The sequence below is a fragment of the Nocardia sp. NPDC102475 genome (genome assembly GCF_055584605.1).
The window spans coordinates 1-230,686 of record NZ_JBVJLS010000014.1 but is presented as its reverse complement, the minus strand read 5'-3'; the positions used below and the strand labels follow the sequence as shown (position 1 = coordinate 230,686).

General features: G+C 65.8%; 210 protein-coding genes (1 of these 210 cut by a window edge). 109 read left to right on the top strand and 101 right to left on the bottom strand.

The features are described 5' to 3' along the window. Positions 1-1,030 carry the 5' portion of a VanW family protein gene (locus ACZ60G_RS25515; RefSeq protein WP_465812906.1) on the bottom strand. Its footprint begins 608 nt before the window's first position, so only the first 1,030 of its 1,638 coding nucleotides appear in the window; its start codon is at positions 1,028-1,030; its stop codon lies beyond the left edge, outside the window. Between the two features lie 708 nt (positions 1,031-1,738). Here ACZ60G_RS25515 and gnd point away from each other — a divergent pair. Genes gnd through prcB form a run of 3 tightly spaced genes read left to right on the top strand, consistent with a single transcriptional unit; the run spans position 1,739 to position 3,803 of the window. Continuing rightward, entirely contained in the window at positions 1,739-2,770 is a 1,032-nt protein-coding gene (gene gnd, locus ACZ60G_RS25510; protein ID WP_465812904.1) for a phosphogluconate dehydrogenase (NAD(+)-dependent, decarboxylating), read from the top strand. Positions 2,771-2,808: 38 nt separating this feature from the next. Beyond that, a complete protein-coding gene (locus ACZ60G_RS25505) occupies positions 2,809-2,970 on the top strand; it encodes a hypothetical protein (RefSeq protein ID WP_465812902.1) in 162 nt (53 codons plus the stop codon). A 32-nt stretch (positions 2,971-3,002) separates the two neighbouring features. Next, entirely contained in the window at positions 3,003-3,803 is an 801-nt protein-coding gene (gene prcB, locus ACZ60G_RS25500; RefSeq protein WP_465812900.1) for a proteasome subunit beta, read from the top strand. Between the two features lie 203 nt (positions 3,804-4,006). On the opposite strand, the gene ACZ60G_RS25495 is transcribed toward prcB, so the two are convergent. Next, positions 4,007-5,323, bottom strand: a complete 1,317-nt coding sequence (locus ACZ60G_RS25495; protein WP_465812898.1) for an acetyl-CoA C-acetyltransferase — start codon at positions 5,321-5,323, stop codon at positions 4,007-4,009. Positions 5,324-5,552: 229 nt separating this feature from the next. On the opposite strand from ACZ60G_RS25495, the gene ACZ60G_RS25490 reads away from it, so the two are divergent. Both ACZ60G_RS25490 and ACZ60G_RS25485 read left to right on the top strand, forming a co-directional pair. After that, positions 5,553-6,911 (top strand): 3-oxoacyl-ACP reductase, encoded by a 1,359-nt coding sequence (locus ACZ60G_RS25490; RefSeq protein ID WP_433625458.1) that lies wholly within the window; start codon positions 5,553-5,555, stop codon positions 6,909-6,911. Next, on the top strand, positions 6,911-7,777 hold the full coding sequence (locus tag ACZ60G_RS25485) for a MaoC/PaaZ C-terminal domain-containing protein (RefSeq protein WP_465812963.1): 867 nt from the start codon (positions 6,911-6,913) through the stop codon (positions 7,775-7,777). The genes ACZ60G_RS25490 and ACZ60G_RS25485 overlap by 1 nt, the downstream gene beginning before the upstream one ends. 59 nt (positions 7,778-7,836) lie before the next feature. Here the strand turns inward: ACZ60G_RS25485 and ACZ60G_RS25480 are convergent, their stop codons facing one another. The 4 genes from ACZ60G_RS25480 to ACZ60G_RS25465 all read right to left on the bottom strand — a co-directional run bounded on the left by ACZ60G_RS25480 (position 7,837) and on the right by ACZ60G_RS25465 (position 12,731). Beyond that, the gene (locus ACZ60G_RS25480) at positions 7,837-9,045 is read right to left on the bottom strand and encodes a DUF5685 family protein (protein ID WP_465812896.1); all 1,209 of its coding nucleotides are present in this window, start codon (positions 9,043-9,045) and stop codon (positions 7,837-7,839) included. Between the two features lie 308 nt (positions 9,046-9,353). Then, positions 9,354-9,953, bottom strand: a complete 600-nt coding sequence (locus ACZ60G_RS25475; RefSeq protein ID WP_062992537.1) for a TetR/AcrR family transcriptional regulator — start codon at positions 9,951-9,953, stop codon at positions 9,354-9,356. Between the two features lie 251 nt (positions 9,954-10,204). Next, a complete protein-coding gene (locus tag ACZ60G_RS25470; RefSeq protein ID WP_465812894.1) occupies positions 10,205-11,365 on the bottom strand; it encodes a glycoside hydrolase family 3 N-terminal domain-containing protein in 1,161 nt (386 codons plus the stop codon). A 37-nt stretch (positions 11,366-11,402) separates the two neighbouring features. After that, positions 11,403-12,731 (bottom strand): ADP-ribosylglycohydrolase family protein, encoded by a 1,329-nt coding sequence (locus ACZ60G_RS25465; protein ID WP_465812892.1) that lies wholly within the window; start codon positions 12,729-12,731, stop codon positions 11,403-11,405. Between the two features lie 149 nt (positions 12,732-12,880). On the opposite strand from ACZ60G_RS25465, the gene ACZ60G_RS25460 reads away from it, so the two are divergent. From ACZ60G_RS25460 to ACZ60G_RS25440, 5 genes are all read left to right on the top strand, one after another. Continuing rightward, positions 12,881-13,360, top strand: a complete 480-nt coding sequence (locus ACZ60G_RS25460) for a universal stress protein (RefSeq protein WP_465812890.1) — start codon at positions 12,881-12,883, stop codon at positions 13,358-13,360. Positions 13,361-13,417: 57 nt separating this feature from the next. Continuing rightward, complete coding sequence (locus ACZ60G_RS25455) at positions 13,418-14,509, top strand: isochorismate synthase (RefSeq protein WP_465812888.1); 1,092 nt, start codon at positions 13,418-13,420, stop codon at positions 14,507-14,509. A gap of 114 nt (positions 14,510-14,623) precedes the next feature. Continuing rightward, positions 14,624-14,791 (top strand): DUF2613 domain-containing protein, encoded by a 168-nt coding sequence (locus ACZ60G_RS25450; RefSeq protein ID WP_433600102.1) that lies wholly within the window; start codon positions 14,624-14,626, stop codon positions 14,789-14,791. A 149-nt stretch (positions 14,792-14,940) separates the two neighbouring features. After that, entirely contained in the window at positions 14,941-19,248 is a 4,308-nt protein-coding gene (locus tag ACZ60G_RS25445; protein WP_465812961.1) for an alpha-(1->3)-arabinofuranosyltransferase, read from the top strand. Positions 19,249-19,266: 18 nt separating this feature from the next. Then, complete coding sequence (locus tag ACZ60G_RS25440; protein WP_465812886.1) at positions 19,267-19,767, top strand: DinB family protein; 501 nt, start codon at positions 19,267-19,269, stop codon at positions 19,765-19,767. 94 nt (positions 19,768-19,861) lie between these two features. Here the strand turns inward: ACZ60G_RS25440 and ACZ60G_RS25435 are convergent, their stop codons facing one another. Next, positions 19,862-21,067 carry an acyltransferase family protein gene (locus tag ACZ60G_RS25435; RefSeq protein WP_465812884.1) on the bottom strand — a complete coding sequence of 402 codons (1,206 nt, stop codon included), beginning with the start codon at positions 21,065-21,067 and terminating at the stop codon, positions 19,862-19,864. A gap of 203 nt (positions 21,068-21,270) precedes the next feature. On the opposite strand from ACZ60G_RS25435, the gene pgfA reads away from it, so the two are divergent. Continuing rightward, the gene (gene pgfA / locus ACZ60G_RS25430; protein ID WP_465812882.1) at positions 21,271-22,377 is read left to right on the top strand and encodes a cell envelope lipid trafficking protein PgfA; all 1,107 of its coding nucleotides are present in this window, start codon (positions 21,271-21,273) and stop codon (positions 22,375-22,377) included. Positions 22,378-22,446: 69 nt separating this feature from the next. On the opposite strand, the gene ACZ60G_RS25425 is transcribed toward pgfA, so the two are convergent. Both ACZ60G_RS25425 and ACZ60G_RS25420 read right to left on the bottom strand, forming a co-directional pair. Further along, positions 22,447-22,812, bottom strand: coding sequence for a VOC family protein (locus tag ACZ60G_RS25425; protein ID WP_465812880.1), 366 nt, complete (start codon positions 22,810-22,812; stop codon positions 22,447-22,449). Positions 22,813-22,894: 82 nt separating this feature from the next. Further along, positions 22,895-24,193: a polysaccharide biosynthesis protein gene (locus tag ACZ60G_RS25420; RefSeq protein ID WP_465812959.1), complete on the bottom strand. Its 1,299-nt coding sequence runs from the start codon at positions 24,191-24,193 to the stop codon at positions 22,895-22,897. 236 nt (positions 24,194-24,429) lie between these two features. On the opposite strand from ACZ60G_RS25420, the gene ACZ60G_RS25415 reads away from it, so the two are divergent. Beyond that, on the top strand, positions 24,430-26,508 hold the full coding sequence (locus ACZ60G_RS25415) for an MmpA family trehalose lipid delivery protein (protein WP_465812878.1): 2,079 nt from the start codon (positions 24,430-24,432) through the stop codon (positions 26,506-26,508). Positions 26,509-26,775: 267 nt separating this feature from the next. Here ACZ60G_RS25415 and ACZ60G_RS25410 read toward each other — a convergent pair whose 3' ends face one another. Continuing rightward, positions 26,776-27,942, bottom strand: coding sequence for a glycosyltransferase family 4 protein (locus tag ACZ60G_RS25410; RefSeq protein ID WP_465812876.1), 1,167 nt, complete (start codon positions 27,940-27,942; stop codon positions 26,776-26,778). Between the two features lie 228 nt (positions 27,943-28,170). Between ACZ60G_RS25410 and ACZ60G_RS25405 the strand changes: the two genes are divergently transcribed. Beyond that, positions 28,171-28,953, top strand: coding sequence for a class I SAM-dependent methyltransferase (locus ACZ60G_RS25405; RefSeq protein ID WP_465812957.1), 783 nt, complete (start codon positions 28,171-28,173; stop codon positions 28,951-28,953). A 2-nt stretch (positions 28,954-28,955) separates the two neighbouring features. Here ACZ60G_RS25405 and ACZ60G_RS25400 read toward each other — a convergent pair whose 3' ends face one another. Beyond that, on the bottom strand, positions 28,956-29,255 hold the full coding sequence (locus ACZ60G_RS25400) for a hypothetical protein (RefSeq protein ID WP_063046404.1): 300 nt from the start codon (positions 29,253-29,255) through the stop codon (positions 28,956-28,958). Between the two features lie 208 nt (positions 29,256-29,463). Here ACZ60G_RS25400 and ACZ60G_RS25395 point away from each other — a divergent pair, with 208 nt between their 5' ends. Beyond that, a complete protein-coding gene (locus ACZ60G_RS25395; protein WP_465812874.1) occupies positions 29,464-30,906 on the top strand; it encodes an aldehyde dehydrogenase in 1,443 nt (480 codons plus the stop codon). Here ACZ60G_RS25395 and ACZ60G_RS25390 read toward each other — a convergent pair whose 3' ends face one another. From ACZ60G_RS25390 to ACZ60G_RS25380, 3 genes are all read right to left on the bottom strand, one after another. Then, positions 30,907-31,110 carry a hypothetical protein gene (locus ACZ60G_RS25390; protein ID WP_465812872.1) on the bottom strand — a complete coding sequence of 68 codons (204 nt, stop codon included), beginning with the start codon at positions 31,108-31,110 and terminating at the stop codon, positions 30,907-30,909. It abuts the gene before it with no gap. A gap of 294 nt (positions 31,111-31,404) precedes the next feature. Beyond that, the gene (locus ACZ60G_RS25385; protein WP_465812871.1) at positions 31,405-32,355 is read right to left on the bottom strand and encodes a GlxA family transcriptional regulator; all 951 of its coding nucleotides are present in this window, start codon (positions 32,353-32,355) and stop codon (positions 31,405-31,407) included. A 211-nt stretch (positions 32,356-32,566) separates the two neighbouring features. Further along, positions 32,567-32,965: a winged helix-turn-helix transcriptional regulator gene (locus ACZ60G_RS25380; RefSeq protein ID WP_465812869.1), complete on the bottom strand. Its 399-nt coding sequence runs from the start codon at positions 32,963-32,965 to the stop codon at positions 32,567-32,569. Positions 32,966-33,028: 63 nt separating this feature from the next. Between ACZ60G_RS25380 and ACZ60G_RS25375 the strand changes: the two genes are divergently transcribed. Together ACZ60G_RS25375 and ACZ60G_RS25370 are read left to right on the top strand one after the other, a co-directional pair. Further along, positions 33,029-33,868: an NAD(P)H-binding protein gene (locus ACZ60G_RS25375; RefSeq protein ID WP_465812867.1), complete on the top strand. Its 840-nt coding sequence runs from the start codon at positions 33,029-33,031 to the stop codon at positions 33,866-33,868. 163 nt (positions 33,869-34,031) lie between these two features. Then, positions 34,032-34,766: an HD domain-containing protein gene (locus ACZ60G_RS25370; RefSeq protein ID WP_465812955.1), complete on the top strand. Its 735-nt coding sequence runs from the start codon at positions 34,032-34,034 to the stop codon at positions 34,764-34,766. A gap of 163 nt (positions 34,767-34,929) precedes the next feature. Here ACZ60G_RS25370 and ACZ60G_RS25365 read toward each other — a convergent pair whose 3' ends face one another. The 4 genes from ACZ60G_RS25365 to ACZ60G_RS25350 all read right to left on the bottom strand — a co-directional run bounded on the left by ACZ60G_RS25365 (position 34,930) and on the right by ACZ60G_RS25350 (position 40,850). Then, positions 34,930-36,768, bottom strand: coding sequence for a phosphoenolpyruvate carboxykinase (GTP) (locus tag ACZ60G_RS25365; RefSeq protein WP_465812865.1), 1,839 nt, complete (start codon positions 36,766-36,768; stop codon positions 34,930-34,932). A 271-nt stretch (positions 36,769-37,039) separates the two neighbouring features. Beyond that, positions 37,040-38,443 (bottom strand): hypothetical protein, encoded by a 1,404-nt coding sequence (locus ACZ60G_RS25360; protein ID WP_465812863.1) that lies wholly within the window; start codon positions 38,441-38,443, stop codon positions 37,040-37,042. Positions 38,444-38,738: 295 nt separating this feature from the next. Further along, on the bottom strand, positions 38,739-39,872 hold the full coding sequence (locus tag ACZ60G_RS25355) for a hypothetical protein (RefSeq protein WP_465812861.1): 1,134 nt from the start codon (positions 39,870-39,872) through the stop codon (positions 38,739-38,741). 195 nt (positions 39,873-40,067) lie between these two features. Further along, positions 40,068-40,850, bottom strand: coding sequence for an SDR family oxidoreductase (locus ACZ60G_RS25350; protein WP_465812859.1), 783 nt, complete (start codon positions 40,848-40,850; stop codon positions 40,068-40,070). A gap of 171 nt (positions 40,851-41,021) precedes the next feature. Here ACZ60G_RS25350 and ACZ60G_RS25345 point away from each other — a divergent pair, with 171 nt between their 5' ends. The 4 genes from ACZ60G_RS25345 (at position 41,022) to ACZ60G_RS25330 (ending at position 46,841) form a co-directional block, all read left to right on the top strand. Continuing rightward, a complete protein-coding gene (locus ACZ60G_RS25345; protein WP_465812857.1) occupies positions 41,022-42,362 on the top strand; it encodes a lipase family protein in 1,341 nt (446 codons plus the stop codon). A 71-nt stretch (positions 42,363-42,433) separates the two neighbouring features. Then, positions 42,434-43,243: a tRNA (guanosine(46)-N7)-methyltransferase TrmB gene (gene trmB / locus ACZ60G_RS25340; protein ID WP_465812855.1), complete on the top strand. Its 810-nt coding sequence runs from the start codon at positions 42,434-42,436 to the stop codon at positions 43,241-43,243. Continuing rightward, a complete protein-coding gene (locus ACZ60G_RS25335) occupies positions 43,243-43,971 on the top strand; it encodes an NYN domain-containing protein (protein ID WP_465812953.1) in 729 nt (242 codons plus the stop codon). The genes trmB and ACZ60G_RS25335 overlap by 1 nt, the downstream gene beginning before the upstream one ends. Next, the gene (locus ACZ60G_RS25330) at positions 43,971-46,841 is read left to right on the top strand and encodes an MMPL family transporter (protein WP_465812853.1); all 2,871 of its coding nucleotides are present in this window, start codon (positions 43,971-43,973) and stop codon (positions 46,839-46,841) included. Before ACZ60G_RS25335 ends, ACZ60G_RS25330 begins: the two co-directional genes overlap by 1 nt. A 279-nt stretch (positions 46,842-47,120) precedes the next feature. On the opposite strand, the gene ACZ60G_RS25325 is transcribed toward ACZ60G_RS25330, so the two are convergent. After that, the gene (locus ACZ60G_RS25325) at positions 47,121-48,698 is read right to left on the bottom strand and encodes a DUF2339 domain-containing protein (protein WP_465812851.1); all 1,578 of its coding nucleotides are present in this window, start codon (positions 48,696-48,698) and stop codon (positions 47,121-47,123) included. A gap of 986 nt (positions 48,699-49,684) precedes the next feature. Then, positions 49,685-50,146 (bottom strand): hypothetical protein, encoded by a 462-nt coding sequence (locus tag ACZ60G_RS25320; RefSeq protein WP_465812849.1) that lies wholly within the window; start codon positions 50,144-50,146, stop codon positions 49,685-49,687. Between the two features lie 317 nt (positions 50,147-50,463). Here ACZ60G_RS25320 and ACZ60G_RS25315 point away from each other — a divergent pair, with 317 nt between their 5' ends. After that, positions 50,464-51,654: a helix-turn-helix domain-containing protein gene (locus ACZ60G_RS25315; RefSeq protein ID WP_465812847.1), complete on the top strand. Its 1,191-nt coding sequence runs from the start codon at positions 50,464-50,466 to the stop codon at positions 51,652-51,654. A gap of 284 nt (positions 51,655-51,938) precedes the next feature. On the opposite strand, the gene ACZ60G_RS25310 is transcribed toward ACZ60G_RS25315, so the two are convergent. The 4 genes from ACZ60G_RS25310 to ACZ60G_RS25295 form a co-directional block, all read right to left on the bottom strand. Further along, entirely contained in the window at positions 51,939-52,640 is a 702-nt protein-coding gene (locus tag ACZ60G_RS25310; RefSeq protein WP_465812845.1) for a DUF1707 SHOCT-like domain-containing protein, read from the bottom strand. 847 nt (positions 52,641-53,487) lie between these two features. Then, entirely contained in the window at positions 53,488-54,120 is a 633-nt protein-coding gene (locus ACZ60G_RS25305; RefSeq protein WP_465812951.1) for a response regulator, read from the bottom strand. Between the two features lie 340 nt (positions 54,121-54,460). Further along, complete coding sequence (gene macS / locus ACZ60G_RS25300; RefSeq protein ID WP_465812843.1) at positions 54,461-55,666, bottom strand: MacS family sensor histidine kinase; 1,206 nt, start codon at positions 55,664-55,666, stop codon at positions 54,461-54,463. Beyond that, positions 55,644-56,888, bottom strand: coding sequence for an AI-2E family transporter (locus tag ACZ60G_RS25295; RefSeq protein ID WP_465812841.1), 1,245 nt, complete (start codon positions 56,886-56,888; stop codon positions 55,644-55,646). Before ACZ60G_RS25295 ends, macS begins: the two co-directional genes overlap by 23 nt. 102 nt (positions 56,889-56,990) lie before the next feature. Here ACZ60G_RS25295 and ACZ60G_RS25290 point away from each other — a divergent pair, with 102 nt between their 5' ends. The 3 genes from ACZ60G_RS25290 (at position 56,991) to ACZ60G_RS25280 (ending at position 60,197) form a co-directional block, all read left to right on the top strand. Next, positions 56,991-58,511: an adenylate/guanylate cyclase domain-containing protein gene (locus tag ACZ60G_RS25290; RefSeq protein ID WP_465812949.1), complete on the top strand. Its 1,521-nt coding sequence runs from the start codon at positions 56,991-56,993 to the stop codon at positions 58,509-58,511. Positions 58,512-58,515: 4 nt separating this feature from the next. Then, the gene (locus tag ACZ60G_RS25285; protein WP_465812839.1) at positions 58,516-59,625 is read left to right on the top strand and encodes a lysylphosphatidylglycerol synthase transmembrane domain-containing protein; all 1,110 of its coding nucleotides are present in this window, start codon (positions 58,516-58,518) and stop codon (positions 59,623-59,625) included. A gap of 209 nt (positions 59,626-59,834) precedes the next feature. Continuing rightward, positions 59,835-60,197 (top strand): DUF3054 domain-containing protein, encoded by a 363-nt coding sequence (locus tag ACZ60G_RS25280; protein WP_465812837.1) that lies wholly within the window; start codon positions 59,835-59,837, stop codon positions 60,195-60,197. Here ACZ60G_RS25280 and ACZ60G_RS25275 read toward each other — a convergent pair whose 3' ends face one another. Further along, entirely contained in the window at positions 60,198-61,877 is a 1,680-nt protein-coding gene (locus tag ACZ60G_RS25275; protein ID WP_465812835.1) for an NTF2-like N-terminal transpeptidase domain-containing protein, read from the bottom strand. It abuts the gene before it with no gap. A 415-nt stretch (positions 61,878-62,292) separates the two neighbouring features. Here ACZ60G_RS25275 and ACZ60G_RS25270 point away from each other — a divergent pair, with 415 nt between their 5' ends. Next, entirely contained in the window at positions 62,293-62,874 is a 582-nt protein-coding gene (locus ACZ60G_RS25270; RefSeq protein ID WP_397042747.1) for a hypothetical protein, read from the top strand. A 24-nt stretch (positions 62,875-62,898) separates the two neighbouring features. Further along, positions 62,899-63,336: a type II 3-dehydroquinate dehydratase gene (aroQ, locus tag ACZ60G_RS25265; RefSeq protein WP_465812833.1), complete on the top strand. Its 438-nt coding sequence runs from the start codon at positions 62,899-62,901 to the stop codon at positions 63,334-63,336. A gap of 88 nt (positions 63,337-63,424) precedes the next feature. Here aroQ and ACZ60G_RS25260 read toward each other — a convergent pair whose 3' ends face one another. Both ACZ60G_RS25260 and ACZ60G_RS25255 read right to left on the bottom strand, forming a co-directional pair. After that, positions 63,425-63,871: a nitroreductase family deazaflavin-dependent oxidoreductase gene (locus ACZ60G_RS25260; protein ID WP_465812831.1), complete on the bottom strand. Its 447-nt coding sequence runs from the start codon at positions 63,869-63,871 to the stop codon at positions 63,425-63,427. 541 nt (positions 63,872-64,412) lie between these two features. Next, entirely contained in the window at positions 64,413-64,772 is a 360-nt protein-coding gene (locus tag ACZ60G_RS25255; RefSeq protein WP_387286728.1) for an Rv2640c family ArsR-like transcriptional regulator, read from the bottom strand. 102 nt (positions 64,773-64,874) lie between these two features. Here ACZ60G_RS25255 and ACZ60G_RS25250 point away from each other — a divergent pair, with 102 nt between their 5' ends. The 4 genes from ACZ60G_RS25250 (at position 64,875) to ACZ60G_RS25235 (ending at position 67,001) form a co-directional block, all read left to right on the top strand. Beyond that, entirely contained in the window at positions 64,875-65,405 is a 531-nt protein-coding gene (locus ACZ60G_RS25250) for an ArsI/CadI family heavy metal resistance metalloenzyme (protein WP_465812828.1), read from the top strand. Between the two features lie 66 nt (positions 65,406-65,471). Beyond that, positions 65,472-65,849 carry an ArsR/SmtB family transcription factor gene (locus ACZ60G_RS25245; RefSeq protein ID WP_465812827.1) on the top strand — a complete coding sequence of 126 codons (378 nt, stop codon included), beginning with the start codon at positions 65,472-65,474 and terminating at the stop codon, positions 65,847-65,849. Next, positions 65,846-66,571 (top strand): aquaporin, encoded by a 726-nt coding sequence (locus tag ACZ60G_RS25240; RefSeq protein WP_465812825.1) that lies wholly within the window; start codon positions 65,846-65,848, stop codon positions 66,569-66,571. Before ACZ60G_RS25245 ends, ACZ60G_RS25240 begins: the two co-directional genes overlap by 4 nt. Positions 66,572-66,587: 16 nt before the next feature. Beyond that, the gene (locus tag ACZ60G_RS25235; RefSeq protein WP_465812824.1) at positions 66,588-67,001 is read left to right on the top strand and encodes an arsenate reductase ArsC; all 414 of its coding nucleotides are present in this window, start codon (positions 66,588-66,590) and stop codon (positions 66,999-67,001) included. A gap of 28 nt (positions 67,002-67,029) precedes the next feature. Here the strand turns inward: ACZ60G_RS25235 and ACZ60G_RS25230 are convergent, their stop codons facing one another. Together ACZ60G_RS25230 and ACZ60G_RS25225 are read right to left on the bottom strand one after the other, a co-directional pair. Further along, the gene (locus tag ACZ60G_RS25230) at positions 67,030-67,647 is read right to left on the bottom strand and encodes a TetR/AcrR family transcriptional regulator (RefSeq protein ID WP_465812822.1); all 618 of its coding nucleotides are present in this window, start codon (positions 67,645-67,647) and stop codon (positions 67,030-67,032) included. 4 nt (positions 67,648-67,651) lie between these two features. After that, positions 67,652-68,521 (bottom strand): oxygenase MpaB family protein, encoded by an 870-nt coding sequence (locus ACZ60G_RS25225; protein WP_465812820.1) that lies wholly within the window; start codon positions 68,519-68,521, stop codon positions 67,652-67,654. A 147-nt stretch (positions 68,522-68,668) separates the two neighbouring features. Between ACZ60G_RS25225 and ACZ60G_RS25220 the strand changes: the two genes are divergently transcribed. Then, positions 68,669-69,784 carry a glycerate kinase gene (locus ACZ60G_RS25220; protein WP_465812818.1) on the top strand — a complete coding sequence of 372 codons (1,116 nt, stop codon included), beginning with the start codon at positions 68,669-68,671 and terminating at the stop codon, positions 69,782-69,784. Between the two features lie 4 nt (positions 69,785-69,788). On the opposite strand, the gene ACZ60G_RS25215 is transcribed toward ACZ60G_RS25220, so the two are convergent. Beyond that, a complete protein-coding gene (locus tag ACZ60G_RS25215) occupies positions 69,789-70,139 on the bottom strand; it encodes a winged helix-turn-helix transcriptional regulator (RefSeq protein WP_465812816.1) in 351 nt (116 codons plus the stop codon). 178 nt (positions 70,140-70,317) lie between these two features. Between ACZ60G_RS25215 and ACZ60G_RS25210 the strand changes: the two genes are divergently transcribed. Further along, positions 70,318-71,196, top strand: a complete 879-nt coding sequence (locus tag ACZ60G_RS25210; RefSeq protein WP_465812815.1) for an NAD(P)-dependent oxidoreductase — start codon at positions 70,318-70,320, stop codon at positions 71,194-71,196. Positions 71,197-71,199: 3 nt separating this feature from the next. Here ACZ60G_RS25210 and ACZ60G_RS25205 read toward each other — a convergent pair whose 3' ends face one another. From ACZ60G_RS25205 to ACZ60G_RS25195, 3 genes are read right to left on the bottom strand one after another with little or no spacing between them, the layout of a single operon-like run. Next, positions 71,200-71,454, bottom strand: a complete 255-nt coding sequence (locus ACZ60G_RS25205; RefSeq protein WP_465812813.1) for a helix-turn-helix transcriptional regulator — start codon at positions 71,452-71,454, stop codon at positions 71,200-71,202. After that, positions 71,444-72,295 carry an ABC transporter permease gene (locus ACZ60G_RS25200; RefSeq protein ID WP_465812811.1) on the bottom strand — a complete coding sequence of 284 codons (852 nt, stop codon included), beginning with the start codon at positions 72,293-72,295 and terminating at the stop codon, positions 71,444-71,446. The genes ACZ60G_RS25205 and ACZ60G_RS25200 overlap by 11 nt, the downstream gene beginning before the upstream one ends. Then, positions 72,292-73,218, bottom strand: a complete 927-nt coding sequence (locus ACZ60G_RS25195) for an ABC transporter ATP-binding protein (RefSeq protein WP_465812809.1) — start codon at positions 73,216-73,218, stop codon at positions 72,292-72,294. The genes ACZ60G_RS25200 and ACZ60G_RS25195 overlap by 4 nt, the downstream gene beginning before the upstream one ends. 160 nt (positions 73,219-73,378) lie before the next feature. On the opposite strand from ACZ60G_RS25195, the gene ACZ60G_RS25190 reads away from it, so the two are divergent. After that, positions 73,379-74,173 (top strand): ArsR/SmtB family transcription factor, encoded by a 795-nt coding sequence (locus ACZ60G_RS25190; protein ID WP_465812807.1) that lies wholly within the window; start codon positions 73,379-73,381, stop codon positions 74,171-74,173. A gap of 86 nt (positions 74,174-74,259) precedes the next feature. Here the strand turns inward: ACZ60G_RS25190 and ACZ60G_RS25185 are convergent, their stop codons facing one another. Further along, positions 74,260-74,868, bottom strand: a complete 609-nt coding sequence (locus ACZ60G_RS25185; RefSeq protein ID WP_465812802.1) for a TetR/AcrR family transcriptional regulator — start codon at positions 74,866-74,868, stop codon at positions 74,260-74,262. 106 nt (positions 74,869-74,974) lie between these two features. Here ACZ60G_RS25185 and ACZ60G_RS25180 point away from each other — a divergent pair, with 106 nt between their 5' ends. After that, positions 74,975-76,006 carry an aldo/keto reductase gene (locus ACZ60G_RS25180; RefSeq protein WP_465812800.1) on the top strand — a complete coding sequence of 344 codons (1,032 nt, stop codon included), beginning with the start codon at positions 74,975-74,977 and terminating at the stop codon, positions 76,004-76,006. Positions 76,007-76,050: 44 nt separating this feature from the next. Here the strand turns inward: ACZ60G_RS25180 and ACZ60G_RS25175 are convergent, their stop codons facing one another. Then, positions 76,051-77,646, bottom strand: coding sequence for an alpha/beta hydrolase (locus tag ACZ60G_RS25175; protein WP_465812798.1), 1,596 nt, complete (start codon positions 77,644-77,646; stop codon positions 76,051-76,053). Positions 77,647-77,796: 150 nt separating this feature from the next. Here ACZ60G_RS25175 and ACZ60G_RS25170 point away from each other — a divergent pair, with 150 nt between their 5' ends. After that, positions 77,797-78,108 (top strand): GNAT family N-acetyltransferase, encoded by a 312-nt coding sequence (locus tag ACZ60G_RS25170; RefSeq protein ID WP_465812796.1) that lies wholly within the window; start codon positions 77,797-77,799, stop codon positions 78,106-78,108. Position 78,109: 1 nt separating this feature from the next. Here ACZ60G_RS25170 and ACZ60G_RS25165 read toward each other — a convergent pair whose 3' ends face one another. After that, entirely contained in the window at positions 78,110-78,871 is a 762-nt protein-coding gene (locus ACZ60G_RS25165) for a lysophospholipid acyltransferase family protein (RefSeq protein ID WP_433523547.1), read from the bottom strand. Positions 78,872-78,987: 116 nt separating this feature from the next. Here ACZ60G_RS25165 and ACZ60G_RS25160 point away from each other — a divergent pair, with 116 nt between their 5' ends. From ACZ60G_RS25160 to ACZ60G_RS25150, 3 genes are all read left to right on the top strand, one after another. Further along, a complete protein-coding gene (locus tag ACZ60G_RS25160) occupies positions 78,988-79,632 on the top strand; it encodes a YqgE/AlgH family protein (protein ID WP_465812793.1) in 645 nt (214 codons plus the stop codon). A gap of 184 nt (positions 79,633-79,816) precedes the next feature. Next, positions 79,817-80,326 carry a sigma-70 family RNA polymerase sigma factor gene (locus tag ACZ60G_RS25155; protein ID WP_063045755.1) on the top strand — a complete coding sequence of 170 codons (510 nt, stop codon included), beginning with the start codon at positions 79,817-79,819 and terminating at the stop codon, positions 80,324-80,326. Next, entirely contained in the window at positions 80,323-81,030 is a 708-nt protein-coding gene (locus ACZ60G_RS25150; protein WP_465812791.1) for an anti-sigma factor family protein, read from the top strand. The genes ACZ60G_RS25155 and ACZ60G_RS25150 overlap by 4 nt, the downstream gene beginning before the upstream one ends. A gap of 53 nt (positions 81,031-81,083) precedes the next feature. Here ACZ60G_RS25150 and ACZ60G_RS25145 read toward each other — a convergent pair whose 3' ends face one another. From ACZ60G_RS25145 to ACZ60G_RS25135, 3 genes are all read right to left on the bottom strand, one after another. Beyond that, the gene (locus tag ACZ60G_RS25145; protein WP_465812789.1) at positions 81,084-81,860 is read right to left on the bottom strand and encodes an ABC transporter permease; all 777 of its coding nucleotides are present in this window, start codon (positions 81,858-81,860) and stop codon (positions 81,084-81,086) included. Further along, positions 81,857-82,834 (bottom strand): ATP-binding cassette domain-containing protein, encoded by a 978-nt coding sequence (locus ACZ60G_RS25140; protein ID WP_465812787.1) that lies wholly within the window; start codon positions 82,832-82,834, stop codon positions 81,857-81,859. The genes ACZ60G_RS25145 and ACZ60G_RS25140 overlap by 4 nt, the downstream gene beginning before the upstream one ends. 133 nt (positions 82,835-82,967) lie before the next feature. Next, positions 82,968-83,483 carry an EXLDI protein gene (locus tag ACZ60G_RS25135; RefSeq protein ID WP_465812785.1) on the bottom strand — a complete coding sequence of 172 codons (516 nt, stop codon included), beginning with the start codon at positions 83,481-83,483 and terminating at the stop codon, positions 82,968-82,970. A 201-nt stretch (positions 83,484-83,684) separates the two neighbouring features. Here ACZ60G_RS25135 and ACZ60G_RS25130 point away from each other — a divergent pair, with 201 nt between their 5' ends. From ACZ60G_RS25130 to ACZ60G_RS25110, 5 genes are all read left to right on the top strand, one after another. After that, complete coding sequence (locus ACZ60G_RS25130; protein ID WP_465812783.1) at positions 83,685-85,379, top strand: thiamine pyrophosphate-binding protein; 1,695 nt, start codon at positions 83,685-83,687, stop codon at positions 85,377-85,379. Then, positions 85,376-86,035: an SRPBCC family protein gene (locus ACZ60G_RS25125; protein ID WP_465812781.1), complete on the top strand. Its 660-nt coding sequence runs from the start codon at positions 85,376-85,378 to the stop codon at positions 86,033-86,035. The genes ACZ60G_RS25130 and ACZ60G_RS25125 overlap by 4 nt, the downstream gene beginning before the upstream one ends. 9 nt (positions 86,036-86,044) lie before the next feature. Beyond that, positions 86,045-87,088 carry a 3-oxoacyl-ACP synthase III family protein gene (locus ACZ60G_RS25120; protein ID WP_465812779.1) on the top strand — a complete coding sequence of 348 codons (1,044 nt, stop codon included), beginning with the start codon at positions 86,045-86,047 and terminating at the stop codon, positions 87,086-87,088. Next, positions 87,085-88,119, top strand: coding sequence for an aminotransferase class I/II-fold pyridoxal phosphate-dependent enzyme (locus tag ACZ60G_RS25115; RefSeq protein WP_465812777.1), 1,035 nt, complete (start codon positions 87,085-87,087; stop codon positions 88,117-88,119). The genes ACZ60G_RS25120 and ACZ60G_RS25115 overlap by 4 nt, the downstream gene beginning before the upstream one ends. A 352-nt stretch (positions 88,120-88,471) precedes the next feature. Continuing rightward, positions 88,472-88,882, top strand: coding sequence for a cupin domain-containing protein (locus tag ACZ60G_RS25110; protein ID WP_465812775.1), 411 nt, complete (start codon positions 88,472-88,474; stop codon positions 88,880-88,882). A 255-nt stretch (positions 88,883-89,137) separates the two neighbouring features. Here the strand turns inward: ACZ60G_RS25110 and ACZ60G_RS25105 are convergent, their stop codons facing one another. Further along, positions 89,138-89,545, bottom strand: a complete 408-nt coding sequence (locus tag ACZ60G_RS25105; protein WP_465812773.1) for an SdpI family protein — start codon at positions 89,543-89,545, stop codon at positions 89,138-89,140. A gap of 128 nt (positions 89,546-89,673) precedes the next feature. Here ACZ60G_RS25105 and leuS point away from each other — a divergent pair, with 128 nt between their 5' ends. Beyond that, positions 89,674-92,523 (top strand): leucine--tRNA ligase, encoded by a 2,850-nt coding sequence (leuS, locus tag ACZ60G_RS25100; RefSeq protein WP_465812772.1) that lies wholly within the window; start codon positions 89,674-89,676, stop codon positions 92,521-92,523. A gap of 109 nt (positions 92,524-92,632) precedes the next feature. Here leuS and ACZ60G_RS25095 read toward each other — a convergent pair whose 3' ends face one another. Next, positions 92,633-93,403: a polysaccharide deacetylase family protein gene (locus tag ACZ60G_RS25095; protein ID WP_465812948.1), complete on the bottom strand. Its 771-nt coding sequence runs from the start codon at positions 93,401-93,403 to the stop codon at positions 92,633-92,635. A 155-nt stretch (positions 93,404-93,558) separates the two neighbouring features. Further along, positions 93,559-94,254 (bottom strand): SDR family oxidoreductase, encoded by a 696-nt coding sequence (locus ACZ60G_RS25090; protein ID WP_465812770.1) that lies wholly within the window; start codon positions 94,252-94,254, stop codon positions 93,559-93,561. A 202-nt stretch (positions 94,255-94,456) separates the two neighbouring features. Here ACZ60G_RS25090 and ggh point away from each other — a divergent pair, with 202 nt between their 5' ends. Both ggh and ACZ60G_RS25080 read left to right on the top strand, forming a co-directional pair. After that, entirely contained in the window at positions 94,457-95,794 is a 1,338-nt protein-coding gene (ggh, locus tag ACZ60G_RS25085; protein WP_465812769.1) for a glucosylglycerate hydrolase, read from the top strand. Positions 95,795-95,982: 188 nt separating this feature from the next. Further along, positions 95,983-96,657, top strand: coding sequence for a glycoside hydrolase family 25 protein (locus tag ACZ60G_RS25080; protein ID WP_465812946.1), 675 nt, complete (start codon positions 95,983-95,985; stop codon positions 96,655-96,657). Positions 96,658-96,722: 65 nt separating this feature from the next. On the opposite strand, the gene ACZ60G_RS25075 is transcribed toward ACZ60G_RS25080, so the two are convergent. Beyond that, positions 96,723-98,792 (bottom strand): PhoX family protein, encoded by a 2,070-nt coding sequence (locus ACZ60G_RS25075; RefSeq protein WP_465812767.1) that lies wholly within the window; start codon positions 98,790-98,792, stop codon positions 96,723-96,725. 267 nt (positions 98,793-99,059) lie between these two features. Between ACZ60G_RS25075 and ACZ60G_RS25070 the strand changes: the two genes are divergently transcribed. Then, the gene (locus ACZ60G_RS25070; RefSeq protein WP_433523562.1) at positions 99,060-99,305 is read left to right on the top strand and encodes a hypothetical protein; all 246 of its coding nucleotides are present in this window, start codon (positions 99,060-99,062) and stop codon (positions 99,303-99,305) included. 59 nt (positions 99,306-99,364) lie between these two features. Here the strand turns inward: ACZ60G_RS25070 and ACZ60G_RS25065 are convergent, their stop codons facing one another. Continuing rightward, positions 99,365-100,183: a hypothetical protein gene (locus ACZ60G_RS25065; RefSeq protein WP_465812765.1), complete on the bottom strand. Its 819-nt coding sequence runs from the start codon at positions 100,181-100,183 to the stop codon at positions 99,365-99,367. Between the two features lie 163 nt (positions 100,184-100,346). Continuing rightward, positions 100,347-100,889, bottom strand: coding sequence for a lipoprotein LpqH (locus ACZ60G_RS25060; RefSeq protein WP_465812764.1), 543 nt, complete (start codon positions 100,887-100,889; stop codon positions 100,347-100,349). A 146-nt stretch (positions 100,890-101,035) separates the two neighbouring features. On the opposite strand from ACZ60G_RS25060, the gene ACZ60G_RS25055 reads away from it, so the two are divergent. Genes ACZ60G_RS25055 through ACZ60G_RS25040 form a run of 4 tightly spaced genes read left to right on the top strand, consistent with a single transcriptional unit; the run spans position 101,036 to position 106,183 of the window. Beyond that, positions 101,036-102,355, top strand: coding sequence for a hypothetical protein (locus ACZ60G_RS25055; protein WP_465812944.1), 1,320 nt, complete (start codon positions 101,036-101,038; stop codon positions 102,353-102,355). Further along, the gene (locus tag ACZ60G_RS25050; RefSeq protein ID WP_465812762.1) at positions 102,355-103,386 is read left to right on the top strand and encodes a hypothetical protein; all 1,032 of its coding nucleotides are present in this window, start codon (positions 102,355-102,357) and stop codon (positions 103,384-103,386) included. Before ACZ60G_RS25055 ends, ACZ60G_RS25050 begins: the two co-directional genes overlap by 1 nt. Further along, positions 103,386-104,921 (top strand): tetratricopeptide repeat protein, encoded by a 1,536-nt coding sequence (locus tag ACZ60G_RS25045; RefSeq protein ID WP_465812760.1) that lies wholly within the window; start codon positions 103,386-103,388, stop codon positions 104,919-104,921. Before ACZ60G_RS25050 ends, ACZ60G_RS25045 begins: the two co-directional genes overlap by 1 nt. Then, complete coding sequence (locus ACZ60G_RS25040; RefSeq protein ID WP_465812758.1) at positions 104,918-106,183, top strand: CHAT domain-containing protein; 1,266 nt, start codon at positions 104,918-104,920, stop codon at positions 106,181-106,183. Before ACZ60G_RS25045 ends, ACZ60G_RS25040 begins: the two co-directional genes overlap by 4 nt. A 4-nt stretch (positions 106,184-106,187) precedes the next feature. Here the strand turns inward: ACZ60G_RS25040 and ACZ60G_RS25035 are convergent, their stop codons facing one another. From ACZ60G_RS25035 to ACZ60G_RS25000, 8 genes are all read right to left on the bottom strand, one after another. Continuing rightward, positions 106,188-107,027 carry an alpha/beta fold hydrolase gene (locus tag ACZ60G_RS25035; protein WP_465812756.1) on the bottom strand — a complete coding sequence of 280 codons (840 nt, stop codon included), beginning with the start codon at positions 107,025-107,027 and terminating at the stop codon, positions 106,188-106,190. 140 nt (positions 107,028-107,167) lie between these two features. After that, entirely contained in the window at positions 107,168-107,587 is a 420-nt protein-coding gene (locus tag ACZ60G_RS25030; RefSeq protein WP_465812754.1) for a hypothetical protein, read from the bottom strand. 34 nt (positions 107,588-107,621) lie between these two features. Continuing rightward, the gene (locus tag ACZ60G_RS25025) at positions 107,622-107,978 is read right to left on the bottom strand and encodes a nuclear transport factor 2 family protein (protein WP_465812752.1); all 357 of its coding nucleotides are present in this window, start codon (positions 107,976-107,978) and stop codon (positions 107,622-107,624) included. Positions 107,979-108,109: 131 nt separating this feature from the next. After that, entirely contained in the window at positions 108,110-108,598 is a 489-nt protein-coding gene (locus ACZ60G_RS25020; protein WP_465812750.1) for a GNAT family N-acetyltransferase, read from the bottom strand. 80 nt (positions 108,599-108,678) lie between these two features. After that, on the bottom strand, positions 108,679-108,969 hold the full coding sequence (locus ACZ60G_RS25015) for a hypothetical protein (RefSeq protein ID WP_465812748.1): 291 nt from the start codon (positions 108,967-108,969) through the stop codon (positions 108,679-108,681). A gap of 97 nt (positions 108,970-109,066) precedes the next feature. Further along, a complete protein-coding gene (locus ACZ60G_RS25010; protein WP_465812746.1) occupies positions 109,067-109,792 on the bottom strand; it encodes an amino acid ABC transporter ATP-binding protein in 726 nt (241 codons plus the stop codon). Further along, positions 109,792-111,582: an ABC transporter substrate-binding protein/permease gene (locus ACZ60G_RS25005; RefSeq protein WP_465812745.1), complete on the bottom strand. Its 1,791-nt coding sequence runs from the start codon at positions 111,580-111,582 to the stop codon at positions 109,792-109,794. The genes ACZ60G_RS25010 and ACZ60G_RS25005 overlap by 1 nt, the downstream gene beginning before the upstream one ends. A 186-nt stretch (positions 111,583-111,768) precedes the next feature. Then, complete coding sequence (locus ACZ60G_RS25000; RefSeq protein ID WP_465812743.1) at positions 111,769-112,563, bottom strand: LLM class F420-dependent oxidoreductase; 795 nt, start codon at positions 112,561-112,563, stop codon at positions 111,769-111,771. Positions 112,564-113,380: 817 nt separating this feature from the next. On the opposite strand from ACZ60G_RS25000, the gene ACZ60G_RS24995 reads away from it, so the two are divergent. After that, entirely contained in the window at positions 113,381-114,475 is a 1,095-nt protein-coding gene (locus tag ACZ60G_RS24995) for an ABC transporter ATP-binding protein (protein WP_465812741.1), read from the top strand. A gap of 96 nt (positions 114,476-114,571) precedes the next feature. On the opposite strand, the gene ACZ60G_RS24990 is transcribed toward ACZ60G_RS24995, so the two are convergent. After that, complete coding sequence (locus ACZ60G_RS24990) at positions 114,572-115,174, bottom strand: hypothetical protein (RefSeq protein WP_465812739.1); 603 nt, start codon at positions 115,172-115,174, stop codon at positions 114,572-114,574. 163 nt (positions 115,175-115,337) lie between these two features. On the opposite strand from ACZ60G_RS24990, the gene ACZ60G_RS24985 reads away from it, so the two are divergent. Next, positions 115,338-115,985 (top strand): NADPH-dependent F420 reductase, encoded by a 648-nt coding sequence (locus ACZ60G_RS24985; RefSeq protein ID WP_465812737.1) that lies wholly within the window; start codon positions 115,338-115,340, stop codon positions 115,983-115,985. 5 nt (positions 115,986-115,990) lie between these two features. Here ACZ60G_RS24985 and ACZ60G_RS24980 read toward each other — a convergent pair whose 3' ends face one another. Then, complete coding sequence (locus ACZ60G_RS24980) at positions 115,991-116,503, bottom strand: winged helix-turn-helix transcriptional regulator (protein WP_465812735.1); 513 nt, start codon at positions 116,501-116,503, stop codon at positions 115,991-115,993. 101 nt (positions 116,504-116,604) lie between these two features. Here ACZ60G_RS24980 and ACZ60G_RS24975 point away from each other — a divergent pair, with 101 nt between their 5' ends. Continuing rightward, positions 116,605-117,774: a thiolase family protein gene (locus ACZ60G_RS24975; RefSeq protein ID WP_465812733.1), complete on the top strand. Its 1,170-nt coding sequence runs from the start codon at positions 116,605-116,607 to the stop codon at positions 117,772-117,774. Positions 117,775-117,818: 44 nt separating this feature from the next. Here ACZ60G_RS24975 and ACZ60G_RS24970 read toward each other — a convergent pair whose 3' ends face one another. Next, on the bottom strand, positions 117,819-118,100 hold the full coding sequence (locus ACZ60G_RS24970; protein ID WP_465812731.1) for a hypothetical protein: 282 nt from the start codon (positions 118,098-118,100) through the stop codon (positions 117,819-117,821). Positions 118,101-118,561: 461 nt separating this feature from the next. Between ACZ60G_RS24970 and ACZ60G_RS24965 the strand changes: the two genes are divergently transcribed. Further along, entirely contained in the window at positions 118,562-119,524 is a 963-nt protein-coding gene (locus ACZ60G_RS24965) for an o-succinylbenzoate synthase (protein ID WP_465812729.1), read from the top strand. A gap of 214 nt (positions 119,525-119,738) precedes the next feature. Here the strand turns inward: ACZ60G_RS24965 and ACZ60G_RS24960 are convergent, their stop codons facing one another. The 3 genes from ACZ60G_RS24960 to ACZ60G_RS24950 all read right to left on the bottom strand — a co-directional run bounded on the left by ACZ60G_RS24960 (position 119,739) and on the right by ACZ60G_RS24950 (position 122,282). After that, the gene (locus ACZ60G_RS24960) at positions 119,739-120,251 is read right to left on the bottom strand and encodes a TIGR04338 family metallohydrolase (RefSeq protein WP_465812727.1); all 513 of its coding nucleotides are present in this window, start codon (positions 120,249-120,251) and stop codon (positions 119,739-119,741) included. A 76-nt stretch (positions 120,252-120,327) separates the two neighbouring features. Continuing rightward, on the bottom strand, positions 120,328-121,167 hold the full coding sequence (locus ACZ60G_RS24955; RefSeq protein WP_465812725.1) for a DUF2786 domain-containing protein: 840 nt from the start codon (positions 121,165-121,167) through the stop codon (positions 120,328-120,330). Positions 121,168-121,256: 89 nt separating this feature from the next. After that, complete coding sequence (locus ACZ60G_RS24950; protein ID WP_465812723.1) at positions 121,257-122,282, bottom strand: alpha/beta fold hydrolase; 1,026 nt, start codon at positions 122,280-122,282, stop codon at positions 121,257-121,259. A 547-nt stretch (positions 122,283-122,829) separates the two neighbouring features. Here ACZ60G_RS24950 and ACZ60G_RS24945 point away from each other — a divergent pair. The 6 genes from ACZ60G_RS24945 (at position 122,830) to ACZ60G_RS24920 (ending at position 129,966) form a co-directional block, all read left to right on the top strand. Next, positions 122,830-124,131: an ABC transporter substrate-binding protein gene (locus ACZ60G_RS24945; protein ID WP_465812722.1), complete on the top strand. Its 1,302-nt coding sequence runs from the start codon at positions 122,830-122,832 to the stop codon at positions 124,129-124,131. 44 nt (positions 124,132-124,175) lie between these two features. Beyond that, positions 124,176-125,198, top strand: coding sequence for a carbohydrate ABC transporter permease (locus ACZ60G_RS24940; protein ID WP_084509351.1), 1,023 nt, complete (start codon positions 124,176-124,178; stop codon positions 125,196-125,198). Continuing rightward, positions 125,198-126,073: a carbohydrate ABC transporter permease gene (locus ACZ60G_RS24935; RefSeq protein WP_465812720.1), complete on the top strand. Its 876-nt coding sequence runs from the start codon at positions 125,198-125,200 to the stop codon at positions 126,071-126,073. Before ACZ60G_RS24940 ends, ACZ60G_RS24935 begins: the two co-directional genes overlap by 1 nt. A gap of 115 nt (positions 126,074-126,188) precedes the next feature. Next, positions 126,189-128,450 carry a transglycosylase domain-containing protein gene (locus tag ACZ60G_RS24930; protein WP_465812718.1) on the top strand — a complete coding sequence of 754 codons (2,262 nt, stop codon included), beginning with the start codon at positions 126,189-126,191 and terminating at the stop codon, positions 128,448-128,450. A 623-nt stretch (positions 128,451-129,073) separates the two neighbouring features. After that, positions 129,074-129,532, top strand: coding sequence for a GyrI-like domain-containing protein (locus tag ACZ60G_RS24925; RefSeq protein ID WP_387286840.1), 459 nt, complete (start codon positions 129,074-129,076; stop codon positions 129,530-129,532). Positions 129,533-129,540: 8 nt separating this feature from the next. Beyond that, a complete protein-coding gene (locus tag ACZ60G_RS24920; RefSeq protein ID WP_040697421.1) occupies positions 129,541-129,966 on the top strand; it encodes a GyrI-like domain-containing protein in 426 nt (141 codons plus the stop codon). 200 nt (positions 129,967-130,166) lie between these two features. Here the strand turns inward: ACZ60G_RS24920 and ACZ60G_RS24915 are convergent, their stop codons facing one another. From ACZ60G_RS24915 to ACZ60G_RS24895, 5 genes are all read right to left on the bottom strand, one after another. Continuing rightward, entirely contained in the window at positions 130,167-131,267 is a 1,101-nt protein-coding gene (locus ACZ60G_RS24915) for an inositol-3-phosphate synthase (protein ID WP_465812715.1), read from the bottom strand. After that, on the bottom strand, positions 131,260-131,814 hold the full coding sequence (locus ACZ60G_RS24910; RefSeq protein ID WP_040697429.1) for a PadR family transcriptional regulator: 555 nt from the start codon (positions 131,812-131,814) through the stop codon (positions 131,260-131,262). The genes ACZ60G_RS24915 and ACZ60G_RS24910 overlap by 8 nt, the downstream gene beginning before the upstream one ends. Positions 131,815-131,980: 166 nt before the next feature. Continuing rightward, a complete protein-coding gene (locus ACZ60G_RS24905; RefSeq protein WP_465812942.1) occupies positions 131,981-132,535 on the bottom strand; it encodes a GNAT family N-acetyltransferase in 555 nt (184 codons plus the stop codon). Between the two features lie 249 nt (positions 132,536-132,784). After that, positions 132,785-133,588 (bottom strand): DUF1707 SHOCT-like domain-containing protein, encoded by an 804-nt coding sequence (locus ACZ60G_RS24900; RefSeq protein WP_465812713.1) that lies wholly within the window; start codon positions 133,586-133,588, stop codon positions 132,785-132,787. 6 nt (positions 133,589-133,594) lie between these two features. Next, positions 133,595-134,689, bottom strand: coding sequence for a DUF1707 SHOCT-like domain-containing protein (locus ACZ60G_RS24895; protein ID WP_465812711.1), 1,095 nt, complete (start codon positions 134,687-134,689; stop codon positions 133,595-133,597). Between the two features lie 159 nt (positions 134,690-134,848). On the opposite strand from ACZ60G_RS24895, the gene ACZ60G_RS24890 reads away from it, so the two are divergent. Then, positions 134,849-135,268 (top strand): DUF5318 domain-containing protein, encoded by a 420-nt coding sequence (locus ACZ60G_RS24890; protein WP_169814622.1) that lies wholly within the window; start codon positions 134,849-134,851, stop codon positions 135,266-135,268. A gap of 742 nt (positions 135,269-136,010) precedes the next feature. Next, entirely contained in the window at positions 136,011-138,155 is a 2,145-nt protein-coding gene (locus tag ACZ60G_RS24885; RefSeq protein WP_465812940.1) for a transglycosylase domain-containing protein, read from the top strand. Between the two features lie 56 nt (positions 138,156-138,211). Here the strand turns inward: ACZ60G_RS24885 and ACZ60G_RS24880 are convergent, their stop codons facing one another. Next, a complete protein-coding gene (locus tag ACZ60G_RS24880) occupies positions 138,212-138,472 on the bottom strand; it encodes a hypothetical protein (RefSeq protein ID WP_465812708.1) in 261 nt (86 codons plus the stop codon). Between the two features lie 243 nt (positions 138,473-138,715). Here ACZ60G_RS24880 and ACZ60G_RS24875 point away from each other — a divergent pair, with 243 nt between their 5' ends. Continuing rightward, entirely contained in the window at positions 138,716-140,416 is a 1,701-nt protein-coding gene (locus ACZ60G_RS24875) for a glycosyltransferase family 87 protein (protein ID WP_465812938.1), read from the top strand. 32 nt (positions 140,417-140,448) lie between these two features. Here ACZ60G_RS24875 and ACZ60G_RS24870 read toward each other — a convergent pair whose 3' ends face one another. Then, positions 140,449-142,065, bottom strand: coding sequence for a TerD family protein (locus tag ACZ60G_RS24870; protein ID WP_465812707.1), 1,617 nt, complete (start codon positions 142,063-142,065; stop codon positions 140,449-140,451). 28 nt (positions 142,066-142,093) lie between these two features. Beyond that, the gene (locus tag ACZ60G_RS24865; RefSeq protein ID WP_465812705.1) at positions 142,094-143,458 is read right to left on the bottom strand and encodes a TerD family protein; all 1,365 of its coding nucleotides are present in this window, start codon (positions 143,456-143,458) and stop codon (positions 142,094-142,096) included. Between the two features lie 183 nt (positions 143,459-143,641). On the opposite strand from ACZ60G_RS24865, the gene ACZ60G_RS24860 reads away from it, so the two are divergent. The 3 genes from ACZ60G_RS24860 to ACZ60G_RS24850 are packed head-to-tail and all read left to right on the top strand — an operon-like array spanning position 143,642 to position 145,743. Beyond that, the gene (locus ACZ60G_RS24860; RefSeq protein ID WP_062981783.1) at positions 143,642-144,265 is read left to right on the top strand and encodes an AIM24 family protein; all 624 of its coding nucleotides are present in this window, start codon (positions 143,642-143,644) and stop codon (positions 144,263-144,265) included. An 11-nt stretch (positions 144,266-144,276) separates the two neighbouring features. Continuing rightward, positions 144,277-144,972, top strand: a complete 696-nt coding sequence (locus ACZ60G_RS24855) for an AIM24 family protein (protein WP_465812703.1) — start codon at positions 144,277-144,279, stop codon at positions 144,970-144,972. Positions 144,973-144,975: 3 nt separating this feature from the next. Beyond that, positions 144,976-145,743, top strand: coding sequence for an AIM24 family protein (locus tag ACZ60G_RS24850; protein ID WP_465812701.1), 768 nt, complete (start codon positions 144,976-144,978; stop codon positions 145,741-145,743). Between the two features lie 29 nt (positions 145,744-145,772). On the opposite strand, the gene ACZ60G_RS24845 is transcribed toward ACZ60G_RS24850, so the two are convergent. The 7 genes from ACZ60G_RS24845 to ACZ60G_RS24815 form a co-directional block, all read right to left on the bottom strand. Beyond that, a complete protein-coding gene (locus ACZ60G_RS24845) occupies positions 145,773-146,636 on the bottom strand; it encodes an LLM class F420-dependent oxidoreductase (protein ID WP_465812699.1) in 864 nt (287 codons plus the stop codon). Further along, positions 146,633-146,989, bottom strand: a complete 357-nt coding sequence (locus tag ACZ60G_RS24840; RefSeq protein ID WP_465812697.1) for a MerR family transcriptional regulator — start codon at positions 146,987-146,989, stop codon at positions 146,633-146,635. The genes ACZ60G_RS24845 and ACZ60G_RS24840 overlap by 4 nt, the downstream gene beginning before the upstream one ends. A 67-nt stretch (positions 146,990-147,056) precedes the next feature. Next, positions 147,057-147,899 carry an HAD family hydrolase gene (locus ACZ60G_RS24835; protein ID WP_465812696.1) on the bottom strand — a complete coding sequence of 281 codons (843 nt, stop codon included), beginning with the start codon at positions 147,897-147,899 and terminating at the stop codon, positions 147,057-147,059. Beyond that, the gene (locus tag ACZ60G_RS24830; RefSeq protein WP_465812694.1) at positions 147,899-149,062 is read right to left on the bottom strand and encodes a cysteine protease StiP family protein; all 1,164 of its coding nucleotides are present in this window, start codon (positions 149,060-149,062) and stop codon (positions 147,899-147,901) included. The genes ACZ60G_RS24835 and ACZ60G_RS24830 overlap by 1 nt, the downstream gene beginning before the upstream one ends. Then, on the bottom strand, positions 149,059-150,546 hold the full coding sequence (locus tag ACZ60G_RS24825; RefSeq protein WP_465812692.1) for a phosphoribosyltransferase family protein: 1,488 nt from the start codon (positions 150,544-150,546) through the stop codon (positions 149,059-149,061). Before ACZ60G_RS24825 ends, ACZ60G_RS24830 begins: the two co-directional genes overlap by 4 nt. After that, positions 150,543-151,754, bottom strand: coding sequence for an HpcH/HpaI aldolase/citrate lyase family protein (locus tag ACZ60G_RS24820; protein ID WP_465812690.1), 1,212 nt, complete (start codon positions 151,752-151,754; stop codon positions 150,543-150,545). Before ACZ60G_RS24820 ends, ACZ60G_RS24825 begins: the two co-directional genes overlap by 4 nt. 49 nt (positions 151,755-151,803) lie before the next feature. After that, the gene (locus ACZ60G_RS24815; protein ID WP_465812688.1) at positions 151,804-153,021 is read right to left on the bottom strand and encodes a hypothetical protein; all 1,218 of its coding nucleotides are present in this window, start codon (positions 153,019-153,021) and stop codon (positions 151,804-151,806) included. Between the two features lie 144 nt (positions 153,022-153,165). On the opposite strand from ACZ60G_RS24815, the gene ACZ60G_RS24810 reads away from it, so the two are divergent. The 3 genes from ACZ60G_RS24810 to ACZ60G_RS24800 all read left to right on the top strand — a co-directional run bounded on the left by ACZ60G_RS24810 (position 153,166) and on the right by ACZ60G_RS24800 (position 155,831). Beyond that, a complete protein-coding gene (locus ACZ60G_RS24810; protein ID WP_063042648.1) occupies positions 153,166-153,741 on the top strand; it encodes a TerD family protein in 576 nt (191 codons plus the stop codon). A 245-nt stretch (positions 153,742-153,986) separates the two neighbouring features. Then, a complete protein-coding gene (locus tag ACZ60G_RS24805) occupies positions 153,987-155,096 on the top strand; it encodes a DUF475 domain-containing protein (RefSeq protein ID WP_465812686.1) in 1,110 nt (369 codons plus the stop codon). A 117-nt stretch (positions 155,097-155,213) separates the two neighbouring features. After that, the gene (locus ACZ60G_RS24800) at positions 155,214-155,831 is read left to right on the top strand and encodes a TerD family protein (protein ID WP_465812684.1); all 618 of its coding nucleotides are present in this window, start codon (positions 155,214-155,216) and stop codon (positions 155,829-155,831) included. 1 nt (position 155,832) lies between these two features. Here the strand turns inward: ACZ60G_RS24800 and ACZ60G_RS24795 are convergent, their stop codons facing one another. Next, the gene (locus tag ACZ60G_RS24795) at positions 155,833-156,750 is read right to left on the bottom strand and encodes a DMT family transporter (protein WP_465812682.1); all 918 of its coding nucleotides are present in this window, start codon (positions 156,748-156,750) and stop codon (positions 155,833-155,835) included. Between the two features lie 90 nt (positions 156,751-156,840). Here ACZ60G_RS24795 and ACZ60G_RS24790 point away from each other — a divergent pair, with 90 nt between their 5' ends. After that, entirely contained in the window at positions 156,841-157,377 is a 537-nt protein-coding gene (locus ACZ60G_RS24790; protein ID WP_465812680.1) for a CGNR zinc finger domain-containing protein, read from the top strand. 11 nt (positions 157,378-157,388) lie between these two features. Here the strand turns inward: ACZ60G_RS24790 and ACZ60G_RS24785 are convergent, their stop codons facing one another. Next, entirely contained in the window at positions 157,389-158,780 is a 1,392-nt protein-coding gene (locus tag ACZ60G_RS24785; protein ID WP_465812679.1) for a hypothetical protein, read from the bottom strand. Positions 158,781-158,973: 193 nt separating this feature from the next. On the opposite strand from ACZ60G_RS24785, the gene rpsF reads away from it, so the two are divergent. The 5 genes from rpsF to ACZ60G_RS24760 all read left to right on the top strand — a co-directional run bounded on the left by rpsF (position 158,974) and on the right by ACZ60G_RS24760 (position 164,468). Then, positions 158,974-159,261 carry a 30S ribosomal protein S6 gene (gene rpsF, locus ACZ60G_RS24780; protein ID WP_040697500.1) on the top strand — a complete coding sequence of 96 codons (288 nt, stop codon included), beginning with the start codon at positions 158,974-158,976 and terminating at the stop codon, positions 159,259-159,261. A gap of 83 nt (positions 159,262-159,344) precedes the next feature. Beyond that, positions 159,345-159,887, top strand: coding sequence for a single-stranded DNA-binding protein (locus tag ACZ60G_RS24775; RefSeq protein ID WP_465812677.1), 543 nt, complete (start codon positions 159,345-159,347; stop codon positions 159,885-159,887). A gap of 55 nt (positions 159,888-159,942) precedes the next feature. Next, entirely contained in the window at positions 159,943-160,194 is a 252-nt protein-coding gene (rpsR, locus tag ACZ60G_RS24770) for a 30S ribosomal protein S18 (RefSeq protein WP_040697505.1), read from the top strand. Positions 160,195-160,210: 16 nt separating this feature from the next. After that, positions 160,211-160,663 carry a 50S ribosomal protein L9 gene (gene rplI, locus ACZ60G_RS24765; protein WP_387286879.1) on the top strand — a complete coding sequence of 151 codons (453 nt, stop codon included), beginning with the start codon at positions 160,211-160,213 and terminating at the stop codon, positions 160,661-160,663. 706 nt (positions 160,664-161,369) lie between these two features. Next, entirely contained in the window at positions 161,370-164,468 is a 3,099-nt protein-coding gene (locus ACZ60G_RS24760; RefSeq protein ID WP_465812674.1) for a replicative DNA helicase, read from the top strand. A 121-nt stretch (positions 164,469-164,589) separates the two neighbouring features. Here the strand turns inward: ACZ60G_RS24760 and ACZ60G_RS24755 are convergent, their stop codons facing one another. Then, positions 164,590-165,156, bottom strand: coding sequence for a CGNR zinc finger domain-containing protein (locus ACZ60G_RS24755; RefSeq protein ID WP_465812672.1), 567 nt, complete (start codon positions 165,154-165,156; stop codon positions 164,590-164,592). A gap of 59 nt (positions 165,157-165,215) precedes the next feature. Between ACZ60G_RS24755 and ACZ60G_RS24750 the strand changes: the two genes are divergently transcribed. Then, positions 165,216-166,100: an alpha/beta fold hydrolase gene (locus ACZ60G_RS24750; RefSeq protein WP_465812670.1), complete on the top strand. Its 885-nt coding sequence runs from the start codon at positions 165,216-165,218 to the stop codon at positions 166,098-166,100. Here the strand turns inward: ACZ60G_RS24750 and ACZ60G_RS24745 are convergent. Beyond that, positions 166,076-167,023 carry a LysR family transcriptional regulator gene (locus ACZ60G_RS24745; RefSeq protein ID WP_465812668.1) on the bottom strand — a complete coding sequence of 316 codons (948 nt, stop codon included), beginning with the start codon at positions 167,021-167,023 and terminating at the stop codon, positions 166,076-166,078. The genes ACZ60G_RS24750 and ACZ60G_RS24745 overlap by 25 nt on opposite strands. 113 nt (positions 167,024-167,136) lie before the next feature. Between ACZ60G_RS24745 and ACZ60G_RS24740 the strand changes: the two genes are divergently transcribed. From ACZ60G_RS24740 to ACZ60G_RS24725, 4 genes are all read left to right on the top strand, one after another. After that, a complete protein-coding gene (locus tag ACZ60G_RS24740) occupies positions 167,137-168,402 on the top strand; it encodes an MFS transporter (RefSeq protein ID WP_465812666.1) in 1,266 nt (421 codons plus the stop codon). Between the two features lie 46 nt (positions 168,403-168,448). Continuing rightward, complete coding sequence (locus ACZ60G_RS24735) at positions 168,449-169,039, top strand: TetR/AcrR family transcriptional regulator (protein ID WP_465812665.1); 591 nt, start codon at positions 168,449-168,451, stop codon at positions 169,037-169,039. Then, positions 169,039-170,844, top strand: a complete 1,806-nt coding sequence (locus ACZ60G_RS24730; protein ID WP_465812663.1) for an alpha/beta fold hydrolase — start codon at positions 169,039-169,041, stop codon at positions 170,842-170,844. The genes ACZ60G_RS24735 and ACZ60G_RS24730 overlap by 1 nt, the downstream gene beginning before the upstream one ends. Positions 170,845-171,129: 285 nt before the next feature. Next, positions 171,130-172,788, top strand: coding sequence for a cutinase family protein (locus ACZ60G_RS24725; RefSeq protein WP_465812661.1), 1,659 nt, complete (start codon positions 171,130-171,132; stop codon positions 172,786-172,788). Between the two features lie 80 nt (positions 172,789-172,868). Here ACZ60G_RS24725 and ACZ60G_RS24720 read toward each other — a convergent pair whose 3' ends face one another. Further along, the gene (locus ACZ60G_RS24720; protein WP_465812659.1) at positions 172,869-173,324 is read right to left on the bottom strand and encodes a DoxX family protein; all 456 of its coding nucleotides are present in this window, start codon (positions 173,322-173,324) and stop codon (positions 172,869-172,871) included. A gap of 155 nt (positions 173,325-173,479) precedes the next feature. On the opposite strand from ACZ60G_RS24720, the gene ACZ60G_RS24715 reads away from it, so the two are divergent. The 6 genes from ACZ60G_RS24715 (at position 173,480) to ACZ60G_RS24690 (ending at position 179,121) form a co-directional block, all read left to right on the top strand. Then, on the top strand, positions 173,480-174,409 hold the full coding sequence (locus ACZ60G_RS24715) for a DMT family transporter (RefSeq protein WP_465812657.1): 930 nt from the start codon (positions 173,480-173,482) through the stop codon (positions 174,407-174,409). Positions 174,410-174,519: 110 nt separating this feature from the next. After that, on the top strand, positions 174,520-175,167 hold the full coding sequence (locus ACZ60G_RS24710; protein WP_465812656.1) for a class I SAM-dependent DNA methyltransferase: 648 nt from the start codon (positions 174,520-174,522) through the stop codon (positions 175,165-175,167). 143 nt (positions 175,168-175,310) lie between these two features. Then, positions 175,311-176,666, top strand: coding sequence for a WS/DGAT/MGAT family O-acyltransferase (locus ACZ60G_RS24705; protein ID WP_465812654.1), 1,356 nt, complete (start codon positions 175,311-175,313; stop codon positions 176,664-176,666). A 53-nt stretch (positions 176,667-176,719) separates the two neighbouring features. Next, positions 176,720-177,463, top strand: a complete 744-nt coding sequence (locus ACZ60G_RS24700; RefSeq protein WP_465812652.1) for a class I SAM-dependent methyltransferase — start codon at positions 176,720-176,722, stop codon at positions 177,461-177,463. Between the two features lie 217 nt (positions 177,464-177,680). Continuing rightward, positions 177,681-178,805 (top strand): NAD(P)H-dependent flavin oxidoreductase, encoded by a 1,125-nt coding sequence (locus ACZ60G_RS24695; protein WP_465812650.1) that lies wholly within the window; start codon positions 177,681-177,683, stop codon positions 178,803-178,805. A 142-nt stretch (positions 178,806-178,947) separates the two neighbouring features. After that, a complete protein-coding gene (locus tag ACZ60G_RS24690; protein ID WP_433523634.1) occupies positions 178,948-179,121 on the top strand; it encodes a hypothetical protein in 174 nt (57 codons plus the stop codon). Positions 179,122-179,128: 7 nt separating this feature from the next. Here the strand turns inward: ACZ60G_RS24690 and ACZ60G_RS24685 are convergent, their stop codons facing one another. Further along, positions 179,129-180,079: an oxidoreductase gene (locus tag ACZ60G_RS24685; protein WP_465812647.1), complete on the bottom strand. Its 951-nt coding sequence runs from the start codon at positions 180,077-180,079 to the stop codon at positions 179,129-179,131. A gap of 112 nt (positions 180,080-180,191) precedes the next feature. Next, on the bottom strand, positions 180,192-180,971 hold the full coding sequence (locus ACZ60G_RS24680) for a GntR family transcriptional regulator (RefSeq protein ID WP_465812646.1): 780 nt from the start codon (positions 180,969-180,971) through the stop codon (positions 180,192-180,194). A 229-nt stretch (positions 180,972-181,200) separates the two neighbouring features. Here ACZ60G_RS24680 and ACZ60G_RS24675 point away from each other — a divergent pair, with 229 nt between their 5' ends. Further along, entirely contained in the window at positions 181,201-182,565 is a 1,365-nt protein-coding gene (locus ACZ60G_RS24675; RefSeq protein WP_465812644.1) for an ABC1 kinase family protein, read from the top strand. 240 nt (positions 182,566-182,805) lie between these two features. On the opposite strand, the gene ACZ60G_RS24670 is transcribed toward ACZ60G_RS24675, so the two are convergent. Then, the gene (locus ACZ60G_RS24670; RefSeq protein WP_465812642.1) at positions 182,806-183,492 is read right to left on the bottom strand and encodes a GDSL-type esterase/lipase family protein; all 687 of its coding nucleotides are present in this window, start codon (positions 183,490-183,492) and stop codon (positions 182,806-182,808) included. Positions 183,493-183,508: 16 nt separating this feature from the next. Here ACZ60G_RS24670 and ACZ60G_RS24665 point away from each other — a divergent pair, with 16 nt between their 5' ends. Then, positions 183,509-184,297 (top strand): 2OG-Fe(II) oxygenase, encoded by a 789-nt coding sequence (locus tag ACZ60G_RS24665; RefSeq protein ID WP_465812640.1) that lies wholly within the window; start codon positions 183,509-183,511, stop codon positions 184,295-184,297. Continuing rightward, on the top strand, positions 184,281-185,048 hold the full coding sequence (locus tag ACZ60G_RS24660) for an SDR family oxidoreductase (protein ID WP_465812638.1): 768 nt from the start codon (positions 184,281-184,283) through the stop codon (positions 185,046-185,048). Before ACZ60G_RS24665 ends, ACZ60G_RS24660 begins: the two co-directional genes overlap by 17 nt. A 1-nt stretch (position 185,049) precedes the next feature. On the opposite strand, the gene ACZ60G_RS24655 is transcribed toward ACZ60G_RS24660, so the two are convergent. After that, entirely contained in the window at positions 185,050-185,886 is an 837-nt protein-coding gene (locus ACZ60G_RS24655; protein WP_465812636.1) for an SDR family NAD(P)-dependent oxidoreductase, read from the bottom strand. Between the two features lie 204 nt (positions 185,887-186,090). Between ACZ60G_RS24655 and ACZ60G_RS24650 the strand changes: the two genes are divergently transcribed. Then, positions 186,091-188,463 carry a lysylphosphatidylglycerol synthase transmembrane domain-containing protein gene (locus ACZ60G_RS24650; RefSeq protein WP_465812634.1) on the top strand — a complete coding sequence of 791 codons (2,373 nt, stop codon included), beginning with the start codon at positions 186,091-186,093 and terminating at the stop codon, positions 188,461-188,463. On the opposite strand, the gene ACZ60G_RS24645 is transcribed toward ACZ60G_RS24650, so the two are convergent. Then, entirely contained in the window at positions 188,464-189,168 is a 705-nt protein-coding gene (locus ACZ60G_RS24645; RefSeq protein WP_465812632.1) for a methyltransferase domain-containing protein, read from the bottom strand. It lies immediately after the preceding gene. 121 nt (positions 189,169-189,289) lie between these two features. Between ACZ60G_RS24645 and ACZ60G_RS24640 the strand changes: the two genes are divergently transcribed. Further along, complete coding sequence (locus ACZ60G_RS24640) at positions 189,290-189,880, top strand: TetR/AcrR family transcriptional regulator (RefSeq protein WP_465812630.1); 591 nt, start codon at positions 189,290-189,292, stop codon at positions 189,878-189,880. A gap of 3 nt (positions 189,881-189,883) precedes the next feature. On the opposite strand, the gene ACZ60G_RS24635 is transcribed toward ACZ60G_RS24640, so the two are convergent. Beyond that, entirely contained in the window at positions 189,884-190,492 is a 609-nt protein-coding gene (locus tag ACZ60G_RS24635) for a cysteine hydrolase family protein (RefSeq protein ID WP_465812628.1), read from the bottom strand. A gap of 51 nt (positions 190,493-190,543) precedes the next feature. Then, positions 190,544-192,115 carry a fatty-acid--CoA ligase FadD5 gene (gene fadD5 / locus ACZ60G_RS24630; RefSeq protein ID WP_465812627.1) on the bottom strand — a complete coding sequence of 524 codons (1,572 nt, stop codon included), beginning with the start codon at positions 192,113-192,115 and terminating at the stop codon, positions 190,544-190,546. Between the two features lie 336 nt (positions 192,116-192,451). Between fadD5 and ACZ60G_RS24625 the strand changes: the two genes are divergently transcribed. Beyond that, positions 192,452-193,426 carry an NAD(P)H-dependent flavin oxidoreductase gene (locus ACZ60G_RS24625; RefSeq protein ID WP_465812625.1) on the top strand — a complete coding sequence of 325 codons (975 nt, stop codon included), beginning with the start codon at positions 192,452-192,454 and terminating at the stop codon, positions 193,424-193,426. Between the two features lie 83 nt (positions 193,427-193,509). On the opposite strand, the gene ACZ60G_RS24620 is transcribed toward ACZ60G_RS24625, so the two are convergent. After that, on the bottom strand, positions 193,510-194,469 hold the full coding sequence (locus tag ACZ60G_RS24620; protein ID WP_465812624.1) for an MBL fold metallo-hydrolase: 960 nt from the start codon (positions 194,467-194,469) through the stop codon (positions 193,510-193,512). A 168-nt stretch (positions 194,470-194,637) separates the two neighbouring features. On the opposite strand from ACZ60G_RS24620, the gene ACZ60G_RS24615 reads away from it, so the two are divergent. The 5 genes from ACZ60G_RS24615 to ACZ60G_RS24595 are packed head-to-tail and all read left to right on the top strand — an operon-like array spanning position 194,638 to position 204,479. Then, positions 194,638-194,955, top strand: a complete 318-nt coding sequence (locus tag ACZ60G_RS24615) for an acyl carrier protein (protein ID WP_465812622.1) — start codon at positions 194,638-194,640, stop codon at positions 194,953-194,955. Continuing rightward, the gene (locus ACZ60G_RS24610; RefSeq protein WP_465812620.1) at positions 194,952-201,215 is read left to right on the top strand and encodes an SDR family NAD(P)-dependent oxidoreductase; all 6,264 of its coding nucleotides are present in this window, start codon (positions 194,952-194,954) and stop codon (positions 201,213-201,215) included. Before ACZ60G_RS24615 ends, ACZ60G_RS24610 begins: the two co-directional genes overlap by 4 nt. After that, positions 201,212-202,891: a fatty acyl-AMP ligase gene (locus ACZ60G_RS24605; RefSeq protein ID WP_465812618.1), complete on the top strand. Its 1,680-nt coding sequence runs from the start codon at positions 201,212-201,214 to the stop codon at positions 202,889-202,891. The genes ACZ60G_RS24610 and ACZ60G_RS24605 overlap by 4 nt, the downstream gene beginning before the upstream one ends. A 56-nt stretch (positions 202,892-202,947) precedes the next feature. Next, the gene (locus tag ACZ60G_RS24600) at positions 202,948-203,340 is read left to right on the top strand and encodes a hypothetical protein (RefSeq protein WP_465812616.1); all 393 of its coding nucleotides are present in this window, start codon (positions 202,948-202,950) and stop codon (positions 203,338-203,340) included. Then, the gene (locus ACZ60G_RS24595) at positions 203,337-204,479 is read left to right on the top strand and encodes a cation:proton antiporter (RefSeq protein WP_465812615.1); all 1,143 of its coding nucleotides are present in this window, start codon (positions 203,337-203,339) and stop codon (positions 204,477-204,479) included. The genes ACZ60G_RS24600 and ACZ60G_RS24595 overlap by 4 nt, the downstream gene beginning before the upstream one ends. Positions 204,480-204,483: 4 nt before the next feature. On the opposite strand, the gene ACZ60G_RS24590 is transcribed toward ACZ60G_RS24595, so the two are convergent. The 3 genes from ACZ60G_RS24590 to ACZ60G_RS24580 all read right to left on the bottom strand — a co-directional run bounded on the left by ACZ60G_RS24590 (position 204,484) and on the right by ACZ60G_RS24580 (position 206,223). Further along, positions 204,484-204,891 (bottom strand): RNA-binding S4 domain-containing protein, encoded by a 408-nt coding sequence (locus ACZ60G_RS24590; RefSeq protein ID WP_465812613.1) that lies wholly within the window; start codon positions 204,889-204,891, stop codon positions 204,484-204,486. 2 nt (positions 204,892-204,893) lie between these two features. After that, positions 204,894-205,496, bottom strand: coding sequence for a C40 family peptidase (locus ACZ60G_RS24585; RefSeq protein WP_397044120.1), 603 nt, complete (start codon positions 205,494-205,496; stop codon positions 204,894-204,896). Between the two features lie 460 nt (positions 205,497-205,956). After that, positions 205,957-206,223, bottom strand: a complete 267-nt coding sequence (locus ACZ60G_RS24580) for a hypothetical protein (protein ID WP_465812611.1) — start codon at positions 206,221-206,223, stop codon at positions 205,957-205,959. Between the two features lie 93 nt (positions 206,224-206,316). Between ACZ60G_RS24580 and ACZ60G_RS24575 the strand changes: the two genes are divergently transcribed. Continuing rightward, positions 206,317-207,498 carry an ATP-binding protein gene (locus tag ACZ60G_RS24575; protein WP_063042559.1) on the top strand — a complete coding sequence of 394 codons (1,182 nt, stop codon included), beginning with the start codon at positions 206,317-206,319 and terminating at the stop codon, positions 207,496-207,498. 8 nt (positions 207,499-207,506) lie between these two features. Here the strand turns inward: ACZ60G_RS24575 and ACZ60G_RS24570 are convergent, their stop codons facing one another. The 3 genes from ACZ60G_RS24570 to ACZ60G_RS24560 all read right to left on the bottom strand — a co-directional run bounded on the left by ACZ60G_RS24570 (position 207,507) and on the right by ACZ60G_RS24560 (position 210,527). Continuing rightward, positions 207,507-207,923, bottom strand: a complete 417-nt coding sequence (locus tag ACZ60G_RS24570) for a peptidoglycan-binding domain-containing protein (protein WP_465812609.1) — start codon at positions 207,921-207,923, stop codon at positions 207,507-207,509. 106 nt (positions 207,924-208,029) lie between these two features. Beyond that, positions 208,030-209,160 carry a BTAD domain-containing putative transcriptional regulator gene (locus ACZ60G_RS24565; protein WP_465812607.1) on the bottom strand — a complete coding sequence of 377 codons (1,131 nt, stop codon included), beginning with the start codon at positions 209,158-209,160 and terminating at the stop codon, positions 208,030-208,032. Further along, positions 209,157-210,527, bottom strand: a complete 1,371-nt coding sequence (locus ACZ60G_RS24560) for a serine/threonine-protein kinase (protein ID WP_465812605.1) — start codon at positions 210,525-210,527, stop codon at positions 209,157-209,159. Before ACZ60G_RS24560 ends, ACZ60G_RS24565 begins: the two co-directional genes overlap by 4 nt. A 275-nt stretch (positions 210,528-210,802) precedes the next feature. On the opposite strand from ACZ60G_RS24560, the gene ACZ60G_RS24555 reads away from it, so the two are divergent. The 6 genes from ACZ60G_RS24555 (at position 210,803) to ACZ60G_RS24530 (ending at position 218,517) form a co-directional block, all read left to right on the top strand. Continuing rightward, a complete protein-coding gene (locus tag ACZ60G_RS24555) occupies positions 210,803-212,758 on the top strand; it encodes an acyl-CoA dehydrogenase family protein (RefSeq protein WP_465812603.1) in 1,956 nt (651 codons plus the stop codon). Positions 212,759-213,167: 409 nt separating this feature from the next. Beyond that, entirely contained in the window at positions 213,168-214,175 is a 1,008-nt protein-coding gene (locus ACZ60G_RS24550; RefSeq protein WP_465812601.1) for an alpha/beta fold hydrolase, read from the top strand. Positions 214,176-214,407: 232 nt separating this feature from the next. Further along, positions 214,408-214,695, top strand: a complete 288-nt coding sequence (locus ACZ60G_RS24545; RefSeq protein ID WP_063042550.1) for a hypothetical protein — start codon at positions 214,408-214,410, stop codon at positions 214,693-214,695. A 271-nt stretch (positions 214,696-214,966) separates the two neighbouring features. After that, positions 214,967-215,797, top strand: coding sequence for a hypothetical protein (locus ACZ60G_RS24540; protein ID WP_465812599.1), 831 nt, complete (start codon positions 214,967-214,969; stop codon positions 215,795-215,797). Between the two features lie 30 nt (positions 215,798-215,827). After that, positions 215,828-217,768 (top strand): fumarate reductase/succinate dehydrogenase flavoprotein subunit, encoded by a 1,941-nt coding sequence (locus tag ACZ60G_RS24535; RefSeq protein WP_465812597.1) that lies wholly within the window; start codon positions 215,828-215,830, stop codon positions 217,766-217,768. A gap of 2 nt (positions 217,769-217,770) precedes the next feature. After that, positions 217,771-218,517 carry a succinate dehydrogenase/fumarate reductase iron-sulfur subunit gene (locus ACZ60G_RS24530; RefSeq protein WP_063042544.1) on the top strand — a complete coding sequence of 249 codons (747 nt, stop codon included), beginning with the start codon at positions 217,771-217,773 and terminating at the stop codon, positions 218,515-218,517. A 56-nt stretch (positions 218,518-218,573) separates the two neighbouring features. Here ACZ60G_RS24530 and ACZ60G_RS24525 read toward each other — a convergent pair whose 3' ends face one another. The 4 genes from ACZ60G_RS24525 to ACZ60G_RS24510 all read right to left on the bottom strand — a co-directional run bounded on the left by ACZ60G_RS24525 (position 218,574) and on the right by ACZ60G_RS24510 (position 220,296). Further along, positions 218,574-218,771, bottom strand: a complete 198-nt coding sequence (locus ACZ60G_RS24525) for a hypothetical protein (protein ID WP_040697654.1) — start codon at positions 218,769-218,771, stop codon at positions 218,574-218,576. A 161-nt stretch (positions 218,772-218,932) separates the two neighbouring features. After that, entirely contained in the window at positions 218,933-219,160 is a 228-nt protein-coding gene (locus tag ACZ60G_RS24520) for a DUF397 domain-containing protein (protein WP_465812594.1), read from the bottom strand. Between the two features lie 12 nt (positions 219,161-219,172). Next, complete coding sequence (locus ACZ60G_RS24515; RefSeq protein ID WP_465812593.1) at positions 219,173-219,370, bottom strand: DUF397 domain-containing protein; 198 nt, start codon at positions 219,368-219,370, stop codon at positions 219,173-219,175. After that, entirely contained in the window at positions 219,367-220,296 is a 930-nt protein-coding gene (locus ACZ60G_RS24510) for a helix-turn-helix domain-containing protein (protein ID WP_465812591.1), read from the bottom strand. The genes ACZ60G_RS24515 and ACZ60G_RS24510 overlap by 4 nt, the downstream gene beginning before the upstream one ends. A 560-nt stretch (positions 220,297-220,856) precedes the next feature. Between ACZ60G_RS24510 and ACZ60G_RS24505 the strand changes: the two genes are divergently transcribed. Both ACZ60G_RS24505 and ACZ60G_RS24500 read left to right on the top strand, forming a co-directional pair. Continuing rightward, on the top strand, positions 220,857-221,147 hold the full coding sequence (locus tag ACZ60G_RS24505; protein ID WP_327094872.1) for a hypothetical protein: 291 nt from the start codon (positions 220,857-220,859) through the stop codon (positions 221,145-221,147). Next, complete coding sequence (locus ACZ60G_RS24500; protein ID WP_465812589.1) at positions 221,147-221,353, top strand: hypothetical protein; 207 nt, start codon at positions 221,147-221,149, stop codon at positions 221,351-221,353. Before ACZ60G_RS24505 ends, ACZ60G_RS24500 begins: the two co-directional genes overlap by 1 nt. A gap of 152 nt (positions 221,354-221,505) precedes the next feature. Here ACZ60G_RS24500 and ACZ60G_RS24495 read toward each other — a convergent pair whose 3' ends face one another. After that, on the bottom strand, positions 221,506-222,453 hold the full coding sequence (locus tag ACZ60G_RS24495) for a DNA-3-methyladenine glycosylase family protein (protein WP_465812587.1): 948 nt from the start codon (positions 222,451-222,453) through the stop codon (positions 221,506-221,508). A gap of 314 nt (positions 222,454-222,767) precedes the next feature. Then, complete coding sequence (locus tag ACZ60G_RS24490) at positions 222,768-225,530, bottom strand: FAD-binding and (Fe-S)-binding domain-containing protein (protein WP_465812935.1); 2,763 nt, start codon at positions 225,528-225,530, stop codon at positions 222,768-222,770. Between the two features lie 282 nt (positions 225,531-225,812). Between ACZ60G_RS24490 and ACZ60G_RS24485 the strand changes: the two genes are divergently transcribed. After that, the gene (locus ACZ60G_RS24485; protein ID WP_465812585.1) at positions 225,813-227,693 is read left to right on the top strand and encodes an ABC transporter ATP-binding protein; all 1,881 of its coding nucleotides are present in this window, start codon (positions 225,813-225,815) and stop codon (positions 227,691-227,693) included. A gap of 42 nt (positions 227,694-227,735) precedes the next feature. Here ACZ60G_RS24485 and ACZ60G_RS24480 read toward each other — a convergent pair whose 3' ends face one another. Continuing rightward, positions 227,736-228,731, bottom strand: a complete 996-nt coding sequence (locus ACZ60G_RS24480; RefSeq protein ID WP_465812583.1) for an oxidoreductase — start codon at positions 228,729-228,731, stop codon at positions 227,736-227,738. Positions 228,732-228,783: 52 nt separating this feature from the next. Continuing rightward, a complete protein-coding gene (locus ACZ60G_RS24475; protein ID WP_465812581.1) occupies positions 228,784-229,854 on the bottom strand; it encodes a DNA polymerase IV in 1,071 nt (356 codons plus the stop codon). A gap of 119 nt (positions 229,855-229,973) precedes the next feature. Here ACZ60G_RS24475 and ACZ60G_RS24470 point away from each other — a divergent pair, with 119 nt between their 5' ends. Beyond that, entirely contained in the window at positions 229,974-230,609 is a 636-nt protein-coding gene (locus tag ACZ60G_RS24470) for a DUF1707 SHOCT-like domain-containing protein (RefSeq protein ID WP_465812579.1), read from the top strand. Positions 230,610-230,686 lie beyond the last annotated feature (77 nt).

Below are 230,686 nucleotides of genomic sequence, written 5' to 3'. Positions count from 1 at the left end.
CGCCGGACGGCCCGCTGAAGCCGCTCGTGGTGAATTGGCCCATCACCTCGGTGACGCCGAGTGCGTTGGCGGCCTCGGTGGTGAGCTTGGGATCCACCTTCTCGTAGACGGCCTGCGCGGTGCGCTCCTGCGGGGCGACGACAAGATTCGGCAACTGCTCGAACGTCTTCGCCCAATTGATCTTGTCGCCGACCACGGCCGGAACCACCGTCGCGGCCGACCCGGTCACCGCGAACGTCGCATCCTTGGCCTCGACCTCAGAAGGCGCGAGTTGCGGACCCAGCAGCCCGAGTGCGACATCCTGTTTGAAGGACGCGGCGAGACCGCCCTGACCATCGGGGACGAAGGACAGTATGGATGCGATCTGCTCCGGCTCCAGCTTGCCCGCCGCATTGTTCTTGCCCGCGAACACAATCGGCGCACTCACCGCCGGTTCGGCAATGGTGTGCAGAGCCTGTTCGACCATTTCCGCGCGCACGGCAACTGGTGCGGCCGTCTCCGGAAGATCCAGCAGCGCACCGAGGTACCAGTTTTCGATGAGCGCGGTGCGCGCGGCCGGAACATCGAGGATGCGACCGGGTACCGGCGGCACGGCGACCGGGCGCGCGCCGTCGAAGGCGATGGTGCCCTCGACCGTCGCGCGGTCGTGCACGCGCAGGGCGGTGAGCTGAGCATCGAGCGCTTTGTCGTCGACGGTGCTCGCGACCGGCACCGTGTGCGTGACGAACAGCGACGTCAGTCTGGTGATCGGATTGAGCGGCTGGCCGCCGACGCGGGCCAGGGTGGCCTCCCAATCCGCCCCCAGGCCAGCGGTTTTGGGGGTGAGCCTGGTCTGCACGTCGCCGATCTGCAGCGGCAGTTCCTGGTCGACGCGCGGATCCACCGCGGTGCGCAACCGGGCCTCGGCGGCCGCGGTGTCCTCTCCGCCGATATCGATACCGGCCACGACGACGCCGCGCGGTACGTGACCGGACGAAAGTACAAGGTCCGCAACGTAAGCCAGACCGCAAACCGCTATCAGTGCTCCCACGCCGATGCCGATGCGTTTCGCGATGGGCGATCTCAGCCCGCTCGGTCTGGACGGCTGTTCGGGTGCGCGACCCCGCTGCCCGCCGGTAGGCGCGGTTGCTTTGGGTCGCCGACTTGCCCGCAGCGGCGCGGTCGGCATGGAATCCCCAGCCCACTCCGGTGGCTGATGTCCCGACGGAGTCGGCTGCTGAGCGACCGGCTGAGGCTGCGCCGCCGTCTCGGACGACCTCGGTTGCTGCTGCGCCGATCGAGGCCTGGGCGGCTGCGGCGTCTCATCCGCGCCCGGTGCCTGCTGCGAAACCGTGCGTGGCGGCGGTGGCTGCTGCGGTGCCGAGGATCGAGCCGAGTCGAGGAGCTGTCGTAGTCCGACCTGGCCGCCTTCGTGTCGACCGTTCCGGCCGGTACTCGATTCGCTCGTCACGAACCGTCCTCCCCGCTCGATTGTAAGGAACTCGCACGGTGCGAGCCCCGCCAACGATAGTGGTCTGCACCGACATCGTCAGCACAGCGCGGTCCATCAGCAAATCCCGTGCAACGGACCACGCCACACATGGAAGGGCCCCGCGTAGTTGCCGGGTCGGGGGTCTGGCAACTACGCGGAGCCAATCCGTTTATCTGGTCCGCCGCACCGCGCGTTACACATCCGCGGGACAATCGAGCTGAACTTCCTACCACCAGGGCTCCACACGCGACGAGGGAGATGGCTGGAATGCAGCTGGGAATGATCGGCCTGGGCCGGATGGGCGGCAATATCGTGCGCCGAATAGTCAAGGACGGGCATACCGCCGTCGGCTACGAACGCACACCCAAGATGATCGACACACTCGTCGCGGAGCTGGGCAGCGATGGTTTCCAGGGGTCCACCGATCTGAAGGACTTCGTATCCCGGCTGGAGACCCCCCGGGTGGTCTGGGTGATGATCCCGGCCGCGGTGACCGGTCAGGTGATCGATCAGGTCGCCGAGCTGCTCGAGCCCGGCGACATCATCATCGATGGCGGCAACAGCCGCTACCACGACGACATCGCACGCGCCGCGGCGCTGAAACCCAAGGGCATCCACTATGTGGACATCGGCACCTCGGGCGGCGTCTTCGGACTGGACCGGGGCTTCTGTCTGATGATCGGCGGCGAGGCCGGGCCGGTGGCGCATCTGGATCCGCTGCTGAAGTCCATCGCTCCGGGGGTCGAGGCGGCCGAACGGACGCCGGGCCGCACGGGCGAGCCGTCACCCGCCGAACACGGCTATCTGCACTGCGGACCGGCCGGAGCCGGCCATTTCGTGAAGATGGTGCACAACGGCATCGAATACGGCGCGATGGCCGCCTACGCAGAGGGGCTGAACATCCTGCACAAGGCGGGTATCGGCGCGACCCACGATGCCGTGGCCTCCGCCGAGGAGACCCCGCTCGAACATCCCGAGTGGTACCGATACGACATCGACGTGCCCGAGGTGACCGAGGTGTGGCGGCGCGGTTCGGTGGTCGCCTCGTGGTTGCTGGACCTCACCGCGAGCGAGCTCTACGCCGATCCGACCCTGGAATCCTTCGATGGCCGGGTATCGGACTCCGGGGAGGGCCGCTGGACTCTCGACGCCGCGATCGATACCGGCGTCCCCGCACCGGTGCTCGCGGCGGCGTTGTTCGCACGATTCTCCTCACGTGGCGAGGCACTGTACGCGGACAAGATGCTCTCGGCCATGCGCAAGGCCTTCGGCGGTCACATCGAGCTGCCCCCGAAGTAGGAGCATCCACCGTCTCAGACAGAATTTGTCGGACAAGGGTGTCCACGGCCGACGCCGCGCAATATTGCACTGACGCCGACTCGTTCGCCTACTCGAATTTTCTCGCGCTGCCGGTACTCCCCAAGGCGGCAATCAAGATCGAGATGAGCGAATGGCTGTGGCGCACCGGACGTTCCGCTCCCGGAAGTTCGGTGCACTGACGCCGCGGGCGGGAAGTCGTTACGGTGGAGTTATGGAGTTCGCGACGTCTTCCTTCTCCGAGAACCTGCGCCGATACGCCCCGGAACTACTGCCCGGCAGCGATTTCGGCAATCCCACGGCGCACGGGCAGGACATCGCACCGCACGGCACCACGATCGTGGCCGTCGCCTACCGCGGCGGTGTGCTGCTCGCCGGCGACCGGCGCGGCACCATGGGCAATCTGCTGGCCAGCCGGGATATGGAGAAGGTGTACATCACCGACACCTACTCGGCGGCGGGTTTCGCGGGCACCGTTGGCATGGCCATCGAGATGATCCGGTTGTTCGCGGTCGAACTCGAACACTACGAGAAGATCGAGGGTGTCGGGCTGACCTTCGAGGGCAAGGCGAACAAGCTGTCGAAGATGGTGCGCGACAATTTGCCTGCCGCACTACAGGATATGGCGGTGGTCCCGGTGCTGATCGGCTACGACCTGAGCGCCACCGACCCGGAGAAGGTCGGGCGGATCTTCTCCTACGATGTCGTCGGCGGTCGCAGTGAGGAGCGCTTCGGCTATACTGCGGTCGGTTCCGGTTCGCTGTTCGCGAAGTCCTCACTGAAGAAGACCTACAGCCGCGGCATCGATGAGGATCGGGCGCTGCGGATCACCGTCGAATCGCTCTTCGACGCCGCCGAGGACGACACCGCCACCGGCGGCCCGGATCTCACCCGTGGCATCTATCCGACCGTGGTCGTCATCAATGCCGAAGGCGCCGTGCGGGTTCCGGAGGAGCGGGTCGCGGAAATCTCGCGCGACCTCCTCGAGGACCGCACCGCGGCGGCACGCGACTGAAATGGTATTCGGTCGAGAAATCGACCGAATACCACCACTTTCCAACCAGAAGTCAGCCTTCTCGAAGGCAACCGCTGATCTCGTCAGCACATAAGTAACTCACGGGGTACGGGCTGATCCAGCCACCGCCTCCCCGTCAGACGCCGACGCCAATCTCGTGGCACTCGAGCCCGGCGCCTGAATATCCGGGGAGGCGGGGGAGCTCAGCGCTCCAGGATCGCGACGACGCCCTGTCCGCCCGCGGCACAGATGGAGATCAGCGCGCGGCCGGATCCCCTCTCCGCCAGCATCTTCGCGGTGGATGCGACGATGCGCCCGCCGGTCGCGGCGAACGGGTGACCCGCGGCGAGCGAGGAACCGTTGACGTTCAGCTTGCTGCGATCGATCGAACCGAGCGCGCCGTCCAGGCCGAGGCGTTCCTTGCAGTACTGATCCGACTCCCACGCCTGCAGCGTGGCCAGCACCACCGAGGCGAAGGCCTCGTGGATCTCGTAGTAGTCGAAGTCCTGCAGGGTCAGGCCATTTCGGGCCAGCAGGCGCGGCACCGCGTAGGTCGGCGCCATCAGCAGGCCGTCGGGGCCGTGGATGTAATCGACCGCGGCGACCTCGGAGTCGACCAGATGCGCCAGCACCGGCAGGTTGCGCTCGGTGGCCCATTCGTCGCTGGACAGCAGCACCGCGGAGGCGCCGTCGGTGAGCGGGGTGGAGTTACCGGCGGTCATGGTGGCATCGCCCAGTTTGTTGCCGAACACCGGCTTCAGGGTGGCCAACTTCTCGACGGTCGAACCCGGACGCAGGTTGTCGTCGCGGGCCAGGCCGAGGAACGGGGTGATCAGATCGTCGAAGAAGCCGCGGTCGTAGGCGGCGGCCATATTCTTGTGCGACAGGTAGGCCAGTTCGTCCTGGGCCTCGCGCGCGATACCGAATTCCTTGGCGGTGATGGCGGCGTGCTCACCCATGGACAGACCGGTGCGCGGTTCGGCATTGCGCGGGATCTCGATGCCGAGCATGGCGGGGCGCAGCTGCCCGACCAGCTTGAGGCGGTCCTTATTGCTCTTGGCGCGGTTGGCGTCGAGCATCCACTCGCGCATGGACTCACTGACCCCGATCGGGGCATCGGAGGTGGTGTCGGTGCCGCCACCGACACCGGCATCGATGCGACCGGCGGCGATCGCGTCACCGACGGTGACGATCGCCTGCAGGCCGGTGCCGCAGGCCAATTGGAGGTCGTGGGCCGGGGTGTAGGGGCTGAGCTTGCTGCCGAGCACACTCTCGCGGACCATGCCGTGCTCGCCGACCCGCTTGAGCACCGCGCCGCCGACGACCATGCCGAGGCGTTCGCCCTGCAGGCCGAACCGGCTCACCAGACCGTCCAGCGCGGCGGTGAACATGTCCTGGTTGGAGGCGTGGGCATAGGCCTTATCGGAGCGGGCGAACGGAATCCGGTTGCCGCCCACGATCGCAACCGGGCGTGGGCCCTTCTTTGCCGTGCTCTTCGCTGAACGGGCTTTGGTTGTCACTCGAGTCTCCAAGGTCTCGTCGGGTGCCCGGTGGGCCGTTCGACACGGACGTGTCCGCGCAGATCGGCGCCCCGTCGCGGTTGGTTTACTTTAAACTTACTCTGGAGTAAGTTTGTTGTCGACACCGTACCCCGCAAGTCTGCGTAAATTCGCGCCTGGGCATGCAGACCATCCGGCAACGCAGCCACCGGCGGGCCGAAACCACGACACACGAGAAAAGGGAGAAACAGTGGCAGCCAGCAAGAGCAAGGGTGCTCCCAACCTCTACGGATCGTTCGTACACTCCGCTCCCGGCCAATTCCTGGCGAGCAAGTTGGGCCTGCCACAGCCGCAGAACCTGCGCCGCTACCAGGCCGGTGAGCCGCCGTTGCCCGGTCCGGTGCTGCTCGGCGGCAAGGGCCGCGTTGCCGAACCGGTGCGTACGCTGCTCTCGGACTACACCTTCGCCGACGCGCCCGCCTCGGGTCAGAAGTACGGCGCGCTGGTATTCGACGCGACCGGAATCGGCACGGTCGAAGATCTCTCGCAGCTGTTCGAATTCTTCCAGCCCGCCATGCGCAGCGTCGCGGCGTCCGGGCGCATCGTCGTCATCGGCACCACCCCCGAGCTGACCGCGGGCGTGGACGAGCAGATCGCCCAGCGCGCACTCGAAGGCTTCACCCGCAGCGTCGCCAAGGAGCTGCTGCGCGGCGCCACCGCCCAGCTGGTCTACCTGCACCCGGAGGCATCCGCCACCGCATCCGGTCTGGAATCCACACTGCGCTTTCTGCTTTCGGCCAAGTCCGCCTTCGTCGACGGTCAGGTCATCCGGGTCGGCTCGGCCGATTCTGTGGCCCCGGCCGCCTGGGACAAGCCGCTCGACGGCAAGGTCGCCGTGGTCACCGGCGCCGCGCGCGGCATCGGCGCGACCATCGCCGAAGTTTTCGCCCGTGACGGCGCGACCGTGATCGTCGCCGATATCCCGGCCGCCGGTGAGGCCCTCTCGGCCACCGCCAACAAAGTCGGCGGCACCGCGCTCGCACTCGATGTCACGGCACCCGATGCCGCCGAGAAGCTGGCCGAATTCGCCACCGAACGCTTCGGCGGCATCGATATCGTCGTCCACAACGCCGGTATCACCCGCGACAAGCTGCTCGCCAATATGGACGAGGGCCGCTGGAAGTCGGTCATCAACGTGAATCTCGCCGCACCGCACCGCATCACCGAGGGCCTGGTGGCGCGTGGCGCGCTGAAGGAGGGCGGCCGGGTGATCGACGTGTCCTCCATCGCGGGCATCGCCGGTAACCGCGGCCAGACCAACTACGGCGCGTCCAAGGCAGGTGTCATCGGCATGGTCAACGCCGAGGCGCCGAAGCTGGCGGAGAAGGGCATCACCATCAACGCCGTCGCGCCCGGCTTCATCGAAACCGCCATGACCGCGGCCATTCCGCTGGCCACCCGTGAGGCCGGTCGGCTGATGAGCTCGCTGCTGCAGGGCGGACAGACCATCGACGTCGCCGAGACCATCGCCTACTTCGCCAGCCCGGCGTCGAATGCGGTGAGCGGCAATGTGGTTCGGGTCTGCGGTCAGAGCCTGATCGGAGCATGATGACCGAGACGATCACGCTCACCGAACCTCCCAAGAACAGCGGCCTTTTCGTCAAGGCCGCGCTCGGTGCGGTGCCGGTGCCGCTGGTCTCGGGGCGCAAAGCGACGCTGCCCGACCGCGTCGTCCGGCTGGAGGGCCTGCGCGTGGATCCGGATCACCTGGCCGCGTACTGCCGGGCGACCGGACTGCGGTTCGGCGACTCGCTGCCGCTGACCTACCCGTTCATCCTCAGCTTCCCGCTGGCGATGCAACTCGTTGTGGCACGGGACTTTCCGTTCGTCGCGGTGGGTGCGGTGCACGCGCAGAATCTGATCGAACGCAGTCGCGAGATCTCGGTGAGCGAACCGCTGGACTTCACCACACACATCGAGAATCTGCGCGAGCACCCGAAGGGGCTGCTAGTGGATGCGATCACCGAGGTGAATGTCGGCCGGGAAGTGGTGTGGCGTCAGGTCACCACGTTCCTGCACCAGCAGCGCACCTCGCTTTCGGGTGAGCCGAAGGGTGAGCCGAAGCCGGAAGAGGTTCCGCCGCCGCCGATGCGCACCGTTCGGGTGGATCAGAAGACGATCACCCGCTACGCGGCCGCCTCCGGTGACCACAATCCGATCCACACTTCCGCATTGGGCGCCAAGGCATTCGGCTTCCCGAAGGCGATCGCGCACGGCATGTGGTCGGCCGCGAACATCCTCTCGAATGTGGAGGGGCGGATTCCCGAAAAGGCCGGCTACGCGGTCAAATTCGGCAAGCCGATCCTGCTGCCGTCCACGGTGAATGTGTACGCCGATCAGGTCGACGGCGGTTGGGACCTGGCAATGCTGAACCCGAAGAAGGGGTATCCGCACCTGACGGCCACCCTGCGCTGACCTCGGTCGAAGCCGCACTCCTGGTTCGGAGTGCGGCTTCGCTGTTTCCGGGCCGAGTTTCAGCAGTCGCAGCCGCAACCGTCGCAGCAGCAGCCGTCACAGTCACAGCAGTTACAGCTGCAATCCCCGCAGTCACAGCAATCGCCGCAGTCGCAGTTCTTGATCCAGGCGTCCTTGCGCTTGCCGTTGCACGGGTTGGTGTGGTCGGCGCAGCAGGCGTAGCCGGTGCAGTAGACGCCGAGGACCAATGCCAGCGCCTCGCCGATCCCGGGGCGACGCGGCGGCTTCTCGAATCCCGTTCCCGGCGGCATCGGGTACTGCATCGTCGCGGTGTGCCGAGATGTGCTGCAGGCGTGGGCGGTTGCGCCGAGGCCGCGGCCGACCTTGCGCACCAGGGCGTGCAGCGGGTCGAGCAGCATCCAGCGGATGGTCGGGACCTGGTCCAGTTTCGCCTCCGCGACGGCCTCGCGCAGGTGCGAATCCGATTGCCGCAGCAGGTCGTATGACTCGGGCATGGTGGTTCCGGTGGCGGCGAGCGGGTTGAAGCGGCCGCGGGTCCGGTCGTCGTCGAAGTCCGCGACGGCATCTGCGAGATGCGCTATCCGGCCGAAATGCCTGCCCGCCTCATGCAAAGCGGCGACGTTATCGGGGCGGTCGGCCAGCACCGCAGTGTGCGCGAAGAATCCTGCCGCGCAGATCTGCGTCGGTGCGGTCAGCTCGTCGAGAGAGATTGTGCGAGACGCATTTTCCGACGTGCCCGCTGCGGGGCCGGTGCAGCGGTTGGCACCCACCGAGGCGAGGGCTTCCAGGTGTGACTGCGAATTGATCGCGGCGACAAGCGGTTCCACATCGAGGCCGATCAGGGACGCCTGCGAGCGCGCGCGGTCGGCCCAGCGGCTCGATACCTTCGTCATCGGACGCCGGGTGAGGACGGAACCGTCACCGTCGTCGACGTGATCGCGAATCTTGGCCGATCCCAGCAATAGTGACGCGGTGGCAGCCAGCAGTACGCCCGGCGAATCCGCACTCGCCACCTCGGCGCGACGCATTCCGCGCAGCGCACACGGCCCCGCCGTCGTCCGTCCGATCGAGCCGGACATCTGCGCCTCGGTCAGCACGCTCAGGACGATCGCATCGGTATTGGTCGCCGCCCGCGCCAACTGCCCGTGCCCATCCCGCAGCCCCAGACACAGCCCACACATATGTGCCCGCCACGTGCTCGCATCGATCCCGTACTTCTCGGCCCCATGCGAACACGGCCGCAACATCCCGAACAATTCCGCCCCGTTCCCCGACCACTACGCCGGTCCACTCTCTTGATCTCCCGCACTCTGGCAGTCCGCAAACGCCGCCGCAAGCCGGGCGGTGCTTGTCAGCTGCCGCAGCCTGATCCGGGTTGCCACGGTGGGTCCTGTTGTCCTGCACCGACATCCCGGGGTCGGGCTGTCCTGGACGGTTTGCCGTCCCGTGGTTACCTGCTCGAGCGTTCATTGCCGAGGGTAGTCAGATGGTGGTTGGGTTCGGTGCGTTGAGCAACCATTCGACTACCCTCGACGCGGCTGGCGACCAGGAGGGGCTATTCCGCCTTTTTGCGGCCTGCTAGGCCGCGCCAGGCGAGGTCGTCCAAGAGGTCGACCGCCTCGGAAACCTCGATGCGGCCGCTGGCTACGCGGTCGGCGATGGCCTCGCCCGCGCCGATGACGGCCACGGCGACAACATCGAAGTTGGTGCCGGGTTCGGCGTGCTTGGCGCTGGATTCGAGCAGTTTGGCGGTCAGTTCGATGACGCGTTCGCGGGCGTTTTCGATTTCCGAGGCGAAGGCTTGCTGGCCGATCGCCTGGCGGTAGAGCACCTGCCAGGAGTTGCGGTTGCGGTCGACGAATCCGAGGAAACCCTCGAGCGCCGTGCGCACTTGTTCATGTGGGGACAGTTGCGGATTGCCCGCCGGTGCCACCGATTCGATGAAGCGCAACCCCTCGCGCTGGATGCAGGCGCGGAACAATTCATCCTTGGAGCCGTAGTAGAGGTACAGCATCGGCTTGGAGATTTTTGCCTCGGCGGCGATCGCGTCCATCGAGGTGTCGTGGAACCCCTTACGCGAGAAAACCTCGACCGCGGCGTCGAGCATCTGCTGCTCACGAACCGCCCGAGGAAGTCGCTTCGTTCCGCCCGCCATCACTCTCCTACCACATGGTGAAACTCTTATATTACTCCAAGGTAAGTTCGGTGGGTCGGATTGCGCGTTCGTAAGTTCGGCGAACTATCGGCACTCGGCTCCCATCCTTCGGACCGCGATGTCCTTGGATTCGCAGGCGCAGCTGTTCAGCTGTCCAGCAGAGGAATACTACGGGTGTATGGCGACAAGGCGGCTGTACAACATACGAGAGCCACTAGCGACTGCTTGCAGGTCCCTAGAAGCGTCAACCGTCAGCAGGACTGCAGCGCGCCCTTGTATCGAGCCATCCGCAACACCGATGCGTCGACCCGCTCGGCGGACAGGCGGCCACTCGATACCGCCTGCTCGAGACGGTCCAGCACCTGCGGCACCGCATCGGTCGTGATCCAGAGGGCATTGTCGGCACCGGCGATCAGCGCCGCCTCGACCGCGTCCTCGATGCTCATCCGGCTGGTGATGGCGGCCATGCCGCCGAGGTCGTCGGTGAAGATCGGACCCTGGAACGGTGCCGCGCCGTAGCCGGTGCCGTCGCGCAGCAGCGCCATGGCCTCCGGGCTGATGCTGGCGGGGACATCGGGGGTGGTCAGGCCGGGTACGTCGAGGTGGCCGACCATGGCGGCGGCGCCGGAGTCGACCAGATTGCGGAACGGCACCAGGTCGACATTCTGCAACTGCGTCAACGGCGGGGTGCGGACGGCACCGGTGTGCGAATCGCCCGATCCGGAGCCGTGGCCCGGGAAGTGCTTGATCACCGTGCCGACGCCGACCTCGTTCATGGCGCGGATGTAGGCGCCGGCGTATTCGGTGACCACCGCGGGATCGTCGGAGAAGGACCGGTCACCGATGACGGAGTCGTCCGGCTGGCTGCTCACATCGACGTCCGGGGCGAAGTCCACCGTGACGCCCAGATCCTTCAGTGCGCGGCCGCGGGTCACGGTGGCGTCGTGGAACTGCTCGGCGGTCATGGTCTGGGCGGTCACCCGGGCCGATGGGGCGGCGCCGATCAGGTCCTTGGCCCGGGAGACCCGGCCACCCTCCTCATCGATGGTCACCATCAGCGGCACCTTGGCGGCGGCTTTGACCTGTTTGATCAGGCCGTCGGCCAGCAGCGACTTATCGGTCCAGCCGCCGACGAAAATGCCACCGACCTGCGAATTGCGCACCACATTCGTGGCGTCGTCGGCACCGGTTACACCGACCGTCAGCAGTTGCCCCAGTTTCTCGCGCAGGGTGAGTTTCGCGAGGAAGTCGGCACCGCAGTCACCTTTGGCGGTGGTGGCGGCGGGAGCCGCGGAACCGGCCGTCACGGCGGGAATCGCGGATTTCGACGGCGCGGGGCTGGAGTCGCCGTTCGAGCACGCCGTCGCGACGGCGGCGAGGATTGCGAGCAGAACGAGAGGCGTCTTCCGCATAAGTCCACGGTAATCGGCGTGCTCCGGACGGTCCGACTCAGGTATGGCTAGCGGCCAGTCGCAGCGTCCGGCGGGCCAGGTCGGAGATTCGGCTGCCGTCGTGGCCGAAGACCGCGCTGTGCAGTCGGTCGTGGAACGGATCGGTCCAGTGGGCCGGGATTCCGCGGTCACCGGCGCGGATTCCGGCGACCGAACCCGCCGTCGCGCCGTTGGAGTCGGTATCACAGCCGCCTTGCACGGTCAGCGCGATCGTGCGGGTGAAATCGCCTGCGCCCCAGAGTAAACCGGCGGTGACGAGGCAGGCGTTCGGAATGGCGTGCACCCAGTTGTAGTGATCGTGGCGGCGGTGAATGGCCTCGAGAGCCTGCTCCCATGACATGGCGCTGTCATGGTCCGCGATCACTTCGGCGACCGCGACGTGCAACCTCGAACGGTCCGGAATGCATTGCTGGGCAATCGAAAGCGCATCCAGTATGTCTTCGGCAGTGAAAGCCGCAGCTACCAATGCGGCAGCCCACATCGCCGCGTACACGCCGTTGCCGGTATGTGAAAGCCCGGCATCGCGGGCGGCGAGTTCGGCGGCGCGCGCCGGGTTACCCGGGTTGACGTAACCGTAGATATCCGCGCGGATCATCGCACCTATCCACTCGCGGTATGGATTCCGATACCGGGCCACCTCCGGCGGTTTCCGACCCGCAATCAGATTGCGGTAAGCGACCCGCTCCGCGGTGTAGGTCTGCAGAAATGGCAGATGTTCCAACCAGGCATCCGCGACATCGGATTGTGTGAAATTCGTTCCGCATGTTTCCAATAGGTGCAATCCCAGCACGGTGTAATCGACATCGTCATCGCGCGGTGCACCGTCGATGCGGCCCTTAGCCGATACCGGCCACGTCGGATTCAACGGATATTCTGGCGACGGCGGCAATAATGCGGGCACATAGCCGGTCAGCGGATATGCGTCGGCCCGCTCGAGATAGGCACGGATTCGCGCGGGCGTCCAGACGAATCCGTTTTCCAGCGGCTTGCCGAGCGTGCAGCCGACGCAGCGCCCGAGCCAACCGCCGTGGATCCGCTCGAACAGCTCGGGTATCGGCGCGACCGGCCGGATTACCGACTGCGGTGCCGCAGTTTCGGATTCGTCATAACCCCAGCCGGGATCGCGTTCGGTGCTTTCGAGTCGATCGAAAATCGCCCAGCATTCGGCCGGTTCGACATGATCGGCGGCGACCAGCGCGCGCACCTCGGACTCGAACTCGGCCACCGGATAGCCCGATTCGAGCCGCTGCCGCCATTCGTAGAACAGCAGGGTCCGCGGATCGATCTCGTGCCTGCCGAAGAACACCAGTTCGTTTGCATCGGGCATATCCGCTCCTGGTCCGTGTAGCCCAGTCGGTTTTTTTCGCCGTTCAATCCGTTCCCGCAGCAGATTATCCGCGCGCGCCAATACCTCGTGTCGGGGTTGTCCGGAGTAATGTTGTGGCGTAGCCATATGACTCCAACCTGGAGGTCATCGTGCCGTGCGATCTCATGCTCATTGCCTATGACGGTTCCGAAAATGCCAAGCGGGCCGTCGAATACGCGGGCCGGTTCCTCGCCGCGAACAGAGCGGTGGTGCTCACCGCCTGGGAACCGATGGTGCGCCAGGCCGCTCGGCTGTCCGGACTCTCCGGTGTGATGCAGCCGGAATGGGTGCCCGAAGAGGAGATCGAGGACGTCGCCTATGTCGACGCCCGCAATATCAATATCGAGGGCGTCCGCCTGGCCAAACTCGCCGGTCTCAATGCCGAGGCGCGCACGGCGGAGTGCACGTCGACGATCTGGAACGCCATCGTCGAAACCGCCGACGACCTGGACGTCGACATCATCGTGGCAGGAACGCGCGGCGCCACCGGTATTCGAGCACTGATGCACAGCAGCGTCGCCGACGCCGTACTCAAGCATTGCCACCGTCCGGTGCTCATGGTGCCGCCGGGTAAGGAACCGCGTCGCTGAGATTTGGATCGCTCGGGTGGCTCTGCTCCGGGTTTGCGGGGTTAGGGTCGAGGGATCATGAACGGTTTCTTGCTCGCTCAGCCCGGTGGGGTGATCCGCGCGTCGGGGACCCGGGTCACCTTCGACGAGGCGGCGCGGGCGGTGGCGGCGTTGCGGGACGGGACCGCCGAGCTGATCGTCGGCGCCCTGCCGTTCGATCCCCGGAATTCGGCCGCGCTTTGCGTGCCCGAGCAGGCACAGCGCACGGTCGGGCCGTGGCGGCCCGCGGCACTGCCTGACCTGCCCGCCGTTCGGGTCATCACCGAAATACCGAGTCCGGCAGAGCATGTCGCGCGGGTGACGAAACTGGTCGAGCAGCTGAACGATCCGGCGCAGCCGTTGCGCAAGGTCGTGGCCGCTCGATCGGTGCTGGCCGAAGCCGATAGCGCGCTGGAACCGGAGCTGGTCGCGGGGCATCTGCTGACCAGGCATCCGCATGCGAATGTTTTCGCGGTCGACCTGACGGCCGCGGGCCGGCCGGGTGCGACGCTGGTCGGCGCCACCCCGGAGGTGCTGGTCGCACGGCACGGCACGACCGTCACGCTGCATCCGCTCGCGGGGACGTTGCCGCGCCTCGCCGATCCGGAGGACGATGCCGCGCAGGCGCGAGAGTTGTTGGCCAGCACCAAGAATCGTGATGAGCATGCGTTCGTCATCGAGTGGATTCGGGAAGTGCTCGCGCCGGTGTGCGCGGAACTCACCATTCCGGACGGCCCGCAGCTGATCAATACCCACGAGGTCTGGCATCTGGCCACTCCGATCACCGGTCGCCTGCGCGATCCCGCGACGACCGCGCTCGACCTGGCGATCCGCTTGCATCCCACCCCCGCCGTCTGTGGCACGCCGACCGATCTCGCCCTCGACACCATCGCGCACATAGAAGAGGAACGCGGCTTCTACGGCGGTGCGGTCGGCTGGTGCGATGCGTACGGCGACGGCGAATGGGTGGTCGCGATTCGCAGCGCGGAAATCGCCGCCGACGGGCGCTCGATCCGCGCCTTCGCGGGCGGCGGCATCGTGGCCGCTTCGGATCCGCACGCCGAGTTGGACGAGACCACCGCCAAACTGCGCACACTGCTCGGCAGTTTGCACTGCGCCATCCTGAGCTGAGCGACCCGCGCCCGCTATTCGGTTCCGCTATCGGTGGCCTGAACGTAGGTGATCGCGCGCGGCCCTGCTAGGTTGGCCGAGAATATGCCTGCATCGATGTATTGGAGTGCCGCGATGAAGTTTGCTGTCCCTGGTGTTGCGAGTGCGGTCGCGGGCGCCGTGTTGGGCGTGATCGGGGTGTTCGTCATCACGATGGCAGTGCAGCAGAACACGCGGCCCGATATCGAGCGTTCCGACTCCACCTCCTCGCTACTCAACAACGTTGAGTACGGCAGCCGCTGATCCCCCGCGGTGCGGGCGATAGGCCCGTAGGCGGCAGCCCGCGTAACCACGGAGGGCCGGTGAGCGCCGCAGATTCAACACAGCTCTCCGGTTCAGTTTCCGATTCGTTCGGTACTTCCGGCGCGGCGCGTCAACACGACAGCGCCCCGCTGGGCAGAGGCTGGTTCGCCGGGACCGTGGTCGCGGCGTTCCTGCTCACCTTTCTCCAGGCGCCCGGCCTGACGGTCGCCGACACCAAATACGACTTGGCGCAGAATCCGCTGGGTTTCCTCGAACGCGCCGCCCACCTGTGGAGCAGTCAGGCCCCGATGGGGCAGGTGCAGAACCAGGCCTACGGATATTTCTTCCCCCACGGCGCGTTCTTCTCGGCCGGACATTTACTCGGTCTGCCCGCCTGGGTGACGCAGCGGATCTGGTGGGCATTGCTGCTGCTCGCCGGATTCTGGGGCATCGTGCGGCTCTGCGAAGCGCTCGGCATCGGCTCACGCGGCTCGCGGATCGTGGCGGCGGCCGCATTCGCATTGTCACCGCGGGTGCTGACCACGCTCGGTTCGATCTCCTCGGAGACGCTGCCGATGGTGCTCGCGCCGTGGGTGCTGCTCGCGCCCGCCGCCCTGGGCAGTGCCTATCGGAGCCGGCGCGGCGGTGCGGCCTCGCCCGCCGGTAGTGCGCTGGCCTTGGCATTGATGGGTGCGGTCAATGCGGTGGCGACGGTCGCCGCATTTCTGCCCGCGCTGCTGTGGTGGGCGTCGTATCGACCGAACCGGAAGTGGTGGCGGTTCACCCGGGCCTGGATTCCGCTGCTGGTGCTGGCCACATTCTGGTGGGCGGTGCCGTTGCTGTTGCTCGGCAAGGTGAGTCCGCCGTTCCTGGACTACATCGAATCGTCCGGGGTGACCACGCAGTGGGCCTCGCTCGGTGAAGTGCTGCGCGGCACCGACAGTTGGACGCCGTTCGTATCGCCGGAGCGGATCGCGGGCGCGGTGCTGGTGACCCAGCCCGCCGCGGTGCTGGCCACCGGACTGCTCGCGGCGGCGGGTATGGCCGGATTGGCGATGCGGTCCATGCCGTATCGCGGGCGGCTCGCGCTGATTCTGCTGGTCGGGCTGGTCGGGATCTGTGCCGGATTTGTCGGTGAGTTGAGCGGACCGTTCGCGGACTCGGTGCGGGTATTCCTGGATGCCGGCGGCGCGCCGCTGCGCAACGTGCACAAGCTGGAACCGCTGATCCGAATTCCGTTGGTGCTCGGTCTCGCTCATATGTTGAGCAAGGTGCCGCTGCCCGCGTCCGTCCCGATGCCGGTGTGGCGCAGCGCCTTCGCCCATCCCGAACGCGATAGGTCGGTCGCCGTCGCGGCCTTGATCCTCACTGCGCTCGCGCTGTCCACCTCATTGGCCTGGACCGCGAAGCTCGCACCGCGCGGCGCCTATGACGAAGTGCCCGGGTACTGGAAGCAGACGGCGCAGTGGCTGTCCCACAATGCCTCCGATACCCGAGCGCTGGTTGTGCCCGGCGCACCCTTCGGCAGTCAGGTGTGGGGCCTCACCCGCGACGAACCGCTGCAGGCACTCGCGAGTACGCCGTGGGCTATCCGGGATGCGGTGCCGCTGAATCCGCCGGGCACCATCCGTGCCATGGATTCGGTGCAGCGGTTGATCGCCGACGGCAGGCCGTCGACCGGTCTCGCCGCGACGCTGGCCGAGCAGGGCATCGGAATTCTGGTGTTGCGCAACGATCTCGATCCGGATACGTCACGTTCGACCCGGCCGATGCTGGCGCATCAGGCGATCGACGGGTCGCCGGGGTTGCACAAGGTGGCCGAATTCGGCAACCCGATCGAAACTGTCAGACCCGATGGTCTGGTCGCCGATGGTGATCTGCGCCCCGCGTATCGGGCGGTCGAGATCTATCGCGTCGAGGCATCGCCTGCGGGCACTCCGATCGAGATCCAGAGCGGCACAGGCGCGCCGACATCATTCCCCGGTGCCTACACGGTGCCCATGACCTCGGTCGGGACAGTTCAGGGCGGGCCAGAAGTGCTCGAACGGTTGCGTCGCGATCCCGGACCCGCGCCGACACTTCTCGCATCCGATGCGGCGGCCGCCGGATTGCCGATCGGCCCGTTGACGGTGACGGATACGCCGATGAACCGGGAGGCCGACTTCGGTCGGGTCGACAATCACAATTCGGCGCTGCGCGCTCCCGACGATGCGCGCCGCACGCACAACCTTGTGCCCGACTATCCCGTTCCCGGTGCGGAATTGGTGCGCGGGGAATGGTCGGGTGCGACGGTCACCGCATCGAGTTCCGCCGCCGACGCCACCCAGTTGGGCGGCTCCGCGCCCGGCAGTTCGACGGCCGCGGTTGTCGATGGCGATCCGTCGACCGCGTGGATCAGCAATGGCGCCGAACACGCACTGGGACAATGGCTTCGGCTCGATCTCGACCATCCGATCAGCTCCGGGTTGCTGCAGTTGACCACCAGCGCGGCCGCGATCGGCGATCCGGTGAAGTGGGTCGAGGTGCGGACCGCGAACGGAAGTGTGTCCGCGCGGATTCCCGAACCTGGCATGCCGGTGTCGATTTCGCTGCCTGTGGGCAAGACGGACTGGCTCACCATCACCGCCATCCGCACCGAGGACGGAACGCGCGGTGGGCAATTCGGAATCAGCGAGCTGACTCTGGACGACTACACCGACCGGAGTTCGCCGGTGCGGGTCGATATTCGGCATCGGACCGTGCTGCCGCCCACCCCGGCGGGCGCGCAGGTGCGGACCTGGGATCTCGGTCAGGAATTTCCCGGGCGCAGTGCGTGTTTCGATGCGCCGGACCGGGTGCGGTGCAGCAAGGGACTCGCCCTGGCACCGGAGGAACCCGGCACCTTCGAACGCACGCTGTCGGTACCGGAACCGGTGAGTGTGACGCCGCAGTTGACCGTGCGGACTCGACAGGGCCCGGCGCTCGAGGCGCTGCTCACCGACAACACGCATCCCGTCGCCCGAGGTAAGGCAGACGTCGGCGACCTCCGTGGTTCCGCCTTCGCGGCGACCGATGGGGATCCGCGCACGAGTTGGACCGCGCCGGAGGATTCGGTGCGGAATCTGGCGGGCGGCAAACCGACACTCACACTGGAATTGCCCGAACCCGCGCTGGTGACAGGGTTGGACGTGACACCGTCGCTCGGCGAACTGCCCGCCGCACCGCTTTCGATAGTCGTAAATCTCGGCAACGGCCCACAGGTTCGCGAGATCGAGCCGGGCGAAGCGACCCGAGTCTCATTGCAGCCCACCGTGACCGATCGCATCGAACTGAGCATTCAGACCTGGAAGCCGGTTCTCGACCGGACCGCCCTCGGGTTCGCCCAGACGCAGCCGCCAGGTCTCGCCGAGGTAGCGGTACTCGGTCCCGATTACCCCGCGCCCGCCCCGGGGGATCGGCTGATCACCGTCCCGTGTGCGCAGGGGCCGACGATTGCGCTCGGTGGACGTTTCGTGCATACCTCCGTCACCGCGACCGCTGATGAATTGCGCTCTGGTGCACCGGTTCCCGCTCGCGTATGTGCGGATTCGGAACTTCCGCCCGAGTTGGCGGACACCGGGAATGCCCGCCCCGGTCCAACCGATGCGGCCAACAGCGGATCCACCGACACGATCCCGGTGGCGGCAGGGCGAGCTGATGTGACGGTCGCGCCGACGGATCTTTTCTTCGTCGACCGACTTCGCCTGAACCGCACCGATTTCGCCCCCGCGGCAACGCCGGCTACGAAGTCGGGACAGCTTCTCGTCCTGCCGCTCAGCACCAATGTCGGTTGGCAGGCGCGCACCGCCGACGGCAAAGAACTCGAGCCGGTCGTGGTCAACGGCTGGCAGCAAGGCTGGCTGCTCCCGGACGACTACTCGAATCCCATCACCGTCTCATTCCCCAACGACCGCTGGTACCGCCTCAGCATCTTCGGCGGCCTGCTGCTGCTCATCCCGCTCATCCTGATCGCCATCCCCCGCAAGCGCCGGATCCCGGCAACCGTTGGCCCGGGGACGAATTCACCCGCGGGCACAGACGCCACTCGAAATCCGCCTGGTAAGCGCGGCCGTGCCGACTCCGACGTGCACGCAGCCGATCAAACCGCCGACGGCGCGTCGCCCCCGACCACCTGGGGCAATCGCGTTCTCGGCGCGCTCGGAATCGCTGCCGTCGCAACAGTCATCGCCGGACCGGTCGGCACCGCTCTGACCGTGGTCGCGCTCGCCGCCACCCGGTTCTCCGCACGGGTGACGCCGAAAGTCCTCACCGCCGTCGCGGGCCTCGGCACCGCCACCGCGGCGGCAGCCCTGTCCACCGGACCATGGCGCGCCGCAGGCGGATACATGGGTGGCTCGCTGTGGGTGCAAGTTCCCGCACTGCTCGCCGTGATCGCCGTCGGCATCGCCGCGCTGCCCGCCCGACGTGAACATCGTTGAGGGAATAGCCTCGAACAGATGACGGACTGCGCGGAGTGCGGATTCGAGTACGACCCTGCCTTGGTTCCCGAGATATCGGCGCTGACCAGGGGCCACGCAGCGGAATACGCGGCACTGCTCGCCGGTGACGGTCGGGTACTTCGGCAGCGCACCGCGCCGGATGTGTGGTCGCCGTTGGAATATGCGTGCCATGTGCGGGATGTGCTATTCGCACAACGAGAACGGGTGCTGCTCGCCCGCCGGGTCGATACACCGGCACCGGAGCCGATGGGTCGCGACGAACGCGTCGAACACGACGGATATGCCGATCAACGCCCCTCGGATGTCGCCAGGCAACTCGAGGATGCGGCGCTGCTCTTCGGCAATGTCCTCGACCGGTTGGCACCTGCGGACTGGGACCGCAAGCTCATTTTCACCTACCCCGAGCGCCGGCAACGTCCACTGCGTTGGCTCGCCCTGCACACGCTGCACGAGCTCCGGCACCATCTGCTCGACATCCGCCGCCAGCTCGACAGTTGACCACAACCGCCCGATCTCGCGGCGCCGAGTCCTGCGGCCACCCGCTCACAGTCACCGGAGGTGAGCACTTCACTCGCCGCAGGCCCGAATCCGGTCAGCCAACCGTCTCGTCGCGCGCTTCCATCACGGTCGCAGCCGAGCGCGCGGCCTTGGCACGATCGCGATCACGTGCGAACCGGCGAACCGGTTCCTCGATGAGTGCATAGCTGGCCGCGGCGATCGGGAGGGTGATCGCGATCGTCAGGATGAGCACCTTGCCGAAGTTGCCACCGAACGGCAGGATTCCGAAAATCGGGAACACCACCGAGAGCACCGCGAGATGCCAGAGGAAGATGCCGTAGGACCAGCGCCCGATCATCGCGGCGACCCCGGATTCCAACCAGCGATGTGGACGCGCGCCGGGCGGGCGCAGCACCAGCGGAGCGAGCAGTGCGAAACCGATGATCGCGCCGAAACCCATCTTCGCCGCGTACTGCCACGGCTCGGCCCGCGTCAGCCCGGCGGGACCGCCCAGGTCGGTGGCGGAGATCAGGAATGCGACCAGCGCGATGCTCCACATCACCGGCTGATTGGCGAGCAGCCGAAGCCGCGGTGATAGCTGATCACTATTATCGACGAGCTCGGCGAGCAACATGCCGCCCGCGAACCACGGCAGATATCCGGGCAGCCAATTGTCGGCGTGAATGGCGTCGGGAGTCGGCACCGGAATGAAGTTCCAGCCCAGGCTCACCACCGCGAGCGCGAGGATCGCGGGGATGCGCCAGCGCGCGGTATCGCCACGCAACCGCACCGCCACGAATGCCAGCAGCGGCAGCGCGGCATAGAAGGCCACCTCGACGGACAGACTCCACATCTGGGTGAGTCCATCGGTGAGCGTGAGCGGCACGAATACCTGCGTCAACGCCAGATTCGAAGCCCAAACCCGCAGGCCGGCGGTATCGGCCGCACTCGGCACCAGGATCAGCACCGCGGCGACCACCGCCCAATACGCGGGCAGAATGCGCGCCGCCCGATGCCGTAAGTAATGGCCGACCGACGGCGCGGTGCCCAGTCCGCGCGCCACCGCCGCATGCGGACGCCACAGCAGGAATCCGGACAGCGCGAAGAAGACCGCGACCGCCATATCGAACCGTTCCCAAACCCGCCCGAGCACAGGCGTATTCGCGGCGCCGGTCTGGAATGCGACGTGCGTCAGCAGCACACCGAGTGCGGCCATGCCGCGCATACCTTCCAAGGCGGGCACGAAACCGCGTGTCCGCGCGGGTGCGTCGGTGGTCGGCGCGGATAAGGTGGCGGTCATCGGACTCCAGTCTGCAGGATGTCCTACCAGGTGGTAACCCCACGTTTCAGATTTCGCGCTAGACTCGGGCGATTTCTCGGTCGAATCCGGCCTCGGCACCGCATGGTACGACATCGGGCTGTTAGTGTCGGGGCTCACGAGTGCAGCGGCGCGCCCGCAGTACTCGTTGTACAGACCTGTGTTCTACGACGAGGAGAGTTTGCATGGCACTGAGTGCCGGAACCAGAAGGACGGTGGCCTGCCTGCTCGTGGGTCTGGGTGCGTTGCTGATCGTCGCCGCGGTGATGATCCCGACCTACACCGTCAGCAAACTGGCGAAAACTCCACTCGATCTCGAGATCACCACCATAGCGACGAACCAGCCGGGCGAAGACAGCCTGGTCCTGGACTCCAAATCGCTCACCGCACCGGAGGGCGCGGCCAAGATCGACACGAATGTGCCGCTGATCTCGCAGCGGTTCCTCACCGTCGAAGAGCCCTCCGATGCCACCGAGATGACCGTCCAGGCCGGTCAGACCCTGCGGCGCATCGATAAGCAGGGCGACACCGGCCTGCTCACCGCGACCGTCGACCGGGTCACCATCGACCGCAAGACCGGCGAGCCGGTGGCCAAGGACCCCAACGGCTCCATCGCCGTCACGGTGAACAAGGACATGCAGAGTATCGCCGACCCGGTCCAGCACACCGGTCTGCAGTACCGCTTCCCGATCGGCACCGAGAAGAAGAGCTACCCGTACTTCGATGTCAATGCGCGTAAGTCCTACGACGCCAAGTTCATCGAAGAGTCCGAGATCAACGACATGAAGGTCTACCACTTCCAGATGTCGGTCCCGGTGACCAACATGTGGGAAGTGATCCAGTCTCCGACCAACAAGCTGAGCCTGCCCGCCTCGAAGTGGGGCCTCGAGGGCGACGACCCGGTCACCATGACCCGCTTCTACACCGACACCCGCGACCTGTGGGTCGAGCCGCAGACCGGCACCGTGATCAAGGGTGGCGAGCAGATCCACCTGTACTACGCGCGCAGCGGCGACCACCCGGACGTCACCGCGCTGAAGTCGCACCTCGTCTTCGACGAGAACACCATCGAATCGCAGATTTCGGTGGCCAAGGAGAACATCGACAAGCTGTCGCTGTACGGCCGGGTCATGCCGATCGTGCTCGGTGTGCTCGGTGTCGCCGCCGTGGTCGGCGGTGTGTTCCTCGGGATCCGCGGCGGGGCCGCTCCGGCCGGTGTGGGTCGGCGTGGGCCGGGTCGCGGCGGGGATGATGCTCCGACCGAGCAGATCAGGATCCAGAAGAATCTCTGATCGTTAGTCCGACCACTCGGCTCCCCGGCGTTATGCCGGGGAGCCGAGTTCGTTTTCGCGTGGGTCGATTCAGGGCGCGGACGGACCCAGCGGGTAGGCAACGGGATGCGACGGCTGATACAGCAGCATTACTCCCGCGCCGGAAATCTTCATATCGATGCAGCGCCCGAAACCCCGCTCGGCGATCTCACCCACGAATTCCGCCCCACGCCCGCCCAATTCCGCCATCGTCTGCTCGAGGTCATCGCACATCAGCGAAATCTCGTGACGCGGCGGCCCATCCGCCGGATGCACCCCGAGCTCACTCGGCCCCGTCCCGAATATGAGCCACCCCCCATGCGCATCCACATTCGGCCAGCCGAGAACGTCACGGAAGAAGGCGCGGGCCGCGTCCGGATCCTCCGCGTAAACCAGCGTGTGCACAGCGGTGATCATGCTGGTGATGCTAGGCGAGTCGACGGCTCTACGACGCGTGTCTTGTCGGCTCGGCGGTCGGTTGTGCTCGGATAGGGCGTGATCAGCTGGATGCGCCCGGCGGTTCGGCGGTCCCGGAGTGGTCGGCGGTACGCAACACGATCACCGCCACGAGCGTTGTGGTAGCTGCCGCGACACAGACCGCGGTGGTGATCAGCGTCGGTACCGAGCGGGCGAAACAGGCCATGAGGACCACCTCGACCACCAAGCCGAGCCAGGTCACCGCGGCGAGGGCGGTGCGGTCCACCGCGATCGCCGAAAGCAGTGCACCCTGCAGCACCGCGAGTACGGCTCCTTGCAGGGCGAACAACCACAGCAAGCCTTGGATCGGCGCGTAATCCTGACCCGCGAACAATGGCGCGAGCGGTGCCGCCAGGGCAGCGCCCGATACCGCCACGATTCCGATGCCCGACAGCACCGCCAGTGCATCCCGGATCGCACGCGCCGAATGTGTCGGCTGCGCCATCCGCGGATACAGCACGACTCCCACGGCCTGCGGCAGCCAGAACGCGATCTTCGCCGCGATCGCCCCCAGCGCGTACCGGCTCGCATCCGCCTCGTCCAAAACTATTCGCGCGACGATCAAATCCGCCGACGACAATGCCATCAACGCCGCCTGGGCCTGCGCCGCCCGCAATACCGGCAACACTGCGACGGAACGCACACCCTGAGCCGGCGGCCGCTCGCTGCCGGACCGAACGTCATCTCGAGTTCCCGCTTCGTCGACTGCGTATCCGGGCATCGGTTCTTCGGCGGCAGCGCCTTCGGAGATGACGTCCGACGACCGTTCTGTCGCGGGGGCGATAGCGGGGCGAGTACGTGGTGGGGGTGAGCCTGCGGTGGAGCGGGCGAACGCGGCGGCGACGACGATTCCTGCGGCGGCGGCGCACAATGCGGGAGCTGTGCCGGCACCCGCCGCGAGGACCACCAACGCCGGGACCACACGCGCCACCCCGGCCGCGCCCAGGACTACGGCCAGGGCTCGGAAGCGTCTGCTGCCCTGCAGGATTCCCTGTTCACCGGATAGCAGAACCAAGGCGGGGGCCGCGCCGAGGGCGGCTGCACCGGCGAGTACGCCGACGTTCAGTACCGCCGTCACAACCGGCACCAGTACCGCGGCGATTACCGCGACGATCACCGCACACCGCCACTGCAAGCCGCGCAGTGCCGCCACACTCGACCCGCGCACCAGTTCCCTGGCAACCACGTTCTGGAGTGCAAGGGCGGGTACCGCGCACAACAGCTGCACCGCGAGCAGGCTGGCGAATTCGCTGTATCCGGTGACCCCCAACCACCGGCTGGCCAGCATCTGCAGCAGATATCCCGCCACATTGGCCGTCATCGCCCCTGCCGTGACCAACGTCAGATCCGCCACTACGGGGAGACGACGGACAGCGGGCACGCGGCAATCGTCCCACCCCGCCACCCCGCGCCCCGCACGCGCCCACCATCTAAATCGCCGTTGGACTGACTCCATCCCAGGCCGAGGTCCTGCGTGTGCCCGGCGGGTGATGCCCGTGACAGGCGCTCGGTACCGGAAGGTGGCGGTTTGCTCGTCGGTACGTAAGGTGCACAGGCGTGAGTGGCAGCGGCCCGACTCGACGCACCCGGTGGGCAAGGTTCGTCCCCGCCGGTTACAGCGGCCTGCTGGCGCTGCTCATCGCAGGCCCACTGCTCGGGCCGGGCTACCTTCTGCTGCGCGACGCGGTGAGCACACCGCGTTCCTACCTGACGGACTCCGCGCTCGGTCTCGGTGACGCGGCCCCACGCGCAGTCCCTCAGGATGCGCTGCTGGCAGCGCTCGCACCGCTCATCGACGGCGGTTCGATCGTCAAGGCAATACTGCTCGTCGCATTGTGGGCAGCCGGATTCGGCGCCGCAGTCCTGTCCCGCGAATTGCTCCGGGTATCGACCGGCCCCCAACTGGTCGCCGTCACGGTCGCCATGTGGAACCCATACGTCGCCGAACGTCTCCTGCAAGGCCACTGGAGCCTCCTGACCGGATATGCAGCTCTGCCCTGGACCGCATTGGCCGCCTACCGAATCCGCTGCTCGATCGACCCGGACGCCGCTTCCCGCAAGAAGCCGAACATCGAAGCGGGCCCCAGCCGAAGCGGAAAGTCCGCTTCGCGCAAGAGTGCCGTGAGTTCGTGGGCGGCTCTGGCTGGATGCTTCGCGGCCGCGGGACTGACCCCGACGGGTGCGCTGCTGGCGGGCTGCACCGCCATGGTCCTGGTTCGACGCCGAAATCTACTTGGCGCGCTTGCGCTGCTGCTGGCCACGTCCGCACCATGGTTGACCGCGACGGCACTGTCCGGCGCAGGCTCCGAACCCTCCGACCCCGCAGGTATCGCCGCCTTCGCCGCCCGCGCCGAACCCGCCCTCGGCACCCTCGGCTCCCTGGCCGGACTCGGCGGAATATGGAATGCCGACTCGGTTCCCGCCTCCCGCACCACCCCCCTCGCGCTGATCGCCACCGCACTACTCCTGACCCTCGTAGCCATCGGCATCCGCACCACCGCGGGTATCAAGATGGGCATTTCGAACGGCCATACCGCCCGTCAGTCCACCACCCCCTCGACGAGCACTTCACTTGCCGATGAATCCGACACCGCCACAACCCATCCGCCAGCTTCTGCTGCCGAAATGTCCGGCGATTCCGCAATCTCCCATCTCCCGAATCGCGAGGCGGCCGAGACATCCAGCGCCCGCGCAACTCCCGTAGGCGCCACAAATTCGACGCACCCCGAGGCCGCGACAATCGCCGCTGGCCGCATCGATCGTGAGAGGTTGCGAGTCCGTCGCGCATTGCTGCTACTTGCGGCTCTCGCCGTCCTACTGCCCGCATTGGGGGCGACGTCGTGGGGCATGAGCGACATGGAGTGGCTTGTTGGTCATGTGCCCGGGGCGGGGTTGTTGCGGGATACGCAGAAGTATGTGGCTCTTGCCATGCCTGCGTACGTGCTGTGCGCCGCCGCTGGGTGTCGAGCGGTCGCAGTGCGCTGGGCAGCGAATAGCGCCGTGCCGAAGGAGTCCGCCCGCTCGCCCGGGATGGCCTTGGCCGCAACGGTATTCATCGCAATGCTGGTGCTGCCGCTGTTCGATCTGGCCTGGGGTGTGGGCGGGGCACTGAAGCCGGTGCATTATCCGGTCGGCTGGCAGCGGGTTGCGGAACGGATCGATGGGCCTGGGGATGTCGCGGTGTTGCCCGGCGGGATGTTTCGGAAGTTTCCGTACAGCGGCAAGGTGGCGGTGTTGGATCCGGCACCGCGGATGCTGCCGCGCGATGTGCTGCAGACCGGTGAGCTTCCGGTGCACGGGCGCACCGTGGCCGGTGAGGGCACCCGGGCGCGGGAGGTGGAAACCGCACTGCTGCACGGTGATTCGGCACGGCGGTTGAGCGAGCTCGGGGTCGGTTGGGTCCTCGTCGAACGCACCACGCCCGGACCGCTCGGCGAGTCGAAAACAACACTCGCCCAGCTGGACTCGGTCTACGCCGACTCCCAACTGGCGCTGTACCGAGTCCCCGACGCCACCGACCATTTCGAAGAATCACAGTCCGCACACCGCGTGATCGCCTACGCCGCCCACATCCTCTGGGCCGCCCTTCTAGTCGGTGGCCTGCTGCTCGCGGCCATATTGCGCCCACGCCGTTGACCCGGGCGGCAGCGCACGCAAGCAAATAGGACCACCCCGCACGCTCAGGGCGCGGATCGGCAGGCCGACAACGCCTATGACATCCGACATCGGCGACCTCCCCAGCTGGCCGACGGCAGCACGCCGCGCACGGTTAGCCGAACAGGAGCAACGGACCGCACTGCGCACCGACTCCGAAGATCGATTCAACGGGCCACGACATCCCGAACGCCGCACGCGTATTGCCGGTCAACGACGAGTTCGTCGCATGACCGCGACCACTACCGATCAGGGTCCCGGCGGGATAAGCCCGGAGCTGTGCTCACCTCGAGCCGCCGCCGCGAGCACCTCGTACACGCCGTTCCCGGTTTGCTCCCAAGAGAATTCACGCGCACGGGCACGCGCCTTCTCCCCCATGACAGCGCGCGCCTCGGTGTCGTCGACGAGCTCACCGACGGACTCGGCGAGCTGGCTCACATCATCGACGAGCAATCCGGTCACCCCGTCGACAATGGAATCGGTGAGTCCGCGTGAACTGCGGTAGCCGATCGTCGGTACACCGTGTTGCGCCGCCTCGATGACCGCGAGGCCCCAGCCCTCCTTGCGCGAGGGCAGCACATGTACCCAAGCGCGCGCGAGCAATTCGTGTTTGCGCCGCTCGTCGACGTGGCCGTGGAAGGTGACCGCGTCTGCGATGCCGAGGTGGCGGGCGTCGGCTTTCAGGTTGTCCGCCCACCAGCCGTCGCCGATCACATCCAGTCGCAGGCCGGGAATCCGGCTCCGTAGTCGCGCGACAACCGCCAGCGCGTCTTCGATCTGCTTGTGCGGCACCAACCGCGAGAGCACCACGATGCGCGGCTCTTCGGTGCGCGTCTCCGCACAGCCGGTCGGTGCGTCCACTGGAACGGGTTCGGCGCCGTTGCGGACCACAGCGATCCGGGAACCGTCCACCCCCAGCGTGGCCAGTTCCTCGGCGGAGGGCAGCGAAACGGTCAGGTATTGGTTGTGCCGATGCACCCGCGGCGAGAGCCGCGATTCGATCCACCAGCCGATCCGCCCGACAAACCGTCCGGCGACCGGCCACTGCTCCCGATGCCCGTGATGCACCAGCACCACCGACGGCGCGTTCGTCGCCGCACCCGCGAAGAACGGGATCCCGTTCTGCGTATCGATCACCGCATCGGGCCGCAGACCCCGCAGTGGCCCGATGCCGAGCCGTCCGAACGCGATCGCGGCCAGCGCCCGCGGATAGACGGAGAACCGCCCGCCCGCCCGGCTGATATCGATGCCGTCGATCCGCTCCCGCTTCGGTGCGCCCGGATAACGCGCGGTGCGCAGGGTTACCTTGACCCCGCGCGCGGCAAGCTGCGCGCCGACCTGTTCCAGGTATCGCTCGCTGCCGCCGCCCTGCGGGTGCCCGGTGTCACGCCAGCACAGCAGGAGGACTTCGCGCACGGTGGAGCTTCTCTCTCGGTCAGCAGGTCACGGATATCGCCGTACACCCTAACCCGCGCACCTGCCCGACCAGCCTCCACCGCGCCCTTACCAGCAATCGCGCACCGCATGAACAGCAACCGACGCCCGCGAGAATTCCCAGCCCAGGCGGGCGGCACTGCGGTGGGTTGCCCACGCTGTGCGAGACTCTGCGCCGTGCCGACTGCTGAAACCGAGCCAGCCGAGGCCGTGGCGACGCATGCCCCACGGCGTGGACGAGCCGTGTCCCGGTTCGCGCGGCGGGCGACCTTGCGCCGGTCGCTGCGGCTGCTCGGCAGTTTCCGATTCGAGCAGACCGATCCCGCACTGTTCTACGGCGGTCTGGCCGCTGACAGCTCGGCGATGCTCGGCGATTTCTACACAGATGTCACCGGAAACGGCCTCGAAGGCGCGACCATCCTGGATGTCGGCGGCGGCCCCGGCTACTTCGCCGACGAATTCGTCAAGACGGGCGCGCGCTACATCCCCGTCGAGCCCGACCCATCGGAGATGCACGCCGCCGGACTCTCGGTAGCGGGCGCGGTCCGCGGATCCGGTATGGCACTGCCGTTCCGCGATAACGCGGTCGACATCTGCTTCTCCTCGAATGTCGCCGAGCATGTTCCGCAACCGTGGGTGATGGCTGACGAAATGGTCCGCGTGACCCGTCCGGGTGGTTTGATCGTGCTCTCGTACACGGTGTGGCACGGCCCGTTCGGCGGCCACGAAACAGGGCCGTGGCACTACCTCGGTGGTGAGTACGCGGCGCGCCGATACCGTCGCAAGACCGGACGGGAACCGAAGAACCGCTTCGGCAAGTCGCTGTTCGCGGTCGCCGCCGCCGACGGGTTGCGTTGGGCGACAGGCACTTCCGCAGATGTGCGCATCGTATTCCCCCGCTACCACCCGCGTTGGGCCTGGTGGGTGGTTCGCGTACCCGTGTTGCGAGAGTTACTGGTGAGCAATCTGGTGGTAGTGGCCACCAAGCCGTAGCGCTACTTCTCCAGCCAGCCCCGGCGCCAGCTCCTGCGCCCGCACGCGTTGATCGTGGCCGCCCATGGCGATTCCTGAATGGCCAAACCGACCGTCTCCAGGGTGGTCAGACCGACCTGATCAGCCAGCATTCCGACGACGGCGACCGCCTCGGCGGCCTGCATCGCGGCGGTTGCCTGCTCGATAGTCAGCGTCCGGCCCGGTAGGAAGGAAACTACCCACCCACCTGCGCCGACACTTTTAGCTTGATGCTCGGTCTGGTCGCTGGTCATCAACGACCGACCGATCACTTGCACCGCCATGACTCTGACTCCCCAATTGCGTAATCGGTTCATGAATCGAGCGAGCTGATCAGTAGCTACAGCATGACCGGTGCAGCAATAGAACGCAATAGTGCGTTCTCTGAAAAGCGAACCGACAGGTCGGAATTCGCGCAGTTCAGACCGCTGCCCGGATGGAAAACTGGAACACGTTACAGACAATCGGGCCACAAAACTGTAACGTGTTCTCATGCATTACGACAGCCTGTTCATCGGCGGCCGCTGGACCGCGCCCGCCGCCACCGAGCGCCTCCAGGTCATCTCGCCCGCGACGGTCGAGCCGGTGGGCAGCGTCCCGGTGGTCGGTCGCGCCGACGTCGACGCCGCGGTAGCCGCCGCCCGGCACGCCTTCGACAACGGTCCGTGGCCGTCCACACCGCCCGCGGAGCGCGCCCAGGTACTGACGCGCGCCGCGCGCCTGATCGAAGAGCGTTCGGCCGATCTGCTCGCCACGCTCACCGCGGAAATGGGCGCACCGCAGATGATCGCCATGACGCTCAACCAGATTCCGGCGGTGGCCGCGCTCGACGCGTATGCCGGACTGGCCGCGTCCTTCCCCTGGAACGAAACTCGCACCGGTCTGTTCGGTACCGCGCGGGTCTCGCGGGAGCCGCGCGGTGTGGTCGCGGCCGTCACGGCCTGGAATGTCCCGCTGTTCCTCGCGGCCAATAAGCTCGCACCCGCATTGCTCGCCGGATGCACGGTGGTGCTCAAGCCCGCGCCGCTGACTCCGTTGACCGCCAACAAGATCGGGGAAATCTTCACCGAGGCGGGCCTGCCCGAGGGCGTGCTGTCGATCCTGCCCGCCGAAGCGGATGCCGCGGAGTATCTGGTCTCGCATCCGGGCGTCGACAAGGTCACCTTCACCGGCAGCACCGCGGTCGGTCGCAAGATCGGCGCCATTGCGACCGGACAACTCAAGAGCGTCTCGCTCGAGCTCGGCGGCAAATCGGCGGCAATCCTGTTGCCGGATATGGATATCGTCAATATCCCGGTGCTCGCCTTCTCCGGTCTGATGAACAGCGGCCAGGGTTGCGTCGCGCAGACCCGCATTCTCGCGCCGCGCAGCCGCTACGACGAGATCCTGGACGCGCTGGTCGAGCACGTGCGGACGCTGAAGACCGGCGATCCCACCGATCCGGCGACGACCTTCGGCCCACTGATCTCCGAACGCCAGCGCGACCGTGTCGAGGGCTATATAGCCAAGGGCAAGGAGGAGGGTGCGCGACTGGTGCTCGGCGGCGGCCGCCCGGCAAATGTGGACCGCGGCTGGTTCGTCGAGCCGACCATCTTCGCCGATGTCGACAACAAGTCGACGATCGCGCAAGAGGAGATTTTCGGCCCGGTCCTGTCGGTCATTCCGTACGAGACCGAGGACGAAGCGGTGGCCATCGCGAACGATTCCGTATACGGCCTGGCCGGCTCGGTCTGGACCGCCGATATCGAGCACGGCGCGGAAATCGCGGCGCGGGTGCGCACCGGAACCTACGCGATCAATTGGTACGCATTCGACCCGAGCTCGCCGTTCGGCGGTTACAAGAACTCCGGCCTCGGCCGGGAGAACGGACCAGAGGGTCTGGACGCATTCTGCGAGCAGAAGTCCCTGCTGATGCCGATGGGATGGACGGGGTAGTCAAGCCCCCGGCATAACCACCCGGACTACCGGCTGACGGTCCGGTGCGTCGACGATGCTCGGCGCACCGGCGTCGACGATTTCGACCTGCCAACCCGACGGCAGCGCATCCTGCAAACGTCCGGCGGCGCGCCGCAGCGGTGTGCTCGCGGTCGCCGGCTCGATCTGCGGCACCGCCAGCGGGCCGATTTCCAGATCGGTCATGTTCCAACCACCTCTCACGCATTGATCTCATCGCTGGCCGCGAGGTGCGGATTCGCGAGTCGAAAGGGAAGTAGTTCAGTCGATCTAAGTCATTCAGTTAATGATTGGCAATCGAACTGGCCGGTCACGAGACGGAAAGCACGCGAAGCATAAGCCTCTCCCGGACAGGCTTCTCATTAATACGAAGCGTGTCCGGGCAAATCAACCGTAGCGCACCGGCGGCTTCAGATCCGACAATCCGAGAACATCGACCGATCGATACCGCCTGGTACGCGCGTTCGCCGACGAGATTTGCTAGTGACGCAACGACCGGCGATAACCGGCGGGCGTCGTGCCGGTAGCCGCGCGCAGATGCACCCGCAGCGCGGTGACGCTACCGAATCCGGACTGTGCCGCAACAACTTCGACGGGCAGTTCGGTAGTCTCCAGCAACTCTCTGGCACGCACGGTGCGCTGTGCCTCCAACCAGCGCCGCGGCGTGGTACCCACCTCGGCTTTGAATCGGCGGATGAACGTGCGTTCACTCATCAGCGCATGTCCGGCAAGCGCCGAAACATCAGGCGCCGCAGCCGGATTCGCCGCCGCCCAGGCCATGGTCGCGGCCAGGGCGCCGGGGAAGTCATTGCCGCCCAAGGCATCCGGAATGTATTGCGCCTGACCGCCCTCGCGGTGCGGTGGTGTCACATTCCAGCGGGCCAAATCGGCCGCCACACCCGCGCCCAGCTCTCGACGCACGATATGCAGGCACAGGTCCATTCCCGCGGACAATCCCGCCGAGGTGAGCACATCACCGTCGTCCACGTAAAGTGCGGCGGGGTCGAGCTTTACCGCTGGGAACAGTGCGGCGAATTCATCGCAATACGCCCAGTGGGTGGTGGCGGGCCGCCCGTCCAGGAGTCCGGCCCGCGCCAGGATGAACGCGCCCACACAAATGCTCACCATGGTCGCGCCGCGCTCCGATGCGGCCCGCAGCGCATCGAGCACCTCGTCGGCCGGCGGCAGCGTGGGCAACCCGATTCCCGGAACCACCACGATGTCGGCGCTCGCCAACGCCTCGAGCCCCTCGTCGACCCGGAGTTCGAAACCGTTCGGGGTCCACACCGGACCCGGCCGCACTCCACAGGTCCGCATCTCGAACCCCACCGGTTCCCCCGTCTTGCCCGGCCCGTGGCGGAATGCCTGGACCGCGCAGGCCAGGTCGTAGGTCATGACGCCATCCAACGCCAGCGCGACTACCTGCTGCACATCCTCAGTATGGCATGAATCCGAGTATGACCGGAATCCCTGCCATCAGCTGCGCACCGCGCAGGGTGAGGCACCCGCCTCGTGCACTTGTTGATCAGATGCCCCGGCGCCTCGGCCGACGCAACAGGCGCTGGCTTTCGCGCACAGCGCGTACCCTGCGCGCAAAAGCCGAACACTATGCGATGCATGGTATTTGGACAGCACCGAGAGGTTACTGGCGCTGGCGGTCGTGACGGCGCTGGGCGGCCATGACCTCGACCGTGTGCTGACGGATCCAACCGAGGAACTGGTGCAGCGATTCGGTGAGTCCCCGGCCGAGTTCGGTGAGTTCGTAGCTGACCCGCGGTGGCGTGGTGGGCTCGACGGTGCGCGCGATCAGCCCGTCGCGCCCGAGCGTGCGCAACGTCTGCGACAGCATTTTCTCGCTGATACCACCGATTTTGGCGTGCAGCTCGGAGAACCGTAGCGGCCCGTCGGTCAGCGCGGTCAGGATCAGCATGCCCCAGCGGCTCGTGATGTGGTCGAGCACCTCGCGTGCCGGACACTCACTGTTGAATGCGTCACTCATGCCCTGCCAGGTAGTGGGCTCGACCTGGGAACGTACCGCCATTTCTGGAGCTTACCTGAAGGTATGTCCTTACCATCGGTAAGCCCAGCGGCCTACGCTGCCGCCATGGTCACAGTTGTTTTCGGAGCCAGAGGCAATGTCGGTCGCCACGTGGTGGAGGGCCTGATTTCGAGAGGGGAACAGGTCCGTTCGACGAGCAGGGAACCCGCCACCGCAGGCTTGCCGCCGGGCGCGGAGGTCGTCGCGGCCGATCTCGAGCAGCCCGAAACGTTGCCCGCCGCACTCGAAGGCGCGCAGCGCGTTTTCCTCTACGCCAAGCCCGAGGGGATCGACGGTTTCGTTGCGGCCGCCGAAGCCGCCGGGATCCAGCACGTGGTGTTCCTATCGTCGGGCGCTGTGCTGCAGAGCAATGCGTCGAGCAATCCAATTGCCTTGATGCACAGCGTCATCGAGTCCGCCATCGAGAAGTCCGGTCTGAATTGGACCTTCATCCGCCCCGGCATGTTCGCGACGAACGCCCTCTGGTGGTGGCAGCATTCCATCCGGGACGAGGGTGCCGTCCGGCTGCCCTATCCCGAAGCCAGGACCGCACCCATCCACGAGAAGGATCTGGCAGCACTCGCGGTGACCGCGCTGACCGAGCCCGGTCACCAAGGCCAGGCGTACACCGTATGGGGCTCCGAGTCACTGACCCTGCGCGAGCAGGTGCGGCAGATCGGTGCGGCCATCGATCGCGAGATCGCTTTCGAAGTGATTTCCGATGAACAGGCCCGTGTGGAGCTGGGCAAGACCATGCCGGAGATCGGCGTCGAGGCCGTCCTGGCCGGATGGAAGGCCGGCGTCACCGAACCACCGCAGGTATCGACGATCGTCGAAGACCTCACCGGCCGCCCCGCCCACACCTTCGCCCAGTGGGCACAAGATCACGCTCTCGACTTCCGCTGACCGATCGCCTGTCCAGCCCGAACTCCTGACTGGTGAGCGTACGATTGGCGGGAATCCGAGGGTTACTGACATTTGCGCCACTCGTCGGTGGCCGGCTCGGGGGCTTCACTGAGAGCGAGCCGTCTTCGAGGAGAAGGAGATCGACGTGGGTGCGCCTGTCGGGATGGATTGGGAATGGGCGACGCGTACGAGCGGGGCGCTTTCCGGTCGTCAGCGCAGGCAGCTGACTGCCAAGCTCGTTGCGGGATTGCCCCGGCTCGTCGCGGGACAGATCGCGATGGGGCTCGGTCGACGCGGGAACGGGCGGGTGGATTTCGCGGAACTGAAACTGCCCGATTCGAAGCTGGCCAAGGCCACGGAAGAGGAAGCGCGGGAATGTCTTTCGGTGCACATGTTGGAGCACTCGTATCGGAGTTACTTCTTCGGGCGTGCGCTCGCTGAAGTCGACGGCACGCGATACGACGACGAGTTGGCCTACGTTTCCTGCCTGCTGCATGATTTGCATCTCGAACATCCAACGCCCGGAAGGTGTTTCGCGGTGACCGGGGCGGAGCGGGCCGTCGAATTCGTCACCGGGGCGGGTGCGACAGCGGAACAGGCACACACCGTCGGTGCCGCGATCGCCGCGCACCTCACCGTCGGAGTCGCCGATGAGGTCGACGATCTCGGCTTCGTTTCCGCCGGCGCGTCGGTGGACGTCTTCGGGGCACGGATGTCCGACCTCGATCCGAGCTGGGTCGAGGAACTGCTGCGCCGCCATCCGCGGCACAACTTCAAACAGCATGTGACGCAAGCGCTGACGAATGAGGCGGCCGCAATGCCGGACGGACGGATCCGATGGCTCTTCCGGACTGCGGGCTTCCGTCAAGTGATCCGGTTCGCGCCGTTCTCCGAATAAATCCCGCCACAGCCGAATCCGCCCGCACCATCGCGAAAGATGGTGCGGGCGGTGCCGCGAGTTCGTCGATTATTCAGCCACCACGGAGCGAGTCTTACGAGCGACGTTCGCGGCCCGTCTCGCGGCCGAGTGGCCGAAGCGCATGCGCCGCAGGCGCTGCAAATTAGGCAGAGCCCAGGCGCTCCTTCAGCGCCTCGAACTCGTCGCGCACGCCGGAGGGCAGCTTGTCGCCGACGAATTCGAACCACTCCTCGATGAGCGGGATCTCCTTGCGCCATTCGTCCGCGTCGACGGCGAGTGCCTCGTCGACATCGACGGGATCGACCTTCAGACCCTCGAGATCCATCTGGGCGGCGGTGGGCACATTGCCGATCGCGGTCGGCTCGGCCTGCGCCGAACCCTCGATGCGGCCGACGATCCACTCCAGCACGCGGGAGTTCTCACCGAATCCGGGCCACAGGAAGCGGCCGTCGCCACCGCGACGGAACCAGTTCACGTAGAAGATCTTCGGCAGCTTGTTCGCATCGGCGTTCTTGCCGACATTGATCCAGTGGTTCAGGTAGTCACCGACGTGGTAGCCCATGAACGGCAGCATCGCCATCGGGTCGCGGCGCACGGTGCCGACCTTGCCCTCGGCGGCGGCGGTCTGCTCGGACGACAGGGTCGCGCCCATGAAGACGCCGTGCTGCCAGTCGAAGGATTCGGTCACCAGCGGGACCGTGGTCTTGCGGCGGCCGCCGAACAGAATTGCCGAGATCGGCACACCCTGCGGGTCGTCCCATTCCGGAGCCAGGATCGGGCACTGCGACATCGGCGTGCAGTACCGCGAGTTCGGGTGCGCGGCGAGGGTTTCGGTCTCCCGCAGGTACCAGTCGTTGCCCTTCCAGTCGATCAGGTGATCGGGCTCGCCCTCCAGGCCCTCCCACCAGACGTCGCCGTGATCGGTGAGCGCGACATTGGTGTAGACCGTGTTGCCCGCCTCGACGGTCGCCATGGCGTTCGGGTTCGAGCTGCGGTTGGTGCCCGGCGCGACGCCGAAGAATCCGAACTCGGGATTCACCGCGTACAGGCGGCCGTCCTTGCCGAACCGCATCCAGGCGATGTCGTCGCCCAGGGTCTCCGCGCGCCAGCCGGGAACCGTCGGCTGGATCATCGCGAGGTTGGTCTTACCGCAGGCGCTCGGGAAGGCCGCGGCGATGTAGTACGCCTTGTCCTCGGGGGAGATCAGCTTGAGGATCAGCATGTGCTCGGCCAGCCAGCCCTCGTCGTGGGCCATGGCCGAGGCGATGCGTAGCGAGTAGCACTTCTTGCCGAGCAGCGCGTTGCCGCCGTAGCCGGAGCCGTAGCTCCAGATCTCGCGGTCCTCGGGGAAGTGGGTGATGTACTTGGTGTCGTTGCACGGCCACGGCACATCGGCCTGGCCGTCGGCCAGCGGCGCGCCGACCGAGTGCAGGGCCTTCACGAACGGCTTATCGGTGCCGAGCTTCTCCAGCGCGGCGGTGCCCATGCGGGTCATCACGCGCATCGAGACCACGACGTATTCGGAGTCGGTGAGCTCAACGCCCAACTTGGGGTCCTCGGCGCCGAGCGGACCCATGCAGAACGGCACCACGTACATGGTGCGGCCCTTCATCGAGCCGCGGTACAGCTCGGTCATGGTGGCGCGCATCTCGGTGGGGTCGACCCAGTTGTTGGTCGGGCCCGCGTCGGCCTCGGTCTTCGAACAGATGTAGGTGCGGGATTCGACACGCGCCACATCGGAGGGGTCGGAGAGGGCGAGGAACGAGTTCGGCTTCTTTTCCTCGTTGAGCTTCTTGAAGGTGCCCGCCGCAACGAGCTGGGTGGTCAGCCGATCCCACTCTTCGTCGGAACCGTCCGCCCAGACCACTCGCTCTGGCTGAGTGAGTTCTGCGACGTCCTGTACCCAGGCGAGTAGTTCGCTGTGCTCGGTCGGCTGCTTGCCGTCGGAATCGCGAAGACCAGGAATGGTCGCTGAGGTCATGAAAACTCTCCTGAGATGGGCGGTTCACGGTGTTTCCGCCTGGCCTGACCATTTCGAGCGACCTGCGAGCAGTCGCTACGGCAAGGCCCATGACCAGCGCGAACACACCGAGCGCCACCGTTGGCGGGAAGGCACCCGCTACGACCAGTCGAAATCGCGTCATGGATGGACCGCGTACAAGGACGAAGCGGACGCCCAGGTTCCTGCTTAAGAGGTTAACGCGATGTGACGACCAGTACGGAATCGGGTTCCCCCAGGAGTACCCACCAAGTTACCTAGTCAAAGAAGTCCGATACCGGTCGAGGATGGCGATATCGCGTTCGCAGGCGGCGAGCTGTCCCGGTTGCTCAGCCGCGGCACGGCGCAGTCTGGCCTCCAATTCGGCCACCTGACGGTCGATTTCGACGATTCGCTCGGTGCTCGCGCGCATGACGCGGTCCGATAGCGCGGTCTCCGATTCCACCAGCGCGGTGGCGACCCGCTGCTCCAATTGGGCTTTCACATTGACCAGCGCGTCGGAGACCCATTGACGGAGGTGCGCACGGTCGGCGACCTGGCCGCGGGCCCGCACCACCCAGGCCGCCGCACCCGCTCCGAGCAGCAGCGTCACGGGCAGGACCGCGAAATTGAGGGCTTGCACGAGCGAGAACGGGGCGACCAGTAGGCGGCCGATGCCGACGCCCGCGGACGCACCCAGCGCGATCATGAGGTGATCTTCGACACCTCGGTGCCTCGGCTCTGGATCCGGACCGACACGCGGGGCCGGATCGCGCCAACGCGGTGGCATGCCGTGGTCGTTTTCCGGCACTGCGCCGACGCGGTCGGTGAGCTCGGACAGCCGCTGATCGATGGTTCCGTCCACGACGTTGGTCAGCTCGTTGACCGCCTGCTGTAAGCGTTCGGGATAGCCGGCGAATTCGGCGCGGCGCAAACGGTCGAGTTCGCCCCGGGCGGCGGCGTGCAGCGCGCGGACCCGGGCCCCGACATCGGTCATCAGATCGACCCTGGCCAGATGCAGTTGGCCGCGCAGGGTGGACATGGCGGTGGCGCGGCCGCCGTCACGCCCGGCGAGCAGTACGGCGCGTTCCTCGCGCCACTGGATCGGTTCCGCGCCGGAGCGCAGCACCGCGACCTGTTCGGCGACCCGTCGGCGGGTATCGGTCAAGACGCGTGTGGTGACCGCGGCGACCCGATCATCGGATTCGGCGCCGGCCGTGGCCGCCGCGAGTTCCGCATGCAGCGCGCCGAGTCCGGAGCGATCGAGCAGACCCGCATCCCCCGCCGCCCGGCCCGCCACCGCGAGCCGCGCCGATACCGGCACGATCTCCAGATCGTCGATGCCCTGGGCAGCGAGCAGTTCGAGGTTGTGCGCCTGCACCGCGCGCCAGTCCTGATAGGCGTGGATGCCGTTCATGGCGAGCAGGATCCGCGTGCCGTCGGCGCGCAGGCGCTGCACCACGTGCAGGGTGTCCGCACCGAGGGCACTACCCGCGTCCAACAGCATGAGCGCGACCGCCGACGGCGCATTACCCGACGGCGTCGTGGTCTCCACCGCTGCGCTCGCATCGGGCACCGGATCCGAGAGCGGGATCCGCGGCTCGAATCGAGCCAGCTCGGTGCGCAACAGGCTCGTATTGGCGTCGTCGGACCCGATCAACGTGACTGCCGACGCCACCCCTGTGCCCTGCACCGCTCGTAGGAGCGCCGTTCCCTGCGGGTTCCACCGTGCGATGACCGCCTCGACCTCCGGAGTCAGCGACGGCTTCCCGGGAGCGGGCGATCCATCAGGGTCCCCGCCGTTCGGAACAGGAGTCGATCCGCGTGACACAACCGCTGGTCCAGCCGCTTCGTCCGCACTCGGCGATGCCTGTGCCGCCGGACCACTCGCGGGCTGGCGTGCAGCGGTAGCAGATTCGTCGCGCTCAGGTGCACCCGAGCCCGACGGCTCCATGCGTGCGGAATCCGGTTGCTCAGAGTCCGGCACTGCTCATCCGTTCCCATAGCCGGATGTAGCCGTTGTGCACGCGGAGGGCGGCGCGGCGAGCCGCGGGGGACATATCGCTGGAGACCACCGCACGCCAGCGGGCGGCGCGGGCCAGGGCGTCGTCGGCATCGGACGGCGCCGGTGCGCGATATCCGGCGGCCAAGTGGGCGACCTCCGGGCAGGCGAGGCCCGCGCAGAGGCCGAGCCAGACGGCGTCGTCGCCGAAGAGGTAGTCCTCCAGCATGTCCCGTGCGTTCGCGCCGTCGGCCGGGACGGCGCGGGCGGCGAGACGGGCCAGTTCGTCGAGGAGTTCGCCGCCGCGCAGTGCGGAGACCTGTTCGTAGCGGCGGTGCAATAAGCGGTGCAGCGGATCGATACCGCTGGCCGCGTGCATGATCTGCAGCAGTGCGTGCGGACCCAGTTCGGGGTCTTTCCGCAACGCCGACAGCGCGCAGGTCACGCCGTACAGATCCCAGCGCTGCAGCAGTTCTTCGCGCTCGGCGACATCCGGTCCGGCCGATGCCGAGACGAACAGGTCGGGCGAAAGCGTGAGCGCCGGATCAGCGGTTTCGGCCAGGCGGCGCAGCGTGGCCATATCGGCCTCGCTCACCGCACCGGCCCTGGTGCGCACGGCCAGCGAGGCGACCACCGGCAGCGTGACGGTCCCGAGGCCGCCGCTGTACTGCTCGGCGGCGGCGACCGCATCACCCCACCGGGATCCGATGGCATCGGCCTTGTTCAGCACCGCGACCGTGCGCTCCGGCGGCAGTTCGGACAGAATCCGCCGGTCCGCGGGCTGTGGCGCACCGGAGAGCACGTAGACGATGATGTCGGCGTCGAGTTCAGGATCGGCCACACCCGGTTCATTGATCGGCGCCGTCTCCACCGCCGACATCAATGCGAGCGCGTGCAGGACGGTGGTCCGCCCGGAATGCGCCCGACCGGTCACCTGAATGCGCGGCGGCCGACGCCACCGCGCGATGGCGGTCCCCACCTGGCCCACGATCCGCGGATCGGCACCCGAGCGCAGCGTCGCGAGCAGGTGGTCGAGTTGGTCCAGTTCCCGTGCGGGTCCGCCCGGTCGGATCCGGGGCCCGTCGGATTCGGTGGCTGTCGGCATAGCTTCGCACCCCCTTTTCGGTGCGCCATTCTTGCAGACATACCGCGCGGACGGGTCAGCTAGCGACTGCTTGCAGGTCGCTCGAAAGGGACAGCTAGCGACTGCTTGCAGATCGCTCGAAAGGGACAGCTAGCGACTGCTTGCAGATCGCTCGAAAGGGACAGCTAGCGACTGCTTGCAGGTCGCTCGAACGGATCAGCTGCCGCTGAAGTATTTGTTCGCGGTCCGCACAGCCCAGTTCGGCGCGTATTTCGCGGCGGCCGCCAATACCTTTGCCTGCGCGCCGATTTCGTAGTGCACCCGCGGCAGCCGTCCGCGCTTGCGGGTCGCGTCCCAGATCCCGTGCGCGACATCCTCGGCGGTCAGCCGCACGCCGAGCGATTTGGTCGTACCGGTCTCGACTCCGTCCACCATGGCGGTGGCCACGAACAGCGGCCACACCGCGATCACCCGGATATCGTGGCGCTCCCATTCGAGATCGAGTGCCTCGGTGAGGTTTTTGACCGCGGACTTGGTCGCGCCGTAGCTGGCGAGTTCGGGTTGACCGTAGATCGCCGATGCCGAGCACAGGTTCACCACCTGAGCACCGGACGTATCGCGCAGATAGCTGAACGCAGCATGCGTACCCGCTATGACCCCGCCGAGATTGACGTCGATGATTGCCTGGTGGGTGGCCAGATCGATCGATTCGAACGAACCCGCGCGCAGGATGCCCGCATTGTTGACGAGGATGTCGAGCCGGTTCTCGTCACCGTTGAACTCCGCGAGACGCTCGGTCCAGTGAGTGTCGTTCGTCACATCCAGCACCCCGGTGCGCACACTGCCGTCGGCGGCGTGGATATCGGCCGCGAGCCTGGTCAGCCCCACCTCATCGATATCGTATGCACCGACGTGATAGCCCTGTGCTGCGAAAAGTAGGGCCGTGGCCCGGCCGATCCCCGCCGCCGCACCGGTGATGAACACAGTCGGTCTACTCATGCGCGCAGTCTAGTGCGGCGGCAAGCCCCCTACCTCGGGGTTCCCACAGATGCCATGGTCACTTAATCTGACGGGATGGTCGGCACCATCGTCGGTGCGCAGCTTGGCTTTTCGAACGCGGCAAGCCGACCAGGCGGAATCCGTTCCGCTGGTCTCGATGAGGAGGTTGCCGTGACTGTCGATGTCATCGGTGTCGAGCCGGACGCGTCCGGCGATCGGAAGCCACTGCTACCAAGTAGCGATCCATTCCTCCGTCCACCGAAGGGTTTCGCGGCCCGTCCGGCCGGGACCATCCTGCGCAGCCGTCGCGTCGAACTCGCACTGTTCGGTCTTGTACCGCAGCAGGTCTCGGCCTGGCAGCTGCTCTACCGCAGCTGTGACATGCACGGCACCCCGGAAGCGGCGGTCACCACGGTGCTGCTGCCGCTCGACGCCGACCCGAACGAAGACCGCCCGCTGCTGGCCTTCCAGACCGCCATGGACGCGGTCGCCGAGCGATGCTCCCCCTCCTACGCACTGCGTCGTGGTTCCCACGCACTCGGCTCGGTCACCCAACTCGAATGGATGCTGGTGGCCAACGCGCTGCGCCGGGGCTGGGCGGTGAGCATCGCCGATCACGAGGGCCCGCACGGGAATTTCGGCGCGCCGCGCGAGCCCGGTTACCGCGGACTCGACGGGATCCGCGCGGCGCTGCGCTTCGCGCCGCTGGGTCTGCGCCCCGATACCCGGATCGCGGTCTGGGGTTATTCCGGCGGCGGTATGGCCAGTTCGTGGTTGGTCGAGATGGCGCCGACCTACGCACCGGAACTCGATATCGTCGGCGCCGTGCTCGGCGCGCCGGTCGGCGATCCCGGCCAGGTATTCACCCGGCTCAACGGCGGGCATTACGCCGGACTACCCGCGATCGTGATCGCGGCGCTACGCAGGCTCTACCCGGCACTGGCCGAGGTATTCGACAGCGATTGCGATGCCGAGGGTCTGCGGCTCATCGAACGCGCCGAACGGTCGACACCGTTGGCGGCGGTTCTCGGGCTCGTCAAAAGAGATGTCGGCCACCATCTGAGCCGTCCGCTCGCCGAGGTACTCGCCACTCCCGATATGCAGGCCATGCTCGACGACCTGCGCCTCGGTCACTCCATCCCGACCTGCCCGCTGCTGGTGTTGCAGCCGGTGCACGACCAGATCATCCACGTGGACGGCGTCGACGGCCAGGTCGAGCGGTATCGCCGCGGCGGCGCACAGGTCACCTATGTGCGCGACCGACTCAGCGAGCACTTCTCGCTGCTCCCGCTGGCCACGCCGATCAGCTTGGACTGGCTCAGCGATCGGCTAGCCGGAAAGCCGGTGCACAAAGTCGGCGACAGCACGGTGTGGTCGGTCGCCGCCTCACCTACAGGAGTGCGCGGACTGTGGGAAATGCTCGGCACCGCATTCAAGGTGGCGCTGGGCAAGCCGCTGCGTCAGGAGGAGACCGAGCCCGCGGCTCGAATCCCCCGCGTACGCGCCGCGTAACCGTTCGTCTCGGGTGACCCGCAAGCGATCCGCTACGACCGCTTGCTGCCCGCATCCTGCGATGCTGGACAATGGAGCGCGTGAACGACGCCGCGAACCATACTGCCGAGTCAGTTCCCGGACCGCCGTCCACAGCTCCGGCTCCGGCGGACGGTGGATCCCGAAAGGGCTCGGGCTCTCGCCTGTACCCCCGCGTGACGAGCTTCCGCTCGCGCCGGGGCGCACTCACCGCGACCCAGCAGCAATCTTGGGATCGCACCTGGCCCAAGATCGGTCGCGACGTGGCCGATGAACCACTCGACGCCACCGCCTGGTTCGGCCGCGAGGCCCCGCTCGTCATCGAGATCGGTTGTGGGACAGGCACCGCCACCGCCGCGATGGCACATGCGGAACCGCATCTGAATCTCATCGGCATCGAGGTCTATCAGCCCGGTCTCGCGCAATTGGTGCAGCGCATCGAGCGCGAGCAGATCGACAACATTCGACTGCTGCGCGGTGACGCTGTGGATGTGTTGGAAAATATGATTGCTGAGCAGTCGCTCACGGGCGTTCGAGTCTTCTTTCCCGACCCGTGGCCGAAGGCGCGACACCACAAGCGGCGGCTGTTGCAGCCCGCGACATTCGCATTGATCGCCAATCGCCTGCGGCCCGGCGGTGTGTTGCACGTCGCGACCGACCACGCTGACTACGCCGAATTCATCGCCGCGGTCGGCGCCGCAGAACCGCAGCTCATCGGGCTGAACGAGACCACGGGCGGGGTCAGCGCCGAGCATCGCGACAGTGCGCCGATCGGCTTCGAAAGGCCCGTCACAAAATTCGAAGGCAAGGCACATCGCGCCGGAAGCGCCATCAACGAGTTCATATGGGGGAAGATCGGATGATGAGTGTCGGTGAGGTGGCCCATGCGGTCGTGGATGTTGCCGGGGAGGTGCACGGAACCGGATCCGAGGTGATCGGCGCGGCTACGCCCGATGTGCGTCGGGTGCTATTGGTCTGGGACGCCCCGAATCTCGATATGGGACTGGGCGCGATCCTCGGCGGCCGCCCGACCGCCGCCTATCGACCGCGCTTCGACGCGCTCGGCCGCTGGCTGCTCGCGCGCACCGCCGAACTATCGGTGGGCAGCGTGACCCGGGTCGAACCGGAAGCGACCGTCTTCACCAATATCGCGCCGGGCACCGCCGATGTGGTGCGGCCGTGGGTGGAGGCGCTGCGCAATGTCGGCTACGCGGTCTTCGCCAAGCCCAAGATCGATGAGGACTCCGATGTCGACGCGGATATGCTCGCGCACATCGAGCTACGCAGCCGCGGTGCCGGGCTGGCGGGCATCATGGTCGCCTCCGCCGATGGCCAGGCATTCCGCGAACCGCTCGAACGATTGGCCGCCAACGGAATCCCCGTTCAGATACTCGGCTTCCGTGAGCATGCGAGTTGGGCCGTAACATCCGATACCCTCGAGTTCGTAGATCTCGAGGACATCCCGGGCGTGTTTCGTGAACCGCTGCCCAGGGTCAGCCTCGACTCGCTGCCCGATGAGGGAGCCTGGCTTCAGCCGTTCCGGCCGCTGTCGGCGCTGCTCACCTCTCGCCCTGCCCAAGGAGTCGCTTAGTGTTCACACGCTGGGGCGATCTGGTCTATCGGCTGCGCTTCGCCGTTATCGGCATGGTCGCGGCCGCACTCTTGGCACTCGGCGGTTACGGCCTGGGCCTGGAAGACCATCTCAGCTCCAGCGGGTGGGACGATCCCACGTCGCAATCGGCCAAAGCGGCCAAGTTGTCCGACGAGGCGTTCGGGCGTGATCACAACAGCGATGTGATCGTGCTCTACACCGCACCGGACGGTAAGACGATCGATGATCCCGAATTCCGGCAGAAGATCGTCGACAGCCTCAATTCGCTGCCGCGCGAACATCCGGATGAGATCTCCAAGATCAACGGCGCCTACTGGCAGACCGAAACCGGTCCGGCGTCACCGTTGACATTCGGTTCGAAGGATAAGAAGTACACCTTCGCCTCGGTCGCCATCCAGGGCAACAACGACACCGATATGGTGCGCAACTTCCGGAAAGTGAAGGATGCCTTCGCCATTCCGGGCGTCGATGTGCAGGTCGCGGGTCTGCAGGCGGTAGCGGGAACGCTCAACGACACCATGGCCGCCGACCAGAAGCGGATGGAGATCCTGGCCATCCCCGCGGTCGCGGTGCTGCTGTTCTTCATCTTCGGCGGCGTGGTCGCGGCGGCGCTGCCGCTGATCGTCGGTGGTCTCACGGTGATCGGCGCCTGGGGCATCGTCCGGTTCGTGACCGAATTCACCGAGGTCAACTCGTTTGTCTCGCCGGTCGTTTCGATGATCGGTCTCGGTCTGGCCATCGACTACGGCCTGTTCATCGTGAGTCGGTTCCGCGAGGAACTCGCCGAGGGCTATGACACCCGTGCGGCCGTGCGACGTTCGGTGATGACCGCGGGTCGCACCGTGGTGTTCTCCGCGACGATGATCATCGCGAGTCTCGGCGGCATGCTGCTGTTCCCGCAGGGCTTCCTGAAATCGATCGCCTACGGCTCCATCGCGACCGTTACGCTGGCCGCGCTGACCGCCATCACCATCCTGCCCGCGATGCTCAGCATTCTCGGGTCGCGGGTGGATTTGCTCGGCCTCAAGCGATTCCGCAAGACCAAGACCGCGGAGGAAGTCGAGACCGGTTTCTGGGGCAAGTCGACCCGCTGGGTGATGCAGCATCCGCTCAAGATCGCGATCCCGATCTGCATCCTGTTGCTGCTGCTGATCATTCCGGTCAAGAATCTGGCCTTCGGCGGTATCAACGAGCGGTATCTGCCGCCGGATAACGCGACCCGCCTCGCGCAGGCGAAGTTCGACTCGATCTTCCCGCTACGCAAGTCCGATCCGATCCAGCTCGTATTCGTCTCCGCTAACAGCAGTGACGTCGGCAAGGTGTGGACCGCGGCCAAGCAGGCGCCCGGCTTGAACGGCACCTTCGACGTGCCCGCTCAGTCCAACACGGACAAGGAAGTGTTCCGCACCAGCGCGACGCTCGCGGATTCGGAGAATCCGGATCCGACCATCGACTATCTGCGCTCCCTCGAAATCCCGGACGACGTGCAGATGTATGTCGGCGGACAGCCCGCGATCCAGAAGGACAGCATCGACGCGCTGCTGCACCGGATGCCGTGGATGATCGCGCTGGTCCTGTTCGTGACCACGTTGCTGATGTTCCTCACCTTCGGCTCACTGGTGCTGCCTATCAAGGCCGCTTTGATGAGCGCGCTCGGATTGGGTTCCACGCTCGGCATTTTGACGTGGATCTTCGTCGACGGGCACGCCGCGGGCCTGCTGAACTTCACGCCGCAGCCGATCATGTCGCCGGTATTGGTACTGATCATCGCGGTTATCTACGGTCTTTCGACCGACTACGAGGTGTTCCTGTTGTCGCGCATGGTCGAAGCGCGTACGCAGGGGGCTTCGACGACCGAGGCGGTGCGCATCGGTACCGCGCAGACCGGGCGCATCATCACCGCCGCCGCACTCATCCTGCTCGTGGTGACCGGCGCGTTCGCGTTCTCCGATCTGGTCATGATGCAGTATCTGGCCTACGGCATGATCGCGGCGCTGTTCATCGACGCGACGATTCTGCGCATGCTGCTCGTCCCGGCCACCATGAAGCTGCTCGGCGACGACTGCTGGTGGGCACCGGCGTGGATGAAGAAGGTGCAGCAGAAGATCGGGCTCGGCGAGCCGATTCTGGACGACGAACGTCCCGGCGGGGGCGAGGTCGTCGACCTGGTGAAGACCACGCCGATCACCGATCCGGTGACGATGCAGATGCCTGCGCTCACCGATAACGTCAGTACTCGGTCGCGGTCACCGCGGCGGCCGCGCACGGTCGAGGAGATCGAGGCGGAGGCGCCGACGCAGCATTTCGCGAAGCTCCCGCCCGAACCACCGGTGCCGCCGTGGCCGGTTGCCGCGCCGCACGATCCGACTCGGCCGCGGGCGAATCCGTCGCTGCACACGCCACCGCCTGGGCCGCCCGTGCCGCCATCCGGACAGGCATCGCCTGCGCCGGGGTTGCCGCCTGCGCAGGGGTCGCCGGCCGTGCCGCTCGGCCAGCCGGCGCCGCCCGCACCCGAGCCCATTCGGCCGCGGCCGATTCCGACGATTTCGGGAGCGTCCGAACCGACTCGTCCGATTCCGCCTGCGCCCACACCGACGCCTCCCCCGCCACCGGTTCAGCAGACGCCCATCCCGGCTCCGGACCATCCGACCCACCACGCGGCATCGGAACGGCCCGCCCCGCCGAATGACGATGCCTCGGACGAGAACCGGAGCAGCATCGAAAACTGGATGGCCGAGTTGCGGTCCAATCGTCGCCGCATCGGCCAGCCCGACGAAGGTCGGCACCACAGCGCGGACGGGCGGACAGTCAGCGTGAACGAGTTGCTGCGGCGGCGGGATCGCGAGTAACGCGTTGCGCGGCTGCGGCTGTGGGGAGCTATGGCTTTCGAATTTCCGGCCTCGGGACGCGTGCCAGCGGAAGGTCGTCGCAGCTCGGGCGGCGAATTCCGGTGCGTCGTTGTTGGTTTCGATGAACCGTGCTGAGGAGACTCGGGGCGGATTCGTCGGTGGCGGCCGAACGACACCGAGCGTCTTCTGCTGGATCTCGGCCTGCGGTTCGGACTTCGGGAAAGAACCTGACTTAGGCGCTTCTGGCTATGAGCAGGCGGACAACCAGTACCGCAGTTGTCAGCGTTCTACTGAATCCGGGTTTGTGGCACCGGCTTCGGCGAAGGCTCGGGCGTAGCGGGTACCTGCCAGGAGCAGCAGGACGCCGACTACCAAGAAGGCTGCTACTCGGACCAGGCCGTCGAGGGTGGCGAGATCGAAGAGGAACAGCTTGGCCAGGGCAGCTGCGGTGACGAGCAGTCCGGAGCCGAGTGCCAGTTTGGCGACGGCGGCCGAGCGGGACAGGTTGCGCAGGCCGAAGAACAGCGCGGCCGTGGCGGCGCCCATCCACAGGATGGTGGCGGCGCTGTGGCCGATGATGAAACCGTCGGCGCTGCCGGTCGCGATGCCGATCGAGACCGCCGCGGCGGTTACCGCATACAGGCCCGCGATGCTCGCGACGACGAACAGCGTCGACTCGTCGGTTCCGCCCTTGGTCATGCCGGGGAGTCTCCGGGCGCACCAGACGCCCACAACGATGACCGCGAGCGCGAGGACGGCCCCCAGAGCGGTCGCGATACCCAGATGCTCATGCGCAAGCCGTTGTGTCGCAAGCGCTTCCGGAGTCACGGTGGTGAAGTACGCCACCGAGCCGACCAGCGTGAATGCCGCGCCGATGGCGGCGGCAATACGGGAGCGCCGCTGTCCGGCCAACCCGAGGTAGCAGAGCGCCACCAGGAACAGTGCGAGGGGCAGGGTCTGCACTCGCGTCACGCCGACACACGCTTCGAGCAGCGCGAACGAACCGGCGATCGCGGAGACGAATGCGATCGAACCTGGAATCCGCACCAGCTCACGCATTTTCGGCACCATGGGCAATGTCGCCACAGCCAACAGAACCGCCGCATAAACGGCCGCGACCAAGGTGGCCGAGTGCCGCTCGAACATCGCGGGGGCGGCCAAGAGCGGAGCAGTCGAAAGCGCGAAGCTCAGCGCGGCCACGATATCGCCGGATCGCCTGCGCGCCACCAGAACACCGCCGACCAACCCGATCGCCGCGATCGCCACCGCAGCGGTGAGCAGCCAGTACACCCGGCCCTGCGCCGGATCGTCGACGACGGCGACGGCAATGGCGAGCAAGGTCGCCGATGTCGCGGGCGCCGTGCGCACCACATGCAGGAACGGCCAATCACGGACCAATTGCACCGGCACACAGGTCAACTGCAACACGATCAGGAATGCGAGCAGCACCAGTTCCGAAGTGACGAACGGCGACAACAACGCCGCACCCGCGACCACGAGCACCGCGAGCGGCTGCGACTGCCACCGCATCGCCAACCCGACCCCACCCGCCGCAACACCGAGCGCCACCGCGAGCCCGACCACCGGATGCAACCACTCGTAGATCGCCGTCACCGCGACCACATCCAGATAAGCCCCGGCAATACCGGTGGCAGCCAAGGAAATTCCACCGACCCGGCCACCGGCCCGCCCGAACACCCGCGCCCCGGCCCCCACCAGCGCCGCCGAGAACACAGCCCCGGCAACAACTCTCGGTACCGGGCCGAAGAACCCGGCCTGCGCGGCGAGCACCAACAGCATCACCACCCCGATCAGCGTCACTCCCACCCCGGCCACCGCCAGCACCCGACTTATCATCCCCTCCTGCTGCCACCACGGTGTCTTCGGCGCACGCGCCCCACCCCACCCCGGCGGCCGCGGCGGCGACCCTGGCGGAACCGCCCCAACCCCCGGCCCACGCAGTCCTGGCGGCACAAACCCGCCGGGCACACCCGAACCCCCCGGCACTCCACCCGGCCCCGCAGCCCATCCCGACATACCGACACCGCCCGGCGCGCCATACCCTGGGACCGGCCGCGCCCACCCCGAGGGCCCGGTCGGCGGCATCGGAATCCGCCCCACCCCGCCAGGAACTGGTGCAGACGGCACCGCACCCGCCATCGGCGCGCCAGGCACCACCCAAGTGGCGGGCACCCCCGGCACCGCACCTGCGACAGGTGCACCGGAAGCATCAGAGATCGCTTCGGGTGTCGGGGCCATCGGGGCACTCGCAGCGTCCGACCGCGCCGTCGATCTCCGGTCGGCAGCCGACTCCCCCGAGACTGCCGATCCGGCGGTTGCATTCGATGTATGCCCAGCGCCGCGCGTCGGCTCGGCCGAAGGAGCTACGGGAGCGTCCGGCAAAACCGTCTGGCCACCGACCGCCCCCGCGGCTCCGGACGCAGGCTCACCGCTGGCACCGGGCGGCACCGGGATCGGACCGAGCGGATACTCTCCGCGAACCGAGAAGCCGGTCGATTCCGGCGAAACCGCAGATGCCGCAACCGAATCGGCGACGACCTGTGCTCGTAACAAATCCAGATCTCGGCCGAGGACGCCCATCTGCGTTCCCAACGCAGCGAACTCCCCGGACAACCGCGAAATCAGCGCGGGATCGATAGACGTAGTCATGTCTCCAATGCTGATTTCCCGAGCGCACCGGAACATGAGTAGAAACCACTGGTACCCATCCGGGATCTACTCGAATTCCATCCGCGCGACCGAGTCACCCAATGCGAAGATGCCGACCGCCGCAGCGCTCCACCGGAACCCCCGCCCGGTCGTGGCAGGGCGGGGGTCGGCGCTTACTGCAGGGTGTGGGAGCGCATGTTGGTGACCTGGTAGACCGCATCGATTACCGCGGACCGGGGTGGCATGCGCAGGACGCCGGGGGTCGGTTCGCCTGCCCAGTGCCAGCCGAGTTGGGAGTCGGTGGTGGGAAGCAGGACGTGGCGGCCAGGGGGGATGACGGTCACGTGCTGTCCGGCCAGGCAGCGGCGCACGCTGATCTCGACCGGGATGGCCGGGCTCGGTGGTGCGACGAGGAAGGTCCAGGTGCGTTCGCCGGGTTCGGCGACTACCGGGGCCGTGTAGGTCCGGTCGAGGGTGCCCAGGACTTTGCGGCCGAGATCCGGTGGCATCACCAGGGCGCCGAGGATGGAGCCGGTGGTGATCATCGGGCGACCCGCCAGCAGCTGGACCGGCAGTCCGTACCGATGCCGCAGCATATGCGCGATTTCGTGGGGCGAGTGACAGCGCTCGAACATGGTCTACGCCTCCCCCTGTCCGCAGACCGGGCAGCCCCCTCTGCGTAGCGGACCGTGCTGTTCGCGCACGCGCTGGGTGTGGCGCGCGGATCGACTGGTCTGGACACCCGGCTCGAACGCGCGATCGGCGCGGAGAGCTCGCACGGTGGTATTCGGCATGGTGATCATTGCCGCCGCCCTTTGCATTCTCAAAGTTGCAGAAAGGCAAAGGTATTCCAACTGAGCCGGAACGAGTCGTACGTAATGTCCCACTTCGGGTGAGCGCGATCACTTAACGTCGTACCCTGAAACAAGGATGTAACAAAGGACTTGGCTATATGGACGATTCGTCGATCGGCGTGCGGTTAAGGCTGTTCCGCGGAAAGGCGCTCACGCAGCGCCAACTCGCCGACCAAGCCGGTGTCAGCGTGGATCTGGTGCGCAAACTGGAACAGGGTGGCCGCCAGACCGCGTCTATCGCCAGTCTGCAAAAACTCGCGCGCGCACTGGATGTCGACATATCCGACCTGGTGGGCAAGCGACACGGCATCCCCTCCGGCAATCCCGATGCCGGTATCGTCGCGATCCGGCGCGCATTGACCCCGGTCGACGATCTGCTCGGCGAGATCCCGGATGAGGGTGCGATCGGCCTCGACGAGGGCAGTCGCGCAGTCGATTACGCGTGGGGCGCCTACTGGACCGGCCACTACGAACTGTTGACCTCGATCCTGCCGACCGGACTCACCCAGCTGCGGGCAACTGTGCACGCCGCCCGCAACGGCGCGGTCGCATCCGCGAATGAGCTACTCGCACGGATGTATTGGGTCACCGGCTGCACCCTGGTCCATCTCGGGCAGACCGATCCGGCGTTTCTCGCGATCCGGCAAGGACTTGCCGCCGCCGAACTCGGCAATAATCCGCTGCTGCTGGCCACCATTCGCGGCTCGGTCGCCTGGCAGCTGCTGGTGCAGGGCCGCTATGAGGAGTCGCGCAAGGTCGCGCTGCGTGCGGCGGCGGATCTGGAGCCCGAGGGCGACGAAGCTCCGGCACACCTGTCCGCGTACGGATCGCTGGTCCTGCAGGGCGCAACCGCGGCCGGTCGATCGCAGGACGTTCCCGAAGCGTTGTCGCTGGTCCAAGCGGCGGGTGAGGTCGCGCTGCGCATCGGCGTCGATCGTCACGATTACGAAACCTATTTCGGCCCTTCACAAGTCGTCATGCAGACGGTCGATGTGAATATCAGCTCCGAACGCTATCCGGAGGCTCTGACCGCCGCGCAGGACATGCCCGCGAATTGCGGTCTGCCCCAGGCCTCCCGCGCCCGCCACCTCACCGATACGGCCGTCGCCCTGACCCGCACCGGCCAGCACAAACGCGCACTCGCCGCCCTGCTCGACGCCGAACGCGTCGGCGGCGCCGACTGGATCAAATACCAGTCCCTGCCCCGCCACATCGTCTCCGAACTACTGGACCACGACCGCCGAGTCCCGTTGCGCGCCTTCGCCCGCCGTATCGGCGTCAACACCTGATCGGCGCCGAGATCCGGGCGATCACGGTAGTTCAGCGTCAGCCGCAGGTGCTTTGCGGTAGCACCGCGCAATCGGCGAGTTGTGCCACAACGGCCACTGCTGACGAGTGCGAGCCAAGACCTAGCCGCTGCACCGAACAATTGCGCCTCACTCATCGGACTTGCGCGATCCGCGCTGCTCGACCACCGAGCGCACCGAATCCGCCTGCCCGCAAGTGCGCCTGCACCGTTCGAGGTTTCGCGCCCCGAACTCTGCGGCGACCGGCCTCACCGAGCCGGTTCGCCCTAGCTACCCATCAACTTGCGCCATTGGGCGCGTAAAGAGTGTTTGGCGGTTATCGAGCCGAAGCGGATTCGGCCTTGTACGACGACGTGCAGTGGGCCGAGTGGTGGGCCGGTGCGGACCTTGTTGTTGACGCTGGAGCCGATCAGGTCGACGGCGTTGAGGTCGACGGTGGCCTCGGCGGGGACGATCAGGGTGAGTGAGCTGAGATAGTCGTCGACGTGCACCTCGACGACCTGGGTGGACATGATCGCCTCGGTGAAATCGAGCGTGACGCCGGAGAGCCAGTTGTTCAGATGCAGTGCGGGCGCCACCTGCCAGGGACCGCGGCGATTGACCCCGGACAGACGGCTGCGGATCACATTCCCCGGCGTGATCTGCGACGGGACCGAGGGCGGCGGTGACACCCGCTTCGTGAAGGCCGGCGAGGAATTCACGAATGTCGAGGGCGGCGCGGCGGGCTGGCCGACGAGTCGCACGCCGGGCAGGTCGACCAGCACGGCATTGAGTTCACCGCGGGTCTTGGCGGCCAGCGCGGTATCCATCCGCTCGGTGAACTCCCCGAGGGAGAGCATGCCGAGCCCGACGGCGCGCTGCAGCAGTTGACCGACATGTTCGCGTTCGGCATCGGAAACACGCAACGCACGATCGCCGACCACGTCACCGGAGCCGACACTGTTGGATACCGATTCGGGGCCACCCATGAATCCGAGATTACCGAGCCCACCACCCGCCACGCATCAGGGCAATCCCCGAGTCCCCCTCCCCTCGGGCGTGATCCCGCCGATTTCCGCGCAGATCCAGACCGTTTCCGCGCTCATCACACAGGTGCACAGGCGACCCAAGCCCGCACATCCTGAAGCCACCGGGCACCCCGCACCACTCCCGCCGATTTCCGCGCGGATCCAGACCGTTTCCCGCTCATGACACAGGTGCGTCGGCGAACCAAGCCCGCACATCCTGAAGCCACCGGGCACCCCGCACCACTCCCGCCGATCTCCGCACAGATCCAGACCGTTTCCGCGCTCATCACGCAGGTGCACAGGCGAACCAAGCCCGCACATCCTGAAGCCACCGGGCACCCCGCACCACTCCCGCCGATTTCCGCACAGATCCAGACCGTTTCCCGCTCATGACACAGGTGCGTCGGCGAACCAGGCCCGCGCATTCCCTGGAGCCCCTGGGGCACTCCATTGCGCCACCGGGCACCGAGACGACGACCCGCGCCGGAGGACGAGCCCGCCCACCGGGTACCCCGGCCAACTAGTGCGCACCTCATGTACAAGGTGCCCACTAGCGAGAAGGGGTGCCCGGTGTAGGACGGCGAGTGCTTCTACTGCACCGCCTGACATATTGACCCCTACAGGATGATCAGGGCGCGGATCGCCTCTGGGGACCGCGAACCGCCGGGCAGGAGCCGGGAACCGTTGCGCCACCTAATCGGGAACTATTGCGCTAATCGAGAACCGTTGCGGCCACCTGCTCGAGAAACCCATTGCGGCACGTCTTCGGAATTTCGTTCCGGCCACGTATCCGAGAACCGTTGCGCACCTACTCCAGCCCCTGCTCGATCGCATAGCGAGTCAGTTCAACCCGGTTGGCCAGCTGCAACTTCCGCAATGTCGCCTGCACATGGTTCTCCACGGTTCGATGGCTGAGCCCCAGCCGCGACGCAATCTGCTTGGCGGACAAGCCTTTCGCCACCATCCGTAAGACTTCGGTCTCCCGCTCGGTGAGCGCGGGCCGATGCGGTTCATCCGGTTGGACCGGCGCGGTCGCCATCCGCCGATACTCACCGAGCACCAGCCCGGCCAGCCCTGGCGTGAACACCGGTTGCCCAGCCGCTGTGGCCCGCACCGCCTCGATCAACTCGCTCGCGGACGCACTCTTCACCAGATAACCCGATGCCCCTGCCTTGATCGCATCCAGCACATCGGCGCGCTCGGCCGACGCCGACAACACGAGCACCCGGCTCTCCGGCGACACTCGCAGTACCTCCGCGGTCGCCTGCGCCCCATTCCCATCGGGCAACTGCATATCCATCAACACCACCGCAGGCCGCACCGCCGCCGCCCGCCGAGTAGCCGACCCCACCCCATCCGCCGTCGCCGCAACCACGAACCCCGCCTCGGCCAGATCACGGGAGACCCCATCCCGCCACATCGGATGGTCGTCCACCACCATCACCGAAATCGCCCCGGCCGCATCATCGCTGGTCACATCGTCCTCCTACGTGCTCGGGCACCTGGCCAGCTCGGACAATCGATGACCGGATCGCCCCGGCCGCACCATCACTGGTCACCACGTCCTCCTACGTGCTCGGGCACCTGGCCAGCTCGGACAATCGATGACCGGATCGCCCCGGCCGCAGCACCACTGGTCACCACGTCCTCCGCCGCTCGCTCGAGCACCTGGGCAGCCAGGGGTAAGAATCGCTTCGGCCGCATTACCACTGGTCACAGTGTCCTCCTCCGCGCTCGAACGCCCGGAGACACCGACTCCCGCCAGCACGGCTGCGGTGAGTTCACGCGGCAGCGTCCGAACGCGGCACCCGAAACTCCCACTCGGTACCGAACCCAACCCCACCAGCCTCCTCGGTCAGCAACACCGCCGTTCCCCCCAACGTCTCGATGCGACCGATAATGGATCGTGAAACCCCCATGCGCCCCTCGGCTTCCGCCTCTTCCAAGCGCCCCGGGGCAATCCCGACACCGTCATCGCGCACGCTGATGATCAGCTCGTCACCGGTATCCTCCAGCAGCACATAAGCTTTCGCATCCGGCCCCGCATGCAACCCGACATTGGACAGCGCGTTCGCCACCGCCGCAGCGAGCTCCCCCGCCATCCAACGCCCGACCCGCACCGGCTCACCCGGCGTCGAAACGAACACCGACGGCGTCGCGTGCACCGTCAGCAGCGGCCGCAGATCGACATCCGCACCACCGGTATCCCCGTGCCTACCCTGTTCGGAGATCAAAACCCGCAGCGCCACTTCCTGTTCCGCCGCCCGCTGCGCCAATTCCTCGGTGGGACCGCCGATCTCGTTACCGCGCCGCTTGATGTAGCTGAGCACCTGCAGCACGCCGTCGTGCACCTCACGAGCCAGCCGTTCCCGTTCCTCGGCCGCCGCGGTCAACCGAACGGCCCGTTCCAGCTGCCCCTGCGCCCGACGCGCGGTATTTGCGGCCAGTCCGAGCGCCAGCCCGATGGAGACGAGCACCGGCGCGGTCGCATCGGCCCACACATCCTGGCCCCACTGCTCGCGCACCGTCACGATGACCGCCGCTATCAGCAGCCCAGAGAGCACACCGGCGAGCGGACCACGCAGAATCGCCGCGGAGACAACGGCATTGGCGACCCACAGTGTGGTCGGCAGCGTCTGATGCCCGTGGTACCAGCCGTAATCGGCGACCAACCGGGTCGAGGCGATCAGCGCGATCACCACCACGTGATCCCCGATCACCACCCACGACCGCAGCCGCGCCACATCGGGAAAGTGCCACTGCGACAACATGAATGCCGACGCACCGGACCACACCGCCATCACGGCGATCAGTACCCAGCTCAGCTGCTGATTCTGGTAGTACTGCACCGAGGCGATCTGCTGACCGACCGCATAGAGCAGCGTGACCAGCCGCAATGCCTGCACGGCACGCCACAGCGGCGCGGTCGCCGCATCGTCAGCGCTCAGCTCGGCCGCGCCGGCCTCAGTCGGGCCCGGCCGAGTCATCCGAACGGTCCTCCCGGTGCATCTCCTTGGTCAGCACCGCATCCACATCGAACCGGCCGGCCTCCGGTTCATCCGGCTCCACCGCAAATCGACCCCCGTCGCCGGTGTGCAGTTCCTCGAACGCCTCCTCCGGACTCTCCGACAGCAGCGAGCGAATCGCGGTATTCATCACCGCGACGAACGGCACCGCCAACAGAGCGCCCGCGATCCCGCCGAGCACGAGGCCCGCGGCAATGGCCAGCACCACCGCGAGCGGATGGATGCTCACCGCCCGACCGAGCAGCAATGGTTGCAGCACATGGCTTTCCAGCTGCATCACCGCGATGATGATGCCGAGCACGATAACCGCGGTCACCCAGCCCTTGGTCACCAATGCGATGAATACCGCGATGGTCCCGGCCAGGAATGCACCGACGATCGGGATGAACGCGCTGATGAACACCAGCGATGCCAACGGCAATGCCAGCGGCACCCCGAGAATCGCTAGACCGGCACCGATGCCGATGGCATCGACGAGCGCCACCACCACCGTCGCGCGGACGAATCCGACCAGCGTGCCGAAGCCGAGTTGCCCTGCGGTGCGCACCTTTTCCCGATGCGGGGTCGGCACGATCCGGGTGACGAAGTGCCAGATCTGATCGCCGCCGTAAAGGAAGAAGATCAGAATGAACAGGGTCAGGAACGCGCCGGTGAGAACGTGCCCGATCACCGTCGCGGTGGTCAATGCCCCGCTGGTGAGACCTTCCCTGTTCGATTGGATCGTTTTGACGATCGTGTCGCCCGCATTCCGAATCTGCTCATTGCTCAGATGCAGCGGACCGTTGATCAGCCAGTCCTGAATCTCGTGGACGCTGTGGGTGATTTCGTCGGACAGCTGCGGTACGCCCTCGATGAACTGCTCGACGACGAAGGTCATGATTCCCGCGACCACCCCGAGCGATCCGACCAGCGCGACGAGGACCCCCACCGACCTGGGCACCCCGAGCCGCTGCATCCAATCCACCAGCGGCGCCAGCATTGCGGCGGCCAATAGGCCGATGGCGAGCGGTATCACCACCGTCGCCAACTTCTGCACGACCATCGTGATCGCGATCAGCGCGGCGAACATCACCAGCAGCCGCCACGCCCACTCGGCGGAAACTCGGACGAACGGATGTACAGAATCAGCAGCCGACCGCGCAGCAGTGGCTTTTCCGAGAGCACTAACCTTCTGGTCGGTCACCTCCGCGAGCCTAATGGCCGCAGAGCGCCGCGGACATGCTCGGATGAGCTGAACGCTAGATTGGTCATCGTGTCAGCGCCCTTGGAAGCGGTCAAACAGACCATGCGAACGCGCTGGCCGCTGTACCTGACATCGATGCTGTTGGCCAACGCCTTCGGCGCGGTCCTGGTGTGGGCGTTCATCCAATATGGACTCCCGGTTCCCGAAGGTGAGGCGGCCGGTGCGCGACGCACCGGCCTGGTGATTCCCGGCCTGGTTTTCACCACCGGTGGTTTGCTGAGCCTGGCCGCTTCGGCGCTGATGCTGCGTCCGGTCATGCGCTGGCAGATGCGCGGTGGGCCGCCCAGCCACCAAGAGCAGATGGCCGCACTGCACGCGCCGCTGCGCCAGGCGATGCTGCATCTGGTGCTGTGGTTGATCGGCGGCGCCATCCTGGCGGCCACCATCATCGTGGACGCGCCGGAGCTGGCGGGCGCGGTCATCGTCACCGAATGTATGGCCGCGACGATCGTCTTCGGCTTCACCTACATGCTCGGCGAACGAATTCTGCGCCCGGTCGCCGCTCAGGCCCTCACCGAGGGCTCGTTCGACCACACGCTGACACCGGGCGTTGGCACCAGGATGGGGATGACCTGGGGTATGGGCACCTTCGCGCCCACCATCGCCATCGTGCTGCTGTGCGTCACCCAAATCTCCTCGGACGTGAAGTTCTCCGCGCAATCGCTGGCCATCTCGATTCTGCTGCTGTGCGGTGTGGTGATCATGCAGGCGCTGGCGCTGTCGATGCTGACCGGATCGAGCATCTCCGACCCGGTGCGCCAGCTCAGCCAGGCCATCGACCGGGTGCAGGAGGGCGCCCGCGACGTGCAGGTCGAGGTGTTCGACGGCAGTGAGATCGGACTGTTGCAGGTCGGCTTCAACCGCATGATGGAAGAGGCCGCCAAGCGCCGCCAGCTGCAAGAACTTTTCGGCCAGCATGTCGGCGAGGAGGTGGCGCAGCGCGCACTCGACTACGGCACCGAACTCGGCGGCGAGACCCGATTCGTGGCTGTGCTGTTCGTCGATATGGTCGGGTCCACCGCGACTGCCGCGGAGCGACCGCCGACCGAGGTGGTCAGCCTGCTCAACGAGTTCTTCCGCATCGTGGTCGACGTCATCGACCGGCACCACGGCTTCGTCAACAAATTCGTCGGCGACGCCGCATTGGCGATCTTCGGCGCGCCGCTGGACCGCCCGGATGCACCGACCGCGGCCCTGGCCGCCGCCCGTGAATTGCGCGAAGTCCTGCGCGAGGTGCCCGGACTCGATATCGGTATCGGAGTTTCGGCGGGCCTGGCCGTCGCCGGAAATATCGGCGCCGCAAACCGTTTCGAATACACCGTGATCGGCGATCCGGTGAACGAGGCATCACGCCTGACCGAACTGGCAAAGGATCAACCCGGCCGCGTGCTCGCCTCGGGCAGCGCGCTGTATTTCGCCGATGAAAGTGAGCAGGACTTTTGGCTGACGGGCGAGGAAGTCCAGCTGCGCGGGCGGCGACGAAAGACCAGGCTGGCCTGGCCGAAGGATGGGACGGATCCGCACGTCGATGCAGACAGCGAAACAGTCGGTTCGTTAGGCTGACCGCGTGACGGCCAATGGGGAACTAGCCGGCGAGCCTGCGCCGCAGCCGTCCGACGGCCCCGATAGACCGGCGAAACGTGGTCGCCGGAGCAAATTCTGGTGGGTCAAATGGGTCGCAGGCATCGCCCTACTGGCATTGCTGATCGGCGAGGGCTACTACCTCTGGCCACGCTTACACGATTCCTGGAATAACCTCACCGAAATTCATTGGGGCTGGGTCGCCGCCTGTATCTGGTTGCAGGCACTGTCGATGAGCGGATTCAGCCGGGTGCAGAAGCAACTGCTGCATGCGGGCGGCGTCGAGGTCCGTCAGCACAAATCCGTCGCCGTCGTCTACGGCGCAACCGCCATGTCGGTGACGCTGCCTGCCGGACAGGTGTTCTCCACCACCTTCACTTATCGCCAGACCCGCCGGTGGGGTGCGAATCCGATCGTCGCCTCCTGGCAGTTGGTGATGTCCGGTGTGATCGCGACCGCCGGACTGGCACTGCTCGGCGTCGGTGGTGCGCTGCTGGTGGGCGACCGGGTCGGGCCGTTCAAGCTCATATTGTCGCTGGCCGGTGTGATCGCGCTGGTGTGGGCGGGCAACCACCTGTCGAAGAATCCGGGCGCGCTGGAAGCCGTGCTGCGCCGCGGGCTAGCGCTGCTCAACCGGATCCGCAAACGCCCCGCCAAGCAGGGCATGAACAAGATCGCCGATGTGCTCTCGCAGCTGGAATCGGTGGATCTCGGCAAGCGCGACGGGGCGATGGTCGCGGGTTGGGCACTGGTGCACCGCTTCGCCGATGTGGCCTGTCTCGGCGCCGCCTGCTACGCGATCGGTGCCGATCCGAAGCTGGCCGGTCTGCTGATCGCATTCACCGTGGGCAAGGCCGTCGGCTCGATCCCGTTCGCACCCGGCGGCATCGTCTATGTCGACGCGACCCTCATCTACGGCCTGACCGCCGGTGCGGCCCTGCCCGCCTCCCAGGCCGTCGCCGCCGCCTTCGTCTACCGCCTGGTGAGCTTCGTCCTGGTCGCGATCATCGGCTGGATCGTCTTCGCCTTCCTCTTCCGCACTCCGCAGGCCGATGATGCCGAATTCGAGAAGGAGTTCGAACAGCGCCGCCTGTGACATTCGGCAGCGCCTGCGGCGCCGCGTGTTCGCGGCCCCCTGGTGTCTCGCGGGCCGCGAACGTCGCTCGTAAGACTCGCTCCGTCGTGGTCGGCAATGTGCGCATGGTTCAGAAACCGACGTACGCCGGACAAGATTGGTCGGTTAGCTAGGAGTGCCGCAGTGGTCGCATCGCAACGACGGATGCGGGCACTACTACGCTGGCCAGCGTGAGAAAACTGGTGCCGTTGGTGGTGGACGCACTGCTGGTGATCTTGTTCTGCGCGATCGGGCGGCGCAGCCATGACGAGGCGGTACTCACCGGACTGCTGAAGACGGTGTGGCCGTTCGCGATCGGGCTGGCGATCGGCTGGGTGCTTGCGGTCGCCGTGGCCAGCCGGGTAAAGGGGCACTTCGACGGAACCGCCCTGTGGCCCACTGGAGTGCTGGTCTGGCTCGGCACCCTCGGTGGCGGCATGCTGCTGCGCGTGATCGGCGGTCAGGGCACGGCATTCAGTTTCATCATCGTCGCGGCATGTGTGCTCGCGCTGTTCCTGCTCGGCTGGCGCGGGGCCATCAAGGCCATCAACTGATCACGGTTCCGGATGGGCCAGCGATTGGAACAACCTGGCCGCCATCCGCGCGGTCGCGTCGCCGCTGTCGGCGTCATTGATGTGAATCGCGAGGGCCAGATCCCCGGCATTCGCGATGAGCCAACTGTCGTGGCCCGCGGTTGCCATGAAACCGATGACATCGCGGTAGGGCCGCAGCGGCGCGAACTCCGGTCGGCCCGCGCCGTCGCGCAACATCGCGCGCAGCCGATCGGTGAGTTCCGGTGACATCTCGGGGACCTGCGCGTCCGTGGCGCTCGGGTGTCCGGCCTCGATCATCGGCGGCGGCACCTGCCCGCGTGCGATGGCGGCCGCGGCGATCGCCATGCCGAATGGGCTGGCCAGCACCGCATCCGTACCACCACCCTGGCGCACCTGCTCGGCACTGCGGCCCGCGATCGCGACCCGGCCGGTCACCTCGTCCAGTCCCGGCACCTTGTAATCGACGCCGACGCCGAGATTCGGTGCGGATTCGGCCGCATCCTGCACCGAGACGTCCTGTGGTGCCTTGTTCTTCAGCACCGAGGCGACACTGCGGAACAGATCGATATTGGTGCCGACCGGATATAGCCCGGTGAACGCGACCGAACCGTGCTCGCTGGCCTGCGTATTCTGCGCCACCGCCACGACCGCGCCGCTGGACGGCTGGATCGCCACGATCGATGCGGGCGTCCCGACGCTCACCACCGCATCCTCGGCGGCGCGCTGTAGGCGCTGATCCATGGTGGCCGCGATATCCGGACCGGGAGGGCCCTGGTAACCGGCGATCTGGCCGACGAAACGTCCGTCCTGTTCGAAAATCTGCACGCCCCAACCGGAGTGCAGATCCTGGCTGTCCTGCCACACCTTGCGCAGCGCGTCCAGCATCGGCGACCAGGTCCGGCGGTCGGCGGAGATCAGCCGCGGCTGCTTCTCCGTGACCACACCGGGCACCCGGGCCAGCGCGGATTCCAGGATCGCGAAATCGGGTTCACGCAGATTCACCGCGATGATCGGCTTGCCCTGCGAGGTCGACAGCTGCTGCATCAGCGACGGTCCGGTGATCAACGGCGCGACCGGTTCGATGGCCTTGGCCAGCGCATCGGTCGAGGCCACCGGATCGGTCGTCTTGGCGGGATCGAGTTTGACCACATTGATGACCTGCTCGGTCATCAGCGGGTCGCCGACGATGTCCTTGACCCGCGGCGGCGGCGTGGGCGTAGTGCGCACGAGCCGGACCGTGCGGTTGTGGTCCAGTTGCGGCATGACGACGGCGGGATCCCAGGAGATGCGCCAGCCGATCGCCAACTTCCGCACGTTGCCCTGCAGGCTGTATCGCCAGGTCTTGTTCTCGCCGAAGTTCCAGGCGACATCCATGCTGAACAGGCCCGCCTCGCGGTCCAGGTCGATGAACTGGGTTTTCTGGTAGTCGACCTTGCCGGGCTGCAATCCGGCGAACATTTGTTTCAGCGTTGCGGATGCGGCCGTGGGATAAGAGGTGAGCTCCGCCGCCTTGGCGTAGTTCTGCTCGTCGAGCAGTTGGGTGAAGCGATCAACGACGTACTCGGCTTCATTGCGCTTCGCATCCGAACCACAAGCCCCAATTGCGATAGCCAGCGCCACCACCCCCGAGAGTGCGATTGCGCCCCGGACGCGATAGCGGCGGGATCCCCACACATCCATGTCGCCCACTCTTTACTCTTGTCACTCCAGTAACAAGACCACCGTACCTGAAATTAGCTGCCCGCTGCACCGCGCCGGCCGGACGTTACCCATGCTCAGTATCTCCGATCGCGCCCGAAGCCCGTGCTCCGGTTGGTCGATCATGGACGTTCTCCGGTCCCGTTGCGACACCCGGCGCCGCAACCGTACCGGCCGGAACACGAACTTGTCAGAAAACGGTCCACGTCGGCGTTTCGGCGGCCCGCGTCCGCGTTTCGATCGCGCAGGGCCTCGTTGACCAGCACACACCTTTGTCTGGCGTACCCGCACGGCCGGTGGGCGAAACCGTTCGCGCAGAGCGGAACCACGCGCGCGCTTTGCGACGTAATCTTGTAATCAATGAGATACAGGCACCACAGTAAGTAGGTGAATCCCAATGAGGCACGAGCATCGGGGACGCGGCTTCGGACGACCGGGCGGCTGGCAGCAGGCCGATCTACCGGATCCCGCAGACGCCCCGGACTGGTTCGCCGGAAGGTTGCCGAGCGACTGGTTCGCCGGGCCGCCCGTCATCGAAATCGACCGGGACGAGATCGTGGTTATCGGTGAGCTCCCGGCCCCGGTATCGGAAAAGGAAGACACTCCCGCCGAGGAAGTCCCGGCCGCGACGAAGGAGGGCGCCGTCGCCCGCTTCCGCGAGACCACCCGCCCGGCTCGCATGCAGATCGCGAACGAGGCCCAGCGCCGCTACGGCCGCAGCGTCGCGTGGGGCGTCTCGGTGGACGGCGAACGAATCATGTTCACGCACTTGGCGGTTCCGGTGATGACGCGACTGCGGCAGCCGGAGCGCAAGGTGCTCGACACACTCGTCGATTCCGGTGTGGCACGCTCGCGCGCGGACGCGCTGGCATGGACGGTGAAGTTGGCGGGCAAACATGCCGAGGCCTGGCTCGAGGAGTTGCGCACCGCCATGCGGAAAGTGGACGACCTGCGGTCGGAAGGTCCACAGGGACTCTGAACTGGGCGGGCTAGTGTCTAAGCCATGTCGACACCCGGCCCGATCCTGGTTCTCAACGGCCCGAACCTCAATATGCTCGGCACCCGCCAGCCGGAGGTCTACGGGTCGGCCACGCTCGATGATGTCGTGCATTTGTGCCGGCAGACCGCCGCCCGGTACGGCCGCGAGATCGATGCGTTCCAGTCGAATTCCGAAGGAGCGCTGATCGATCGGATCCACCGGGCGCGCGGCGTCGAGTCCGGGATTGTCATCAATCCCGGCGGGCTCACGCATACTTCGGTCGCGCTGCGTGATGCGCTGGTGATTCCGGAACTCCCGATCGTCGAGGTGCACATCAGCAATGTGCATGCGCGCGAGGAGTTCCGGCATCACTCCTACGTCTCCCCCATCGCCACCGCGGTGGTGGCCGGGATGGGGATTCAGGGTTATGCCGCGGCCATCGAATTCCTGATCCACCGCTAGCGACTGCTTGCAGGTCGCTCGAAAGGGTCGGCTAGCGACTGCTTGCAGGTCGCTCGAAAGGGTCGGCTGACCGGATCGGCTTGTCGCACTAGGCGAGTCGGAAGACCGGGAAGCCCGGGGCGATCTCGGCGAGCTCCGCATCGGTGGCGTCCTTGGTGACACCCTCGAAGAACTTGCCGACCTCCCAGCCCCACTTCTGCAGGTAGAGGCGCAGCATCGGCACCTTGTCCTCGTCGGCCACTTCGGTCGCGGTGAACACCTCGACCTTGCGGCCCAGCCGCAGTTCACCATCGCCCGCGACGCGCAGGTTCCGCACCCACTGGGTGTGGCCGCGCGGCGCGACCAGGTAGCGCGTGCCATCGGTATCGGTCATCAGATTGACCATGGTGGTGCGCCATTCGCCACTCTTACGTCCGCGCACAGCCAACAGCCGCGACCCCATAACGCTGATGCCGAGGCGAGGCAGCCAGTTGGCAATCTTGTTCATGATCGGGTCCATGCCGGTCGGGGCGAGGTAGCGGGCGCTGGCGTTCATTTTCCTACTCCCTTTGTGAGCACTGCTCTCTGTTGAGATCAGTGTTCCACACCTGTTCGCACCAAGTCAAGAGCACTGCTCTCTTTTCTTTGGAGTCCATTCAGCACCTGCATACCGGCCATGACTTCGCGATCGACGACGTGACCGTCGCGCGAGCCGATCTCGTCGTAATGGCCTGATGCGCGCCGCGCGGGTTCGTTCTCGTCGCACCGTTGCGATGGGCGGCTATGAAGAACGGGGCGCATGACGAAGTCACGGCGATCCTCCGGAAAGCCGAACGCGGTGGAGTCGAAGCCTTGGAAACCGTTGCAGCAGAGCCGAAAATCGAGATCGCAACCGAACAGCCGAGGCGCAGGGTGAGGACATACCGGGCGACGCGGATACCGTGGTGCAGGATCCGACTCGCCTGGCTTCGGCAAGCTACTTGCGCACCTATCCCTGCTCGGCTGTAGTGCGCTCTATCCAGTCGGCATCATGTTCGGCACCCTAGGCCGCCGAACGGTGGCCACAGCTTCGCCGGTGGCCTCCCAGGAATGCCGGTTCAGCGGCAGCAGTTGGGGTCCAGGACCAGGCACAGCGCTGCGAGGGCGTCGCGCAGTGCGCGATGGTAGGTGTTCATGCCCCGGCGTTCCGTCTCGACCAAGCCCGCTTTTCGCAGCTGGCCCAGGTGGTGACTGGTGGTGGATTCGGCCAGTCCGATCGCCTGGGCGAGATCGCCGGTGTTCTCCGCACCGGCGGGGCTGGTGAGCAGCAGGGACAGCAGTTTGACGCGGACGGGTTCGGCGATGGCTTTGAGCCGCAGCGCTATTTCCAACGCGGCGGTGTCGTCGATCGGTGCGGCCGCGACGGGGGCGCAGCAGACAGGGGCGGACATGTCGATCACGGGCAGTGCCTTTGGCATGTAATCAACTGTAGCCACCTTGTTGACATATGTCGAAAAGGTGGTGCAGACTCGATCTCGTAAGGTTTTCGACATATGTCTCACAAGTGGAGGTAGGTTCTCATGTCCCGCATCCAACTCGCCCTCAACGTCGACGACGTCGATCAGGCGGTCCAGTTCTATTCGACCCTGTTCAATACCGAACCCGCCAAGCGCAAGCCGGGTTACGCCAACTTCGCCATCGCAGAACCGCCGGTCAAGCTCGTGTTGATCGAGAATCCCGGCCATGGCGGCAGCCTCAATCACCTCGGCGTCGAGGTGGAATCCAGCGATCGGGTGCATGCCGAGATCGCGCGCCTGTCTACGGCGGGGCTGTTCACCGAGGAGCAGATCGCGACCACGTGTTGCTTCGCCACCCAGGACAAGGTGTGGGTCACCGCCCCGGATGCCGAGCGCTGGGAGGTCTACACCGTGCTCGCCGACAGCGAAACCTTCGGCACCGCACCGCAACTCGCCACCGGCGAGACGGTCGACGACGAGCATGCGGTGGCGGTGTGCTGCGGCACCGCCGAGGACGCCGTCGCCGAGGGGGCGTGCTGCGCCGGTGACGCCAAGAAGGATGCCGTCGCCTCCGGCGCATCCTGCTGCAGCTGACCCTTCGCCGGTTCGTTCATCTGCTGTTCGTTTGCCCTCGGATTCGATAACCATCAATATCGATGCGTGTCGAATCGAGAGCTTCCGCTGACCGACGTGACCTCACCCGCGTGTGAGGTCACGTCCCTGTCTCGCCAACCCTTGACCGCACAGGCCGCCGCTGATCTGGCGGCGGTGTTCAAGGCGTTGTCGGACCCGGTCCGGCTGCGCCTGCTATCGGTGGTGGCCGGCCACACCGGCCAGGAAGCCTGCGTATGCGATGTCTCCGCGGGATTCGACGTCTCCCAGCCCACCATCTCCCACCACCTGAAGGTGCTGCGAGAGGCGGGGCTGTTGTCGAGCGAACGGCGCGGGTCGTGGGTGTACTACCGCGTCGAACCCGCCGCCCTGCACCAGCTTTCGCAGTTTCTGGACATCGCGCTACCCGAGGGGATCGCTCGATGAGTGCACTGTCGCGGCGGCTGCTGGCCGAGTTCGTCGGCACCGCGCTGCTGGTCTGCGCGGTAGTCGGTTCCGGCATCACCGCCCAACAGCTCTCACCTCGAGACAGCGGCGTGCAGTTGCTGGAGAACTCGACCGCGACCGTTTTCGCGCTCGGCGTTTTGATCCTGATACTCGGCCCGGTATCCGGAGCGCACTTCAATCCCGTTGTCTCGGTCGCGGATTGGTGGGCCGGACGCCGCCGTGGTATCGGACTCACCGCTACCGACCTCTCCGCTTACATCGGCGCGCAGGTCCTCGGCGGGATGGCCGGAGCGGTACTGGCCAACATCATGTTCGACCAGCGTGCCGTCCAGATCTCCACACACCACCGCGTCACCACCGGACACTTGGTCGCAGAGGTGGTGGCCACGGCCGGGCTGATCGCGGTCATCTTCGCCCTCGCCCGCACCGGCCGCGCCGCGATGTCTGCCGCGGCGGTGGCCGCCTACATCGGTGCGGCCTACTGGTTCACCAGCTCCACTTCCTTCGCCAACCCAGCCGTCACGGTCGGCCGGATCTTCTCCGACACATTCGCCGGTATCGCCCCCACCTCGGTGCCCGCATTCATCGCCGCCCAAATCCTCGGCGCCGGTTCCGGATTCGCCCTGATCGGGCTGCTCTACCCCGACCCGGCACCAGCCGAAAACATCGACGCACCGCACCCCGTGACCGGTCCCGCCTGAAAGACGCACTCCGCCGATGACATCCAAACCCAGCGTGCTGTTCGTCTGCGTCCACAACGCCGGACGCTCCCAAATGGCCGCGGCATTCCTCACCCACCTCGCCGGCGACCTGGTCGAAGTCCGCTCTGCCGGATCCGCGCCCGCCGACCAGGTCAACCCTGCCGCCATCGACGCAATGTGCGAGATCGGGATCGACATCTCCACCGAGATCCCCAAGATCCTCACCGTCGATGCCGTGCAGGAATCCGACGTCGTCATCACCATGGGCTGCGGCGACGCCTGCCCCTACTTCCCCGGCAAGCAGTATCTGGACTGGAAACTCGACGACCCCGCAGGCCAAGGCATCGACGCCGTTCGCCCCATCCGCGACGACATCGAAAACCGCGTCCGGGGTCTACTCGACGAACTCGGCATCCCCGCCCGGTCATAGACACGTACAACTACGCCGCCGGTTCTGGTTATCCGGTGGCCGTGGGGATGAGGTGGTTGCGGGCGAAGGTGCGGGCGTCGTCGTCGGTGTCGAGGGGGAAGATGCTGTCGGGGATGAGGAGCAGGGTCAGGGAGAGGCGGGCGGCGATTTCGGCGGCGGCGTCGGGGTCGATGTCGCCGGTGTCGTCGGCGGCGCGGAGTTGTTCGGCGAAAAAGGTGCGCGCGGTTGCCAGAAGTGTTGCGCCGTAGGTGATTACGAAGGGTTTGCCACCCTCGTCGGCGAGCAGGATGCGGTTGGTGAGGGGGTCGTCGCGCAGGGTTCGCAAGGCGATGGCGAAGCCTTCGGCGGCGCGGTCACGAATATCGGTGTGGTCGGCGACCGCGGTGGTGATATCCGAGAGCACGCGCTGTAGCCAACTGGTCAATGCGGTGGTGAGCAGGGCGTCCTTGCTGGGGAATGCTCGGTAGACGGTGGCGCGGTGCAGGCCGGCGCGGCGGGCGATGTGTTCCATGCGCACCCGGTCGATGCCGTGGTCGCGGAACTCGGCCAGAGCCGCGTCGATGATCCGGGTGGCCTGCGGGTCGCCTTCGGTATCGACAGCGACTGCGTCGATACCGAAGGCGGCGGTCTGCCGAGCACTGCGCATGGGGTCAATCCTGCCCGAGGGCGCGCGCATGGCGCATACCCGCGCGGGCGCGTGGGTGATAGCGCAGGGGCTCGGGAATCAACGACCAGGTCTTGCGCACCAGGGCGGCAGTCGCACGGAACCGGGCCTGGTCAGCCTTTGTGTAGCGCAGGCCTAGGGTCGCACGGGCCGGTTCGGGCAGCAATGCGGTTGTGATGACCCGATATTCGGACATGATCAGCGGCCGCAGCAGCCGTTCGACCGGTTGCGGTAGATACGGCAGCCGCATGCCGCTGGTGAGGCTGAGTTGCCGGGTGAGCCAGGCGGCGGCGGGAGTGTTTTCCAGTACGTCGCGGCAGGTGGTGTGGAAATACTGCTGGAAGGCGGTGTAGTCGTCGGGCATCGGGCGGTCGCTGACCCCGTAGCGCCGGTACCAGGTCTTGGTCTGCTGGTAGAGCAGTTCGCGTTCGGTGTCGGTCAGGCCCTCGCCGAATACGTCGGCCACGTCGATGACCGCCTGGACCATGGTGGCGTGGGCCCAGTAGTAGATGTCGGGGTTGAGGGCGTGGTAGCGGTGGCCGTGCTCATCGGCACCGCCGATATCGCGGTGGTAGTCGCGCACCCGCGCGCCGGTGCCCTGCTCGACCGGGTCGTAGACGGTACCGAGGATTTCCGGAATCGATCGCAGCACACGATCCCACGGATCGCCGAAGAAATCCGAATGATCGGTCACCCCCGCGCCGAGGCCGGGATGCATCAATTCCAAAAGGCCATACGGCGCTGCCACCAGGAGTAACCGCAGGTCACCGGCATAACGCCACAGCAGCGTGTCCGGCCCGATCGGGGCGTCCTGCGGCGCGGACAGGTTGGTGGCGGCATTCAGGTGTGCGGTCATCGGTGACCCCTTCTCGACTTGGTGCGACAAAATTACGATAACTGTCGCAGATGTCGTGATCAAGGTTGATCGGCGAGTGGTGCGCGAATGGAGCCGACCCGAAGCGCACCACGTGCGCCCTTCGGAACCACCCCCGAGAATGTGGAGATGACATCCGCTCCCCGGGTAGTGCTCGCCCCGGACAAATTCAAGGGCTCGCTGACCGCCCCCGCGGTCGCGGCCGCCCTGGCCGCGGGCATCACGCGCGCCCGTCCGGATGCCGAGATCCGGCAGGTGCCCGTCGCGGACGGCGGTGACGGAACCGTCGACGCATTCGTGGCAGCGGGCTGGGAACGGATCGAGGTCGATGCGCCCGGACCAACCGGCGCACCCGACACCGCCGCCTATGCGGTACACGGAACCACGGCCGTGATCGAACTGGCCGCAGCGGTCGGACTGACGAAACTACCAGGGGGACAACCAGATCCGCTCAGAGCCGACACCTACGGACTCGGTGTCGTCATCGCGCATGCGCTGAATCGAGGGGCAACCGATATCGTCCTCGGCTTGGGCGGCAGCGCCTCCACCGATGGCGGAGCGGGCATGCTGCAGGCCCTCGGTGCCCGAATCCTGGATGCCGAGGGCGCTGAATTATCCACAGGCGGAGCGGCTCTGGTGCGTGCCGCGCGACTGGACCGCACCGGATTGCATCCAGGGATCGCGACGGCGACCTTCACTCTGGCCTGTGATGTGGACAACCCACTACTCGGCCCGACCGGGGCGGTCGCGGTATATGCGCCACAAAAGGGTGCGACACCGTCGGATCTGTCGATTCTCGAAGCGGCACTGACGAATTGGGCCACCGTCGTCGCGCCGGAATTCGCGGAGGTTCCAGGTGCGGGCGCGGCCGGCGGCACCGGGTTCGGCGCACTCGCGGTGCTCGGCGCGCAGGTCCGCAGCGGCATCGAGGTCGTACTCGAACTCCTCGATTTCCCAACACTTCTCGATCGAGCCACCCTGGTCGTCACCGGCGAGGGAGCCCTCGATACCCAGAGCCTGCACGGCAAGGCCCCGATCGGTGTCTGCGAGGCAGCGCGCAAGGCGGGCGTCCCGGTGGTTGCCGCCGTCGGCCGAACGCAATTGACGCGCAATGAGATCCGAGCGGCAGGCTTCATCGCCTGCTACGCCCTGGCCGATCTGGAACCGGACCCTGCCCGCTCGATCGCCGATGCGGCACAGCTCCTCGCTCGCGTCGGCGAACAAATAGGCGTCGACAACCTGTGAATGCCTAGCCCGCCGTGGCGAGCACATTGCCGAGCAGTTCGTCGCGGTGCTTATCACCCCAGGCTTCGAGCGGGCGCAGGGCGACTTCGAGTTCTTCGCCCAGCGGCGTGAGCGAGTATTCGACGCGCGGCGGGACTTCGGGGAAGACCTCACGATGCACCACACCGCTGGCCTCCAGGTGACGCAGATTTTCCGCGAGCACCTTCTCGCTGACGCCGGTGAGCAGCTTGCGTATCCGACCGAAGCGCTGCGGACCCGCGGCGAGCACCCACATCAGGTGCAGTTTCCATTTGCCGCCGACGACGTCGATCGCCACCGACATGCCGCACACATCGTGATCCGCGTCACTGCTCATGCCCACCGCACTCCTTCTGAACTGATTTCGAACCTCGAGGTAAGCAACCACACCTGAACGTTCGGTCTTCCCGACGCTACCTGCGACAACGACCATGGATGTCGGCCGTAGCGACTACTTGCAGGTCGCTCGAAAGGTCAGTCGCCACCAATCGACACGAGAACTGAAGGGACACAATATGTCCGAGCAGACCACCGCTGGCTCTGTCTCCGTAGTCGGCCTCGGTCCAATGGGCCAGGCCATGGTCCGGGCCTTCCTGGACGCCGGTATCGAGGTGACGGTCTGGAATCGCAGCACCGAAAAGGTCGACGCCATGGTCGAACTCGGCGCGAAGCGGGCCGCCACGGTCGCCGAAGCGTTGGACGCCAATGCGGTCACCGTGCTCAGCCTCACCCACTATGCCGCCATGTACGACGTATTGGGCCAGGCCACCGACCATTTGCCGGGCAAGGTGATCGCCAATCTGTCCTCGGATTCACCGGAGAAGGCGCGCAAAGGTGCCGAGTGGGTGCGTTCGCACGGGGCGGAATTCATTTCCGGCGGCGTCATGTCGGCGGGCGACAATATCGCTCATCCGTCATCGTTCATCTTCTACAGCGGTCCGAAAGCGGTCTTCGACGCGCACGCCGGACTGCTGCGTCCGCTGAGCCCGCAGGAATACCTCGGTGCGGACGACGGTCTCGCGCAGGTCTTCTACCAGGCCGGTTTGATCATTTTCCATCCCTGGATGCTCGCCTTCGATCAGGCGCTCGCGGTGATCGAGAAGTCCGGTCACAGCATCGACCAGTTCCTGCCCTTCGCGCTGCGTGCGACCGGCGCGTACCCGTATTTCATCGAGGATTTCGCGGCCGCCGCGAAGGCGGGTGGCTGGGGCACCCTGGCGAGTCTGAAGATGATGGATGCCGGGGCGCAGCACATCATCGATGCCAGCGAGGAGGTCGGTGTCGACGCGACGCTGTCACATGCGGCGCAGGGCCTGTGGCGGCGTGCGATCGCGGCCAGTGCGGAGGCGGGGCAGCCGGTTCCGGTGTATCAGCTGTTCGCCGGGCGGCGGTAAGTCTCAGTCCCGGGCAGCACGCGCAGAATCGACGGAGCCGAGGCGCGGGAACGGGGTGGTCGAGAAGATCACCTCCACCGCGACCTCGAAATACGCCGCGATCCGCAATGCCAGATGCAGGCTGGGGCTGTATTCGCCGCGTTCGAGGTAACCGATCGTCTGATAGTGCACGCCGAGCGCTTCGGCAAGCTCCCGCCGGGAGATGCCACGCTCGGCCCGCAACATGGCGATGCGGTTGTAGATGACCTCAGTAGGCACGCTGAATCGCCTTCTCGCGGCGCGCCGCCACGTTCGACCCGGACTCGCGACGTGCCATCCTACGCAGCACAATCGGCGCGAGCAGCAGCCCGGCCACCGCCCAGACACCCAGCACAGCAATGGTTTCCAGATGCCGCCAGGAATGGCCGAGCTCGATGGCGACCGCATCGCCCGGCAGCATCGCCGAACGCATGCCCAGCCCGACCCAGTAGACGGGGAACACCTGCGCGACGCCCTGCAACCAGCCCGGCATCGAGGTGATCGGGTAGAAGACGCCGGAGATCGCGACGATGCCCATGATCGGCAGCGAGACGAAGCCGATATTGCGCGGGTTGCTGAACAGCGATCCGAGCACCGCGCCGATCGGCATGGTCGCGAGCATGCCGATTGCGACGACGCCGATCAGGCCCAGCCAGGAACCGATGCTGCCCATTGCCGTGCCGTCGACCAGGAACAGCCCCGGAATCAGCACGATCAGGAACGGGATGACCACCCAGCCCGCGGTCGTGACGATCTTGCCGATCAGGTAGCCGACCATGCCGTTCGGAGTTGCCTTGGCGCGCAACAGTGTTCCGTCTTCGCGTTCCAGGGTCAGCATCTGGGCAATGCCGAACATGCCGTTGAAGGCGACGAGCATGCCGAGGATGCTCGGCAGGGCCAGTGAACCGAGTGCGAAGCCGCTCGCCTCGAAGGTCGCGTTGCGCATGAAGAACAGCACGATGACCATGGCGACCGGCCAGAAGAGCATGCCCCACAGGTCCTGCACATTGGTGAGCGATTGCCGTATTTCGATCAGTCCGCGCCGGGTTCCGGCCCCCACGGCGGCATCGATCGGATTCACCGCGCGACCTCCTCCAGGGAATGGACCTCGGTTTCGAGCCGGCCGGACTCGTACTGCCGCACCAGCGCCATATACGTGTCCTCCAGCGAGGCGCGGCGCACCTCGAGCTCGCCGATCTCGTCGCCGTGCTGCTTGAACAGTTCGTAGACGAACTTGGTCGACTCCGCGGTGGTGTGCACGAACCGTTGTCCATCGTGGGTCCAACGGATTTCGGCCTCGCCCGCGATACGACGCGACAGTTCGTCGGCCGAGCCGTCGGCGATGATCCGGCCACCGGCCAGGATCATGATGCGGTCGGCGAGCTTCTCGGCCTCGTCGAGATCGTGGGTGGTGAGCAGGATGGTGGTCCGGTCGTCGGCGAGCTGATGGACCAGATCATGGAATTCGCGACGGGCCTGCGGGTCGAAGCCCGCGGTCGGTTCGTCGAGGAACAGCAGTTCCGGGCGGCCGACAATGCCGATCGCGACATCCATGCGACGACGCTGACCGCCGGACAGCGATCCGATCTTGCTGTTGGCCTGCTCGGTGAGTCCGACGGCGGCAATGAGTTCGTCTGTGTCCCAAGGCCTGTGGATCTTATCCGTGCCGTACGGCGCGTAATAGGAACCCAGGTGTGAAAGTAGTTCGCGCACACGCCATTTGGCGTGGTCGCGCCACGATTGCAGGACGACACCCAGTCGCGCCCGCCAGGCTTCGTTCCCTTGCGCCGGATCCATGCCGAGCACCTCGACACGGCCCGCGGAGCGCATGCGGAAACCCTCCAGAATTTCGATGGTCGTGGTCTTACCGGCGCCGTTCGGGCCGAGGAGCACCAGCACTTCACCCGGCCGAGCTTGGAATGTCACGTCGTGCAGGACATCGGTCGTGCCGTACCGCATCCGCAGTTTTTCGACGTCGAGCGCAACGCCATCACCCATGGTCATCTCATCCTCCCGTTGTGAGGTCGGGATGATTCGTAGCATATCTACTACATTGCACCGCGACAATGCTATTTCTTGCCTACGTCACGGTTGACATGCAGCCAAATGGCTGCCTATCGTGTGGATATGCAGCCTAATGGCTACATATCACGAAGAAGGTGGCATGGACGAGGTATTTCGAGCGCTCGCCGATCCGAGCCGCAGAAGGCTGCTCGACAGCCTCAACGCGCGCAATGGCCAAACCCTGCGCGAACTGTGCGCCGGACTGGATATGGCCCGCCAATCGGTGAGCAAGCACCTCGCGGTCCTCGAGTCCGCCAACTTGATCACCACTCGTCGCAGCGGCCGCGAAAAACTGCACTACCTCAATGCCGAACCCATCAACGCCATCGCCGACCGCTGGATCACCCGCTACCACCGCGCCCGCGTCCACGCGCTGGCCGACCTGAAGCAAGCATTGGAGGCAAACCCCATGAGTGACAACGCATTCGTCTACACCACCTACATCAAGACGACGCCGGAGCGGCTCTGGCAAGCCCTTACCGACCCCGCCTTCACCAACCGCTACTGGGGTGCCGGCTTCGATACCGATTGGCAGCCCGGCTCGGAAATGGTCTGGCACCAACGGGATTGGTCCAGCAAGGATCCGGAACAGGTTGTCCTGGAGGCAGATCCCTACACCCGGCTCTCCTACACCTGGCACACCTTCGACCCCGCCTTCGCCACCACCTTCGAAATGCACCCGGAAGACGTGGCGGCCTGGGCGCGCGAGCCCCGCTCGAAGGTGACGTTCGAAATCGAACCCCAGGGCGAAACAGTGAAACTGACTGTCATCCACGACGGTTTCGAGCCCGGCAGCTCTGTCCTGGCCGGAATCAGCGGCGGTTGGCCGAGCATCTTGTCGAGTCTCAAGACCCTGCTGGAGACGGGCGAGTCCCTGCCGGAACCGGTGGCGTAGTTCCAGCCGGATCGCTGAACTGCTCGAATAGAGCCTGGGACCCAGCCGGATCGTCGCCCGAGGGTCGCGCCTACTCGAGGGACTCCCTACTGGTGACGCAGTCCTGCGACGAGGAGGTCGACCATGCGGCGGGCGTCGTAGCGGGGGGTGTTGCCCGCGCCGACGCACAGGTTGCCGACGCCGCGTAGCAGCTCGTAGGGGTCCATGCCAGGGCGGATCTCGCCTGCTGCCGCGGCGGCGTCGAGGAGTTGGGCGCATGCCGGGACGAGGCGGTCCAGGAAGTAGGTGTGCAGTGTCTCGAAGGTGGGATCGTCGGACTGTAGTGCCTCGGCGAGGCCGTGCTTGGTCGCCACGAAGTCGACGAAGAGATTGATCCATTGTCTCAGTGCGGCATACGGTGTGGTGCTGTCCGCCAGCAGTTTCGGACCCGCTTCGGCGCATGCCTCGACCTGGTGTCGGTACACGGCAACGATGAGATCGGCTCGCGTCGGGAAGTGGCGGTAGATCGTGCCGATGCCGACGCCCGCCTGCGCGGCGATATCGCGTACAGGCACATCGACGCCGGACTCGACGAAAGCCGCGGCGGCCGCGTCCAGCAGTGTCTTCTTGTTACGCAGGGCGTCGGCCCGTTTTCGCGGGGCTGACGACCCCGATCCGCTGTCGATATCGACCACCTCCAGCACAGCGCTTGTCAAACGGAACAACGTTCCGTATGTTGGTTTCGGAACAAGGTTCCGCTTGTTCAGGATGGCAGAACAGCCGAGCCGAAACCAATTCACGCCTCTCATGGAGGAACACCTCATGCAGTACCGCACTTTGGGCCGCACCGGTGTGCAGGTCAGCACCCTCGCACTCGGCGCGATGAACTTCGGCCGGATCGGGCGCACCACCCAGGCCGAGGCCACCGCTATGGTCGACGCCGCCCTGGCGGCCGGGATCAACCTCATCGACACGGCCGATAGGTACAGCGACGGCGAGTCGGAGGAGATGGTCGGCAAGGCCATCGCGGACCGCCGCGACGACATCGTGCTGGCAACGAAGGCGAGCATGCCGATGGGTGCGGAGCGCAACCATCAGGGCGGTTCGCGCCGCTGGCTGGTCACCGAGTTGGACAACAGCCTGCGCCGGCTGGGCGTCGACCACGTCGATCTCTACCAGATTCACCGGTGGGACCCGAACACCAGCGACGAGGAAACGCTGTCGGCCCTGACCGACCTGCAGCGCGCCGGAAAAATCCGCTACTTCGGTTCGTCGACATTTCCCGCATATCGCATCGTGCAGGCTCAGTGGGCCGCTCGCGAAAACCACCTGCGCCCTTACGTCACCGAACAGCCCGGCTACTCGATCCTGCAGCGCGGCATCGAATCCCACGTGCTACCGGTGACCGGACAGTACGGACTCGGCGTGCTGGTGTGGAGCCCGCTGGCTTCGGGCTGGCTGTCGGGTGCGATCCGCGCGGGCCGGGACATCACCACCAGCCGCTCGAAATTCATGCCGCAACGCTTCGACACCACCACCCCGGTCAACCGGGCAAAACTGGACGCCGTCGAGCAGCTGGCCAAGGTCGCCGATCAGGCCGGTTTGACGATGATCCAGCTCGCGCTCGGTTTCGTGACCGCGCACCCCGGCGTGACCAGCGCCATCATCGGGCCGCGCACAATGGACCACCTGCACTCGCAGCTCGCCGCCGCGGACACCGTGCTCTCCGACGACGTGCTCGATGCGATCGACGCGATCGTCGCGCCCGGCGTCGACCTCGCCCCGGACGAGAAGCACGACACGCCACCCGCCCTGCTCCACGCGGCACTACGACGCCGCTCATCGCCGGTATGAGCTCACGACCCATCCTCACGACCGTCCGCGCACGCCGATACTGCCTACTGCAACGGCGCCTGGTCGGCGTGGTCGATGGTGACCTGACCGGTTCGCAGATACGTCATCACGGCATCGTCGACGGCGGTGTTGCCGCGACCGAATGCGCCGTGGTCGCCGCCCTCGACCGTGATCAGCGATCCGCCGAGTGCCTGTGCCATGGCAGGGCCGCCCGCGTAGGCGGTCAGCGCATCCCAGCGGCTCTGTAGCAGTAGCGGGCGGGTGTGCAGATCCTTTCCAGTGATCGGCACCGGCTTGGTCACCGGTTTCCAACTGCCGCAGGCAGTTCCGGAGCGGACCAGATCGGCGCGGGCGTCCATGGCATTGCCGCCGGTGGCGATGGTGGCTATGGCCGAACCGATCAGCTCGGAGCGGCCGGGCACATTGTTCTCGTTGCAGGTGATGGCCGAGAAGACGAAGCGTCCGGTGGGATCGGTGCTGGTCGCGCCCTCGATGGCGAGTAGCTGGCGGACGTTCTTCGGATCGATATTGGCGTCGGCCATCGCCCTGGCGAAGGTCGGCCAGAAGGTGCGGGTGTAGGTGGCGACCGCGGTCGCGCCGACCAGCGGCACCTGTGCGGACGCGCCGCCAGTGACCAGCAGGCGCACCAGATTCTGCACCTTGCCCGCTTGTTCCACACTGTCGTTGAAACCGTCGCGGGCGATTTCGGCGAGCGGTTCGGGCAGCGCGCCGGGCAGGTCGCCGACGCGCGCGGGTGGCGGGGTCAGGTTGGCGTACCAGCCGCCGCCCTGGTCGGCGACCAGCCGCACCCAGTTCTGGTAGACCTGCAGCGCGGTATCACCGAGCCCGTAGTCGCCGCTGTGGTCGGCGATCCAGGCGAACAGATCATCGAGCCGCTGCTTACCGGCGACCTGCTGCTGAGCGAATTCCTCGGTCCACACCCAATCGGGATTGACGTTGGAGTCCAACACCATTCGATCCACCCGGCTCGGGAACAACGACGCGTACACCGCGCCGAGGTAGGTGCCGTATGACGTACCGAGGTAACTGATCCGGGCCACGCCGAGCGCGGCGCGCACCTCGTCCAGATCGCGGGCGGTGCTCTCGGTGGTGATGGTGTCGAGATAGCCGGGCAGCGCCGCGTCGCAGGCCTTCTTGATATCGTCGCGGTTACCGCCGCCCAGCGAAACTTGTTCGCCCTCAGCTGGTTTCGATGCCGCACTGGTCTGGGAATCGCAGCGCAGCGGGGTGGCCCAGCGCAGTCCGCGCGGCTGCACCGCGATCCGGTCGTAATGCTCGTCGAGTTCGGCAGGCATCGAACCGATCCGACGAGCCCAGTAGTCGAGGGCATCCGCGCCCGGCCCGCCCGGATTCGCGGCAATGACGCCGCGACGCTCGCCAGTGGCGGCGATCCGGCTGACGGTGAGTTCGATACGCGCGCCGCCGGGGTCGGCGTAATTCATCGGGACGGAGATCACCGCGCACTGCACACCGCGCCCCTCGGTGACCGACGAGTCCGGGCAGGCGCCGAAGGATGCCGCGGGTGCGGCCTCGGCCCAACCCGTCATGATCGATCCGCTGATCAGGCTCGCGGCCGCGACAGCGACCAGCGCTCGTGGAAAACCTGGCGTCCTCATCATGTTTCGTACCTCCGCCGGGCCCATCGCTGATTCGCCGCGACCATCAGCATTCTGGTCAGCCTGGCACCGGTAGACAAGTCGAGCGGGCGATCGGATGCGATTTGTATTGCGGTGCACAGCCATCCACACCCACCGGAGTAGCGTCGAGCCATGTCGACTGAGGTCCGCAACAACTTCGCGCTTGAACGCTTCGAGATCTACGTCGACGGTGCCATCGCCGGCTACGCCGAATATCAGGACACCGGCGCCGAGCGGGCCTTCATCCACACCGAGTTCGATCCCAGGCACGCGGGCCGGGCATACGGTCGGGTGCTGGTGCAGGCGGCATTGAACGCCTCACGTCAGGAAGGTTTCGGCATTCTGCCGATGTGTCCGCTGGTGCGGCAATTCGTCCAAACGGAACCGGAATACATCGCGACGGTTCCGCAGTGGGCACGCGAGAAGTTCGGCCTGCCCCTGTAGATCAGTACGCGGCAACGGCTCCGTCGAGCGCCTGCTGCAGATCGGTGCGCACCAGCCGGGCGATCTCCGCGGGTTTGGTCGGCAGCTCGGTGATCGGCACCCCGAAATGGAAGCTGGCCGATTTGGCCTCCTCCTTGGTGACCGGCACGCTCGGATCGGGTCGCGGCCCATAGCTCAAACCCAGGCTGAGCAGCACCGGCTGCGCACCCAACTTCATCGCACGGAATGCGATGTGCCCGATCCCGCTGCCCACCGGCTGTACCTCGGTGTGGTCGACATCGTTGCAGGTGCCCTCCGGAAACACCGCGATGCCGTCACCGTTCGCCATCCGCTCCGCGCAGATATCCATCATCCGTTGACCGGCCGCGTTCACCGCCCGCAGGCCGTGGTCCTTACCGCGGAATACCGGGATCCCGCCCATCATGTCGATCTTGCGGCGCTGGTCGGGATCGATGAACAGCTCGTCCTTGGCCAGTACGCGCACCCGCCCGATCACCGAACGCAATTCGCTGCGCCACGCCGCGGCGGCGACGGTGTACGGGTCGGATTCGGAGAGGTGGTCGATCGCGACGAGCAACGGCCTGCGCTGGCGAATCACCTGGTGCAGCAGCTTTTGCGCACCCTCGGCATAGGTGACGCGCGGATGGTATCGACGTCCGAGAATGGCGTAGGCCCCCCATGCCTTCAGCCGGTTCTGCCGGTGGTCGCGATAGAAGTCGTACACAGTGTCAGCGTTGTCGAGGAGGACCTCGGGCCGTTCCATGGCCACACCCTAACCGGTCTGTTTTCGGGGTGATCGGGGTCCCGCCGGGCGCCGGTCCGGGAATCCGCCACGCCGCTTGACCGACGAACCGCCCGCGCCAGTGCGATGATGTCGGAGTGGCACGCGGAGATGACCCGGACGATCGGAAAACTCGCGGCGGACACGGTGACCGCAGGCGACGCGATTTCCGGCAGGGCGAGCAGGTGGTTCGCGCAGGCACCCTGCTGGTGTCGGCGACCGAACTGGTCGAGCCGACCTTCCGGCGCACCGTCGTGTACATCATCGAGCACAACGAGGCGGGCAGCCTCGGGGTCGTACTGAACCGTCCGAGCGATACCGCGGTGCACGACGTGCTGCCACGCTGGTCCGAGGCGGCCGCCGCGCCGCGCACGCTCTTCATCGGCGGCCCGGTCAAGCGGGACGCGGCACTATGTCTGGGCACCGTCCGGGTCGGCGCGTCGATCGCGGGCGTCCGTGGACTGCGCCGCATCGATGGCCGCGTGGTGCTCGTCGATCTCGACGCCGACCAGGATCAGATCACCCCGCTGATCGAGGGTCTGCGAATCTTCGCGGGCTATGCGGGCTGGACCTTCGGTCAACTCGAGGGCGAACTGCAGAACAACGACTGGATCGTGCTTTCGGCGCTGCCCTCGGATCCGATCAGCACCGGCCGCCCCGACCTGTGGGCCCACGTGCTGCGCCGCCAGCCACTGCCCCTGTCTCTGCTCGCCACGCATCCGATTGAACTGGAACGCAACTAGGGACGTTGTTTGCATGAAGGAGGAAATACCTACATGCAACAAGACAAGTGATCTGGCGAGAACATGGGTAACTCGCCGGGTACACCCAGAAGCCAATCACCCCAACTACCGCCGGCCCGCGACGAATCCGGGGTCCACCCGACGACCGGCAAAAGACGCGGAGAGGCGGGGGAGCAGGTGACGAATGCCCGAAGAACAAGCCGAGCTCATGCGGGTTCTGTATCAGGAACATGCTTCGGCGCTATGGCGATACACGCTCGGTTTGGTTCGCGATCCAGGTCGGGCCGAGGACATCGTGCAAGAGACGTTGTTGCGGGCGTGGCAGCGCCCCAACGTGCTCGATCAATCGACGACATCGGCGCGGGCGTGGTTGTTCACGGTCGCGCGCAATCTCGCCGTGGATGAGCACCGCAGCGCCCGTAATCGGCGCGAATTCCGCACCGACAATCCGCCGGAGCAGGCCGCTCCGGATCAGGCCGACCGGGCCCTGGACGGCTGGCTGGTCGCGGACGCATTGAGCAGACTCAGCGGCGATCACCGCGAGGTGATCGTGCGGGCCTACTATCGAGGCCTTTCCACCCACCAGATCGCCGAGGAACTCGATATCCCGGCGGGCACGGTGAAATCTCGCATGCACTACGGCATGCGGGCGCTACGGCTGGCACTACAGGAGATGGGGGTGACGAATCAATGACGGACATCGCCGACGACTACTCGACGTGGGATGCACCGTACATCCTCGGCTCCCTGTCCCGCACCGAACGGCGGGAGTACGAAGAGCATCTGGACGGCTGCCCGGTCTGCCGGGCGGCGGTTGCCGATCTCGCCGGACTCCCGGGTTTGCTCTCGATGGTCGATCCCGACACCGCGCTCGCCATGATCGAGCCGCCGGGGCCGACCTCGGCCGTGGTGGAGCCCCCCGCACAACTGCTGCCCCGGCTCGCCGATGCCGCCGTGAGGCGTAGGCGGCGCAGTAGGTGGGCGGCCGTCGGGGCTGCGGTCGCTGCGGCTGCCGCGGCGGTGGCCATCGCGGTTCCGGTGGTCACCTCGGTCACCGCAGTGGATAAGCCGAGTTCCGAACAGGTTGTGGCCGAACGCAGTATGGAAGCGATCACACCGAATCCGGTTACGGCCAGCTTCAAGGTCGTGCAGGCCGATGGCAAGACTCGGATCGTGATGACGTGCAGCTATGGGCCGAGCGACCAGAAGTACAACTGGGATCTCGACCTGTACGTCATAGGCACCGACGGCAGCCAGGCCAAACTCGATCGGTGGCCCGCCGGACCCGGTACCGAGCTGACGATCGACCGGACCGTCGATAAGACGCCGGATCAGATCCAGGCGGTGCAGATCCGGAAGGCGTCGACGGGCGAGACGCTGCTGTCCGGCACCGTCTGACACACTTCGATCCCCCCGCCGAACTCGACGGGGGGATCGAAGGTTTCGGTGATTCAGCGCTGGGTCTGTTTGCGGAAGACCGAGGTCGACCAGAAGTATCCGACCAGCGTGAGGCCGACGCACCAGGCGATGGAGATGATGCCGTTGTTGCCGATCTCCGTGCCCATGAGCAGGCCGCGGATGGTTTCGGTGAGCGGGGTGAACGGCTGGTATTCGGCGAACTGACGCAATCCGACCGGCATGGTGTCGGTGCCGACCAGGCCGCTGCCGAGGAACGGCAGCATGATCAGCGGGAAGGGCATATTGCTCGCGCTCTCCGGAGTCTGCGCGACCAGCCCCATGCCGACCGCGATCCAGGTGAGTCCGAAGACGAGCATGCCGAGCAGTCCGAATGCGGCGATCCACTCGACGACATTCGCCGACGGCCGGAAACCGGCGAGCACCGCGACACCGACCATGGCGGCGATGCCGAGCAGGGCCTGGATCAATGCGCCGACCACATGTCCGGCGAGTATCGCGGACTGCGAAATCGCCATGGTGCGGAAGCGATTCACGATGCCCTTGGTGGTGTCGGTGCAGACCGAGACCGCCACACCCGCGGTCATATACGCCGGGATCATCAACAGCATGCCCGGGGTCAGATAGTCGATGTAGTTACCGCCGGACGACTTCTCCAGTGCGCCACCGAAAACGAAGTTGAAGGTGAGCAGCAGGATGATCGGCATGAGGATGATGCCGAAGGTCATGCTCGGGTACCGCTTCGCATGAAGCATGCTGCGCCGCAGCATCGTTTTCGAGTCGGCGAGCGCGTAAGTCATCGTACTGCTCATCGCACGGTCTCCTTTTCGGCGGTGGGATGTCCGGTGAGGGTGAGGAATACGTCGTCGAGAGTGGGGGTGTGCACGGAAAGTCCGGCGACCTCGATCTGCTCGTAGTCGAGGCGGTCGAGCACCGCGCGCAGCGATTTGACGCCGCCGTCACTGGGGACCGCGAGGGTGAATTCCTCTTCGGCCGCGTCATCGACGACGCGCGCCTCCGGCCCCAATGCCGTTGCCGCGGCGGCTAATCCGATCTGGTCGGCGAATTCCAGCCGGATATGTCCGCCGGGGATCCGCCGCTTCAATTCGGCGGCCGTGCCCTCGGCGACGATCCGGCCGTGGTCGAGCACCGCGATACGGTCGGCCAGTTGATCGGCCTCCTCGAGGTACTGGGTGGTCAGGAAGACGGTCACGCTGTAGTCGTCGACCAGTGTGCGGATCATTTCCCAGATCGCCCGCCTACTGCGCGGATCCAGTCCGGTGGTCGGCTCGTCCAGGAAGATGATGCGCGGATCGCCGACCAGCGTCATGGCCAGATCCAGCCGCCGCACCATGCCGCCGGAGTAGGTGGCCGCGGTCTTGTCGCCGGCCTCGACCAGGTCGAAGCGCTCCAGCAGCTCGGCGGCGAGGCGCTTGCTCTCGCGGCGCGGCAGATGGTGCAGATCGCCCATCAGGACCAGGTTTTCGCGGCCGGTCAGCAATTCGTCGACCGCGGAGAACTGGCCGGTGACACCGATCGCGGTGCGCACGGCATCGGGTTCGGTGACCAGATCGTGGCCGTCGACGCGGATTTCACCCGCATCGGGGCGCAGCAGCGTGGTGAGGATCTGCACGGTGGTGGTCTTGCCCGCACCGTTCGGGCCGAGGAGTGAGTAGATCGTGCCCTCCGGAACCGTGATGTCGATGCCGTCGAGCACCACGTGCTCACCGAACGATTTACGCAGGCCCAGCGCCGAAATGGCGGGGGCGCGATGACCGTTGGTCATGGTCTTCCTTTCGAGAATTTTCATAAATCAATGCGAATGACAGCATGTTTCAGCCGCACCGCGCCCGGAGTCCGGTGCGGCGTTTTGAGAGGTGGTATTCGGTTGGCCGTCGGCTCCGCCGACTGCCATCCCCCTAGATGTCCAGTTCCTCCACCGGCGGACGGTCGGCGATCTGGGCCACTCGCTCGTAGAGCTTGTCCGGAATCTTTCCCTTCAATTCGCCGAGCGACTCGACGATCTCGAAAATGAAATCGCCCCAGTCCTGATCACCGACGCCGAGCATGCGACGCCAGTTCGTCAGATCCTTGACCCAGTTGGTGCTCTGTGGGTATTCGTCCCAGTTCGAATACTGGGCATGCATGACGAATTTGCCCTTCCGGCTGCGGTACACCCGGACGTGTTCCATGCGCTCTTCGTTCACGTCGCGGTGCTCACCGAGCAGGGCGCCGGAGAATCGGACCTGACGCACGCCATTGTGGCCGACCCGCAGCACTACCTCGTCATAGCCCTCCAGCCTGCCCTCTTCCAGCTCGATGAACCGCCGCAGTGCGGTGGTCACCGCCCCCGAAAGGTTGCCGCCGACGAGCTCCTGCGCGCGCTGGAACAGTGGCAGGTCGTCGTCGGCAACGTAGATCGTTTTGTTGGGCATGAACTCACTATACGTAGATGTATACGTACACGCAAGCAGTGACGGGGCACAAGAATCTCGCGACCGCCTCATGCGCGGAGTACATCTTGCACGAGGGATTGAACCGCTCAGCAGTCCAACTCGTAGTTCACGTGTACGCGATATGTGACCGCGCCTGTGCTCGCTTTCGGCGTACAGCAGGTCACTGCGAGAGGAGGGCCGATGCCGAGCAGGGTCGTAGATTATCTGGTTCGAGCGGTTTCAACCCTGGGGGTGCAGCACATCTTCGGTGTCGACGGCGCGAACATCGAAGATCTATACGACGCGCTATTCGATGCGCCATACGACGTCGCGGGCGTCGTTGCCAAGCACGAGTTTTCGGCCGCGACCATGGCCGACGGCTATGCCCGCTCGACCGGCGGACTCGGCGTCGTCGCCACCACCTCCGGCGGCGGCGCGATGAATCTCGTTGCCGGACTTGCCGAATCGTTCGCGTCCCGGGTGCCGGTATTGGCGCTGGTCGGGCAGCCGCCGACCGCCCAGGAGGGCAACGGCGCGTTCCAGGACTCCAGCGGGCTCGCGGGAACCATCGATGCGGCCCGGATGTTCGGCGAGATCACCCAGTACTGCGCACGGGTGGAGACCGCCGCCGACCTGCCGGACAAGTTGTCCAGGGCGGTCGACGCCGCCCGGCGCGGCGGGCCCTCAGTCCTGTTGCTACCCAAGGACGTACAGCAGAGCGATATCGGCGATACCCCGCCGTTCCGGCCGACATCGCCGACGCATCGGCGCGACGAAAGCGGTCTGGCTCGGGTGCGCACCGCGCTGACCGCGGCACGCAAGATCGGCAAGATCGTGATCATCGTGGGCGACCAAATCGCGCGCGACGACGCCCGCGCCGAACTCGCTCGGCTGGCACGCGCATTGGATGCGTCGGTGGGAGTCGCCCCGGATGCGAAGGACACCTACGACAATGCCGACCCGGCGTTCCGCGGTGTCGCCGGAAGTATGGGACATCCGGAGTTGTCGGCGGCACTGCGCTCGGCGGCCCTGTGCCTGATCGTCGGCACACCGATGCCGATCACCGCGCGCACCGGGTTGGACGAACTGTTGGCCGACCGCACCGTCGCGCATATCGGTGTCGCGGCGCCGTATCTGTCCGCGATCCACGCCACCAGCACGGATCTCGCGCGGGATCTGGCCGAACTCGCGGACGAATTCACCGACGGCATCGAAGAGAGTCATCCGTATCCACCGCATGCTCTGACGCCGTTGCGGGTGCCCGAGTCGACCGGACCCGGTCTGCGCTACCGCGAATTGGTCGAGACGATCGAGGCGTTATTGCCCGAGGGCACGGACGTTTTCGCGGATGCGGGCAACACCGGGGCCGCGGTGGTGCACCATTTGAGGGTGCCGCGCGGCGGCCGATTCGTGGTCGCGCTCGGCATGGGCGGGATGGGCTATGCGTTCGGCGCCGCGATAGGTTCGGCATTCGCACGCCATCGCGGACCGTCCGGAACCAGACGCACCATCGTCGTCGCGGGTGACGGCGCGTTCTACATGCACGGCATGGAATTGCACACCGCGATCGAACATCAGCTGCCGGTCATCTTCATCGTGCTCAACAACAACGCGCACGCGATGTGTGTCACTCGAGAACAGCTCTATTACCAAGATCGCTACAGCTTCAATCGATTTCGGCCCACACAACTGGGAGCGGGCATCGATGCCATGTTCCCTGAACTTCCCGCGTACTCCGTCCGTACTACCGCAGAGCTGGCCATCGCACTGGGGCGATGCGTCGAATCCGAAGGGCCGGCGTTCATCTCGATCGACGTCGACCCCGACGAAGTCCCACCCTTCATCCCGTTTCTCGCGACATCGGAGAAGCTCGATACATTGGAGAAAAGGCAGTGACAACAAGCGCCCTCCCCGCCCTCAGCGACATTCCGGAAGACGTAGTCCCCGGCGTGCTGCGGATCGAGAACTCAGATAAGGACGCAACCACTCCGATCATCATGGACATGCTGCGGTCGGTGTATCCGCACGACCAGATCTTCGGCGAATACTGCCCGGTGCAGGCGTATATCGCCGCGCCACCGGATGAGGTGTGGGAATACCTGGCCGATACCCGCAGCCTGGAGGAGTGGACCTATAGCCTGCGCGGCTTCGCCGAGACCGAGGAACCGGGGCTGTGGCTGGCCTGGGACCGGCTCGGCCCGGCGACCAAGATCTTCACCCGCACCGTCGCGCACCGCGAGGGCATGACCGTCGACTACCACTGCGCCTGGGATCAGAGTCAGCACCTTTGGATGATCTACCTGCTGCGGGTGATCGATGCCCAGGTGGTGTTCAACAAGCCGGGTTCGGTAGTGCTGTGGGTGAACTGCCGTCACCCGTTCTACGACGAAAACCCCTATCCCGAAACGGCTCCCGAGAAGCGGCCGGTATGGGTGGGCGACTTCTGGGAGATGTTCTCCGCCGGGCACCAGCTCGAGATGGACAACCTCAAGGCGATCTGCGAATACCGTGCGGCAAACGGTCTTCCGATCAAGCCCGACTGGATGAAGTGAGGCCGCGCCATGAACTTCTCTGATCCGAACGGCCCTGGACTGCCGGCCGTCAGCCTTGTCGATGTGGCGAGCTATCTGCCTGGTGAGCCGGTCGGCACCGAATACTTCACGCAGTACAGCCGATCCGACCGGATGGCCAAGAACGTCATGTTCCGCTCGCCCAAGGCGCGCCACCATGTGGGCAGGGACGAGACCGCGGTGGATATGGTCGAGCGTGCCGTCGCACCGCTGATCGAACGCCATGGCGCACAAGCGATCTCGGATATCGATGTGCTGATCACGCACACCCAGCTGCCGGACAATCCGGTGATGGGCTGCGGACCCGAAACGGCCCGCCGCCTCGGGATGAAGCCCCGCTTCGTCTACGACGTGCACAATGGCGGCTGCGCGGCCTTCGTGCACATGATGGCCATGGCCAGGATGATCCTGCAGACCACCGATGCCCGCTCCGCGCTCATCGCGGCCACCCAGAACTGCGCGGGCCCGGTGTTCACCCAGACCGAGATCCGCAAGCTCGCCCAGGCGCCGGTGCCCGGCGACGCCTGCGGTGTCGGACTGCTGGTCAAGGACGATTCCGCGCCGATCCTGGATATCGAATGCCGCACCTATCCCGAATTCGCCGGGGATATGGAGTTCTCGACCAACGGCGAGCGCAAGTACTGGGAGCCGGGCGAGGGCCAGGGCTGCGTCAGTTTCACCGAATCGAAGATCACCAAGGTGTTCGCACGCGGCAATCGACTGGTGCCGGAGGTGGCATTGGCGGTGTGCGACCGGATCGGGGTGAAAGGCCGCGATATCGACACTTTCGTCACCAATCAGCCGAACCGGCTGTTCCTGCGCAACTGGCACGATGCGCTGGAACTGCCGCCGGAGCGGCATCCGGACACCTTCGACCAGTGCGGAAACCTGTTCGCCGCAGGCATTCCGGTCACCCTGGACACCGAGAATCGGGCGGGTCGGCTGCGCAACGGCTCGGTGGTGCTGTTGTCGGCATTCGCGCACGCCGGTGATTTCGCCGGCGCCGCCGCGGTGCGCTGGGGTGCGGCCGGATGAGCGTGCGCGTGGCCGATGAATCTCGGCCCTCGCAACAGCACCGAAGTCAGCGGACGCAGGCGCGGTTCGATCTCAGCCTGAGCGAAAATCCGTTCCCCCCACTGCCTTCGGTACTGATCGCGGTGAACAGCGTACTGGCGCAGGCCAATCGCTATCCGGAGTTTCTGCCACGTCGGCTGCCGAGGTCGATCGCGGGGCACGTCGGGGTGCATTCGGATCAGGTGGTCGTCGGTTCCGGTGCGACCGGGGTGGCCATGCAGATCATCCAGGCATTGACCAAGCCGGGTGACGGAATCGTCTACGGAGCACCGACTTTCGACGGCTACCCGATCATGGCGGAGATGGCCGATCTAGAGGTCGTTCCGGTGCCCCTGGATGCCGCGGGCAATCAGGACCTCTGGGCGATGGCGAAGGCCATCGACAAGCGGACCGGATTGGTGGTGGTCTGCCGTCCGCACAATCCGACCGGCACCGTGATCTCGGCCGCTGAGCTGAAGGCGTTCCTGTGCTCGGTGCCGCGCCGGGTACCGGTCATCCTGGACGAGGCGTATGCCGAATTCCTCGGCCCCGCCGATCGGGTCGATACCCTCGAACTGCTCAACCGACATCCGAATCTGCTGGTCCTGCGCACCTTTTCGAAGGCATACGGGCTGGCCGGTCTGCGCATCGGCTACACCTTCGGCAGCAGCGAGTTGATCAGCCGCGTCCGCAGGCTGCAGCTGCCGTTCGGGGTGAGTTCGGCGGCGGTGGCCGCGGTCGCCGCGTCCTACGCCGCCGAACCCGAATTGGCCGCGCGCATCCTGCGCATCACCACCGCACGCGAGACCCTGCGCAGTGCGTTGCTGCACCGACACATCGCCGTGCCACGCAGCTACGCCAACTTCCTGTACCTGCCGGGCCCCGGCGTAGCAACGGCGCTGCGCCGGGCCGGCATCGCGGCCAAGGTGTACCCCGACGGCAGCGCGCGCATCGCTGTCGGGGACACCGAGGCGGACAACGCGGTGCTGAAGGCGCTGGAATCACTGCGGTAGGTGGTGTTGGAGCGGCGGCGTTCGCGGGACCTGTGCGGTTTCCACTGCGCCGCCGCCTCCAACGGGCATCATGCAGGTTATGGCGATGATGTTCGATGGTGACGACGAGCGCATGTTGAGCGAGGAAGTGTTCGAGGCGATGCCGACTCACACCACAGAACGGCACGCCGAATTGCTGGAACGGCTCGAGTGATCCGACACCTGCCGGTACTCCAGTGATCCGACACCTGCCGGTACTCCAGTGATCCGACACCTGCCGGTACTCCAGTGATCCGACACCTGCCGGTACTCGAGTCATCCGACACCTGCCGGTACTCGAGTCATCCGACACACTCCGGTATAGGAACTTCTCATGATTACGCGGTGGTTCGATGGGGTGGTGACGAGGTGGCGGAAGTTCCAGGTGAATGCGGCACCGGCGCGCGGGACGGCGAGTCGGGTGCTGTTCCGGTTCACGCTGGGGCGGCGTGAGCTCATCGGTCGGCAGACGGTCATCGAACCGGGTGGAACCAGTGGTTGGCACTATCACGATGGCACGCTGCTGGTGCTGGTCGCCCGCGGCACGCTCGACCATCCGGGCTCGGACTGTGTCCCGGTCACCTACCGGCGCGGCCGAATCTTCCGGGAGCCCAGCGGCCCGTCCTATCCCCATGTGGCACGCAATCTCGGGACGACACCGGTGACCCTGTTCGTGCTGTACCTGAACCCGGTCGGCAGCCCGCTATCGCGTCACGTCGATCCGCCTGAGTGCGCCGAGCAATAGCGCTGACCAGTCCCGTGCGCACATCAGCGCACTGCCGCGCAGCAGAGAAGCCGCCGAGTAGCTAGTGCCGGTAATCGAGATCCGCCGAGCGCAGTCATATGGCGGTGCTGCGGGGCGTGTCGTGCCGCGTTTCGACTGCGCTCGGCGAGCGAGCCGGACCGGATAACGCGGCAACCTATCTGGACGGGGCACTGGCTCGTTCGAGCGCGACTCCGACCCGGGGCAACCGAGTAATCGGGCGGTCCCGAGCCGCACTCAGTTGGTCGGGGCGCAGGCGTCGCGCAACGAGCACGCACCGCAGGAAGAACCGCAGCCACCGATCTCTTGGGCGGGAACGAGCTCCTCGGCGGCACGAGCTGCGGCATTCGCGCCCGCGCCGAGGGTGAACAGTGCCACCGTGGCTGTGACCACCGCAACGATCAGCGCCGGAAAACCACCTGCGGCCAGGGCGACGAGGCCGCCCGCGAACAGCAGTGCGCCTGCGGCCACGGAGGTGGGGGCGGCGACACGGTTGGCGATGCGGAAGGTTTCCTCGTCGTGCAGTGCCGCCTCGGTGTGCACCCCGACGAAGCGGTTGCGTGGCAGCCGGCCGGTCAGTCCGAGCACGCCGGTTGCGATGGCGACCATGGCCAGCACGAACAGGGTGAGAGCGACGACGAACACCTAAGGAGGCTAGCGCACCGCCGCCACGCCGGATCCAGCCCGGCCCGATTTTCGGTGTATAAGCCCGGACGTTCTACCCTGATAGGCACATCTATGACGGGGATCGGCGAGAACAAGAAGGCAGGACCGTGGCGGACACTCGTGCAACCGAAAGCGATGTACCGGAGCACAGGTACAGCGCCGGCCTCGCCGGCCGCATCGAGCGCCGGTGGCAGCGGACCTGGGATGAGCGCGGGACCTTCCACGCGCCGAACCCGGTAGGCCCGCTCGCGGGCGCGACGCCGACGGACAAGCTGTTCGTCCAGGACATGTTCCCGTACCCGTCCGGCGCGGGTCTGCATGTCGGGCATCCGCTCGGCTACATCGCCACCGATGTCTTCGCGCGCTATCACCGGATGCACGGCCGCAATGTGCTGCACGCGCTGGGCTATGACGCATTCGGTCTGCCCGCCGAGCAGTACGCGGTGCAGACCGGTGCGCATCCGCGCCAGACCACCGAGTCGAATATCGCCACCATGCAGCGTCAGCTGGACCGGCTGGGCCTGGGCCACGACCGTCGGCGCTCGTTCGCGACCACCGATCCGGAGTACTACAAGTGGACGCAGTGGATCTTCCTGCGCATTTACAACGCTTGGTACGACCAGGATCTGGACCGCGCCCGCCCGATCGCGGAACTGCAGGCGCAGTTCGACTCGGGTGCCCGGCCGACCCCCGACGGCCGCGCCTGGAACGATATGACCGCGGCCGAACGCGCCGAGGTGCTCGACTCGTATCGCCTGGTGTACCAAACCGATTCGGTGGTCAACTGGTGTCCCGGTCTGGGCACCGTGCTGTCCAATGAAGAGGTCACCGCCGACGGCCGCAGTGAGCGCGGCAACTTCCCGGTATTCCGGAAGCGGCTGTGGCAGTGGATGATGCGCATCACCGCCTACTCCGACCGGCTGGTCGACGATCTGGACCACCTGGACTGGCCGGAGAACGTAAAGGCCATGCAGCGCAACTGGATCGGGCGATCCCGTGGCGCACAGGTGAAATTCGACGCCGACGGTCAGCAGATCGAGGTCTTCACCACCCGGCCGGATACCCTGTTCGGTTCCACGTATGTGGTGCTGGCGCCCGAGCACGAGCTGGTCGACAGGCTGACCGCGGAGGCTTGGCCCGAGGGCGTCGATCCGCGCTGGACCTTCGAGGACGCCGGTGACCCTCGGGAAGCCGTTGCCGGATACCGCAAGGCGATCGCGGCCAAATCGGATCTGGAGCGACAGGAGAACAAGGAGAAGTCCGGCGTCTTCCTGGGCTCCTACGCGACGAACCCGGTGAACGGTGCCCAGGTGCCGATCTTCATCGCCGACTACGTGCTGGCCGGTTACGGCACCGGCGCGATCATGGCCGTGCCCGGGCACGATCAGCGCGACTGGGAATTCGCCTCGGTATTCGGCCTGCCGATCGTGGAAGTCATTTCCGGCGGGGATATTTCGGCCGCGGCTTACGCCGGTGACGGCGCGCTGGTGAACTCCGATTATCTGAACGGCTTGGCCGTAGATGAGGCCAAGGCCACCGTCATCGCCCGCTTGGAGGCCGACGGCCACGGTAAAGGCACCGTCCAGTACAAACTGCGCGACTGGCTTTTCGCCCGCCAGCGCTACTGGGGTGAGCCGTTCCCGATCGTCTACGACGAGGACGGCGCACCGCACGCACTGCCGGAATCCATGCTGCCGGTCGAACTTCCGGAGCTGGACGATTTCGCACCGGTCACCTTCGATCCGAACGACGCCGACTCCGAACCGTCGCCGCCCCTGGCCAAGGCCACCGACTGGGTGAATGTCGAACTGGATCTGGGCGACGGTCCCAAGCAATACCGCCGCGACACCAATGTCATGCCGAACTGGGCGGGCAGCTCCTGGTATCAGCTGCGCTACGCGGACCCGACAAACGCGGACGCGTTCTGCGCCAAGGAGAACGAGCAGTACTGGCTGGGCCCGCGCACCGCGGAGCACGGCCCGAACGATCCGGGCGGCGTCGATCTGTACGTCGGCGGTGTCGAACATGCGGTGCTGCACCTGCTGTACGCGCGGTTCTGGCAGAAGGTGCTGTTCGATCTGGGTGATGTGAGCGGTTACGAACCGTACCGCCGCCTGTTCAACCAGGGCTACATCCAGGCGCACGCCTACACCGACGCGCGCGGTGCGTATCTGCCCGCCGCCGAGATCATCGAACGCGACGGCAAGCACTACTTCCCCGATCCCACCACCGGCATCGAGATCGAGGCGTTCCAGGAGTACGGCAAGATCGGAAAGTCGCTGAAGAACGCCATCTCGCCGGACGAGATGTGCGATACCTACGGTGCCGACACCTTCCGCCTCTACGAGATGTCGATGGGGCCGCTGGATACGTCGCGGCCGTGGGCGACCAAAGATGTCGTCGGTGCGCACCGGTTCCTGCAGCGGGTGTGGCGACTGGTCGTCGACGAGGAGTCCGGCGCGGTCCGGGTCACCGACGCGGCGCCGTCGGAGGAGACGCGGCGCCTGCTGCACAAGACGATCGCGGGTGTGGACGACGATTACGCCGCGCTGCGCGATAACACCGCCGGTGCCAAGCTGATCGAGCTGACCAACCATCTGACCAAGAGCTACCCCGCGGGCGCGCCGCGCGAGGTGGTGGAGCCGGTGGTGCTGATGCTGGCGCCGATGGCACCGCATATCGCAGAGGAACTGTGGGAACGGCTGGGGCACACGGAATCCCTGGCCCACGGCCCGTTCCCGGCGGCGGATCCGGCGCTGCTGGTCGAGGAGTCGGTGGAGTACCCGATTCAGGTGAACGGCAAGGTGCGCAGCCGAATTCAGGTGCCCGCCGACGCCGATAACGCGACCATCGAGGCGACCGCGCTGGCCGATGAGAAGATCACGGCACTGCTCGGCGGGAATGCGCCGCGCAAGCTGATCGTGGTGCCGGGGCGGCTCATCAATATCGTCGCGTAGGCGCGGGCCACCGCCGCAAACGGGTCGCCCGCCACCGTGCGCGGCGGGCAAATCCGTGTGTGGCGGGCGCTGTCAGCGCGACGGGCAAGCCCGTTTGCGCCGCCGCCTGTCAGCGCCGCGGCAGCAGCACGTCGTTCAGCGTCACCATCGAAAGGTTGCGCTCCTTGATGATGTCCACCAGTTGCCCGTAGACGTGCGTAACCGCAGGCGCGTTCGCGTGCCCGATGACGATCGTCTGCGGATTGAAATACTTACGCGCGCACTCCAGTAGGTAATCCTCGGTGATCACACCGGAGTCCGACAGCGAGCCGTACCACATGGTGGGCACGGTGTAGCCGAGATCCGCGGCGACCCGATCGACCGTGCCGTTGTGGCGACCGAACGGCGGCCGGTAGTAGGGCGTGCCGTCCACACCGAAGTTGTTCCACAGGAAGGACTTCGCCCGCCCCAACTGCGAGGAGATGCCCGACGCGGACAGCTTGGTCAGATCGGCGTGGTCCCAGGTGTGATTGCCGAGCTGGATCTGACCGGAATCGACCATGGGCCGCAATGCATCTCGGTGAATCGCCCACGAGTCGTAGTAGGCGGTCACGAAGAAGGTGAACCGCGCGCCGGTGTCCCTGGCGAATTTGATGTAAGCCCCGACGACTTCCGGACTCGCACCGTCATCGATCGTGAGCGCCATATTGGTGCCACCGCCCGGCAGTGCGGTGATGGTCTGCGCCGGAATCGGCGTCTTCGGTCCGATCGGCGGCGGGGGCAGCAGCGGCGCGGGCAGTATCGGCCCGCTGCCCGCCGAACCCGTGTCGAACGGCTCCCCCTCGGCCCGCACACAACCGGTCAATGCCAGCGCGGTGCCTGTTGCAAGCATTGTCAGCAACCGCCGTCTATCCACGATTCGAACCCTCTAGCTTCGCTCTATCAGCGCACCGCCGCCCCATCGACGCAATCGCGCAGGTAACAGGCGCGAAGCTACCGAGCGAAACTGTCCCCGAGCTGAACCTCGGAACAACATGTCAAGAAAACGACATCAATTCAGTAGGGCCGCAGCACGATCTCGGTCGGATGGCCGTCGCGCGGTGTGTCGATCGCGGCACGCACGGTCCCCGCGACAGTCTCCGGACTGAGGAATTCCTCCGCGCGATACTCGCGCCCCTCACCCGCGATGATCTCCCGCTGCATATCGGTATCGATGCGGCCGGGATGGATCGAGGTCACCCGCAGCGTCGGCTCCTCCAACCGCAGCGCGTCACCGAAAGCCCGCAAGCCGAACTTGCTCGCCGCGTAGGAAGCCCAACCCGCATTCGCTCGCAGTCCGGCACCCGAATTGATCAGCACCACATGACCGTTGGCCGCGCGCAATGCGGGCAGTAGCAGCCGTGTCAACTCGGCGATGGCAATCACGTTGGCTTCCAAGGTATTTCGCCACTGCTGCACCGAGGATTCGGCGATCGAACCCAGGTCCGCGATACCGGCGTTGTGTACCAACACATCCAGGCGCTGAATCGGCGAAACAGCTTCCGCCACTGCGGAATAGTCGGTCAACTCGACCGGCCATCCGGTGGCGCCGGGCAGTTCGCCTAATATCGCGCGCAGCGCCTCGGCCGAGCGGGCGCCGAGCAACAGGTCGTGGGTCGGTGCGAGTTCGCGAGCGATCGCGGCGCCGAGCCCGCGGCTGGCGCCGGTGATCAGCGCGGTCGGCTTCGGTGTGCTGGTCACGGCGGTGGTCATGGAGTCACCGTATCGGCCACCGAAGCGGGCGGTAGCACTACCCGCACGCGCGGCGATGGATGCATAAAGCGAATAAGTGGAATTCACGGACGGGGCATGCAGAGTGAGATCCGGCGCACAACAGCTGGCCACCAGGGCGCACCAGGACGAGATACGAGTCACTGAGCGGGCGTACTTGCGGGTGTCATCGCAAAATAGGGGGATGGCACACCCGGGTTTCACCCCAACACAGCTCGCGGCTCGCGCCGCCTACCTGCTACGGGGCAATGATCTGGGCACCATGACCAGTGCCGCACCCCGGCTGTATCCGCACATGTGGAGCTGGGATGCCGCCTTCGTCGCGGTCGGTCTTGCCCCGCTGAGTGTCGAGCGCGCGGTCATCGAACTGGACACCCTGCTTTCGGCGCAGTGGAAGAACGGGATGATCCCGCACATCGTCTTCGCCAACGGTGTGGACGGCTACTTCCCTGGCCCGGCCCGCTGGGAGTGCAAGAAGCTGGCCGCCAATGCCCCGGACGGTCCGGACACCTCCGGCATCACCCAGCCGCCGGTGCACGCCATCGCGGTGCAGCGCATCCTCGACCATTCTCGCCGCCACGGCCGCAGCACCAGGGCGGTGGCCGAGGAATTCCTGAATCGGCGCTGGCCCGATCTGGTGCGCTGGCATCGCTGGCTGGCCCATGCCCGCGACCCCAAGGAGAGCGGCCGGATCACGCTGTATCACGGCTGGGAATCCGGGATGGACAATTCGCCGCGCTGGGATCGGGCCTATGCGAATGTGACGCCCGGCGATCTGCCGCCGTATCAGCGTGAGGATCTGCTGGTGGTCTCGGACACATCGCAGCGGCCCAGCGATCGCGAATACGACCGCTATCTGTGGCTGGTCGAGCAGATGCGCCGCGCCGGATACGACGACTACCAGCTCGCCTCGACGATGAGCTTCGCGGTGGAGGATGTCTTCGTCACCGCCATCTTCGCGCTGGCGTGTGAGGTCCTCGCCAATATCGGTGAGGAGTACAAGCAGCCCCATGCCGATGTCCGCGAACTGTATTCGTGGGCGGAACGCTTCCGCACCGGCGTGGTCGCGACCACCGACGGCCGAACCGGCGCGGCCCGGGATTTCGACGTGCGCCTCCAGCGCTGGATCAATACCGAGACCCTCTCGATGTTCGCCCCGCTGCTGTGCGGCGGCCTGCCCCGCGACACCGAACGCAGTCTGCTGCGCCTGTTCGAGGGCCCGCGCTTCTGCGGCCATCCGGATCTGCGCTACGCCCTGCCGCCGTCCACCTCGCCGGTCTCCAAGGACTTCCGCTCCCGCGAATACTGGCGCGGCCCGGTCTGGCCGGTGATGAGCTGGTTGTTCTCCTGGGTCTTCGCCCGCCGCGGCTGGGCCGAACGCTCCTTCATGCTCCGCGCCGAGGGTCTGCGCCAAGCCAGCGACGGCAGCTTCGCCGAATACTACGAACCATTCACCGGCGAACCCCTCGGCAGCATGCAGCAGTCCTGGACCGCGGCCTCGGTCCTGGACTGGCTCGGCTGACGCATCCGGGCCGGTCGCGACAATGGGGGCCGCCGTTGAAGTAAGCGGCCCCAACGGGCGGCGAGTGAATACTGTGCAAATACCTCAGATGTAACTCTGGTCACATCAAGTGATGGTCGCTATCGTCGAACAGCATGGATAGTACTCGTTGGAGATCCACTCGCGCTGTGGCGTTGTCCGCTATCACGATGGGCAGCATCCTGATGGCTACTTCGGCGGGCACGGCGGTGGCCGAACCGAGCGGGCCCGATGTGTCGTCGTGGCAGCATGTCGACGGCCGGTTCATCGACTGGTTCGCGGTGCGAAGCGCGGGGCACGCCTTCGCCATGCTGAAGGCGACGGAGGGCGTGAATTACGTCAATCCGTATTTCGTGCCGGACAGCTTGCTGATGCGGGCGGCGGGGGTCGCGCGCGGGACGTATCACTACGCGCGGCCGAATCTGCCGCCGGAGCCGCAGGCGGCGCTGTACGCGACGGTCGTGCTCGGACAGAACGGGCCGCTGGATCTGCCGCCGGTGCTCGATCTGGAGAATACGGGCGGACTCGGTCCGGCCGCACTGATCGACTGGACGCATCGGTATCTCAATACCGTGCAGGCCCTGACCGGACGGGTGCCGATCGTCTACACCTATCCGAATTTCTGGAAGTCGGCCATGGCGAATACCAATGAGTTCACCAGGTATCCGCTCTGGATCGCCGACTACCGCGGCAACGAACAACCCGAGGTCCCGGGTGGCTGGCAGACCTGGACGTTCTGGCAGACCACCGACAGCGGTCGCATTCCCGGTATCGCGGGCGGCACCGATGTCAACGTATACAGCGGCGCCCAAGGCGATTTCGCGCGCTACGCCAATATGGGCTGAACAGCACGAAACCGCTACTCCCTGCAGGTTCGAGTAGCGGTTTCGTGTGTTGCGCGGGAAATCGACTAGGCGCCGATTCGCCCGCCGCCCTTCTTCCACACCGAGACAACGGCGGGTCTGGGCAGACTATCGCCACCATCGGGCCAATGCGAGGCGGGCTTTTCCGCGGTCGCGTCATCGCGCTCGCCGGGATGCTGGACGCACACGGTGACCCGCTGCTCCGACACCGTCGGACCGCAGGTCTCCGCGCCGAACGGGACTGTCAGGAATTGTTTGGTCTCACCGCGATTCGGCCCGTCGAGCACCACCGAGAACAGCCCGTCATTGGCGCCGTTGGCGCGTGAGGCATCGGTGGAGATCCACAGATTGCCGTAATCGTCGAAGGCGAGATTGTCCGGTGCCGCGATCGGGCTGACCTTGGCCTTGTCGAAACCGGCGAAGTAGGTGTCGGTGGTCTTCGGATCACCGCACAGCATCAGGATATTCCAGGTGAATGTGGTGCCCGCGTGGTCGTCGTCGAGTTCGAGCACCTGCCCGAATTTATTGATATTGCGCGGATTCGCCTCGTCGATGGCGGGCTTGCCCTGCGCGCCACGCTGCTCGTTGTAGGTCAGCGCGACATAGACCTTGCCGGACTTGGGGTTCGCCTCGAAATCCTCGGGACGGTCCATCTTGGTCGCGCCGACCTTATCGGCGGCCAATCGGGTGAATACCGAAACCTCTTCGGCGGTGAAGCCGTCCACCTTCGAGGTGGCCTTGCCGTCCTCGCCGGTGACCAGTAGCGGAATCCACTGGCCGGTACCGGTGAAGCCCTTATCCGAGGGCACCGTGCCATTGCCGTCGATCTTGTCCGGGTGATCGCCGGTGAATTTGGCGACGTACAGCGTGCCCGCGTCCAGAATCGTCAGGTTGTGCCGCATGCTCGCCTGGCCGTTGCCGGACTGCACCTTTCGCGACGAGACGAACTTGTACATGTAGTCGAAGCGCTCGTCATCACCCATATAGGCGACGACGGTGCCGTCCTTGGCGACGTGAATGGTCGCGGCCTCGTGCTTGAACCGGCCGAGCGCGGTGTGCTTGATCGGCGCGGCCGCGGCATCCCACGGATTCACCTCGATGACCCAGCCGAATCGGTTGGCCTCGTTGGGTTCCTTCGCCAGATCGAAGCGCGCCTCGTGCCGCTCCCACTTGCGCTCGGAGGCGCCGTTCGGGAAGCCGTAGCGCTTGAGCCTGGCCTTGGCGGCCTCGTCGGTCACCTTATCGCCGTTGGCGAAGTACTGGTTGATGTTCTCCTCACCGGAAAGCACTGTGCCCCAAGGGGTCAGGCCGCCGGAGCAGTTGTTGAGGGTGCCGAGCACCTTGGCGCCGGACGGGTCGGCGCTCGTCTTCAGGAAGGCGCTGCCCGCGGCGGGACCGGTGACCGTGAATTCGGTGGTGCCGGTAATGCGACGGTTGTATTTGCCGAATTCCGGTGTCAGCTTGCCGATTCCGGATACGCCCTTGACCTGGACCACCGAAAGACCATGCGCGGCAATGGCGGTCTGGTAGTGCTCGAGTGCGGGCTCTTCCTTGTTGTAGCCCTTGAACATCTGTGGTTCGGTGGTGTACTCGTGATTCACCACGAGCAGGTAGGTATTCGCCTGCCCCTCGATGGGCAGTAGCGCGGCGAAGTCGTTGTTGAAGCCGAACTGTTTGGCCTGCGCGGCCGCGGACTGGGCGTTCGCATCGAACTTCGGCGCGTCGGCGAACAGCGGGTCGCCCCAGCGGATCACGACGTTGTGCTCGTAACCTTCCGGAATGACCAGTGCGTCATCGGAATTCGCCGCGACGGGTGCGAAGTTGGTGCCGACCGGCACACCGTCGACCAGCGAGCCGCCCGCCGCCAATTCGACCTTGTCGTCTCCGCAGGCCGCGAGCACACCGGCCGCGCCGACCGCGACCACAACCCCCGCACTGCCCTTCAGCATGCCGCGCCGCGTCAGCGCCGCGCGCACCATATCGCCGAAGTATTCGTTCTCGGAAGTGTTCGGAACCTCGTGGAAGCAGGCGTTGCCGCATTTGTACTGACAGGTGATGGCCGAGCGCTTCGGCGCGCCGTCCCGCTTGACGAACAGGGCCAGGGGCTTCGGTGTCACGACTGCGCCTCGCTAGCGCTCGGCTCCGTCGTGCCACCGAGGTGGCCTCTGCTTATGGTTCGCTCGCTTCGCTCGCTCACGATGAACTCCTGACATAGTGCTGACCGGCGCACCGTAAGCCGCTCAGGCAATCCACAGGAAACAGTAAGATGAACGACCGACCAATTAGGTAACCCTCAATTTGCGTAGCGTGCTACTCGTGTGCGTCTCCCCTGGCAGGAGGAAGATCGAGATCAAGGACATGAGTACCGAGTCAGGAGTAGTGCGATGACCTTGTCCGGAGGAAAACCCCAGCTCACCTCGAAGGCGCTGGACTATCTCGATTCGATTCTCGCGGGCGCGGTGGCCGAGGCCCGCGTCGTACTCGTCGACCACGACCATATGGGCGAAGACGGCGACGGTGGCTGCAACAGGTGTACCCACCCGACCTGTGTCGGGTTCATCCCGGGCGGTGGTGCGGTCTGCAAGCGCCCCACCTGCCAGCACAGCTTCTTCAGCCACCGCGTCTTCTGACGCACAAACAAATATTGCTCCCGTTCGGTGATGAACGAGAGCAACATTCTGTGCCGGGGCTACGCATTGACTTGCAGTGCGATCACGACCTCTTGTTCGTTCTCCGGCAGATAGTGCACCTGGATGATCCGACCGACCTGCACCTGGGCCACGCTGGCGGGCGGCAGGAACTTGTCCACACTCGCGGTGAAAGTCGTTCCGTCGGGCCGGGTCACGACCAGGCCGAGCTCGATCTTGGAATACCCGTTGCGAATTTCGCCGGGCACCGCAAGCGATTGCACGACGGCCTGAGCGGTAATGCCGCGCTCGGCGATATCGAGTTTGGCCTTGGTGGTGAAGCCCTTTCGAATCATGGATTCGTTCATGGCGCGCTGGGCTGCCGACATATCGCCGGAGCGGTCGACCTCGACCTTGTCGGTGCGATCGGGCAGATAGCGCACCGGCAGCACGACACCGGGCTGGAGTAGGGCGAGCTCGGTGAGCGGAACGATCATTTTGGCGTGCGAGTGGAAGATCTTGCCGTCGACGCCCTCGACGCTGAAGTCGATGCGGATCTGCGGCTGATCATTGACGGTCAGCCCGGTCTGGCGGAAGGACTTGATGGTGCCGATGCCGACCAGACCATCACGGAAGGCCGAGCTGTTGTTGTTGCCGGTGAAGGCCGCCATGATGCCCTCCCCGATGCCCTCGCCGGTGAAGGCGAAGACCATCGGGACGATGGTCAGGGCGATGATCGGCAGCGCCATCTGCGGTCCGACCCAGGCGAGCGTGCCGTCGTCGAAGGGGCCGTAGCTGGTGTAGGTGAGGCCGTGCCAGAGGTAGTAGCCGATCGAGAGGACGAAGAAGGCGGCGGCGAGCGAGCGGGCGATGATTTTCATGGTTTTTCCTGTGTATGAAGTGGTTTGTGCCCGCTCACGCCCCTCATGTCAAGGGGCGTGAGCGAGGGCCAGCGAGCGAACTGAAGACGCAGCGCGCCTCCGCGCACGGCGGGAGCCGAGCGTCAGCCAGGCGGAGCTGTGAGCGGAATTGTCATGGTGCGGGTCAGCCGCCGACCACGGTGGAGCAGGCGAAGGTGATGTCGAATTTCGAGCTCTTCGGGCTTGCGGTCGGATTGGTGAGGTCGGGCGCCCCGACGCCCTCACCGGTGACCTTGTAAGTGTTGCCGTCCTTGACGACCTTGGCCGAACCGCCGGGCATGCCGTTGCCGAAGCCGAGGGCGTAGGGCAGGCCGTTGGCGCCGCCCTTGCTGCCCGCAACCGCGACCGCCTGGACGTTGTCGGTGCCGGTGATGGAGGCGCTCACGCTCAGGGTGCCGTAGGTGGCGTTGTTGGTGTCGCTGAGCGCGAGGGCGAGGGTGCCGCCCTGCTTGGCGCAGGTGGTATCGAACTTGCCGTCGAGCGCCTTGCCGTCGACCGATGCGGTCGACTTGCCCGACGCCGGCGCCGGGGCGGCCGAGGTGCCCGGCTTGGCCGAGGTGGTCGGCGAGCTGCCCGAGTCGTCGCTGCATCCGGTGACGAAGAGGGCGAAGGCGGCGGCCGAGGCGGCGAGGGCGGCGGCGGAGATGCGGACCGGCTTGGTGTTCATGATCTGTTCCTTTTGCTTCGTTCGGCTCCGGTGTTGGGCCGATACGAGAAAGGTAGGAATCGAACGCGCCCTACCGATCCCAGGTTTTTCGGAGTCTGAAACGGAGGAAGTTCCGTTAACCTGGTCGAATGCGACGGCCGCGCGCGATGGTGCTGGACGAGGTTTGGCGCCGACTCGAGGGCGTCGAACCGCTGAGTGGACCCCACGGCGGGCCGCTGCGGCGGACCGTGAAGCTCATCCTGGATCCACTGGTCATCCGCCCCGTGCAGAATCCGCTGTGCGCGGGCCCGACCCTTACCGCCGACGGCGCTGTCCTGCTCGCCACTCGAATCCATGCCGCCGCAGACGTGCTGCGCGCGACTGCGGCCTGGTTTTCCCTGCTCAAACAGGTCCGGCGGGCGCTGCGGATCACCGAGGGCAATCCGCAGGATCTGTATTTCCAGCGCGCCTTCGAACTCGCCACCACATCGGGTATGCCGGATCCGGACCGAGACCGGGCGAGTGCCGAGGCGACACTGCGCGACGTCCACGAATTCGCGGCGGGGCGCACCACACAGGCGCTCAAGGAGTACATCACCGCGGGTGCGCGGACTACCGAACTCGGCTCATTGATCGATATCGCGTGGGGACGACGTCCGGTGGGCGGTCCGACCGGAGAGCACGCCGAACTGTTCGCGGCGCTACTCGATGCGGCCGCGGCGCGTGACAGCCGGAGCGCCGACGGGCAGCGGACTTTCGATCAGCTCGTCGCCGCCCATGCCGGGACGCACGGCGGCATCCGACTATGGGACAACAGCTTCGAGCCGACGGCACATCGGCTGGGGCTGACCGCGGTGCCGATTCCGCAGCCACCTGCGCTCGGTTCGTCGGCCTCGAAGGCCAGTCTCGGGCTGCCATTCGATCGCACCATCTACGAGCGCGTATTCACTGTGCTGCAAGCGTCGAGCGAACGGGCCGAACTGCCGCCCATTCCGGAATTGGTGACCACCGAGATCGCCCGAAGTTGTTCGCCCTGGGCGCTTTTGGATGAATCACTACGGGTCGCGGCGACGGCTGGGGCCGCGCTCGCGCTCGGGTTGCGGCCGATCGCATTGCATAGCGCGGAGTCGGCAGCGGCCGAAACCGCGGCGCATCGTGTGATCAATAGCCGCTGGCAGCGGGAGGCATATGTCCTGCAGGCCCGGCGGCTCGCGGTGCGCACCGATATCGAAATGCCGAGCGGCCCACTGGCGGCCATCGCGACCGAGCTACGCACACCGTGGCGGCCATATTTGCGGCGGCTGTGGGTTCGCCTGCACGGACGCGATGTCCGGGAGTTCGGCGTCTACCAGCCGGACGAGCTGTGGGATCTGCTCGACGGTGTGGCGCGCTCGGTCATGCTGGACCATCGGATGCGGGTCAAACAGGCGCTGAGTGTAAGTTCCCTGGTCACCGAGTCGGATCCGGCGGAATCGAGGGCGAGCTGATGAGCGGGATCGTGCGGATCGAACCGGCCAGGGACGGAATCTGGATCATCGCGCCTGACGGAGCGCCGACGGTATTGGACGGTGCCGCGGCGATCGATGCGATGGCGCTGGAGGTGGTCGGCGGTCATCTGTCGTGGAGTCTGCTTGCCGGACAGACGATTCCAGCGGCAGTGATCGATGATGTCGAGCTCGCTCAGGACTGGTTGTGGGCGGTATACGGTGAGCGGATTGCCGTTGCCATCGCCGACACCGAGAGCGGTGGCACCGAATTCACCGACGTAGCCGACCCCGCGGTGCCGAATCTGGTGGCCGCTGCCTGGCGGCTCGGGTTCGCGTATTGGGCCGCGCGCTGGTGGCCGGCATCGACGATCGATGGCATCACTGCGCTCGACGATCTGCTGCTGGACCAGGAGATAGCGACACTGCGCACGCAGTGCGAACCGCTCCTCGGTGATGACGAGCCAGGCGCAGACGATGAGTTGCCTCTTTCTGTCGAAATACCGACTCGTGCAGCGGATTATGCGCTCGCCGCTGGTGGCGGGGCCGATCGTCCGGCCGGGGCGCTGTCGCTCGGTCACGGCACGGGCGGATGGGATTGGCGGCGATGCCCGCCCGGCCTCATCGACGCGTCCGAACGGGCCGTGTCCTGGGAATCGACCCGGAGTTCGGGCACTACGACGGTCCGCGTCACCGCGGTAGCCGCGCCCCAATTGCGCTCGGACGCACCGGCATACCTGCACCCGCGCGCCCTCATCACCACACCGGTCGGCACCGCCGAGGCCGAGCTGGATCTGGTCGGCGATCTTTGGACCGGCGCGGCCACCACGCCGTCGGATTCCGTTTCGACGGTGGATGTCTACGTACCCGGTGTCGGCGCGCCCGGCGCATCCGAGCTGGGTGGTCCCGAGGTCCGGCGACAGATTCGTGAGCTCGCGGCCGCACGGCTGCGTCGGGCTACCGCCGCGGATGATGCGGTCGATGCACCTCTTCTTGCCGAAATTGTCGCCGCCGCATCGGATTCGGACTTCTGATGCCTGTGGATGACGGTCGCGAGCGACTTGCCGAAGGAGCGGCCGCCTATCAGCGGGGCGATGTAGCCGAGGCCAGGCGGCTGTTCGAGGAGATCGCAAGAACCAGCGCGGATGGCCTGCGGGTCAGCGCGCTGGTCAATGCCGCGAGTATGTCCGATGAACTCGGCGATCATGCCGGGGCGATCGTCATGTTCCGCGAAGCGCTCGCGGAGATGCCCGCGGACGCGATCGAAAAGCGGCCCGCCGCACTGATCAACCTCTCCCAGGCGTTGCAGCACGTCGGCGATCTCGATGGTGCGCAGGAGGCGCTGGAGCAGGCACGCGCACTGCTCACCGAACACAATGACGAGAGCATGCAGCGGGTGGCCTGTCTGCTATCGCTGACCGCGGTGGCATTCCATCGCCAGAGCTGGGCCTACGCCATCGAACTCGCCACCGAATCATTGGATGCGGCGGTGCGTTTCGCGCCGCACCTGGCCGGACATCCGCTCTCGACGCTCGGCGGAATCTACTTCGAGACCGGACGGCGCGAACTCGCCGTCGACTTCATGGGCCAGGCGCTGGCGGCCTTCGATGCCGCCGGCGATCGCAATGCCGTCGCCGAGACGGAACAGAATCTGGCCGTCATGTACGTCAGGTTGGATCGGTTCGACGAGGCGGAACCGCCGCTGCGGTCCAGCCAGGAGTATTTCGAGCGCGCCGAACTCGGATATCGCGCGGGCGTCGGCCTCAAGACCCTGGGGTTTCTCGCCGAGGGCCGTGGCGATACCGATGCGGCGCATCAGCTCTATCGCCGCGGCCTCGACTATTTTCGAGAATCCGGTGCGGTGCTCGATGCCGCCGATGTGCGAGTGCGCCTGGCGACCGTGGCGTATTCGAACGGACAATACGGCGAGGGCGAGACCCTCATCGGCGAGGCCTTCGCCGCGTATGCCGAGCGCGGTCTCGGATTGCACTGTGCCCAAATCGATTTCTGGCACGCGGCGCTGTTGGAGTCGGTCATCGAGGCGGCCGAATCCCCGGATGCCGAGTTATTGGGGCGGGCAATCGGTCTCGCGGTGCCGTCTGCGCTGGCCATCGATGCCGTGCGCTACACCCTGCCCAATGGCAATCAACGCGAGAAATGGAACCGCCAGATCGCCGATCCGGCAATGCGGATGGCTTTCCGGTTCGCCTATCTGTCCGGCAATGGTCCGCTGATCGTGGACCTCATCGAAACACAGTGCGCGGGTACGACATTGGATATCGCCAGATCGACAGTCGGCGCGCCACCGCGGCTGCCGCTCGAACTATTCGATCCACCAGCTGAACCGGCACAACCCACGGTACAGGTCGGGACCGGGCCGCAGAGTGGGTCGGCACCGCAGTTGGGCACGGCGCTGGCCTCGGTCGCGGCGAGCGCCGGACTGCCGGTGGTGCCACCGCCGCGGGTGGCCGTCGCACCGGACGGACATATCGCATTGGCCGGATATATCGAGGCCGCCGAGCTGCGGTACGGGCATCCGGTGCGGGACAGCCGGGTGCTGCCCGCATGACCGTCACGGAACAGCCGACCGTCATTGTGCGGATGGCGGATGCGGACGATCTGTACATGTCGTGGCGCTGGTCGCGCAACGAATACGCCCAGGGTGCGAGCATGCTGCCCGGGGATGCGATCACCGATGCCGTGCAGCAGTTCGCGCAAGCGCTGCCGAATCCGGCGATGCCCGACGGGCTCGAACGTGCCATGACCACTGGCGCTTTCGCCTCGTATGACACGGAATATCCTGTCGCACAGTCACTTTCCCGCGCACTGCTGCCCTATGGCCTGGCAGCTCAGTTGTATGACCTGCAGGTGCGCGGTGTGCGTCCACATATTCGACTGCAACCCTCGCCCCGGGTGGCTCAGATTCCGTGGGAGATCATCGCTCCCAGCCCGGAACTGCGCCTGGTGGATATCGCCGATATCAGTCTGCTCGCTCCCGCCAGCATTGTGCACGGTCCGGACCGCACGGCGCGCACCTGGTCCGAGACCGGCGCATTGCCGGTGGTGGCCGTACTCGACCCGCGCGTACCGGGCTTTCGCGCCGATTCCGCGCTCGGCTCCGTCCTCGGCCGCATGGACTCCAAAGCCCCACTCGCCCAACGGGTTGCCGAATATTCGGCCGCGGGCCGACTACTGCCCGCGGTCGACGATCCGATCGACGCGTTCCGCCGCACGGATATCGATCGCGGCTGGTTGAGCGAAGCGCTACGCGGCGGTGCCAGCCGCCTGACCTATGTGGGCCACGTAACCGCCGCAGCCCCCGAATCCGGCCAGAGCGAAGCCTCCGAACTACACCTCGCCTGCGACGCCGAATCCATCGGCTTCGCCACCCCCGTCCGAGCGCACCGCCCGCTCTCGGCCAAGGACCTACTGCTCGGCACCCACACCCTGACCACCGAACCCGTTGCCGGACCACAACTCTGGCCCATTCCGAGCCGAGTCGCCCTGATCGCCTGCGAAAGCGGCGGCGATATGCGCTTCAGCGAGGCCCTCGGCCTGGTCGCCGCCATGATCAACGGCGGCGCCGAACTGGTCACCGCCAGCCGCTGGCCGCTCCCCACCGACTTCGCCTTCCAACGCCTCGCCGGCGCACCCCCCGAAGCCCACCCCCTGCAAGACGCCATCTGTGCCATCGACGCCGCCCACGAACACCCGGACCCGGTAACCGCCCTCGCCACCTGGCAACGATCCCGCCTGACCGCCTGGCGCACCACCCACGCCATCGAACACTCCCCCCTGCTCTGGTCCGCCTTCGCCACCGTCCGCACCTGAGCGACTACGTCCGATGGGCGAGGAGGTGTTCCATGATGAGGCGGGTGAGGGATTCGGGGGCTTCTTCGGGGATCCAGTGTGTGGTGTCCTCGAGCATTTCGAAGCGGTAGGGGGCGGTGACGTGGCTGGCGGTGGCAAGGGCGGCGGTGGAGCCGATGGTGGGGTCTTCGGTGCCCCAGACGTAGAGGGTCGGGACGGTGATCGGGGCGGTCGGACCGGCGAGCGGGAAGGCTCGGTACCAGTTGAGGGCAGCGGTGAGGGCATCGGGACGGGTGAGGCGGTGGATGTAGTCGTCGATGCGTTCCTCGGGAATCTTCCATTCGAAGATCTTGCGGAGGGCTGCGGCATCGTCGGCGAGAAGCGCGCGCTCGGGGGTCCGGGGCTGGCGGAAGTAGGCGAAGTGCTGGGCTCGCTGGGCCTGGTCTTCGTCTGCGGTCATGGCCTGCAAGAACGCGGCGGGGTGCGGTTGCGAAACGGCGGTCAGGGTTCGGATTCGTGCCGGGTGGTCGGCCGCTACTGCCCAGGCGACGTGCGCGCCCAAGTCGTGTCCGATGAGATCGAAACGCTGCCAACCCAATTGGTCGGTGATGGCGATGACATCGGCGACCAACTCCTCGACGCGATAATCGGCGACCTTGTCGGGACGCACCCCTGACGAATAACCGCGCTGATCGGGCGCGATGACATGGCAGCCGCCGCCACCGAGGGCGGTCAGCTGGAACTCCCATGCGATGGCCGACTCCGGAAAACCGTGCAACAGCAGAACTTCGCGCCCACCTGGTTCACCGCTGGCCAGGGCGTCGAAGGTGCCGAATTCGGTCGGGATCTTGGTTGCCTCGAGCACGGCCTCGACTCTAGAGGCAGGCACCGACCGCAAACGCCGAACGCGGCATCGGACAGTGGGGACGGCAGCCGGCGAGCCGGCGGGGTGGGTAAGCGCTGCCGATGCCGCGTTTTGCGGGGTTGGTCGATCGGATCCAATATTCAGCGGGCCTTGCGGATGCCGAGGTACTGCAGGGCCGCGAAACCGCCGACGGTGGCTGCCTGCATGACGGTCCAGATCGAGCCGACCAGGTTCAGCTCGAGTGCACCCTCGACGAGGGCGGCCAGGCTCACCACGACCCAGGCGGCATTACCCGCGGCGACCACGGCGGCGGCCCTGGTATTGATGGTCTTGGTCATGCCGACCAGGGCGACACCGATGCCGTAGAGGGCCAGGAAGATTCCGATCGGGATGCCGATCTTGCTGTCCAGGCCGAGCAGGGATTCCAGCGGACCCGAAAGTGCCAGGTAGGCAAGGCCGTTGACGGTGGTGACGACCGAGTCCAGGCGCAGCGAGGTGCGCAGCAGGTTCTGGCCGGGGGTGAGCAGGGTGGACAAGTAGGTGGGGGCGGTGGTGGTCATGACTGGTATTTCCTTCTGGGATAACGAGTTCGGATCAGGCTGTGGCGGGAACTTTGTCGAGGAAGCCGTAGACGTTCGCGATACGTCCGTCCTCGATGACCGCGACATCGAAGCCGACAACCACGGCGGGGGCATCGACGGGGCCGAGTTCCCAGGTGAAGCGCACCTGGTTGTGGTGAGCGTCGACCGGTCCGGCGAGGGTGAATACCCACCCCGGGAACTGGGCCTGGACACCGGCGATGGCCGCATCCAGTTGGTCGTGTCCGGCGACCGCGGCCAGCGGGTCGATGTAACCGGCCTCGGGGGTGAACACGGCCTCGATTCCGGCCTTGCGGGCGGCGGCGTCGGTGGTGTTCCAGACTTCCAGGTACTGCGCGATGAGCTCGTTCATGATGGCCTCCAAGGCTTCTGATCTGCGGTTTCGCTGACAGGAACTACGTTATGAGCAGAGCCATGGGTGCCGAATCAGTCATCCATAAGTACTTTTCGCCGACGTATACGTATGCGGTCAGCGTGCGCGGTTCACAGGTTCAAGAGCATCTCGAATTCCGGTCTCGGATCGTCGGGCGCGATCGTCCCCCGCACCCCGGTTCGCACGAACCCGTGCCGCAGATACAACCGCTCGGCCGCCGCGTTGCCCGCGGCGACCTCCAACCACACCTTGCGATGCCCCATATCGACCGCCCAGTCGACCACCGATCGCACGAGACGATCCGAAATCCCGGTCCCACGGCACTTTTCCGCAACCCACATCGAAATCAGGTGCGCCCCAGGCCGTTCGGGATCATCCAGCCCGGCAGCCGTCCCGACGTCGATGCCGTCGACGCTCGCCACGAACTGCGCCCGCTGCGTCAGTAGGTCCGACCAATCCTGATCTGACCTACTGCGCGCTTGCTCCAGCGTCGAGCAGAATGCATGCGGCGCATCGGCCAGGGCGCGCAGCCGAATGCTCCGAAAGGCCGCCCAGTCGTCGGGCGTCAGCAGCCGAACCAGTGGATCGCCAATCCCCATCCCGTCATCTCTACTCGAATCCGAGTGGCGCGGCGAGTCGATTTCCGATTGCCGAGCTGCGGCCGAGTCGGGCAGCGAGCTCAGTGGTCGTCGTAGTGGCCGTTGTGCGCGGCGTGGTGGTGGCCGTCGTGGAGGTAGTCGACGTGGTCGCCGTGCTGGACGGCTTCATGGCCGCAATCGGGGCCGTGGTCGTGGCCGGTGTGTTCGGTGTGGCCGGCGGGTTCGCATTCGTCCCAGTGGCCGTTGTGTTCGCGGTGCAGGTGGCCGCCGTGGGCGTAGTCGGTGTGGTCGCCGTGCGGGACTTCGGCGTGGCCGCAGCCGGGCCCGTGGACGTGCTGGTGGTCGGTGTGCTCGTGATGCGCTGTGGTCATCGGACCTCCTCGTTCCCATTGCTGGATATGTGGCGCCGAGCGCGGCAACACATTAACAGGTGCGCATCTATCGAGTTTACTAGATGTGTGCTGCGGGTCACAAAACCTGGGAGAGGAAGCGCTGCAGTCGCGGGGTCTGCGGGCTGTCGAACAGAGCGTCGGGGGTGCCGGTTTCGACTACCTGACCAGCGTCCATGAACAGCACGCTGTCGGAGACGCTGCGCGCGAAACCCATTTCGTGGGTCACCACGATCATCGACATCCCCTGGGTAGCCAGATCGGCCATCAGCGCGAGAATGCCCTTCACCAACTCCGGATCCAGCGCCGAGGTGGCTTCGTCGAAGAACATGATCTCCGGCTGCATGGCCAGCGCACGGGCGATCGCCACCCGCTGCTGCTGCCCACCGGACAGATTCGCCGGCCGCGAATCGGCCTTCTCGGCCAGCCCGACCACCTCGAGCTGCTCGACGGCCAGCGCGCGAGCGGCATCCTTGGACAGCCCGCGCAGCTTGCGCGGCCCGAGCGCCACATTCTCCGCGACCGTCTTGTGCGGGAACAGGTTGAAGTGCTGGAACACCATGCCGATGCGCTGGCGCAGCTTATCCGGATCCTCGGTGAGCACCGACTTGCCGTCCAGCAGCACATCACCCTGATCGGGTTCGTGCAGGCGGTTCAGCACCCGCAGCAGTGTCGACTTGCCCGAGCCGGACGGCCCGATGACGGTGGTGGTCTTACCCGCGTCGACATGGATGTCGACGCCGCGCAGCACATGGTTGTGGCCCAGCGTCAGATGCAGACCGGTTCCGGTGAGAGAGGAGCTCATTACCCGCGCCCTTCCGTGATCGTGGCCGCCTCGACCTGGTCGATGGGCTGGTCGGGCCGGCCGGTGCGCATCCGGTGGTCGATGTAGTTCACCAGGTGCGTCAGCGGGATGGTCAGCAGCAGGTAGACCAGACCGGCGGCGACCAGCGGGGAGAGGTTTCCGGTCTGCGCGTTGAGATCTCGCCCGACCGCGAACAGTTCGCGCTGGGTCGCGAGCAGTCCGAGGAAGTAGATCAGCGAGGAATCCTTGATCAGCGCGATGAATTGGTTCATCAGCGCGGGCAGCACCCGGCGCACACCCTGGGGAATCACCACCAGCGTCATGGCCTGGCGGTAGCCGAAGCCGATGGCACGCGCGGCCTCCAGCTGACCCGCCTCCACGGATTGGATGCCGGAGCGGAAGATTTCACCGATATAGGCCGAGGCCAGCAATGCCAGCGCGATCGCACCGAGCCAGTACGGGTTGTTGCCGGTGATATTGCGCACGACCGGGCCGATGCCGAGTCCGATGATCAGGATGATCACGACGGCGGGCAGGCCGCGGAAGATATCGGTGTAGATCCTTGCGGGCCAGCGCAACCAGCGCGTCCGGGAGATGCCCGCGACCGCGAGCAGCATGCCGAGGATGGTACCGAGCACACCCGAGACCAGCGCCAGGATCAGGGTATTCGGCAGACCGGTCTTGAACAGATCGGGAAAAGCCTTGCGGTACAGCGACCAGTCGAAGAACGTCTCCCGCAACTGCTGCAATGTCGATTTCGGCGCGGTCTGTCCGCTGTCGGTGGTCTTCTTCTCCGCGGCGATGGCGGCGAAGTCCGGAAGTTGCGGCGCCGGTGCGGCTTTCGAGCCGGGCTTCCAACCGGGCGGTAACTGCCTCGGCACCCAGTCGGCGTAGAGCTTGGCGTAGGTGCCATCGGCGATCACGGCATCGAGACCGCTGTTCAGCGCATCGATCAGCGGCTGGTTGTTCTTGGCGACCGCGTAGCCGACGAAATTGTCCAGGCTGAAGGTGTTCTGGATGATCGTGGTTCCATCACCCGACTTCACCTGCCCCTCGGCCTGCGCCGACGGCGCGACCCAGGCATCGACCTGACCAGACTTCAGATTCGCGTACGCGGTGGCGTAATCCGGGAACTTCACCGGATCCAGATGCAGCTGGTTGACCACGTAATCGTCCTGCACCGTGCCCTGCACGACGGCGATCCGGTTACCGCGCCCCAGATCCGAAAAGCCCTTGACGGCACTGCCGTTGGGGACAACGAGGGAGAAGTAGCCGAAGTCGTAGCCGTTGGTGAATCCGACGCGTTCGCGTCGCTCCGCGGTGGTGGTGATATTCGACGAACCGATATCGAAGCGACCGCCGGAAACCTGCGAGAGCAGCGGTGCGAATTCAGTGCCCGAGAACTCCACCTGGAGGCCGAGTTTCGCACCGATCGCCCGCAGCAGCTCATTGTCGAAGCCGGTGAACGAGCCCGCCGAGTTCAAGCAGATGCTCGGCGGCGCATCCGAGAGCGTCCCCACCGTGAGCTTGCCCGGCGTGATCAAACGCAGCTTGCTGGTATCGATCGCCGACACCGGCAACGTGCTCGCGGTGGTGTATTTGTCCGCACCCGCCGCGGCCGCCGAGCCGAGGTTCGTCGGTGCGGCCGATGCCGCGCTGAGTCCGGGCGGGCTGCATTGGTCTCGACCGGAGGAATCGTCGCCGGAACCGCAGGCCGTGGCGGCGAGGCCGACGGCAAGCAATAGCACGGCGATCAACGCACGAGACCGCACAGCGGGCAGACCAGCCATGGTGAGGAACCCTAACGTCCGATTCAGGGCTTACAGGCAGCTACCCCGTGGCGCGTGCGGTCGGCTACACCTCGCCGTCAAGGCCTACGGCCGCCGGGCGTGCACGGATGCGGCACCATGGCCCGATCCCGGAATTCGAATCACGGTGATTCGAACCCCATCTCCGACCGGCGGTGCGGCCCAGGGCTAGGCCAGACCCCTGACCGGCTCCGGATTCACTTCGTCACGCCAACGGACGGCCCGCTCGACCTCACTCAGGTCGAACTTCGGCCCGCTCACACCGATGGTGAACAGATTCACCCCGGCGTCGACGAATGTCGCCGCCCGTTCCGCACCCGGCCATTGCACCGAGCGCTCGATCTTCGCCTGATCGGTGCCGACGTCCGCGCAGTGGTCGGTGAGGACCTTGTTCTTGTGCGCGATGGCGTCGAGGTCGGCGAAGGTGTGCCATATATCGGCGTACTGCGCGACCAGCCGCAGCGTCTTCTTCTCGCCGCCGCCGCCGATCAGGATCGGGATATCTCGGGTCGGCTGCGGATTCAGCTTCGCGAGCCGGGCGGTGAGCCGGGCCATATTCGCCTTCAGTAGCGCGAGCCTGGTTCCCGGCGTACCGAATTCGTAGCCGTACTCGTCGTAGTCCTTCTGGAACCACCCCGCGCCGATGCCGAGAATGAGCCGGCCATTGCTGATGTGGTCCACCGTGCGCGCCATATCGGCGAGCAGATCGGGATTGCGGTAACCGCCGCCGGTGACCAGCGCGCCGATCTCGATCCGTTCGGTCTGTTCGGCCCAGGCGCCGAGCATGGTCCAGCATTCGAAATGCGCGCCGTTGTGGTCGCCGGTCAGCGGATAGAAGTGATCCCAGTTGAAGGCGATATCGACGCCCGCATCCTCCGCGCGCAGCACGGCGTCGCGCAGGAGTCCGTAGTCGGAGGCGTGCTGGGGCTGTAGCTGTACACCGATTCGAACCGGTCGCGTCATGAGCCTGCTCCTCGTCGCTCGTCTGGTTCCCCGATCGAGGCTACCGGCGTCACGATCTTCAGCGCAGCTATTACCGGGGTCCCCGGTCGACGCAAGCTATTGGGCCGCTGTGGCCGACCAGCCGTAATACGTCGCGGATCCACCCGGAGTCACGGTCGCAGTGGGTTCACCCGTGCAGTCTTTGGATGCATACACCAGGAAATTGCGGGTGCTGCGATTCTCGAAGCGAATGTCGCGCGCGAAGCCACTAGCCCAGCACGAGTCCAAGTTGCTCAGCTCCAGAGTGCCGTCGACGATCACCACTTCTCGGCCGTCCCCATTCCCGGCTGAGCCCGTAGGAAAGGCGGACGCGGAGGGAGCTGCCACGGACACCGCAGCGAGGGTGAGAGCACCTATGGCGGAGAGCATTCCAAATTTCACAGATTGATGCTAGGAGTTGCGCGCACACCGTCGGTTCTGCATTTCCCAGCCCTGGTTGCTCCGGCCCAGTTGCCCGGCGGGAACTGGCCGCTCGCCGCAGGCTCGGGAGCCGAAGCATCCTGCGTGGCAGCGAGTTTCGGAGCAGACGTACCGGCCGGTGCGGTGCTCGGCACGGGAACGGAAGTGCCGGTGGCAACAGATGGCGACGAACTCGTGCCACATCCGGCAGTCCTCGCCGCCGCATGTGGTGGCCAACCGCGCCGATCCGATATTCAGCTCGGCGTGCGCGCGAACTCGAGCGCATCGTGTGCGAATCGAGCACATCCAGTAATATCGCCGGTCAACCCTTACTCGGATCGTCCGGCACGTTCCTGCCGGTGATGGGATGTGATTTGTCATGGCCACCGTGACCTTCGATAGCGCGACCCGGCTCTACCCCGGCTCGTCCAAAGCCGCCGTCGACAAGCTGAATCTGGAGATCGCCGACGGGGAATTCCTCGTGCTGGTCGGCCCGTCCGGCTGCGGTAAGTCGACCTCGCTGCGGATGCTCGCCGGACTCGAGGATGTCGACGACGGGCGCATTCTGATCGGCGACAACGACGTCACCCATGCCGAGCCCAAGGAACGCGATATCGCCATGGTGTTCCAGAACTACGCGCTCTACCCGCATATGACCGTCGCGGAGAATATGGGCTTCGCGCTCAAGCTCGCCAAGGTCGCCAAGGCGGAGAAGGAGCGCCGGGTGCTGGAGGCGGCCAAACTGCTCGACCTCGAGCCGTATCTGGACCGCAAGCCGAAGGCGCTGTCCGGCGGTCAGCGTCAGCGCGTCGCGATGGGCCGGGCGATCGTGCGCCAGCCGCAGGTATTCCTGATGGACGAGCCGCTGTCGAACTTGGACGCCAAGCTGCGTGTGCAGACCCGCACGCAGATCGCCCAGCTGCAGCGTCGCCTCGGCACCACCACCGTCTACGTCACGCACGACCAGGTCGAGGCGATGACCATGGGCGATCGGGTCGCCGTGCTCAAGGACGGACTGCTGCAGCAGTGCGCGACGCCGCGCGATCTGTACCGGGATCCGGCGAATGTGTTCGTCGCCGGATTCATGGGTTCGCCCGCGATGAATCTGTTCACGCTGCCGGTCGCCGACGGCGCGGTGAAGGTCGGCGGCGCCGAGCTGGCGGTGCCGCGGTCGGTCGCGGATGCCGCAGAGGGTTCGGTAGTGGTCGGCGTACGGCCCGAGCATCTGGAAATCGGTGGGGCGGTGGACAAGTCGGGCATCCAGATGGAAGTCGACGTCGTCGAGGAGCTGGGCTCGGACGCCTACATCTACGGCCGCACGGTTGCCGAGGGCGCGACCAACGGCGCGAGCGAAACCATTGTGGCGCGGGCGGATTGGCGCAACCCGCCGGAGAAGGGCACCCGGGTGCAGTTGACACCAACACCGGAACACACCTACTTCTTCTCCGCCGTCGACGGTCGCCGCCTGTCCTGAGACCGCTGCGCGTGCACTTTCGCCAATCCGAAACTTCCTACCGGATACCAGCGAAGGTGCACGCGCAGAGACGATTCCGGCCATTCAACGGTCCGGTCAATGAACTCCTGCCAGGGCTGCGAGCGTAACCTCGGTGACCGCCTGCTGGGCTTGTGTGGCGGTGCCTGGGTGTGTGTAGTAGTCCAACCAGAGCAGGTCCGCACCACGGCGGACTACGGCCGAACCGTATGCGGTGCCGTCCTTGCCCTCGTCGTTAAAGGCAGCGCAGGCCGCGTCCCCGAGACCGCTCGCAGCGTGGAATTGACCGGCGAGCGCGCTGTTCGCACAGGATGAGACGAGTGCTTCGGCGGCACGGTCGACACCCGAGTCCCAGCCGACCTGGCCATAGCGCAGCAGCCGCACCCCTAGGAAGCCATACATATCGGAGCCGATCGGACGGCTTTTGGCCGTGTAGTACTGGCAAGCCGCATCGGAACCCGACGAGTAGCTCGCATTGGGCTCGGGCACGCCATCCGGCACCGAACGCTCGAAAAGGCTGGTCCCGATCGCCGCGCACAAGTCGGGCGGGGCAGCTGCGGCCGGATGCGAATCCTCGTACATGGACCCGAGTTTCAGATAGAGTGCGAAACCCCCGAACATCAGAACCACAGCAGCCAATGGCAGCAGACAGCCCCATCGGCGTGACGATGTGGACGACATATCTCCCCCTCGGACTTTCGAGCGAGTCTAGGCGCTGCGCGCGGATTCACCGCCCGCGCCGAGTCGATGCCATCGGCGTTCGCCCACGGCTGAAGGCCACGCGAAGACCATGCCGCACTCATAAACTCGACGCTCGAACGGGGATCTGTGTGAGGAGTGGACGTTGAAAATAGCGGTGCTCGGTACCGGGCAGGTCGGACGCAGGCTCGCGAGCAAGCTGGTCGAACTCGGACACGCGGTGACGCTCGGGTCCAGAACCGCCGACAATGCGGCGGCAACCGAGTGGGCGAACGAAACCGGCGGCAGCCATGGCACTTTCGCCGACGCCGCGGCCGATGCCGAGCTGGTGTTCAACGCGACCTCCGGCACCGTCTCGCTGGCCGCGCTCACTGCGGCGGGCGCGGCGAATCTGAGCGGGAAAGTACTGGTGGACGTGTCGAATGCACTGGATTTCTCCGGTGGATTCCCGCCGAAATTGGCCACCCCCGAGGCGGGCAGCGTCGCCGAGGCGATCCAGCAGGCCTTCCCGGAGGCGCGGGTGGTCAAGACCCTCAACACCATGAACAACCAGCTCATGGTAGACCCGTCCCGAATTCCAGGGCGGCACAATGTCTTTCTGAGCGGCGACGACCAGTCGGCCAAGGCCGAGGTGGCGGCGCTGCTGAAATCCTTCGGCTGGTCCGATGAGCAGATCATCGACCTGGGCGGCGTCGTGACCGCACGAAGCACCGAACCCCTTGTGCTGCTGTGGGTTCACCTCTACAACAAGTTCGGCACCGAGGACATCAACTACGCGGTGGTCACCGCCTGAGGGGACTACTTCGCCGAGCGGATGGCGCGCGAATATTCGGGGTTGAGCCGGACGCCGAGTTCTTCGAGGTCGATCTCGCGCCCCGTTTCGCTGCGCACCTCCACCCGAACCGGCGCACCGCTGGATTCCTCGACCAGCAGCAGCGGCGCGGGTCCCGGCTGCAGGTACGCATCGCCCCACTGCATGAGCGCGAGCACCACGGGCAGTAGATCGCGACCCATATCCGTCAGCGCGTACTCGTGGCGAGTCCGCTTGCCCGCCTCCTGATACGGCCGCTTGGCGAGCAGACCCGCCTCGGTGAGCTTGCGGAGCTGGCCGGAGGCCGCGGCATCGGTGATGCCGACCCGGGCGGCGAAACCGTCGAAGCGGGTGGTGCCGTAGTAGGCCTCGCGCAGGATCAGGATCGCCGAGCGGGTGCCGATGAGGTCCATCGCCTTCGCGATCGAGCATTCCGTGGGTTTCCACGCGCTCAGATCTGCCAACGGTCCTTCCATCACGGCTGCCATGACGAACATCATAGCGAACTCTGGCTTGAGTCGACTATACCCAGGCGTTAACCTGACTATAAGCCAATAGAGCCAGGCGGAGGAGTTCGGCTCACGGTTCGAAAGGAACCACTATGAGAGACGCGGTGATTGTCGAAGCGGTACGCACGCCGATCGGCAAGGGGAAGCCGAACGGGGCACTGCACAATGTCAACGCGGTGGACCTGCTCGCACACAGCCTGCGCGCGGTAGTCGACCGCAGCGGCATCGATCCGGTGCTCATCGACGATGTGATCGGCGGCATTGTCACCCAGATCGGCGAACAGGGCGCCAATATGACCCGGCGTGCGGCGCTGGCCGCGGGCTATCCGGAATCGGTGCCGGCGACGACGGTCGATCGCCAGTGCGGCAGCAGCCAGCAGGCCATTCATTTCGCCGCACAGGGCGTGATCGCCGGTGCGTACGACATCGTGGTCGCGGCGGGTGTCGAGTCGATGGGACGAGTTCCCATGGGCGCAAGCATGATCGGATCCGACGACTTCTCCGGTGTCGGCTTCGCCGAGCGTTATCCGGAGGGTCTGGTATCCCAGGGCATCAGCGCCGAACTGATCGCGGCCCGCTGGGGACTGACGCGCAACCAGCTCGACGAATTCGCCCTCGGCAGCCACGAAAAGGCAGCGCTGGCAACGAAGAACGGCTCGTTCGCCGGTCAGCTCGCCCCCATCGCCGGACTGGAAACCGATGAGGGCATCCGGGTCGGCAGCACCCTGGAGACCCTCGGCAAACTGCGTCCCGCCTACTACGACGAGGCCATGGCCGCGCGTTTCCCGCAAATCGGCTGGCAGATCACCGCAGCGACCGCGAGCCAGGTCAGCGACGGCAGCGCCGCGGTGCTGATCATGACCAGCGAACGCGCCGAGGAGCTCGGACTGAAGCCGCTGGCCCGGCTGCACAGCTTCGCGGTGGCCGGTGACGATCCGCTGCTCATGCTGACCGCCGTCATTCCGGCGACGCAGAAGGTGTTGCAGCGCGCCGGACTTCAGCTGTCGGATATCGATCTGGTCGAGATCAACGAGGCCTTCTCGCCGGTGGTACTGGCCTGGGCGCACGACACCGGTGCGGACATGTCGAAGGTCAACGTGAACGGCGGCGCCATCGCCATCGGACATCCGCTCGGCGCTTCCGGCGCGCGGCTGATGACCACGCTGGTGCACGCCATGCAGGAGCGCGGTGCGCGCTACGGTCTGCAAACCATGTGTGAGGCAGGCGGTTTGGCCAACGCCACCATTATCGAACGGCTCTGAGTCACCGAGCACCGCGGCACCGATCCCGCATCGGTGCCGCGGGCTCAGATCGAAACCAGCACGACCGCGATCAAAAAGCCGAGCAACCACGACTCGGCAATCAATGGCACCGCCACCAATGGCGTCCATGCGATGCGGCGTCGGTAACGGATCTTCTCCACAACCATGATGCCCACCGCGACCACGGAAAGGGCAATCCCGACCCACGCAACGCAATACGCGACCGCCAGATAGCGCACACCCCCATCGGGATCGGCATCACGCCCGAGAAATTCATATAGCGGAACGGAAGATGCCACCACCCATCCGAACCCGACCGCGAACACCGACCCGAGCGCCGCCCGAACCGCATTCGCCAACCGGAGCTCGAATCGACTCGACCCCATACCCCAGCATGACCGTTGGATCGGACTCGCACATCCGGTGCCACTCCGCTCCAGCAACAACCACCCGCACCAGTGCGCCGTCCACAGCGGCAGCAGGGGCACTGAACGCGGCCGACGAGAAGCCAGCGGCGCAGCAGCCCAACTCCGCGCGAACAATTCGCCGATCCCCGCGGCCCTGCCAGCCGCAGCAGGCGCACCCGACGAGAATCCGGCGGCGGTCCAACCCAGTGCGCGAATGATTCGCCAATCCGCGCAGCCCTGCCAGCCGCAGCAAGCGCACCCGACAAGAATCCGGCGGCGGTCCAACCCAGTGCGCGAATGATTCGCCAATCCGCGCAGCCCTGCCAGCCGCAGCAAGCGCACAGCGGGCGGGGGCACCGGGCTCGCTAGGCTGCACGGTGATGACCGAAACCTTCGTCTACGCCATTCCGATGCGGACCCGGTTCCGCGGCATCACGGTGCGCGAGGGAATGTTGATCAGGGGACCGCTCGGGTGGGGCGAGTTCTGTCCGTTTCCCGAGTACGACGATCGGGAGGCCGCCGGGTGGTTGGCGACCGCGGTGGAACAGGTGACAGTTGGTTGGCCGGAGCCGGTGCGGGAACGGATTCCGATCAATTGCACAGTGCCCGCGGTCGATCCGGAGCGGGCGCATGCGATCGTGGCCGGGTCCGGATGCCGCACCGCGAAGGTGAAGATCGCCGATCACGCTGATTCGCTGAGTGAGGATCTGGCGCGGGTCGAGGCGGTCCGGGATGCGCTGGGGCCCGATGGCTCGGTTCGGGTGGATGCCAATGCGGTCTGGGATGTCGAGACGGCCGTCACGCATATCGAGCAGATCGACCGTGCCGCCGGCGGTTTGGAGTACGTCGAGCAACCGTGCCGCACTATCGAGGAACTGGCCGCAGTGCGTCGCCGTGTCGATGTCCGAATCGCCGCCGATGAATCCATCCGCCGCGCCGAGGATCCCCTGCGCGTCGCGGTAGCGGGAGCCGCAGATATCGCGGTCCTCAAATGCACCCCGCTGGGCGGTGTCGGCCGCGCACTCCAGGTCGCCGAGGCCGCCGGACTGCCGTGTGTGGTCTCCTCCGCCCTGGAAACCAGCGTCGGCCTAGCCGCCCAACTCGCCCTCGCCGCCGCCCTCCCCGAACTCGAATTCGCCTGCGGCCTGGGCACTTTGTCACTCCTCGAAGGCGACCTCGTCCACGAATCACTCCGCCCGGTCGACGGCTTCATGCCGGTCCCGAAGTCACCCCCCACACCCGACCCGGCCCTACTGGAGCGCTACCGCCACCCCGACCCAGCACGAACCCGCTGGTGGGAGGACCGACTTACCCGGGTCCGTGCACTGACGCCGCCCAAGTGACCGTGTCGCGACGGTAGTCGGCAACGGCGAGCAGTGGACCACCGAACCCCGCACCTCCCAAAGGTCGGCGTTGCGCAACCGCGGTCGCGCGATTTCGATCGCGTTGGACACGCGGAGGCGGACCCCACAGCCGAGCATCGCGAGTTCGCATGCCTGGCCCGACAACCAGCTACCGGCGGCCGCAGACACGGCGCGACCAAAAACAGCAGGGGCCTCAAGTTATGCGGACACCGCACCCGAGCATGCTCGACCGCAAAACCAGCCCGGCTTCCGGCCCGATAATGCCATCGACGAGTTCCAAGTAGCGGCTACAGAACTCGGGTCCGTGCGGGGCCACCGATCCGGCGGCGGGCTCGAGGTGATGGGCCAGTTCGTGCAGAATCACCAATTCGCGCAGAGCCCATGCGGTCGCACCGGTGTAAAGCGGAACAGCCAGCACCGCATCGGCGGCCTCGTAGTGCGCGGCGGCGGTTCCGGCGCGAGAGCGGACCCGGACGGGCGTCGCGGCACGGTCCCATTGCGCCCGAATCCAATTGAGACTCAGCACCTTATCGGTGTAGACCTGCACCGATTCGACCGAGGCGAAGCGGCGCTCGATCGGCAGCGTGAGGTGTGAACCGTAGAGCTCTACCGTGCGGACACCGTTTTCATCGGCTCGATCGAATACACTCCGCACCAACTGCTCGGCGTCATACACCTTGGCGCGCTGGGTATCTCGCGCATTCATTGGGCCCCGCTCACGGTTCACAGCCATTGTCGCTCACGCCGAGTCGGGCAATTCGCTTGTCACGCAATGAATTCGCTCATTTCGACCCACCGGGCAATTGCCCACGCGCAGCACCGAGTTCGGGAGACGTCCCGAGCCGCGCCGCCTTCCCGGCCCGATCACCCGCACGCCGGGCCGCAGCGGAATGTCGCGCCGACGCCTGCGGACCGCGCCAGGTGCCGCGGGCATCGGAGGTCTTCTTATAGAAGTCGGTGAGCTCGATTTCCTTATTGCGCAGGGCCAATGCCGTACCCGCCGCTACGGTTTCGGGCACCACCTCGGCCACGACCTCCGCCTTCACCTCGGCCAGGCGTCGGCCGATCCGTGCGGCGAAGGCCATCTGAAAGTTCAGCCGCGCGGTAACCGCCGCAACCGGCGCTTGCACCCGCCGCTGCACCTTTCGGCCCCACCGTTTCTCCGTGACGAGCTTTTCGACGGTGGCCGAACGATACTGCCCCGATTTGATGTACTGATCCGACGCACGCACCATCTGCACCAGCAGACTGGCGTAGAGGGCTTCACACGTATCGATATCGGAATCGAAGCCGTAGGCGTAAACCTGCGTGGAGGTGCGCGCAACATCGCAGCGCACATCATTGGCCGCAGCGATCGCCACGAACAACTGCACGTAGGTGCGCAACCCCTTCTTGCCCGGCTCGCCGATCGGAATCATCCGCTGCACCGGCGTCGGCCTGCGCTCACGTCCGGCGATATGCGCGCGGGCGACCGTGAGGTCGATCGAAGACCTGGTCGCCAACCGCTGGGCCGCGGCCAGAAATGCCTCGGCCTCGTGCTCGTTATCGGTCGATTCGGCTTGGCGCAGCAACCCACCGATCCGGGTGAGCATCCGGTCCGGAACCGCATTCGGCGAAGTCATCGCCAGTCAGCCTAACCGCATCGCGCGTGACCACCACCAGGCCCGCGGAACCCGGCAGCCGGCGCCACAGATCCGGCGGAAGATCGTGGCTAACGGGTCACGGAATCGAGGAACGCGCGAATGACATCGACCGATTCGTGCGGCGCCTCGAAGGGCCAGAAATGTCCTGTGTCGAATAAGTGCACATTGCTGCCCTTCGGCAGCATCTCGACAACATCGGGATCGGTGTAGAACTCGTGCGGCTGCATCGGGTCCTGAGCGCCCTGCAAAATCAGCACCGGCGCCGTCCAAGAGCGGATCAATTCGGCGCGCCGATCGACCCATTCCTGCCGGAATGACGAGGAGTGGAAGTACCGCGGGACGGCCGCGGCGATACCCGGATGGGAGAACTCCTCGATGGTGCGCAGGAGGTCCGCCTCCGCGACGGGTCGCGCGGCCAGCCAGGTGTAGGCCGAGGCGACGAACCGACGGGCGTCACCGAGCAGCGCTGGGGCGTCGGCCGACGTGAAGAGTTGCTGCTGCGGATGCAGGCTGGGATGCAGATGCCACAGATGCTGCTGTCCGCGGGCATATCCGGTCAGCCGATCGCCGAGCATGGCGACGAGGTGATCGCCGGGCGGGGTGCCGCGGTCGTGCGTTACCAGCGCGAACTCGGCGATCCCGATCGTGTCGAAGAGGGCCTGGAGTTGGCCTGCCACCCCCCGTTGACGGTAATCGCCGGTGCGTTTGTCGGATTGTCCGTAGCCCTTCAAATCGACAGCGACGCAATGATATCGGTCGCTCAGCAACTCCAAGGCGTAATGCCATTGCCACCACGAATCCGGCACACCGTGCAGGAACACGACCGTGGGCGCCGATGGGTCACCGGCCTCCACGTAGTGCCATGTGACGGTCTCGCTGTCACCGGGCGCTGCGACGAACCGGTGTACCACCGTCGTATCGCCGAGCTGCTCGCGTTCACCGTCGGTGTCGGCCCGCACGGGGCCGGGTTCGGGGAGTTGCCCGAGGAGTGTCTCGACGCGCTGGAAGAGGTCCTGCGCAGCGCCGCCACCACTGAGTTCGGCACTGAAACGCTGCGGCGGATCGGTATATGTGTGGGCGAAATCCACGGTCATCTCGATGGTTCCTAACCATTGGTGCGTAATCGGAATGCTCGACGCGAGGTTCGCCAGCTGCGATCCAGCAGCTATCGAAAGCATTCGTGGCCACCTCCGCCGGAGCTGACGAAATCGTCACATGCGATGATTCACGCAGTCAAGGATTCTGACGAAATATTCAAAACTGATAGAGGTCAGGCTTCGGGATCGGAAAGTCAATCGCCCGACCTGCAGTTACAGCACCGTCACACGCACCGCAACGCCGCATCCGTACCGCGAAAGACACCGGGATGAGCGATCTGCCGTTCCGTGGTTTCGACGCCGACTGGATCTGGGCGGCGATCGTCGCGCTCCTCCGGATCCGATCACTGACAATCGGGTGGAAGCCCGGCGAAATAACGAGGCTACGAGCGACTATGACATTGCAGCGATATCGTCCGCCCCGGCTGGACAGTGCCCCTGTTGCGGGCACAATCGCTGCGTCGCATATAACAACCATGTATCTTGCCTTGTGCACCTGCAGGGTGTGCTGCTGCTCACGTCTCGACCCCTTGGAGTGTTCGCGATGGCTTTGAAAAAGGTGACGTCCCTACGTTCGTCGCTCGTACCACGAGCGGCGTTGGCAGCCGCCTCTGTTGCGCTGCTGACGGCGACGTTCACCAGTGCCTGCTCCAGCGATAGCGGCGGCAATCCATCCAGCCAGAACCTCACCGGCCGCGGCCCGATCACCTACGTCGAGGGCAAGGACACCACCGAAACCGGCGCGGTCAAGCAGCTGATCGAGCGCTGGAATGCCTCGCACCCGGATGAGCAGGTCACCTTCAAAGAGCAGTCGAACGATGCCTCGCAGCAGTACGACGACCTGGTCGAGCACATGCGCTCCAAGCAGTCCACCTATGACGTGGTCGCCCTTGACGTGCCATGGACCGCGGAATTCGCCGCGAAGGGCTGGATCCAGCCGCTGAAGGACACCTTCAAGATCGACACCTCGGCCCTGCTGTCCCCGACGGTCGCCAGCGCCACCTACAACAACACGCTCTACGCCGCGCCGCGAAACACCAACGGCGGCTTGCTGTTCTACCGCAAGGATCTGGTGCCGAATCCGCCCAAGACCTGGAGCGAGATGCTGGCGCAGTGCCCGATCGCCAAGCAGAACAATATGGGTTGCTACGCGGGCCAGCTCGCACCGTACGAGGGCCTGACGGTGAACGCGGCCGAGGCGATCAACGCCTACGGCGGCACCTTCGTCGGCGCGGACGGCAAGACCCCGACCGTGAACACCCCGCAGGCGCGCGCCGGGCTCAAGGTGCTCGTCGACGCGTACAAGAGCGGCGACATCCCGAAGGAAGCCATCACCTTCAAGGAGCCGGAGAGCGCCAACGCCTTCAACACCGGCAAGCTGCTCTTCATGCGCAACTGGCCGTCCACCTTCGGTGACGCGGGTGCGGAATCCTCCTCGGTCAAGGACAAGTTCGGCGTCGCGCCGCTGCCCGGCGAGAACGGCGTCGGCGCATCGACCCTCGGCGGCTACAACGCGGCGATCAGCGCGTTCTCCAAGAACAAGGCCACCGCACTCGACTTCCTGCGCTACCTGATCAGCGAGGACGCTCAGCACATCGTCGCGGCCGGTGCGCTGCCATCGGTGCGCGCGTCGATGTACGACGATCCGGCGCTGATCGCGAAGATGCCGTACCTGCCCGCGCTGAAGGATTCGATCGCCAACGCGGTGCCCCGTCCGGTCACCCCGTTCTACCCGGCGGTGTCGAAGGCCATCCAGGACAACGCTTATGCTGCGTTGAACGGAACCAAGTCCGTCGACGACGCGATCACCGGTATGCAAAAGGGCATCGAGACAGCCGGGTCGTAGCGAGTACAAGAGCGGACCCGACCACCCCGTAGGAGAGAGAAACGGTGTCGGATCCTTCGGGAACGGCCACTCGCGTGCCGAGCGACGGCGATCAGCCGACGAAGCGCGGATTCGGTGGCACCTTGGCGTTGGAGTTGCGGCGTTCCGGTAAGGCGTGGTTGTTCGTCACGCCCGTGCTGATCACCCTCGCGGTGGTCGTCGGCTATCCGGTCTTCCGCGCGTTGTACATGTCGTTCCAGAAGGATCCTGGACTCGACCCGGCGACCGGCATGTTCGTCGAGGGCGGCAGCGCGGGCTTCTCGAACTACACGCACTGGCTGCTGCAGCAGTGTCAGGCGGCCGGCGAGACGGTCTCCTGCCCGACCGGCAACCTCGGCTCGCAGTTCTGGCTGGCCATCGGCGTGACGCTGTTCTTCACGGTGATCACGGTGACCCTGGAGGCCACCCTCGGCCTCGGCATGGCCATGGTGATGGGCAAGACCTTCAAGGGCCGGGCGCTGCTGCGCGCGGCGGTGCTGGTGCCGTGGGCGATTCCGACCGCGGTCACCGCCCGGTTGTGGGAGTTCATGTTCCAGTACGACGGCGTGGTGAACCGGGTCTTCGGCACCCACGTGCTGTGGACCTCGGAGGCTTGGCCCGCGCGGTTCGCGGTCATCGCCGCCGATGTCTGGAAGACCACGCCGTTCATGGCATTGCTGCTGCTGGCCGGTCTGCAGGTGATTCCGGCCGATGTGTACGAGGCCGCCAAGGTCGACGGCGCGTCGGCCTGGCAGCGCTTCACCCAGATCACGCTGCCGCTGCTCAAGCCCGCGCTGCTGGTCGCGGTGCTGTTCCGCACCATGGACGGACTGCGCCTGTACGACCTGCCCGCGATCATGACGCTCGGCAATCCGTCCACCCGCCCGATTTCGGCGCTGGTGGTCGAACAGGTCCGCCAGGGTCCCAACAGCGCGGCGGCACTGTCGACGATCACCTTCCTGCTGATCTTCGCGGTGGCGTTCCTGCTGGTAAAGGTTCTGGGCGCCAATGCCGTTCGGACCCAGGAAGAACAGCGGGAGGCGCACTGATGACCACCGTGAGCACCAAAAAGCCCGCGGCACAGACACCTTGGACCAAGCGCCTGGGTCCGGTGCGGCTGTATCTGGGTGCGCTGATCGTGCTGGTGTGGGGCCTGGCCCCGTTCTACTGGATGGCCGTCACCGCATTCCGCGATCCGGACTACACCTTCGACAACACGCCGTGGCCCACCCACGTCACCCTGGAGAACTTCCGCAACGCCTTCGACACCAGCCGCGGCAACGACTTCGGCAAGGCGCTGCTCAACAGCGTCATCATCGGCACGGTGACCACGGCCGTCGCGCTGGTACTCGGCGTGCTCGCCGCCTACGCGCTGGCGCGGCTCACCTTCAAGGGCAAGTACCTGGTCTCCGGACTCATCCTGTCCGCGTCGATGTTCCCGGTGGTCGTGCTGGTCACCCCGCTGTTCCAGCTGTTCACCAACCTCGGTTGGATCGGCGAATACCAGGCGATGATCATCCCGAACATCTCGTTCGTGCTGCCGATGACCGTCTACATCCTGGCCTCGTTCTTCGCCGAACTGCCGTGGGAACTCGAGGAAGCCGCCCGCATCGATGGTGCGACCAAGATGCAGGCGTTCCGGCTGGTCATGCTGCCGTTGGCGGCGCCCGCGGTTTTCACCACCGCGATCCTGGCGTTCATCGCCTCGGTCAACGAATATCTGCTGGCCCGGCTGCTCTCCAGCGATAAGACCGAACCGGTGACCGTCGCGATCGCGCGCTTCTCCGGTAACAACCCGCTCGTGCAGCCGTACGCCGCAATCATGGCCGCAGGCACGATGGTCACGATTCCGCTGGTCATCATGGTGCTGCTGTTCCAGCGCCGGATCATCTCCGGTCTCACGGCGGGTGGCGTGAAGAGCTAGTACGCCCGTCGCATGGGTTGAATCCCGTTGCGGCGGTAATACTCGGTGTATACGATCTCTGGTCATTTCCGATCGTGTCCTGTGCAGGTGAGTTTTACCGACGCTCCGGGAGGAGATGATCGTGAGCTCGTTCCGCAAGCGGCGACGCGGCGGCAGTCGCCGACGCAAACCGATGCCGGCACCCTATGCCTCCGTCGCGGGATTCAGCGAGCACAACTTCGGGACGTCACGACGCAAGGACAAGCCCCGACCGCCCGGTTCTTCGAAACCGTCCCGGCCGCAACCGACCCCGGCGAATCGACCACAGCGCACCAGGGGCGAACGCTTCCGACGGCTACTGCTCGCCCTGTTCATCACCTTCGTCGCGGTGCCGTCGTTGCTGTTCGTGCTGGTCTACTGGAGCGCCGAAATCCCGGATCCCGATTCGGTGCAGACCAATCAGATCGCCACCATCCTGGCCGCCGACGGAACCACAGTGATCGCGAAAGTTGTTCCGCCCGATGGCAATCGGATTCCGGTACCGCTGTCGGAGGTGCCGAAACCGGTGCGCGATGCGGTGCTCTCGGCCGAGGACCGCAACTTCTACACCAACCCGGGCTACTCGAGCAGCGGATTCCTGCGCGCCGCGCGGGACAATATTCTCGGCAAAGAGGATGCGGGCGGCGGTTCCACCATCACTCAGCAGTATGTGAAGAATGCCTTCCTCGGCTCCGAACGCACCCTGACCAGGAAGATGCGCGAGCTGATCATCGCCGCCAAAATGGCGCGGCAATGGAGTAAGGACGACATCCTCGCCGCCTACCTCAACACCATCTATTACGGGCGCGGCGCGTACGGGATCTCGGCGGCCGCGAAGGCCTACTTCAACAAGTCGGTGCCGGAACTGACGCTCGCCGAAGGCACGGTCCTGGCCTCGGTCATCCGCACCCCATCGATCCTGGATCCGGAAACCCATCTCTCCGATCTGACCGCGCGCTGGAAGTACGTGCTCGACGGCATGGTCGAGATGGGTGCGCTCGCGCCGGGCAACCGTGATGCGACGGTATTCCCGCAGATCGTCCCGATCACCGAAATCCCGGACGTCAACGCGGCCCGCGGCCCGGAGGGCCTGATCCGCAGCCAGGTGCTGCGGGAACTGCGCAGTGCGGGCATCAGCGAGCGGGAACTGAATACCGGGGCATTGCAGATCACCACCACCATCGATGCCAAGGCACAGCAGGCCGCACTCGACGCGATCCACGATCGACTCGACCCGCAGCCGCCGGATCTGCGTGGCGCGGTGGTTTCGATCGACCCGCGGTCCGGCGCGGTGCGCGCCTACTACGGCGGCGCCGACGGTATCGGCTTCGATTTCGCGCAGGCGCCGCTGCAGACCGGCTCCGCATTCAAGGTCTTCGCGGTGATCGCGGCACTGCGGCAGAGCATTCCGCTCACCCGGATGCTCGACAGTTCACCGGTGACCGATCGCGGTATCACGATCACCAACGTGGACGGCGAATCGTGCGGCAAATGCAGCATGGCCGAGGCGCTGAAGCGCTCGCTGAACACCAGTTTCTATCGACTGACGATGTCGATGTCCGACGGCCCCGAGGCAATTGCCGATGCCGCCCATCAGGCCGGTATCCCCGAAGAGATTCCGGGCGTGGCCGGCAAGACGCTCACCGAGGAAGGCGGGCACCCGCTCAACGGAATCGTGTTGGGCCAGTATCTGGTTCGCCCCATCGATATGGCATCCGCCTACGCGACGATCGCCAATTCCGGTGTCTACCACCAGCCCTACTTCGTGCAGCGAGTGGTCGCGGGCGACGGCCGCGTCCTGCTGGATCGGGGTGGACCCGACAAACAGGCCGGCAAGCAACTGCCGCCCGGCCAGCAGCGCATACAGCGCGGCATCGCCGACAGTACCGCCGGCGCGATGATCCCGATCGCCGCATATTCCAACGGGCACAGCCTGTCCGGCGGACGCCCCTCGGCCGCCAAGACCGGCACCACCCAGCTCGGTGAGTCGAAAGAGAACAAGGACGCGTGGATGATCGGCTTCACCCCGTCGCTGTCCACAGCGGTCTGGATCGGCACCGAACAGTCCCAGCCCATCGAAACCGCGCGCGGCACCGACATCTATGGCTCCGGTTTGCCCGCCGATATCTGGAAGCAGGTGATGGACGGCGCGCTCGACGGCACCCCGATCGAGCAGTTCCCGGCGGCCGGATCGCAAGGCGGCCCGCCGACCGCGAGCAAACCCTCCGGCGGCAGCTACGACATCCTGAATCCGCCGACCAGCACCTCCGCCGCACCGGTGATCATCATTCCACCCGCCCCGGAGCCCACGAAGGAAGTCGAAATCTTCCCCGGATTCAGCATTCCGGTGCCGGGCTGAATCTATGGCAGCGCCTCCGGCGCTGCGTGTTCGCGGCCCCCTGGTGTCTCGCGTCCGACCCTTTCGAGCGACCTGCAAGCAGTCGCTAGCGGCGCCGTCGAGACTCGCGACTACGTCGCATGCGCTTCGACGACTCGACTGTGTCCTATAGCCGCGCCTTCGCGCGGACGCGAGACGGGCCGCGAACGGTCGCTCGTAAGACTCGCTCCGTGGTGGTTGACGGGGCGGGACGTTCGGCACCTGGTGCACGCCTGCCGGATGCCGCGCCTGCGGCGCATGCGCTTTGGCGGTTCGGACGCGAGGCGGCCGCGAACGGTCGCTCGTAAGACTCGCTCCGTCTGGGTTGGCCGCAGCTTCCAGCTTGCTCATATTTGGTTCGCTATGAATGTGCGCCGACCGGGGCCATGGGAACGGATGACGTGGCAGCATCGTTTGCCAGAGTGAAGTGAGCGTGCGCGCCGGACCGAAACCAGGCCCACGCCGACGTCGCGAGATCGATGAGGAAGGATATGCGCTCGAGCGACGACACGCGGCGCAAGCGTCAGGCCCGGAAGTAGCTTCCGTGGCCACGGCGGCCCGGGAGCGCCGCCAATTGGAGACAGACTAGACATAGGGGCACGCCGGTGGATTTCAATGTCGTTGACCGTCCCGAGACGCTCGTGGCGGGCACAGTGCTGCGCAGCCCGGCGCTCGCGGTCGAGGGACCGCGCCGCGCCAAGGTCGAGGAGGCGTGGAAACGCAATCTGGCCCGCAAGCTGCCCGGCCCGCCGACGACCGCGTATGTGGACCACGCGCCGGAGATCAACTCCTACTTGACGCATATCGTCGGCTACCGCTGCCACACCCTCGCGGATCTGCTACCGGGCGATGTGCTCGCCCGAGTACCCGCGGGACGGTTCGCTCGATTCACGCTCAGCGGCGACAATCTCGGCGACACCATCGTGACCATCTGGCGGGCGGTATGGGATGCCGAGGCCGCCGGACGATTGCTGCGCGCCTATACCGGTGACGTGGAACATTATCCGGACGCGCGCACGGCCGAAGTATTCGTGGCGCTGGCAGACGAACCGGTCGACGGTTAGGAACAGCTGTGGACTTCGAAATTGTCACATTGGACGAAAGCCTGGTCGCCGGACTCACGGTCCCGCTGGCCGGACGCGAGGTGACCGCGCGCGACCTGGACCTGGTGAACTTCACCTGGGACCGGTATCTGGCGCGGGAGAAGAATGTGCCGCGGGTCGCGGCCTATATCGGCCAGAACGATCACGCCGTCGCGATTCTGGGCTACGAGGTCGCCGAGATGGACGATATGGATGCCGGTGATGTGCTGACCCGGGTCCCGACCGGACGCTACGCGAAATTCGTTGTCTCCGATAAGCCCTACGATCTGCTGCGCACCGCATGGGCACAGGTCCGCAAGGCCGAGAGCGCAGGCACCATCACCCGCTCCCACACCGCGGAACTCGAGCGCTACACCGGCCCGACCTCCGTCGAGGTCTACGTCTCACTCGACTGACCGCTCACCCCGTCGAGGGTAGTCAAATGGTGGCTGGCAACCCCGGCCACCACCACCATTCGACTACCCTCGACAAAGCTCGAGCACCGCAGCCCGACCAACCCAAAGGGACGAGACCGGGCTGCGGCACCAACCGATTCGATACGCGAAGCCGGGCCGGAGATTTGTACCCGGCCCGGCTTTACTTGTCGGTGCGTCTATTACTCCGCGCCGATGATGAACGCTTCCAGCTGGGCGCGCGCGATGTCGTCCGCCAGCTGCTTCGGCGGGGACTTCATCAGGTAGGCCGAGGCCGGGAGGACAGGGCCGCCGATGCCGCGGTCCTTGGCAATCTTCGCGGCGCGCACCGCGTCGATGATGATGCCCGCCGAGTTCGGCGAATCCCACACCTCGAGCTTGTACTCCAGGTTCAGCGGCACATCACCGAAGGCGCGACCCTCGAGACGCACGTAGGCCCACTTGCGGTCGTCGAGCCAGCCGACGTGATCGGACGGGCCGATGTGCACATCGTTGGCGCCCAGTTCCTTTTTCAGGTTGCTGGTGACGGCCTGGGTCTTGGAGATCTTCTTCGACTCCAGGCGCTCGCGCTCGAGCATGTTCTTGAAGTCCATATTGCCGCCGACGTTCAGCTGCATGGTGCGGTCGAGCTGCACGCCGCGGTCCTCGAACAGCTTGGCCATCACGCGGTGGGTGATGGTGGCGCCGACCTGGCTCTTGATGTCGTCACCGACGATGGGAACGCCTGCCTTGGTGAACTTTTCGGCCCACACCGGATCGGAGGCGATGAATACCGGCAGCGCGTTGACGAAGGCGACGTCGGCGTCGATGGCGCACTGGGCGTAGAACTTGTCCGCCTCTTCCGAGCCGACGGGCAGGTAGGAGACCAGGACGTCGACCTTGTTGTCCTTCAGCACCTTCACGACGTCGACCGGCTGCGCCTCGGACAGCTCGATGGTCTCGGCGTAGTACTTGCCGATACCGTCCAGCGTCGGACCGCGCTGCACGACAACGTCGCTCGGCGGCACATCGGAGATCTTGATGGTGTTGTTCTCGCTGGCGAAGATCGCCTCGGCCAGGTCGAAGCCGACCTTCTTGGCGTCGACGTCGAACGCGGCCACGAACTTCACGTCGCGCACGTGGTACCGACCGAACTTGACGTGCATGAGACCTGGCACGGCCGCGGTCTCGTCCGCGTCCTTGTAGTACTGCACGCCCTGGACCAGCGAGGAAGCGCAGTTACCAACGCCGACGATGGCGACGCGAACTTGATTGGCGTTTTCAGCCCTGTTGTCTTCACTCATGGCCGATATTTCCCTCTTTCTGTGGTGCCGCCTTCGTCGATTGCTCCGCCGCAATCAACTCGTTGAGCCAGCGCACTTCGCGCTCGCTTGATTCCAGACCGAGCTGGTGGAGCTGGCGGGTATAGCGATCCAGCGAGCCACTGGCCTTCTTGATCGCCTCCCGCAGACCCTCTCGGCGCTCCTCGACCTGCCGTCGCCTGCCCTCCAGAATCCGCATCCGCGCTTCCGCGGGGGTGCGGCTGAAAAACGCCAGGTGGACGCCGAAGCCGTCGTCGGTGTAGTTCTGCGGTCCGGTATCGGCGAGCAGTTCGGTGAACCGCTCCCGCCCGGCCGGAGTCAGTTGATAGACCCGTCGCGCACGACGGGTGACGCCCGCGACGTTCTCCTCGGCGATCAGCCCATCGGTCTGCATGCGACGCAGCGTCGGATAGAGCGATCCGTAGGAGAAGGCCCGAAACGGCCCGAGCAATCCGGTCAGCCGCTTGCGCAGCTCGTACCCGTGCATGGGCGCTTCGAGGAGCAGCCCGAGGATTGCCAGCTCGAGCATCGGGCTTCACCCCCTGACTGTGTGCAGACCTAACCGATGGATGCGACTTCCCACTATATCGGAGCGATATAAACGTGCATAGTCGTCGGCGATATAAAGCACTGTCCGCGCAGGTAGACCGACGGCAGGAAGCCGGGGCTCCCCACCGTCGGTGCCGGTGTTCTCGCTAGTCGATACCGAATGGCGCGGCGTAGCGCACCGTGCCCCGCGGTAGCGGTCGCACCGGATCGAGCGTCAGCGCCATCAACGCCTCGTCCGGCACCTCGATGCTCAGGCCGATGCCGAACTGGGACGCCTTCTCGAAGCCGAAGCGCGGGTAGTAGGTCGGATGCCCGAGCACAATGACGAATGCCTCGCCCAATTGCTCCGCCGCCGCAAGACCCGCCCGGATTGCCGCGGCACCGGCGCCGGACTTCTGATATTCGGGCAGCACCGCGCACGGTCCGAGACACAGCGCAGGCGCGCTGTCTACGTGGCAGCGGGTCAGCAGCGCGTAGCCGACCGGCGTGTCGTCCGGCAGCGTGCTGACGATGGACAGTCCATGGATCCAGGCCGGGTCGGCGCGCAGTGCGTCGACCAGATCGGCCTCATCGGGTCGATCGAAGGCCGCCTGGTTGATCACGTGGATCGCGGGGATATCGGCATCGGTTTCGGCGCGCGTGCGCCAATCGATGGGGGAATTCAACTCGGATTCTCCGTATTCGTATGGTTCGGGCCCGATTTCGGACACGGCACCACCGTCACGCGAACCAGACGGCTCGCGGCACGAACGCCGGACGAAGAACGATCAGACCGGGACCCGGGACATCTGAACAGTCCGGGCGTCGTGCGCGACGGCGGTCTTCGGCGCGGTCATCCCGCCCCACCTCCTCGGGCTGTACATCGGGTCGAATACGAACAGGGAATGTTAGCGCGCCCGGTTGCGGCGGACCAGCGAATTACGGCCGCTGCGGATCACCCCGACTCCTCGTCAGCGACTGGGTGGGAAGACTTGCAATGGCTCCCCTGTTACCGTCGCTGTCAGATAGCCCGACGCGCCCGCTTGGTTCTTCGCGTAGATCGAGACAGCGGCGTCCGAATCACTGCGGCCCGGCGGGAATTCGATCGAGGCGTGCGTGATCACGCCGCCGGTCTTGATCGACTGCGGTGCACCGGCCAGCAGCCCGGCGATAGCACGCAGATCGATGCTGGCGAGATCGAAAGTGCGCACATCGGCCTTGCGCCCATTGCTGCTGGTGTAGTCGTGAAACCTGCCGTCGTAGCGATATCGCACGGTCTCGGTCGGATCGCCTGCCGCCTGCCGCTCGAAGAGCGCGTAGTCGGGATACAGGGTGACCTCGTCGACCTTCGTATCGCCGAACTCGGCGCGATATTCATCGATGAAGTACGCGAGGCCGCTCCCGGTGGTGAGCACCGGCACATTTTCCGACCACCCGAGCAGTCCGGACTCGCCCGAAGCACAACTCGCGATGCCGCCCACCGCTGCACCGATGACCGCCGCACCGGCAATGAACGCCACCGGCGCGAGCCAGCGCCGCGGTCGACGGCGATCGACTCGAATTACGGGGGCATCCACCAGATTCTGCGGAATCTGCAGGTCGCCGATCAGCTCGTCCAGTTCACCGAATGCCTTGGCGCGCATGGCCTGCTCGGTGCGTTCGGCGTGTTCGTCATCGGTGAGCTGACCGTCGGCCAGCGCCGCGTCGAGCAGTCCGCAGACATCGGCCCGATCGGTATCGCGGGCCCGGATTCCGCTATAGCGCGTCGTCGCCATCGACCATCACCCTTGGAACGGCCAGGCGCGAACGACCTGCCCCGCCGAAGTCAGCACGTAGTACCCGGATTCGTTGAATTGGTTGCCCGCGAAGATCCGCACGATGGTCGCACCCTTCGCGCTGTCGAAAGAGCTATAGGTACCGGTGGCGTCGACTTCCACATCCATATGCGTGACAACTCCGTTCGGCACCTTCAACGCGGTGGGCGCGGTTGCCAGTAAGTCCGACAAAGCGGCGACGTTCAGCTGCGCCAGATCGGTGGCGGGCGTATCGGTCTTGCGACTGACGGGGGCACCGCTCTGCGCGAATCCGCCGCGGTAGTCGTATCGGACCTGCCGATTCGGCTGACCCGGTACCGCGCGCGTCACCGTGGCGTAATCGCCGAACAGGGTCAGCTGATCGGCCTGCAGATCACCGAACTTCTCCCGGTACTTCGTCAGGAAGTGCGTAACCCCTTCGCGGGTGAGCAGATTCGGCGTCGCGACCACCACCGGTTGCACCGCACCGAGATCGGGTACCGCGGCGCCGACGTGTGCGACGGGTGGCGCCTCCGGTGTCGCGGCACCGCTGGTCAGCGCGAAAGCGGCGACGGCGGCACAGACCGACGCGGCGGTCACACCGATCACATACCAGCGTCGGCGATTCGATCGAGGTGGCGCAGGCGGCAACGGCGCATCGGTCGGCCGTTGCAAGTCATCGACCAGATCGGCCAAATCGCCGAGTGTCTTGGCCCCTTGCGCCAATTCGCTGAGGGTCTGATGCTCCTCTTCGGTGAGCTGACCGTCCCGGCGGGCGCTGTCGAGTACCTGCCCGGTTGTGTCGCGATCGGCGTCGCGGGCTCGGGTGTGATCGGGATAACGGCCCGTGGAACCGGGGCGGCGCAAGGGGTTTCGCGTCGGTGTCGGCGCACCCGGTACCAGATCGCGCACCGCCGAAGGGACCTGGAGATCGCGGGTGAGCCGGTCGAGATCGGCGATGGTCCTGGCGGTCTCGGCCCGCGCGGTGCGGTCGCGATATTCATCCGCGCCGAGCTGGCCTTCGGCGTAGGCGGCATCCAGCACACTGGACGCGTTGGCACGGTCGAGGTCACGCGCTCGCATACGCCCGGATGCTGCCGTTGACCGCCCGGATGTAGCGGGGGACACGGGAGAATCGTAATCCGCCGACGCCGGTAACGCCCCAGTTCAACCATGAATACCGGTCGGTCGATCCTGCACAGCCCAGCGCGGCCCGCGCGCGTCCCCGCTACTCTGGTTCTCGTGCGAATTCAGCGACAGGTGGTGGACTACGCTCTCAAGCGTCGGTCGCTGCTCGCTGACGTCTATGCGGGCCGTGTCGATGTTGCCGAGGTTTGCGATGCCAATCCCTACCTTTTACGTGCGGCGAAGTTCCACGGTCGGGGGAGCGAGGTCACATGCCCGATCTGCCGGAAAGAGCAATTGACGCTCGTATCCTGGGTCTACGGCGATGGCGTCGGCCCGATGGCCGGTTCGGCTCGCACACCAGAGGAATTGATACGCCTCGCCGAGACTCGCGAGGAGTTCTCGGTCCATGTCGTCGAGGTATGCCGGAGCTGCAGCTGGAATCATCTGGTGCAGTCCTATGTGCTCGGTACCGCTCCGTCGCCCACGCGGCGGCGCACGGGCACCAGGGCCAACCGGCGCACCGCAGCCGAATGATGTGCCAGGTCATCTGCCCGTCGGGTGACACGCGGAGCCTCGACGTGTCCGCTGCGGCGATAATCGCCGCACCGCGCCCCGCAGACCCTTACGAGTTATGGAGATCTTGTCAGTGAATTCGCCCTACGAGACTTCCCCCTACGGCGATGAACCGCACGGCGGCCGCACTCAGCGAAGTTCACCTCAGCCTCCGAACCCGTATCCCGGTCAGCGACCGGCCGGTCCCCCACCCGGGCGGCCAGGTCCTGGTGGACCGCGGCCGCCGCAAGGCGGGTACCCGGGTGAGCCGCGTGGTCCGCAGCCGCCGCGTCGACCGGTTCCGCCGCCGCAGGGCCGTCCGCCGCAGGGCAGGCCACTACCCGATAACGCCCCGCCCGGCGCGCAGTCCACGCAGAAGATCGAGCGCCCGAATCGGCAGCCCGGTTCGCTGACCGACGCCGTCGCCGAACGCAACCGCCGTACGGCCCCGCCCACCGGTCCCCGACCGGCCAGCCCGCGGCCCGGCCAGGATCGCCCCGGTCAGGATCGCCCTGGTCTGGATCGCCCCGGCGCCCGTCGGCCCAACGGCGCCGGACCCACCACCGGCGAGCGCCGCGCGACCGCGGGCGCACCGCCCTCGGGCCCGCCGCCGCGCCGCAATGGCGGCAGCGGTGGTCCGGGTGGACCGGGCGGTCGTCGTCCCGGTGCGAAGAAGAAGTCGCCGTGGCGGATCGTGCGCCGGGTCATCTACGTCCTGCTAGCCCTGTCCATCATTTTGCCGAGCACGGTCTTCCTGATCGCCTACACCACGGTTTCGGTACCCCAGCCGGGTGACCTCAAAACCAACCAGGTCGCGAATATCCTCGCCAGCGACGGCACCACGGTGATCAGCAAGGTGGTACCGCCGGAGGGCAACCGCACCGACGTCACCATCGACCAGATTCCGCCGCATGTGCGCAATGCCGTGATCGCGGCCGAGGACCGGGACTTCTACACCAACCCGGGCTTCTCGGTTTCCGGCTTCATGCGCGCCGCCCGGGATCAAGCCCTCAACAAGGAGAGCGCGGGTGGTGGCTCGACCATTACCCAGCAGTACGTGAAGAACGCGCTCGTCGGTGACGAACACTCGCTGACTCGCAAGCTGCACGAGCTGGTCATCTCGGCGAAGATGGCGCGCCAGTGGAGCAAGGACGAAATCCTCGCCGCCTACCTCAACACCATCTACTTCGGTCGCGGTGCGTACGGCATCGATGCGGCCGCCAAGGCCTACTTCGCCAAGCCGGTCTCGGAGCTCACCGTGGCCGAGGGCGCGGTGCTCGCCGCCACCATCCAGCAGCCCTCCGGCCTGGATCCGGAGAAGAATCCCGACGGCGCGAAGTTCCGCTGGAACTATGTGCTCGACGGCATGGTCTCCGGCGGCAATCTGAAGGCCGAAGAGCGCCAGGGCCAGCAGTACCCGCAGGTGGTCCCGGTGAACACCACCAAGGACAAGGGCCTGGACACCGGCCCCGAGGGCCTGATCAAGACCCAGGTGCTCAAGGAGTTGGCGGCCGCGGGCATCAGCGAACAGCAGCTCAACACCGCTGGTCTGTCGATCACCACCACGATCGATCCGAAGGCACAGCAGGCCGCCGTCGACGCCGCGCAGAAGAAAATGCAGGGCGAACCGGAAAAGCTGCGCGCCGCAGTGGTTTCGGTGGATCCGAAGACCGGTGCGGTGCGCGCCTATTACGGCGGCGACGACGGTCAGGGCTACGACTTCGCCAATGCCGGTCTGCAGCCGGGATCCTCGTTCAAGGTCTTCGGTCTCGCGGAGAACCTGGAATTGGGCAAACCGCTGTCGGAGATGTACGACAGTGCACCGATCACCGTGAACGGCATCAAGATCACGAACGTCGAAGGCGAAGGGTGCGGCACCTGCACCATCGCCGAGGCGCTCAAGCGCTCGCTGAACACCAGCTTCTATCGCATGGAGCTGGATATGCAGAACGGTCCGCAGAAGATCGCCGATATGGCACACAAGCTCGGCATTCCGGAGACCATTCCGGGCGTCGGCAAGAGCCTGGTCGAGCCGGACGGCTCCCCGCCGAACAACGGCATCGTGCTCGGTCAGTACCAGGCCAGGGTGCTCGATATGGCCTCGGCCTACGCGACGCTGGCCGCCTCCGGCGTCTACCACGCACCGCACTTCGTCACCAAGGTGGTGAGCGCCGATGGGCAGGTGCTGCTCGACCGCGGTGATGTGGCCGGTGAACAGCGGGTCTCGTCGGCGGTCGCGGACAACGTCACCGACGCGATGAAGCCGATCGCGGCGTGGTCGCGCAATCACAACCTGGCCAACGGCCGCGAGTCGGCGACCAAGACCGGTACCGCCCAGCTGCTCGACACCGGCGAGAACAAGGACGCCTGGATGGTCGGCTACACCCCATCGCTGTCCACCGCGGTGTGGGTCGGCTCCATCGATAACTCGCCGCTGCGCAACTACAGCGGGGGCATGGTCTACGGCTCCGGTCTGCCCTCGGATATCTGGAAGGCCACCATGGATGGCGCCCTGGACGGCACCCCCAAGGAAACCTTCCCGAAGCCGCCCCCGATCAAGGGCCAGGCCGGTGTGCCCGCATGGTCCGCACCGTTCACCCCGCCCTCGACCACGGAGGCGCCGCTACTGCCGCCGATCCAGATCGTCCCGAATACGATCGACACCCCCTTCGGACCGATTCAGGTACCCGGCGTGCAACCGCAGACGCAGCAGCGCCAGCCGCAACAACAACAGCAGCAGCCGGAGTCGACGCCGCTGCCCGGACAGCCGACGGCGAACTCCGACGGTTCGATGCCGACGACCACCGGATCGCCCCAATCCGGTGGTACCGGTAATGGGAACGGAAGTCAGCCGACCCGGAGCCGCTAGTGCGAAAGCTCTGGCCAGCTCACTGCGGCTGGCCAGAGCTTCCCGGCGTTGTCGGATCAAACACCCGTGATGTACCAGAACCCATTCGGATCCTGGTAGCACTTGTCCTGCACCCCAGCCCAACTGAGGCATTCGGTGTAGGAGCCGTAACCCTTCAAGACGACATATGAGCCGTCCGATATCTGAACGCACCTGTCGCGGACCCCGGCCCAGGTCAAGCATTCCGAATACGACGGGTACCCCGCTGAGGCATTACCCGCGAATCCGACGAGCGCTGCGCCGACCAAGGCCACGGTAGCCATGACTTTCGTGAACATTCCCACCCCTCTTGTGATGATCAACCGCCCCTCCGACAGTTGATCAACACGATGCTAACACCGCCGAAAACGCCGCATAACAGTTCGATCAGCTGCAGCAGCCGCATCGAGAACGATACGCATTCGGCACTCAGTACCACTCGGTCCAGGCGGCGCACCTCCCGGCCGGTACTCTCGGTTGGCGTGACCGAACAGCACCTCGCGGACGGGCGGACGAACGGGAGCGCGCCGCAGCCCACTGGGATGCAGTCCGGTGCAGCGCAGACCACACCGGGGTATGACGCGCACGGGCACTATGTCGCGCCCTCGCCGCTGGCGCCGGACCTGCGCTCGGCCGACGGCCGAGATCGGCCCAGCCGCAACGATTCCCTGACCGCGCAGCTGAGCACGGTCGTCGGCGGCCCGGTCGGTGACCACGCGCTCATCGGCCGGGTCCGGTTCTGGACCCCGATGCGGGTGCTGCTCGCCTTCGCACTGGTCTTCCTCGCACTCGGCTGGGCGAGCAAGGCGGGCTGCATCCAGCAGACGACCACGTCCGACGGTTCGCTCACCCTCGACTGGAACAACGGCCGCCAGTACATCGCCATGTGCTACTCGGATACCGTGCCGCTCTATGGTGCGGAGCGTTTGAACGAGGGCGCCTTCCCGTACAAGAAGGAATGGACCGAGCAGACCCCGGACGGCGGCCGCGAGACCAGGTACATGGAGTATCCGGTGCTGTCCGGGCTCTACCAGTACGCATCGATGCAGGTCGCCAAGACCTGGGATGCCTCCCCGCTGCCCGGTGCGCTGCAGGTGGTCATCTACTTCAATGTGGTCGCGGTCGGTCTGGCCTTCGCCTGGCTCGTCACGGTATGGGCCTCGGCGCAACTGGCGGGGCGGCGGATCTGGGATGCCGCGCTGGTCGCCTGTTCGCCACTGGTGATCGTGCACGCGTTCACCAATTTCGACGCGCTCGCAACGGCTTTCGCCGCCACCGGCCTACTCGCCTGGGCCCGCCGACGACCGCTGCTCGCGGGCCTGCTACTCGGACTGGGCGGCGCGGCCAAGCTCTATCCACTGCTGCTGCTCGGGCCGATCGTGGTGTTGTGCCTGCGTGCCGACCCACTGCAGCGGGTGCCGAGCGCACGGCTCGGACTTCGGTTGAGCGATATCAACAGCGGGCGCACCGCGATGACCTGGCTGCGCGAAACCCCGTATCGCATGCAGTTCCTCAGCGCCCGACCGCTGGGCGCGGCCGCCCTGACCGTCGCGGCCGCCGCGGGCACCTGGCTGATGGTGAATCTGCCCATCGCGCTGCTGTACCCGAATGGCTGGCGGGAGTTCTTCCGGCTCAACACCACTCGGCACGCCGATCCGGATTCCATCTACAACGTCATCACCTCGTTCACCGGCTGGGCCGGATTCGACGGCGAGATCGGACATGCCGAACAGCCGACCATCCTGAATCTGGTGTCGCTGCTGGTATTCGTCGCAGCCTGTGCGGCGATCGCCTATATCGCGCTCACCGCCCCACGCCGACCGCGTCTGGCCCAGCTGTGCTTCCTGGTCGTCGCCGCCTTCCTGATCACCAATAAGGTGTGGAGCCCGCAGTATTCGCTGTGGCTGGTGCCGCTGGCGGTGCTCGCGCTGCCGCATCGCCGAATTCTGTTGGCCTGGATGACGATCGACGCGCTGGTCTGGGTGCCGCGGATGTTCTACTACCTCGGCCTGGACCGCAAGGGTCTGCCCGAGCAGTGGTTCACCGGCGCCGTACTGCTGCGCGATATCGCGGTACTCGCCCTGTGCGCCTTGATCATTCGGCAGATCTACCGACCGGAGGAGGATCTGGTCCGGCGCGATTTCGTCGACGATCCGGTCGGCGGCGTCATCGATCGCGCACCGGACCCGCTGCTGCCCTGGCTGCCGGAGGCACTGCGGCCGAGGGCTTTGCTCGGCCGCTAGCGACTGCTTGCAGGTCGCTCGAAAAGGTCGGCTCAGCTGGTGCGCAGGAAGCGCGCCTGCCTGGCAGGTTCCCTTGGCAGCAGGTCCAGATCCAACTGCCACGCGCTGCCGGTCCACGGATCGAACAGCGGGGTGCCGTCCACCGTCGGCAGGTGACGGCAGGCCTGGGACAGCATTGCCACGGTGCCGTCACTGGACTCGGATTCGTCGGTGCCGACGATCACCGTGGACAGCCCGATCAGATCGCCACGCACCAGCAGTGTCGCGATGCGCTGCGCGTCCGCGGTCTGGTACCCGTGCGGGAAGTCCGCGGCAAGCAATACCCGATGCTCGGTCGGCGGCGTGAAATTCCCACTGGAATAAGCCAATTCGGCCAGGTCGGCGGCCTCGACCAGGATCTGCAGCCGCGCCGAGATATCGCCGAAATCGGTGATCGGCGGACCGTTCAGCACCGGGGTCAGCGGACCGATGAGCTGGCTGAACGCGCCGGTCAGGTCGATCATGTCGACCAGCGTGCGCCGGCCGGGATCGGCCGCCAGCAGGCGCGCGAGCACCGCGCCGACGACCGGGGTCGCCGCGGCCGTGGATTCGGTATCGATCCACAGCGGACGGGTCAGCGGCACCGGCACGCAGTACGGAATGCGCAGCGGCCCACGCTCGTTCGCGTAGAGCTCACCGAGTCGGATGCCATCGCTCGGCGTCGGCGCCCCGTCCCAGGCGGGCGAATCCCAGGACGCAAGTGATGGCGGCAGTTGCCGATCGGCGTCGGCGAGTTCGCCCATGAGCGCTTCACTGTCGCGCAGGTGACTAGCTTCCGCGGTGGCGATCAGATCGTCACAGCGACGCTGTGCGGTCTGCCTGGCCTCCTCGGCGGCGGGGGTGTTCCTGGTCGCCGGATCCGAAACCGCCGCGGACAGTTCCTGATCCAGCCGCTGCATGGCGTAGTCACGCGCGGAGATGAGCGCGGCGGCCGAGCGCGCGGCATCCTCGAAGATCATCCACAGGCGTTCGAGTCCGTGCGCGACCTCGAGCGGCGCCGGACCGGCGGCACGGGAGTCGCCGGGACCGCTGATGGTGTCCTGACCGCCGGCCCGGCCCGCACTGCCGACCGGTTGGGCTTCCCGCAGATCGGCTGCGCTGTGTTGCCCGGACTGCGGCGTCACCGGTTCGTCGACCTCGACGCCGTGCGCGGTGAGCAGTACGGCGAGCCCACCCGCATAGCCCTGACCGACCGCGCGCAGCTTCCAGTCGATTCCGCGCCGATACACCTCGAGGCAGATCAGCGCGGTCTCCCCCGCGGACGGATTGATCGCGAATTCCGCTGCGGCGATATCGTGCACGGCGAGTTCGGCGGTGACCGCACCGAGCCCGTGCGCCTGCGCCGGCGCGGCCGGATCGGCGCTGACCACCAGCAGCACCGCCTTGGCGTCGGCACGCACCTCGGTGAGCCGGATGGTGACGCCGTCCTCGGACAGCGTCACCCCCGCGGTCTCGGCCTGGTTGTAGAACACGAAATCGCCGGTATCGAAGACCCGCAGGTTCTCCGCCACCACGAGCGCCGAAACATCCAGGGCAGTCCCGGCTTTCGCGCTGAATCGAACGATATCGCCGGTCAGCACCATATTCTGACCGGCCTTCAGCTGAATCACGTTGTCCGCCCCGTAGTTTCGTGCAGTATCAATTACCCAGGAACCGGCCCAGCTGTGGCACCGCTTCACCGGGATGTTTGGCCTGGAAGCCTTCACCGAGCGCCTGCAACTTCCAATCGCTGCCGACCCGGAACAGCTTGGCCATCGCCATCGCGGTGAACGGCATACCGCCTGCCATGGTGTACCTGGCCAGCTCGCCGTTGTTGGCACCGTCGACCAAGCGGCAGAACGCATTCTGGACTTGTTCGAAGGTGTGGCCCTTGTAGGAGGTCACGATGAACACCAGCGTGCTGACGTGCGCCGGGATCCGGGTCAGGTCGACCAGGATCACCTCGTCGTCGCCCTCGCCCTCACCGGTGAGGTTGTCGCCCTGGTGCCGGATCGAGCCGTCCTTGGAGGTCAGCTGGCCGTAGTAGGCGACATCCACCACGTTCATATCGGCGAACATCACCACCGACGCGTCGAGGTCGATATCGACGGTCCGGTTGCCGAACATGCCGCGGCTGCGCACCGGATCCCAGCCCAGACCCATCTTCACGAAGGTCAGCGCGGCGCCGCCCTCCTTGCGCAGGGTGACCCGCTGGCCCTTGACCAGGCTGACCGGACGATCCTTGCTCAGGCTGATTTCGCTGGGCGGCTGTTGCTGCGCGGCCGGCTGGGCGGGCGGCGGATAGCCCTGACCCGGGCCGGGTGCGGGCGGCGGGTAACCACCGGGGGCGGGCGGGGGCGGGTAGCCCTGGCCGGGCGGCGGGTAACCGGGTGCGCCCTGGGGGTAGCCCTGCTGTGTCGGCGGGTACTGCGGCTGCTGCTGCGCCGGCGGCGGGTAGCCCGGCCCGGGCTGTGCAGGCTGGTAGGCCGGTGGCGGCGGGACCTGCGTCGCGGCCGGAGATTCGTCGACGGTTACACCGTGATCGGTGACCAGCGCCGCGAAACCACCCGCGTACCCCTGGCCGACCGCGCGCACCTTCCACTCGCTCTGGCGCCGGTACAGCTCGAGTGCGATCACGATCGACTCGGAGTTCAAACCATCGATGCGGTACTCGTACAGCTGATTACCCGCCGAATCCGACACGATCGCCGTCGGCGCGGGAAAACGGCCGAAATTGCTGGTCGCGTCGTCCAGGGTGATCACCGCGCGGATCTGCGCGATATCCGCGGGCACCGCATTCAGCGATACCGCCAGCGACGCGGGCTGCCCGGACGGCGCGGGCTGCAGATTCACCCCGGGGCCATTGGGCTGATTGAAGAAGACGAAGTCCGCGTCGGAACGGACCTTCCCCGACTCGGTGACCAATAGCGCGGACAGATCCGCGGGTGCGGTCAGCTGGACGGAGATCACCACGTCATTGGCGGCCAGCGGGCCATTCTGACCCTTGGCGAGTGTTGCGGACAAGTTCGACCCTTCGCTTGTCGGTGCGTACGGTGCCACTCTACGAGAAACGTGCCGAACTCGATCCGAAGTAACTCCTCGCCGTGGCCCATACAGGTACTCCAAGATCGGTTAGGGTGGCGAAACGCGGTCGGGATGGCGGGCGATAAACCCGTGTTCCCCTACGAGACAGCAGGCAAACTCCCTATGGCGCAACTGTTCGAGCAGTCGAAAAAGGTGATCGAGGCACACCTCGCCGGATCGAGTATCCGGGCGATTTCCGGCTCGATGGTCGCCTACGAAGGAAATGTGCAGTTCAAGTCGGCCGGTTTCGGCGGCGGCGACGGTGTACTCGCCGGGCTCAAGCGGCGCGCCACCGGCGAGAAACTGTCGCTGATGGAATGCAGCGGCAACGGCCGGGTCTTCTTCGCGGTCAATGGTCAGCACGTGACCGTGGTGAATCTGAATAACGAGACGCTGCAGGTCGAATCGCAGCAGCTGCTGTGCTTCGCCGGAAATCTGCGCACGGACGTGCGTTTCGCCGGTCTGCGCGGTGCGTCGTCGGGTGCCGGCCTGTTCACCACCACGGTGACCGGACAGGGGCAGGTCGCACTGCTCTCGGCGGGCGGGCCGCTGATCCACCTGGAGGTTTCACCGCAGTATCCGCTGATCGTCGATCCGGATGCCTTCGTAGCCTGCCGGGGCAATCTGAATCAGTCGTTCGTGACCGATGTTTCGTGGCGCACCTTCGTCGGCCAGGATGCCGGGGAGGCGTTCTCGCTGCGCTTCGACGGCCAGGGCCTGGTGTTGATCCAGCCGGCGGAACGGTAAGGGAGCCACCGATGTTCGAGAAGGTCAACGGCAAGGTCGTCAAGGTCGATGTCGGGATGGCGGGCGGTGTGGTCGCACGCAACGGCGCGATGCTGTTCTATACCGGCGATATTTCCTTTGCGCCACACCAGATTCCGGGGGCCGCGCCCGGTATGGGCGGTGGCGGCATTATGCGGATGGCGGGCCGGATGATGGCCGGTGAGCACGAGCGCACCATGCTGGCCTCCGGTAATGGCTCGGTGCACTACGGATTCGCCGGGCTGGAAGTGCATGTGGTGCAGATGCAGCCGGGCGCGGTGCTGCGCGTCGAGGCCTCGCGGCTGCTGGCCAATACCGCCGCGCTGCAGAGTTCGATTGTGTCCGTGATGAGTTCGGGCGGCGGTGGTGGCGGCGGACTGATGGGTGCGTTGCGCGGCGCCGCCAGTGGTGCGCTGACCGGTCAGGGCATGTTCACCACGCAGTTGTCCGGACAGGGCGCGGCGGTGCTGCTGGCACACGGCGGATTCCTGGAACTGCCGGTGGGTGGGCCGAATCCGATCGTGGTGGACCCGCAGGCCTTCGTCGCCGCCTACGGCAATGTGCAGACCGAGCTGAAGACGGCGTTGAGCTGGCGCGATGCGGTCGGTCGCGGTTCCGGCGAGGCAATGCAATTGCATTGCGTCGGACAGGGTGTCGTGTACGTGCAAGCCTCGGAAGAGAAGTTGTGAACCATGACCGAAATTTTGAATCCGCTGAATCTCGGCGAGAGCGACAACCTTCCGGGTAACAGCTACGCCTACTGCATCGACCTGAACAAGCCGTGGTTCATGCGCAAGGGCGCGATGATCGCCTACTACGGCGATATGCGCTTCCAGATGCTCACCCACGGATTGCAGGGCGGACTGCTGCACATGGTCTCGCAGCAGTTCTCCGCGCCGCTGTTCACCGGCGACTATGTGATCGCCGAGGGCCACGGCAAGCTGATCATCGGCGACCGCGGTTACGACATCAATTCCTATGACCTCGAGGACAACGGCAACCTCACGATCCGCGCCGCCAACCTGCTCGCCTTCGAGCCGGGACTGTCGCTGAACCAGTCCATCGTCCCCGGATTTCTCACCCTCATCGGCACCGGTAAGTTCCTGGCCTCCTCCAATGGCCCGGTCATGTTCGCCGAACCGCCGCTGCGCGTCGATCCGGAAGCCCTTGTCGGCTGGGCGGATTGCCCGTCACCCAGCCATCACTACGACCAGCGCTGGGTCTCCAGCTTCCTCGCCGCCGGTGCGGCACGCTTCGGGGTGAACTCCGGTGAGGAGCGCCAGTTCGACTTCACCGGCGCCGGAACGGTTCTCATTCAATCCAGTGAGAAGATCCTCAGCGATTCCGCGCTGGTCCGCACCATCGAGGGGCAATTGCAGAGCGGTATGACCGTCGGTGGCCTGCAGCGGCTGCACGGCGTGATCACCCAGCAATTGGGCGCTCAGCAACAGAATCACTGAACCGGATGACCTGAGGATCATCCTCGAGGTCAGGACTTCGGCGCCAGCCCGAAACGCGCTGCGAAGGCCGACATTTCCTCGAACTGCACGGCCTGGTCGGTGGCGGTGGCGCCGACTACGATCCGGGTCACGCCTTGTGCGGCGAATCCGTCGACCCGATCCTGCGGCATATCGATCGATCCCCATCGGGTGTATTCCAGCGCGGCCGGATCTCGGCCCGCCGCGACGGCGGTGGACATCGCGAGATCCCACTGCTCCGCACGTTCGGCGGGCATCAGCATCCCGCCCGGGAAATACCCATCGCCACGTCGTCCCACCCGCCGCGCCGCGGCACTGCTCGATCCGCCGATATGGATCGGCAACTGCTCTCCACCATGGGGTTTCGGGTAGACGCACAGCTTGTCGAACGAGAAGAATTCGCCGTGGTAGTCGACACCATCCGCGTCGCCGGCCCACAGCAGGCGCAGCACATCGATCGCCTCATCGGCCCGACGGCCACGGGATGCGAAATCCACCCCCACCGCCGCGGCCTCACCCGGCAAGGTGCCGAGTCCCACTGTCAGCAGCCGCATTCGGCCCTTGGACAGCAGGTCGATGGTCGCGAGCCGCTTGGCGAGCACCACTGGATGCCGATAGGGCAGCAGCAGCACGCCGGTGCCCAATAGAATCCGCTCCGTGGCCGCGGCGACGAAGCTCAGACAATCGAGCGGATCGGGAAACGGCAGTGTCGGTGGCATTTCGTACTCGCCGACCACCGCACCCGGGTAGAGCGCAATATGATCCGGCAGGTAGATCGACTCGAAACCGCACTCCTCGGCATGTTGCGCGAAGGCCGTCAGCCGGTCCGGATCGGTACCGTAATACGGTGTGCTGTAATTGATTCCGAATTTCATCGGACCACCGCCGCCGCGTCGAGCTGGTCGCGCAGTTGCGCGCGCACCGCATGCAGCCGATCGATGGCCGCCTCGACTTCGTCGATTTTGCGCTGCAATGTCGCCACCGAATCCGGGCAGACATCCCCTGAGGTATTTCCGGCACGGATGCAGGCGACGAACGGACGGATATCGTCGAGATCGAAGCCTACGTCGAGCAGCCGCCGGATCTTGTGGACGACCTGCAGTTCCGACTCGTCATAGACGCGATACCCGTTGGTCGAGCGCCGCGCCCGCACCAAGCCGTGCTCCTCGTAGTAGCGCAGCGTCCTGGTACTCGTCCCGACGCGCTCGGCCAGCTCACCGATCAGCATTCGACCTCCTTCACGACCCCCGTCGGGGCAACGCTAAACCTTGTCGCCGGTGTCAAGGCAAGGTCGATTACGCGGCGTCCGGTGCGGCCTTGATGAACCAGTTGATGATCTCCTCGCCCGCGAGAATTCCGGAGGCGCGGGTGATGGTGAGGTTGGGATGGGTCCAGTTGAGTTGTTCGAGTTCGCCGTGGCGCGGACGGATGGCGGAGTCCGCGGTACGCAGCATTTCGGCGTCGAGAGCACCGTCACCTGCGGCGAGGGTCATCGCCGCAGCGGTTAGTTCACCGTTTTCGACCAGGCGGCGACGGACTTCGCGCACCGCATGACTCTTACAAACGGCCAGGGGCATGGTGTAGATCTTGCGGCCCTGCTGGGAGACGGACCAGCCGCGCGGGCGGCACCAGGCATCCCATTCGGTGAGGAAGCCGTCGGGTACTTCCTTGGGCTTCACCACCAGATAGGTGAACAGATGATCGGCGACCCGGAATTTGGTGACCCAGGAATCGTCGATCCGCGCACGCAGTTCGGTATTCACCTCCGACAGCGTCGCGCCACCGGCCCGCACCTGCGCGTCGATATCGATGCGCCAGCGCATATCCGGCACGCCGTCGACCAGGATGTTCCCGCCATTGCTGGTAATCGCGTATCGCCAGGGAGCGCCGGGTAATTGGATACGTTCGAACTGCTTGATGGTCCGCGTGGTAGTGGGAATGACGGCGGCGGGTTCGGTCAGGGTCTGCATGCGCAGGGCGGCGGTGGTCGTCATGAACGACAGCGGGGCGCCCTCTAGGTGTTCCACGCAAACCGTCGGCACGTCGGTGGTGGCGTGGAAAGCGTTGCGCGAGTAGATCATCGTTCGGTCGAGATCGGTAGCGATCAGAGCCTGTCTTCGTAGTTTTCTCAGATGCATTACTGCCGTACGTCCTTGATCAATCCCATGCACGAATAGGCCAGGTCGGATACGACCTCGACCGGAACACCGCGGGCCGCGGCGAGCAGACGGATATGCGCGTGTTCCGGTGCGTCCGCCTCACGCACCAGCACCCGCCACGGCAGCCGCCGCAGCAACACCCGGGTCGTCTCACCGACACCCGGTTTCACGAAATTCACACTGGCGACGCCGTATTCCTCGCGCACCTTGTCGACCGAGGCCCAGCCGGTCCAGGTCGGTGTCCGGTCCTCGGCGCGCACGGCGGCGAGCTCGGCGGGTACGCGATCCCGGACCGCGTCGAACGCGGCGGTCACGGTGTCGAGCAGGCGGCCGGATACATCGTCGGCTGCCAGTTCGCGATAGAACTTCGCGCCGTGGAAATCGCCGGGTCCGATCAGTGTGTCATTGAGCACGGTGCGCGAAATCAGCCCGGAGACTGTCGAATTCAGGCAGGCCGAGGCAATCAGGAAGTCGTCTCGGGTGCCGTAGGTGCGCACGCAATGTCCCGGGTCGGCGAGCACGGCGAGTTCGTCATTGAATCGGGCGCCGCCAGCCGCGTGATAAGCCTCGAGCGCTTCGGTGAGTTCGCGAGTGATGGCGCCCTTGCCGGTCCAGCCGTCCACGAACACCACCGAGGCCGGATCATGATTTCGCGCAAGGTAATCCAGTGCGACGGCATCGATACCGCGATCACGCACGATCGATACCGCATAGTGCGGCACGTCGAGACTTCGCGACCGCAACCAGCGCCGCATGAGAACCCCGATCGGCGTACCCGCCCGCGCCAGTGAAACCAGCACGATATCGGTACCGCGTTCGGCGACAACGAGTTCGGATACCGTCGCCACGGCGAGCGCGAGCCGCTCGGCACTCTCGGCCAACACCTCGTCGAACAGCGAGCGATATGCGGCATCGGGCTGATATTCGATCGGCAGCGATTCCGCGTAATGCGCGGCACCGGACTGGATCCGGCGCTCCCGCTCGGCCACATCGGCCTCGAGGTCGATGTCGGACAGATCCTTCAGCAGCCAGGAAACCTCCTCGGCCGCATACGATCCGAATGCGGGGCCGTGCAGCGGAACCGGAAGTTCCAAGGCCGATCGCGAAGAGATATTCGATTCCGGCACAGCGTTGGAAGTCATAACACCCTCGGTTCGGCATCAATCCGGTCCGCATGCAACAGCCGCGGATCCGCACCCGGCAGCACTGCCAGGACAACATCGTCGCCGGATGCGGTCAGCACATCGATCAGACCGCCCTCGACCAGCAGTTCATCGGTATCTGCAGGTGTGTCGATGACAACGACCAGAATCGGATCGACTTCGAGTGACCGCGCTGAGGTGGCAGTCCCAGTCAGCGCCGAATCACCCACTGCCCCCTCGGCCGCACGCGCATGATCGCCCGGCGCCGCACCTTCGTCCAGCACCGCAGCCCCATCGAATGCCACCGCCTGATCCAGCGCAGCGGCATCACCCACAACTACGAGCTCAGACAACGCATCCTCGATCCAGTGCGCGTTGTACAGATAGCGCGGTTGCGTCTCACCAGCTTCGGGCGCAACGAACCGAAACCCACGCCGCAACGGATATCCCGGCTCATCGAGCACATATGCGGGCGACCGAGTCGTCGTCTGAAACCGCGTCGGAATCCCAGCATCGGCCAGCTCGGCCGCCAACCGCAACGGCAGATACATCAACTCTTCGTGCCCGAGCACAATCGCGGGCCGACCAGCGAAATCATCGGCAAGTCGAACCCGCAACGCCTCGGCGGCCCGCACCACCGCCGCCTCGAACGCATCGGTATCCGATCGCAGCATCCCGTGCCGACCGCCTTCGGGAACCGAAGCAGGCCACGGCAACTCGACCCGATCGAACGAACCACGCCGCGCTGCGGTCGGATTCAACTCGGGATCCGGCATAGACGACACCGTCTCGACCAGATCCGCGGGCAGCAAGGTACGCCCCGACGCCAAACAAACCGTGTCGATCCGCGCACCCAACTCCTCGGCCGCCGCCTCGAACCGCGCCCGATCGCCCTCGGTCCGCATATCCACCAGCGACGCCAGCACATAATGCGAACGCGGCGAAAACGCGTGCAATGCCCGAACCGCATCGATCGCCGTATCACCGGTGGAGATTTCGTCGTCGACGAGCACCAGCGGCAGATCGTTGACGAAGATATCCGCGGGTGCGGGCTGCAGCAGATGCGAGGTGGCGTGCGAATGCCCCTCCTCGAAGCCGGTCAAGGTGGTCGCGTCGGGCACCTCTCGACGGGTCGAATGCAGATAGCATCCGGCCCCGATCCGCGCCGCCACACAATGCCCCAAACCCGTTGCGGTCTCGGCGAATCCGAGCACCACGGCCTCGCGATCGCCCAGTGCGTCACGCACCAGATCGCCCAGCCGATTGCCCGCGCCGAGAACGACCCGCGGATCGGTCGGCAGATGCTTCCCGAGCACGGTCGAAACCAGTAGGTGCGCACGACGTGGATTACGCCGCAACCCCGGCTGAATCAATGTGGCGATGGGCAATTCGGCGGGCAGCACATCCACCGATCCGCCGCCGTGCGATCGCTCGTGCCGCAACTCGATACCCAAATTCGTTGTTGCCCACGGATCAATGTTCACTCGGTCACCAACGCCGTCAATAGATCCACGAACGAAACACCCTTATTCGCGACACCGAAAACACGAGCCCGCAGCAGCGTCTGACGCGCCCAACTGCGATGCGGCCGCATCTCGTTCATCTTGTTCCGATATCCGGATGCCGCCACTCCGCCGACATCGACCTGCAGAATGTCCAGCGCATCCGAATACTCCTCGTGCGTCACCACCGATAGCGCATGCACGGCCGCGACATGCGACGGATGGATCACCGTCTTGCCCTGGATCCCATTGGCCCGGTCGAGTGTGATCTCACGTAGTAGCCCGTCCAGATCGCGGCTGACCAGATAGCGCCGGAACGGCACCGCATCGGATTCCTCGAATGGCGCGGTCCGCAGCAGCGGCCGGAACATCCGCTCGTGGTCGGCGAAGTATTCCCAGACCGGTCCGGTGATCACGAAACCTGTACCGTCCGAACGCCCCAGGTAGTTCACGATATCGGCGATGACATCCGCGACCACCCGCACGTCGTAGATGGTCAGATCCCGGTCCCGCCGAATGCCGAAGGTCGAGCACATATCCGTCGCACCGATGCGCACCGCGAGTATCCGCTCCCGGTGCTCGGCCAGCAGCGCCGCGATCTGGGTCAACTCTTGGTCCCGGGTCTCGCGATGCACCAGCGCAGGCGATTCGAGCACCGGCATGCCGTATACGGGCCTGCCCAGCCGCTCGGCGGCCGCCTCCAGCGCGGCGAGATATTTCGGACCGCTCGCACGGTCGAATTTCGGAAAGACGAAACCGGTCAGTGCCACCGCCCCGGTGCCGAGTTGTTCGACGATTTCGGTCACGGTATCGGCATCGCGGACCCGGACGAACAGCAGCGGATTCGGATCCTCGCTGTCGGCAAGCAGATTCAGCGTGGCGACGGTCTGCCGTTTGGCGAGTTCCACCTCGTGATCGGCGACGGCGTCCTCGAGATCGATGACCATCGAACACACACCGCGCGCGGCCCGCTTACTGATCGTCAAGGCGAGGTCGGCGCGGGTCGCCGGCGCATACAGCGTGGCGCCGAGCGCGAACGCCAGGATTTCCCGGTCGGCATCCTCGCCGAACGGTTCCGGTTGTCTGTGGAACAGGTGCCGCGCCTCCGGACCGTGCAGCTGGCGAAAATGGCGCAGCGGCAATTGCTTTCGCAGGGAGACCTGTGGCTGGACGACGATGCCCGCGGTCATCGCTTCGCTGTCCTCATCCCTAATTGCGGTGGCCGCATAACCCCTGGCCTCATTCTCGTCGTGGTCCTGCTTGTTTTCTCATTCGATCCACTACCCCGGCTACGAACTCCGCGACGGTATCCAATTCGGCCACATAGGCCCAGTAGTCGGGATGGCGCCCCGACAGATTTTCGGTGATTCGATCGATCCGGTCCACCTGTGCATCGAGCACAGATCCCCATTCGCCGACGAGCCCGCGGCTCACCGCGAGCATTTGTGCGTCCCGCAGCCGAAATCGTACGGCCTTGGCCTTCTCTTGCGGATTCTCACGGACTTCGCGCAGCAATGTCAGCCGTTTGGTGACGGCGTCGATCAAGTGTTCGGCCTCGGTGAGGTGCCCCCGTGCGGATGTGGTCAGATCAAGTGCGGACTCCGGATTGTTTTCGGCCGCCGCCGCACGTGCCCGCACCAGGGCGGCATCCGCGGCATCGATGGCCTTTTTGCTTTCCTGCCCATTGTTAGCCAGATCCGCCGAACTCGCAGCATTGAACTCGCGCAGCATCTCCGAGTAGGCCGGTGCCACCCGTTCGCCACGGGTGCGCACAGCGGCCGATCTGGTAGCCACCGAGGTAATGGCGTTTGCCGCCGCGGCAGCCCGAGATGGCGCCTGCGCCAACGCTTCTGCCAGCGCTTTCGTCGCCGATTCCAGGCGGTTGGCGGCCTCCCGGACATTGGCCGCGGGCGCTTCGGAACCGAGCGCCTCGAGTGTGAGCAGCGACTCATCCACCGCCGCCGCGTACTGGCGCACCGAGGGGTAACCAGCATATTCGGATTCGGCGGCCTGCCTGCGCACACCGGCCGCCGCGATCTTCACTTGCTGCGCGAATTGCGGCACCGTGCCGAGCACCGCGACGGCATGTTCGAGCTGGGACTGATTACCGCGATAGAACTCGTCGACGGCACGCGCCGCGTCGGTCAGCTGACGCACCAGGGTGTCCACTCGCGGTTGTCCCTGTGGCATCGGCGTGTCATCGCGCTCGGCGTTATCCAGTTCCTCGGTGAACGTCAGATATGCGCCTGCGGCGTCGTAGCACCTGCTGCGCACGGGTTCCCATTTCGCGCTCATCCGTCGCTCGGGAAACACCTGTTCGCAGGCGTGCACCGCCGCCTCGGCCGCGCTCTGGCGCCGATCCATATCCAGGAACGCGGCCGCCAGTGTCGACCGGGCCTGTGCAATCCATTCATTGTTCCCGGACGACCGGAACCATCCACGCCTACGGCCTGCCACGCCCCGATGTTAGGCGGTGGACTAGTTCGCCGGGGATACACCAGTTCCTACGCAAGATTGCCGAAACCTACTACTGTCGTAAGGCGTACCCGGCGATTCGGACAATGCTGGGAACCACAGACGTCTATTGAAAGGGAACCCCGCATGGGTGTCAGTCTGTCCAAGGGCGGCAATGTCTCGTTGACGAAGGCAGCGCCGAACCTTACCGCTGTCTCCGTCGGGCTCGGGTGGGATATTCGTACGACCACCGGCACCGACTTCGATCTGGATGCCAGTGCGATCGCGACCGGTGGGGACAAGAAGGTCGTGTCCGACAAGCACTTCATCTTCTTCAACAACCTCAAGTCGCCGGAGGGCTCCATCGAGCACCTCGGTGACAACCTGACCGGTGAGGGCGAAGGCGATGACGAGGTGATCAAGGTCGACCTGGCCAACACCCCGCCGACCATCGAGAGCATCTTCTTCCCTGTCTCGATCTACGACGCGGACACCCGCCAGCAGTCCTTCGGCCAGGTGCGCAACGCCTACATCCGCGTTGTCGACCAGGCCAACGGCACCGAACTGGCCCGCTACGACCTGTCCGAGGACGCCTCGACCGAGACGGCCATGGTCTTCGGCGAGCTGTACCGCAACGGTGCCGAGTGGAAGTTCCGCGCCATCGGCCAGGGCTACGCCTCGGGTCTGGCGGGTATCGCCCGTGACTACGGTGTGAACGTCTAAGACGTAGTGGTCTTCCCGTAGCGACTGCTTGCAGGTCGCTCGAAAGGATCAGCAGGGGGCTCGGCGACGGGCCCCCTGCTCGCATGTCCACGGAACGATTCGCCTCGCCGCTCCGTTGGACAATCGACGGTTCCGCGACCACGCTGGAACCATCATCGCGACCGCGGGCTGGTACGGCCCTCGGGTTACATCGGCAAAGGCGCGCTCGGACAGACATTCGACCGCCGCACGGAAAGGGTCTCCGCGTGGTCCTGCGCATATTCGGCATGTCCATCGTTGTCACGGTGATATCACTCATCGTGGCATTCCTGTACGGCGGGCCGACAGCGCTGGCGCTGGCCGCCATCCTCGGTGTCCTCGAGGTCTCGCTGTCGTTCGACAATGCGGTCATCAACGCCACCGTGCTCGAGCGGATGAACGAGTTCTGGCAGCGGATCTTCCTCACCGTCGGCGTGATCATCGCCGTCTTCGGCATGCGGTTGGTCTTCCCGTTGGCGATCGTCTGGATCACCGCGGGCCTGAATCCGGTCAAGGCGTTCGACCTGGCGTTGAACCCACCCGCCGATGACGCGCTGGTCTTCGCGGACGGCAGCCCCAGTTACGAGAAGCTGCTCACCGACGCGCATCCGCAGATCGCCGCATTCGGCGGCATGTTCCTGCTGCTGCTGTTCCTGAACTTCATCTTCGAGGAACGCGAAATCACCTGGCTGTCCTGGCTGGAGAAGCCGCTCGCCCAGCTCGGCAAGCTGGACATGCTCTCGGTGGTCGTCGCGAGCATCGGCCTGGTGCTCACCGCGGAATTCATTGCCGGCGACGAAGAGCGCGCCACCGTCCTGGTCGCCGGTCTGCTCGGCATGATCACCTACATCGTGGTCGACGGCCTCGGTTCGCTGTTCCACACCGAGGAGTTCGAGGAATCCGCGGACGGCGGTCCATCCCAGCTGGTCAAGGCCGCGGGCAAGGCGGCGTTCTTCCTGTTCCTGTACCTCGAGGTGCTCGACGCGTCGTTCTCCTTCGACGGTGTCATCGGCGCCTTCGCCATCACCTCCGACCCGATCATCATCGCGCTCGGTCTCGGTCTGATCGGCGCCATGTTCGTTCGTTCGATCACCGTGTACCTGGTGCGCAAGGGCACGCTGTCGGAGTACGTGTACCTGGAGCACGGCGCGCACTGGGCGATCGGCGCGCTGGCGGTCATCCTGTTCGTCTCGATCGGCGTGCACATCAACGAGATCGTCACCGGTCTGGTCGGCGTGGCGTTCATCGGCGCGGCGTTCATTACCAGCATCATTCGGAATCGGCGCGAGGACACCGACGAAGTGGAGAGCGCGCGCGAGGTCACCCCGGTAGCCTGAATTCCGGCGGGTAGCCGAAGAACTCGAGCGGCCGATCTTTTCGAGCGACCTGCAAGCAGTCGCTAGCGGCGGCATTCCTGGCCGCTGCCGCTTCTCTTTCCCGAGGGGGAAATGGCGATGTCGAACGAAACTCCGGGCGTGAACCTGTCCAAGGTGACCTTGTCGAAGGCCACGCCGAGTATCACCCTCACCAAACCCGGCGATCAGCAGGGCACGATGCGGGTCAATCTGAACTGGTCCAGTGGTCCGAAGGGCTTTTTCCGCCGATCCAAGGCCGTCGATCTGGACCTGGGCTGCCTGTACGAATTGTCGAGCGGCGCAAAGGGTGTGGTGCAGGCCGTCGGCAACAATTTCGGCGCACTGGAATCCGAGCCGTTCATCCAACTCGACAGCGACGACCGCAGCGGCGCATCGGCCGGCGGCGAGAATATGCACATCAATCTCGCTCGGCCCGAAGTGTTCCGACGCATTCTGATCTTCGCCTTCATCTACGAGGGCGTGCCGAACTGGGCCGCGGCCGACGGTGTGGTGACGCTGTTCCCCACCTCCGGTCCGCAGATCGAGGTCCGGCTGGACTCCCCCGTGGACGGTGCGCGGTCCTGCGCGATCGCCCTACTGCAGAATCAGGGCCCGGGCATCACCGTGCACCGGGAAGTGAACTACATCAACGGTGCTCAGCGCGCGATCGACGAGGCGTACAGCTGGGGCATGCAATGGCACACCGCCAAGAAGTGATTCAGCGCACGGACACCGGCTGCCGCTGATCGACTGCTGGCGTCGGGCGGCGCGAGGCGAACACCATGCCGATCAGTCCGATGCCGAGTCCGGCGGCGGCGAGGGGCCGCAGCGGCTGATCGATGAACAGCCAGGCCAGCACGGCGGTGACCGCGGGAGTCGCGAAAAACAGACGCCCGACTCGTGTTGCCTCCCAACGCTTCAGCATCGCATTCAGCAGCAGGAATGCGACCATCGAATTGACCAGCACCATCCAGGTGAGCGATTCCGCGAATCGCGTCGCATCCCAGATGTGCAATTGGCCGGTGCCCCAAGCCAATACGCCCGCAATCGGCGCGCTCGCGGCCACGTGAATGGCCGTTGCGGCGCGCGAATCGACCTGCGGTACAAAGCGTTTCTGGTAGATCGTGCCGACGCTGAGGCCGAGCAAGCCGATCACGCACAGCAACAGACCGACCAGTGACATGCTCGATTGGTCGAGTACGGCCAAGCCGACGCCGACACCACCGATGCCGAAGCCGAACCACTGTCGCGCCGTGACGGTTTCGCCGATGAATCCGGCCAGCAAAGCGATGACAACCGGATTGAGTCCCTGCACCAGGGCGATGATGGCGGCCGAAACATGCAGGCTCATCGCCGTGTAGAACGCGCCGAACTGCACGATCTGCATCAGCAGACCCGCGATGACGACATGTTTGAGCTGGCCCGCGCTCGGCCAGCTCGCGCGAATCACGCCGGCGTACACCGCGAGCAGGACCGCCGCGATGGCGAAGCGCGCGAACAGCACCGTCAGCGGCGGTGCCGCGCCGACACCGATGACCCCGGCGATGAAGGCGCTGCTCCACAGCACGACGAACAGTGGTTGCATGCCTGCCGCAAGGGAGGGCTTGTCGGTCGCTCGGAACAGCTGCGTCTTCACTTCCACTCCTACAGGCCTGATAACCATCTGAGGCGGTTACCAACCGTCGCATCTTTGTACGTAACCTGTCAAGGTGGTTACCATCAGAGGGTGTTCGCTTTCGTGAGCAGTAACCTCGCCCTGGACTTCGCAGGCACGGTCAAGGCCCGTGCCACGACGTTCGACGACGTACTCACCACCCCGGCGGATCTGGACGAATGGCTGCTCGCCGCCGACCTGCTCGACACCACCCCACACTGCGATGCGGCAACACTCGACCGAGCTGTGCGTCTGCGCGAGGCGGGCTACCGACTGGCCCTGGCCGCGACCCGTGACGAGCCGTTCGCGGATGCTGACCGCAAGATCGTCAACGAGCTCGCAAGCGGCGAACTCCCCAGGCTCACTTTGCGAGCCGATGCGACGATCACCCGCCACGGCGATCCGGACGCCGCACTCGCCGCGATCGCCCGGTCCGCGATCGAAATGCTCGGCGGGCCGGAGCGGGGGTTGATCAAGGAATGCGGCCGCGCCGAATGCACGCGGCTGTACCTCGATACCTCACGCGGTAAGTCACGCCGCTGGTGCGATATGACCATCTGCGGCAACCGCGCCAAAAGTGCGGCGTTCCGCGCCAGACACGCCGACTGACCCGGTTCGTGCTAGCCCACCGGGACCAGGCTGCCGGGTTCGAATCGGGGTATCCGCGGCGGTTCGGGCCGGAATCCGCGCGGTATCGCACGCACGAACAGGAAGAAGAACACCACGAGCAGCGCGGCACGTCCCCAGACGCCGAATTGCACGATGTTCTCCATCGAACCCACCGAATTTCCGGATCCGATCGAATAGAAATACCGGAATACGCCGATTCCGATCGCGGCGTCGGCGATCAGGTACGCGCCGATCGCCGCCCACGGCACCTCGAGCAGCACCATGAACGGCACCAACCACAGCGTGTACTGCGGCGAATGCACCTTGTGGAACAGCAGGAATCCGCACAGCATCGCGCCGCTGACCCCGATCCACGGGAAGGTGCCGGTCATCGTGAACCGCTTCCAGCCCAACCACATCGCCAGCGCGAAGGACGTCAGTACCAGAGTCGGCGAAGCGATCGAGACCGCGTGCTGAAATGCGCTCTCGCCATCGGCATCCTGGCCGAACAGCTGCCGAAGTCCCCAATACCAAATGGAATTTGTGGTGATATCGGCTTGGCGCAATTGCTGGAAGGTGATCGATGCGCGCCAGCCGTCGTAACCGGCGAGTGCGAATGGCAGATTCACCACGACCACCGTGCCGACGGCCGCGGCGGCGGTCAGCAGCGCGCCGCGCACATCGAATCGAGTCGGCGTCGGATCATCCATATCGCGCTGACCACCGGTGAGCACATACGCCAGCAACGGCAGCACGAAGATGCCCGGATACAGCTTGAGACAGAACCCGATACCGAGCAGCACAGCGGCCAGAATTCCCCTGGTACGCAACGAATATCGGGTCAGCGCGGTCACCACGTACACCGCGGCGACCGCCGTGCAGACCACGGGCAGCTCCCAATTGTGGAATGCGTAGAGCACCAGCGGCGGGCCTGCCGCCCACAGCAGCGCCGCCCGCCCGGCCAGCCGGACCAGCAGCCAGGCGGTCAACAACGCGAACGGCGCCAACAGCAATGCCGAATGCAGCAGGAATTCCGCGTCGTTATCGGCGCCGACCGCACCGAGCCACATCAGCACTCCGCTGAGCACCGGATATTCGACCGCGCCACCGGTCAGCGTGCCGTCACCGGTGATGCCGCCGTCGATGTACGGAAAGATGTGCTGATCGATATCGCGACCGAGCCACAGGAATTGGATATCGGAATAACAGACGTCCGAATCCTTGATCACATCGAAGACCGCACTGCGACCGTTATCGGCGAACGGCGCACCCGCGCACCGCGCCTTGTTCGCATACGCCAGCGCCAACGTGAGCCCACACAGCAACACCACCACCGCGGCCAAGGCCGCGCTGCGCGTCACTCCCCCGACGATCCTGTCGCGGGTGGCGAGTCCGGTCGGCATGGGCACCACCCTAGGCCGCACCGTGCGACGACGCCCGTGCTTCCCCCCACCAATGACCATACGGGCACTGCCTCAGGCATCGATTTCGCTGCTCAACGGGCGTTCATGTAGCCTTGTCGGGTTGCTGACGCAACGACCCTCCTGCCACGGACCGTCCGTGGCCGTTTCCTAGTCCACAGGAGGTGATTGGTCCGTGCGTCATTACGAAGTGATGGTCATCCTCGATCCGAGCCTGGACGAGCGCACTGTTGGTCCGTCGCTGGACAACATGCTGAGCGTCGTCAAGACCGATGGCGGCAAGGTCGACAAGGTCGACATCTGGGGCCGCCGCCGGCTCGCCTACGAGATCGCCAAGCAGGCCGAAGGCATCTACGCCGTGGTCGATCTGACCGCCGAGCCCGCCACGGTGAGCGAGCTCGACCGCCAGCTGGGTCTCAACGAGTCGGTGCTGCGCACCAAGGTTCTGCGCCACGGCAAGTGACCCTCGATTGCGTCGGTGCCTGTCTCTAGGCTCTAGCGCAAAGCGAGTGCACTGCGGACTGCACACCGAGCAGGAGGAACCACATGGCAGGCGACACGGTCATCACCGTCATCGGAAACTTGACGGCCGATCCCGAACTTCGATTCACGCCCGCGGGCGCTGCGGTGGCGAATTTCACCGTCGCATCGACTCCCCGCGTGTTCGACCGTAATTCGAATGAATGGAAAGACGGCGAAGCGCTTTTCCTGCGCTGCAACATCTGGCGTGAAGCTGCGGAGAATGTCGCCGAAAGCCTGACCCGAGGCGCCCGTGTGATCGTGAGCGGACGACTGAAGCAGCGCTCCTACGAAACCCGCGAGGGTGAGAAGCGCACGGTCGTCGAGCTCGAGGTCGACGAGGTCGGTCCCTCGCTGCGGTACGCCACCGCGAAGGTCGCCAAGGCCAGTCGCGGCGGCGGGGGCGGCGGCGGCTTCGGTTCCGGTTCCGGTGGCGGCGGGGGCAACTTCGCTCCGGCCGGTGGTGGTGGCGGCAGCCGTTCCGGCGGCGCCGACGACGACCCGTGGGGCAGCGCACCCGCGGCGGGCTCCTTCGGGGGCAGCCGCGTAGACGACGAACCGCCGTTCTGAGAACGGCTCACATCGGCCTGAATGACATTGGGCCATCATTGATTACGGAGTAACCATGCCTAAAGCGCCCGCGCGCGAAAAGGTGCTGAAGAAGAAGGCTTGCACCTTCTGCAAGGAAGCCAAGTCCGGCACCGTCAATATCGATTACAAGGACACCGCCCTGCTGCGGAAGTACGTCAGTGATCGCGGCAAGATCCGCGCTCGCCGGGTCACCGGCAACTGCGTGCAGCACCAGCGCGACGTCGCCGTTGCCGTGAAGAACTCGCGTGAGGTGGCCCTGCTGCCCTACGTGTCGACGGCTCGCTGAGAAGGGAGGCATCGCAATGAAGTTGATTCTTACTGCTGATGTGGACAACCTCGGTGCCCCCGGTGACACCGTGGAGGTCAAGGACGGCTACGGCCGCAACTACCTGCTGCCCCGCGGCCTGGCGATCGTGGCCACCCGTGGCGCGCAGAAGCAGGTCGAGGGCATCCGTCGGGCGCAGGACGCGCGCAAGGTGCGCGACCTGGATCACGCCAACGAGCTGAAGCAGGCCATCGAGGGCCTGGCGGCGGTTTCGCTGTCGGTCAAGACCGCTGGCACCGGCAAGCTGTTCGGTTCGGTCACCCAGTCCGACGTCGCCGCCGCCATCAAGACGGCCGGCGGGCCGGTCGTCGACAAGCGCAGCATCGAGCTGCCGAAGTCGCACATCAAGTCGGTCGGCAAGCACAATGTCGTGGTGCACCTGCACCCCGATGTCGTCGCGAAGTTCGACCTGCAGGTCGCGGCTAACTGAGTTCATTCGAAGGCCACTCTTGTGTTTCGGCACAAGGGTGGCTTTCGACTGTCCGGCATCGATCCCATGTTGGCTGGAGCCTGAGTGAGCTACGCCTGTCGGTGAAATAGCCAATTGTTTGCGAAAAGGGCGAAACGGTGATCTGGACCATTCTCGGCAACCCGCTGCTATCGGCTCTACCACCGGTTATTCGGCTTGTGGATCGCCAAGAAAACCAACCAGACGCAATGTGATCTACGCCATATCTCTGAAACACGCTGTTTACCTACAACACGCCCGGCTGTTCAACTAGACCGACACGCCGCACTTGATTCATCCACACGTGGATAGATCAAGAAATCGATATCTATCAGCGTATTTGAACGGTGCGACCTGGGTTTTCCCCAAGTTGTACACAGGGGGTGCACAACGCCAGGTAAACAGTCCCCAACTTATCCACAGGTGTGTGCACATTGCGGTTTGGCGACTGCCCATCGGGTCGCCTAGGTTCGTCGCAGCATCATGCACGCACCACCCGGAACGGCATGATTCGGCACCTGCCGTGGCGGTTTGCTGGAACCGCAGGTGAGACCCTCTGATGAGGTCACTCGACCGCGGTGCGCTGCCGAATGTGTCGGAGCCCGGGAGTACAACGAGTGATCAATAGGGTCGGCGGGTAGGCGTTTTCGAACGACCTGCAAGTGGCGAGAGAGGACGGTCGAGTCTGGTGACCACCACCGATGACCGCGGGCATACGGACTATCCGCCCGAACCGCCCGGGGAGGACTTCGGCAGGCAGCCCCCGCACGATATGGCGGCCGAGCAGTCCGTACTCGGCGGCATGCTGCTGAGCAAGGACGCGATCGCCGACGTCGTCGAGGTGCTGCGCCCCGGCGATTTCTACCGCCCTGCCCACCAAGCGGTCTACGACACCATTCTCGATCTCTACGGCCGCGGCGAACCCGCCGACCCGGTCACGGTGTCCGCGGGTCTGGACCGCCGCGGCGAACTCAAGCGCATCGGCGGCCCGCCCTATCTGGTCACCCTCACCCAGACCGTCCCCACCGCCGCCAATGCGGGCTACTACGCCGAAATCGTTGCGGAGAAGGCGATTCTGCGCCGCCTCGTCGAGGCAGGCACCCGCATCGTCCAATACGGCTACGCGGGCGCCGACGGCCAGGACATCGCCGAGGTGGTCGACCGCGCCCAGGCCGAGGTCTACGAGGTCACCGAGCGCCGCACCACCGAAGACTTCCTCCCCCTCGAGGAACTCCTGCAGCCGACGATGGACGAAATCGACTCCATCGCCTCCCGCGGCGGCATCTCCCTCGGCGTCCCCACCGGCTTCACCGAACTCGACGAACTCACCAACGGCCTGCACCCCGGCCAAATGATCATCGTCGCCGCCCGCCCCGGCGTCGGCAAGGCCCTCGCCCTGGACACTCCCCTGCCCACCCCGTCCGGCTGGACCACCATGGGCGAAGTCCGAGTCGGCGATGAACTCCTTGACACCACCGGCCGCGCAACCCGCGTCGTCGCGGCCACCGAGGTGCTGGCCGAAAGGCCGTGCTACGAGGTCGAATTCTCCGACGGCACCGTGATCGTCGCCGATGAGCAACATCAGTGGCTCACCATTGCCGGGTCAGCTGGTGCTCGCGTCGCCGCCGTACGCACAACCGGCGAAATCGTCCACAGCGTGCATCTCACGGACGACAGCCCGAACCATCTCGTACCGACCACCGCTCGTTCGAACGCCCGGCACATTGTGGATGTTCGAAAGATCGACACCGTCCCCGTCCGATGTGTCGAGGTGGACAATGCCGACCACCTGTACCTCGCCGGCGCGACGATGGTGCCGACTCACAATTCGACCCTGGGCATGGACTTCATGCGCAGCTGCTCGATCAAGCACGGCCTGGCCAGCGTGATCTTCTCGCTCGAGATGAGCCGTACCGAAATCGTCATGCGTCTGCTGTCGGCCGAGGCGAAGATCAAGCTGGGCGATATGCGGTCCGGACGCATGAGTGACGACGACTGGACGAAACTGGCTCGCCGGATGAGTGAGATCAGTGAAGCGCCACTGTTCGTCGATGACTCGCCCAATCTCACCATGATGGAGATTCGCGCCAAGGCGCGGCGGCTGAAGCAACGCCACGACCTGAAACTCGTTGTGGTGGACTACCTCCAGCTGATGACCTCGGGTAAAAAGGTCGAATCCCGACAGCAGGAAGTCTCGGATTTCTCGCGAAACCTGAAACTACTCGCCAAGGAACTCGAGGTCCCGGTAATCGCGATCAGTCAGCTGAACCGTGGTCCGGAACAGCGAACCGATAAGCGCCCCATGGTGTCCGACCTGCGCGAATCCGGTTGCATGCCTGCCTCGACTCGAATTCTGCGCGCCGACACCGGCGGTGAGACGACTCTCGGTGAGTTGCTTGCCAGCGGTGAGCAGCCGCTCGTCTGGTCGCTGGACGAGCGGATGCGGATGGTGGCGCGCCCGATGGTGAAGGTGTTCCCGAGCGGTCGAAAAGAAGTATTCCGTTTGCGACTCGCCTCCGGGCGTGAAGTCGAGGCGACCGGCAACCACCCGTTCCTGACCGTCGACGGTTGGATCGCGCTGGAGAAGTTGACCACTGACGATCGCATCGCTACTCCGCGTCTGGTTCCGGAACCGGTGCATACGACCCGGATGGCGGACGCCGAGATAATTCTGTTAGCGCACATGATCGGCGACGGCTCGTGCGTGAAACGACAGCCGATCCGCTATGCCAGCATCGACGAGGAGAACCTCACTGCGGTCACTGAAGCGGCAACTCACTTCGGCGTCACCGCGGTTCGTGACGAGTATGCCGCGGCCCGTGTCACAACATTGCGACTGCGTGCTCCGGGCCGGCTGACCCACGGCAAGCGCAATCCCATCGCCGCATGGTTGGACGAGCTCGGTCTGTTCGGCTTGCGCAGCTACGAGAAGTTCATCCCCCAGCAGGTATTCGCCCTCCCCAACGACCAGATCGCGCTATTTTTGCGCCACCTCTGGGCGACCGACGGCTCGGTCCGCTGGGATGCCAAGGGTCGCCAAGCCCGCGTGTACTACGCATCGACCAGCCGCCGCCTCATCGATGACTTGGCCCAACTCCTGCTTCGGCTGGGTGTGCACGGACGTATCAAGAGGGTGCCCAAGGCGGGCTACCGCGACTGCTGGCATCTGACCGTCGACGGCGCGGACAACCAGAGCATCTTCCTGCGTGACATCGGTGTCCACGGCGCCCGAGGACGCGCCGCGGAATCGGCACTGACCGAACTGGAACCGATGGCACGCAACACAAATGTCGACACGGTCCCCAAGGAGGTCTGGACCAAGGTCCGCGGCCTGCTGTCCGCCAAGGAGATGACCCACCGCGAATTCTCCGCCGCGATGGGCTCGCGTTTCTGCGGCTCCGCCATGTGGAAGCACTCCCCCAGCCGCGCCCGCCTGGCCCGAGTCGCCGCCGTCCTCGATGACGCCGACATCGAGATGTTCGCGACGAACGACGTCTTCTGGGACAAAATAGTCGAAATCACCAGCCTAGGTGAGCAGGATGTCTACGACGGCACGGTGCCCGGAACACATAACTTTGTGGCACAAGGCATTTCGGCGCACAATTCGCTAGAACAAGATGCCGATATGGTGATTCTTTTACATCGACCCGATGCGTTCGAGCGCGACGATCCGCGTGGTGGTGAGGCCGATTTGATTGTTGGTAAGCACCGTAATGGGCCGACAGCGACTATCACTGTTGCACACCAGCTGCACTTGTCTCGATTCGTCGATATGGCCCGTGGTTGACGTTCGGTCGAACGACTCACGCCGGCGCGGATATTCGGCCAGGTCGGCCCAGAAGTCCTGCCCATATCGGCGCGCGTAGGCCCCCATAGCCGCATTCGGTTGGGCCATAGCGGTGCCGCTGCTACTCCGATGTTTCCCGGGCCCGCAGGTTTCGCTTCTTGGCGCGATTGCCGCAGGTATCCATCGAGCACCAGCGTCGGCTTCCCGGGCGGGACAGGTCGACGAAGTAGGCCTGGCAGCTTTCGCCCGCGCATCGCCGTATTCGGGCGGCGGTTGGCGAGGTGACCAGATCCAGCGCGTCCCGGGCGACTGTCGCCAAGACCGCCGCGATCGGGTCGGGCGCGGTCCACTGCAATTCTCCGCGCCGGTCGAGTCTCGGGATCGGAACATGTTGGCTCGCCGCCTTGTTGATGACGGCGCGGTCCCGGTCGGACGGATGTACCGGGCCCTTGGTTGTGCGGGCGAGGTCGACCACCCGAAAAATGGCCTCCCGCAACGTTCGCGCGGACTCGACGGCGTGAATGTCAGGTGTCGCGGCGACCCGGTCCCAGGGTCCGAATTGCACGCCCCATGCCGTCAGCGCCGCTGGATCGGTCAACTCTTCGGCCTCGGCAGGCGAGCCGCGGTGGCGCAACGTCCGCACGTAGTCGAGGCAGATTCGACCGGATCCTTCACGAAATAGACGCACGACCTCAGTGTATGGAACCGCTTCGACCGGTTCGAAAGGAACCGGTTAAAGTGGTTCACATGACCGACGAAGTCACGGATGCGCAACTGGCACAGTCCCTCTCGGGAGACTTTCGCAGCCACCATGCCCAGATCAACGGCATTCGGCTGCACTACGTCGCGGGCGGTACGGGCTCGCCGGTAATACTTCTGCCGGGATGGCCCCAAACCTGGTGGCAGGCCCGCAAGATCATGCCGCTGCTCGGGCGTCATCACCGGGTCATCGCCGTCGACCTGCGCGGTATGGGCGCCTCGGACACTCCGGACCACGGTTACGACAAGAAGACGATGGCCGAGGATATCCACCAACTGGTCCGATATCTCGGCTACTCGACGGTCGACGTCGCCGGACACGATATCGGCTCGATGGTCGCCTTCAGCCTCGCCGCCAACCATCCGGAAACCGTGCGCAGGCTGGCGCTGCTGGAGGAGCCGCATCCCGATGATCGGCTCTACGACTTCCGCCTGCTGCCCGGTCCCGCGGAACGGGCCCGGCACCGATGGTGGTTCGCCTTCAATCAGGTCGCCGAACTACCCGAACAACTCCTGGCCGGGCGCGGCAGGCACCTGGTCGACTACCTGTGCCATCGAAATCTGCGCAATCCCGACGCCATCGACGAACAGTCCCGTGCGGTGTACGCACGCGCCTATTCCCGTCCCGAGTCGATCCGCGCCGCCAACGGCTGGTATCAGAGTTTCACCCAGGACATCGAGGACGGCCGGACGTACCCGAAACTGACGATACCCGTTGCCGCACTGCACTTTCCGGGCCACACCGACATCCTCGACAGTCTCGCCGAGCGAGCAACCGACGTGCTCGCCATCGAAATCCCCGACAGCGGCCACTATCTCGCCGAGGAACAGCCCGATCTCGTCGCAGCTCACCTGTGCGAATTCTTCGGATAGGGCGCCCAATCCGGGGTCCATACGTCGTCGTCGAAAGTCGTCTGGTACCTGGTGTGCAGGTACTCGAGGAAGTTCGCGAGGACAGGATGTGCGTTGTCTGCTCGCCAGATCACGGAAAGTGGGTAGACCGGGGTCGGGTCGACGACGGGGATGCGGCGTAGGTCGTAGCTTTCCGGCCAGAGGTATCGGGAACCTTCGCCGACGAAGGTGGCGAGTTGGGTGGAATCCGCGAGTTCGGCCAGGAGCGCTTCGATGCCGAAGCTCGGGCCGATCGTGACGATGTTCAGTCCGAACGCGGTCGCCAAATCGTTGTAGTAGCCGACCGGTTCGGCGTCGGACATGCCGAGCATCCAGATCGGGTGATCGGTGAGTTCGGTCAGCGTCACCGTCTTGGCGTTCGCCAGTGGATGCCGTGGGCCGACGAGGAGTTCGTGTCGGTCGTCGATGACGCGGGATGCCCGGAGTCCGCTCGGGACTTCGAGGTGGCGTAGAGATCTGAAGGTGGCGTCGATGGTGCCCGCGCTGATCTCGGCCAGCGCTGACTCCGCGTCGAAGTTGGTCAGGGTGACGACATCGAGCTCTATATCGGGATGTTGCTGGTAGAAGGCATGCAGGATGGTGGAGGGCGCGATCCTGCGGGCCACGACGTCGATCCGAAGGGCCCTGCGCCCCGGAGTCACGGCCGCGGTCGCGCGTTCGGCGGCACGGAGTAGTTCGCGGGCATGCGGTAGCAATGCTTGCCCGTCGACGGTGAGCCGCACACCCCTGGCGATCCGCGCGAAAAGCTGGACTCCGAGTTCTCGTTCCAGCGTGGCTACTCGTTTCGACGCGGCCTGCTGGGTGATTCGCAGATCGTCGGCAGCGGCTTGGAACTGGCCGGTCTCGGCGACCGCGACGAAGGTACGAACCGCATCGAGATCCACGAGCGAAAACCTACTCCCACAACGAAAAGTTGTGACACTCCGCTCGATTCGTTGTTGGTGACAGCACCCATCGACCGGCTTCAATCTCCCTGACAACAGAGGGAGTGCGGAATATGTGGCGGAGCGCGAAACCGGGTCGGACGTTCGGATGGTTGTGGGCCGCCTACGCGGTCAGCGCCTACGGGACCGGGCTCGGGTTCGGGGCATTTTCGGTTGTCGCCATCACCGTGCTGAACGCCAGTTCGGCGGAAGTGGCGACCTTGTCGGCATCCGGGCTGGCGATCGGTGCACTGCTGGCGGTTCCGCTCGGGCCGTGGATGGAGTTTCGTGCCAAGCGGCCGGTCATGATCGCCACGGACGTGATCCGCTTCGCAGCACTGGCATCCATACCGCTCGCCTACTGCCTGGGTGGATTGTCCTTCGCGCAACTCTTGGTGGTCTCCATCGTCACCGCGGCAGCGAAGATCGCGTTCACCGCGGCCAGTGGCGCGTACCTCAAGACCGTCGTCCCCGCCGACCGACTTCTCGTGGCCACCAGCCGTTTCGAGTCCACTACATGGTCGGCCACGGTCATCGGACCGCCAGTGGGTGGCGCGGCTATCGGGCTGCTCGGTCCGGTGACCACCGTCGTCATCGATGCGGTGAGCTACCTACTCTCGGCGCTCGGCATCACCGCGATCAGGGAACCCGAGCAGCCACCGCCGCTGCGGAAGAGCCGAACGCGCCGGTCGAGCGACATCGTCGAGGGGTGGCGCTACATCCTCACCCATCACACGCTGCGCCGGTTCTTCGTCAACACCATGCTGGTCAACGGGCTGATCATGGCCGGTGAGCCGCTGTTGTCGGTGCTGATGCTCGCGCACCTGCAGTTCCCGGTCTGGGAGTACGGACTGGCCTTCGCTGTTCCGTGTATCGGTGGCCTGATCGGATCACGACTCGCTCGCCGCATCGCTTCCCGCTACGGCGAACAGACGGTGCTGCGGGTCTTCGGCACGCTACGTGCCTGCTGGCCGCTCGGGCTGGCGTTCATCCGGCCAGGCCCGGCCGGGCTGGTGATCGTGATGGTCACCGAGTTCGGGCTCATCATCTGCATCAGCATTTTCAACGCGGTCTTCGCCGCTTATCGGTTGAACAACACCGAAACCGATCGCCACGCCCGGGTCCTCGCCGCGTGGTCGATCACCAGCAGCATCAGCATCGCGGCAATCACCGTGACATGGGGTCTGCTGGCACAACTGACCAGCCCGCGTGCGGCAATCGCGCTGGCCGGAGTTCTCCTGCTCGCCACGCCCTTCCTGCTGCCGCGGCAAATGGCCACGCCCCAACCGATCCCGCCGCATGAAGAGCCGGTTCTCTCCAATGACAGCGCGCGGGCATGATCCGACAACCTTTGCAAAATCTATAGACCGGTCTATTCTGGGATTCATGGTTACATCCAAAGGTGCTCAGACGAGTGGGCAGTTGGTGGAGTCGATGCTGGAGTTGATCCAGGCTCGGGGATATAGCGGTACCGGGTTGAACACGGTTGTGGACCATGCGGGGGCGCCGAAAGGGTCGTTGTACTTCCACTTTCCGGAGGGCAAGGAGCAACTCGGGGAGAAGGCGATCGAGCTGGCGGCCGAGCGATTCCGGAGCTTGCTGGACGAGACGGCGGGGGCCGGGGCCTCGCCGGGGGAGGTGATTCGACGGGTTGTGGAGGTGCTGGCCGGGTTGGTCGCGGACAGCGATTTTCAGCTCGGTTGCCCGGTTTCGGTGGTCACGTTGGAGATGGGCGCGCACAGCGAACGACTGCGGGCCGTGTGCGCGGCGGCGTTCGAATCGTGGATCGGGCCGCTGCGTGAATACCTGGTCGCGGCAGGGCATTCGGAGGCGGCGGCACGTACGCTGGCGACGGCGACGGTCAGTGCGGTCGAGGGTGCGGTGATCGTGGCGCGCGCCAAACGCGATGTGGAGCCGTTGCACAGCACGGCACAGCTGCTGGCGGCCCTGCTCGACCAGCCAGGGGCGGTGGCGTGATGACCACCCGCCACGCGCTCGTCTTCGGCGCGACCGGCTTTATCGGTCGCAATTTGATCCTCACCTTGGAGCAGGCCGGGGTCCGCGTCACCACCGCGGTGCGCAGCAGAGAATCGTTCACCCAGCTTGCCGCATGGTTGGCCGATCACGGATGCCGTACGGCGCCGGGCGAGCTGATTGTCGACTTCGACGCCGATCCCTTTGTCCAGGGCGAGGATTCGGCGTGGGCGGATGTCACCGAGATCTACAACTGCGCCGGCGCTTACCGATTCGGGATGACGAAGGACGAGGCGCGGCACGGCAATGTCGACAGCGTCCGCTCGGTGGCGTCCTTCGCCGCGCGGCTGCCACAGCTGTCCCGGCTCGTATACGTCTCCGGCTACCGAGTCGGCGGTCAGGACCCGGCCACCGTTCCGTGGAGCCCGGAGCGGGTGGAACGAACCCATCGTCACCTGGGCGCTTATGAGGCATCGAAGGTGGAAAGCGATGCGGTATTCCAGGCCGCCGCCGATGAACTCGGCGTGCCGTGGTCGATCGTCAACCCGCCCACCGTCATCGGTCCGAGCGGCACCGGCGAATCCGATCAGCAACTGGGCCTCGCGGCGAGCTTGAAAGACATTTGGCAAGGCACGGCGGCGGCACTGCCGGGCAACTCCCGCACCTTCGTGCCGGTGATCCCGGTCGACTACCTGACCCGCTTCATGACCCTGCTCCCAACCGATCCCGCCACAGCCGGTGCGGCGTACTGGGTGCTCGACGACGCCACGCCCGCGCTCCCGACTCTGCTGACGCAGGTCGGCCGGCACTACCGAGTGCCGGTACCGCGCACGCGCATCCCGGTCGCGCTGGTGCAGCGCCTTCCGCAGTCGTTGACGAAAGCCGACCCGGAGACTCTGACCTTCCTGTCCACCGACCGATACCCCACGGACTCGGCACACGAACTCGCCCGCAGGCATGGCCTCGATATGCCCGACACCACACCTACGATCCTGCGCTGGGCCGACCATCTCGCCGCACATCGGTTCGGGACCGCTCGAACCGGCAGTGCCGCAAGGGCTTTCGACGAATACGCCGGTGTCCGAACATTCCGGATCGGCGAGCCCGACGCGCCCACCGTGATACTGCCCGGCCTGCCGGTCAATGCCGACACCTGGGCTCCGGTCGCGGCGACCGTCGGTCACGCCCAGGTGCTGGACCTGCCCGGCCTCGGGATGTCCGCGGGTGGTCGAGACGAGTGGCAGGCATGGCTCGAGGCATTGCTCGAGCGATCACCCGGCGCGCACCTGGTCGGGCACTCGATCGGCGCCGCCGCAGTGGTCGAGGCCGCGGCCGCGCATCCGGACGAGGTCGGATCGATCACACTGGTCGCTCCATTCTTTCTCCAGCCGAGCGCTGGGCTTTCAGCACGGGCCAGACCCCTGACCCGGTGGTATCTGCGTCGGATGAGCCCGGACGCCTGGTCCGACAAGCTCACCGGCTCGACCGGCCACGCGGCTGTTCTGCAATCGAGCGTCCAGGATCTGCGTCGCGCGAAGGTCGCGGCCAACGTCGCCACACTGTTCGCCGCAACGACGAACGCACGCTGGCGCAGCGAACTCGCCGACAAGCTCACGCGATATCCCGGACCGGTACACGTGATCACCGGAAGCGCGGACCCGCTCGATCCAGCACTGTTCGAACCACTCTTGCCCCGGACCGAATTCAGCACCATCGACGGAGCCGCCCATCATCCACAACTGACACACCCCGACGAACTGGCGCGTGCTATTGCCGGAGCGGAGCCGACGGTCCATTTCATGCGGTGACAGATTCGCAAGGACCTCCAGTGCTCGGCCCCGAAGTGCGAAACCCAGGATGCCCGATGAGTAAGCGGATCGGCGCTGACACTGCAGAACCACCAATCGACCATGCCGTTGACCAGCGTAGCTATATCAAGCGGGCCGTTAATTAGTGGCATACAACTTGGCCCTAACGTAACTTTTTGTCAGCCCGCGTAACGATTCGGCCCTCGAGTCCGACGTCCTTCAAGACACACGGCCTGTCGGGGGGCCTGTCCGTCCACTTGTCGGTTTTGGATTGGGGAACGGGACATGGCTCTTCGGGAGTTCTTCGCGCGCCGTCGCATGGCTTCGGCCATCGTCGCGCCCGCGTCATTGGGAGTGGTGGCGATTGTCGCCGCTTCGATGGCGCTGACATCGACGCACGAGACCGTCGATACGCGCCTGCGGGCATCCGTTACGGAGTGCCACGACATGGTGACCATCTCGGTCGCCGGGCGTCGGGATACGCCCGACGCCGCGACCACGAAAATGCTGGTCGGGGCCAATGGTGAGGAGTTGCCCGCCGCGCTGTCCGGTGATCACAGCAGCGAATGGGTCGATCCGGTCGTCAACGCACCGGCCGACGATGTCGATCCCGGCTCGTATGCCGCTGTCTACATCGCCTATCCGGCGAATATGGACACCTACGAGGATGCCGTCAACGCGGGTGTCGCGAATACCGAACAGGTGATGCGGGAAATCTCGCAGGCCTGCCCGGACACCAAGTTCTCGATCGTCGGCTACAGCGAGGGCGCCGATGTGGTGCGCCGCGTCGCCATGACGATCGGGCATCAGACCGCCGATCAGGATGGTGGCTACGGCATCGTCGATCCGGCCGATGTCGTCGGTGTCGTCATCCTCGCCGATGCCGGACGTTCGGCGGGCGACGGTCCGTTCCCGGGTTCGAAGGATCCGTACAGCAACCCCGACGGATTCGACCAGAAGTATCAGAATGGCACGAAAGCCACGTCGGGCCAGGGTGCACTGCCCGGCACCAGCGGTGACTTCGGTGCGCTGAACGGCAAGATCGCGTCGTTCTGCTCCGATGGCGACCTCACGTGCTCGGCACCGCAGAACATTTCACTGCTGCAGTTGGTGGTGAATGTGGGTCGGCAGTTGAATGTCGATGCACTGGAACGCGACGGGCTCACCCCCGCGACCGGACAGGACGTCGCCGTTGTCCTCGGCCGAATCGCGTTGGCGGCATTCGCTGATATCCAGTCGCAGCCGAACTGGATGCAGAGCGATGAGACGTTTCTGCAAGTGCTGCTGAGGGTTTCGGATCCGGAATACAAGCCGGGACAGACGTCGCAGACTCCGGCCAAGGCGGAAGCGATCTCGGCCAATCAGATGTCCCCGCTGGCCTATCTGCCGCAGAAGGTGTTCAACGAAATCATCGGTCTCATCGTGACGAACCAGAACACCATCCCGGTGATCATGAGCGACCCCTACCAGCAGACGCTCGGTCCCAATGCGACCGGTCACCACTTCGACTATTGGCGCGACGCCGACCCGAACAACGGTAAGCCGCTGACATCCGCCGAGTACGCGGCCGCCTGGCTCACCCATCTGGCGAAGCAGGCCCAGGCGGGTCAGCCGGTCGACACGACCGCCAAGCCGGAGTCGGCCGATCTCGCCGCCGCCTACCAGGCAGCGACCTCGACGACCAAGACGCCCGAACCGAGCAAGACCACGACCACAACCACAACCCCGTCACCGACGACGACCACCGCCGCCCCCGCGAAGACGGAAGTCAGCAGCCAGCCGACGACCACCACAGCGCAGCCGCCGAGCACACCGGCGGTGACGACACCACCGGCTTCGACCACCACGACCACTCAGCCCCCGAAGCCGACCACCACCGAATCCACCACCACGACAACGCAATCCGCGGCACCGACCACCACCAGCGGGTCGAGTCACCCCTGACCCGGCCAGGAGCGCAGGGCCGCAACGGCGATCGCGCGCAGGTCCGCACGGCTGACGCCGTCGCGGGCCTGCGCCTCTTTTCAGCGGTCGAGGCGTCGGATGAGCACCTGCCGGTAGCCCCAGGCGTCTCGATCGAACAGCCGCTTGGTCTCGTCCCGACGCCCCCAGGCGATGAAGACGAAGAGCACCAGCAGGATGAGCGGGGTGTAGACCGGCCAGTAGCCGTCGATGACGAAGGCGTTGGTGTACGCGGCGCCGATCATCGTGAGGCTCAGGCCGATGGCGGCCAGTCCCGACAGGCGCGGGATGACCAGGCCGATCGCACCGGCCAGCTCGACGGCGCCGACGAAGTAGCGGAACCAGTCGCCGGCCCCGATCAAATCGAAGCCTTCGACCGCGCTGGACTCGCCGATGAGCTTCGGCGTAGCGGAGGCGAATGCGAAGAACGCGGCAAGCAGGACTTGCAGCACCCACAAGCTGATATTGAGGGAACGGCCGGGCCTCGCGCCGACCTCGGCGGTGCTCTCAGCGGTCATGATATGAGTCCTTCCGAGGACGGGTATCGGATCTTGCACCGGTACAGACGAGACCTGATCGCCGAATTCATCGCTCGTTCCAGCCATCCCGTGATGGGATGTATTCGTATAGGCTCCGATTCGATCGGAAGCGAGCAGAGCGAGATGGTGAAGCGATGACGCGGCGCGGGTGGGTGCTGTTCTTGGCGATGGGCGTCATCTGGGGCGTGCCCTACGCGATGATCCGGATCGCGGTCGAGGATTTCGACCCGATCGCGGTGGCATTCGGACGGACCTTTCTTGGCGCGCTGATCCTGCTGCCGATCGCGCTCTACACCAAGACACTCGCACCGGTGCTCGAGCGCTGGCGCCCGCTGCTGCTGTACACGCTGGTCGAGATCACCGGGCCGTGGTTTCTGATCGGGTACGCGGAGACCACGTTGAACAGCTCGACCGTCGGGCTACTGATCGCCGCGGTTCCGCTGGTCGGAGTGGTGATCCTGGCCAAACCCATTCAGGGTCTCGGCGCAAAAGTGTGGCCCAAGTACTCCTTCGCACACGATCGCTTCGACGCGCGCCGCACCACCGGATTGATCATCGGATTCGCGGGGGTCGCTGCGCTGGTCGGCTTCGATATCGATCTGACACAGCCCGCCGCCATCGGCGCCATCGGGCTTACCACCATCGGTTACGCCATCGGCCCGATCATCATCAACCGCGCACTCGCCGACCTGCCGCCGCTCGGCGTGGTCACCGGATCACTGATTCTCGCGGCGGTGATCTACACACCGTTCGCCGCACTCCGCCGGCCAGCACATTTCACCGCCGACGCGTCGTGGTCGGTGCTCGGGCTGGCCGCAATCTGCACGGCCGCGGCGTTCCTGGTGTTCTTCGCGCTGATCAGCGAGGTCGGCCCGGCCCGCGCCACGGTCATCACCTACATCAATCCCGCGGTGGCCATCCTGCTCGGCGTCACCCTGCTGGACGAACCGCTGACCATCGGCATGGGCATCGGCTTCCCGCTGGTCATTCTCGGCTCGATCCTCGGCACCGCCCACGCCCGCGCCGCCGACGAACCGGCCGCGACGCCGATCGCCCAGTCCTGAGCGCCCGCACGCGCTGAAAATCGGACCGGTGCCGCCGATACGGCCCTGCACCTCGACAAACCGTTGCGCCGCATACCTGTCGCGGGGCTTCGCAGTGGAATGATGTCGGAGTGACAGCGAACAGTCGAACCGATCCCGCGGACGTGGCGCACACCCGCGCCGCCTACGACGAAAACGCCATCCGCTACGCCGAATTCGCCAAAGATCACCTGGCAACACAGCCGTTCGACCGCGCCATGCTCGGCGTATTCGCGGAACTGGTGCACGACGGTCGAGTGGCCGACCTCGGGTGCGGTGAAGGCCGAATGACCGCGCACTTGGCCGGGTTCGGCCTCGATATCTTCGGGATCGACCTGTCACCGCGGCTGCTCGAATTGGCGCGGGCTAAGTATCCGACACTCGACTTCGAGGAGGGCTCGCTCGAGCACCTCGATATCGGCGACGCCACTCTCGCGGGAATTCTCGTGTGGTACTCGATCATCCATTTGCCGCCCGAACGAATGCCCGCTGTGTTAACGGAGTTTCATCGGGTACTCGAGTCAGGAGGGCACGCACTGCTCGCGTTCTTCCAGGCAGCCGATGTCCAGGATCCGGAACCGTTCGACCACAAGGTGACAACCGCCTACCGATGGTCACCGGATCGGCTCGCCACGCTGGCCGAGCAGGCCGGTTTCACGCCGATCGCCCGGTTGGTCCGGGAACCGGATCCCGGGGAGCGGGGCCGCCAGGCGTACCTGCTCCTGGTCAAGGATCGCTGATTCGGCGAACGCGAATCCGCACCTTTCAGTAAGGTTGGGGACAGCGCACAGGGGACATGGCTGTGCGGGCCCTTATCGACATCGTGGTCGTTTTCCTTTCACCAAGACCTCAGCACCACACCGTCGTCAGGGGGCGACAGACCATGGAGCTCATTTCTCCGATCGATGCCGTATTTCTGCTCGCCGAATCTCGCGAGCATCCGATGCACGTCGGTTCGCTACAACTATTCGAGGCGCCGGAGGACGCCGGGCCCGATTTCGCGCGGCTGACCCACGAGAAATTGTTGGCGGACAACGAATTCCACCCCACCTTCCGCAAGCGCCCGGCAACCTGGCTCGGCGCACCGCAGCTGGCGTGGACTCAGGACAAGGACGTCGAACTCGGATATCACCTGCGTCGGTCGGCGCTGCCGAGTCCCGGCAGCTTCGATCAACTGCTCGAACTCGCCTCCGACCTGCACAGCGCCCTACTCGACCGGCACCGCCCGCTATGGGAAATCCACGTGGTGGAGGGCCTGAACGACGGCCGCTTCGCGCTCTACTCGAAGATGCATCACGCGCTGATCGATGGCGTCACCGCGCAGCGAGTGCTGCAGCGCACGCTCACCAACGATCCCACGGCGAGCGAAACACGCGTGCCGTGGAACCTGCCTCGGTCGAAGCGCAAGACCGAACCGTCGGGCTCGATGCTGGGCGGGCTCGCGCGAAATCTGTTGTCGGCGGCCAATTCCGGGCCCGCCGCGCTGCGGGTCGCGCGCGCCGCGTTGGTGCAGCAACAGTTGACCATGCCCTTCGAGGCGCCGCGCTCGATGTTCAATGTGCCGATTGGCGGCGCCCGCCGGTGCGCGGTCCGGTCCTGGCCGCTGGAGCGGGTCAAGCAGGTCAAGAAGGCGACCGGCACGACCGTCAACGATGTGGTGCTCGCGATGTCGGCCGGTGCGTTGCGCGCGTATCTGATCGAACAGAATGCGCTGCCCGACAAGCCGTTGATCGCCATGGTTCCGGTCTCGCTGCGGGCCGATGAGGACGATGCCGAGGCCAGTGGCGTCAAGGTCGGCGCGATCCTGTGCAATCTCGGCACCGATATCGCCGATCCGATCGAACGGCTGCGCGTGGTGAGCGAATCGATGCGCCGCAGCAAAGAGGTCTACAACTCGCTCTCGCCCATCCAGACCATGGCGCTATCCGGGTTGATGCTCAGCCCGCTGGCACTGACGCTGCTGCCCGGCATGCTGTCGTTCACGAATCCGCCGTTCAATATCGTCATCTCGAATGTCCCGGGCCCGAAGGAACCGCAGTACTGGAACGGTGCGCGCCTGGACGCCTCCTACCCGATGTCGATTCCGTTCGACGGGCAGGCCGTCAATATCACCCTCACCACCAATGTGGACAGTCTGGACTTCGGCCTCGTGGGCTGCCGCCGCAGCGTGCCGCGACTGCACAGCCTGCTCGACCACCTGGAGAATTCGCTGGCCGAACTGGAGCAGTCAGCCACCTGAGGAGTCGAATCGCCCACGTCGCCAGTCGATAAGCTGAGGCAGGCGACGGGGCGATGATGACTCTTTACGACCACACCGGGCGGACGTACGCGCGGACCAGGCAACCGGATCCGCGCATCGCCGCGGTCATCGATGACGCGGTTCGTGGCATGAATTCGATCGCCAATATCGGCGCGGGCAGCGGATCGTACGAACCGATCGGCACTGTGATCGCGGTCGAGCCGAGCGAGGTGATGATCGCGCAACGTCCACCCGCCGCCGCACCCGCGGTACAGGCGGTCGCCGAGCAGTTGCCGATCCACACCGATGCCGTCGATGCCGCCCTGGCCATCCTGACCGTGCACCACTGGACCGACCTCGATCGCGGCATTGCCGAACTGAAACGGATCGCCCGCCGCCGCATCGTCATCCTCACCTGGGACCACACCGTCTACCGCGAATTCTGGCTGGTCCGTGACCATCTGCCCGCGGCGGCCGTAACCGATGCGCGCCTGGCAGTCCCACTTCCGCGCCTCACCGCCCTGCTCGGCGACGTATCGATCACCCCGATCCCGGTCCCGCACGATTGCGTCGACGGCTTCGGCGGCGCGTACTGGCGGCGACCCGAGGCGTATCTGGACGAAACCGTGCGCTCGGGAATGTCGATGCTGGCGATGACTCCGGCGGCACTGCTACAGGACGGACTGAACCGGCTCCGCGACGATCTCGCCACCGACGCGTGGTCCATCCGGCATGCCGAGCTGCTCGACAAATCCCACCTCGACCTGGGCTACCGGCTCGTCACCGCGGAACTCTGATCCGGTCGGCTGGAACAGCTACCCCGAGAAAACTAGAACGTGTTACATTCGATGTCAGGCGTCCGCGCCTGTCGACGAAGCTACCGCCGCGTCATGGCGATATCTGCGGCAGTCGGTCGAATCGGCAGCGCGGGCCGGTGACCAAATATGCAACCCGTTCCAGCACTCGTCAGCCGTTGTGATCCGGCTGCTGAGCAAGTAGGGAGACCAGCACGCCATGCGTACCGAAATCTGCGACCGGCTGGGGATCGAATTCCCCATCTTCGCCTTCACCCATTGCCGCGATGTGGCGGCCGCGGTCAGCAATGCCGGCGGACTCGGCGTGCTCGGTGCGGTGGGCTTCACCGCCGAGGAATTGGAGGTCGAGCTGGCCTGGCTCGACGAGCATGTGCACGGCGTGTACGGCGTCGACCTCGTCATCCCGTCGAAGTACGAGGGCAAGGGGATCGATGACCTGAGCCCCGAACAGCTGGAAGCCAAACTGGCGGAACTGGTTCCGCAGGGGCACCGGGACTTCGCGGAGAAGCTGCTCAACGAGCACAATGTCCCGCATCTGCCCGACGGTGAGCACCACAACCAACTCCTCGGCTGGACCGCGACCACTGTCGCACCCCAGATCGAGGTGATCCTGCGCCATCCCAAGGCCAAGCTGGTCGCCAATGCCCTCGGCACCCCGCCGCCGGATGTGGTCGAGCAGATCCAGGGCTCCGGGCGGCTCATCGGCGCGCTGTGCGGTTCGGTGAAGCATGCGCTCAACCACAAGCGCGCGGGCCTGGATTTCGTTGTCTGCCAAGGCACCGAGGGCGGCGGGCACTGCGGTGAGATCTCCTCGATGGTGCTGTGGCCGCAGGTGGTCGACGCCATCGGCGATATGCCGCTGCTGGCCGCCGGCGGCATCGGCAACGGTCGTCAGGTCGCCGCGGCCATGGCGATGGGCGCCGCGGGTGCGTGGACCGGCTCGCTGTGGCTGACCGTCGAGGAGGCGAATGTGCCGCCCGCCCAGATGCAGACCTACATCGAAGCCACCAGCCAGGACACCGTGCGCTCGCGGTCCTGGACCGGCAAGCCGTGCCGGATGCTGAAGAACGACTGGACCGAGGCCTGGGAGGCGCCGGAGAATCCGGATCCGCTGCCCATGCCGCTGCAGATGATGGTTGCTCTGGACGGCGTCAAGCGCGGGCATCGCTATCCGGAAGCCGCCAAGGATGTGAACTTCAATCCGGTCGGTCAGGTCGTCGGCATGATGAACAAGGTGGAGCGCTCCGCCGATGTGATCGCCCGGCTGATCAACGAATACGTCGAGGCGTGCGACCGCCTGAACAAGCTCAATAGCGCTCTGTAGCAGGCGCTTCGACGCCGCCCCGACCGGTCGGGGCGGCGTTTTCGTCCTCCCGTGGCTGGGTAGCCGTTCGTCGGCGCACGCGGTATACAGATGATTCGCATTGCTACAGTGCGAGCGCTCGCGTCAGTCTTGGGAGGTCGGCATGTATCCCTGCACCAACCCTCGGTGCGGAAGTCGCGGACATAATGAGCCGGAATGTCCGAATCTGGTACATGCCGATCTGCCGCAACGGCGAAATCTGGTGGTGCTGGGTGTACTTGCGGTCGCGATCGTGAGCTCACTGGTCCTCGCCGCCTTCGCCGCGGCACCGCATTGATATCTATCTAGGTCACCGCGAAGTCGTAACGCACACCGGTCAACTGCTCGCTGAGCTGCCACAGTTTGCGCGCGGTCGAGCGCCGGTAGGCAAGCGGATTACGCAGTGTCCGCCGCGGATATCCGGCGAGCTCGAAACCCGGTCCCACATAGGAGTTTCCGCGCACTTCCGGCACCGTGGCTGCGTACAGCTGCGGCAATGCGCCCATGCGGTCGGACTGGGCCAGCGCGAACAGGATCGCCTGCGGGATCGCCGCCAAGACGCCGCGCACACCCTTCTCACCGTTGCTGTCGTAGAGATGGGTCGCCGACACTCCGGGATGCGCGGCCACCGCGCGCAGGTCGGAACCGGCCGCGCGGGCCCGGCGCTCGAGTTCGGCGGTGAACAGCAGATTCGCCAGTTTGGACTGACTATAGGCGGGCCAGCGCAGATAGAGCCGCTGCCAATTCGGGTCGAGCCAGTTGATCACGCCGACCCACGCGGCCACCGACGATACGGTCACCACGCGCGGCCGTTCGGCGCGCAGGAGCGCGGGCAGCACACCACCGGTGAATGCGAAGTGCCCGAGGTGATTCGTGCCGAATTGGGCGTCGAATCCGTCGGCCGTGCGTGAGCGCGGTACCGCCATCACGCCCGCATTATTGATCAGCAGATCGATCTGCCCGATGGTGTCGTTGATCTGTTCGGCCGCCCGCGCGACCGAGGCCAGATCTGCCAGATCCAGCTGTAGCACTTCGGGTTTGGCCCTGGTGGCTACCGTGGTGACCGCATCCAGTGCCGTCGCGGCCTTCTGCGGATTGCGGCAGGCCAGCAGCACATGCGCGCCCTTGCTCGCCAGTGCCTCGGCGGTGCGCAGGCCTAGGCCGCTATTGGCGCCGGTGACAACGACGATCTTGCCGGATTGATCCGCGATATCCGCAATAGTCCAGCGGCGCGGCAGGATTGGTACCGATTTCACAGAGAAACTCCTGGTTGATCAAGCGCAGATCCCGACGATGCCACCGAAGACCCGGCCGAGCATGGGCAGCCAAAATGACCCAGACAGTGAATTCGGAAGAATCGAGGAGCGATCAGGCGGTTGCCGCGTGCTCCGCATCCTCGTGGCCCTCGGCCCCGACATCGAGCAATTCCTCGAACCGGGCGATCACCTTGTCGTGATACAGCCCGAACAGATCCTCGAACAGCGCGAGCTGCGCATCGGACGGACCGGAACCGGAATCCCACACCGCGACCAGCGCACGCCATACCAATACATGCAGATCCGCCGCACCCGCGAAGAAGGCCTCGACGGCCTCGGGTACCTCGAGCACCATCTCGCCGATGGAGTTCATGATCGCGCGCTGCATGCTCAGCCCGAGTGCGGTGAGCAGTCGGCGGACCAGGCCGACCTCGATGGCCAGGATCTGTTGGAAGTCGGGAACATCCTGTCGGGCAAGCGATTCCAGTTCATCGATCTCGGCCTTGAGTTCAGCTGGGTCGATCTCCTGGTCGCTGCTGGTGTAGGCGAGCAGCGCCTCCATGACGATGCCGCGCTCCACCTCGACGATGTCGTGGAACATCTCGATGGCCACATCGGGCATCGGAACCGAGAACCGGAACAGGTGCCGATACACATCGATGCCGCCCGCCTCACGGACATCGCGGATCGTGAACCCCTTGCCGCGTCGCGCCTCGACGAATCCGTACGACTCCAGCCGACCGAGGGTCAACTGCGCGGTCGCGCGGTTCATATCGAACTCTTCCGCGACCTGACGGACCGACGGCATCAAATCCCCCGGCTGATATTCCCCCGCGGCAACCCGGCGTGCCAGCTCATCGGCAACGTCGGCGACTACCGTTTGGGATCCCATCGAGATGCCACCTTTCGACTCGGTTCCGAATACGTCCCAGACAGTCTATGCCCTCCTGTGCGAGACTGCACCTGTGTAACACTGGTCAGCGTGCAGTGTGAGGTGAGTCATGACAATTCCGCGTGGCGACGGTCGATCGGCCGAGAGTTCGACAACTAGACGTGCACGCATTTTCGCGATGAGGTCGAACGGTAAACCTCCTGTTCGCACGGCGGTTCGCACTGCGAAATTGGCGGCGCTGCCGGTCGCTTTCGCGGGTCGGCACGCCGCGGGCGTTGGTAAGCGCGCGCTGGGCCGACCGGCCGGTGAGGTCGATCGCGAAATCCAGATGCGCACCGCACAGCACATGTTCGAGGTACTCGGCGAGCTGAAGGGCTGTGCCGCCAAACTCGGTCAGCTGCTTGCCATTTACGAACTCGCACTTCCGCCGGATCTCGCCGAGCCGTACAAGATCGCGCTGAGTCGGCTACAGGATTCCGCGCCCGCGATGCTCCCGCGCTCGGTGCACGCGGCGATGGTCGCCAGCATGGGGGAGAACTGGCGTTGGCATTTCCGGGAATTCGACGATCGGCGCGCGGCCGCCGCCTCGCTCGGCCAGGTGCATCGCGCGGTATGGCGCGACGGTACGCCGGTCGCGGTGAAGGTGATGTATCCCGGCGGTAAGCAGGCGGTCGCGAACGAGCTGGATCAGCTGCGCCGGATCTCCATGCTGGCAACGGTTTTCGTGCCCGGTGCGGATGTCAAAGGCGTGACCGAGGCGATCTGCGCCTGTGTGCTCGACGAACTCGACTATGCGGCCGAGGCCGAATCTCAGCGGATCTTCGCGGCGGCCTACGCCGATGATCCGGATTTCTACATTCCGCGGGTGATCGAACAGCGCGGCGATGTGCTCGTCACCGAATGGCTGGACGGCACGCCGCTGCCGCGCGTCATCGCCACCGGTACCCGCGCCGAACGGGATCGGGCCGGCATGCAGCTGATTCGGTTCATGGCCTCCAGTTGGATCCGCAGTGGTCTGCTCTACGGCGATCCGCATCCCGGCAATTTCCGGGTGCTACCGGATGGGCGACTCGGCGTCGTCGACTTCGGGGCCTGCACACCGTGGCCGACCGAGGGTTTCGAGGAATTCGCCTTCGACTACTGCGATGCGCTGTTCAACGGCGGCCCCGCGGAATTGGAGGCGGCGGCACGCCGGCACGGCTTCTGCGAACCGGGCCGGGTGCTCGATGCCGAGGATCTGTTCCATGTGGTCGCGCCGTGCATCGAACCCTTCCGGCACGCGAATTACCGGTTCACCATGCGCTGGCTGCGCAAACAGGTACTGCGAGTGACGAATCCGCGGCTGTCGAATGCCCTGCGCCAGGGCACCATGCCCGCGCGCTTCACGCCGTTCGCGCGATCGATGCTGACGCTGATCGGTGCGATCGGTCAGTTGGAGACCGAGGGTTCGTTCCGCGACGAGGTCGGGCGCTGGCATCCGACGCTGCACGAGTTGGTGATTCGGCCCGTCGAGGAGGGCGCATTGCCGGTCGATCTGGCGGTGGCTCGGCAAAAGCGCGCCGAAGCGGATGCGCGCCGAATGTCTGTGAGCTGAGTACAACGCGCTGACCTGCTCGGACGAAGGAACGAAATTGCCCGAGACATCACGTCTCAGACAGTGGGGCCGTAGCTCCCGGCGGAGGCATTCCGGCGTCGATGAACTTCCGGCGTTCACTGGGTTCGCGGCCCACCGTTCACCTCCGACGATTCCGACTTCTGGCGATGGGTAGATGCCGACCATCGCGGGGCTCGATCGGCTGATCACCACCCGCCTGTCGGCATTCGCACGGATTGCTCAGCGCGCCAACCACTCTCGCCAGGCCGGTTGGATGAGCGCGGCCAATTCGTCGTAACCTGCCGCGCCGGGATGTGCGCCGTCACCCGCGCGCACCTCGCGCATCCATACCGCGCTGTCTCGCAGCGGTTGATGGACGCGTACGTAGGAGACCGCTGCGGCAGCACAGATCTCGGCGAAATGTTCGTCGAGCGCGGCGGTCCTGGCATTCTGCTCAGCGTCATCGATGGGCGGCGGCGCAACGACCAGGACCGGAAGCTCGGCGGCCTGGGTGAGCAGTTCGGACAGATTGGCCGCCGATTGCTCGGATGTGACTCGGGGCCGTCCCTCGATGAACGTGGTGTCGTTGACGCCGAACGAGACGACCAAACGAGCATCGGAGCCGACCGGAAATCGGGGCGCGCATTCGGTACGCCAGCGGCCGAGGATCTCGGTCGAGGTCTGCATCCGCACACCCAGGTTGTACGTGGTGAGCGGCTGGCCGTTCGCGTACGTCTGGGCGGCCAGGCGGCCGACCCAGCCGAGGCACTGCGGGTCGCCGACACCCGCGACGAAGGAATCACCGACGAAGCACACGCGTAGGTCGTTCCACACCCGGTGATCCTCGCAACTACTCGCCGTGGACCAGAGCCCGGCTACCGCCGGGGCACGGATTCCGGTGGTGCCCGTTAGGATCGCTGTGGTCATTCGGGAGGGATTGAAGTTGACAGGGGTAGCCGAATCCGCGGTGACCGCGGCGCCGTCGTGGTTCACGGATTTATTCGCGCATCGGCGCTGGATTCGCCGGGTCGAACCGTTTCCGCATATCTATGCCAGGGATGTGTTCGTGCCCGAGTTCTACGAGCGGCTGGCCGATGAGCTGGCGCGGGTGCGCCGGGAGCGGCCGGAGGCGTTCGGAGCGGTGGCGGCGGATTACGGTGCGGTCGGGGCTTCGCTGGCGGGGCTGCGGGACGGGCCGTTGGCGCTGTTCCTTTCACGGGAATGGCATGACCTGATCGCGCGGGTGGCGGGGGTGGCGACGACCGGTGATGTCGAGGGGTCGGTGCACCATCATCCGCCGGGTAGTCCGTCGGGATCACCGCACAATGATCTGAATCCGGCCTGGTTCAAGGGTTCGGCGCCCGGGCCGGGCGAGGTCAGGACCGTGGATCCGGAGGTGGATCTGAAGACCGGTCCGCGGACGCCGGAGGTCTTCGCGCGGGAGACGGTGCGCGCCGTCGCGGTGCTGTTCTATTTCGGCAATCCGGACTGGCAACCGGGCGATGGCGGCGAGACCGCACTGTATGCCCATATCGGCGCGAATCCGGTTTCCGCACTGACGATTCCGCCACTGGACAATTCGCTGCTGCTGTTCGAGTGCACACCGCGCTCATGGCATACGTTCGTCGGCAACAACGCCGCCGCGCGCAATAGCGCGGTGATGTGGCTGCACCGGCCGAAGGAAGATGTGGTGCGGCGCTGGGGAGGAGACAGTATTGCGCAGTGGCACTGAACGCCGGGTATGTCTGCTCACCGGAGCCGGCGGCGTCCTCGGTGACACCTTCTGCCGGGGTCTGTACACCGACTACGACATCATCGCGGTCTGCCGCAATCGCACCCCGGCCGCACCGTCACAACTCGAATGGTTCGTCGATCCCTTCGAACCGGAAATGCCGGTGCCCGAGAATGATTCGCGGATCTTCGTGATCAAGGCCGATCTGGCCGAAGCGGGTGAAGTCGAGCGCGTCCTCGATATCGCACTTGCCCGCTTCGGGCACATCGATCTGCTGGTCAACAATGCCGCGCACAGCCGATTCCAGCCGCGCGGCATCGTCGACGGCGATACCGCGCTCGACGAATTCGATCCGCATTTCGCACTCAATGTCGGTGTGCCGCTGCGTTTGTCGGCGCGCTTGGCGCAGCGGAGCTGGGTGCACGCCGGGGACCAGAATCGGGCCCGCAATCGCAATATCGTGAATGTCTCCAGCATTGCGGGCTCGCGGGTGTACCCCGGCGGGCAGGCGCTCTACGCGGCGTCCAAGGCGGCGCTCAACCACCTGACACGGCATATCGCGGCCGAATTCGAGGAGTTCGGCGTGCGGGCCAATGCCATCGCGCCCGATGATTTTCCCGGGACGGTGTCCACCGAACAGGTGGTGCGGGCCATTGTCGAACTCGATCGAGGCGAGATGAGCGGCGAAGTGTTCGCCGTCGGTGTGGCGGCCGAAGGTGGGCGTCACGCACTCGGTGCGGACGCCCAGTGACCTATGCCGTTCCGGTGATCTCTTCGGACATCGTCCAGAGCCGTTGCGCGAGTTCGGCATCCACCGCATGCTTGTTCCGCGGCTGCTCCACCTCGAGCCGGTGGAAGTACTTGCCGTTGACCTCCTCCGGCGTAGTCGCCAAGTGCACCAACGGATCCGCGCCTTTGTCTGCCCTGATGAAGAAGGGCCGCGACAGCGGCGAGCGGATGAACGCACCGAGGCCGAGCGGAGCATTGTCGTAGACGTGGGTGGCGACCGCGCCAGGATGGAATGCCGCGGTGACCAAACCGGTGCCCTCGGTGCGGCGGGCCAGTTCCCTGGTGAAGATGATGTTGGCGAGCTTGGAGGTGCCGTAGGCGCCCAGCTGGTTGAACGAGCCGGTCGAAGCGTTGACGGTGTCGAGGTCCAGCTTCGCCATCCGGTAGGTCATGCTCGCGGTATTGACCACCCTGGCCTGCGACTGCACCAGCCGATCCAGCAGCAGGGCGGTCAGCAGGAACGGCGACAGGTGATTGACCTGGAAGGTCAGCTCGTTGCCGTCATCGGTGACTGTGCGTTTCGCCCATGCGCCGCCCGCATTATTGGCGAGCACATCGATGCGTGGATAGCGATCGAGAAGCTGATCGGCGAGTTTGCGCACCTCGTCGAAGCGGGCGAAATCGGCGATGAACGGCTCCGCGCCGACCCGCGTCGCCACCTCGGCGGTGCGCTCCGGCGAGCGCCCGACCACCGCGACGCTCGCGCCGCGCGCCACCAGCTTCGCCGCCGCCTCGGCGCCGATGCCGGAGCTGGCGCCGGTCACCACCACTGTCTTCCCGGTCAGATCCTGTGCTGCCATGTCCTGCCTTCCGTCGGCTGATTCGTCCTGATCCTCATCGGCTGGGACAGATTCGGCAAGACCGTCTACTGACCGGTAAGTCGGCGGGGCGAACTCGCCAGGACGCCCAGCCCAGCCATCCGGGGAACCACCGGCCCGCAGCGGTAAGTTAGGCACACCCAACACCGGCAGAGGCCCGGGGGAGGCGGACGAGCGGAGCCAGAGATGCGAGTTGATGGGCGGGATATCCCGGTCACGGGGAGCCTGCTGCAACCGCTGATCCGGCGGACCAGTGACATCATCCGTGTCGTACTCGCGGCACTGTGGGTCGGCGTGGTCGTCGCCGCCTCGCTGATCACCCGGCCGGAGTGGCTGGCGCTGGAACGTTCGGTCTCGAATATCGTCGGCTTCCTCAATCCGGACCAGTCCAATCTGGTGTACCTGGTCTACGGCATGGCGATTCTGGCGCTGCCGTTCGCGATCCTCATCGAATTGATCATCAGCAGGCAGTGGAAGCTGCTCGCGGGCTACGCGGCCGCGGGCTTGGTCGCAGGCCTGCTGCTATCGATCACCGGCACGGGATTGTCCGCGCCGCAATGGCATCTGCAGGTACCGGATCGGCTCGATACCTTCCTGTCGCAGTTCCTCGATGATCCGCGCTGGATCGCCATGCTCGCGGCGGTGCTGACCGTATCCAGTCCGTGGCTGCCGACCCGGCCGCGGCGCTGGCTGTGGTTGCTGTTGCTGGCCTTCGCACCGATCCACCTGGTGGTCAGCACGGTGGTGCCCGCGCGGGCCATGTTCGGGCTCGCGGTCGGCTGGTTGGTCGGCGCGGTGATCGTGCTGGTGGTCGGCACTCCGGCGCTGGAGGTGCCGCTGGATGCGGCGGTGCGGGTGCTGGCCAGGCGCGGACATACTGTCACCGCGTTCACCGTGGTGCATCCCGCCGGACGCGGTCCGCTGGTGCTCGCCGCGGCCATCGACGGTCCGGAGCGCGAGTTGACCGTCGAACTGTTCGGCAAGAATCAGCGCAGCTTCGGTGCGCTGCGTCAGCTGTGGCGCTGGCTCACCTTCCGCAGCAGTGAAACCGCGGCACTGCACGGCTCCATGCACCGTGCCGTCGAGCACCGTGCGCTGATGGCCATCGCCGTCGGCGAAATGGGTCTGGCCGCTGTGCAGCAGGTCGCCGTCGCGGCGCTGGAACGCGGCTGGATGCTGTACGCGCACACCATGCCTCGGGGTAAGGCGCTCGACGAATCCTGCGACGACGACCTCGCCGGTGTATGGAAATCGCTCGCCGCACTGCACTGCGGCCAGATCTCGCACGGCGATCTGCGGCCCGTCGAGATCCGAATCGAGAACGGCGCCACGCTGTTCAGTGGATTCGTCAACGCGGAATTCGGCGCGTCCGATAAACAGCGACAGTCCGATGTCGCCCAGTTGCTGGTCTCGACCACCGCGGTCTTCGGCAAGGAAGCCGCGGTGCGCACCGCCATCGAAACGCTCGGCGAGCAGACGGTACTGACCGCGGCGAGCCGACTCACCAAGTCCGCCATGCCCGCCGGCATCAAGAAGTCGATTCCGGACTGGGGCGAGGTGGTCTCCTCGGCCCGCGACGAGGTGCGCAAGCAGACCGGGCAGGACAAGATCGAGGCCGAGCAGATCACCCGGTTCAGCCGCAATCAGCTCATCCAGTTGGTGCTGCTGATCGGGTTGGTCTATGTCGCCTATCCGTTCATCAGCGCGGTGCCGACCTTCTTCTCGCAGTTGTGGACCGCCAATTGGTGGTGGGCGCTGCTCGGGCTGGCGTTCTCGGGGCTGACGTATATCGGTGCGGCGGCGGCACTGTGGGCCTGCGCAACGCGCCTGGTCAGCTTCCGCAATCTGGTGATCATGCAGGTCGCCAATACCTTTGCCGCTACCACAACCCCGGCGGGTGTCGGTGGACTGGCGTTGAGTGTGCGCTTCCTGCAGCAGGCCGGACTCGGCGCCGTGCGGGCCACCGCCGCCGTCGCATTGCAGCAGGCCGTCCAGGTGATCACCCATATCGGCCTGCTGATCCTGTTCAGTGTGGCGGCGGGCACCTCGGCGAATCTGTCGCATTTCGTGCCCGACGCAACTGTGCTCTATCTGGCGGCCGGTGTGGGCGTCGGCATTATCGGCGCGTTCATGTTCGTGCCGAAACTGCGACGCTGGCTGAACAATTCGGTGCGCCCGCAGTTGCAGGAAGTGCTCGGCGAACTCGGTGATCTGGTCCGGGATCCGAAGCGCTTCTCGGTGATCGTGCTCGGCTGTGGCGCGATCACACTCGGCCTGGCGCTCGCGCTGTGGGCCAGCGTCGAGGCGTTCGGTGGTGGCGCGTCGTTCATCACCCTCACCATCGTCACCATGATCGGCGGCACGCTGGCCGCGGCCGCGCCGACACCCGGTGGCGTCGGCGCGGTCGAGGCCGCGCTGATCGGTGGTCTTGCCGCCTTCGGCCTGCCCGCGACCATCGCCGTGCCGTCGGTGCTGCTCTACCGCGTGCTCACGTGCTGGCTGCCGGTGTTCTGCGGCTGGTTCTGCATGCGTTGGATGACATCGAAGGACCTGATCTGATCAGGCGTCCTTGGTTGCCACCAGTACGCCGGTCGTCGGTGCGATCGCGATGAAGTCCACGGTCGCGAATCCCGCTGCCCGCAAAGCTTCTCGGTAGCGGCGAATATCGATGGCCGACAGCGGGTCCGCGTGCTGTCCTGGTGCGTGCGGGTCGTCGGTGCGGCGCGCGGCGAAGCGGGACATGATGCGAATCGCCGCGGGCAGGACTATTCCGGTCGGGTGGGTATCGGCGAGCAGCAGTCGGCCGCCGGGGCGCAGCACGCGGAACATCTGTGCCAGCGCCGCTGTGCGCTGTGCCTCCGGAATGTGATGCATGACGAAGGTAGAGGTGAGCACGTCGACCGAGGCATCGGGCAGAGTCAGCGTTTGGGCGGCGCCGACTTCGAAACGACAGTTGGGGGCGGCGCGACCGCTCGCATAGTCGATCATCTCCCGGGATGGGTCGATACCGATCACTCGACCGGCCGGTCCGACCCGATCGGCCAGCGCTCGGACGAGTTGGCCCGGGCCGCAACCGATATCGACGGCCTGGTCGCCCGGGGCGGCACCGGTCAGCTCGACGAGTCGAGCGTTCAGGCTGCCGACCCGGCCGAGCAATAAGGCCGATTTCACGGCGAGGTAGCCGCGCGGTTTGGTGATGAGAATGCCGATTTCGGAGTTACGGTCATCATATGCGTTAGTGGACTGTTGTGCGTTTCCGGTCATGAGTCCATAATCGGACCAGATGACCGGATCGACCAGAAGCAAAAGTACGGATATTGTGCCGTTGCGAACGGATTCGCACTATCTGTACGGAAACGCGGGTATTCGCGTTCGGAGGATGCCGATGACCAGCACCGATCGCCGGGTGCGGCGCACCAAGAGCCTGCTGCACCGTGCCTTGATCGAGCTGATGATCGAATGCGGCTATGACCGGATCACATTGCAGGACATTCTGAATCGCGCCGATGTCGGACGCTCCACCTTCTACGCACACTTCCGGGACAAGGACGATCTGCTACTGGTCAGCAGTACCGAGTACCTGCGCGCAGCGGTCGCCGATGTCGAATCGGGCGCGAATGATCCTGACGCACCGCAACATTCGGAACCGCTCGCACCGCTGTACACGCTGTTCCGGCTGGCATCGGCGAATCCGGAGGTCTATCGGGCGCTGCTGGGCCGCAGGGCGACCGGGGTGCTGCTGCGCTCGACGCGGCGCATGGTGGAAGAGATTCTCACCGAACAACTTTCGGGTCGCCTGGATATGGACGACGGCGAATTCGCGGTGACGATGACGTTTCTGTCCTGGGGCGTCGTCGGCCTGCTCGGCTCGATCGCGGATGCGGAGCCGCCGCTGCCCGCGGCCGAAACCTACCGTCGGCTCGAAGTTCTGGTCGGGCCCGGCCTGACGAGCCGGGTGGTCGGCCTGCGGGCATAACCTTCACACCGATGTGCCGATCAGCTCCAGCGCCTGCGCGGCGGTGCGGCAGCCTGCCGTGGTCAGTTCGAGATTCGCCAGGGAGGCGGCGTGGGCGTGCGGGTCGGCCGCGGTGACGCAGTCCGCGATCGGATGCACGGTGAAGCCGAGATCCGTTCCGTTCCTGGCGGTTTGCTCGACCGCCAGATTGGTCGCGACACCGGTGATGAACAAGGTATCGACGCCCTGTTCGTCGAACCATTCGGACAGCTCACAGCCCGCGAGCGCGGAGAGCTTCTGATTGTCGAATACCACGGTCGGCTGTTCGACCATCTCCGGAATCAGCCTGGAACCGGGCGCTTCGGGCCGGAATTCGGTCTGCGCCGCGGCCACCGAACGCATGAATCCGGTATTGCGGACCAACCCGCCCTCACCGACCGGAATGACGAACCGCACGAAGACAACAGGTAATCCGGACCCTGCCACCGTGTCGTGGAAGCGCACGGCCCGCGGCACCACCCCGCTCGCCGCGACCGGACCGGCCAGCATCGGCCCGAAGAATCCCTCGGGCCGAATGACATTCACCTGCCAATGCACCGCCAACACGGCGGCGCGGATGCGTGGGATCGCCATGCGGTGATCGTGACGCATCGGCGCCGCCGATGTCTTCGATTCCGCGAAAGCTCAGGACGAATAGTCCTTGCGCAACTGCACTTTCACGACCTTGCCGCTGGCATTGCGCGGCAACTCGGCCACGATCACCAGATCCTTGGGGTGCTTGTAGCGCGCCAGGTTCTCGTTGAGGAACGGCGCCAGCTCGTCGAGGGTGAGCTCGGCGTCCGGATCGACCAGGGCGACAACGGCAACCGGCACCTCACCCCACTTCTCGTGGGGCCGCCCGACCACCGCCGCCTCGCGGATCTTCGGATGTGCGAAGAGCACATTCTCCACCTCGGCGCAGTAGATGTTCTCGCCGCCGGAGATGATCATGTCCTTCTTGCGGTCGACCACCCAGAGGAAGCCCTCCTCGTCCGCGCGGACCAGGTCACCGGAGTGGAACCAGCCACCGGCGAAGGCGTCGGCGGTCGCCTCCGGCTTGTTCCAGTAGCCCTGCATGAGAGTCGGTCCGCGATAGACGATTTCGCCGATCTCACCGGGCGCGACGTCGTTCATCTCGTCGTCGACGACGCGGGCCTGGATGGTCGGGATGGGCTTACCGACCGAACCGAGCTTGCGGATCGCGTCCTTGCCCTCCAGCACACAGGTGATGGGCGACATCTCCGTCTGGCCGAAGACCGCGACATTGACCGCGTCCGGGAAGCAGTCGGCCATGGCCCGCAGCACGGTATCGGAAGCCGGGGCCGCACCCCAGCTGAGCACCTTCAGCGCGAGCTTGCGCTGCTTGACCGTCGGCTCCTCGCAGATCATCTGCCACTGCGCGGGCACGCAGAATGCGGTGGTGGCCTGCTCGCGCTCGACGGCGTCGAGGAATTCGGTGGGATCGAACGCACCGAGCGGGTGCAGCACGGTCTTGCCGCCGAGCAGGAAATACGGTGCGAGACTGCCGAGTCCGGCGATATGGAACAGCGGCGAGGTGCAGAAGCCGACCGAATCGGGCCCGATATCGGTGGCCCGAATGCTGGTCAGCGCTTGGCCATTCATATTCGAGTGGGACAGCACCGCGCCCTTCGGGCTGCCGGTGGTGCCCGAGGTGTACATGATCAGCGAGGGGGTGTCCTCGGGAATGTCCAGCGGCGTATGCGGTTCGCCGCCCTCGGCGAGCACATCGTCGTAGCCGAGCACCGAATCGGTGGTCTGGCCGCCGATCACGATGCAGGTCGCCAGTTCGGGCGCCTGCCCCTGCACGGCGGTGGCCAACGGCTGCAGCATGGTGTCGGTGACGATCGCCTTCGCGCCGGAATCGCTGACGATATAGGCGACCTCGGGCGGGGTCAGCCGGAAGTTCACCGGGACCGCGATGGCGCCGAGTGCGTTGATGCCGAAGACGGCCTCGAGATATTCGGGATAGTTCAGCGCCAGGATCAGCACCCGGTCACCGAAGCCGATGTCGCGGCGGGCGAGCGCGTCGGCGAACTTCAGCGAACGCTCGTGCAACTGCCGCCAGGTGGTGTCCACACCACGGAACCGCACGGCGACCGCGTCCGGGCGCATCTGCGCATGCGATGCGATCTGGTTGTTCCAGTGGTTGCGCCGCGACCTGATCGGCTCGTCGAGCGCCTGTGCACCGGTGGTCATGCCACTCCTCTCGGACCGCCAACCGTGCGCCGGTGTATCCGACGGCGTCGGCGGGCTGAACTGAGAGCAGAATAACAACTAACTTAATCTGGCGGCAAGCGACCGATATGGGAATCGCTGTTAATCGTCTCGACGTGGCGGTCTAGAGCCAGAAATTATCTCTAGCTGTGCTTTTATATGCAATCTCGATGGTCGCTTCGCGTCTTCACACGCGTCCAGAGGGCCATACGATGCGAATCTCGGCTCACTTACAAGTTGAACAGCAGACGATTCCCATGTCACCATCAGTGCGTAAGGGCGCCACTGGCACGCCCCGCAACGCATAGGAGAAGCGCAATGCTGCGTACCAGGTTCACCGAGACATTCGGCGTCGAACACCCGATCGTGCAGGGCGGCATGATGCATGTCGGCCGCGCGGGCCTCGTCGCGGCCGTCGCCAACGCGGGCGGGCTCGGCTTCATCACCGCGCTGACCCAGCCAACCCCCGACGACCTGCGCAAGGAGATCGCGCGGACCAGGGAGTTGACCGACAAGCCGTTCGGCGTGAACGTCACGATCCTGCCCTCGATCAATCCGCCGCCGTACGCCGAGTACGTACAGGCGATCATCGAGAGCGGCATCAAGATCGTCGAGACCGCGGGCAGCAATCCGGAGCCCTTCCTGCCGTACTACCGGGAGGCCGGTATCAAGGTGCTGCACAAGTGCACCAGCGTGCGGCATGCGTTGAAGGCGCAGAAGATCGGCGTCGACGGCGTCAGCATCGATGGCTTCGAATGTGCGGGACATCCGGGTGAGGACGATATTCCCGGGCTGATCCTGATCCCGGCCGCCGCACGGGTTCTCGATATTCCGATGATCGCCTCGGGTGGTATCGCCGATGCCCGCGGTCTGGTTGCCGCGCTCGCGCTCGGCGCCGACGGCGTCAATATGGGCACGCGCTTCCTGTGCACGCAGGAGTCGGCGATCGACCAGAAGGTCAAGGAACAGATCGTCGCCAACTCCGAACTCGACACCCAGCTGATCTTCCGGACCATGCGCAATACCGCGCGCGTCGCGGATAACGAGATCAGCCGCAAGGTCGTCGAAATCGAAAAGGCCGGTGGCACTTTCGACGATGTCCGCGATCTGGTCGCGGGTGCGCGCGGACGACGCGTCTTCGACGAGGGCGATCTCGACGCGGGCATCTGGTCGGCAGGCCTGGCCCAGGGCCTCATCCACGACATCCCCTCCTGCGCCGAACTGATCGGCCGGATGGTCGCCGATGCGGAGGAACTCATCACCGCGCGCCTCGGGGAGACGGTGGTCGCCTAGCGACTCGTCGCGAGCCCTGGGCCGAGCGCCCAGGGCTCGTTCGATCGTCGAGTATCGACTGAATTTCGACCCGATAAGGCCGGTTACCGCTTCCGTGCTGCGAGCGCCTCGACGGCCGCGTAGTCGTGGGCGGCGACGATTTCGATGCCGTCGGGTAGGGCGTGTAGGCGGTGGATGGTGGCGAAGGTGGCATCGCGGTCGGCATCGAAGAGTTGGCCGGGCATGGGTGCCTTTTCGCGGATCAGCTCGACCTGGAGTTTGTTCCATACCGCGTCGCCCGCGAGCAGTACCCGGGTGCCGTCGTCGACCGCGAGCAGGACGCCGATGCTGCCTGGGGTATGTCCGGCCAGGTCGACCAGCAGCACCGAACCGTCACCGAACAGGTCCAGGCTGCGCGGGAAGGTGAGCACCGGCGGGCCGTCGAGTTCGAAGGTGTCGAAGGCGCGCCCGCGCAGTGGGCCTCGGGCAACGCCGGCCGGGGCATGTGGGCCGTCGAGAGCCCAGGCGCGTTCGACGGCGGGTAGTCGGATGGTCACGGAATCGGGCAGTTCCAGCAGGCCGGAGATGTGATCCCAGTGCAGGTGGGTCGGCAGGACGAAATCGATCGCGTCGACGGCGATATCGCGGGCGGCCAGCGCGTCCGAGAGCCCGAGCACCGGCTTATCGGGCGCGACCAGGAGCGGAATCGGGAACGGCAGCTCGGGCAGCACCCGGTCGTGCACACCCGCGCACAGGGCCGGATCGACCAGGAATCGCGCCTTCGGATGTTCGATCAGATAGGCCGACATGGTCATCGGCAGTTCGCGCAGGCTGCGCACGCCCTCCGCGACGATCGTGATCGGCGCGGCCATCCGGGCCTGCATCAGGACGGTGAGGCCGACAGTCGCCTTGGTCTGCGGCAGCGGGACCGGGTCCAGACCGGCCAGCAACGCGGCATCGGGGCGACGCGGGCGCAGCAATCGACCAGGCGTGGCCGCCAGTGCGGCGCAGCAGCGCAGCACGGTCGGCAGGGTGGGCGTCCGCTCGGTTCCGGATTCGGGCACGGTGCCACCGTAGGCGATCACGGTAGACGACGAAAGAGCCGGGTATGCAGGACAATTCCGGACAATCCACCAGCCTGGACGACACCTTGATCGCGCCGATATCTACGGCATAATCGCAGGGGGTACCGGCGTGGGGGCACCAGCCCTCCGGCGACGGGAGGAGGACGGATGGGGCCTGATCTTCCGGACGGGCAGGGTGTTGTCTCGAGCGACCTGCGAACAGTCGCCGACGGTGTTTCGAACAGAACCGGTTCGCGACGTGCCGCGCTACTGAGCGCTGCCACCGCCGCCATCGCCGACCTGCTGAATGTCGATGTCGCAAGGGTCTCGACCAATGCGCCGTTCAGCGATCTCGGCCTCAGCTCGCTGCAACTGGCGCGGCTGACGGCGCATCTGGAAGATGCCATGGGAGTCGAGGTTTCGCTCACCACCCTCTACGACCATCCGGACATCGAGCAGCTTGTCGAGTATCTCGCGATGCGATGAGCACCGTCGATACCGCGTCCGTCCGGCCGAATCCGCCGGTATCGATCGTGGGCATCGGCTGCCGGGTGCCCGGCGCGCCGAATGTATCCGAGTTCTGGCGGATGCTGTGCGATGGCCGGGATGCGACTGGTGCACCGCCGCCTGGTCGACCTGGCACGCGTCACGCCGGATATCTCACTGACGTCGACGCATTCGACAACGACTGGTTCGCGATCTCCGGTCGCGAGGCCGCGCTGATGGATCCGCAGCAGCGGCTGGCACTCGAGGTCGCGATCGAGGCGCTCGACGATGCCGGAATCGGCTATCGCACCAGGGGTTCCGGGGCGGCGGTGGTATTCGGTGCATGCGCCTACGATCACGGCATCACGGTGCTCGGCCGCGACGGGCACGATGCGCCGTACGCGGTCACCGGATCGGCGCTCAGCATCATCGCCAACCGGCTGTCCTATGTCCTGGACCTGCACGGACCGAGTCTGGTGGTGGACAGCGCCTGCTCGTCCTCGCTGGCCGCGGTGGATCTCGCGGTGCGTCTGCTGGCCGATGCGGCGGTGCCGTTCGCGATCGTCGGCGGGGTGAACCTCACGCTGCTGCCGCATACCTCGGAGTACCTGGCCGAAGGCGGGTTCCTCGCGCCCGATGGACGGTGCAAACCATTCGATGCCGCTGCCGACGGATACGCCCGCGGTGACGGATGCACCGTGGTGGTGCTGCGGCGCACCGCCGACGCGCTGCGGGACGGGCATCGGGTGTACGCGGAAATCCTCGGCACGGCAGTCGGTTCGGACGGGCGGTCCAACGGGCTGTACGCGCCGAACGGCCGGGCCCAGCAGGAGGTTATTCGTACTGCCTTGGCACGGGCCGGACTCGATCCACATGATGTCGGGTACGTCGAATGCCACGGCACCGGAACACCACTGGGTGATGCGGTGGAGGTGGGTGCGCTCGCCGCGGTAGTCGGCAGCGATGCCGAACCGACCTGGATCGGCTCCCTCAAATCCAATATCGGACATCTGGAGGCGGCCGCCGGAATCACCGGAATGGTCAAGGCGGCGCTGTCCATCCGACACGGCGTAATCCCGCCCACCATCAATTTCCACACCGAGAACCCGCTGCTGAAGCTCACCGAACACGGACTGCGGGTACCGACCGAGCCCGTCGACTGGACCGGCACACCGGTGGGTGCGCGAGGTGCCGGAGTCAGCTCATTCGGATTCGGCGGGACGAATGCGCACGTGGTGCTGCGTGGTCTCGAGGCGGCGCGCCACCGGAGTTATGAACCGCCCGTATTGCTTCCGATCACCGGTCGCGACATTGCGGAGCTGCGGTCGCACGCGTTGCGGTGGGCGGAGTTGTTCGAGCGCATGTCGTCAGACGGCATGAGCGACGATTCGCGAAACAGCATGAGCAATGCTCCACGCAACAGACCCAGCAGCGCCGCGCGTGATCGCATGATCATCGCCTCACGCGGCACCACCAGCATCCCTTCACACGACGGCATCGGCACCGCGTCGGGTAACGACACCAGCACGGCATCGGGCGACGACACCAGCGTCCCTTCGCACAACGGCGCAAGCAGCGTCTCCCGTGTCAGCACCAGTAACCCATGGCACGAGAGCACCGGTCGCACTTCGCGCGAGCGCACGAGCGACTCGCACCAGGGCACGAACAGCGATTCCCGTGGCAGGCCCAGCAGCGCCACGCGCGATGGCATGAGCACAGCTTCGGGTAACGACACCAGTTGCATATCGGACGACAACATCAGCGACCCCTCACACGACGGCGCACCCAGCTCCTCGCGAGGCGACACCGGCAACGCTCGGCGCGAGGGCACCGGTCGGACTTCGCGCGAGCGCACGAGCGACTCGCACCAGGGCACGAACAGCGATTCCCGCGAGGGCGCTAGCGACGATTCACGTGAGCGAACAAGTGGTGATTCACGCGAGCATATAAGTGGCACTTCGCGCGAACGCGCAAGTAGTGATTCACGTGAGCTCACAAGCAGCACTTCACTCGCGGACATGGGCGCAGCGACCAACGCGGTGGCGAGCTACTCGGGTGCAGGCAGTGGTGACCGCGAAATTCTCCGGCAATTCGCGGCTGCTGCGGCACGGTTGATACCTGAGAATGCCCGGGCCGCAGTGGTTGCGCGGGACCTGGACGATGCGGTGGATCAGTTGCGGGCGTTGGCGGGTGGGGAGTCCGGGGGCGGAGTGATCGGTGCTGGTTCGGTGCGGCGTCGGGGTGGTGTGCTGTTCCTGTTCTCTGGGCAGGGTGGGCAGTATTCCAAGATGGGGCGGGGTCTGGCGGCTCGTTATCCGGTATTCGCGCAGGCGGTGACCGCTGCCGCGGATGCGATTGCGGCGGCGGGTGGCGGGCGAGTTTGGACACCGCGCAACGGGTTCGCGCTCAGCGGTGCGGCGAGCAACGGCAGCAGTGCGACCGAACTCGTACAACCGGCGATCTTCGTATTCCAGGTGGCGCTCGCCGAACTGCTCGCCGCGTGGGGGATCGAACCGGATGCGGTGGTCGGGCACAGTCTCGGCGAGGTGGCCGGGGCGGCGGTGAGCGGTGCGTTATCGCTTTCGGATGCGGCCCGAGTCGTGGTGCAGCGCAGCAGGATTCTGGCGCGGCTCGACGGGCACGGTGCGATGGCAGTGCTGGAGGCGACGGCGGATGAGGCGGCGCGGCTGGTCGAGCCACTGCACGCGACGGTAGCGGTCGCGGCGATCAATGGACCGCGTTCGGTGGTGATCTCCGGTGCGCCGCGCTACATCGACGCGCTCGTGCGCCGAGCCAAACGCAGGCAGATATTCGCGCAACGGATCGCGGTCGACTTCGCCGCACACAGTCCACAGGTAAGCGCGCTCCTCCCCGAATTCGTCGACACGCTCGGCGGACTCACCGCGCAGGTGCCGCGCGTCCCGGTGTACTCCACGACGCGTCGACGCGAAACGATCACCACGGCCGCGATGGATGCCGGCTACTGGGCCGAAAATGCCTCGAGAACCGTCGACTTGGCCGCCGCGCTGCAAAAAGCCGCCGACGACGGATTCGCGACGGTGCTCGAAATCGCACCCCATCCGGTCCTGACACCCGCGATCCGTGAGTTCCCCGAATTCGCCGACGCCACCCACACGGTGACCACCCGCGACAACGAGGCCGGAACCTTCCTGACCTGCCTCGCCAACCTCTACCTCGAAGGCCGCCCGTTGAATTGGGCCGCGAACGGCCCCTTCACCACACCCCCGCCCGCACGCGAATGGTCCCACCGCCGGTTCCCCCTGATCACCACCCTCGAGCCCGGCACCACCCGCGTCGCGGCGACTGAACCACGTACTACCCATCGCAGTGCCGCCGAACCCGCTGTCAACGGCCACGCTGTCAACGACTCCTCGGTCTCCGACTTCGGCGCGGGGATCGGAGTCGATGTCGTCCGCAGCGGTCGAGATACCCACGACCCGACCACAACCACCCAGCTCGCGGCTCCGCGCGACCGAAATGCCCAGGACGCGAACACGACCATCGGGCACGACACTGGTGGTGGTGCCCTCGACTCGAACACCACCGCCCGACCCGATACCGCTCGCGACCGAGACAACCACGACACGAACACGACCACCGGACGCGACACCATTCGCAGCCGAACTGCCCAGAGCGCGGACAAACCCACCGGTTTCGACATCGGTGGCGGCCCCGACTGGAACACAACCACCCCTCTCGGCCGAGACATCCACGCCACGAACACAACCAGTGGTTTCGACATCAGTCGCAGTCGACATGCCGTCGATCCGGGCGCATCCAGCGTCGTCATCGCTGAATCCGAATTCCCCGCCGACGATCTCCACGATCACGTGGTGCAGGGTGTCCAGACTGTCCCCGCGGTCTTCTGGCTGCTCAGACTCATCGGCCTGGCTGGGGCCGGGCGGGCGATCAGTGATTTCGTGGTGCATGAGCGGACCGGGCTTGCCGCGCTGTCCGCTGTCACTTATCGAGCCGGTGGTGCTGGAAGGTTGCAGGCGGAGGTCACAGGCGCCGGGACGCTGGCTTCGGCACGGTTGGCCGGTGACCCCACACCCGGGGATATCGTCGCATGGATGCGGGTGGTCGATGCAAATCGGGCCGCCCGTCGGCGGATGCGAGTGCTCACGCCAGGTGTTTTCTATGACTCGTTGCGGGCACGGCAACTCGACTACGGTCCCGGCTTCCGCACGCTGCGCGAAATCGAGGCCGGGCCCGATTGTGCGGTGGGGTCGTTCGATTCCGCCCCGCTGCGGCGCTCGTCGACCCTCGACAGCTGCCTGCATCTGCTCGCCGCCGCGAGCTGGGACCACTTGCCCGCCGATGCCATTCCAATGCCGATCGGCATCGAATCCGCCTGGCTGTCCGCCGAACCGGATCTGGTTCTGCTGGAAGCCCATGCGCTCGTGCGTGATCGATCGACGACCGGACTGACCGGCGACATCATCGGCACCGATCAGCACGGCGTCCCCGTGCTCGCGCTGTCGGGTGTCCGCATACGTTTCGCGACGGTCGAATCCACAACGCAGGTCGGCCCGTTCCGCCATGAAACATGGATCCCATACCTTCGCCACGCCGAGGGCAACGGCCAGCGCAATAGAACTACGAATCCGCAGCGCGCCTTGGTTATCGGCGAATCCCAGCTCGCCATCCGGCTCGCCAGAGAACTCGACCGCACCCTGCCCACCGAACGCGTCGCCCGTGAACCGGATGCCGCCGGTCCGATCGTCTCCGCCGTACTCGCCGGACGCACCGGCACCGCCAACACGGCAGTCGTCGTGGTCTGGCCCACCGAACCCGGCGCGACTCACACCGGCCACGACATCGAGTCCGCGATCAGTGCCACCGCTACCACCGGACGCGTGCTGGACCTGCTCCAACGCGTCCAATCCGAGGACACCACAGCATCTTTGACGATCGTCCTCCCGGAACCCGGCGCGACCGACCGCCAACCGTCCGCTCGGAGCCGACAGCACAGCTCGCCGGACAAAACGATCACGCCGATGGCGGTAGCCGGTTTGGTGCGATCGATGCAGCTCGAATCGGGCCGCGAAGTGCGGCTCGTATGGACCGATACGTCACCGTCCACAGTGTCCCGACTGCAAGAACTCATCGCCACCGCGCATGCGCTCCCCGATGAGCTCCGTATCTCCGGCGACGCCGTCACGGCACGCCGCTTCATCCCCACCCGTCCCCGATCGACCACCCCGACGCCGATCGACCCCAACGGCACCTATGTGGTCACCGGCGGATTGGGTGCGCTCGGTTCGGTCGCGGTGCGCTGGCTGCTCGATGCCGGTGCCCACGATGTCGTGGTGCTCACCCGCGCACCCAGACCGGTGCCCGCACTCCTGGACGGACTCGAGGACCGGATAGTCGTGGTGCGCTGCGACGCCGCCGACCGCAGCGATCTCGCCAACGCGCTCGACGATGTTCGCGAATGCGGTTCCACCATCCGGGGCGTCGTCCATGCCGCAGGCGCACTCGAAGACGCTGGCTTCGAAGCCGCAACCGCCCGCCAACTCTCGCGCATGTTCGCACCGAAACCCATCGCCGCGAACAACCTCATAGAACTCACCGCCACCGACCCAACCGACTTCGTGCTGCTGTTCTCCTCGGCCACCGGTGCACTGGGCGCACCCGGACAGGCCGCTTACGCCAGCGCGAATGCCGCAATGGACGCACTCGCTCACAGACATCCGGGTCGGCGCGTATTGAGCATCGGCTGGGGCGTCTGGGATTCGGGCCTCACCGAGAGCGCGGGTGGTGCGGCACATCTGCGGCGCGCCGGTATCTCCGCATTCGATATCCCACGCGGCACCGAATTACTCGCCCAGACCATGTATTACAACGAGCCCTACCTGCTCGCCCTCGACTACACGCCGACTGCCGATCCCGACCCGGTCGCCACCCGCCTGCGAAATCTGCTCACCGACCAACCGATAAACGTCCCCGCGTCGCCGAACCCGATACCGCCGCGTCCGTCCGAACCACTCACCACGACCATCCGCACCGCTCTCGCCGCCACCCTCGACTTGACCTCCGACCACGTCGATCCGGAAGCCGATTTCAACGAATTGGGCCTGAGCTCCCTGCTCGGCATAGAAATGCGCCGACACCTCGAATCCCGCCTCAATATCCGCATCTCGACCGCAGAACTGTTCCAACACCCCACCGTCACCGCACTCGGCGCGGCCCTGGCCGACCGAGTCGCCGCCGCGAAGTCCGATGGGGTGCTGTGACTTCTCCGAACACGACCCTGCCGACCGCTGCACTGGCGGTCCGGGTCGCCGAGTGGGCACGAACCAGACCCAATGACAATGCGTACACCGAATTGCGTTATCGCGGACCGGATTGCACTCCGGTCACACTGACCTACGAACAACTGCACCACGCGGCGGGCGCGCAAGCCCAAAGGCTCAGGGCAACAACCGATCCCGGTGATCGAGTGGCGATTCTCTGTGCCCACGGAATCGACTACGTCATAGCCTTTCTCGCCTGCCTCTACAGCAATCGCATTGCGGTGCCACTATTTCCGCCGACGGGCAACAGAAACCGGAACCGACTCGAAGGTGTACTCGCCGATGCTCGGCCCGCGTCCAGCCTGATCTCGGCGACCGACACCACTACCAGCGAGATCTTCGGTCCGGCCCTGGGCCGAGTGCTGATACTCGCACCGGAATCCACCCCGGCAGCCGACCCGATCATCGATCGAACAGAGACGGCCTATCTCCAGTACACGTCCGGATCGACCAAGACCCCGGCAGGCGTCGAAGTAACCCACGCGAATCTCGCTGCGGCACTGGATCAATTGTGGACGGCGGTGCCCGCAGTGCGCACCGAACCCATCGTCTCCTGGCTCCCGTTCTTCCACGATATGGGCTTGATCCTGGCCCTTTCACTACCGCTCTACTCCGGCGTGCACGGCGTGACCATGGCACCGGCCGAATTCGTGAAACGCCCCATCCGCTGGCTGCGCGCCCTCAGCGACTACCGTGCCGGCGCCACCGGCAGCCCCAATTTCGGCCTGACCCTGGCGGTCTCGGCAACCACCCCCGCCGAACGCGCGGGCCTGGACCTATCCCACCTCGACGCACTCCTCAACGGAGCCGAACCGATCCGCGCCGAGGCCCTGACCGCCTTCACCGAAACCTTTGCCCCCTACGGATTCCGACACCACGCCCACACACCGGGCTTCGGCCTGGCCGAGGCCACACTCTCGGTCACTGTATGCGAGCAGTCGACCGAACCCGTCACACATCGATTCGACCGAACCGATTTGGCACAGGGCCGCGCACATCCCGCACAAGAAGGTGTTCCACTGGTCAGCTGCGGCGTACCCGCAGGTCAGCGAGTCGCGGTGATAGAGCCCAACGAGCACACCGAGGTCGCGGTGGGCACCGTCGGCGAGATCTGGGTCTGCGGCCCCAATGTCTGCGCCGGTTACTACAACAATCCGATCGCCACCGCGGCGACTTTCCGGGCCACCATGTCCGGAAGTGACGAATCCTGGCTGCGCACGGGCGATCTCGGGTTCTGGCACGAGGGACAGCTCTATATCGCGGGCAGGCTCGAGGACCTCATCATCATCGATGGCCGCAACCACTATCCGGCCGATATCGAATCCACGGTTTCGGACTGTGCTCCCGAACTGCGCGTCGGCCACGTGACCGCATTCGGCCACGATGACGGCCAGCGCGAGCATCTGGTGGTCGTCGCCGAACTCGCCGACACGGCGGCCACCGGATCAGCGGAACTGGCCCGCCGCATCCGCAATGCCATCGCTGCCGCCCATGAGGTGACACCGGGGGCCGTCGTTCTGGTCGAACCGGGCCGGATTCCGAAGACCTCCAGCGGCAAATTGCGCCGCGGCGAATGCCGAGCGCTCTACCGCGCGGGCCACCTGACCCAGCCATAGTGGAAACACCCGCCGACCTCCCCCAGCTCGTCCACATCGGGCACGATGATGGGCGAATGGCGACCGCAATCATCCCCGTGACATGGAAAGACCAACCGGAAGAACACGATTACCCGGCAGCCGCGGACTATCTGGAGCTGCTCGCCGCGCCGGACGTGGTCGACGCCGTGATCGCGGGACTGCGCGCCGCACCGGTTGTGCACAAGAAGGCCAAGGACATCCTGCGGGCGGCCGGACTCGAACTGGTGTCGGCCGAGAATCCGTATGTCCGCCGCGATCTCATCAAGATCAATAATCGCAAGTCGCTATCGCCGATCCTGCTGGTGCGCGGCGACTTCCGCACCGGCGCGCCCATGGTGATCGCCGATGGCTACCACCGCGTGTGCGCCGTGCACTGGGCCGATGAGAATATCGCCATCCCGGCGAAGATAGCCGCCATGCCGCAATGACCTTCGCAACCCTCGCCCTGGTCATCGCGCTAGGACTGTGCGGACCGCTGCTCGCACTGCGGCAGAACTGGCACATCCCGGCGATCCTGGGTGAACTGCTCGCGGGCATTGTCTTCGGCACCACCGGATTCGGCATCCTGCACCCCGCCGACCCGATCTTCACCTTTCTCGCCGATATGGGTTTCGCGGTGGTCATGTTCGTCGCGGGCACCCACGTCCCGGTGCGTGATCCGGCGGTTCGCTCGGCACTCGGTAAGGGCGCGGTCCGGGCCGTCCTGGTCGGATTGCTCGCCGTCGCAGCCGGATTCGGGCTGGCCCGCTGGTTCGGAACCGGACACGGTGCGGTCTACGCGGTGCTGATGGCGTCCTCATCGGCGGCGCTGGTGCTGCCGATCATCGACTCGGCCGGTCTGTCGGGAAAGCCGGTACTTGCCCTCACCGCCCAGGTCGCGATCGCCGATACCGCCTGCGTGGTGGCGCTGCCGCTGGTGATCGATCCGGCGAATGCGAGCCGCGCGGCGCTCGGCGCCGTCGCGGTGGCGGCGGCCGCCACTGTGCTGTTCCTGGTGCTGCGCAAGCTGGAGCTGTCGGGTCGGCGGCGACGAGTGCATCGACTGTCCGAGAAGCGCGCATTCGCCCTGGAACTGCGGGTCAGTCTCGCGGTGCTGTTCGCCCTGTGCGCATTGGCAACCCAGACCCGGGTGTCGATCATGCTCGCCGGATTCGCCACCGGACTCGCGGTCGCCGGAATCGGTGAGCCGCGGCGCGTGGCCCGGCAACTCTTCGCCATCAATGACGGCTTCCTCGGCCCACTGTTCTTCGTCTGGCTGGGCGCCCGGCTCAACTTGCGCGAATTCGGCGACCACCCGCGGCTCATCGGGCTCGGTCTCGCACTGGGTATCGGCGCGGTGCTGGTACACCTGAGCACCCGCGTCGCAGGTCAGCCGATCGCCTTCGGCATCCTCGCGGCGGCCCAGGTCGGCGTCCCGGTTGCCGCCGTCACCGTCGGCTCGCAACTACACGTCCTGGTGCCCGGCGAAGCATCCGCGATGATGCTCGGCGCCCTGTGCACCATCGCCGCCGCAGCACTAGCGGCCAGCCGAATCGCAACCCGCAACGCAAAATCCGATGTGAATTAGCGTCTCAGTCATCAGTGCGGCCGAGCAGACGGTCCGTCTCGCGACGTTCCCGCTTGGTGGGTCGACCGGAGCCGCGGTCGCGGCGCGGCATGCCCACGAGAATCTCCCGAGGCGGCGGCGGAGGGCTGCGGTCGATCAAGCACTGCGCGGCGATCGGCGGACCGACGCGCTTAGTGATGACGCGCTCCACGATGACAATGCGTTCGATGCCACCGGCTCGCACGCGGACCTCGTCACCGGGGCGAACCGGTTGGGCTGGTTTGGCAGTAACACCATTCACCCGGACGTGGCCTCCGCGGCAGGCTTCCGCAGCCGCTGACCTGGTCTTGAAAATACGCACCGCCCACGTCCAGGAGTCCACGCGGGCCTGGTTCGGGGCGGTGTTCTTGGTAGTCGGTTGGGCGGATGCCACCCTTAGACCATACGGCGTGCCGTCACAACCATGTCGGGGCGCAGGGGGGTGTAGGACACCGGCTGACCGGACTGGACCGCATTGAGCAGCTTGCCATCGCCTGCGTACAGGCCGACGTGGCCGCCACCGTTGGTCACCACGATATCGCCGGGCTGCAGGTCCTCGAATGCGACCGGAGCGCCGACGTGCGACTGTTCGAAGCTGGTGCGCGGCAGTTCGATACCGGCCTGCTTGTAGGCCCACTGGACCAGACCCGAGCAGTCGAAGCTGAACGGTCCGGAGGCACCCCAGGAGTACTGCGCGCCGACCTTGCTCTTGGCGGCGTCCAACGCGACGTCACTGGCGGTGTTGTGGAACATCTGCGGCATGGCCGGGGCGAACAAGCCGGGGAGCGACGGCGCGGCCTGCGGGGCAACGGCCTCCGGGGCGGGTGCGGCGGGCATCGAGGCGAGTGCCTCGGTGAGCTGCTTACCCAGATCCTGGGCCTGCTGGTCGAATTCCTGCGGAACCGGGACGTCGAAATCGCCGATCCCCGGGATATTGATGGTGGCCGCCATCGCGGGGATCGCGGGCATCGCACCAGTAGATGCGGCGACCGCGCCCATGACGAGCGCACCCTTGACGGAATTCGGTAGCCGCGATTCCCGCTGCAAGCTGTGTTTACCCACCGAGCCGAGTCTCCGATCTTTCTGCTCTCCCGCCGACCGGGTCAGCTGTCGGTTCGGACCGGCAGAACGGCCCCAACTCCCAGTTGAATCTCTGGGTCCCGGTACGGCAGCCGGAATTGGTGGTCCCGACAGCCGTTTTGGCGGTAACTCAGTGGCGCCGCTTCTCTTCCGAACCGACAGACTCCACTGGGTCACGAAGAGATTACGGCCAGGACGCGGTGTTGTCCAGCGCACAGACCAGCCTCTTCGTGGATGATCGAAAATCCCAGGACGAGCGGCGCAATTGCGACACGCCAAAATGGTCACGACACGGTATCGGTGGCGCAATGCGTGTTATCGAATCGAAGTCCCATTGGAAGTGACGCCGCGCCCACCGGATTCGCGATCCACCTATCTGCTACCCGTCGGATCCGGCACTTCGCTGACCGAGTGCCCGCTCCAGCTCATCGATCCGCCGCCGCGCATCGGCCAAGCCGACCTCCAGCCGACCGAGCGCCACCACCAGCGGCCCCACCGCGATATCCGCGACGAGTTGCGGATCGTCGAGGCCGCCTTCGATCGCCTCCAGAATGTTGGACCGGATGTGGCCGGCCACAGGGGCTTCGGCGGGAACTTTCCAGGACTCGACCAACTCGGCAAGGGTGGGGAGTGGTTCCGTGGGCATGCCCCTCAGCATGCGATAGTTCGCTAGCAATATCTAGGACACGCCTTATATATGGCCAGATTCGGCTGACGAAACGCGCTACGGTGTCTGGGCATGGACCCCGTGCGGAATCCGTATGCTCCCGGAGCCGGACAGCGCCCACCCGAATTGGCCGGGCGCGATAAGCAACTCAAGGCCTTCGACGTTGTACTGGAGCGGATCGCGCGTGGTCGGCCGGAACGCAGCGTCATGCTCACCGGATTGCGCGGTGTCGGAAAGACCGTGCTGCTCAACCAACTTCGCTCCGCCGCGGGCTCACGCGGTTGGGGCACAGGCAAAATCGAGGCCCGCCCGGATCAGGAACTGCGCCGCCCGCTGTCGTCGGCACTGCATATGGCCGTCCGTGCGATAGCCATGGCACACCGCAACCAGGAGCGCGTCGACGACTTCCTCGGCATACTCAAGGCTTTCGCGCTGCGCTCCACCGCCGATAAGGGCATGCGGGAGCGCTGGCAGCCCGGTATCGACGTACCCGCGGTCACCGGTCGAGCCGACTCCGGCGATATCGAGATCGATCTGATCGAGCTGCTCAAGGAGGCGGCCGCGCTGGCCAGCGATATCAACGTCGGCATCGCGGTCTTCATCGACGAAATGCAGGATCTCGGTCCCGCCGATATCTCCGCGATCTGCGGCGCCTGTCACGAATTGAGCCAGGACACCGCACCTTTGATCGTGGTCGGCGCCGGGCTGCCGCACCTACCCGCGGTGCTGTCCGCCTCGAAGAGCTACTCCGAGCGACTGTTCAGCTACCACCGCATCGACCGGCTGGACCGCGAATCGGCGGATCAAGCCCTCATCGCACCGGCCGAGCGCGAAGAGGTGAAGTTCACCGAGGAAGCGCTGGATGCCCTGTACCAGAGGGCGGATGGCTATCCGTACTTCGTGCAGGCCTACGGCAAAGCCGCTTGGGATCAGGCGCCCGAGAGCCCGATCACCGCCGAGGATGTCGAGGTGGCGGCACCGAGCGCCGAAGAGGAACTGGCCGTCGGATTCTTCGGTTCCCGGTACGAGCGCGCCACCCCGGCCGAACGCGAATATATGCGCGCCATGGCCGATTTGGCGGGCGACGACGGTCCGGTACCGACCGCGGCGGTGGCCAATGAGCTCGGCCGCAAACCCGCCTCGCTGTCACCGGCCCGCGACGGTTTGATCAAGAAGGGACTTATCTATTCGGCCGAGCGCGGCACCATCGGGTTCACGGTGCCGCACTTCGGTCGCTATCTGCGCAGCGTGTAGCCGAAAGCTCAGAACGGCAAGGGATAGCGGTAGTCGCAATTCCCCTGCGACGTGCACGCATTCTGCAGCGACCGCCACGTGGCCGGGCCGACCACGCCGTCGTCGTAAATGCCAACGGCCCGTTGGAAGTTCCGCACCGCAGCCTTGGTCTTCGGCCCGAACTTACCGTCGACATCGACCTGGCCGTTGCCATAGCTGAAGGTCAGGAAGGCCTGGACCGCCGCGACACACGGCCCCTGGTTGCGCACCCCCTCCTGCAGGGTCGGCCTGGCCGCCAGGCACTGATCGATCGATGCCGGGTACTGGACCTCGGCATGTGCGGGCGCCGCGATGGCGGCGGTTCCGGCGACCGCGGCGACCCCGATGGCCGCTGCGGCAATCGCCCGGCGAATCCGATGAGCGCCGGAAAGCTGTGCTGCGTACATGATGTTCCTCGTGGTGCGCGAAGCCTCACCCCTGCTGGCGAAGCTGGTAGCGCCAAGTTAGGAAGCGCGACCAATGACAGACCAACGAAGTACTCACGCCCGCAGCTCAGGCCAGCGGTCGCCGCACCTCGAGCAGCACCGACCCGATCCGGATGCGGTCCCCGTGCACCAGCGCGGCCCGACCCCGAATGCGCTGGTCATTGACGTACACGCCATTGGCCGACCCACGATCCTCGATCCGGGCCGCAGCACCGTCCAACACAACGCTCGCGTGATGCCGACTGGTCTTCGCATCCTCGAGCCGGATGTCGTTATCCGCACTGCGACCGATCGTCATACCCGCCCCGGTCACCTCGAAGCGCCTGCCGTCATCGACGTACAACAGCACGTGGCCGAGCGTCTCCAGCAGCGTCGATCCATCGGTATCCACACTGAGGCGCAAGCGAATTCGGCCCCGGTTCGGCAGCGGTTCATGGCGCAGGATCCGCTGTTCGAGCCCGGTCAACCGGTCACCCGGATTCATTCCCCGATCCCGCAATATTCGGCGCACCGCCCGACATGCCTCCAGCGCATCGCCGTCGCGCCCCGATTCGTACAGTGCCGTGATCAGTTGGGCCCACAGGGTTTCGCGCAGTGGATGGCGTGCGGTCAGCGCGCGCAGTTCCCTGATGACCTCGGCGGCACGGCCCGCGGCGATCTCCAGATCCAGCCGCGCCTCCAGCGTGCGCTGTCGCTCCTCGTCCATATGTGCGCAGAACGCCTCGACGAAGGTGGACATCGGCAACCCGTCCAGGGCCGCGCCGCTCCATTCCCCGAGTGCCCGCAGGAAGTGCTCGGCGGCATGTTCGTGCTCACCGCTGTCGAAGGCGGCCATCGCCTCGGTCCTGGCCTGTTCGAAACGGCCGAGATCGCATTGCTCGTCGCGAATGTCGAGACAGTAGTTGCCGGAACTGTCGGTGCGCAATATCGCGGTCGCGGCCACATCGGCGGCCTGCAGCGAGGCCCGCAGTTCGGCGATGCGATTGTGCAGGTTCGCGCGAAAACTGGGCGGTGGGTCACCATCCCAGATGGTGTTCGCCAACCGCGTCGGCGAGATGGCATTGCGCCGGTTGACGACCAGAACCGCGAGCATCGCCCTGGTCAGCGGTCCGCCGACGGCGAGCGGACGACCCGAGACGTACCACCGGACCGGACCGAGGATGCGTACATCGAGCGGCGTCTCGGCACCGGGTGTCATGGCGCCGGTACGCATCGGCCGTCGAAGGCGCCGTCGGCGACCCGAAATACCGGCCACTGGATGGCTTTCGCCCGCGTCTCCGGTCCGTAGATGCCGTCGACCGCGGCGCCGTGGTCGACCTGCAGATGCCGAATGGCGCGCTTCATCGGCGTGTCGTACACCGTCGTCGCATCCAGTTCGATGCCGTGGCACATGGTCAGCGCCTGCCGCAAGGCCAGCACCGAATCGCCTCGATCGCCGTCATTGAGCGCGCAGCGCGAATCGTCGTGATCGGCTGCTCCGCTGGGCAATTCGAGATAGAAGTCGGTGCCGATCGGTACCCGCACCCGCCAATAGCACCGCAGCAGGCCCGTCTTCGCAGCGCTCGTCTGCGGCGGCGTCGTGGGGGTCGCGCCATCGGACCGATTGGCAGTCGGCCAGACAGCGATCATCACTGCTGCCACGGCAACGACAGCGATTGCCCCGAGTGCGGCGATGCGGCCACGCGGACGACGCACCAGGCCGGACAACCCCGACCGGTACGGCCAGCGTTCGGTATCGCTGACCGCCAGCTCGACGGCCCGCGCGAATTCCACACAGGTCTGATACCGCCGCTCCGGCTCCGCCGCCATCGCCCGCGCGATCACCTCTTCCAGCGCCGGCGGCACATCCGGACGCACTCGAGTCGGCGCGAGCGTATCCCGCACCGTTCGCGTGCCGGCCGGCGACGGCGAACCCCCATTCGGATTCGCGCCGGTCAGCAGCGCCGACAAGGTGGCGCCCAGGGAATAGATATCCGCCCGGCGATCGACCGCGAGACCGCGCAGCACCTCCGGCGCGGCGAAGGCGGGAGTGCAAGCGCGCCAACCCGTTTCGGTTACCGTCGCGGCATCCTCGACGGTGCGGGCCAGCCCGAAATCGGCGACCAGTACGCGTTCACCGTCGGCGCCGTCGGCGACCAGGATGTTCGACGGTTTGACATCACGGTGCAGCAGATTCTGCTCATGCGCGTGATGCAGCCCCTTCGCGGCCTCGCACACGATGCGCGCCGCCCGGTTCGGCGCCAATCCGCCGGGCTCGGAGTGCATGAGCTCGCTCGCATCGGTGCCATCCACATACTGCATCGCCATCCACAGGGCCTCGCCCTCCTCGCCCCGGTTGTAGACCGAAACGACATTCGGATGGTCCAGGCGGCACACCAGATCGGCCTCACGCCGGAAGATGCTGCGATAACGATGATCAGCCCCGAGATTCTTGGCTAGTACTTTGAGTGCCACCTGCCTCGGCAGGGCCGGATCATCGGCCAGATAGACCGCTCCCATTCCGCCGGAACCGAGCGGCCGCACAATCGAATACCCTGCGAATACCTGCCCGGACCGCAATGACATCCCCACCCTCCAAGGGAATTCGGACCACGTTGTCCGGCGCGTTTCAGCCCACTACCCCACATCCGAAGCTTGGTGTCAAGACAACTCCGGCACCCGGTGCACGGCAAGCGTCAGCTGACCCTTTCGAGCGATCCGCAAGCAATCGCTAGGGCATATCTGCCTGTCTATCAAGATCATCAGAGATTGATAGATAACGCTCCACCTCAACATCTACCGGCTGGTAACAAACCCTCCTACACTCTTATGTGATCCTGATCACGTCCGAGGAGGACATCATGGCGACAACCGCAAAAGTCGACGCCACCGAAGAACAGGCCCGCGCACTGGTCGAGGAGTCCCGCGAAACCAGTTGGGCCAAACCATCGTTCGCCAAGGAGATGTTTCTGGGACGATTCCGGCTCGATCTGATCCACCCCTATCCTCAGCCCAGCGACGAGGACGCCGCGCGCACCGAGGCCTATCTGGCCCGGCTGCGGCCGTTCTGCGAATCGCTCGACGGCAGCGTCATCGAGGCGGAGTCCAAGATTCCGGACGAGTACGTCAAGGGTCTGGCCGAACTCGGCTGCTTCGGCCTGAAGATCCCGCAGGAGTACGGCGGCCAGGGCCTATCCCAGGTCGGCTACAACCGGGCCCTGATGCTGGTCGGGTCCGCGCACCCCAGCCTCGGGGTCCTGCTCTCGGCACACCAGTCGATCGGCGTGCCCGAACCGCTGAAGCTGGCGGGCACCCCCGAGCAGAAGGCCGAATTCCTGCCCCGCTGCGCGGCGGGCGCGGTCAGCGCGTTCCTGCTCACCGAACCCGATGTCGGCTCCGATCCGGCCCGCATGGCCAGCACCGCGACCCCGACCGCGGACGGCGAGGCCTATGAGATCAACGGCGTGAAGCTGTGGACCACCAATGGCGTGGTCGCCGAACTGCTGGTGGTCATGGCCCGGATTCCCAAGAGCGAGGGCCACCGCGGCGGCATCTCGGCCTTCATCGTGGAGGCCGATTCGCCCGGCATCACGGTGGAGCGGCGCAATTCGTTCATGGGCCTGCGCGGCATCGAGAACGGTGTCACGCGGCTGCACAACGTCCGGGTACCCAAGCGCAACCTGGTCGGGCGCGAGGGCGACGGCCTGAAAATCGCGCTGACCACACTGAACGCCGGCCGCCTCGCCATCCCGGCGCTGTGCACGGCCGCCTCGAAATGGTCGCTGAAGATCGCCAGGCAGTGGTGCACGCAGCGGGTGCAGTGGGGTCGGCCGGTCGGCGAGCACGCGGCGGTCGGGGAGAAGATCTCCTTCATCGCGGCCACCACCTACGCACTCGAGGCCGCGCTCGACCTTTCGGCCACCATGTGCGACGAGGCCCGCAACGATATCCGCATCGAAGCGGCCCTGGCCAAGCTCTGGGCCAGCGAAATGAGCTGCCAGATCGCCGACGAACTCGTGCAGATCCGCGGCGGCCGGGGCTACGAGACGGCGGCGTCGCTGCGGGCCCGCGGTGAGCGCGCGGTCGGAGCCGAACAGCTGGTCCGCGATCTGCGGATCAACCGCATTTTCGAGGGGTCCAGCGAAATCATGCGACTGCTGGTCGCCAGGGAGATGGCCGATGCCCATATGGCCGCCGCCGGTGCGCTGGTCGATCGGAATGCGGAGTTCAAGGACAAGGCCAAGGCGGCGGTCGGCGCGGGTGGTTTCTATGCCAAGTGGTTCCCGCAACTGGCCGTCGGCGCGGGCACGGTGCCCGCGACCTATGCCGAATTCGGTCCGCTGGCACGGCATTTGCGCTTCGTCGAGCGCAGCGCCCGCAAGCAGGCCAGATCGCTGATGTACGCGATGGCGCGCTGGCAGGCCGGACTGGAATACCGGCAGAACTTCCTCGGCCGCATCGTCGATATCGGCGCGGAGTTGTTCGCGATCTCGGCCGCCTGCGTGCGCGCGCAGGCACTGCGGACCGCGGGCGCGCCGGAGGCCAAGGCCGCCGAGGAATTGGCCGATACGTTCAGCAGGCAGTCGCGGATCCGGGTGAAGAAGTTGTTCGACGCGCTGTGGGACAACACCGATGACGACGATCGCACCCTCACCCGCCACATCCTCGACGGCCGCTACGAGTGGCTCGAGGGTGGCATCTTCGATCCGAGCGAGGGCACCGGACCGTGGATCGCCGAATGGCAGGTGGGACCGTCGACCGAGACCAACCTGCTGCGACCGTTCCTGCCGTCGACCCGTAGCCACGCGGGCACCTAGGCGCGCAACCGCGACGAGCCGTCACCCATGCGTGGGTGACGGCTCTTCGCGTGATGAGTATTCATATATCTCGGAAAATTTCTAGATATAGACATATTTCCGATACTCGACGTATGGTTACGGTCCCATAACAATTTCTAGCGGACTCTAGGAGATCCGATCGATTACCCGATAGATGGCAATGCCACGGGTCGATCATGGACGTCTACCGGAATCTAGCGCCTGACCTATCCATTCATAGATTTACCGATCCACGGGCTCGCGCGCCCGGGCCAGGTCGATCAGCGGCGTCAGTTGGACAACGCGTACATAACGGACGGTATGGCACGCTAACGGGGCGGGAATTCCGCCCGACAACCGGGCAAGAACGCTCCGAACCGGGTGTCCTACCAGACACAGGAGAATCGTCATGTCCACGACGACTGCCCGCCGAGCCGCCGAATACGACGGCCACCGGATGACGGTATCGGCCGACGACGGCACCCCGATCGCGGTCCGCACCTTCGGCGCCGACGATGCTCGACTGACCGTCGTCTTCGCACACGGTCACTGTCTGCGGGCCGAGTCCTGGTCATTCCTGCGCGATCAACTGTTGCGGCAATTGGAGATGGCAGCCGGCGAAGCGGGCGGGGCGGGTAAGCACAGCAGTTCGGACGTACGGATGGTCTTTTACGACCACCGCGGACACGGCGAATCCGGCGTTGCCCATCCCTCGACCTACACCATCGAGCAACTCGGCCACGACCTCGACGCCGTGCTGCGGTCGGTCGCGCCGACCGGCCCGATCATCCTCATCGGACATTCGATGGGCGCGATGGTCACCCTCGCCTACGCCCGGCTGTTCCCGGCGACCATCGGCACCCGGGTGGTCGGCGTCGGCCTCATCGCAGGTGCGGCCAATGGCATCACCGAGGTCGGGCTCGGCCGTTTCCTGAATCGGCGCGCGGTGAACTCGTTGCAGCTCGCGGTGCTGCGAGCGCCCCGATTCATGCAGGCCTCGAAGCGTCTTTCCCGCCGGATCTTCGAGCCGATCGCCCGCGAGGCGAATATGGGCACCAAGCGGACGAATCCGCGCATGGTCGCGGTGGCCGCCGCGATGATGAACGAAACCCCGCTGCTCACCATGTCGAGCTTCCTGGCCTCGCTGATGACCTTCGACGAGACCGCATCGCTGCACCACCTCGGCGGCATTCCGGCGCTGGTGCTGGCCGGGTCGGCCGACATCGTTGTGCCCTTCGCACATTCGGTGGTACTCGCCTCGCAACTGGTGGGCTCGGAGTTGGTCCGGCTCGAGGGCGCGGGCCACAGCGTGCATCTGGAGCGGGCCGAGGAGGTGGCGTTGTCCATCGTCGCGCTGTTCGACCGGGCCGTCACCGCCATGCACGGGCACGGCCCCGAATACGCCACCGCCAGCTGACGAACCGTTCGTCGGAACACACAACAGGCCGGTAGCCAACACTCGGCAACATTCGGGCGAACCACCGAAATTGTGGGCACCACGAGCCAAAATCGAATTCCTCACGTACTGTGTTAAAGATCACGTTGTGTGGTGAGTCACACGACTCGGTAGAGCGCGTTCCCAGGCAGACCATGGAACCCATCGCTACCCATCGAGTTCGTCTGTCCGCCAAGGAACACAGGAGGTATCGATGACACGCAGCGACATAGCGGAACTGCGCTACGCGGTCGGCCAGCTCCGGCAATCCATCGGCGCACTGCGCTCCCACTACGGCGACGCCAATTCGGTGCGACGACTGGAAAACGACCTCGAGCGGCTCGTCATCGATGCCGACGAACTCGAGCAGTCGCCGCCGCAGGAGATCACGCGCCGTCCGCAAGAGACCATCTACGTACCGGACAGCAAATCCGACGAAGCCGCGTGGATGGGCGCACAGGACGAGGGCCTCGGCTTCCATTCCCGCCCGCGCACAAAGTAATCCGGTTCGCGGACCCGGCTCGACGCCGAGCGGGCCCGCGACCGTATCTGCTCGCAATACCGCTCTGATCTGCGCGGTGTAACGGGTTCACCGCCCTGTGTGGCGACCAAACCTCGATCGAATGTGGCAGAAATCACGTCCCCCCAGGCGGGTCGGCTTTGCCGGGACCCCGCTCGAGCCATAGCGGGGGTGTCGTATGGTGCTCAGCATCACATTCGATTGCGGAGGTCGCGCGGACCATCCGCACAGCAGATCAGCGAGGCATCCACCTGTGAGTGCCGCACCGACCGCCGCCCCGGAAACGGGCACCGGCGTCTTCAGCAAGACCAGGGCCGCCATCTCCACCCGCACCCTGCGCACCGACCGGTGGTGGGTCCCACCGCTGGTAACCGCCGTCGGACTAGCCGCTTTCGTCACCTACGCGACGATCAGATCGTATGTGCGAACGGCATATTGGGTTCCGGAGTACCACTACCTGACCCCGTTCTACTCACCGTGCGTGAGCAGCGACTGCGTCGAGGGCTCCAGCCATTTCGGCGCATGGTTCGGCCACATCCCGGCCATCCTGCCGCTGGGCTTCCTGGTGCTGCCGTTCCTGCTCGGGTTCCGGCTCACCTGCTACTACTACCGCAAGGCCTACTACCGCGCGGTGTGGTTCTCTCCGCCCGCGTGCGCGGTCGCCGAACCGCACGCCAAGTACACCGGCGAGACCAAACTGCCGCTGATCATCCAGAACGTGCACCGCTACTTTTTCTATGTGGCCGTGCTGGTTTCGCTGATCAACACCTACGACGCGATCACCGCGTTCCACGGCAAGACCGGCGGTTTCGGCTTCGGTCTCGGCAATATCGTCCTGGTCGGCAATGTGGTGCTGCTGTGGGCCTACACGCTGTCGTGCCATTCCTGCCGGCACATCATGGGCGGCAAGCTCAAGCACTTCTCCGCCCACCCGGTGCGGTACTGGTTCTGGACCCAGGTCTCCAAGCTCAATACCCGGCATATGGCGCTGGCCTGGACCACCCTCGGCACGCTCGTGCTGACCGACTTCTACGTGATGTTGGTTGCCAGCGAGACGATTTCGGATCTGCGGTTCATCAACTAACCGCCCTCACAAACCAGGAGTTTCGCGGCCATGCCAGAAGTGGAACGGCACAAGTACGACGTCGTCGTCATCGGTGCCGGGGGCGCCGGACTGCGCGCGGTGATCGAAGCACGCGAACACGGTCTCTCCGTCGCGGTGGTGTGCAAGTCGTTGTTCGGCAAGGCGCACACCGTGATGGCCGAGGGCGGATGCGCCGCCTCGATGGGTAATGCCAATGAAAAGGACAACTGGCAAGTCCATTTCAAGGACACCATGCGCGGAGGCAAGTTCCTCAACAACTGGCGCATGGCCGAATTGCACGCCCAGGAGGCACCCGACCGGGTGTGGGAACTGGAAAGCTATGGGGCGCTGTTCGATCGGACCGCTGACGGCCGGATCAGCCAGCGCAACTTCGGTGGCCACACCTACCCGCGCCTGGCGCACGTCGGCGACCGCACCGGACTCGAGATCATCCGAACCATGCAGCAGAAGATCGTTTCGCTGCAGCAGGAGGATTTCGCGGAAACGGGCGACTACGAGTCGCGCATCAAGGTTTTCGCCGAATGCACCATCACCGAATTGCTCAAGGACGGCGACCGGATCGCCGGTGCGTTCGGGTACTGGCGCGAGTCCGGCCGGTTCGTGCTGTTCGAGGCGCCCGCCGTGGTGGTCGCGACCGGCGGCATCGGCAAGTCCTACAAGGTCACCTCGAACTCGTGGGAGTACACCGGTGACGGCCACGCGCTGGCCCTGCGGGCCGGCGCGACGCTGATCAATATGGAGTTCCTGCAGTTCCATCCGACCGGCATGGTCTGGCCGCCCAGTGTGAAGGGCATTCTGGTCACCGAGGGTGTGCGCGGTGACGGTGGGGTGCTCAAGAACACCGAAGGCAAGCGGTTCATGTTCGAGTACATTCCGCCGGTCTTCAAGGGGCAGTACGCCGAGACCGAGGAAGAGGCCGATCAGTGGTTGCGCGATAACGACTCCGCCCGCCGCACACCGGATCTGCTGCCGCGCGACGAAGTGGCCCGCGCCATCAACTCGGAGGTGAAGGAGGGACGCGGCACCGAACACGGTGGCGTGTACCTGGATATCGCCTCGCGCCTGCCCGCCGAGGAGATCCGGCGGCGGCTGCCCTCGATGCACCATCAGTTCAAAGAGCTTGCGGACGTAGATATTACGAAGGAGCCGATGGAGGTCGGCCCGACGTGCCACTACGTGATGGGCGGCATCGAGGTCGAGCCGGATACCGGCGCGGCCACCGTGCCCGGCTTGTTCGCCGCGGGTGAGTGTTCCGGCGGTATGCACGGCTCGAACCGGCTCGGCGGCAATTCGCTGTCCGATCTACTGGTATTCGGTCGGCGGGCCGGACTCGGCGCAGCGACCTACGTCGAACAACTGTCCGAGCGCCCCGTGGTGGCCGATGCCGACATCGACGCGGCCGCGAAAGCCGCCGTGGCGCCGTTCGATCCGCCCGCCGAAGGGACCGGCGAGAACCCATACACCCTGCACACCGATCTGCAGCAGGCCATGAACGATCTGGTCGGCATCATCCGCAAGGAACACGAATTGCAGGAGGCCATCGAGCGCCTCGCCGAACTGCGGACCCGCTTCGACAGTGTGACCGTGGAGGGGCACCGGCAGTTCAACCCGGGCTGGCATCTCGCCCTCGACCTGCGCAATATGCTGCTGATCAGCGAATGTGTCGCGCAAGCGGCGCTATTGCGCACCGAGAGTCGCGGCGGACACACCCGCGACGACTTCCCCGCCATGGATCCGGAGTGGCGCAACAAGCTGCTGGTGTGCGCGGTCGATTCCGCCGATGCGGACGGACCGGTGCCCGGCGTGCGGGTCACCCCGGAGGACCAGATCCCGATGCGCGACGATCTGCTCGCGCTCTTCGATCTGGGCGAGCTCGAAAAGTACTACAACTCAGCCGATCTCGCCTCCCATCCGGCAGGTTCGGTTTCGGCCACGGAAGGCGAGGCGTGAGAATGGGTTACGACGCCAAATTCCGCGTGTGGCGCGGTGATATCGACGGCGGGGAACTGCACGACTTCACCGTCCTGGTGAACGAGGGCGAGGTGGTGCTCGACATCATCCACCGGCTGCAGGCCACCCAGGCCCCGGATCTCGCGGTGCGGTGGAATTGTAAAGCGGGCAAATGCGGTTCGTGTTCGGCCGAGGTGAACGGGCGGCCGCGGCTGTTGTGCATGACCCGGATGTCGACCTTCCAGCCGGACGAGTTGATCACCGTCACGCCGATGCGCACCTTCCCGGTGATCCGCGATCTGGTGACCGATGTGTCGTTCAACTACCAGAAGGCCAGGGAGATACCGTCTTTCACACCGCCGGATGACCTGAAGCCGGGCGACTACCGGATGCAGCAGGTCGATGTGGAACGCTCCCAGGAGTTCCGCAAGTGCATCGAATGTTTCCTGTGTCAGAACACCTGTCACGTGGTCCGCGACCACGAGGAGAACAAGGAGTCGTTCGCCGGTCCGCGCTTCCTGATGCGGATCGCCGAATTGGAGATGCATCCGCTCGATGTGGCCGACCGTCGCGATCTGGCTCAGGAAGAGCAGGGACTCGGGCTCTGCAATATCACCAAATGCTGCACCGAGGTCTGCCCGGAACACATCAAGATCACCGACAATGCCCTGATTCCGATGAAGGAACGGGTGGCGGACAAGAAGTACGATCCGCTGGTCTGGTTGGGCAACAAGCTCTTCCGGCGCTGATCAACCGAAACTGGACCACCGGCCGGGGTAGGAATACCCGGCCGGTCGGCGCACCCTTATAACAACGCGACAACCCCGACGGCGACGACCCACACGAGCACTCCGACGAAAAGTGCCGAGAGGAACGAGCCGGTCAGGACGAATACGCCGACCGCGGACACCGCGAAAAGCAGTGCCACGATCAGCCATTCCACCCAATCGCCCGGCCGCAATTTCTTGTACCGGGGATGGGAACTCTTGAGCCCACGGTCCACAAGAAGTGGGCTACCCGTAATGACCCTCGGCAAACGCGATTTCGTTGTCGAATCTGCGCTATTTCGTGATCTTCCCGGGCAGATCTGATCAATACGGCCGGGACCCGGTCTGTCGTCACGTGACCGAACCCGGCGGGAACGACACCGCCGGGTCGATCACCCTAGGACTCGGGCCGGTCGAACTCACCATCGTACACACCCGCTGTGAAAGCGGCCCACTCACCGGGGGTGAAGACCAGGACCGGCCCGTCCGGGTCCTTACCGTCCCGCAACGCGACATGCCCGGCATCCAATAGCGCCACCTCGACGCTGTCCTTACCCGCGCCCTCGCCGGCTTTACGCCAGACCGCACCGGTCAAATCTACTTTCGCGCCCTCATTGATGCTCACGCCCGCAACTCCTCAGAACTCGCCGCCCGCAACACCTGCGGTGAAAGCGTGCCATGCGCCCGTACCGAAGACGAGGGCAGGTCCACCGGGATTTTTGCTGTCGCGTACGCCGATCCGGCCGCCCGCGAGAAAAGCGACCTCGACGCAGTCCTTGCCCGCACCGCTGCGCGTGCTCTTGACCCATTGCGCGCCAACCAAATCCATACTCATGCCACATACTCCTTCGCTATCTGCCGGAGCAGATGTCTACTGGGTTGAATATCCAGCGCGCAGCGCTGGAGGCACTCGTGCGCACGATCGTACCGCCGTACATCAGCATGTCTTTCGAGGTAGAGATCCCCCGTGAAGCCCTCTGCGTACACCACCGGCGGCTCGATCGGCTGGCCTTTGCTATCGATACCGAATTCGAGAACTGTGAACGGTCCGGTGGACACTCCGAGCGGAACACCGGCCGCGAACGGCAGAATACGCAGGGAGATATTGGGTTGGGTGCTGATATCGGCAAGATGACGTAGCTGCGCCGCCATCACTTTGGCGCCACCGACCACCCGATGCAAAACCGACTCGTGCAGGATCACGTTCACCGTCGCCGGTGCGACCTTACGAGTGATCAAAGCCTGTCGCTGCATACGCAATTGGACTCGGCGCTCGATCTCCGCGTCCGAATCATCCGGGTAGCCAAGACGATTGAGTGCCCTGGCATAGTCGGCAATCTGAAGTAGGCCTAGTACGATTTCGGATTGGTAGGAGGTCAGTTTTTGTGCCGATGCCTCCAAACCGACATAGACGTCGAAATTTTCGGGGATGAGATCGCCGTATGCATGCCACCAGCTCTTGACGGCGGCTTGCTGGGCCAGGCCCTTGAGGCCATCGGACAATTCGTCCGGTATGCCGTAGATACGACACAGTTCTTGGATGTCGATCGTTCGAATGCGGTCGGCCTGGCCTTTTTCCAAGCGCTGCAACGTGCTTGCACCCCACTCCATCAGCCTGGATGCATCCGCGATGGTGAGACCCGATTGGGTCCGCCAGTCCCGGAGATACCTGCCGAGCTGGCGCCTAGGTAGAGTGGAGGCGGCGTTCTCAGGGGATAGCCGGTCCGGGGTTTCCGATGCTCTTGCCGAATTCGCTGACACAGCACGCTCCGTTCTGTATTCAACTGCGACGTTCTCGGGTCCCTCCGTGGTTACGCAGGCTCCCGCCTCCGGGCCCGTCGCTCACGCCTGCGCCTCGCTGAGGCTCGGCTCCGGCGTGCGCGATGCGCCCTGTTACATGGTTCGCTCGCTGCGCTCGCTCACGCCGCGGGTTCGGATGCAAACCCAACGGTTGCTCCGGGCGACCCCACAAGCTCGGTTCCCCGGCACTTCGCTTGGGCAGAGGGCTCTTTCGTCCACTATGGAGAATCCTCCCTTCCCTGCTGGGTTTTGTGCTGGGAATTCGCCTCAAATCTTTGGATATCCACCAAGGACGCTGTTCACCACCTGCCGCGATGGTGTGCTGAGAGTGTGCCCGGAGCCGAACAGGCGCCTTTCCCCTCCTCCTGTGAAACCTCCGGGCGCGCACAGTATTCGATGGCGACGCTCGCGGCGCCCTCCGTGGTCACGCAAGCTACCGCCTCCGGGCGCGTCGCGAGCCCCGCAGGAATCGCAAGTAGGAACGAGGAGTCATGGCTGTAAGTGTCATAGCGTCGTCCTTGATGACCAGCGATTTGACCCCGCATCGTGCCCGCAGCGTCGGGCAGGAGAACTGGGTGGTTTCTTATTTGCCCGGACGCACGCTGACCTGCGACCAGGCGGTTGCCGCTCTGAAGGTTGCTGAGGTGGTGCCTTCGCTGTTCGCCGCGGTCGGCGATCTCGCGGACGAGGTCGGCCTCACCGTACTCGAGGCGTTGGGGATGGCGGTTCGACAGGCACCGTGGGATCAGGGACCGATCTCCCGATACACCCGACAAGTCCGCGCGGTGCGCCGCCGGGCGGAGGTCGCCTGATGCAACTCACCAACCTGCACATGCCCGTCGTATCCCTATTGGCCTGCGGAAACAACCCTGGTGTGCTGACAACCGAACAAGCCCACGCCGCAATGCAGTTGCATATCGACTGCACCGTCGACCGGTGCCTTGTCCGCCGTGCGGCGCGGACCACGCTGGTCGAGGCGGGCAAATGTGTGCTGGACGAGCGCGCCCTGCCGTTATGAGGCCCGCTGCCGAGCCACCGGGCGTCCCGGAGGTGCTTGCCGACTGCATTCGGGTGCTGCGCTGGGTAACCGCCGAGTCCCTGGCACATCGACGGCAGGCTGTCGCGCAGACGAAATACGGCCTGCCGAAGCGAGTTGTCCGGCGGATCCGCTCAGTGCCAGGTGTGATCGGTGAGCGGGGTGCGCGGGCCGAACTTCGGCTTGTGCGCGTAACCGCTGATCTCCAGCAGGCGGACGGCCCGATAGCGATGTGGCCGTAGCGGTTCCAGATATTCGACCATCGCGTCGTCGTCGATGGGTTCACCGAGCAGGGTCCAGCCGACGATGGCCGCGAGGTGGTAGTCGCCGACCGAGAGGGCATCCGCGTCACCGAAGGCGCGCTGCCCGATCTCGGCGGCGGTCCACACCCCGATACCGGGCACCGTGCGCAGGCGGCGGGCGGCTTCGGCCGGACTTTCGGCCGCCGCCCGCTCCAGCGCGTCCGCCACCCGGGCGGCGCGCACGATCGTCTGCGCGCGCTGCGGCCCGACATTGGCGCGGTGCCAGGTCCAGGACGGGATCTTGCGCCAGGTATCGGCGTCGGGTGGCAGCAGCAGTCCGGCGGGGGCGGGGCCGGGGGCGGGAGAGCCGAACTGCCGCACCAGCTTTCGCCATGATGCGCGGGCGGAGACGGTGTGCACCTTCTGTTCCAGCACGGCGGGTACCAAGGCCTCGAAGACCAGGCCGGTGCGCAGCATGCGCAGTCCGGGAAAGCGGCGGTGCGCGTCGACGATCTTCGGATGTTCGGGGGCGAAGTCGGAGACGTCCTCATCCAGGCACAGCATGTGGTCGAGTCCGTCGAGGAATTCGGCAGCGCCCGGACCCCAGGCGCGGGCGTCGGTGGTGTGGCGATCGGCTTGGATCAGGCGGTAGGTGACCGGGCCGGTAGGCATTCGGGAGGCGTGCCAGTGCGCGCCGTCATGGGTGACCTGGTGGCAGGGGTCGCCGTGGCCGCGGGAAAGTGGCGCGAGGGTGGACGCGAGATCGATCGGCCGCTCGGCCGTGATCGTCCTGGTCAGGCCGGTCCGGTTCCGCTCCGGCGCGGCCGTCTGATTGCGCACCGCCCCATTGTGCCCCGGTAGGAGGGCGGCGGGCGCGCGGGCCTCGGATGTTGCCCGGCTCGCAATTGTTTCGGTCCGAATGTGCGATTTTGTCATACGGATTCGGCATAATCACTGGTCCCCGCTATTTTGTAACGCGAAGAATTGGTGTGGCGATATTGATGCGTTCGGCAAATAGTTGGCAGTCGCCATAACGGAGGTACGAAATGATCACCAACGCGCTCAACTGGTTGCTCAATGCCTGGGGTGCGGTTTCCGCGGGCAGTTCGGGCTACCAGATTCCGTCCGGCACGCTGCCGTTCGGCAGCTGAGGCTCATTCGCCGAGCAGGAATTGCGCGAAGTGCAGGCCTCGGCGGCCGCTCAGCTGCATGGCCTGGGTTCGGCACGAGAACCCGTCGGCTATGAAGATCGAATCTTCGTCGGCATTCCGTAGCGCCGGGAGCAAGCCATTCTCGGCGATGGCGACCGAAATGTCGTAATGGCCGGATTGCATTCCGAAATTTCCGGCCAGACCGCAGCAGCCGGTGACCTCTGTCACATTTATCTGCATGCTAGCTAATAATTGGCGATCTTTGTCGAAGCCGATTACGGCATGGTGATGGCAATGCGGTTGGACGACCACCGAGTGTCCCGGTCGTGGTGGCGGCCGCCAGTTCGGCTGTTCGGCAAGGAATTCGGCGAGCGTGCGCACGGCAGCGGCGGTAGCAGCCGCGCGCGGGTCGTCCGGTAGCAGTTCCGGCAGGTCCGAGCGCAGGACCGCCGTACAGGACGGCTCGAGGCCGACGACGATGCCGCCGCCGCGCACATGCTCATCCAATTCGGTCAGTGTCGCACGCAGCCGAGCCCGAGCACCCTCGAGTTGTCCGGTGCTGATCCAGGTGAGCCCGCAGCACAGGCGCCGTCGCGGTATCCGGACTCGGTAGCCGAGGGATTCGATCAGTTGTACTGCGGCCTGGGCTATTTCGGGGTCGAAGGCGTCGGTGAAGGTGTCGATCCACAGCAGCACTTCGGGTGCCCCGTCAGAGTCCCCCCGCTCGTGCCAGCTCCTGCGGAAACCGCGGTCGGCGAGTCGCGGTACCGCACGTCGCGGATCAATTCCACCCGCACGCAGGGCGATTCGGCGCAACCACCCGATTTCGGCCAGCGCATTCGCCGCGCGCGGCATGCGACCCGCGACACCGAGCCAGCGCGGCAGCCAACCCAGAGAGTAATGATCGATCGGACGCGGGCGGCGCCGGTAGCGGCGGTAGAGCGCCTCGGATTTGTAGGTCGCCACATCGACCCCGGCCGGGCAGTCGGAACGACATGCCTTGCAGGACAGACACAGATCGAGCGATTCGGCGACCGCCTCGGACGACCAGGGGAGTGCACCGCGCACCACCTCCTGCAGCACCCGCGCTCGGCCACGGGTGCTGTCCTTCTCGTCGGCGGTGGCCAGATACGACGGACACATGAAACCACCGGTCGCGCGGGTGTCGGCGCGGCATTTGCCGATACCGACGCAGCGATGCACGGCCGTGGCGATATCGCCGTTGTCGTGCGGAAATGCGAAGCCGCCCGCTCCGATCGGCCGCACTCCGACCAGCCGCAGGTCGGCATCGATGGGACGCGGCGCAACCAGGACGCCCGGGTTCAACACATCATCTGGATCGAAAAGCGCCTTGTACCCGGCGAATGCGTCGAGCGCGTCCTGGGAGTACATGATCGAGAGCAATTCCGAGCGGGCCCGGCCATCGCCGTGCTCGCCGGATAGCGAGCCGCCGTAGCGGACCACCAGCTCGGTCGCATCCAATATGAAGTTCCGAAAGCGTTGCGGCGCATCGGCAATCGGCAGATCGAGACGGACGTGGATGCAGCCGTCGCCGACGTGACCGTAGAGCAGTCCGTCCACGCCGTGGTCCGTTGTCAGCGTCGCGAAATCGCGCAGATACGCACCGAGGTGCTCGGTCGGGACGGCCGCATCCTCCCAGCCCGGCCAGGCCGGATGACCCGCCGGAGTGCGACCGGCCAGTCCCGCGCCTTCGGCACGAATGCGCCAAAGTGCCGCGGCGGCACCGGGATCGGTGACAATCCTGGAGTCCATCGCACCGACGGTTCGGCAGAGCTGCTCGGCCGCGGCATATGCCTCGGCGGGAGTATCACCGACGGACTCGACGAACAGCCAGCCGCTACCGCGCGGCAGTTCCGGCACACCGCTGGTGGCTCCGCGGTGCACGCGCACGATATCGACCAGTCGCGCATCGATGCCCTCGACCGCAATCGGGTCGCAGGCCATGACCGCCGCGACATCGTCTGCGGCCGTCGCGATATCGGGATAACCGAGCACTGTGAGAACCGTGGCCCGCGGCAACGGGACCAGATCTACCGTCGCTTCGAGCAGCAACCCGCAGGTCCCCTCGGTGCCAACGAATGACTTCGCGACACCCGAACCACGTTCCGGCAGTAGATGTTCCAGCCCGTAGCCGGAGGCCTGTCGACCGAATCGGCCGAGTTCGGTGCGGATCACCGCGAGACCGGCCCTGGTGAATTCGGGCAGGCCGGGAATTACGGACGGGTCCGCCGCCAGCGTCCGCTCGGCTCCCGTCCCATCGAGAATGCGCAGCTCACGCACATTATCCGAGGTGCGCCCCCATGCCACCGCATGCGGTCCGCACGCATTGTTGCCGATCATCCCGCCCAGCGTGCACCGATTCTGCGTCGACGGATCTGGCCCGAACCGCAGCCCGTGAACTGCGGCCTCTCGCTGTAATTCAGCGAGGACAACGCCGGGTTGGACGCGTGCGATGCGCCGTTGCGGGTCCAGCTCACCGATGCCATTCATATGTCGGCTGAAGTCCACGACTATCCCGGGGCCGATGGCATTGCCCGCCACCGACGTCCCCGCACCACGCGCGGTAACCGGCAGCCCATTACCCTTGGCGAATTCGAGCGTGCGCGCCACATCCTCGGCCTCGCGCGGAAAAACAACCGCGGCCGGAAGCACCCGATAATTCGACGCATCGGAGGAGTACTCGGCGCGCCGACGCAAGGACGCGTCGACCTCACCCGCGATCCTGCGACGCAACGCATGGGACATCTGGTCCTCGCTCACCCCACCAGCCTATGCACGCACATCCCCGACCACCCGCGCCACATCCGGACCCTTTGTCCGGATCCGTACTCTGGTTCGAATCGGCACTGATGTCCTGTTCCGGACACCTTTGCCGGATCCGCACCCAGTGGTTGGCGCCAAGGACTGGATGCGGCGGTTTCGCTGTGCGCGGAATCCGCGTGGAATGGACTTGCACTCAACCTTTGTTGAGGTCTTAATGTCGGTGGCCAGGTGTTCGATGGGCGGGGAGCGAGAGGGAGCAGCACAGTGAGTATCGAATCGGTGGCCTGGAGCCAGATGTATCGGCGGGCGAACGCGCCGCAGGAGCAGCGGCCGTTCCGGCTCGCGACCGCGCAGCGCATTCTGCGGTTCGCGCGGCCGCACCGCCGCCGGATCGGTGCGTTCTTGCTGTTCAGCGTGGTGTCCGCACTGCTCGCGGTGGCGACGCCGGTGCTGGCCGGTCGGGTGGTCAACGACATCGTCGGCGGCGCGGCGCCGCGCGTCGTGGTCACTCTCGCCGTCCTGATCGGCGGGCTCGCGGTGGTCGATGCCGCACTCGGGGTGATCATTCGCTGGCTGTCCTCGCGGATCGGTGAGGGGCTGATCCTGGATCTGCGCACGGCCGTGTTCGATCATGTGCAGAAGATGCCGATCGCGTTCTTCACCCGGACCCGCACCGGCGCGCTGGTCAGCCGTTTGAACAGTGATGTGATCGGCGCTCAGCGCGCGTTCAGCGACACGCTCTCCGGTGTCGTCACGAATCTGGTCACTCTCGCGCTCACCCTCGCCGTCATGGTCCGCATCTCCTGGCAGATCACGCTGCTCGCGCTGGTGCTGCTGCCGATATTCGTGGTTCCGGTGCGGCGGATGGGCAATCGGCTGGCCGGATTGCAGCGCGAAGCCGCGGGTCTCAATGCGGCGATGAGCACTCAGATGACCGAACGGTTCTCCGCACCCGGCGCGACGCTGGTGAAGCTGTTCGGACGGCCGCAGCAGGAGTCGGACGAATTCGCACTCCGGGCGCGTCGGGTGCGCGATATCGGGGTGCGCACGGCGATGCTGCAGACGGTTTTCGTCACCTCGCTGACCCTGGTTTCGGCGCTGGCACTGGCACTGGTCTACGGACTCGGCGGGTGGTACGCGCTGCGCGGCCAGCTTGATGCCGGTGCAGTGGTGTCGCTTTCGCTGCTGCTGACCCGCCTCTACACACCGCTCACCGCGCTGGCCAGTGCTCGGATGGAGATCATGTCCGCGCTGGTGAGCTTCGAGCGGGTCTTCGAGGTGCTGGATCTGAAACCGCTGATCGAGGACGCACCGGATGCCGTCGCGGTGCCAGCGGGTCCGGTCGCGGTGGAACTGGACAATGTCACCTTCGGCTACCCGTCGGCGGACAAAGTGTCGCTCGCCTCGCTCGAGGATGTCGCGACACTGGATACCCGCGGCGGGGTAGACGTGCTGCACAATGTTTCGCTGCGAGCCGAGCCCGGTCAGCTCGTCGCGCTGGTCGGTTCCTCCGGTGCCGGGAAATCCACTGTGGCCCAACTCGTTTCCCGGCTCTACGACGTGGACGGTGGTGCGGTGCGGCTGAATGGCACGGATGTGCGCGAGCTGACCACGACATCGATCCGGGACACCGTCGGCCTGGTCACCCAGGACGGCCACCTGTTCCACGACACCATCCGCGCCAATCTGCTGCTGGCCCGACCGGAGGCCACCGAGGCCGAGCTGTGGGATGCGTTGCAGCGGGCCCGGTTGCGTGAGCTGGTGACCTCACTGCAGGACGGTCTGGATACCGTCGTCGGTGAACGCGGCTATCGCCTCTCCGGCGGTGAACGCCAGCGACTGACCATTGCGCGGCTGCTGCTCAAACAACCACGCGTGGTGATCCTGGACGAGGCGACAGCCTCACTGGACTCGACCTCGGAAGCCGCTGTCCAAGAGGCGCTTTCCGAAGCGCTGGACGGTCGAACCGCACTGGTCATCGCACATCGCCTCTCCACCATTCGGGCCGCCGACCAGATCCTGGTGCTCGAGGACGGCCGAATCGTGGAGCGCGGCACGCACACCCAACTGCTGGCCGCCGATGGGCGCTACGCGGAGCTGTACCGCACGCAGTTCGCGGACGAGCCGGTCGAAGTCGCAGCCTGAGCACACCGAAGCCCGGCTCGAACCGGGCTTCGGTGCGTACTGTCAGAATTCGCCTGCGACGCCGAATACGGTGCGACCGGAATGCCTGCCGTGCTGAATCGCGTGCAGGACCTGCTCGGCCTCGGTAATGGGAGCGAAGTTCTCGATGGTCGAAAGGTGCTGGGGCCGCAGCTCATTGGCGAGTCGTGCCCACAGCGCGCGGCGCTTGTCGATCGGGACGTACGCGGAGTCGATGCCGAGCAGCGATACGCCGCGCAGGATGAAGGGCATGACGGTGGTCGGCAGATCCGGTCCGCCGGTCAGGCCGCTGACCGCGACCGCACCGCCGTAGCCGATCGCGCTGAGAATATAGGCGAGGGATTTGCCGCCGACGCTGTCCACCGCACCGGCCCAGGTGGCCTTGGACAGTGGACGCAGTTTCGCATCCGGATCCTCCGGCAGACGGCCGATCACCTCGTTCGCGCCGAGTTCGGCCAGCCGATCACCCGCATCGGTCTTTCCGGTGGAGGCGATCACCTCGAAGCCGAGGCCCGACAGGATGTCGATGGCCACGCTGCCGACACCGCCCGTCGCACCGGTGACCAGTACCGCGCCGGTGTCCGGGGTGAGTTCGTGATCGAGCAGGCCCTGCACGCTGAGCGCGGCGGTGAAACCCGCGGTGCCGAGCGCGGCCGCGTCACGGGTGCTCAGATCGTCGAGCTTGACGACCCAGTCGGCGGGCACCCTGGCGTATTCGGCGAAGCCGCCGTGGTGCGAAACGCCGATGTCATAGCCGTGCGCCACCACCTGATCGCCGGGCGCGAAATCGTCGACCTCGGAGGTGACGACCTCACCGGTGATATCGATGCCGGGGATGATCGGATAATTCCGGACCACGCCGCCGCCCGTGGTGATCGCCAGCCCGTCCTTGTAGTTCGCGCTCGAGTAGTGCACCTTGATCGTGACCTCACCCGGCCCGAGGAATTCCTCGTTGACCTGCTGCCGCGTGAGCACGATCCCGCTGTCCGATTCTTGTGCCACCATCGCCCAGAACTCCATGCCGACGAGCATACGAGCGTCGGCCGGTGCCGGGGCGGATCTTCGCCGCCGGCTATTGCGGTACGAGTTCGAGGCGCACGCCGAGCAGCCTGACCGGGCGATCCAGTTCGAACCGGTCGATGATGCGCAGGGCGGTTTCCACGATGGCCGCGATATCGGTGGTCGGCTCGGGGAGTTTCTCCTGCTTGCTACGGGTATAGAAGGTATTGCTGCGGACGGTCACCGAGACGCGCAGCGGGGTGCGACCCGCGGCGGCCATCTCCTCGCCGACCTCGGTGGCCAATCGCGCCACCTGGGCGCGGATCTCCTCGGGATCGGTCAGGTCGTGTGGGAAGGTCTCGGATTTACTGCGGCCCACCGGAATTCGCGGTTCGGTGGTGACGTCCGTATCGCCTTTGCCGTGGCCGAGCACCCAGAGATACGGGCCGGTATTCGGACCGAATTCGGCGGCTAGGCGCTGGCGATCGGCGGCCATCAGGTCGGCGACGGTTTCGATGCCGAGTTCGGTCATCCGCGCGGCGATCCGATTTCCGATGCCCCACAGCGCATTCGTCGGCCGGTGTGCCATCACCTCGACCCAGTTCGCGGCGGTGAGCCGGAAGATCCCCGCCGCCGCGCCGACGGTATCGGCGGGCGCGGCCGAGGACTTGCCCGCGGATTTGGCGAAGCCGGTCGCCAGCTTGGCCGTGAGCTTGTTGTCGCCGATGCCGATGGCGCAGGTCAGTTCCAATTGTGCGATGGCACTGCGGATTTCGCGGGCGAGCTGCTCCGGATCGTCGGTATCGGCGGCGAGGAAGGCCTCATCCCAGCCCCATACCTCGACGCGGCCGGGAAAGGTCCGCAGCAGCGCCATGACTTCCTCGGAAGCCTCCTCATAGGTGGCCATATCCAGCGGCAGGAAGATCCCGTCCGGACATTTGCGCTTGGCCGAGCGCAATGCCATCCCGGCGCGCACCCCGAATGCTCTGGCCGGATACGACGCGCAGGTCACCACCTTGCGCGGTTCGTCGGGATCGCCATTGCCGCCGACGATGACCGGCAGGCCGCGCAGCTCCGGATGGCGGCGGAATTCCACCGCCGCCTGGAACTGGTCGAGATCGACGTGCAGCAGCCACCTGGGCATACATAGGTCTTACCGCATGACCATGACAAGCAGCGGAAATTGGCCACGAACGTTCGTCGTCGACTCGGCAACGAGCCGTCCGTACGATCTCCGTCAGGACGAGCAAGGGGAGATGCCGCATGACCGACGCACCGGAGAACCTGCCCGCGGTTCGGGTCGGCGATATCGATCGCGAGGTCGCGGCCAAGCAGCTGCAGCTCGCCGTCGACGAGGGGCAACTCGATCTGCTCGAGCTGGATAAACGGCTGGTCGCGGTTTATTCGGCGCAGACGGCGCACGAACTCGTCGCCATCACCGCCGATCTGCCGGTGATCGCCGCCGCCCGCGAACCCATCGAACTGCGCACCGGCAGTGGGGCGCGGGTGAAGGACGGCGCGTGGATCGTCCCGGCCGAGATCACGGCCGAATGCAGCTCCGGCGGCATCAAAATCGACTTCACGCAGGCACTGTGCCCGCATCGCGAGGTCGCCGTGCATGTCGCCGTGGGTTCCGGCACGGTCCAGTTGATCGTGCCGCGCGGCTGGCGGGTCGACCTCGATCGGGTGCAGGCCGGCAGCGGCACCGTCAAGAACAAGGTGACCGAGGGCAGTCTGCCCGGATCGCCGCTGCTCCGAGTCGACGGGGAGATCGGCTCCGGGACCGTGGTGGCGAAGTACCCGCGCCCGCCGCGGCGATCGTTGCCAGCCTGGCTGCTGCGCCGGCCCCGGCCGACCGTTCCGCGCTCCACCCGGCGGACGCTAGTGTGTCGCGCCTGAAATTAGGCAAGTAAGTATGTAACCTATTTTGTGTGTCGCATCGTGGGCCTTCTGCTGTCGAGATTGTGCTGTCGGAT

Coding starts and splice junctions, on each gene's coding strand:
- ACZ60G_RS25145 (WP_465812789.1), bottom strand. CDS start 81,860: ATGAGCAGTACGATGACTTACGCGCTCGCCGACTCGAAAACGATGCTG.
- ACZ60G_RS25355 (WP_465812861.1), bottom strand. CDS start 39,872: ATGCCGACAGCCACCGAATCCGACGGGCCCCGGATCCGACCGGGCGGA.
- ACZ60G_RS25030 (WP_465812754.1), bottom strand. CDS start 107,587: ATGACCACCACCGCCCCCACCTACTTGTCCACCCTGCTCACCCCCGGC.
- ACZ60G_RS25025 (WP_465812752.1), bottom strand. CDS start 107,978: ATGAACGAGCTCATCGCGCAGTACCTGGAAGTCTGGAACACCACCGAC.
- ACZ60G_RS25375 (WP_465812867.1), top strand. CDS start 33,029: ATGGTCACAGTTGTTTTCGGAGCCAGAGGCAATGTCGGTCGCCACGTG.
- gnd (WP_465812904.1), top strand. CDS start 1,739: ATGCAGCTGGGAATGATCGGCCTGGGCCGGATGGGCGGCAATATCGTG.
- ACZ60G_RS24700 (WP_465812652.1), top strand. CDS start 176,720: ATGATGACTCTTTACGACCACACCGGGCGGACGTACGCGCGGACCAGG.
- ACZ60G_RS24560 (WP_465812605.1), bottom strand. CDS start 210,527: ATGTCATTGCGGTCCGGGCAGGTATTCGCAGGGTATTCGATTGTGCGG.
- ACZ60G_RS24490 (WP_465812935.1), bottom strand. CDS start 225,530: ATGTCCCATGCGTTGCGTCGCAGGATCGCGGGTGAGGTCGACGCGTCC.
- ACZ60G_RS24750 (WP_465812670.1), top strand. CDS start 165,216: ATGACCGACGAAGTCACGGATGCGCAACTGGCACAGTCCCTCTCGGGA.
- ACZ60G_RS24715 (WP_465812657.1), top strand. CDS start 173,480: ATGACGCGGCGCGGGTGGGTGCTGTTCTTGGCGATGGGCGTCATCTGG.
- ACZ60G_RS24600 (WP_465812616.1), top strand. CDS start 202,948: ATGGCGACCGCAATCATCCCCGTGACATGGAAAGACCAACCGGAAGAA.
- ACZ60G_RS25315 (WP_465812847.1), top strand. CDS start 50,464: ATGGACGATTCGTCGATCGGCGTGCGGTTAAGGCTGTTCCGCGGAAAG.
- ACZ60G_RS25060 (WP_465812764.1), bottom strand. CDS start 100,889: ATGAACACCAAGCCGGTCCGCATCTCCGCCGCCGCCCTCGCCGCCTCG.
- ACZ60G_RS25400 (WP_063046404.1), bottom strand. CDS start 29,255: ATGGCGGTGCAAGTGATCGGTCGGTCGTTGATGACCAGCGACCAGACC.
- ACZ60G_RS25130 (WP_465812783.1), top strand. CDS start 83,685: ATGCCGAGCAGGGTCGTAGATTATCTGGTTCGAGCGGTTTCAACCCTG.
- ACZ60G_RS25005 (WP_465812745.1), bottom strand. CDS start 111,582: ATGGCTGGTCTGCCCGCTGTGCGGTCTCGTGCGTTGATCGCCGTGCTA.
- ACZ60G_RS25450 (WP_433600102.1), top strand. CDS start 14,624: ATGAAGTTTGCTGTCCCTGGTGTTGCGAGTGCGGTCGCGGGCGCCGTG.
- ACZ60G_RS25310 (WP_465812845.1), bottom strand. CDS start 52,640: ATGGGTGGCCCCGAATCGGTATCCAACAGTGTCGGCTCCGGTGACGTG.
- ACZ60G_RS24550 (WP_465812601.1), top strand. CDS start 213,168: ATGTCCACGACGACTGCCCGCCGAGCCGCCGAATACGACGGCCACCGG.
- ACZ60G_RS25050 (WP_465812762.1), top strand. CDS start 102,355: ATGAGCGGGATCGTGCGGATCGAACCGGCCAGGGACGGAATCTGGATC.
- ACZ60G_RS24895 (WP_465812711.1), bottom strand. CDS start 134,689: ATGCGAGCGCGTGACCTCGACCGTGCCAACGCGTCCAGTGTGCTGGAT.
- ACZ60G_RS25055 (WP_465812944.1), top strand. CDS start 101,036: ATGGTGCTGGACGAGGTTTGGCGCCGACTCGAGGGCGTCGAACCGCTG.
- ACZ60G_RS25365 (WP_465812865.1), bottom strand. CDS start 36,768: ATGACCTCAGCGACCATTCCTGGTCTTCGCGATTCCGACGGCAAGCAG.
- ACZ60G_RS25240 (WP_465812825.1), top strand. CDS start 65,846: ATGAGTGCACTGTCGCGGCGGCTGCTGGCCGAGTTCGTCGGCACCGCG.
- ACZ60G_RS25015 (WP_465812748.1), bottom strand. CDS start 108,969: ATGACCACAGCGCATCACGAGCACACCGACCACCAGCACGTCCACGGG.
- ACZ60G_RS25135 (WP_465812785.1), bottom strand. CDS start 83,483: ATGCCCAACAAAACGATCTACGTTGCCGACGACGACCTGCCACTGTTC.
- ACZ60G_RS25305 (WP_465812951.1), bottom strand. CDS start 54,120: ATGGTGGTGGACGACCATCCGATGTGGCGGGATGGGGTCTCCCGTGAT.
- ACZ60G_RS25190 (WP_465812807.1), top strand. CDS start 73,379: ATGGACGAGGTATTTCGAGCGCTCGCCGATCCGAGCCGCAGAAGGCTG.
- aroQ (WP_465812833.1), top strand. CDS start 62,899: ATGTCGACACCCGGCCCGATCCTGGTTCTCAACGGCCCGAACCTCAAT.
- macS (WP_465812843.1), bottom strand. CDS start 55,666: ATGACTCGGCCGGGCCCGACTGAGGCCGGCGCGGCCGAGCTGAGCGCT.
- ACZ60G_RS25170 (WP_465812796.1), top strand. CDS start 77,797: ATGTCGACTGAGGTCCGCAACAACTTCGCGCTTGAACGCTTCGAGATC.
- ACZ60G_RS24820 (WP_465812690.1), bottom strand. CDS start 151,754: ATGACCGCGGGCATCGTCGTCCAGCCACAGGTCTCCCTGCGAAAGCAA.
- ACZ60G_RS24740 (WP_465812666.1), top strand. CDS start 167,137: ATGTGGCGGAGCGCGAAACCGGGTCGGACGTTCGGATGGTTGTGGGCC.
- trmB (WP_465812855.1), top strand. CDS start 42,434: ATGGAGCGCGTGAACGACGCCGCGAACCATACTGCCGAGTCAGTTCCC.
- ACZ60G_RS25440 (WP_465812886.1), top strand. CDS start 19,267: ATGACGGACTGCGCGGAGTGCGGATTCGAGTACGACCCTGCCTTGGTT.
- ACZ60G_RS25420 (WP_465812959.1), bottom strand. CDS start 24,193: ATGACGGCCAATGTGGCGGGATATCTGCTGCAGATGCTGGCCAGCCGG.
- ACZ60G_RS24575 (WP_063042559.1), top strand. CDS start 206,317: ATGGACCCCGTGCGGAATCCGTATGCTCCCGGAGCCGGACAGCGCCCA.
- ACZ60G_RS24730 (WP_465812663.1), top strand. CDS start 169,039: ATGACCACCCGCCACGCGCTCGTCTTCGGCGCGACCGGCTTTATCGGT.
- ACZ60G_RS25175 (WP_465812798.1), bottom strand. CDS start 77,646: ATGATGAGGACGCCAGGTTTTCCACGAGCGCTGGTCGCTGTCGCGGCC.
- ACZ60G_RS24980 (WP_465812735.1), bottom strand. CDS start 116,503: ATGATGTTCGTCATGGCAGCCGTGATGGAAGGACCGTTGGCAGATCTG.
- ACZ60G_RS24935 (WP_465812720.1), top strand. CDS start 125,198: ATGACCACCGTGAGCACCAAAAAGCCCGCGGCACAGACACCTTGGACC.
- ACZ60G_RS25230 (WP_465812822.1), bottom strand. CDS start 67,647: ATGCGCAGTGCTCGGCAGACCGCCGCCTTCGGTATCGACGCAGTCGCT.
- ACZ60G_RS24775 (WP_465812677.1), top strand. CDS start 159,345: ATGGCAGGCGACACGGTCATCACCGTCATCGGAAACTTGACGGCCGAT.
- ACZ60G_RS24910 (WP_040697429.1), bottom strand. CDS start 131,814: ATGCTCGAGCTGGCAATCCTCGGGCTGCTCCTCGAAGCGCCCATGCAC.
- ACZ60G_RS24850 (WP_465812701.1), top strand. CDS start 144,976: ATGACCGAAATTTTGAATCCGCTGAATCTCGGCGAGAGCGACAACCTT.
- ACZ60G_RS25455 (WP_465812888.1), top strand. CDS start 13,418: ATGAACGGTTTCTTGCTCGCTCAGCCCGGTGGGGTGATCCGCGCGTCG.
- ACZ60G_RS25350 (WP_465812859.1), bottom strand. CDS start 40,850: ATGAGTAGACCGACTGTGTTCATCACCGGTGCGGCGGCGGGGATCGGC.
- ACZ60G_RS25210 (WP_465812815.1), top strand. CDS start 70,318: ATGTCCGAGCAGACCACCGCTGGCTCTGTCTCCGTAGTCGGCCTCGGT.
- ACZ60G_RS24500 (WP_465812589.1), top strand. CDS start 221,147: ATGCAACTCACCAACCTGCACATGCCCGTCGTATCCCTATTGGCCTGC.
- ACZ60G_RS24695 (WP_465812650.1), top strand. CDS start 177,681: ATGCGTACCGAAATCTGCGACCGGCTGGGGATCGAATTCCCCATCTTC.
- ACZ60G_RS24515 (WP_465812593.1), bottom strand. CDS start 219,370: ATGAGTATGGATTTGGTTGGCGCGCAATGGGTCAAGAGCACGCGCAGC.
- ACZ60G_RS25140 (WP_465812787.1), bottom strand. CDS start 82,834: ATGACCAACGGTCATCGCGCCCCCGCCATTTCGGCGCTGGGCCTGCGT.
- ACZ60G_RS24470 (WP_465812579.1), top strand. CDS start 229,974: ATGACCGACGCACCGGAGAACCTGCCCGCGGTTCGGGTCGGCGATATC.
- ACZ60G_RS25425 (WP_465812880.1), bottom strand. CDS start 22,812: ATGATCACCGCTGTGCACACGCTGGTTTACGCGGAGGATCCGGACGCG.
- ACZ60G_RS25335 (WP_465812953.1), top strand. CDS start 43,243: ATGAGTGTCGGTGAGGTGGCCCATGCGGTCGTGGATGTTGCCGGGGAG.
- ACZ60G_RS24555 (WP_465812603.1), top strand. CDS start 210,803: ATGGCGACAACCGCAAAAGTCGACGCCACCGAAGAACAGGCCCGCGCA.
- ACZ60G_RS24645 (WP_465812632.1), bottom strand. CDS start 189,168: ATGACCGGAAACGCACAACAGTCCACTAACGCATATGATGACCGTAAC.
- ACZ60G_RS24670 (WP_465812642.1), bottom strand. CDS start 183,492: ATGACCACAGCGATCCTAACGGGCACCACCGGAATCCGTGCCCCGGCG.
- ACZ60G_RS25115 (WP_465812777.1), top strand. CDS start 87,085: ATGAGCGTGCGCGTGGCCGATGAATCTCGGCCCTCGCAACAGCACCGA.
- ACZ60G_RS24915 (WP_465812715.1), bottom strand. CDS start 131,267: ATGAGTGAAGACAACAGGGCTGAAAACGCCAATCAAGTTCGCGTCGCC.
- ACZ60G_RS24565 (WP_465812607.1), bottom strand. CDS start 209,160: ATGACACCCGGTGCCGAGACGCCGCTCGATGTACGCATCCTCGGTCCG.
- ACZ60G_RS24960 (WP_465812727.1), bottom strand. CDS start 120,251: ATGAATGCGCGAGATACCCAGCGCGCCAAGGTGTATGACGCCGAGCAG.
- ACZ60G_RS24655 (WP_465812636.1), bottom strand. CDS start 185,886: ATGGCAGCACAGGATCTGACCGGGAAGACAGTGGTGGTGACCGGCGCC.
- ACZ60G_RS25180 (WP_465812800.1), top strand. CDS start 74,975: ATGCAGTACCGCACTTTGGGCCGCACCGGTGTGCAGGTCAGCACCCTC.
- ACZ60G_RS24875 (WP_465812938.1), top strand. CDS start 138,716: ATGCAGTCCGGTGCAGCGCAGACCACACCGGGGTATGACGCGCACGGG.
- ACZ60G_RS24680 (WP_465812646.1), bottom strand. CDS start 180,971: ATGGGATCCCAAACGGTAGTCGCCGACGTTGCCGATGAGCTGGCACGC.
- ACZ60G_RS24880 (WP_465812708.1), bottom strand. CDS start 138,472: ATGTTCACGAAAGTCATGGCTACCGTGGCCTTGGTCGGCGCAGCGCTC.
- ACZ60G_RS25010 (WP_465812746.1), bottom strand. CDS start 109,792: ATGAGCTCCTCTCTCACCGGAACCGGTCTGCATCTGACGCTGGGCCAC.
- ACZ60G_RS24830 (WP_465812694.1), bottom strand. CDS start 149,062: ATGACTTCCAACGCTGTGCCGGAATCGAATATCTCTTCGCGATCGGCC.
- ACZ60G_RS25465 (WP_465812892.1), bottom strand. CDS start 12,731: ATGCCCGATGCAAACGAACTGGTGTTCTTCGGCAGGCACGAGATCGAT.
- ACZ60G_RS25370 (WP_465812955.1), top strand. CDS start 34,032: ATGGATTGGGAATGGGCGACGCGTACGAGCGGGGCGCTTTCCGGTCGT.
- ACZ60G_RS24725 (WP_465812661.1), top strand. CDS start 171,130: ATGGCTCTTCGGGAGTTCTTCGCGCGCCGTCGCATGGCTTCGGCCATC.
- rpsR (WP_040697505.1), top strand. CDS start 159,943: ATGCCTAAAGCGCCCGCGCGCGAAAAGGTGCTGAAGAAGAAGGCTTGC.
- ACZ60G_RS25090 (WP_465812770.1), bottom strand. CDS start 94,254: ATGACCACCGCCGTGACCAGCACACCGAAGCCGACCGCGCTGATCACC.
- ACZ60G_RS25220 (WP_465812818.1), top strand. CDS start 68,669: ATGACATCCGCTCCCCGGGTAGTGCTCGCCCCGGACAAATTCAAGGGC.
- ACZ60G_RS24995 (WP_465812741.1), top strand. CDS start 113,381: ATGGCCACCGTGACCTTCGATAGCGCGACCCGGCTCTACCCCGGCTCG.
- ACZ60G_RS25470 (WP_465812894.1), bottom strand. CDS start 11,365: ATGCGGAAGACGCCTCTCGTTCTGCTCGCAATCCTCGCCGCCGTCGCG.
- ggh (WP_465812769.1), top strand. CDS start 94,457: ATGGCACACCCGGGTTTCACCCCAACACAGCTCGCGGCTCGCGCCGCC.
- ACZ60G_RS24580 (WP_465812611.1), bottom strand. CDS start 206,223: ATGCCCACGGAACCACTCCCCACCCTTGCCGAGTTGGTCGAGTCCTGG.
- ACZ60G_RS25110 (WP_465812775.1), top strand. CDS start 88,472: ATGATTACGCGGTGGTTCGATGGGGTGGTGACGAGGTGGCGGAAGTTC.
- ACZ60G_RS25270 (WP_397042747.1), top strand. CDS start 62,293: ATGAGGCACGAGCATCGGGGACGCGGCTTCGGACGACCGGGCGGCTGG.
- ACZ60G_RS24705 (WP_465812654.1), top strand. CDS start 175,311: ATGGAGCTCATTTCTCCGATCGATGCCGTATTTCTGCTCGCCGAATCT.
- ACZ60G_RS24535 (WP_465812597.1), top strand. CDS start 215,828: ATGCCAGAAGTGGAACGGCACAAGTACGACGTCGTCGTCATCGGTGCC.
- ACZ60G_RS24570 (WP_465812609.1), bottom strand. CDS start 207,923: ATGTACGCAGCACAGCTTTCCGGCGCTCATCGGATTCGCCGGGCGATT.
- ACZ60G_RS25070 (WP_433523562.1), top strand. CDS start 99,060: ATGACCTTGTCCGGAGGAAAACCCCAGCTCACCTCGAAGGCGCTGGAC.
- ACZ60G_RS25250 (WP_465812828.1), top strand. CDS start 64,875: ATGTCCCGCATCCAACTCGCCCTCAACGTCGACGACGTCGATCAGGCG.
- ACZ60G_RS24835 (WP_465812696.1), bottom strand. CDS start 147,899: ATGCATCTGAGAAAACTACGAAGACAGGCTCTGATCGCTACCGATCTC.
- ACZ60G_RS24480 (WP_465812583.1), bottom strand. CDS start 228,731: ATGGAGTTCTGGGCGATGGTGGCACAAGAATCGGACAGCGGGATCGTG.
- ACZ60G_RS25475 (WP_062992537.1), bottom strand. CDS start 9,953: ATGGCGGGCGGAACGAAGCGACTTCCTCGGGCGGTTCGTGAGCAGCAG.
- ACZ60G_RS25255 (WP_387286728.1), bottom strand. CDS start 64,772: ATGCCAAAGGCACTGCCCGTGATCGACATGTCCGCCCCTGTCTGCTGC.
- ACZ60G_RS25040 (WP_465812758.1), top strand. CDS start 104,918: ATGACCGTCACGGAACAGCCGACCGTCATTGTGCGGATGGCGGATGCG.
- ACZ60G_RS25390 (WP_465812872.1), bottom strand. CDS start 31,110: ATGACCGATCTGGAAATCGGCCCGCTGGCGGTGCCGCAGATCGAGCCG.
- ACZ60G_RS25000 (WP_465812743.1), bottom strand. CDS start 112,563: ATGACGCGACCGGTTCGAATCGGTGTACAGCTACAGCCCCAGCACGCC.
- prcB (WP_465812900.1), top strand. CDS start 3,003: ATGGAGTTCGCGACGTCTTCCTTCTCCGAGAACCTGCGCCGATACGCC.
- ACZ60G_RS24860 (WP_062981783.1), top strand. CDS start 143,642: ATGGCGCAACTGTTCGAGCAGTCGAAAAAGGTGATCGAGGCACACCTC.
- ACZ60G_RS25150 (WP_465812791.1), top strand. CDS start 80,323: ATGACGGACATCGCCGACGACTACTCGACGTGGGATGCACCGTACATC.
- ACZ60G_RS25045 (WP_465812760.1), top strand. CDS start 103,386: ATGCCTGTGGATGACGGTCGCGAGCGACTTGCCGAAGGAGCGGCCGCC.
- ACZ60G_RS24720 (WP_465812659.1), bottom strand. CDS start 173,324: ATGACCGCTGAGAGCACCGCCGAGGTCGGCGCGAGGCCCGGCCGTTCC.
- ACZ60G_RS24475 (WP_465812581.1), bottom strand. CDS start 229,854: ATGCCCAGGTGGCTGCTGCACGTCGATCTCGACCAGTTCCAGGCGGCG.
- ACZ60G_RS24635 (WP_465812628.1), bottom strand. CDS start 190,492: ATGGCGATCCCACGCATCCGCGCCGCCGTGTTGGCGGTGCATTGGCAG.
- ACZ60G_RS24640 (WP_465812630.1), top strand. CDS start 189,290: ATGACCAGCACCGATCGCCGGGTGCGGCGCACCAAGAGCCTGCTGCAC.
- ACZ60G_RS25080 (WP_465812946.1), top strand. CDS start 95,983: ATGGGCAGCATCCTGATGGCTACTTCGGCGGGCACGGCGGTGGCCGAA.
- ACZ60G_RS24975 (WP_465812733.1), top strand. CDS start 116,605: ATGAGAGACGCGGTGATTGTCGAAGCGGTACGCACGCCGATCGGCAAG.
- ACZ60G_RS25320 (WP_465812849.1), bottom strand. CDS start 50,146: ATGTTCGAGCGCTGTCACTCGCCCCACGAAATCGCGCATATGCTGCGG.
- ACZ60G_RS25260 (WP_465812831.1), bottom strand. CDS start 63,871: ATGAACGCCAGCGCCCGCTACCTCGCCCCGACCGGCATGGACCCGATC.
- ACZ60G_RS24530 (WP_063042544.1), top strand. CDS start 217,771: ATGGGTTACGACGCCAAATTCCGCGTGTGGCGCGGTGATATCGACGGC.
- ACZ60G_RS24900 (WP_465812713.1), bottom strand. CDS start 133,588: ATGGCGACGACGCGCTATAGCGGAATCCGGGCCCGCGATACCGATCGG.
- pgfA (WP_465812882.1), top strand. CDS start 21,271: ATGGCACTGAGTGCCGGAACCAGAAGGACGGTGGCCTGCCTGCTCGTG.
- ACZ60G_RS24845 (WP_465812699.1), bottom strand. CDS start 146,636: ATGAAATTCGGAATCAATTACAGCACACCGTATTACGGTACCGATCCG.
- ACZ60G_RS24615 (WP_465812622.1), top strand. CDS start 194,638: ATGGGGCCTGATCTTCCGGACGGGCAGGGTGTTGTCTCGAGCGACCTG.
- ACZ60G_RS25195 (WP_465812809.1), bottom strand. CDS start 73,218: ATGACCATGGGTGATGGCGTTGCGCTCGACGTCGAAAAACTGCGGATG.
- fadD5 (WP_465812627.1), bottom strand. CDS start 192,115: ATGACCACCGGTGCACAGGCGCTCGACGAGCCGATCAGGTCGCGGCGC.
- ACZ60G_RS24810 (WP_063042648.1), top strand. CDS start 153,166: ATGGGTGTCAGTCTGTCCAAGGGCGGCAATGTCTCGTTGACGAAGGCA.
- ACZ60G_RS25380 (WP_465812869.1), bottom strand. CDS start 32,965: ATGGCGGTACGTTCCCAGGTCGAGCCCACTACCTGGCAGGGCATGAGT.
- ACZ60G_RS25020 (WP_465812750.1), bottom strand. CDS start 108,598: ATGGGGATTGGCGATCCACTGGTTCGGCTGCTGACGCCCGACGACTGG.
- ACZ60G_RS24650 (WP_465812634.1), top strand. CDS start 186,091: ATGCGAGTTGATGGGCGGGATATCCCGGTCACGGGGAGCCTGCTGCAA.
- ACZ60G_RS25155 (WP_063045755.1), top strand. CDS start 79,817: ATGCCCGAAGAACAAGCCGAGCTCATGCGGGTTCTGTATCAGGAACAT.
- ACZ60G_RS25275 (WP_465812835.1), bottom strand. CDS start 61,877: ATGGATGTGTGGGGATCCCGCCGCTATCGCGTCCGGGGCGCAATCGCA.
- ACZ60G_RS25225 (WP_465812820.1), bottom strand. CDS start 68,521: ATGACCGCACACCTGAATGCCGCCACCAACCTGTCCGCGCCGCAGGAC.
- ACZ60G_RS25215 (WP_465812816.1), bottom strand. CDS start 70,139: ATGAGCAGTGACGCGGATCACGATGTGTGCGGCATGTCGGTGGCGATC.
- ACZ60G_RS24840 (WP_465812697.1), bottom strand. CDS start 146,989: ATGCTGATCGGTGAGCTGGCCGAGCGCGTCGGGACGAGTACCAGGACG.
- ACZ60G_RS25235 (WP_465812824.1), top strand. CDS start 66,588: ATGACATCCAAACCCAGCGTGCTGTTCGTCTGCGTCCACAACGCCGGA.
- ACZ60G_RS24855 (WP_465812703.1), top strand. CDS start 144,277: ATGTTCGAGAAGGTCAACGGCAAGGTCGTCAAGGTCGATGTCGGGATG.
- ACZ60G_RS25395 (WP_465812874.1), top strand. CDS start 29,464: ATGCATTACGACAGCCTGTTCATCGGCGGCCGCTGGACCGCGCCCGCC.
- ACZ60G_RS25290 (WP_465812949.1), top strand. CDS start 56,991: ATGCGAACGCGCTGGCCGCTGTACCTGACATCGATGCTGTTGGCCAAC.
- ACZ60G_RS25325 (WP_465812851.1), bottom strand. CDS start 48,698: ATGATAAGTCGGGTGCTGGCGGTGGCCGGGGTGGGAGTGACGCTGATC.
- ACZ60G_RS24545 (WP_063042550.1), top strand. CDS start 214,408: ATGACACGCAGCGACATAGCGGAACTGCGCTACGCGGTCGGCCAGCTC.
- ACZ60G_RS24610 (WP_465812620.1), top strand. CDS start 194,952: ATGAGCACCGTCGATACCGCGTCCGTCCGGCCGAATCCGCCGGTATCG.
- ACZ60G_RS24585 (WP_397044120.1), bottom strand. CDS start 205,496: ATGGGCGCGGTCGCCGCATCTACTGGTGCGATGCCCGCGATCCCCGCG.
- ACZ60G_RS24950 (WP_465812723.1), bottom strand. CDS start 122,282: ATGACCGTGGATTTCGCCCACACATATACCGATCCGCCGCAGCGTTTC.
- ACZ60G_RS24930 (WP_465812718.1), top strand. CDS start 126,189: ATGATCGTGAGCTCGTTCCGCAAGCGGCGACGCGGCGGCAGTCGCCGA.
- ACZ60G_RS25065 (WP_465812765.1), bottom strand. CDS start 100,183: ATGAAAATCATCGCCCGCTCGCTCGCCGCCGCCTTCTTCGTCCTCTCG.
- ACZ60G_RS24595 (WP_465812615.1), top strand. CDS start 203,337: ATGACCTTCGCAACCCTCGCCCTGGTCATCGCGCTAGGACTGTGCGGA.
- ACZ60G_RS24955 (WP_465812725.1), bottom strand. CDS start 121,167: ATGACTTCGCCGAATGCGGTTCCGGACCGGATGCTCACCCGGATCGGT.
- ACZ60G_RS25120 (WP_465812779.1), top strand. CDS start 86,045: ATGAACTTCTCTGATCCGAACGGCCCTGGACTGCCGGCCGTCAGCCTT.
- ACZ60G_RS25480 (WP_465812896.1), bottom strand. CDS start 9,045: ATGTTGCGGCCGTGTTCGCATGGGGCCGAGAAGTACGGGATCGATGCG.
- rplI (WP_387286879.1), top strand. CDS start 160,211: ATGAAGTTGATTCTTACTGCTGATGTGGACAACCTCGGTGCCCCCGGT.
- ACZ60G_RS24625 (WP_465812625.1), top strand. CDS start 192,452: ATGCTGCGTACCAGGTTCACCGAGACATTCGGCGTCGAACACCCGATC.
- ACZ60G_RS25165 (WP_433523547.1), bottom strand. CDS start 78,871: ATGGAACGGCCCGAGGTCCTCCTCGACAACGCTGACACTGTGTACGAC.
- ACZ60G_RS24800 (WP_465812684.1), top strand. CDS start 155,214: ATGTCGAACGAAACTCCGGGCGTGAACCTGTCCAAGGTGACCTTGTCG.
- ACZ60G_RS24990 (WP_465812739.1), bottom strand. CDS start 115,174: ATGTCGTCCACATCGTCACGCCGATGGGGCTGTCTGCTGCCATTGGCT.
- ACZ60G_RS24690 (WP_433523634.1), top strand. CDS start 178,948: ATGTATCCCTGCACCAACCCTCGGTGCGGAAGTCGCGGACATAATGAG.
- ACZ60G_RS25435 (WP_465812884.1), bottom strand. CDS start 21,067: ATGACCGCCACCTTATCCGCGCCGACCACCGACGCACCCGCGCGGACA.
- ACZ60G_RS24785 (WP_465812679.1), bottom strand. CDS start 158,780: ATGCCGACCGGACTCGCCACCCGCGACAGGATCGTCGGGGGAGTGACG.
- ACZ60G_RS24505 (WP_327094872.1), top strand. CDS start 220,857: ATGACCAGCGATTTGACCCCGCATCGTGCCCGCAGCGTCGGGCAGGAG.
- ACZ60G_RS25485 (WP_465812963.1), top strand. CDS start 6,911: ATGACCGAGACGATCACGCTCACCGAACCTCCCAAGAACAGCGGCCTT.
- ACZ60G_RS24945 (WP_465812722.1), top strand. CDS start 122,830: ATGGCTTTGAAAAAGGTGACGTCCCTACGTTCGTCGCTCGTACCACGA.
- ACZ60G_RS24965 (WP_465812729.1), top strand. CDS start 118,562: ATGACCGAAACCTTCGTCTACGCCATTCCGATGCGGACCCGGTTCCGC.
- ACZ60G_RS24735 (WP_465812665.1), top strand. CDS start 168,449: ATGGTTACATCCAAAGGTGCTCAGACGAGTGGGCAGTTGGTGGAGTCG.